The organism is Thiothrix lacustris DSM 21227 (genome assembly GCF_000621325.1).
GTDB classification, from domain to species: Bacteria; Pseudomonadota; Gammaproteobacteria; order Thiotrichales; family Thiotrichaceae; genus Thiothrix; species Thiothrix lacustris.
Genome location: NZ_KK211257.1, coordinates 24793 through 190681, shown reverse-complemented (window position 1 = coordinate 190681; position 165889 = coordinate 24793). Strand labels below are relative to the sequence as shown.

Here is a 165889-nt window from a genome sequence, read left to right as displayed (position 1 = left end):
GATGCTTGATTATCCCACAAAATGGCGGTTCGGAGGGTTTTTCTACAGCCTCAACGGCTGCACGGCGCAAATCCTGCTGGGCATAACCCCACGTCTGCCACGCCCCGCTCAAAGCCAAGGTAGCCATCACCCCCGCCACGATCAAGTCAGGCAAGCCGGAAGCTGTGCCGAATACCCCAACCGCCGCCAATACCACCGCCACATTGCCGATGGCATCATTGCGTGAGCAAATCCACACACTGCGCATATTGCTGTCACCCTCACGGTAAACGTACAGCATGGCAGCAACCACCACATTAGCAGCCAGCGCCAGCAGTGCGACACTGCCCATTGTCATGGCATCCGGTAAGTTTCCCGCCCATAACCCCCAGCCAGTACGCCCCAGCACCCACACCCCAAATACTGCCATCGTTGCGGCTTTCAGCAAGGATGCTTTGGCACGGATAGCCAACCCCATCCCCAGTACCCACAAGCTGACACCGTAGTTGGCAGCATCCCCGAAAAAGTCGAGCGAGTCTGCCAGCAAAGAAGCCGATTGCGCCCATACTCCGAATAGCATTTCCACCCCAAACATGGCGGCATTGATGAGCAACGCCAGCCATAAGATCAGGCGATAACGCCCTTGTGGGGGTTTGGCTTCGGTACTGCAACTGTGGTTACAACCACATTGTGCGCTCATACATTTCTCCAAATCGTTCTATTGGGGGTATGCTAAACCCTGTAGTCGCTACAGGGTCAAGCCATGAACACAACATTGACGATTGGAAAACTGAGTCAAGCATCCGGGGTAAATATTGAAACCATCCGGTACTACGAACGCACTGGCTTGTTGCCTTCGCCTGCCCGCTCCAGTAGCGGTTATCGGCATTACCGTGAAGACGATATAAAACGGCTGCGTTTTATCCGACGCGGGCGTGAGCTGGGTTTTAGTTTGGAAGAAATCCGCTCCCTGCTGCAATTGACCGACCAACCACATCAGCCTTGTGATACCGCCGATCAACTGGTGCAAAAACACATAGCAGAAGTGGATGCCAGAATCCGTGATATGCAAGCTATCCGTACAGCATTGGAACAACTTGCCGGATGCCAAAGCAGGACAGCAGCGCATTGCCGTTTGCTGGAAACGTTGGAGGAAAGAGATTGCTGCAACGCCGTCTCACCAACACACCTATGGCAAACACCCCATATCTGCCCACCTGATCTGGAATCAGGACAAAAATGAGAATTACTTGCATTCTTATTTCAAATATAGATAATGAGAATCTATACTATTAACATTCATCGGCGATAAACTCATGATTAAAAATATTTCACTTGCTCTACTAACGCTGCTACCCCTTAGCCTGCCCTCCCTTGCACTGGCAGATGGCGAAGTGAACGTCTATTCCGCTCGTAAGGAGCAATTGATCAAACCGCTGTTCGACAAATTTACCGCACAGACCGGCATTGCCGTTAACCTCGTCACCGGCAAGGATGATGCCTTGCTGGAACGCCTCCGGCTCGAAGGCGACAATACTCCGGCTGATCTGCTGATGACGGCTGATGCAGGCCGCCTCTACCGCGCGGTGGAAATGGGGCTAACCCAGCCCGTTGAATCCGAGGTACTGACAAAGGCCATTCCCGCTAATCTGCGTGACGCAAATAACCAATGGTTTGGCCTGACTTCCCGCGCCCGCCCGATTTTCTACGTGAAGGGCAAGGTGAAACCGGAAGAACTTTCCACCTACGAAGATTTGACTGACCCAAAATGGAAAAGCCGTATTTGTATCCGCTCTTCCGACAACATTTACAACCAGTCGATGCTGGGGTCGATGATGGCAGTCAATGGCGTGGAAAAAGCACAGGCATGGGCTGATGGCTTGGTGAAAAACTTTGCCCGCCCCCCCGAAGGTGGCGACCGCGATCAGATCAAAGCGGCGGCGGCCGGACAGTGCGACATTGCCATTTCCAACACCTACTACTACGGGCAAATGCTGGCAGGTGAAAATGCGGAAGACAAAGCCGCTGCCGAAAAAGTCGCGATTTTCTGGCCTAATCAAGCAGACCGTGGCACGCATATCAATATCAGCGGCGCGACTGTCACCAAAACCGCCAAAAACAAGGATAACGCCGTCAAACTGATGGAATTTCTGGTGAACGACGAATCGCAGCAATGGTACGCCGAAGCCAACCATGAGTACCCGGTGAAAGCGGGCGTCGCTATTGGCGACATGCTGCAAGGCTGGGGTGAGTTCAAAGCGGATAGCCTGAACTTGTCGGAACTTGGCAAACACAATGCCGAAGCCGTCAAAATCATGGATAAAGCTGGGTGGAAATAAAACCCCTGCTGTGGCGTGCTGTGCTGTTGAGCATGGCACTGCTGACCGCCTTGCCTATCCTTGCGGTGTTCGGCTATGTGTTCGTGCCTGCGCCCGAGGTTTGGCAACATTTGCGTGAAACGGTGCTCAGCGATTACTTGCTGAATACCTTGTGGCTGGTGCTGGGCGTGGGTTTTGGCGTATTGCTGCTGGGGCTTCCGGCGGCATGGCTAAACAGCATGTGCCAGTTTCCGGGGCAACGCTTTTTTGAATGGGCATTGCTGTTGCCGCTGGCTATGCCTGCTTACATTATTGCCTACACCTATACCGGGATGCTGGATTTTTCCGGCCCCGTGCAAAGCCTGCTGCGTGAGCTGACCGGCTGGGGCTATGGCGATTATTACTTCCCGAATGTGCGTTCGCTGGGTGGTGCCATCACCATGCTCTCCTTGGTGTTGTTCCCGTATGTGTATTTGCTGGCAAGGGCAGCCTTTCTGGAACAGTCGATTTGTGTGCTGGAAGTGAGCCGCACACTGGGGTCAAACCAGTGGCAGAGTTTCTTTCGCGTGGCTTTGCCGTTGGCGCGGCCTGCCATTATTACCGGCTTGTCGCTGGCGTTGATGGAAACGTTGGCGGATTTTGGCACGGTGCAATATTTCGGGGTAACGACGTTTACCACGGGTATTTTCCGCACGTGGTTTGGGTTGGGTGATCATGCAGCTGCGTCACAACTCGCGGCCTTGCTGATGGGGTTTGTGTTCGTGCTGATCCTGTTGGAACGCTGGTCACGGCACAAGGCACGTTACCATCATACGTCCAGCAAGTATTCGCGGTTGCCGCGCTATCCCTTGCGGGGAAGTTATGCGGTCGCGGCGGTACTGGTCTGCGCCCTGCCCTTGCTGCTCGGTTTCGTGATTCCCGTCGGGCAATTGCTGTACTGGAGTGTCACCACCGCTACCAACGGCTTGGATGCTGATTTCATCAAGCTGGTGTGGAACAGCATTATGCTGGCAAGTTTGGCGGCACTGTTTGCCTTGCTCTTGGCGCTGATTCTGGGCTACGGCAAGCGCTTGAGCAACGATCCGCTGGTCAACCTGACAGCGCGGATAGCGGCGATGGGTTATGCGATTCCCGGCACGGTAATTGCGATCGGGGTACTGATCCCATTTGCGTGGATGGATACGCAACTCAACACTATCAGCCAGCAATGGCGAGGCAGCACGATCGGGCTGGTGCTGAGTGGCACGCTGTTTACCGTGCTGTTTGCTTACAACGTGCGTTTTCTGGCGGTGTCCTTGCAAACGGTGGAAGCCGGGTTGGGGAAGATTAAACCGACGCTGGATAATGCCGGGCGTTCGCTGGGTTTGAGTGCATTTGGTGTGTTGCACCGCCTGCATTTACCGCTGATGAAAGGCACATTACTCACTGCTATTTTGCTGGTGTTTGTGGATGTGTTGAAGGAGCTGCCTGCTACGCTGATTTTACGCCCCTTCAACTTCAATACCTTGGCAGTGCGGGCGTATGAATTGGCTTCGGATGAACGGCTGGCGGATGCGGGTCTGCCCTCACTGATGATCGTGGTGGCGGGGATTATTCCGGTAATTTTATTGAGTCGCTCGATTGGTAAATCGCGGGCGGGGGAACATTGATGAGTAAACTGACCCTACAAAACATCCACATCCGTTACAGCAACAACGCCGTCGTACACGCGGTGAGCCTGACGGTGGAAGACGGGCAAATCGGCTGCTTGCTAGGGCCGAGTGGTTGCGGCAAAACGACGCTGTTACGGGCGATTGCCGGTTTCGAGTCCGTCACACAAGGCAGTATCACGCTGAATGGACAGCTTATCAGTGACCACAACACGCACTTGCCCCCGGAAAAGCGCACTATCGGCATGGTGTTTCAGGATTACGCACTGTTTCCGCACCTGAATATTGCCGACAACATTACCTTCGGCATTCGCAAACAGTCCAGCCAGGATAAGGCGCGGCGGGTGGCGGAATTGCTGGAACTGGTCAATCTACCGGGCTATGCAAAACGTTACCCGCATGAGCTTTCTGGCGGGCAGCAACAGCGCATTGCACTGGCACGGGCGCTCGCGCCACGCCCACGCTTATTATTGCTGGACGAGCCTTTCGGCAGTCAGGATGTGGAATTGCGCGAAATGTTGGCGCGGGAAGTCCGCGACATTCTCAAGCGCGAAGGCATGACCGCGATTCTGGTCACGCACGACCAGCACGAAGCCTTTGCAATGGCAGACGAAATTGGCGTGTTGCAACAGGGGCGTTTGCAGCAGTGGGATACGGGTTACAACCTGTATCACAAACCCGCAAACGCCTTTGTGGCGGGGTTCATCGGGCAAGGGGTCTTGCTACCCGGTATCGTTTTAAACCACAACACCGTCGCGACAGCACTGGGCAATGTACACGGCGATGTACCTGAAAGTTGCCAGCCAGAATGCCCGGTCAGTGTGTTAATTCGCCCGGATGACTTGCGGTTGGTAGCAGACTCACCGCACCCAGCAACCGTCATATCGCGAGGATTTCGGGGCGCAGAATATTTATATGGGCTGGCACTAAACGATGGTAGTCAGCTATTGGCATTAACACCCAGCCACCAAGCCCATCCGATTGGTGCAAGTGTTTGTATTGAATTAGACTTGCAACATCTGGTTATTTTACCGACGCTTACATCTTACTAAAAGCAGCCGCAATATCATCAACGCTCAACTCACGGGAAACCGGCGCTCGAGCTTGAGCTGGTGGAACATCCTCTTCTGGTAAAACCCAGTATTCTTCGGGAATAGCCAGAGTCAACGTCCAACTATTCGCATTAAACAAGGCTTTTTCTTTGGATAACGCCACGCCTTTAGGAAAACGGTACAGGGGTGAATAAAAACAGACTTTATAAAAGCCGCCTTGAAGTTTGAGTTTTCTGACATTGAACGTGGTTTCAGAAGGTTCTTCAACTTGATGAAAGGCGATCTGCCCGGTTTCACTGGTATCAAAAGCCAACCAACTACCCGAAACCCAACCGAGCTTTCTGAATAGACCTGCGCCAAAAGACATGCACACGTTATCCCTATGACCGACATGTTCCATATCCAGGATAATATCAAAACTTCCTGAAGAAGGTTTTTTGTTCATTCATTTCCTCAACTGATATGTTCAAATAAAACCATTAAAAGATTATTGAACGGCGATAATAGCTGACATCAATCATTTATTATTAGGAAAGGCGTTAATCTGATAATCTGACGGAATAAAATCAAGACTAAATAAAACGGACACAACTGTTTCAGCACGACACACCTTAGAATAACAGGTGCATCATGAAAATAAAAGATCTTCACAATAACAAGATTTGCTGCATTACCTACAAATGCCTATGATGCTCACAATGACCAATCTGAACCATAATAACTATGCTTTACTTGTGTGAAAAACCCAGCCAAGCGCGGGATATTGCCCGTGTACTTGGTGCGAATGGACGAGGTGACGGTTTCTTACAAGGCCAAGGCATCACTGTAACTTGGTGCTTTGGGCATTTGCTGGAACAAGCCGAACCTGAAGCCTATGGCGAGCAATACAAACGCTGGAGTTTTGCTTCCCTGCCTATCCTGCCAGAACAGTGGAAGCTGGAAGTCAAAAAATCCGGCGCCAAACAATTCAAAGTGATCAAGGCACTGTTAGCCAAAGCGCAGCACGTCATCATCGCCACGGATGCTGACCGCGAAGGCGAAATGATTGCCCGCGAAGTCATGGAATGCTGCTGTTACCACGGGCAAATATCGCGCCTGTGGCTATCAGCCCTCGACGACGCCAGCATCCGCAAAGCCCTAGGGCAACTCAAACCGGGTGCAGACACCGAGAAACTCTATCAAGCCGGGCTGGCGCGTAGCCGTGCCGACTGGCTGGTAGGCATGAACCTCAGCCGCGCCTACACACTCGCTGCCCAATACAGTGGGCAACTCGGCGCAAAAAGTGGCGCATTAAGCGTTGGCAGAGTGCAAACCCCTACCCTGCGACTGGTCGCTGACCGCGATGCCCACATCAAACATTTCGAGCCGGTGGATTACTGGGATGTCAGCGCCATTTGCCTGCCCCATGATGCGCCACAAACCTTCAAAGCCAACTGGGTTCCCCCCAAAGGCAAGGAAGGCATTGACGCGGAAGGCCGTTGTATAGACAGGGCACTCGCCCAACAGATAGCAACCTCCTGCAAAGGCGAGCAAGCCAGCGTGCTGCGTTGCGATACCGAACGCAAGCGCCAGAATGCCCCGTTGCCCTACGACCTTTCCGGCTTACAGGTGGAAGCCTCACGGCGCTGGGGCATGAGCGCCAAACAAGTGCTGGATGTGGCACAAGCCTTGTACGAAACCTATAAACTCACCACCTACCCACGTACTGACTGCGGCTACCTGCCGCGCTCCCAACACGCCGATGCGGCGGCCGTGTTTCAGGCATTGGTGCAAACCGACCGCAACTTATCCCCGCTGGTCACGCAAGCCGACCCCAGCCGTAAAAGCAAAGCGTGGGATGACAGCAAAATTACCGCCCACCACGGCATTATTCCCACCGCCGCCAAGGGCAGTATCGAACGCTTGTCGGAAAGCGAGTTTTTCATCTATGATCTGATCCGCAAGCGTTATCTGGCACAGTTTTTCCCTGCTTACGAATACGATCAAACCGTGATTGAACTCGACTGCCAAGGCTACAAATTCCGCGCCTCCGGTCGAGTGGATCGGGTAGCGGGCTGGAAAATTGCCTATCAGGAACCGGGCGATGACACCCTCGTCAAATCTGACAAAGACGCTAAAACCGATGAAACCGCGCAAGCCTTACCCAAACTCACGGTGGGTGACAATGTGCTGGTGCAGGACACCGAAACCCTGCAACGCCAAACCAAACCACCCGCCCCTTACACCGAAGGCACGCTGATTCAGGCCATGAAGGGCATCGCCAAGCAGGTCGAAAATCCCAAGCTCAAAGCCATCCTCAAGGAAAACGCGGGCATTGGCACCGAAGCCACCCGCGCCGCCATCATCGAAACCCTGTTGACCCGCAAACTGCTGGAGCGCGAAGGCAAAAAGAAATGCCTACGCGTCACCGCCAAAGGCAATGCCTTGATCAGCATGTTACCTAACGCCGTCAAAGATCCGGCACTGACGGCTGCATGGGAACAGGCGCTCGAAGCCGTCGCCAATGGCGAAATGCTGTTGGAACAGTTCATGGAAAAGCAGCAAACCTGGCTACTGAAAGTGCTGGAACGCGCCAAAGCCGGGGCAGGTGGCACTACCCCTGAAGCACTGGCAACGGAATTTCGCCCCAAACCAGCGCAGCCTAGCACCGCTCAAAGCACTGACATCCCACCGGAAAGCAAAATCTGCCCACTCTGCGGCAAGGCGATGGTGCAACGCACCAGCAAATACGGCGCATTCTGGGGGTGCAGTGGCTTCCCCCTGTGTAAAATGGCTGTCAACATCCACACCAATACTCGCCGAGGCAATGCAACATGATACCTTTGAAAAACCCCAACCTGCTGCGTTCACAGTGCTACATCAATGGCGCATGGGTAGCCGCTGATGATGGCGATACTTTAAACGTTACCAACCCGGCAACGGCTGAAACCATCACCAGCGTTCCCCGTTGTAGTGCTGCGCAAACCCGTGCCGCGATTGATGGCGCAACCCTCGCCCAACGTGAATGGCGCAAACGCACCGCCGCCGACCGTGCCAACGTCTTGCACACTTGGCATCACCTCATGCTGGAACATCAGGAAGACCTCGCACAGATCATGACCGCCGAACAGGGCAAACCACTGGCAGAATCACGCGGTGAAATTGCCTACGCTGCCGCCTTCATCCAATGGTTTGCCGAAGAGGGCAAACGCACTTACGGCGACGTGATTCCCTCACCCTTCCCCAACAGCCGCATCGTGGTGATCAAGGAACCTGTCGGGGTATGCGCCGCGATTACCCCGTGGAATTTTCCCGCTGCCATGATCACCCGCAAAGCCGCCCCGGCACTGGCCGCTGGCTGTGCAATGGTCGTCAAACCGGCAGAACAAACCCCCTTATCGGCGCTGGCGCTGGCAGTACTGGCTGAACAGGCAGGCGTACCCGCAGGCATTTTCAGCGTGGTAACAGGCGATCCGCACGTCATCGGTGGCGAATTAACCAGCAATGATAAGGTGCGCAAACTCAGCTTCACCGGCTCGACGGCGGTAGGCCGTTTATTGATGCAACAATGCGCCCCGACCCTGAAAAAGCTTTCGCTGGAACTCGGTGGCAACGCACCCTTCATCGTGTTTGATGATGCCGATCTGGATGCAGCGGTTGCCGGTGCAGTGGCCTCGAAATACCGCAATGCCGGGCAAACCTGCGTCTGCACCAACCGCTTTCTGGTGCAAACCAAGGTGTATGACGCCTTTGCCGAAAAGCTTGCGCAAGCCGTCGCCAAGCTGAAAGTGGGGCATGGCACGGAAAGCGATGTTAACCAAGGGCCATTGATTGATGAAGCCGCACTCTGCAAGGTCGAAGCTTTGGTCGCTGATGCCGTACAAGGTGGTGCGAAAATCGTCGGGGGTGGTGGACGCCATGCGCTGGGTGGCACGTTTTACACACCAACAGTATTGACGGGTGTCTTGCCCAACATGCGTGTGGCAAAAGAAGAAATCTTTGGCCCAGTTGCGCCCTTATTCCGCTTTGACACCGAAGAAGAAGCTATCCAGATGGCAAACGACACCGAATACGGCTTGGCTGCTTATTTGTATGCGCGGGATATTGGACGGGTATGGCGCGTATCGGAAGCGCTGGAATACGGCATGGTCGGCATCAACAGCGGCATTATTTCCACTGAAGTTGCCCCATTTGGCGGTCAGAAAAGTTCAGGATTGGGGCGCGAAGGCTCGAAATACGGGATTGAGGAATACTTGGAAATCAAGTATCTGCACATGGGGTTGTAAGGGATTCATACGCCAGCAAGCGCCGGGGAATGATAACGCCCCGGATGCACTCACCCAGCCCGATGAATTCACCGAATTCACTGTACAAACGCAGCAATTCGGCATCCGTATCATCGGTACGCACTTTTTGGCCTTGGCGCAAACGAGTGATGACAGCATCTTCTACGGTGATAGCGGGCAGGTGTGGTAAGGCAACATCCAATGGCAGCAATACTTTATCCAAAGCATCGAAACCTTGTTCTGCCAATGCCCGCAGCTCTTCCAGCGTGTACATGCGGAATGTGCTGAATGGCTCAACCGACTCGCGCCGTAGCATGGAAACATACGCGCCACAGCCGAGCTTTTCGCCAATGTCTTCCACCAGCGTGCGGATATACGTGCCTTTGCTGCACACCACATCCAGCGTAAGGGTGTCGTCGGTACGAGCCAACACTTGCAGGGAGTGGATGGTAATGTCACGAGCAGGACGTTCCACTTCCAGACCTTGACGTGCCAACTTGTACAGCGGCTGTCCGTCTTTTTTCAGCGCGGAATACATCGGTGGAATCTGGCTAATGTCGCCCCGGAATTGTGCCAATACGGCTTCCAGATCAGCCTCAGAAACATCAGGGATAGGGCGTGGATTGACTCTTTCGCCTTCTGCATCGCCTGTAGTACTCACATACCCCAGTGTCGCCGTGGTGATATAACGCTTATCGGAATCGAGCAAAAAGGCGGAAACCTTGGTGGCTTCGCCAAAACAAACAGGTAACATGCCAGACGCGAGGGGATCAAGACTGCCGGTATGCCCGGCTTTTTCGGCCTGAAACAGGAAGCGTGCATCCTGCAAGACTTTGTTACTGGATGCGCCTAAGCCTTTATCCAGCAGCAAAATACCGTTGAGTTTGCGGAAGCGGCGACGACTCAAGATTCAGCCGCACCTTTGCTGGCATCAGCATCATCTTCTTCATCGGCATGACGGTCAGAGGCGACTGCTTTGGCAATCAGCGCAGACAAGGCATTCCCACGCGACTGGGTTTCATCGTAGAAGAAGTGCAAGGCCGGGGTCATACGCAGTTTCAGCAAATGCCCCAGTTCACGGCGCAAAAAACCAGCAGCGTGGTTTAAGGCTTCCTGCGCTTCCAGACCTTGCTCAGCTTGTAGTGCATCAAACCAAATTTTGGCGTGGGCGAAATCTTTGGAGACTTCCACATCCAGCAACGTGATCATGCCAACCCGTGGGTCTTTCACCCGGTCACGGATCAGAATGGCCAAATCGCGGCGGATTTGTTCGCCCACCCGATCAGCACGGGCGAAGCCTTGAGGACGTGAGTGTTGTGGCATGGTTTAGATCTTCCTGGCCACTTCAACACGTTCATAACATTCGATATTGTCGCCTTTGCGCACGTCGTTGTAGTCCTTGACCGCGATACCGCACTCTGTACCCATGTGGACTTCTTTGACGTCATCACGGTGACGGCGCAGGGATTCCAACTCACCGTTGAAAATCACCACATTGTCACGCAAGACACGGATAGGCAAGCTACGGCGCATGGCACCATCGACCACCAAGCAACCAGCGACCTGACCCAGCTCGGAGGAGCGGAACACTTCGCGGACTTCCGCCAAACCAACAAAGACTTCACGAACTTCAGGTGACAACAGGCCACTCATGACCGACTTGATGTCATCAATGACTTCGTAAATGATGCTGTAATAACGGATATTGACGCCGTTATCAGCCGCCGTCTTACGGGCAGTCGCATCGGTACGCACGTTAAACGCGATAATGGTGGCGCGGGAAGCGGAAGCCAAATCCACATCACTCGCGCTGATTCCGCCGACACCGGCAGTCACCACGCGGACTTCAACCTCATCCGTCGACAAGTTGAGTAATTCAGTACGCAGGGCTTCCACACTGCCTTGTACATCAGCCTTGATCAGGATATTCACCTGGGCACGTTCACTGGCTTTCACTTGCGTGAAGAAGTCTTCCGACTTGCTCACATGCTGTGCAGCAAAGCGGGTATCACGCTGCTTTTCACGGCGCAATTCGGCAATTTCACGGGCTTTACGCTCATCAGTCATCACGATGACTTCATCACCCGCTTCAGGTGCGGCGGACAAACCGAGTACAGCGACCGGGATGGATGGACCTGCTTCCTTGACCGGGCGACCAGCCTCATCAAACATGGCACGTACACGACCGTATTCGGCACCACAGAGCAGTAAATCACCGCGACGCAAAGTACCATTACGCACGAGTACAGTAGCCACTGCACCACGGCCTTTTTCGATACTGGCTTCGATAACGTTACCGGTAGCAGGTGCGTCAACCGGAGCGATCAATTCCTGAACTTCAGCAACCAGCAGCAAGGTTTCCAGCAGGGCATCAATTCCTTGTCCGGTTTTGGCAGAAATCTGTACTACGGGTACATCACCACCCCAAGCTTCGGTATTCACTTCATTCTGGGAAAGTTCGCCCAATACTTTGTCAGGGTCTGCGCCTAGTTTGTCGATCTTGTTGATCGCCACCACCATCGGTACACCAGCCGCTTTCGCGTGCTTGATGGCTTCCTTGGTTTGCGGCATGACGCCATCATCTGCGGCAACGATCAGGATAATAATGTCAGTAACTTGTGCACCACGTGCCCGCATTTTGGTAAACGCTGCGTGTCCTGGTGTATCGAGGAATGTGACCGTACCGTGATCGGTGTCTACATGGTAAGCACCAATATGCTGGGTAATCCCGCCCGCTTCACCAGCGGCAACGCGAGTTTTACGGATGTAGTCCAACAAGGATGTTTTACCGTGGTCAACGTGACCCATGATGGTAACGACTGGTGGACGTGGCTTGGCTTCGTAACCGTTAACATTTTGACCAATCATAGCAGCCAGCAAAGCAGCATCGTCCATTTCTTGCATAGGCGTGGCTTTGTGACCCAGCTCTTCTGTCACCAGAATCGCGGTGTCCTGATCAATGGCTTGGTTGATGGTCATCATCATGCCCATTTTCATCATCGCTTTGATGATGTCAGTGGCACGAATAGCCAGCTTTTGCGCCAGATCAGAAACAACAATCGTCGTGGGAATTTCGATTTCTTTAACAACTGGTGCGGTTGGCTTTTCAAAACCATGCTTGGCATTAGCATTGCTGTTTTGCTGACGCGGATCAGGTCTGAAGGCATCACGACGACCGCCGCCTTTCTTCTTGCCAGAACGGTTGCTATTGCCCGCCGGAACATGCAATTCTTCGCGACCACCACGCCCAGCCACTTTACTTTTAACAGGCTTTTTGTCTGTCTTTTCAGCAGGCGCTGCATCAGTATATTTTTCTACAACGGTGCTAACAACCGCCACTTTTTCAGCTTCTGGCTCACTGCTGTCAGCGACTTCGCGGGGCGCTAAGGATGGCTTAGGCTTTAATTTGGAAGGACGACGCTTTAGGGCTGATGCGGCTTCTTCACGAGCAGCTGCGACAACAACTTCACGCTGTTCTTTTGCACTCAAGTTATCATTAGGTTCTACACCACCAGTTGTAACAGCCGCCGTCAATACATCCGGTGAAGATGGCGTTGTTTTAACAGTAGGAGTAGCCTGTGCGATTGGCGTTACTGGTGTATTAACAACGGCCTTAGCCGCAATAGGCGTCTTGTTAGGGGGGGGGATAACCACTGTTTCTTTTACCACAACTTCATCTACAATCGGAGAAACCACTGGCTCAACAACAACGACCGGAGGAACAACGACCGGTGGCTTCTCAGGTATCTCTATCATTATTTCAGGCGCGACTTCAGGCACAACTTCAACAGATTGAGCTTGACGTTGCTCCATTCGCTTAGCTTCTAACTGGCGGCGATCTTGTTCAGTTTTCAAGATGGCAGATTCACGCGCTTGACGCTCAGCTGATAATTGGCGGGCCAACTCTTCAGTACGGCTCACTCGAGCGCCTGCTGCAACGGGGGGTTGAGAACTATCAACGGACTGGTCGGATAATTTTGATCCCGCAGCAAATGTTTTCTTATGCCTAACTTCCACGCTGACTGTTTTGCCGCGCTGACCACCTGCACCAAGCGTCACTTCACTGGTAGAGCGACGCTTTATGGTAATTTTATTACCGCTATTGCTCACAGGTGCTGCACCTTGGCGAATATGTGCCAATAAAGTCAGTTTCTGTGAATCTGTAATCCATGCATCTGGGCCGTTAACGTGAATACCTGCATCCTGTAACTGCTTGAGCAGAACTTCAACGGGGGCATTGATTATCTCGGCAAGTTTTTTAACTGCTATGTCCGACATGTAGTCCTTCCTCCCGCAGAATTAAGCTTCTGCCTTGTCGTCCGCAAACCAAGGTTCGCGAGCTTTCATGATCAAACTGGCCGCACGGGCCTCGTCAATTTCAGCTGATTCCATGAGTTCGTCCACGGATTGTTCAGCCAAATCTTCCATCGTGCAAATGCCTTGTGTTGCCAATTTGAAGGCTAGGGTATCATCCATGCCTTCCATATGCAGGAGATCGGCCGCTGGCAAGCGGGTATCCTGAGAAATGGCTTGTGACAGTAACGCCGTTTGGGCACGGTCACGCAATTCATTAATAATCGTTTCGTCAAAGCCTTCAATGGCCATGAACTCTTCAATCGGGACGTAAGCAACCTCTTCCAAGGTGGAGAAGCCTTCTTCTACCAAAATAATGGCAACTTCTTCATCAACGTCCAGCTTTTCCATAAACAAGCTAACCAGTGACTGTTGCTCAGCTTGTGTTTTGGCTTCTGCTTCTTCAACGCTCATCACGTTGAGTGTCCAGCCAGTTAATTCACTCGCGAGGCGCACATTCTGACCACCACGCCCGATAGCTTGCGATAGCTTTTCGCCATCAACACCGATATCCATGCTTTTGGTTTCTTCGTCCACCACGATGGAAAGCACTTCTGCGGGCGCCATGGCGTTCATCACATAGGTAGCAATGTCATCATTCCAGAGCACGATATCAACTCGTTCCTTACCACCAAGCTCATTGGTGACTGTCTGAATACGTGAACCACGCATACCGACGCAAGCGCCAATCGGATCAATGTTAGGCAAGTTGGCACGAACGGCGACCTTAGCACGTGAACCAGCATCGCGGGCAGCACCCATTATATCAATCATTTCCTGACTGACTTCAGGAACTTCAAGCTTCATCAGCTCAATGAGGAAATTCACATCGGAACGGCTGACAATGATTTGTGGACCGCGCATATCTTGATGGATTTCTTTGAGGTAACCACGGACACGTGCCCCAACATGCAACATCTCACCGGGAACCATTTCTTCACGTGGAATAAAGGCTTCAGCGTTCTCGCCAAGATCGAGCACAATCCCCTTCCGATCAGCACGTTTTACCACACCCATAATCAAATGACCAACTCGGTCGCGGTAAGCAGACACGACTTTTTCGCGTTCAGCTTCACGTACCTTCGCAACAATCACCTGTTTAGCAGTCTGGGCGGCAATACGACCAAAATCTACTGAAGGAATAGCTTCTTCGACGTACTCACCGATAGGAATATCTAGACCCCGTGCGGTAGCGTAGCTTTGTAAAATTTGACGTTCAGGGCTTTCAAACTCAGGATCTTCATCATCGACAACCTTCCAACGACGGTAGGTTTCGTAATCACCTGTTTGGCGATTAACAGAAACTCGCGCATCCATGCCCATCCCGTAACGCTTACGAGTAGCCATTGCCAACGCTGTCTCAACAGCTTGGAAAATTAATTCCTTGCTAACATTTTTCTCATTGGAAACTGCGTCAACAACGTAGAGAATTTCTTTATTCATGCGTTTTTACCGCCCTTGCGCTGAGGTCGAATATCCAAAACCACTCGCCCACGGTCAATAATCTCGTAGGGAATTTCATATGCAGTGCCTTCCACGTCCATGAAGATATGGGTGTCGTTAGCATCCTGCAACTTACCAACAAAGTTGCGGCGCTTTTCTACCGGGAGGCGAGTGCGCACTTTAATCTGCTTACCCACATAAAGGGCATAGTGCGCTGGAATAAATAATACCCGATCAATACCGGGTGAAGACACTTCAAGAATATAGGCTACCGGAATCAGGTCATCGACATCAAGCGATGCACCTATCTGATGGCTGACACGACCGCAATCTTCGACAGTAATGCCTTGATCTGAATCGATGAAAATACGTAGTAAGGCACTTTCCGTCTGTGGACGGTATTCATAACCCCACAACTCATAACCGAGGCCAGTTACCGTGGTATTGATCAGCGTATCCAGTCTTTCTTGCATTACGTCCCTAGTACCTTCCTGAGTTTCACATAATAAAAAAGGCCCTTACAGGGCCTTCTTGTATTTGGTAGCGGGGGCAGGATTTGAACCTGCGACCTTCGGGTTATGAGCCCGACGAGCTGCCAGACTGCTCCACCCCGCATCAGAGGAGCAGACTATAAAGCAAAGGCTTTGCTCTTGCAAGCATTATTGAAACAAAACCTTAAATTAACGCACATGACGGTAAATGAACCCTGGAAATGCGAAGACCATGAACAATGCGAGGGTAACCGCATAAAATTCCCATGCTTGTGGATAGATTGAACCCATTGTCCGCTGCTCCAGCAACAAGGCCATACCTCCCACCACAAAATACAAAACAAGCCATTCTAGCAACCGTAACCAAACTGATTTGGTGTCACATTGCAAAATCAAAAAACAACGCTGGCTTAACCACGGCAGGTTAGCCAACAACAAAGCGAGGGCCAGAAACCCCCAATGCAAAACAGGTAAACTCATAAATGACTGGCGACCATTGCTGCTGAACAAATACTCATCAATGCGCTGGGAAATATCCCTAACAACACCATGAGCACGCCATTTACACTGATCAGCACCGTAAAATCAAGATCTGCCTTTATCGGCGCGTTTTCTTCTGGCTTGTCGAAGTACATCATCTTGATGGCACGCAAGTAGTAATAAGCACCAATCACCGACATCACCACCATAAAGACCGCTGGCCACAAATAACCAGCTTGCATCACCGCTTGAATAATTGATAGTTTGGCGTAAAACCCGACCGTTGGCGGAATACCTGCCATCGAAAACAGGAACACCATCATCATAAAGGCATACCAAGGGTTACGCTCATTCAAGCCCTTCAGGTCATCCAGCGTTTCAGCCTCAAAGCCTGCCCTGCCTAACAGGATCAGAACAGCAAAACCACCTGCCGCCATCATCGCGTAAGTAATCGTATAAAATAGTGCGGCGCTATACCCTTGAGTCGTACCAGTCAGCGCCCCTAACAAAATAAATCCCATGTGCGCAATCGTCGAATACGCCAGCATCCGCTTAAGATTAAACTGCGCAATGGCACTGAAATTGCCCAAAAGGACTGACAACAACCCAAACACCAATAATAACTGCCCCCAACCTGGCTGAGCCGTACCCATAGATTCCGCCAACACACGCAATAACATCGCCAATGCCGCCAGTTTCGGCACACTACCCAAAAACATCGTCACCGCAGTAGGTGCCCCCTGATAAACATCAGGAACCCACATATGGAACGGTACTGCTCCAAACTTGAAAGCAATCCCCGCCACAATGAACACCAAAGCAAACAACAGCGGAATATTTTCCAGTACATTTTGAGCGCTAACAAATGCCAACACTTCAGGCAGCTCCAGCTTGCCACTCAGACCATACAGAATAGAGATACCATACAACAACAGCCCCGACGCAACCGCACCCAGCACAAAATACTTCATCGCCGCTTCAGAAGAACGCCCGTCATCACGATTGAAGGCCACCAGCGCATACATCGACAATGCCAGCAATTCCAGCCCCAGATAGACCACCAATAAATGGTTAGCCGACACCATGACCAACATCCCCAGCACGGCAAACAAACCCAGCAGAAAAAACTCACTTTGCCAGATATTCTGATCCTTCAAATATTTACGCGCATACACGAATACACCAAAGGTCAGCAACAAAATGCTAATTTTCAATACGCCCGCCAAATCATCGCGCACGTACATCCCATTCAAGCCAGTCGTTTTATCGCCATCCATTGCCCCATAAGCCAACAACGCCGTTGCCAGCAATGCCACTTGGGTCAACAAATAAGAAATCATCCGACAATCTTCACGCAACATCACATCAATCAACAAGATCAGGCAAATCGTGCTGAGCAGAAAAATTTCTGGCATCGCAATTGTAAAATTCATTATGGGCACCCCCCTGCGAGTCCACTACACAGCTTGCTATTCAATGCCTGATCCAACAGGTGTCTGATTGACACATCCATCACATCTGTCAAAGGCTTTGGCCACAAGCCTAGTAGCAATACCGCAACGGCCAATACTGCTAGCATCCAGAATTCACGCCGCCCAATATCCTTCAAAGCAGCCACTTCAGCATTTTTGACATCACCAAACAGAACACGCTTAACCAGCCAAAGTGTATAAGCCGCCCCTACAATTAACGTCGTTGCCGCCGCAAATGCAATCAACGGATTAGCACCGAAACTCGCCAAAATAACCATGAATTCACCGACAAATCCCGATGTCCCCGGTAAACCAGTATTTGCCATAGCAAACAACACATACAGCGCCGCAAACACCGGCATTTGATTAGCAACGCCACCGTAAGCATTAATGTCACGAGTATGCATCCGGTCATACAGCACGCCGATACACAAGAACATCGCGCCAGAAATGAAACCATGCGACACCATCTGCACCATGCCCCCCTGAATTGCCAGTACCGAACTACTCATCGCCAACGGATTTGCGGCTGTCTTCGCAGCAAGCGCGTAAATCACAAAGAAGCCCAGCGTCACAAATCCCATATGCGCAATCGAGGAATACGCCACCAGCTTTTTCATGTCTTGCTGCACCAAGGCCACAAAACCGATATACACCACCGCCGTCAACGACATAAAAATGACCAGCCAATCCAATTGTGCGGCAGCATCCGGCACAATCGGCATGGCAAAGCGCAAAAATGCATAGCCTCCTACTTTCAAGGTAATCGCCGCCAAAATAACAGAACCACCTGTCGGAGCCTCCACATGCGCATCTGGCAACCAAGTATGCACGGGCCACATGGGCACTTTCACACCGAAAGCCAACAGGAAGGACAAGAAAATCAGAATTTGCGGGGTTAACTCAATCGGTAACTTATGCAAGTCAGCGACGGCAAAACTACCACCCAATTGATACAAGTAAATCAGGCTAATCAGCAGGAACACCGAACCAAAAAAGGTATACAAGAAAAACTTGATCGTGGCATATACCCGGTTTGCACCACCCCATATCCCAATGATCAGAAACAACGGAATCAACATTGCCTCGAACAGGATATAAAACAGCATCGCATCCAACGCCGCAAATACCCCATTCACAATACCTGCCATGATGAGAAACGCAGCCATGTACTGCGACACGCGATAAGTAATCACCTCCCAACCGGCAATGACCACAATCACCGTCATGAAGGTATTCAATAGAATTAATGGCATGGAAATACCATCAACCCCCAAGTGGTAATTGATCTTAAAGGCTTCAACCCACGGAATAAATTCCACAAACTGCATATCAGGTGTTGTGAGATCAAACCCCGTATACAACGGCAGACTTAGCAAGAAAGTCAGTAAAGCAATGCCCAGTGCAAATTGTTTAGCGCCCGAACGGTCACCAACAATTAGGACACCCATACCACCGACAATCGGCAACCAGATCAAAAAACTCAGTATTGGCAAATCAAGCATGTGCATTTCCAGGTAAAAATAACGAGCCTAGAAGAATAGGAACCAAGTAAGCATCAATAAAATACCGACCACCATCGAGAAGGCATAGTGATACAAATAGCCAGTCTGAACCTGACGAGCCACTCCAGAGAACCAACCAACCGCCTTAGCTGCACCATTCACGATGAAGCCATCAATCATCAAACGCTCACCAATAGACCACAACACATTACCGAGGGAGACCGAACCATTGGCAAACACTTTTTGATTAAAACTATCCACGTAATACTTTTGATCCAACAAGGTATGCAACCAACGGAACTTGTCATAAGCCCAGCGGGCAAGCGCATCATCTTTCAGGTAAATGAACCAAGCAGCACCCAAACCAGCCATCGCCAACCAGAACGGCGGCGCCATCAAGCCGTGTAGGACAAAACCCAGCACCCCATGATAAGCAGCACTGATTTCTTCAATACCCGGATGCGCTGACAACAAACCTTGCAAAGCAGGATCAAAACCATGCGCCTTATCATTCACAAAAATGGCATCATGGAAGAACTCACCCACCACCATCGGATCCAGCAGATAACCCGCCAATACCGAAGGAATCGCCAACATAATCAACGGAATTGTCACCACCCAAGGTGATTCATGTGGCGTACCGCCATGGCCATGATGCTCATCATCGTGATGCCCGTGATCATCATGACCATGTGCATCAAAGCGCTCCTTGCCGTGGAATACTAGGAAGAACATACGGAAACTGTAGAATGCCGTCACAAACACACCCAGCAACACCAACGTATACGCATAGCCTGCCGCCCACAAATGTGACTCATGCACCGCTTCAATAATGAGGTCTTTGGAGAAGAAACCAGAGAAACCGGGGAAACCAATCAAGGCCAGCGAGCCAATCAGGGAAGTCCAATAGGTAATCGGCATGTACTTTTTCAAGCCACCCATTTTGCGGATGTCCTGCTCATGATGCATCGCTATGATCACCGAGCCTGCCGCCAGAAATAACAGAGCCTTGAAGAACGCATGGGTCATCAAATGGAAGACCCCCGCCGAATAAGCCGAAGCGCCCAACGCCACCGTCATATAACCCAACTGTGACAAGGTGGAATACGCCACCACCTTCTTAATATCATTTTGTACAATGCCGATCAGGCCCATGAAGAACGCCGTGGTTGCCCCAATAATCAGGATCAGGTTCAACGCCGTATCGGACATCTCGAAAATCGGCGACATCCGCGCCACCATGAAAATACCTGCCGTCACCATGGTTGCCGCATGGATCAGCGCTGAAATCGGGGTTGGCCCTTCCATTGAATCCGGCAGCCACACATGCAAAGGCACCTGCGCTGACTTGCCCATCGCCCCGATGAACAACAAAATCGCAATCACCGTCACCGCATCCCACTTCCAACCCGCAAAGACCTCGATATCACCACCAGCAAAGTTTTTCAAACTTGCAAAAGTCTCTACATAATCCAGCGTACCGAAATGCATCAAAATGGCAGCAATCCCCAGCAAGAAACCAAAGTCCCCCACCCGATTGACCAGAAACGCCTTCATGTTCGCGTAAATCGCCGTCTCTTTCTTGAACCAGAAACCGATCAACAAATAAGACACCAGTCCCACCGCTTCCCAGCCAAAGAACAACTGTATGAAGTTGTTACTCATCACCAGCATCAACATCGAGAAGGTAAACAGGGAAATGTAACTGAAAAACCGCTGATAACCGGGGTCTTCAGACATGTAGCCAATCGTGTAAACATGCACCATCAACGATACAAACGTCACCACCAGCATCATCATGGTACTGAGGTTATCCAGCATGAAACCGACTTCAAAACGGATATCTGCAATCACTGCCCACGTATATACCGTGCCGTTGAAAGTATTCCCGTGGAACATCACATCGTTAGCCACCACCAGTGACAACAGGAACGCCACCGCCACACCCAAAATCGTGACCCAATGCGCCCCGGCACGCCCAATCTTTTTGCCAAACAACCCCGCGACAATTGCCCCGAACAAAGGTGCAAGCGGAATAGCCAGATACATCGCTTCCATTGCTTACCCCTTCATCGAATCAAGTTGTTCAACATTGATCGTGCGCCGGTTACGGAACAAGACCACCAGAATCGCCAAGCCAATCGCCGCTTCCGCCGCCGCCACGGTGAGAATGAAGAACACGAATACCTGCCCCGCCATATCCCCCAAATAATGGGAAAATGCCACGAAGTTCAGGTTTACCGACAACAACATCATTTCGATACACATCAGCAGAATCAGCACGTTCTTACGGTTCAGGAACATACCCGCCACGCTGATAGCAAACAGCAGCGCCGCCACGATCAGGAAATGCGACAAAGGGATCATGCTTGCTCCTTGGTTTCAGATTTCATCTTGACCAGACGCACACGGTCTTCACGTTTCACCTGCACCTGCTCGCTAATATCCTGCTTGCGCGAATCTGGGCGACGCCGCAAAGTCAGGACAATCGCCGCAATAATCGCCACCACCAGAATGACCGCAGCAATCTCAAACGGGTACACATAATTGGTATACAAAATTGCACCCAAGGCTTCGGTATTGTTTTCCGGCGCTGGCGCTCTAGGGGTCGCAATCTGAAACGGGGCGCTGCGCAACACCATGATCATTTCCACCGCAATCACGCCTGCCACCAAAAAACCGACCGGCGCGTATTTGGCAAAGCCCTCTTTCAACGGGTCAATATTCAAATCCAGCATCATGATGACAAACAGGAACAACACCATCACCGCGCCGACATACACCAACACCAGCACAATGCCGAGGAATTCCGCCTCCAACAGCAACCACAACGCGGCACTGGTGAAAAAGCTCAAAATAAGGCACAACGCCGCATACACCGGGTTACGTACCGTCACCATACCCACTGCCGCTGTCACCAATACAGCGGAAAACAGGTAAAAGATAATCTGCTCGAATATCATGTTTAATCTGTCTCCTGGGGCTTAACGGTAAGGGGCATCAGCGGCTTTCATCTTGGCGATTTCAGCTTCGTGCTTATCGCCAATCGCCAGTAATTTATCTTTAGTCTGGATGTTTTCACCACGATTCTCGAAGTGGTACTCGAAAATATTGGTTTCCACAATCGCATCCACCGGGCAGGCTTCCTCACAGAAACCGCAATAAATGCACTTGAACATATCAATGTCATAGCGCGTGGTACGGCGCGTCCCATCCGGGCGTTCTTCCAGCTCGATGGTAATCGCCAGCGCCGGGCAAACGGCTTCGCACAGCTTGCAGGCAATACAACGTTCCTCACCATTCGGGTAGCGGCGCAGCGCGTGATGCCCCCGGAAACGGTTGGAAATCGGCGTCTTTTCTTCCGGGTACTGGATCGTGACTTTGCGCTCGAAGAAATACTTCCCCGTCACGCCCAACCCCTTCAACAACTCTTGCAGGCTGAACGTCTTGAAATAATGTTTCAGGTTCAAACTCATGTCAGCCTCCTTACAGCCACGGTTTCCAGCCCAGCGCAATCGCCAGACCTTCCGCAAAAATCCACACCAGCGTTACCGGGATCAGAATCTTCCACCCCAAGCGCATGATCTGGTCATAACGGTAACGCGGGAATGTCGCCCGGAACCAGAAAAACAGCAGCATGAAGAACGACGCCTTCAGCAATAACCAGTGGACACCATCCCCGAAAAACAGCCCCAACACCGGCATATTCGTCAGGAAATCCAGCCCCTGAAACGGCGACAACCAACCACCCAGGAACATCAGCGACGTCAGTGCCGAAATCAGCCACATATTCGCGTATTCAGCGAGGAAGAAAATCGAGAAGGCCATGCCGGAATATTCCACATGGAAACCCGCCACGATTTCAGACTCACCTTCCGCCACGTCGAAGGGCGCACGGTTGGTTTCTGCCACTCCAGCGATGAAATACACCACAAACAAGCCAAACAACGGCCACACAAACCAGCTAAAAATGCTGCCGGATTGCGCCCGCACAATATCGCCCAGATTCAGGCTGCCGGAAGCCATCAGCACGCCGACTAGCGCAAAGCCCATCGCAATTTCATACGACACCATTTGCGCCCCAAGACGCATCGCACTGAGCTGCGCGTATTTGGAATTCGATGCCCAACCCGCAATGATGACCCCGTAAATCCCCAAGGAAGTCAGCGCCAACAAGAACAATAACCCGGCATTTACATCCGCCAACACCAAGCCATCGCTAAACGGAATCACTGCCCAGGCCGCAAACGCAGGCCCCATCGCCAGCAACGGTGCAATCAAAAACAGAAAGCGGTTAGACTTTTCAGGAACAATGATTTCCTTGAAAATCAGCTTGAACATATCCGCAAACGGCTGTAACAAACCTTTGAAACCGACCCGATTCGGCCCCACCCGCACCTGCATGAAACCGATGATTTTGCGTTCCGCATAGGTTGCATACGCCACCAACAGGATCAGTGGTATGACAATCGCCATCACCTTGATCAGGATCAACAGCAGCGTTACCAGCCACTCAGGGAGAAATGCACCGAAGAAATTTGCGAGTATTTCCATCATTCCCCTGCCTTTGTTATTTGGAGCGTACCAAAGGCCGCGCCTAACACACTGGATATTTCAATCCCGGATTGGACACCCGCACACCCGACGGGAATACCCGCATCCAACTGCGCCGGAAGCGTGATCACCACCGCACCTTGCGACACTTTCAGCGCATCACCTGCCGCCACGCCCATATTCGCCGCGTCTTGCGGATTCAAATGGACAGCCGCCGGTGGAATCATCGCCTGCAACGCCTTGGCACGGCGCACCAATGGGTCGACACGGTACATTTCCACATCACCGATACGCTGGAAATGGTTGGAAGAGGGCGTATGCAATACGCCCCTACCTTCTTCCGTAGGGGCGTATTGCATACGCCCATCTGCGTTGTAGGTATTGTTGCAGGATTCTACGCCGTCAAGTTCGAGGTGCAGTTCCGCGACGATTTCTTCGGTAGCCACCCAATCGAACTCAGGTACACCAGCGGTATTACCAAGAACGCGCAGGATTTTCCAAGTAGGACGAGCCTCGTCTGGCAACTTCGCCGCACCCTTGAAGCTTTGCCACTGACCAGCCACATTACAGAAGGTGCCAGAGGTTTCCGCAAATGTAGAGCCAGGCAGCAAGACTGTGGCGTATTTGCGAGTCGTTTCATCCGCAAACGGCGCAATCACAATGACGTTTGCGGCGGCGCTGAGCGCTTGCATCGCCTGCTGTGGGTTGGCGAAATCTGCCAGCTCAGTATTCAGCAATACGAAGGTGCGGGTCTTGTCATTCAGGAACTCACTCACCGGCACGCCCGGCTGCTTGAGTTCGCGCCCTGCCGACAAGCGATGGGGTACGACACCTGTTACCCAAGCACCAACACTGTTGGCGCTTTCCGCCAGATAACCGAAGGTTGCGCCAGTTTGTTGGGCAATCGTGTAAGCCACAGCCCGTAATGCTGCAAAATCTGGGTGCTGAGTCGCGACATTACCCAGTAATACCGTGGCGTGTTCCGCCTGTTGCAGCGCAGCCATTACGCCATTGTCGGGGTCATTGGCAATCGCTTGCAGGGCTTGCAACATCTCAGCCGGGGCAACAGCCTGTTGTGCCACGTCGTAGTTGAAGTCAAACGCACGCGGATTCAGCGCCATCACTTGCGCACCCTTGAGGGCGGCCTTACGAAGGCGATGATTCAGCAAGGGCTGCTCTTGACGTGCATTGGAGCCGACCAGAAAAACAGCGTTCTGCTGTTCCAGTTGCTCGATAGGCATTCCCAGTGACGGGCAAATGGGCGCAGCATCCTGATCGCTGAAATCAGTCTGGCGTAAGCGGTGGTCGATATTGCGGATATTCAAACCGCGCATCAGCCGCTGGAACAAATACAACTCTTCCAGCGTGGACGTAGCATTGGCCAATGCCCCCGTGCGTACCGGATCAGCCGCTCGCAATATTTCCGCCGTAGCATCCAACGCCTGTTGCCAAGTCGCGTCGTACCAATGACCGTCACGCTTGATCTGCGGCTTGGTAATACGGTCAGCGCTGCGGATACCTTGATAACTGAAGCGGTCGCGGTCTGAAATCCAGCACTCATTGATGGCTTCATTGTCGCGGGGCACTGCACGCACCACTTCCTTCTGGAAAGTATGCACATGCAGGTTGGAACCCACGCAATCGTGTGGGGCAATGCTATCGTGTGACTGCATTTCCCACGCCCGCGCCTTGTAACGCGAAGGTTTAGCGGTCAGCGCACCAACCGGACACAGGTCAATCACATTGCCTGACAGTTCGGATTTGAGCGACTTTTCGATATAAGTGCCGATTTCGAGACGGTCGCCGCGCCCTACCCCGCCCATTTCGCGCATCCCGGCAATTTCATCGCCGAAACGCACGCAGCGGGTACACTGGATACAACGGGTCATTTCGGTTTCGATCAGCGGGCCGATGTCTTTGTCCAGCACCACCCGTTTGATTTCAGCGTATTGCGATTTATTGCTACCGTAACCGACCGACACGTCCTGCAATTCGCATTCACCGCCCTGATCACAGATCGGGCAATCCAACGGGTGATTGATCAGCAGGAATTCCATGATCGCTTTTTGGGCGTTGCGGGCTTTTTCTGAGCGCGTCCAGAACTTCATGCCCGCATTCACTGGGGTCGCACAAGCGGGAATAGCCTTCCACGACTTTTCCATTTCCACCAGACACATCCGGCAGTTGGCAGCTACCGACAGTTTTTTGTGGTAGCAGAAACGTGGAATGGTAATGCCATTGTCGTCAGCCACTTCAATCAGCATCGCACCTTTGCGAGCCTGAATCGGCTGGTCATTAATCTCAATTGTGACGAATTCTTCTGCCATGTATTACCCCTTCGCCACCATGCTACGACCGTGTTCGACGTAGTATTCAAATTCTTCGCGGAAGTGCTTAACGAAGCTCCACACCGGCATCGCTGCCGCTTCACCCAAGGCACAAATGGAACGCCCTTCGATATTGTGGGAAATTTCTTCCAGCCGCGTCACGTCTTCCAGCTTGCCCTTGCCTTCCACAATCCGGGTCAACATGCGGTACAACCAGCCCGTGCCTTCACGGCAAGGCGTGCATTGCCCGCAGGATTCGGAGAAGTAAAAGCGTGAAATGCGCTGCAACACCTTGACCATATCGGTGGTGTCGTCCATCACGATTACCGCGCCCGAACCGAGGTAAGAGCCTGCTTTTGAGATGGTGTCGTAATCCATCGTCAGCCCCATCATTACCTCGCCCGGTAATACGGGCACGGAGGAACCACCCGGAATCACTGCTTTCAGCTTACGTCCGTTGCGTACCCCGCCCGCCAGTGCCAGCAATTCAGGGAACGGCATTCCCATCGGAATTTCAAAATTGCCCGGATTATTCAGATGACCAGACATCGAAAACAGCTTTTCGCCACCGGAGTTTTTTACGCCTAGATCAGCAAACCACTTGCCGCCGTTGCGCATAATGACCGGAATGGATGCCAGCGTTTCGGTGTTATTAATGGTGGTTGGGCGGCCGTACAGACCGAAACTCGCAGGGAATGGCGGTTTGAAACGCGGCTGGCCTTTTTTGCCTTCCAGCGATTCCAGCAGCGCAGTTTCTTCACCGCACACATACGCACCCGCACCAAGCGTGCCGTGCAGGTCGAAATCGACACCGGAACCTTGAATGTTTTTGCCCAGCAAACCCATTTCGTAAGCTTCTTTCACCGCCTGCTCGAAATGGATGAAAGGTTCATCCATGAATTCGCCGCGCATGTAGTTGTAACCCACCGTCGCGCCAATGCTATAACCGGCAATCGCCATGCCTTCCACCAACGCGTGTGGGTTAAAACGCAGGATGTCACGGTCTTTGCACGTACCCGGTTCGGATTCATCCGAGTTACACACGATGTATTTTTGCCCCGGCATGTCACGCGGCATAAAGCTCCACTTCATGCCGGTGGGGAACCCTGCCCCGCCACGTCCACGCAAGCCGGAATCCTTGATTTCCTCAATGACTTCTACAGCAGGCGTCTTTTCTGCCAGAATTTTTTTCCACGCCGAATAGCCGCCGACCTTGAGGTAACTTTCCAGCGTGTGGGCTTGGTCGCCGAATTGGGTGGTGATGAAACAGACTTGATTTGCCATGTGCTTACTCCAGTCCGTCCAGAATCTCATCCACTTTTTCAGGGGTGAGATGGGTGTGGTATACGTGGTTGACCTGCATCATCGGCGCACTGCTGCACGCGGCGAGGCATTCTTCTTCCACTTTGAGGAAGAACTTGCCATCCGGGGTCGCTTCGCCCAGCTTAATACCCAGCTTGCCTTCAATGTGTTCCAGAATGCCGTCGGAACCGCACAACATGCAGGAAACGTTGGTACACACCGAAATGCTGTATTTTGCCGCCGCTTTCGCATCCATTTCATACATGGAATAGAAGCTGGCGACTTCGTAGACGGCAATTTCTGGCAGGCCGAGGTAATCGGCAACCGCATCCATTTTCTCGCGGGACAGGTAATGGTCTTCGTGCATCACAGCGCGTAACGCCGCTAGCAACGCCGACTGTTTTTTATCCTCAGGATAGCGCTTTAACCAGCTATCAATGTCCTCACGCTCGTGATGGCTGAGCAAGGCGCTTTTGCGCTTGAGCATCGTGATGGGCTGTTCAGTCATCAACGGTCAACCTCCCCGAATACAATATCTTGTGTGCCGATAATCGCTACCACGTCAGCCAGCATGTGGCCTTTGGTCATTTCATCCAGAGCCGACAGGTGTGCAAATCCCGGTGCGCGAACTTTCAGGCGATAAGGTTTGTTTGCACCGTCAGAGACGATATAGCAACCAAACTCACCTTTGGGATGTTCCACAGCGGCATACGACTCGCCTACTGGCAGGCAGAAACCCTCGGTCATCAGTTTGAAGTGCTGGATCAGCGCTTCCATGTCCTGCTTCATCTCGCCGCGCGTCGGTGGCGCTACCTTGCTGTCGTCCAACATCACCGCGCCGGGATTCACCCGCAACCACTTGATGCACTGCTTGATAATGCTATTGGACTGGCGCATTTCTTCCACCCGCACCAGATAACGGTCATAGCTGTCACCTTGCACCCCGACCGGAATGTCGAAATCCATTTTGTCGTAGGCGGCATACGGCTGCTTCTTGCGCAAATCCCATTCAACCCCAGAGCCGCGCAGCATTGGGCCACTGAAACCCAGTTGCAGGGCACGTTCGGGTGATACCACGCCGATACCGACTAGACGCTGTTTCCAGATACGGTTATCGGTCAACAGGGTTTCGTATTCATCCACATAACCGGGGAAACGGTTGGTGAAGTCTTCCAGAAAATCCAGCAAGGAACCGCCGCGATTAGCATTAAGGCGCTTGGCCTCGGCTTCCGAGCGAAAACGATTCGGCAGGAATTGCGGCATGGAATCCGGCAGATCCCGGTATACCCCGCCCGGACGGTAATAGGTGGCGTGTAAGCGTGCGCCGGATACCGCTTCGTAGGCATCCATCAAATCTTCACGTTCGCGGAAAGCGTACAGGAACATGGTCATTGCACCCACGTCCAGCGCGTGTGCGCCAATCCACAGCAAGTGATTGAGGATACGGGTAATTTCGTCGAACATGGTACGGATATAGAGCGCACGTTCCGGGGCAGTAATCCCCAGCAGCTTTTCAATCGCCAGCACATAGCCGTGTTCGTTACACATCATCGACACGTAGTCGAGGCGATCCATGTAGCCGATGCTTTGATTATACGGTTTGCTCTCGGCCAGCTTTTCAGTACCACGGTGCAGCAAGCCAATATGCGGGTCGGCACGCACGATGGTTTCACCATCCATTTCCAGCACCAGACGCAACACGCCGTGCGCTGCCGGATGGGCTGGACCAAAGTTCAAGGTAAAATTGCGAATTTCAGGCATTAGTCATCACGCTCCGCTGTCGGTGGTGAGAAACGCTGGTCAGCACGGATGGTACGTGGCACCAACACACGCGCCTCGATCGACACAGGTTCATAAATAACGCGCTTCTGTTCGGCGTCGTAACGCATTTCGACCTGTCCAATGAGCGGGAAATCCTTACGGAACGGATGCCCAACAAAGCCATAGTCGGTCAGGATGCGGCGCAAATCAGGGTGTCCGCTGAACATAATGCCGAACAGATCGAATGCTTCACGCTCATACCAGTTGGCGGAGTTCCAGATTTCCACCAGTGAATGCACCACCGGAAAACCGTTATCTTCACAGCGGGTACGCACCCGGATACGCAGATTGCGGCTGACTGACAGCAAGTGGATAACCACCGCGAAACGCTTACCTGTAAAAGCGACATCCCCGTCCGACTCGCCAAAATCGAATGGGTCAGCCTCTTCTGCCTGCACCGCCCGGCTAAAGCCGCTGCGGGAAGCGGTGGTCACATCCCATTCCGCATCGCCGTAAGTGAGGTAATCGACACCACACAGGTCGGTCAACTGGGCAAAATCAAGCATGGGGTCGTGACGCAAGAAACGGGCAACTTCCAGCCAGTGTTCAGCCGCCACTTCCAGCGTCAGCTCATCCAGCGCCAAAGTGCTGGTTGATACTTTACTACCCAGCCCTTCCTGAAGGTAATCCTTGATGAACTCGAGTGATACAGTCATGAATTACCGCGCTATCGTATTGGTTCGACGGATTTTGTTCTGCAACTGGATAATGCCATACAGCAGAGCTTCGGCGGTTGGCGGACAACCGGGAACGTAAATATCAACAGGCACGATACGGTCACAACCACGCACCACCGCATAGGAGTAATGGTAGTAACCACCACCATTGGCGCAAGACCCCATCGAAATAACCCAGCGCGGTTCAGCCATTTGATCATAGACCTTGCGCAGTGCCGGAGCCATTTTATTGGTCAGCGTGCCCGCCACGATCATCACATCCGACTGGCGCGGACTGGGGCGGAACACAATGCCAAAACGGTCGAGATCGTAACGTGAAGCCCCTGCGTGCATCATTTCCACTGCACAGCAAGCCAAGCCAAAGGTCATTGGCCACAGCGAGCCAGTACGCGCCCAGTTGATCAGAGCATCGGCTGTCGTGGTGACAAAGCCTTTTTCCAGAACTCCTTCTACTCCCATTCCAGCGCCCCTTTCTTCCATTCGTAGATAAAACCAACAATCAGGATAGTCAGGAAAATACCCATCGCGACAATGCCGAACACGCCTATGGTGTCGAGTACCACAGCCCATGGAAACAGGAAGGCAATTTCAAGGTCGAAGATAATGAAGAGGATGGCTACAAGGTAGTAGCGTATATCAAAATTGATACGGGAATCTTCAAACGCGGGGAAACCGCACTCGAATGGTGAATCTTTTTCTGCGTCGGGTCGGCGCGGGCCTGCAAGCAACCCAAGGCCAAGCAATATAACTGCCAAGCCAAAACCAACTGCCAGAAAAATGAGAATGGGAAGGTATTCTCCTAGCATACTAACTCCTGGTGCGAACCGTGGTGCTCTCTCTCCAAACCACCCGGTTATCTATGATGCATGATTCCAAACACACACTGTTTGTATCATTATTTCGTTATGCAGTCGAATATAACGGTACATGAACTACAGATTAATTCCCCAAAGTGGGTATTATGGAAGTTTTAGTGAAAATTAGGCGGAAATGCAAAAAGCCCATCATCTTACGATGATAGGCTTTTTTATGTATGGTACCGACGACCGGACTCGAACCGGTACAGCTTGCGCCACTACCCCCTCAAGATAGCGTGTCTACCAATTCCACCACGTCGGCAAAGCAGGCGATTATTATACTCAACTATTTCTGTTCTTGCACAGGTTTTTCAGCGTCAGCAGGAGTTTTTTCCATTGGTGCAGCGGGAACCTCACTGGAAGAAGCTTTTTCAACCGCTGGTGCAGGTGGAACATCGCTAACAGGAACAGCTGGTGCTGTTTCCACAGCGGCGGCGGGCGCTGACGTTGCGGCTCCACCCATGATACTACCAGATTCGATAGTGCGACCTGATGCAAGGAATGCCAATGCCAATGCCACCAAAAAGAAAACTGTCGCCAGAATCCCCGTGGTACGGCTCAGGAAGTTGGCTGAACCTTGTGAACCAAATACAGTACCTGATGCGCCGCTACCGAAAGCAGCACCTGCATCTGCACCCTTGCCCTGCTGCATCAAAATCAACACAATCATAGCAACAGAAACAACGATCAAAATGATCAACAACACATTGTATAGCATAACGTTTTTTATTAACCTTAGTTCCCGGCCTTACAGATGGCCAGAAATTCCTGTGCATCCAACGATGCACCACCGATCAGGCCGCCGTCAATATCCGGCATTGCAAACAATTCAGCAGCATTAGCGCCTTTGACGCTGCCACCGTACAAAATTTGTACCTTTGCTGCGACTGATTCATTCAGTGCAGCAAGTTTACCACGAATAAATGCATGAACATCCTGAGCTTGCTGTGGGCTGGCTGTTTTGCCAGTACCAATCGCCCAAACTGGCTCATAAGCAATCACGCCATCAGTCAGTGCTTCCACACCCTCCAATGCGATAACCGCATCCAGTTGACGTGCCACCACCGCTTCCGTAATGCCAGATTCACGCTCCTCCAACGTTTCACCAACACACAGGATAGGCTTGAGGCCATGCTTGCGGGCAGCAGCAAATTTGCGAGCGGTGTCACCATCCTGCTCACCGTAAATAGCACGGCGCTCAGAGTGCCCTACAATCGCGTAGCTACAGCCGAATTCCTTCAGCATCGCTCCAGAAACTTCGCCGGTGAAAGCACCCGTCTCCTGATCAGCAATGTCCTGAGAACCCAAACCAATGCGGCCTCCGCTCAATAAACCTTGAGTCATGGGAATATAGACGTAAGGTGGGCAGACTGCCACCGCTACATTATCCAGACCTTTCAGCCCTGTCAGAATACCGCTAACCAAGGGCTCGATAGTTGCCTTTGATCCGTTTAGTTTCCAGTTACCTGCAACCAATTTTTGACGCATGATTTCACCTCTCCTTCAAGCAAGGGCGAAAGATTACCTGCATAAGCCTTGGAAATCAATCTTCATTCCGGGCAGGTTACTGAAAAGTCAAGCCGCAGCACGTACTGCACTCGCAATTTGTTCTGCCAACGCCGCCGTTTCGTGTGCATCTTCACCTTCGACCATCACCCGAATTAATGGCTCTGTGCCGGAAGCACGTAGCAACACCCGGCCACGATTACCAAGTTGCTCTTCAACTTGACGCACCGCATCCTGAATCGCCACCGATTCATCCAGATTGATTTTTTCCCTGATTCGCACATTGATCAAGGTTTGCGGGTATTTGGTCATCACCTTTTTCAATTCATGTAAGGGCTTGTTAGTTAAGCGCATTGCACGCAATACTTGCAGAGCGGCCACAATACCATCACCTGTCGTAATGAAATTACTCACAATGATATGCCCGGAAGATTCCCCTCCCAGATTACAATCATGTTGATTCATCTGCTCAATCACATAGCGGTCACCAACATTCGCACGGTAAAAAGGCACTCCCAACCGTTGAATGGATTTTTCTAGACCAAGGTTGCTCATGAGTGTACCTACTACACCGCCCTGCAACTTCCCTTCCCCATGACTATGGTGGGCAATGATTGCCAGTATTTCATCACCATCAACAGTTTGCCCGTGCTCATCCACCATAATCAGGCGGTCACCATCACCGTCCAGAGCAATGCCCACATCTGCACGATAACGCAACACTGCTTCACATAAACCGTCGACATGTGTTGCACCACATGCCTCATTGATATTGATACCATCAGGATGATTACCAATCGCAATGACTTCCGCACCCAGCTCACTGAATACCTCAGGTGCAACATGGTAGGTCGCACCATTAGCACAATCCACCACAATACGAACACCTTTCAGAGAAACCCTATTCGGCAAGGCACGCTTACAGAACTCGATATAGCGGCCAGCGGCATCTTTGGCCCGCACAACTTTTCCAAGTTCATCGGAAGAGACCGTTTTAAACTCCATATCCAACCAACGCTCAATTTCCTCCTCCACGGTATCAGGCAGCTTTGTACCATCACCAGAGAAAAACTTTAAGCCATTGTCATCGTAAGGATTGTGAGAAGCACTGATTACAATCCCAGCTGATGCACGAAAAGCACGTGTCAAATACGCCACTGCTGGCGTAGGCATCGGCCCTAACAAGCGAATATCAACCCCCGCCGCCACCAATCCAGCCTGCAACGCAGATTCCAACATATAACCAGAAATACGGGTATCCTTACCAATCAGCACGAGCGAATTACCACTACTGGCCAATACCTTCCCTGCTGCCCATCCCAACTTCAACACAAAGTCAGGCGTCATCGGATATTGCCCAATCTTGCCGCGAATACCATCTGTACCAAAATATTTTCTTGCCATCAGCCCTTACACCTCAATTTTTATTAACCCACAACAGCATTGACCAATCTCATCGCATCCACTGTTGCACCAACATCATGCACGCGCACAATACTCGCGCCTTTCATGGCAGCCACCACCGCAGCGGCCACACTACCGTGCAAACGTCCTTCAACCGGACGATTATCCAATAAGCCGCCAATAACAGACTTACGTGATAGTCCTACCAGTATAGGTAAATTTAACGCAGAAAATTCCCCTAATCTACGTAATAAATCGACATTATGCTGAAAAGTTTTACCGAAACCGAAACCCGGGTCAAGAATTAAACGCTCTCGAGCAATACCTGCTTGCTCACAAACCATCATACGTTCTTCAAAAAACTGAGAAATATCGCCTATCACATCTTGATAAAGCGGAGTCTGCTGCATAGTGCGTGGCTGCCCTTGCATATGCATTAGGCAAATAGGCACTGCTAACTGTGCACAGACCTCTAACGCCCCTGGCTCTTGTAAAGCACGCACGTCATTAACCAAATCTGCACCCGCTGCAACGGCTGCCCGCATCACCGATGGCTTGCTGGTATCAACCGATAATGGCACGGCAAAACGTGCCCGAATAGCCTCAATGATCGGTACAACACGATCTAACTCGACCTGCTCCGACACAGCGTCCGCCCCAGGCCGTGTCGACTCCCCCCCCACATCAATAATGTCGACACCTTCTGCCAACATATGTTCAACGTGACGTAATGCAGCATCCTGAACATGGAACAAACCACCATCAGAAAATGAATCCGGGGTGACATTCAGAATACCCATCACTTGTACCGAAGACTTATTAACTTGCCATACCATTGCACAATACCAAAAGAAAAGGCGCGAAAGTAAACTCCGCGCCTTATTGCTTTACTACAGATTCGTATGCTTAGTGAGAGCTAGCTGCCCCACCAATCACACCATCATCCGAACCAGAACTTTTATCACTACTGGGTGGTGTTTTCGGCGAAGCACCACGGCCACCTGAAGAAGAATCATCATCATTCCAATCAGCTGGTGGTGGTGGCACTTCACCACGCATCAATGCATCGACTTGCCCACGATCAATCGTTTCATACTTCATCAGAGCCTGAGCCATAGCATGTAAGATGCTCATTTTATCAGTCAGAATCTGCTTAGAACGATTGTAGTTACGGTCAATCACCTCACGTATTTCACCGTCAATCGCATGAGCCGTCTCATCAGAAACATGCTTATGCTGTGTGACCGAGCGCCCCAGAAATACTTCGCCTTCATCTTCCGAGTATGCCAAAGGCCCCATACGACTGGACAAGCCCCATTTTGTAACCATGTTACGAGCAATACTGGTAGCGCGTTCAATATCGTTGGAAGCACCTGTCGTCACACCTTCAACGCCATAAATCAGCTCTTCTGCAATACGGCCACCGTACAAACTGGAAATCTGACTTTCCAAGCGCTGCTTACTAGCACTGTAACGGTCTTCTTCTGGCAGATACATGGTCACACCTAAAGCACGACCACGCGGGATGATACTGACTTTGTAAACAGGGTCATGCTCAGGCACGCTCAAGCCAACAATCGCATGGCCTGCTTCGTGATAAGCCGTCGCCAGCTTCTCTTCTTCTTTCATGACCATTGACTTACGTTCAGCGCCCATCATGATCTTATCTTTGGCCTTTTCAAACTCAGCCATATCAACCGTGCGCTTATTTGAACGTGCCGCAAACAGAGCCGCTTCATTCACCAGATTAGCAAGATCAGCACCCGAGAATCCGGGTGTACCCCGTGCAATCAACATTGCTCTGACATCATCACCCAATGGTACTTTACGCATGTGTACTTTCAGGATTTGCTCGCGACCGCGCACATCCGGCAATGGCACAACGACTTGGCGGTCGAAACGACCAGGACGCAATAAAGCCGCATCGAGTACATCTGGACGGTTAGTCGCCGCAATGACAATAATGCCTTCACTGCCTTCAAAACCATCCATCTCGACCAGCAATTGGTTGAGGGTTTGCTCACGTTCATCATGACCACCACCCACACCAGCACCGCGTTGACGACCAACCGCATCAATTTCATCGATGAAAATAATACAAGGTGCATGTTTCTTCGCTTGCTCAAACATATCGCGTACACGGGATGCACCCACGCCCACGAACATTTCCACAAAATCAGAACCGGAGATGCTGAAGAAAGGCACTTTCGCCTCACCAGCAATCGCCTTGGCCAACAACGTTTTACCTGTACCCGGCGAACCAACCATCAACACACCACGTGGAATTTTGCCACCCAGCTTTTGAAACTTACCCGGGTCACGCAAAAACTCAACCAACTCAGCTACTTCATCTTTGGCTTCATCACAGCCCGCAACATCATTGAAGTTAACCTTGACTTGATCTTCGGTCATCATACGGGCACGGCTCTTGCCGAATGACATAGCACCTCGACCGCCACCGCCACCTTGCATCTGGCGCATGATGTAAATCCACAAACCAATGATTAGCAGGAAAGGAACCCAGCTAATGATAATATCCCAAATAATGCCGCGCTCTTCAGGCGGAGATGCCCGAAATTTCACTTTATTGGCAAACAGGTCGTCAACCAACTGAGCATCATTAGGTGGACTAAAGGTTACAAATGGGCTGTCATTATTATCACGCCCAATAATCTTTTGTCCTTTAATATCAACCTCTTTAACACCACCATTACGGACGCTGGTCAAGAAATCCGAATACGGCAGTGTCGCCGTAGGTTGGGCAGGCACACTAAACTTACTGAACACTGCAATCAAAACGAATGCAATAACAGCCCAGATCAGCAAATTTTTGGTCAAATCGTTCAAGTGACTTCTCCACTATCAACTGGCGTTATCCGTTTGTAACACCTATTAAGAAGATATTACAACACAAAACCTTGCGCTAATACATAAACCTCCCGACTGCGTGGTCTTGATGCAGCCGGTTTACGTATTTTCACAGTCTTAAAACTACTGCGAACATCACGGATGAACGCTTCGGAACCCTCACCCTGAAAGAGCTTAACCAAAAAAGCCCCGCCTGGTTTTAATACCTGACGAACCATATCCAGTGCTAACTCACACAGATGCACGGCACGTGGCTGATCGACAGCATCAACCCCACTCATATTGGGAGCCATATCAGAAATAACAAGGTCTGCACGCTCACCACCCAGTAAATTCAGAATTTCTGTCAATACGGCCTCATCGCGAAAATCACCCAACACAAATTCGACAAAAGGTAATGGATCAAGCGGCAAAATATCACTTGCTACAATCCGGCCTTTTGAGCCAATGAGCTTAGTCGCATATTGACTCCAACCGCCGGGGGCAGCACCCAAATCAACCACCTTCATACCAGGGTACAGAATACGATCACGCTCCTGAATTTCCTGTAATTTATAAACCGCACGGGAACGGTAACCTTCCTGCTGCGATTTTTTTACATATTCGTCACTAAAATGCTCGCCCAGCCACCTTTGGCTGCTTTTGCTTCTTGCCATGCTGCGTTATCACTCATTACACTTCATCAATTTACGGAAGCGTATCATGGAATTGCTCGAAACACAGAAAAAGCGGCTGCGTAGCCGCGCCCACACCCTGAATCCGGTCGTACTGATTGGCCAACATGGACTAAAACCAACCGTTCTGGAAGAAATCACTTCAGCGCTGGACTACCATCAACTGATAAAAATCAAACTCAGCGTAGGTGATCGTGAGTTACGCGATGAAATGATTGAACAGATCATCCAGTACAGCCAATCGCAACTGATTCAACGCGTTGGCAATGTTGCTGTGTTATATCGCCCTAACCCCGACCGCCCTGACATTTTCAAAGAACCTATTTAAGCGGCCAGGTGTCAAGACGAGCTATCAATGTGCTTCTGGCACTCCTTGCCAGAGCATTTCATAGCCGACTTCATACGTGTTATCACAATACTCCGCTAGCTTGGCAAACTTTTCCTTGAAAAGTTTATCGGCATGCGATTTCTCATGCTGCTCGAATGACTGCCAATACGTAACAATCACAATATCGCCCATATTTTGCTGTACACGCTTATTGGGATGGCTATCGCCACCATCAACCGAACCCTCATCCGACACAAAACCTGCATTACGATAAACCTGACCACCAATGAAACCGCCATTATCATCGCCATAAGTATTTTTGACGACGTTGCACATTTCACCGAGTACCAATTCAACATCTTCAACGCTGACGCCATCTTTCAGATCCACAACATTGAACAACATGGTACAGCCAAAGGGAATTTGGATAGGGTTAAACATAATCTCTCCTGTTTTTCATTTATTCATTGAGCACATGGCATAATAGCCATGTCAGCTTCATCCATTATAATCTACTAATAACATCAGTGCTTACAACCGGATAAAACATGTACTTAAATGACAACAATCAATCGACGTCCAGACCGACCACAAGACAAGGGCAGATCGAGCACATTCTTCAACAACTATCACATGAACGGCTGCAAACCTTTGTACTGGAAAAAGCACTACAAGACAGCGATTTTCGTGACACCTTACTGATTTGTTTTGCAGACCTGCTAAGCAGTGACGAGCCAGCAGAACCCAAATATCGGCAAATGCTGGCAAACATGACGCTGCGCCACGCGAATGCAGAAGGTTACATCCACAGCGCCAGTGCACAGCACCTGACGGATGCCATCAACAAAATGCTAGACGTTGCCCGCAAAGCCACCACCCCCACCCGTGAAACCACCGACCTATGCCTTGCTGTGATCAGTGATTTGCCAGCACTAGCAGATCGCATGGAAGACCCTGAGGACTATGTATACGCATTAATGCGCACCTCATGCATCACACTATGGGAGTGTTACAGCATCCTGCCTGCTGAACGTCAACAGGCATTATTCGAACGCATCCTGCAAGAATACGCCAAACCCGTTTATCTCGACCTTGACCTGGACAGCGCCTTACTTTCACTGCTGAAAGACTGGGCGCAACATGACAAGCAACGTCAGCGAGCCTGCCTGCACCAACTGGAACAATTGCTCAAAACCGTTGGACAAGATCACTGGCGAAAAAATTACCTGCTGGAACAAACCAACAGCTTACTGGGCTTCTGGAAGCCTTAACGCTGCCAACGATCTCACCGGAACCTGCACCAACAGCGGATTGGACACAGGTTTTAGCCAAGCCAATACCTTCAACAAATCAGTTTCCGCCATTGCCGTACAACCGGAAGTTGGCGTATCCGAGTTCAGCCAAACATGCATAAAGATGGCACTACCACGCCCAGCAACCGTGGGAAACACATTGTGTCCAACGATCATCCCATACTCGTATTGCTGGTCGTCACGCCGCATACGCTCAAATGAACGCCAATGTTGCTTAGGCTCATTGGCCTGTGTCGGGGCAAGGCTGCGCCAGTGGTTGTAATCCGGCGACTCGATGGCATCAACGAAATAATCGCGCTCACTCGCCATCCGGTAAGGCATTTGCACCCCAATCGGCGGCTGACTGGCGTAACCGAACACGGTACCTAGCGGAAAAATACCCGCTGGTGCTTTGCCATCACCTTCCATTTTTTGCACGCCACCCGCTCCATCAAGGTGCAAACCCATACCCCAACCAAGACCATTACGCCCTACTCTAACCGGAATGGCATCACCCACACGCTGCCAACCAATCGTATTTTTCTCCAGCCGTTGCAACATCCCGCTGGAAGCCTTCCAATCCGCACTCGTTACCAACAGCACCTGAGTGGTCGCCATTGGCAAATGCAATTGGGCAACTTGCTGTTCCAACCCGGGCGAACAGGCACTCAAGCAAAACAACAAGCACAAAAAGACCGGCACAAGGCCGGTCTTTTCAATCATCAAACGTGACAACATTACTTGCTATGCGGATCAGCCACCGCATCTGACAAAGAATCTGGCAGGAAACGTAATACTTTCACACCAATTGTCACCATGACCAACGTCAGGGCTACCCCCCCCATACCCAGCATTAATTCCCAAATGCTTGGCACATAAGTATTGAGTACACCATCAAAGTAGTCACTAGAAACATCCGCATCGGGGAACAAGGTAAGTGGATAAGCCTGCCCACCAATCAAGATCACATACAGCTGCGCGAAACCACCCAAAATAGTAAACAAAGCAGCCAACAGTAAAGCAATACGATTATTCGTCAATTTACGGCAGAAGATCAATGATAACGGTAGCAAGCTACCCAGCATGATTTGACCTACCCAAAACAACTGCGTGTAAAGACCACCCTCAAACAGAATAAAGTGCTCAACACCCGCTTTCTGAGCAATATATAGCCCAGTAAAATGACGCGCACCTTCCAGCAGCAACACACCACCGATGAACACTGCCAACAGGTAACGCAAGCGATTCATCACCACATCACCCAATTGGCGACCAGTCCACGCATACGCAAAATGTAACACCAGAATGAAAACGGACAAACCCAGCGCGAAAGACATCACAATAAATAAAGGAGCCATGACTGCCGAATTATAAAAGTCACGTGCGACCAGAAAGCCAAAAATTGAGCCAGTACCGGCAGTAAGGATCAAACGCCATGTAAACGCTGCCACACCAGCCAACTTATAGAATTTCTTGACCTTACGATCCATCATTGTCCAGATATAAACCGCAGACAAAGCTAGAAAACCGTTATACAGAATGATGTTCCAAGCAAAGATAGACTTAAAATTGTAAGTCGTCATCGCCACAATCAAACGATCAGGATGCCCCAAGTCCAATACCAGCACGATCAAACCACCAACCAGCAACGAAATCGCCAGTAAGGCCGACAACCGCCCCATCGGCTGATAGAGCTTCTTGCCAAAGACTGTACCAATCGAACCAACGTTCAAAGCACCCGAAGCGGCAACGATGAGGAAAATGGCGAACACATGCGGCAAACCCCACACAACCTGATTATTCATACCAGTAATGTGATGCCCATGATGCTCAGCGGTGAAAAATGCCAGTGCACCCAAGGCAAGGAGTGCACCCAAAAGCGCCAACAGGATGTAAAATCCTTTGCTATCGTTGGTTTCGCGGAAAATGATTGCTTGACTAGCCATCGCTATTTACGTCCTTTCCGTTAGATGCCGTGGTAACGCACGCCAGTATTCAACTCAAGATCGGCACGGATTTGCTTGCCACCGATAGTTTTCATCGCTTGGCTTACCGCACTATTCGGATCATTCAAATCACCAAAGACCACTGCATCCGGTGCTGCTTCCACACACGCTGGCAACTGACCGTTGTCAATGCGGTGAACACACATATTGCAGGACTCCACCGTACCCATACCACGGGGGGAATGGGGCTTCTGATCTTGCAAGGCTTCATGTACAAAACTACGTGCTTTGTATGGGCAAGCCATCATGCAGTAACGGCAGCCGATGCAAGTGTGCTTATTGACTTGCACGATACCGTCAGCACGCTTCATGGATGCACCTGTTGGGCAAACATCGACGCACGGCGGGTTTTCGCAATGCTGGCACATGACTGGCAAGCTGAAACTGTTATGGGTGAGCTTATCCGTGACCTTCACAACCCGCGCCCAATGCGCTTGCTGCTCTGGGCTTGAATGCGCTTCATCACCCCAACCATGCTCTTTTTTACACGCTGCCACCATACCTGCACCACCATCGGTGAGTTTGGTGACATCAATCAACATGCCCCAACGCTTAGCATTGGTGACAGCTTGATCTGCTGGCTTGGCCGCGACTTCACCGGCAGCATGTGCTTCACGCAGCAACAACGTGGGGGCAACAGCAACGACCGCCGCCGCGCCACCTAATGCCGTGATAAAATTACGGCGGTATTCATCAACACGGTTCTGGCTCATTTTGCAGCTCCTTGTTGTGGTTGTGCCACCATCTGGACTTCAGCCGCCGTGGGGGCAGCCGCAGCCGTCACCCCTTGGGTAAAGTGATGACCTTCCACACTACCAACGGTGTGTTGGTAGTTCGGATCTTGACCCACTTCAGGGCGGTCAGCATGGCATTGGAAGCAATCAATTTTCTGACCAACTGCCGCATGACAAGTCGTACAGAAGTGCTCTTTATCACCGTAGTGCAAGGGCGTACCATCTTCTTTAGTCGCTGAAACGTGGCAATTGATGCACTCTTTCAGGCTATGCTGCTTGGTACGGATACCTTCGATCACGGTTGCATCACGCTGGTGCATGAGCATATCCATGTGCTTGGTACGGATAACGTTTTCCGGTTCCACACATTGTTCAGCTTTTTGCTTCGCTGTGGCAAGGTTGAGATCAGCTTCCGAGGGAGCTTTGCTGCAACCTGCCAACAGCGCAGCTAAAGCCAACACTGATGCCAGAAATACGGTTGAAAACTTACTAGTCATGCTGATTCCTGTCGAGCCTGCATTCAAGGATGGTGTGAGATTACTCACCCAACCCCATTTCGATGTAACCAGTTGGGCAAACGTCTGCACAGATGTGGCAGCCGATACACTTGGAGTAGTCGGTTGCAACATAACGACCGAGTGTCGCCTGTTTCTTTGGCACACGGTAAACAGCCGTTTGCGGGCAGTAGATAACGCAGTTATCACACTCGAAGCACATACCGCAGCTCATGCAGCGCTTGGCTTCTTTGATTGCATCAGCTTCTGCCAACGGATTCATACGCTCAGCGAAGTGACCCAACACTTCTTCAGCCGTTGGTACATCTTCAGTACGCAAATTGCGCTCAACAACCGGGAAGTGTCCCAAGAACAAGGCTTTAGACGACACGATGACGTTTTTAGAACGGTCATCGTAGTTGTGAACAGCATAGCCTGAGCCATCCGTACCACGCATGTCTTCAGCGCGAGCATCTTCGTAAGCGGCTGGGTTCAAACCTGCTTCTTGCAGTTTTTCCATCAGATCGAAGTGATGCTTGTCTACTTTCGGACGCTTTTTCAGCTCTTCCGCACGCAAGTACTGGTTGATGGTTTCGGAAGCGATAGACGCCTGACCGATAGCCGTTGTCAGCAAATGCGGACGAACCACGTCACCTGCCGCAAAGTGGCCAGGCTTGCCTGGTACTTGATACAGGCCATCAGCATTGATCTGGTTACGACCATTGTTCAAAGAGTCAATGCCATCCAGCTTACCGAACTGACCAATAGCTGAAACAATGATGTCGGCTTCGATGATGGTTTCTTTACCGCCTTCTTTCGCGACAGGCATATTGCCTTTCATCACGCATTCGACGACTTTCAGGCCAATGGCACGACCATCAGCGCCAAACACAATTTCAGTCGGCATGACTTCAGTCAGGATAGTAACGCCTTCTTTCAGCGCATCTTGAACTTCGTGTTCTGCTGCTGTCATTTGATCCAGCGGGAACAGGGTGGTCAAGGTAACGGCTGGTGCTGCTTTTTCACCAACATCACCGTGAACCAGTTTGCCTGTTGCGGAATCTTCAGCATTTTCAGCGTAATTAGCCAGTGTACCAATACGGCGTGACACGGATACTACGTCGATGGAGGTATCACCACCACCGACACACACCACGCGAGGAGCAGTGTATTTCATCGTGCCCTTGTTATAGGCCTCGAGGAAATCAACCGCTGATACGCAGTTGGGTGTTTCAGCAAACTTGTCAACGAACAGGCCACGACCGTTCCAGCAACCAACTGTCCACAGCACTGCATCGAAATCACTTTCCAGTGTTTCAATTGTCACGTCTTTGCCGACAGTGGTGTTGCACTTGATAGTGATGTCACCCATGTTGATAATACGTTGCATTTCAGCACCCAACTTGTCGCGTGGTACGCGGTAGCCGGGGATGCCGTAACGCATCATGCCGCCCAGTTCTGGGTGCTGCTCAAACACAGTGGAAGCATGACCCATGCGACGCAATTGATAAGCCGCCGTCATACCTGCTGGACCACCACCGATGATGGCAACTTTCTTGCCGCTCAATTCAGCACCTGCTTCAAACGTGAAGCCTGCCTCAATCGCGCTATCGCCGATGTACTGTTCAACCGAGTTGATGCCAACGAAATCGTCAACGTCGTTACGGTTACAACCTGTTTGGCAAGGAGCCGGGCAAACACGACCCATCATGGACGGGAACGGGTTAGCATTGGTGGAACGGCGGAAAGCGTATTCCTGCATGGTCATGCCAGCGGGTGGCTTCTCGATGCCGCGCACAATTTGCAACCAGCCACGAATATCTTCACCCGATGGGCAGCTACCTTGGCAAGGTGGTGTTTTGTGGATATAGGTTGGGCATTTATACGTAGTATCTTCGACAAAAATTTTGTCGTGCATACTGCCCCATTCATGATCACCGTCTTTGTAACGGCGGAATGTTTGACTTTTAAGCTTGCTGTCGTGCGCTGCGGTTGCCATGCCTATCTCCTGTTGGAAAACCCGAACATACCGGATTAATCAATATCTAAAATCGTTTTGAACCAGAGGACTGCGCCTTATGCGTCGTCGTCCTCATCCTCTTCTTCGTCAGGACGTGCCTGAACGGACACTTGCCGTTGCAGGATGATTGCGTTACTCACCAATTGGTGAACACTGACAATCTGATCCATCGTGAAACCGTAATACGGCAACACTTTCGTAAATTGTGATTTGCAAATCGCGCAAATCGCCGCCATGTGGGTCACGCCATTATGGGTAGTCACATGCTTGAGGGCTTCAGCACGCGGCTGAGCACCTTTGACACGGATTTCCATCAAGTCGTCTGTCAACAAACCACCACCACCACCACAACAGAAGGTTGCGTCATGAATGGTGTCTGCTGGCATATCCACAAAATTGTTACATACTGCGCGAATGACATGGCGTGGAATCTCAAACTGACCACCGGGGGCATCACCCATACGGCTACCACGTGCCACGTTGCACGAGTCGTGGAAGGTCAGAACCTTGTCATCATTCTCGGTCTTGTCAATTTTCAGCGTCCCAGCCTGCAAATGTCCCCAAGTAAACTCCAGAATGTGTTGGGGTATTGGGTAACGCTGGTCAAGAAAATCAAACGGCCCAGCCAGTGTATTCAGGAAACTGTATGCCACACGCCATGCATGACCACATTCGCCGAACACAATACGTTTAACTTTGTGCTTGATCGCTGCTTCACGAACCCGCAGGGAAACCCGGCGCATGGTCTCGTAAGAGCCGATGAACATGCCGAAGTTACCGGCCTCCGAGGCAACAGTACTTAATGTCCAAGTTACACCTGTTTCATGGAATACTTTGGCATAACCAATCAAACCATCAATGTGCGGCTCAGCAAAGAAGTCCGCTGAAGGTGTTACCAACAGCACTTCTGCGCCATCTTCATCCAATGGGAAACGGACTTTGATACCAGTATCGTCTTCCACATCCTCTTCCAGCCCCTCAACCGTATCGAACAGCGCAGGACCAGGCAAACCAAGGTTATTACCAATCTTGTAAACCTTGCCGAGGATTTCATTACAATACTTCTGACCATAACCGACGTGATCCAAAATCTCGCGGGCAGCCATGGAAATTTCAGCCGTGTCGATCCCGTAAGGGCAGAACACGGAACAGCGGCGGCACTGTGAGCACTGGTGATAATAGTTATACCAGTCCTTCAACACATCTTCGGTCAGATCCGTTGCACCCACCAGCTTGGGGAAATACTTGCCCGCAAACGTGAAGTAACGGCGATAAACCTTACGCAGCAAATCCTGACGTGCCACCGGCATATTTTTCGCATCAGATGTGCCAATAAAGTAATGACACTTATCGGTACATGCGCCGCATTTAACGCAAATATCCAAGAACACTTGCAGGGAACGATAACGGCCTTTCAAATCAGCCATTTTATCCAGTGCACGCTCTTTCCAATTAGGTACCAATTCACCAATTTCTGCGAAATCGGAAGGGAAGTGCATTGCCTCCTGAAAGGCGGGTTTGGCGATGAACGGGCCTTTGCCCTTCATCACATCTTCACGCACTGCTGGAACTTCGCAGTAGCCTTCACCCGTTAATGTTGGAACTTCGTAATCAGCCATGATGCTCTTACCTCTTATTTCTTCAGTTCGTCGAGGTACAACTTACCTTGACGTTCCAGTTCCAATGCCCAGCCAGATATATGGCGTTTTTCACGCGGGTTATCCACCTGATTACGGGTCGGGCTAAAAAATATGCCCGGTGCGTGCATCAACTTACTGATCGGGAAAATAATCATCAGCAATGCCACCAACAGCAAATGAATCAATACAATCGGATCAGCGGGCAAGCCTTCGTCACCGAAGAAACCAAACGTCAACAAACCACCAAAGAATGCTTTTACCTGGGTGACATCCGTATGGGTAACGAAGCTCATCATCAGGCCACTTACACCAATCGCAATCAGCAGTGCCAGCATCAAATGATCAGATGGCGCAGAAATATAACGCACTCGATCCACTAAGAAGCGACGCGCCCACAAACCGGCCAAACCCAATACCATTGTAAAACCAGCATAGCGACCGAAAGGCTGCATGAAGACCAAAAAGTCATTCATATCGACGAAATAACGGCTATGACGTATCAATACCAACCACAACGATAGGTGAAACAGTATTGCGAATAACCACAGCGTTTTATTTGAGCGGAATAAGCTCTGAAAAAACACCACCTCACGGAACATGCGCCATACCACACCGCGCTGCGTTACAGGCGCAGGCGTAGTGGGAATCTTCAACGGGGCTGGGGTATTCCAGTATTGACGGACTTTTACGACCACACCGCCAACTAAAATTAACGTTGCCGCCCAAAACAACAGTCCGTAAAGGATACTTACGAATGTCACTATGTACTCCTGATGCCATTGTCTCTCTTCTGAAAACCTGTCAACAACAGGGCTTAAGAAGAGGCTCCGGCGAACCGGAGCAACTCTATAAAATTATACGCAACCCGTTGGTTTAGGCAGACCGCCGTATTTACAAGCTTGCTTGCCAGGGCCGTATGGGAACAGGCTGTACAGGTACTTAGAGTTACCTTTATCAGCACCCAAACGCTTGCCAACGGCTTTAGTCAGAACGCGTACCGCTGGAGCAATTTGATACTCCTCATAGTATTCACGCAGGAAATTCAGGATTTCCCAGTGTTCGCTAGTCAGGGTAACGTCTTCTGCTGTTGCCAGCGCTTCTGCAACTTCTGGAGTCCAGTCGTTCAGATTCTCCAGATAGCCTTCTTCGTCCAGCGCGATGTCTTTGCCGCCGATGTTAAGTGATGCCATGAGATGGCCTCCTATCAAAAAATGTTAAAACTTATAGCCAGCTTTGGGTCGTATCGTTGTTTGCTGTCAGGTCTACAAAACCTGCATAATCAACGCTGACTATCCCGTCCATTGCTTTGCCATCCAAACCGCGTGCTGCTAGGTCTGCACCCAACACATACACGGTCTTGTCTGCCATCGCAGCCTTTACTTTACCAGAAAAGCTTGACCCATCGACTGCTCCAACCACAGCATCTTCAATCATAATGATCGAATCGCCAGCGTTAGCGTGCGTCAAGCAACTATCAAAAGCCACACGTTCAAACGGGGACTTATTGACAATATGTAACATAGCCATGATCAAATCCTCCGTTAGAAGCTCAAAATTACTTCTTGCTCAGCCATCATTGCTGCCATGCCTTTGGCATCAACCAGAATAATGGAAGGCTTTTCAGCGTAATCATCATCGGCATCTTCGTAAGTCAGCTCCATCAGGTCATCAACCGTCAGGCCACGCTCTGCCAAAGACTCACTGGAAACGTACAGTTTGGTAATGTCATAGTCACCCAGTGCACGGAAGGTCGGCGAGAAGTTCTTCATGCCGATGCCTTTGCTGTTTTGGCCTTTCGTAATTTGGTAAACACCATCGTCGATGAATGCCAAACTAACGTTTTGCTCAAAAGCAGCAGAAATCAAGACGACTTCCAGTGACTCCAGCGCGTAGACCGTGCCGTAAGGAGCTTTACGATTTACAAACAGAAAATTCTTTGTAGTCATTTTTACAGCTCCTTAATCGCCAAACACGACTAAACGGTCAGACTGAATACCACCTTCAACCAACTGACCCAAGCCCGAAATACGGAAACCGGGGGCAATGTTGTTGGCGTCCATACCCTGACGCTTCGCCTCATCTGCATCCATAATGCCGCGACGCTGTGCCGCTGCGATACAGATAACCAAGTCCAGACCATGCTTTTCAGCCAGCTCTGACCAGGCTTTCTGGATCAGGCGATCGTCAGCCGGTGGAACAGTCAAGCGTGTGCCGTTGTTTACGCCGTCATGGTAGAAGAACACACGAAAAATTTCGTGGCCCTTCTCCAATGCAGCACGGATGAACTGAATGGCAGAATCAGACGCTTGGTGCTGATAAGGCCCTTCGTTGACCAGAATTGTGTATTTCATTCCGTTCTATTCCTCGTGCCGCTTCGATCAGAAACGGATATGCGTTGAAGAGTTCAGGTTTGCACGCGCACCACGCCAGTTGTCGATGTGGTACTTGGTGAATGGCAGACCAGTCACTTCAAAGAAACGCGGCCAGCCGATGCGCTCAACCCACTCGTTGATACGTTCCCAATCTTTCGCGCCCGCTTTGTAGCACTCCAGAATTTTCTTAACAATCGCCGTGGCTTCAGGCCAACGCGGTGGATTGTTCGGGATACCAGCAGCAACCAAACGTTGGAAGGTTGGTTTGCCACGCGCATTGGAGTGGTTACCACCGATCCAGACAGCCAATTGGGTGTACTGGTGATCGTTGATCTGCATAGGAGGGCATGGTGGGTAGCAAGCACCGCAGCAAATGCACTTCTTCTCATCAACTTCCAGGGAAGGCTTGCCGTCAACCATAGCAGGACGAATCGCCGCCACTGGGCAACGTGCAACAACCGTTGGACGTTCGCACACATTACCAACCAGTGCATGGTTGATTTTTGGTGGCTTAACGTGCTGTACGTTAATCGCGATATCGCCTTGACCGCCACAGTTAATCTGGCAGCAAGAAGTAGTGATATGGACGCGGTTCGGCATGTTCCATGCTTTGAACTCAGGCAGCAACTCATCCATCATGGCCTTAACCACGCCGGAAGCGTCCGTACCAGGGATGTCGCAATGCAACCAGCCTTGTGTGTGGGACAGTGAAGTCACTGAGTTACGCGTACCACCAACAGGGAAACCCGCATCTTCCAGCGCCTTAACCAGCGGCTCTACTTTGTCGCCGTCAGCCACTTGGAATTCGATATTGGAGCGAATGGTGAAGTGAACATAACCTTCGCCATACGTGTCACCGATGTCCATCAGCTTGCGCAGGGTGAACACGTCGAGGATACGTTGTGTACCCGCGCGGACTGTCCAGATTTTTTCGCCAGTTTTGGAAACGTGAACCAACACACCTGGGCGTGGGTCTTCATGATATGCCCACAAACCGTAGTTGCGGCGCATAACAGGGTGCATGTACTGGAAACCATCTGGGCATCCAGACTCAATAGGATCGCGCATTTCTGGTGCGGCCATGTGAAGCCTCCGTCAGAGTAAACTCAAATTTATCAATAATCTGGGCAAACAAGGCGGCACACTTGGCCGCCCTGTTGCAAAGAGCCGTATAGTATTAAGCAGCCGCAGCCATTTTTTCTTCGCGCTTGCGGTTGAACCAAGCTTCAGCAGCTTCGTCCCAACCATCAGTACGCACGTAAGAAACGTTACGCGGTTGCTTGATCATGTTTGGATCTGGGTCAATACCGATGCCTTCGAGAAAGTTCACCAGACCGATACGCTCAATCATCTCACCGCAACGCTCATGTTCCAGACCGTTTTCAGCCCAGAAGTCGATGATGGAAGCAGCCAGCTCAACGATACGCTCATAATCTTCTTCGGTATCCAGCTTCATGAATGGAATAACAACAGTACCCATCAAGTCGCCGATTTTCAGAGTACGCTTACCACCGATCAGGATAGTTACGCCCTTGTCATCGCCTACTTGCAGTGCTTTTGGCATAACGTTCAGGCAGTGCATACAACGTACACAGTTGCTGTTATCAACAGTGATGGTGTCATCGTCGTTCAGCTTGATCGCTTGAGTAGGGCAACGGCTAATAACGTTGTCGAACATGTACTGACGGCCTGCAGAACGATCACCTTCTTTGCCAATTTCCTTGGCTTTCTTCATGATCATGTTGGCGACTTCAGCTTGATTGATTTTCATCTCATCACGCCAAGTACCAATAACCGCGAAGTCAGAACGTTCAATCGCGTTCTGGCAATCGTTAGGGCAGCCGGAAACCTTGAACTTGAACTTGTAAGGCAGCGCCGGACGATGCACGTCATCCGTAAAGTTGTTCATCAAGCGACGATGCGTGGCGTGCTCGTTACAGTTGGACATTTCACAACGGGCAGCACCCACGCAAGACATACCAGTACGCACGCAAGGGCCTGCACCACCCAAGTCCCAACCGTATTCATTGATTTCATCAAAGAAGTGTTGGAAGTTAACGCTGTTTGCACCGATGAACATGATGTTGCCGGTTTGGCCGTGGAAAGTTTGCAGGCCAGAGCCCCATTTTTCCCAGCTATCAGCCAGTTGGCGCAACATGTCAGTGGTGTAGTAGTTGCCAGCAGGTGGCTGTACACGTAGGGTATGGAATTCTTTGGATTCCGGGAACATGTGGCCGACTTCAGAGAAGCGCGGGATAATGCCGCCACCGTAACCGAAGACAGAAATGGTACCACCTTTCCAGTAGCCCATTTTGGTTTCATAAGAGTGCTCCAACTGCCCCATCAAACCATTGATGGTGTTGCGGATGCGTTCATCTGGATGCTCGTCACGCAGCTTTTTAAAGCCGCTGATGAAGCTAGGCCATGGGCCTTCTTCCAGCACATCTAGCATTGGTGTTGGATAATTTTTAATTGCCATACCTGCCTCCTCAGTAAACGATTACGATGGCGTTTCCTCCTGACCGGCTCTACACTCAAAATCAGGCTGAAATTTCAATTCAAAAACGGGTCGCGGAACTTTCGTTCCCTCAATATGCGAGTCTGCTAAGTGTATGCGTGATACCTACAACAAAGAATCTCACCCATGGGGTGTTGCCTGAATCCAAGCCCTATCCCTTAGGGGATATACCTTCAACATAATCAAAAATAGTTCAGCAACAACAGTACAATAGCATATTCGGATTTTTTAATATTGCAAATAGCTGGATTTGGCAACGGTCTTTCCTGAGGTCTGTAAAATGCACAACTTACCCTTTTATTTCAATAACCTGATGACTTACCAAACATGGCGGACAAAAAAATTGGACGCCTACCCACTGTCATCCGAACAGTTGTTCACACCCATTCAGGACCCGGAAAATCCCAGCGCAGCAGAACTGGCTCAACTTCAAAGTATTTGCCGTCAACACAACCTTGCCCTGTACCGTTTCATGCAAGGCGATGTGCGCAACAAACGCCATGTGCACCGTTTAGGGCAAAAAGTAGGGCTATTCCGGCTGGATAACAATTTGTGTGCCGATGAAGACAGCCTGACATCCTTACACGTCACGTCCCATGTCGGGCAGCATGATTACATTCCCTATACTAATAAACAGTTAAGCTGGCATACCGATGGGTATTACAATCTACCGGAAGCACAAATCAATGGCATGGTATTGCATTGCGCCCAACACGCACTGGAAGGCGGAATGAGCTGGCTAATGGATCACGAGATTGCCTACATCCTGCTACGCGATGCCAACCCGGATTACATCCACGCTCTGATGCACCCGAATGCGTTTACCATCCCCGCCAATATCCTCAACGGGGAAATCATCCGCCCGGCACAATCCGGGCCAGTGTTCAGCATTACGCCAAGCGGCCACTTGCACATGCGCTATTCCGCCCGCCAACGTAACGTACAATGGCGTGATGATCCGCTAACACTGGAAGCTGCCGATTTCCTATTGAATTTATGGCAACAGGACTCACCTTACAAAATAGGGTACACATTACAAGCAGGCGAAGGCTTGTTGTGCAACAACGTGCTGCATTGCCGCACCGCTTTCAAAGACAGTGACGACCCGGCACAACAACGCTTACTGTACCGAGGGCGTTATTTTGATCGGGTGCTTTAAACCCCACCACAAGGAGACAATATGCTCAGCTTAAGCCAAATCCTGATGGCAGAAGGTGAAAACATCAGCAATTTCGACGAGTTAAAACAAATCGTACAAAAACGTGCCCTAGAAACAGGCTCCATTTTCTTCCAGATTGATATTGAACCACCCGGCTACAAAGACCGCCCGGAAGACTGGTACGATCAACTGGAAATTGCATTTTCATCGGCGAGGTAACAGGATGTTTTGGCAGGAAGACGAAGATAAAACCCTCCCCTACATCGCACCCGATGATGTGTTGGACGTGAGTTTCGCCATCGACTGCAAGCGGTTGCCACTCGATCATGCTTGGGATTTGGCACAAGCTATCCAGCAAGCCTTACCTTGGTTTGCCGAGGAAAGTGTGGCAGGCGTACACCCGGTTCACGTCGCTGAAAGCGGCAATGGCTGGGAACGCCCGGATGACCCGACCAACCAATTCCTATTGCCTTCGCGTCGCACCCGCCTATTTTTACGCATCCCCAAACAGCGAATTGCTGCCACACAAGCTCTCAGCGGCAAGACGCTGGATGTTGGCGACTACCCGATTGGCCTGCGTGACATGAAAGAAAAGCCGTTTATCCACACCTCAGTAGTCTTCGCTCGCTATGTCCTATCGAACGAGGGTGAAGATGAAAACAGCTTTTTGCAGCGTATGGCAGCAGAAGTAAAAAGGGTGGCGGATTTCAAAGTAAAAAAACTGCTGTGCGGCAAAAGCCACACACTCCGCACGCCCGACAACGTTTTACACACACGTCATCTGATGATTGCCGATCTGGACAGTGACCCATCCATCAAGCTGCAACAATACGGTTTAGGCGATGGGCGCAAGTTGGGTTGCGGGTTATTCATGCCACATAAGGGCATTAAAACCCTGAAACCTACAGAATGATCCTCTACGCCCATCGGCATACACCTCACAGCCGGGTGTATCCCTTTTGAGGAATGGGAGGAACGGTACTTTTTCGTATAATTTTGCGATCAAGAATTTCATCGAATGGCAACATTCACTTTTGCATGAGGAATAAAACATGGCTTACGAAGTAAATGGCACAACCATCGAAACCACTGAAGCGGGTTTTCTGGTAAACCTGAACGATTGGAACGAAGAAGTTGCTAAAGTTATTGCCACTGAAGAAGGCATTGGCGAGTTGACCGAGCGGCATTGGGATGTCCTCCACTACTTGCGCGACCAATACATTAACAACAACGGCACACAGCCAATGGAACGCATTATCCAGAAAGCCATGGCCGACAAGTGGAGCGACAAGAAGTTGTCCAGTAAAGACATGTACACCTTGTTCCCACGCGCACCGAGCAAGCAAGGCTTGAAAGTTGCGGGTCTGCCAGCGACTAACCGCAAAGGCGGCTATTGATTTCTACCCGAAAGGGGGTATCCCCCTTTTAACGGAATCCGTTTATCCTGCTACCAAGAATTTGGTTATTTTGAAAGAGGCACCGGACATGAGCACTAAGCAAGAGCTGATCAACGAAATGATTGAAATGCAGCGCAAATTCACTGCATACGAGCAATCAGGCAAATTCAGCGCAGAAGAATATTACGTTGGTGAGTGGAAAACTTACCGCGAACGTTATCAAGAGCTGACGAATGAAGTCCGCGAAATGGCATCCAAAGAAGCTAACTTCTGGAAATAAGCTGTACGCTTCAGATACCTGAAAAGCCGCTAACCAGCGGCTTTTTTAGTTTTTACCAGACAACAAACCGACTCAATGACCCACGGCGCGAATCTTGCGCACCTTTGCCCAAACTCCGTGGTTGGACTCATGCTGAACATCCAGAATACTCACCACATCCCCTTGCTGGAAGCCGCCCATCGTGCGATTGCCATGCGGCTGGTCGTAAATGCCGTGAATTTTTTGCGTGCGGTATTCCCCACCGACTTCTGGTAAACCACTATCCGGGGAAATATGCAAACGCTGCCCGTACCAGCCGTAATCACGTAACTCCCCCAAATAAACCCACGCCACAATTCCCACCGGCAAAGGTTTGCCACGTGTGATTTCTGCCGGTATTGCCACGGGTAACGGCTCAGCGTTGACCACTTCCGGCACGTAAACAGGTTCAGACTCAGGAACAGCAGGTGCAAGCTGCTGCTGGGCGATTTTCTTCAGCTTAACGGGGGAGGCGGAACGGTTGGCCTGTGCCACGCGCTTAATATCAGCCCTATCAGCATCATGCAAAACCGCTGACCTTACTGCAACCGCTTTCGGCTTTGGCTTTATTGGCGCCACATGGGAAAAGTCCTGCCCTACGCGCATAAAACCCAGTGCCACCGGGCTATCCATTGCGACCTGCCAAGATGCGGGTGCTGGTGCAGGCGGCAGTGGTGGAGGAACACGGTTTAGCCGCGTAGTAGGGGCTTTCACATCTTGCAAGGCATTCGCCAAGACTGGCTGACGCACAGGCTGCGCCTCCAACACGTTGAGGCGGTGGTAAAAATACCCCAACCCTGCCAACGTACTGGCTTGTACCGCAGCGACAGGAAACCATATTAGTGCCTGCTTGGTGTTAAATTCCCACCAAGATGACTTCTTGACCAACAGTTGCGCCATGCAAAACTCCTTGTAGCTGCATTTAACACACGCCCTGTTTTGCACTTAAACCAAACGATTGCCAACCGTATCCCTGACAAAGAAAGGGGATTTTCGGCTTAGTGGCGCTAATCTACACCTCGCTCCACATCCGCAACAAGTTGATGTGGACGGTACTGATGCTGGCAGCCTCTGTGGATTTTGGTAGTTTATCCATCACCCCCTCGCGTGCCTGAGCCAACTGGTACAACAATTCGCGTTGTTGCGGGTCTTTCACCAAACTTTGCGCCCAGGTCACTGCTACCAGCCGTACACCTTTGGTCACTTCCGCGACTTTGTGCAAGCTACCCGAATCATACACAACCGCATCACCCGCTTCCCCACGTATTCTTTCTTCCCCATACGCAGTGCGGATAACGATTTCACCGCCCTCGTAGTCATCGTTGAGGAAGACTGTGCTGGAAACATCCGTGCGGTAACGCCCCGACATCGGCCCCATCACCGGGTCATCAACGTGGAAACCGTAGGTCATACCCGGCAGATAACGCGCATAAAACGCTGTGGCTACCCGCAGTGGCATAACGGCGGCTTGATATTCAGGGTTTTGTACCAGCGGCGACATCACCATCGCATTCAGGCGGCGGTGCAAAGGGCTGTTAGGAGAAAGCTCCTGATTGTACTTAACCTTGGCAGCCTCCGCTCCGGCAGAAAATCGCCCATCCACGAATTCGCCGGTGGCCAACAATTCCTGCACTTCCTTGATACGCTGGGGGTCGAGTACTTTTTTGATCAGCAATAGCATGGCAATTTCCTTTAAGCGATGGAATCGGGTAATCTGCCCACGAGACAGATAAAAGGTTAAAGAATGATGCAATTACGGATACAAATCAACGACACCACACGCGATATTGACGTGCCAGATTTCATACTGGCAGAAGGCGAAGACTTTTTTGCACAACTCGATCAGGACATGGATAAAGGCTATCAAATGAGCCGAACATGGGTAGACAACCCCGATCAGGAACAGCGTTGCCAAATCGTGGCAGATAAGCTTCTCACCGCGCTATCCAACGGCAACCAGCAAAGCGGCACACTCATGGCGGCTTACATACTCAAACGGATGCCACGCGTGAGCGAAATCCACATGAATATCGAAGGCGATATGACCGGACACGATTTCCTGTAAAGGGATCAATACCGCACAGCAGGCGTTTCGATTTTCAGGCCATTGGAACGCGACATAATATAAGCGCCCAGCAATTTGCTTTCTTCTGCATCGGGCGCGAACGGTTCGGCACGCATCAAGGTCAGGCATTGTTTAATGCGTAAATCGAGGTTTGCCATTTCACCCGTATCCAGCCGGTAAGCTGGGAAACCATTACCCTGCCCTTGGCTGATCTTCTGCCCACGAATCATCTGACCGGGGTACATGTCATGGCAATGGGCGCAAGACATATCAATCAAGCCGAAGCGGGTTCTGTACAGTTCCTCACCTTTTTTCAGTAGCGGTGCCATATCGCCGTCGGTTTGCACATTGACGTGTTCACCAGCGGCCAAATGGCGCACAAAGGTTTCCAGTGCCAGCAAATCATGATCGTATGCGGGCAAGGGAGCTTCACCTGACTGCTGTTCACGGCAACTCATGATTTTATCTTGCAAGCGCACAATGCCGCCCTGCGCCTTATCGTAGATCGGGTAACGCGCCAGATTGTTCACATCCAGCTTTTCACCCGCCTCGCCGTGGCAACTCGCGCAAGATTTGCCGGACGCAGGCTTGGCATTAAACAATACCCGCCCTGCCTCCACAGCAATGAAACCGGGATTCTGGAATTCATCATCCTGCATCTCACGGGTTTCGTCTTTGACGAATTCATGACCAGACTTGGAAGGTGTCGGCGCATCAGCAGATACATAACAAGACATTGCCAGCAGCAAACTGCCCATCCACAAACGTGAGGAAGTAAGTGTAATCATTTGAGCGTTACCAGATAAGCGATGACATCCTCGACCTCTTGCGCGGACAGGAATGTCTTGCCCTCGTAGGATTTCGCAGGGCGATTGATCAGGCTGGGGTCACGGTAAAAGCCGGGCATGATCGAATTCGGGTTCAGATGACGCGAATCCACCACCCGCAAGCGTAATTGCGCCTCCGTAAGGCGGGCGGCAATACCAGCCAGCGGCGGCGCAATCGTCCCATAGGCTTCGATGCCTTCAATTGGCAACTGGTGGCAAGCGAGGCAATTGCCTTTTGCTCCATCCGACACCACTTTAATGCCATTCGCGACATCACCTTTCAAACCGCATAACGGTGCAGGAATGGCATAATTAACCATTTCCCACTGGCAATAGGTTTCTGGCGCGGGTGGAACACCTTCGACTTCAGCCATCGCAGGCATACCAACAAACAAGAGAACAATCAGGGTGTTTACAGTTTTCATTCCTTCATTCTAGGCCACTGTAGCCACCCTGTCTTGATTTAAATCAAATCGTTAGCGAGAACTAAGCCTTTTGTTCTGCCCTTTCAACATAGGTATAACCGCTCTCTCGATAGCACTAACATTGTTTGCAGCTTGGCAACTCAACAATTGAGCTTCCAGTTTTTTGATCTTGTCTTCCAGTTGCGTGGTCAAAGAAACATCCACAGCAGGAGGCAGCGCTGCCTGACCCGGGCATTGAACTGCATTACCATAATTCCCGGTATACCCCTGCAACCAACCAACATTCATAAAATCATTACCAGGGTTAGTATTCACTGAATTAGGCAATTGATTAAACGGATCAGCATTCTCCAGCAATGCAACCTTACTGGAACAGCCAGTCGGGCTAGCAAATGAGAAAATACGCATTTCCTCCCCAGCCTGCCAACCAAAGTTGGGTGCTCTACCCTTCGTATATTGAAGACCAAACGACAAATAATCAGCATCAGGGTTTTCTACGGGCGCATCGACCCGTGAATGATTAATCCATGCCAAACCATCAACGACACTATGGATACTTAGGGCATCAAAACGACCACTATCAACACCATGAGGAACACTTAACGTCACTTGGGCGGACAATGCCATATCAGGGGATGGCACCATATCAGGCTTCATATAGATCACGTATTCACTGCTATCAGCCTCATACGCTATACGAAACTGAACATCAGCCATAACATTGGATGCGCTTAACAAAGCTAACAGCGCGACACTGCTTTTGAGGGAAGCGGCAAAACCATACATTGCGGTTTTCATCATGTCACCTTATTTTTATATAAGTAAATCGACACTCTAAGCTTTATTAAAATATCCTTATTAACTAATACCGCTTCCGTTAAGCTCAAGTTAACCATACATAAAAATGATGGCATAAACAAGCCACATTTATCATAAAATCCAATGATTCTGCGTATTCAGGCAAAAATCACCCAAGTGGTCGCAATGTATTTCACCCCGGACTTGATCAACCCTGCCCTGTGCTCATGTGTCCAAAAAGGCGGAAACAACACCAGCTTGCCCTTTTCTGGCTGCACACTCAGGTTCTGGAGCAAAAAGTCGGTGGAACCACCTGCCTCAACCGGCACATCATTCAAATACCACAACGCCACCAGTTGCCGCATTGCAAATTGATGGCTACCGCCGTCGATATGCCAGTGGTAATACTCACCCGGTTGGTAACGTTGCAGGTTATAGCCCATATCCTTGAACGGGCCTTTGAAATACGGGAAGGTTTCGCGGAACTCACGTAAAGCCAACGCCAGTGAACGGTGCAGATTGTTATCCACGTCCTTCCAGTGCGGCTTGTCATCGCCACTGACAAAAATGTCGGTGGTTTTTTTCACACTCTGATTGCTACCCATATCTTGCCCGATACGCCCGGCGTATTGGTCAGCCAGATTTTGCTCGAAACGCTCCACCATGTTGTCGCACAGAAAACCCGGCAACGCATCACGCTTTTCAAAGATGAAAGAATTGGGGGAAATTTCACGCAGAGATTGCAGTGGCGGACGAGTATCAATCATGATGGTTACCTGTAGGGGTGAATATAGGCAACAGTATAAGCAACTTACAGCACCGAATGCAGCATCTTCAGGCTCAACAACACCAGCAACAGCGCAAAGCCTTTCTTCAGAATCGGTATCGGCAAGGAATGTACCAAATTCGCCCCAAACGGCGTAGTAAAATAACTGACCAGTGAAATCACCATAACCGCAGGCCAGTAAATGAAACCCAAGGTGTAGGTTGGTAAGCCCGCCTGCCCCCAACCATTGAACAAATACCCCAGCGTCCCCGCCAATGCAATCGGCAAACCAATGGCAGCGGAAGTCGCAATTGCATTACGGATATTGACGTTACACCACGTCAGATAAGGCACGGAAAGCGAACCACCACCAATCGCCACCAGCGCCGACACTGCCCCGATACCCGCTCCAACCGACGCCAACCCCATTGCACCCGGCAATTCACGATGCGGCTTAGGCTTGGCATTCAACATCATTTGCAAAGCAACATAGCCCATAAAACAGGCAAAGAAAATCGCCAAATGCTGTGAAGAAAGATAGGTTGCCAAAAAAGTCGCTGTAAACGTTCCCAGCAAAATACCCGGCGTCACGTGACGCACTACCGGCCACAACACCGCGCCTTTGGCATGATGCGCCCGCAGACTCGAAAAAGAAGTCATGACAATCGCCGCCATGGAAGTTCCCAGCGCTAAATGCACCACCTGATCCGGCGGAAAACCTTTACTCACAAACAACGTGGTCAAGGCTGGAACCATGATACCGCCGCCCCCAACACCAAATAACCCAGCAAAGAACCCGACGACAGCGCCCAACGCTAGTAATATCAACAACAAACTCATATCCATGTTGCGCCTCCTGCAAATGTAAAAGTAAATAAAACCTGTCTATTTTTAACCTGTTACTGACAACCATCCAAATCCCACACCTCATCAAAAAAGCTGGCAAACTGACTGCACTTTTGTCGTTCAGGCGCGGCTCCTTTGTCCCCACATCACCAGCATCCCGGCGGCAATAATCACACTCATGCCCAGCAACGCCAACCCGCTCAGCGACTCATTCCACCACCACCACCCCAGCAGCGCAGCGAACACCACCGACGCATAGGTAAACGCCCCCAACTGCCCCGCAGGCGCGTACCCGTAAGCCGCCGTCAGCAACAATTGCGCCAACGTAGCGAACGCCCCCAACAGCATCAACCAACCATACGCCACCGCATCCAACGGCTGCCAGTAAAGCACCGCCGGAATCACCGACAACACACTGGCAAACAGCGCGAAATAAAACACCACCCGCAGCGCCGGTTCTTCGCTCGAACGCATCCGCCGGATACTGACCTTGGTTCCCCCACCCAGCACCGCACCCGCCAACCCTACAAGCACCGCAAGGTTAAACACGCTTGCCTCCTGCATCGGATTCAGCACCAACATCACACCGACGAAACCGAGCGCGATAGCCGCAACGGTATGCCACGACAGGCGTTCCTTCATCCAAAAAAATGCCACGATGGGCACGAAAAACGGCATGGTCTGTTTCAACAGCGCCGCCTCCGCCAATGGCAAACGCGCCCAAGCGTAATAGAGGCACGACATGGCGATCACCCCGGTCAGCGCCCGCATAAAATGCAAATGCAAGCAGGTGGTTTTCAGCACCTGTACCCCACCGCGATGCCACAACCACGGTAACAACAACACCAACCCAAACAGATTGCGGAAAAACACCGTCTGTTCAGTAGAAGCCACCCCGTGCAAATGCTTGATCACCATCCCCGAACACACCAGAAAAAATTCCGACGCGAGGATAAGCACAGCACCTCTAGCAAGGCCATTGGCGGGTATCCCGGCGCGAGCGACGATACTCACATTCATCCATTACTACCTTTTCAACAAAACTCGGCTTCCAAATGTTTGTAAAAATGCCGTCAACGTGTAGATTGTCAGCCAAGAAACTTAACAAAAGACCAAACTACCATGAACTGCACCTCTCTCGACAAACTGGATCACTATTACCAGCAAGTAACCCGTATCATCCTGTCGCGCCAGCATCCGATCACCGGCTTGTTACCGGCCAGCACGGCTATCACCGCGCACGGCGATTACACCGACGCTTGGGTACGCGACAATGTGTACAGCATTCTGGCCGCCTGGGGGCTAGGTCTGGCCTATCGCCGTCTTGATGAAAGCGATGGCCGCACCGTGCTGCTGGAACAGAGCGTGGTCAAGCTCATGCGCGGCCTGTTAATCGCCATGATGCGTCAGTCTTCCAAAGTGGAATGCTTCAAACAGACGCAAGACCCACTCGATGCCCTGCACGCCAAATATGACACCGGCAGCGGTGATCCCGTCGTGGGTGATGATGAATGGGGGCATCTGCAACTCGACGCGACATCCCTCTTCCTGCTAATGCTGGCGCAGATGACCGCCTCCGGTTTACGCATTATCTTTACCCTTGATGAAGTCAGTTTCGTGCAGAATCTGGTGCATTACATCGGTCGCGCCTACCGCACGCCGGACTATGGCATCTGGGAACGCGGCAACAAGATCAATCATGGCATTGCCGAAATCAACAGCAGTTCAGTCGGCATGGCGAAAGCCGCGCTGGAAGCACTGAATGGCTTCAACCTGTTCGGCGCTGGCGGCGGGCAAGCATCGGTCATACACGTCGTGCCTGACGAAGTAGCCCGCGCCCGCATCACGCTTGAATCCAGCCTGCCGAGCGAATCCCTCTCAAAAGAGGTTGATGCCGCCACCCTCAGCATCGTCGGCTACCCAGCCTTCGCCGTCGAAGACGCAAGCCTCGTCGAAGCAACCGTCGCGGAAGTCGTCAACAAGCTGGAAGGCCGTTACGGGTGCAAGCGTTTCCTGCGCGACGGCCACCAAACCGTGATCGAGGATCACCAGCGCCTGCATTACGAACCCGAGGAGATGTTGCAGTTCGAGCATATCGAATGCGAATGGCCGTTATTCTTTACCTACCTGCTGCTGCATCACCTGTTTCGTGGGGATGAAAAGCAGGCGAAAATCTACCGCGACAAACTGGAAAACCTGCTGGTCGAGCGTGACGGCGACTTGCTATTGCCAGAGCTGTACCGGGTTCCAGCGGAGCGTATCGCAGCGGAACGCAGCAATCCCCACAGTCAGGATCGCGAACCCAACGAAAATGTGCCGCTGGTATGGGCGCAAAGCCTGTATATCCTCGGCGCATTGATTCAGGATGGTCTGCTGGACGTGACCGACATCGACCCACTGGGTCGCCGTCTGCGAATTGGGCAACGGCGCGGACGCCGGGTGCAGTTTGCGCTGCTAGCCGATTCGCCCAGCATCAAACTGCGCTTGGAGGCACAAGGCATCAAGACAGAGACACGCAACGAAGTGTTGCCTGTCATCATCCATGAAGCCACCGCCTTGGCGGATGCTTACTGCCAGCTTGGTCGTAACGAACGTCTCGGCCTGAGCGGACGCCCCTTGCGTCACCTGCGCGGGCTGGCGACCAGTTTCCTTTATACCTTCGACGGTCAGCGCATCTTGTTCCAGCCGCATTTCATCAACCGGCATGATTTCTATCTGGCGCTCGACAATGCCATGCTGGTCGAACGCTTGAAGATGCTGCTCACCTACGTCAGCAAGCAGTGGGACGCCCCCGGTCGGCCATTGGTGGTATTGGTCGTCACTGAACGCATGTTAACGGCAGAAGGCAGCGCGGCGTTGCTCGATTTCATGAGTGAATGCCGCGAGGGGCAAGTCGGTGATACCCCTGTTCAGCTTGGGCGTGTTGCCAACTTTCTGCCGACCGCCGGACGTGAACGCATTGATAGCCTGCACGGCTACCAGTTTCCAGATGACAGCGGCGCACAGACCGACCGCCCCTGTTTCATACTATTGCCAATCACCGACGACGAAGAGCACCTCAGCGATCAGGTTGAGCCTTTGCTGCTGGGCGACACTCACCTGATCCGCCTGATGACGACACGGGCAGACTTGCAGGTTCAGTTCGATGCCTTGTATCAACTGGAAGCACGCCACGGCCTCGATTTCGATACCGGCCTGCTTGACATGGATGACCAACCTGCGCGAGTTCGCGACCTGCTGGAAGAAGTTTATGTCCGCGCTTGCGAGGAACGCCACTGGCAACTGATCCGGCTCAGCGCAGCGGTGTTGGGCAAGCATGACATTAACCTTGAAGGTGCTGCCACCGAGATCGTGGTACACCAGAAGGCGCTAAGTGTGTCGCGCTCTTACAGCCGCGACTCGACATTCCGTCGCCCAATGGGGGCAGACGAATTGTTGCAAGCCATTCGCCAGTTCAACCCTGACGACCTACGCGCCCAGATTCTGACTCAGGAACTGATCCTCAATCTGGGTTTGTTGCTGCGGGCGCACCCGGAGTTGTTCGACAACATGACCCTGATCCGCACCGGGCAATTGCTGCAATTGATTGCGGTACGCTTGCGCCGCGAAAAGCGTTTGTCGATCAGCGATGCGATGGATGTCTTAATGGTCATGGCTCCGCATGAAGTCTCCAGAGCCGTGCGCGACGTGCTGGAGCATTTTCAGGACGCTCGGGATACCCTGCTGCAACGGGAACAGATGCAGGTGTCGTCGGATTCAAGCGGAATGCTTACCGTCAAGTTCGACGCCAGCATGGATCCCGAGCTTGCAAATGTCGCTAACTGGCATGAATGGCGCTCCATTCAGGGCAGCATCGGGCGTTATCGCGAAGGTTTCTTCGAGGGCGTCTGGGATATTGTCAATCAAAGCACGGGTCTGGTCATCGGTGATCAGTGGAATCCGAAACTACGCCTCGACCACAAGCTATGCGCCAACATGACGCGCGGCGAAAAACTTTTCAAGGATCGGGTCGAGCACATCCTGCATAAAACACCCGCACCGGACAGCCGCCAGTTGTATACCGAAGCCTTGCAGGTACTGATGGTGGTGATGTGGAAGAATCCGGCATTGCGCATTGATGATACCTTGTTCATCGACGTCATTATCGGCCACGCCGTGCGGCTGGCTTGGCAGCAGAACCACCCGCAACAGACGGCTGATTATGATCAATACCGGGGCATTGCCTGGAGCGAATTTTACCAGTGCCCGCCGTCAGAAGTCGCCAATCACATCGTGGCGGCACTGGCACATTTGCTCAACAATAATACAGGGGAAGCACCATGACACACGTACTCGCAGGGGATGTGGGCGGCACCAAGACGGTTTTATGCCTGTACCGGGTGAACGCTGCCAAACCCGATGGCACATCACTGGAAGAGGTTCACAAGGCTGTCTATCCAAGTTCAGGTTATGAACGTTTTGGCGATTTGGTCACGTCTTTTCTAACCGACGTGGCTCCGCTGCGGCCTGAATGCGCCTGTTTCGGTATCGCTGGCCCCATCCAGCAGCAGCGTTGCAATGCGACCAACCTGCCGTGGGTGATTGATGCAGGCATACTGGCCGAAGACTTTGGGTTTGAAGATGTGTACCTCATTAATGACCTTGAGGCGGCCGCTTACGGAATGCTGCATTTAGCCGCTGACGAATTCGTGGAACTGAATCCACACGCCGCCCCCCAAACCGGACATGCCGCCGTGATTGCAGCGGGAACGGGGCTGGGACAAGCGATCATGGCGTGGGACGGGCAGCGTCACATCGTCATGCCGACAGAGGGCGGGCATTGCGATTTCGGTGCCAATTCTTCTCAAGAGGACGCCTTGCTGGTCTTTTTACGTGAACGCTTTGGCGGTCACGTCAGCGGCGAACGCATTCTCGCAGGTGACGGTTTCGGCAATCTTTATGATTTTCTGCGGGCATCCAACCATGCCGCACCAAATGCCGCCATCGAAGCTGAAATGTTGCACGAAGACCGCAATGCCGTGATCAGCCGTCATGGCTTGCAAGGCGATGATCCACTCTGCACTGAAGTCATGCGTTTGTTCGTGCGTATTTACGGGAGCGAGGCGGGCAATCTCGCGCTGAAATGCCTGCCACGCGGCGGTATTTACATCGGCGGCGGTATCGCACCAAAAATCCGGGCAGCCTTGGAAACCGGCTTGTTCATGCAAGGCTTCCTCGACAAGGGGCGCATGGCGCGGGCGATTGAGCACATTCCGGTGCGCTTGTCGCTGAATCCTGAAGCGCCGTTACTGGGCGCAGCGCACATGGCCTTGTCCCGTTCCTGCTGCTAATGCCTCAGTGGGACTCCAGCACCACCACACAGCGTCCCTCCACTGTGAGCTGGTTCGCACTGATGATGGGTTGTCCAGCGGGTTCATAAACCCCCGGTGCGGTGGTGGTATCGACAGCGAGTCGCCACTGCCGACCAGGGAACGGTGGCAACGCGAACGTCTGCGCTTCCACCGCCATATTCAGCACGATATGCAGCGCTGGCTCATCGGGTTTGCTACCAGCAAGGGTGAACGCAATGTGCCGGGCATCCGGGTCGTTCCACGGTGCTGCATTGAGTGCCGTTCCATGCCAAGTAATGTCGGGCAAGTCATGGCCGTTTCTGGGCTGGCCGGTAACAAAACGCGAGCGGCTTAAGGTCGGGTGGCGACGCCGTAGCCGGATCATGCCCTGCACGAAAGCCAGCATGTCGGCGTTGCGTTCCACCAGATTCCAGTCTTGCCAAGACAAGGCATTATCTTGGCAATAGGTGTTGTTATTGCCCTGTTTGGTAGCCAGTATCTCGTCGCTACCATGCAGCATCGGCACGCCCTGACTAAGCAGCAAAATGGCGACAAGGTTTTTCGCCTGACGACGGCGCAGCCGGTCGATACGCGGGTCATCGCTAGCCCCTTCCACCCCGTAGTTGGCGCTCAAGTTGTGATTATGACCGTCGCGGTTGTCTTCGCCATTGGCGGCGTTGTGCTTGCCTTCAAAACTGACCAGATCCCACAGGGTGTAACCGTCGTGGCAGGTGACAAAGTTGATCGAGTTCCACGGCAAGCGTCCACGGGAAGCATACAAATCGCTGGAGCCACACATACGGGTAGCGACTTCGGGAACCAGTCCGGTGTCACCACGCACAAAAGCGCGGATCACATCCCGGTACAGGCCATTCCATTCCGCCCAGCGGAAACCGGGGAAATCCCCCAACTGGTAAAGCCCGGCAGCATCCCATGCTTCGGCGATGATATGGGTTTGGCTCAAAAACTGGGATAGCTCAATATGCCAGAGCATCGGCGCATGGTACTGGGGGTTGCCATCCTCACCCCGCGCCATCGCACTCGCCAGATCGAAGCGGAAGCCATCCACATGCATCTCTTCCACCCAATAGCGCAGGGCATCCACCAGAAAGCGGCTCACCATCGGGTGATTGCAGTTCACGGTATTGCCGCAGCCGCTGTAATCCCGATAGCGGCTGCGGTCGATGAAGTCCAAGTGGTAAAACATCTCGTTGCCGAGTCCCTTGAAATTGATGGTAGGGCCAAACGGGCTACCCTCGGCGGTGTGATTGAAGACCACATCGAGAATCACGCCCATGCCTGCGCGGTGCAATGCCTTGACCATATCGCGGAACTCATCGCGGGCACGCGCCGCTTCCACCGCAAAATGCGGATGCGGTGCATAGAAGCTGTGCGTGCTGTAACCCCAGTAATTGCTTAACCCCATCAACGCCGTTTTGGGCGGTAAATCCTGCCGGTCGAACGCCATCACTGGCAGCAGCTCCACGTGGGTAACACCCAGTGCCTGTAAGTAGGGAATCTTCTCGATAACACCAGCATAACTACCGGGATGCTCGACCCCGGAGGAAGGATGCCGGGTAAAGCCGCCCACGTGCATCTCATAGATAACCGACTCGCTCAACGGAATGTGTAACGGGGTATCACCTTCCCAATCGTAAGCATCACTCTGCACCATCGCCCGCATCGCTTGGGCGACATTATCGCCGGGAAGAGAAGCGGCCTCGCGATTCCACAGCCGGTCACTGATCGTGGTCGCCCACGGGTCTAGCAAGGCTTTTTCACTATCAAAGCGGCGACCGGTGGTGCGGGTTTCGCCCTGCCCGTGGGCACGCCAGTTGTACCAAGTTCCCATCGGCAAGCCCAGTACCAATACGTGCCAAAAGAAAAAGGTGCGGTGCGTATCTGGATCCAGTTCGATAATCTGGAAAGGTTCTGTGCTGTCATCGCGCTCGAACAACAGCAATTCCAGACGCTCCGCGTGCCGGGAGAAAACGCAGAAATTCACGCCGTCTTCAGTGATGGTAGTGCCGCCTTGGCTCCGATTTCCAGGTTCGACAGGGTAACTCGAATGCGTCATGTTATGCTCCGGCTGACAGGCATGGGGGTGTGGATATGGCGTAAAGAATACCAGAGGCGAGGCGGCTTGTGAGGAAAGATCACTACTACTTATTTAGCATCCCACACATACCCCCCATTCTTCCACCCTACAAAATGGCGGTTGCCTTGATCTGGGCGAACACCTGCATCCCCTTATGCAAACCCAACACGCTGGCAGATTTGTGGGTAATACTCGCCAGCAAGGCCGTATCTCCGACGTTCAGCCGCAACATGGTTCTCCCCTGCTGGTCATTGGCCAGCCCGGTAATCGTGGCGGGTAACACATTGAGAATGCTGGAATCCTGCACCGGATGCAGTGCAATCGCCACATCGCTGGCATAAACCCGCAACCGCAAGCGTTCCCCAACAGCAAACGCCTGCGCGGTCGGCAAGCTGATCTCACCACCGGAAAAGGCCATACGGGTGAGGTGAAATGCTGCCTCATACGCACTCACGGTTCCCGTCAAAATCGTGGATGCCTGCTGGCCTTGCGCCAAGGGTGAATCCAACGCCGTCATGGTTTCTTCCAGCGTGCCGGAACGCAGCACCTTGCCTTTTTCCAGCACCACCAGATAATCCGCCAGCCGGGTCACTTCCTGCGGGGAATGGGTGACGTAGAGGATGGGAATGTCGAGTTCGCTATTGAGACGGCTCAGGAACGGCAGGATTTCCTGTTTACGCTGCAAATCGAGCGCCGCTAGCGGTTCATCCATCAGCAGCACTTGTGGGCAAACCGCTAAAGCGCGGGCAATGGCAACCCGCTGGCGTTCGCCGCCGGAAAGCTTGTCCGGCATCCGTTCCAGCAAATGGCTGATACCCAGCAACTCCACTGCCTGTTCCAGCCCACGGGGGTTGCGCACGAATCCCGTCCGCTTACGCCCGAATTCCAGATTCTTGCGCACGTTCAGGTGCGGAAACAGGCTGGCTTCCTGAAACACATAGCCCAACGGGCGCTGGTGGGTAGGCAGGAAAATACCTTGCTTGCTGTCCTGCCAGCGCTTGCCGCGTACTTGCAGGAAACCTTCGCGAGGCCGTTCCAAGCCAGCAATGCAACGCAACAACGTGGTCTTGCCGGAACCGGAATGCCCGAACAGCGCTGTTACGCCCCGTTCTGGCAGGTTCAAGTCGGTTTCCAGCGTGAAATCGGGGAATGGCAGGTGAAACCGCGCATGGATTCCTTCCATATCAACGTTGCCTCCAAGGGTTCGGGGTCAGTGTGTACAGCACCAACAGCACCACGAACGAAAACACCAGCATCCCCGCCGATAGCCAGTGCGCTTGTGCGTATTCGCCAGTTTCGACATGGTTAAAAATCTGCATGGAAATCACCCGCGTCTTGTCAGGAATATTACCGCCCACCATCAATACCACACCGAATTCGCCAATGGTGTGCGCAAATCCCAGAATGGACGCGGTAAGAAATCCGGGGCGAGCCAGCGGAACCACCACGCTGAAAAACGTATCCAGCGGGCTGGCGCGTAGGGTCGCCGCGACTTCCAGCGGGCGCGTGCCAATTGCCTCAAAAGCATTCTGCAAAGGTTGTACCACGAATGGCAACGAGTAAATCACCGAAGCAATCACCAACCCACCGAAAGTAAACGGCAGCGTTCCCAGCCCAATGGCTTTGGTAAATTGCCCGACCGCACCCTGCGGCCCCATCAACACCAGTAGGTAAAAACCCAGCACTGCTGGTGGTAATACCAGCGGCAAGGCCACCAATGCGCCGATAATCCCTTTCCAGCGCGAAACCGTGTGCGCCAACCACCACGCAATGGGTGTGCCGACCAGCAGTAGGATAACGGTCACTAGACTTGCCAGTTTCAGGGTCAGCAGGATTGCGCCAAAGTCTTCGTCATTTAGCATCGCTTGTTGCCCATGTTGGCAAATCGTAGCCGTAGTCCTTGATCACGGCTTGGGCTGGTGCGGTTTTGAGGTAATCCAGCAGGGCTTTCGCCGCCGCATTGTTTTCCCCGGTTTTGAGCAGGATGACATCCTGAGACAGCGGCTCATACCAGTCTTGGGGAACCATCCAGCTAGAGCCGGTTGTATCCTTGATGACTTGTGAGAGCGCGACGAAACCCAGTTCAGCATTGCCGCTGCCGACAAATGCCTGCGTCTGGGCAATGCTATCACCCTGCACGATTTTGGGTTTCAGGGTGTCCAGCAACGCCATTTTTTCCATGACGCTCAGAGCAGCCTTGCCATACGGCGCGGTTTTGGGGTCAGCGATGGCGATGTGCTGGAAATCACCTGTTTTTAGCACCTCACCCTTGTCATCCACGTAATCCGGCTGGGCAGACCACAAGACCAGTTTCCCAATAGCGTAGGTATAACGGCTACCCGGCACATCCAGCTTTTCAGTTTCCAGTTTCATGGGGTTTTTCTGGTCGGCTGACAGAAACACCTCAAAGGGCGCACCGTGTTTCATTTGTTCCACCAGCTTGCCACTAGCACCGGCGGCGGTCAGCACCTTGTTGCCTGTCGCTTTCTCAAAATCAGCGGCAATTTTTTCCATTGGCTTGATGAAATTGGCGGCGACGGCGACATGCACCTCTTCTGCCCATGCGGTGACGGTGCTGAAGGCGATCACAGCAGTTAAACCAATGCGAATAAACAGTTTCATGGTGCGTTCCTTATATTACTGGTGAATAGACAGTACAATGGCGCAGCATTATACCCATCATCGCCAAGGCGGACGTATCCATGAGCATCGTCGACGAAAAATCCATTTTTATCGCCATGAAACAGGATGGGCCATTCGCCGTCCGTGACCAGATTTCTTTTGAGCACCCATTTTCTCGGCAAAACCGGCTATGGGCGAGAACTTTCCATCACAACAGGCAAATGGCTTCCAAGTACCGGGCAGTGCGTGACCAGTTATTCGACTTGTTACAGATTGAATCTTTCGATGAAATTCCCGACTTGATCCAGAACCCGCTGCTGCGGGCGCAACGCAGCGAACGCGCTTACCGGCTGCTGGGGAATTTGTTCGGGATTAGCGGTGAACTGTCCGAAATACGCGGCAAAATCCACGAATACATGAATACCGCCGATGCGGTGATCGGGCAAATTCGCAACAAGGTACTGGCAGCTTACAGCTCCAACATCGAGATCAGCAACGAGATTGAAACCTCGAAAAACCCGGTAGACCTGCTGCTGATGATTTTCGACGACCGCTACCACAAAAAAATCCGCTTCGAGGCCAAACGCAAACTGGTGCTGATGGGGTTGGCCGGTTCCATTGACCAACGCGAGCGCGAAACCGATATTGAAAACAAGTTTTCTGCCTTTCTGAGCTTCCTTAATCAATTTGTCTGGAGCCCGCAGCTCAAGATCGGCGAGCTGGAAATTGCTTACCTTGCCAGCCGCCACGACAGCACCGATTTCAGTTGCACCGAGGTCGACGTCATTGATGCGGAGACTGCCCGCCATCTGCATGAATTTGCTGAAAACGAAAAACTCACCTTGGTCAAACGCCGCCTGTTCCACAGCAATGGTCAGGAAATCCCGGTATACGTCACGGTGCGCAAAAAGGATTCTGCCGCCAAGGTGCTGAAACTGTTACGTAAGAATGAGAAAAATCCGGCCGCTGCTGTTGATGACGAACTGGGGTTAATGGCGGTACTGGATAACGTCAACCATATAAAACGGCTGGTACGGCATCTGACCCGTGCCGCTGTTAAAGCTGGTTCCATGATGATTCTGGAAGACATTTCGGACACGCTGGCGGGCAACAACTACGATGCGACTTCAGTCGGCAGCAGTAACAAAACCCAGATGCTGAAGTTTTTTGCACGTATGGGCGGAATGCGAGTGGAATTCATCATCCACACCAACCAGAGTTACCTCAACTACCGTTACCAGCGCGGCACTTCGCACGATGAATACGAAGTACGGCGGCTGTTCGATTCTGGTGTGACTGAGTTTCTGTTTCCTTACGAGATTTACCGACTGGATATGACGCAAGTGCGCGAAAAGCAGTTGCAGCGTTTCAGGAAGATCATTGAGCAACAAGGGTGATGTGACATTCACGCCCCCAAACGCAGGCAAAAAAAAAGGACTGCATTAATGCAATCCTTTTTAATTTGGTGCCGGCACCACGAATCGAACGCGGGACCTACTGATTACAAGTCAGTTGCTCTACCAACTGAGCTACGCCGGCTTTGAAGTTGCGCATTCTATAAAACCTTATGAGGGTGTGCAACTATTTTTTCAACTTTTTGTCTATTTTCACAACAAGCGGTTTATTATGGTCGATGAGCGGTATTATAACGCTCCACTTTTTCAGCACAAAAAACACCACCGTCGCCACCACGCACGCAAACACATACTCCAACCCACTCCCAATCAACCAAAAATGCTCGGTATTCGGCTCAGACAAAAAATGGTGCGGAAACCCATCCTGATGCGCCGCCACAACGTCACTCGCGACCAGCAAACCACCGGCAACCAACCGTTTCACTTTACTCATTATTGAATCTCCACTTTAATCAGCTCTTCCCCATCCGGGTCGGTCACATGCACGGCGCAAGCAATGCACGGGTCGAAACTGTGGATGGTGCGCAAAATCTCCACCGGCTGTTTCGGGTCATGCAGCTCGTGGCCTTTGAGCGAAGCTTCATACGCCCCCGCCTGATTTTGCACGTCACGCGGCCCGGCATTCCAAGTACTCGGCACGACAGCCTGATAGTTGGCGATCTTTTCATCCTTGATCACGATCCAATGCGCCAGTGCACCACGCGGGGCTTCCATATAACCGACGCCTTGCGCTTTGGATGGCCAGCTTGACGGCTCCCACAAGGTTTCGTTGAAGGTCTTGGTATCGCCCGCCTTGATATTGGCGATGAGATTGTCGAACCAGGTTTGCATCTTGTCGGCAACAATCTTGGTTTCCAGCGTGCGGGCAGCGGTGCGCCCCATCGTGGAATACAGCGCCTCAATCGGCAGATCCAGATATTTCAGCGCGTAATCGACCAGCGCCTTGGTGTGTTCGTGCCCGGTGGCGTACAGCATCAGCACACGGGCAAGTGGCCCAACCTCAACCGCCTGACCTTTCCAGCGCGGCGATTTCATCCACGAATACGACTGATCAACTTCGAGTTGGGTGTAAGGCGGTTTGGGGCCCGTGTAATTCAGCTCAGTTTCGCCCGCGTAAGGGTGCAAGCCCTTATCCTTGCCCTCGCTGTAGTCGTACCATGAGTGGGCAACAAATTCCTGAATCTGGTCTTCGGCATTCAAATCAACCGGGTGGATTTTCGACAAGTCGCGATTGAGGATTACACCGGAGGGAATCAGGAACGAGGCCGGATCATCCATGCCCTTTTCCGGGAAATCACCGTAAGTCATGAAATTGCCCAAGCCTTCACCCTGCTTGAACCAGTCCTTGTAGAAACTGGCGATGGCGAGCGTATCCGGCACGTAGACCTGATCGACGAACACCTGCATTTTCTTGATGATGTCCTGCACCTTCGACAGCTTTTCCATGTTGAGGGCGGAATCAGAATTCAGGTCAATCGGGCACGGCACGCCACCGACGAGGAAGTTGGGGTGCGGGTTTTTCCCGCCGAAAATGGTGTGTAATTTCGCCACATCGCGTTGCCACGCCAGCGCTTCAAGGTAGTGTGAAACTGCCATCAAATTGGCTTCCGGCGGCAGCTTGTAGGCGGGATGCCCCCAATACGCCTTAGCGAAAATGCCCAATTGCCCGGCTTCAACAAATTTCTTCAGCTTGGCCTGCTGATCGGCGAAATAACCGGCGGAGGAATTCGGCCAGCTTGGTGAAACCTTTTGCGCAAGGTCGGAAGTCGCCTTAGGGTCGGCCTTGAGCGCAGACACCACATCCACCCAGTCGAGCGCGTGCAAGTGATAAAAGTGCATCACATGATCATGCACGTATTGCGCCGCGATCATCAGGTTGCGGATCAGTTGCGCATTGGGCGGAATGCTGTAATTCAGCGCATTTTCCACCGAGCGCACCGAGGCGATGCCGTGCACCAGCGTACACACACCGCAGATGCGTTGCGCATACGCCCAAGCGTCACGCGGGTCGCGCCCACGCAGGATGATTTCAATACCGCGCACCATCGTTCCGGCGGAATACGCCTGTTCGATAGTATTACCGTTCATTTGCGCTTCGATACGCAAGTGGCCTTCGATGCGGGTGATGGGGTCGACAACGACACGTTCAGTCATGTGGGTATCCTCAAATGTCGTTCAAGAATTGATCAAGGAGGCGGTATTGGGCTTCGCTTTCCTCGTGCATGGATTCGTCGGCGGATTCAATCATGCCGCAGGTACGCGCCAGCCGCGCATTGGCGGCAGCTTCCCACGCGGGCGATTTGGCCTGTTTCGCCGAAGCGACCAAAGCAGAAGCGGCACGGGCGACGAAATAGCCAGCCTGCGCCTGCCAGTCGCTGTCAGCACCGCAACGGGTGTGGCTTTCCAGCGCGGCGGCCTTGGCATTTTTGAAGGCCAGCGCCAGTTCGTCGTCAGCCACGGTTTCAGCGTTAGAAGCCGTATCCAGCACTTTCGCCACCACCGGGTCAGCGCTCAGTGCCAGCACATTGCGCACAAAGGCAGAACCTACCCGGCGTTGCTGTGCCAGCGGCAATTGTTCCAGCGCCTGTTTGAAATCAGCGTCATTCATGATCATGCTGCACCTCCCTTGTCTTTGCGCTCCACCAGATGTTCGGCGATCATTTCGGTTAAACCGACCACCGGCATATCCATCTGGTTTACTTCCAGCCCTTCTTCCAACTGGATACGGCAGTTGGCGCAAGCCGTTACCAGCGTGTCGACCTTGAGTTCATCGAGCTGCTTTTTCTTGCGCTGGAAGGCTTTCATCTTCACTTCTTCCGCATCTTCATTGGCGCTGACACCACCGCCTGCGCCGCAGCACCAGTTCATGGTGCCGTGGTCGGCCATTTCCACGAAGTTTTTCGCCACCATGTTCATCAGGTTGCGCGGTTGTTGCACCACGCCACCGCGCCGTACCAACTGGCAAGGGTCGTGGAAGGTCATTTTGGCGTCCTCGAAACCTTCGGTTTCCAGCAAGCCTGCTACCCGTAATTCATCCAGCACTTCGACAATGTGCTTGGCGGCGAAGGTGTACGGGCGACCAATCAGGTTGGGCCCTTCCCAACGCAAGGCGGTGTAAGCGTGCCCACATTCGGGGCTGATCACGGTTTTGACTTTGAGCTTTTCGGCGGCAGCCACCACCCGACTGACCAACTCCCGCGCAATGTCGGACGAGCCAATCTGGATGCCGGAATTGGTGGCCTCGAAACACTCTGAACTCAACGTCCAAGTCTTGCCTGCGTTGGTAAGAATTTTGGCAACCGCTTCCAAGTACTCGGGGTAATTCATGATTTCCATCGAGGACAGCATCAGCAGGTATTCCGCGCCCTCCTTGTCGAAGGGGACCTCCATGCCAGTGTGTTTTTCGACGTGTTTGACCTGTGCTTGCAGGGCAGGCAGTTTCACCCCCATCGGGCTGCCGATCTGTACGGCACGGGTGGATGCGCCGATCAAGCCTTCCGGCGCGTGACCGGAGGCAACCATGCCTTCACGCATCTTGCGGATCATGTAGGTAATGTCGTTACCGACTGGGCAAACTGCCGAACAACGTCCGCACAGTGAGCAGTTGTTGTAGACCAGTTCCTGCCATTCGGCGAGTTCTGCGTCGGTCACGGGTTTGCTCAAGCCCAGCTTGGCTTTGAGTTTGCCGATCAGGGTGTATTCCTGTTCCCACACGCGGCGCATTGGCTCCAGCTTGTAGATGGGCGTGAACTTGGGGTCAGGGTTTTCGGTGTAGAACAAACAGGCTTCCGCACACATCCCGCAGGAAACGCAGGAAGAAAAGAAGCTCGCCATTGGCGCGTCGATTTGCGCCTTGAAGGCGTTGATACCGCGTTCGAGTGTCAGTGCGCTCATGATTTAACCCCCCGCATTCCCATTGTCGCGCCGTTATACCAGCGGGACAGAAACAGTGTGAAAGCGTGCATCAGCTTGGTAAACGGGAACAGCACCAGCAGCAATTCCACGCTGAGAATATGCAAGCCCAGCATCATCTGCGGCGACAGCAACAAGTGGTGGTAAGCCATGTAGCCCGTCAGCAGCGGCAAAAACGTCACTGCCCACACCACGTAATCACCCGGCTTTGACAGGAAGCGTTTCACCGGATGGCGCAGGCGATGCACCAGCACCGCAATCAGCGCAATCATGGTCACGACCGCAAACGCATCCACCACCGGGGTAGGCAAATTCGGCCAACCAAACCCAATCACGCTTTTGATCAGCGCAATATGTGCCGCCAACAGGAAGATCACCACAAACAGGCCAATGTGGAACACATACCCCGCCACGATAGTGAACAGAGAACGCTCAAACGTGGCCTTATCCGCCGGGATGGAACGTCGCCACATTTCACGCAGGCCGCCCTGCATCGGGTCGCCTTTACTCACGGCGAAATTGTGTTTGCGCCCCAGCGAGAGGATTTCAAACAGACGTAAGACCAAACCCGCGACAAAGATCACCACGGCAACGGTAAACGCTGGCCCTTTTACCCATAACAGGAAATCGACTTCATTCATGACGGTGACTCCTGATTCAATTCATCGACGGTGACGGTTTTGTGCAAACTATCAGCATCCATCTTGGCTTTCTTGTTCATCGCACCAGCGGCGACCCCGACGGCAATCCCGGCGGCAGCGGCATAAACAGCCGTTTGCCCCGTCATACCGGTGGGAATGGATAGCGCCTTATAGAAGCCGCCGAAATCCCAAAAGTTGGGTTCGGAACAGCCAATGCAACCATGCCCGGCTTCAATCGGGAAGCTGGTGCCTTCGTTCCATTTGAGGGTGGCGCAAGCGTTGTACGTGACGGGCCCTTTGCAGCCGAGCTTGTACAAACACCAGCCTGCTTTTGCGCCTTCGTCATCGAAAGTTTCCGCAAACAGACCGCGTTCGTAAAACGGACGGCGGTAGCAACGGTCGTGGATATTTTGCCCGTAAAACGCTTTCGGACGCCCCAGACTGTCCAGCTCAGGTATACCAAACGTCAGAATGTGGGCAATCGTGCCGGTAATCACCACCGGAATCGGCGGGCAACCGGACACGTTAATGATCGGCTTGTCCTTGATGATGTCGGCAACAGAAACCGCGCCCGTCGGGTTCGGATCAGCTTTCGGCAAACCACCGAAGGCAGCGCACGTCCCCACCGCGATAATGGCTGCGGCGCCTGCGGCAGCTTCTTTCAACATATCCAGATTGCTGATACCGGCGATAGTGGAAAAGCCGGGGTTGCCGATTGGAATAGAACCATCCACGACCAGCACGTACTTGCCGTAGTGTTCTTTCATCGCCTCGGCACGGGCTTCTTCCGCACCATAACCAGAGGCGGCTTGCAGGGTATGGTGGTAATCCAGCGAGATGGCATCGAAGATCAAGCCTTCGATACTAGGGCTGTGGGAACGGGTCAGAGATTCGGTACAGCCAGTGCATTCCTGAAAGGAAAGCCAGATCACCGAAGGGCGTTTGGCCTGTTCCAGCGCTGCCGCGATTTTCGGCACCATCGCCGGGGCAAGCGCCATGCTGGAAGCCAGCAGGCCGCAGAATTTCAGGAAACCACGTCGCGAAATACCTTGCGAGCGTAGGCGTTCGCCTAAGGTTTCCTCGTGGGGTTCATGTTGCGTCGTCCTCATTATCATTTTCCTCCATCGCGAGAATCGTGGTCATGGTCGCCAAGCCTTCCTTAATGTCGTCGCATTGGGAACGCAGGATTTCCGGCACATGACCAATTTCGATGAAATAACCGATACGTTTGTCGTTGTCGTCAAAGTGTTCAACACGCCAGATGCCAGCATAGCTGCTTTCACGCAGGCGGGTTTTGCCCAGCACATTGAGGGTCAGGTCGATTTCGCCTTCACCCAGAAAATCATCCAGTGCCGCATATTCCTGTGGTGAAAACGGCAAGCTGTGCAAGTCGATCATGCCGTGCGTGCCATGCGCAATCAGCTCACTCAGTGCTTGACGGATTTCGTGCTGCACGGGGCGCAGGTTGCCCGTGACGGCGGCTTCGGCGTGAACAGGAATAGCATGTAGACTCATAGCGCGATCTCCAACTTGGGTGCTTGACGGAGAGGTCGGCACGGCGGATGCGCCTCGAACTCCCACTTTTGTAAGACATTGGCAGCCAGACGGCCTGCCAGCGGAATATTGTGCTTTACCCGCTGTGTTGGCTGCTCGCCCCACCCAAAGGTCTGGTACTGGATACCGATCAAGGCGCGGTGTTTGGGTAAGTGATCGGTCAGGCGGGCAATATCCATCAAATCCAGCAAACCCACTTCATGGGCGCTGCGCTTGGCTGTACCGAGAAAATGATCCATCGCCTCATTTTCGTAACAGCACAAGGTACCGGGGGCTGCATTCAATTCCACCGCATCCAGCACCAGCAAGTGATCGTGTTCTTCGATATCGCTGGCGAGGGTAAAGCTCAGTGTCCCGCCATCCAGATAGGTCACATCCGGGAACGTAGGAAAACACCTTTCCATGAAGTTGAGAAGATGGATGCCGATCCCTTCATCCTGTAACAGGATATTGCCAATACCTAACACCAACATAATGATTCACTTATTAAGTTTAATTGCCATGACAGACATTGTGGCGTGTTTCGGCAATAAGTGCTTGATATTGGTCAATACAAATGAAAATCACATCTTACGGTAACGAATCGCATGACCAAACAGGTAAATGCACACCGGCAACCCCAAGATCAAGCCCCAGATATGGAACAACTTACCACCAACCGTGAGGATAATCAGCACGATCACCGGGTTAACCCGCAGACGTGCGCCATAAATCAGCGGGTTCAAGAGGTAGCCTTCCACTAAATGAATAACGATGATCATGCCAATGCTCAACAGCATCAGATTCGCGCCGCCGGTATTCAGCGCGATCAGGCAAATCGGCACTGAACTGATGAAGACGCCCGCCACCGGCACAAAACTAAACAAGAAGACCAGCACGGCAAGGAAGGCCATGTGCTCGCCCATCCCTAAAAATGACACCCCAATCGCGGTCAACACCGTATTCACACACGCAATGTAAAACTGCGCCTGCATGGCATGACCCAATACTTTACCGAACTGGTAGATATTATCCGCCACTTCCACGTAGATAAAGCGTAAACGGGTATTTTCCAAATCGCGCACACTTGCGGTCAAATGCGGCAAGTCCAGCACAATCAGGAAAGCAAACAACAGCGCCAGCAAGAAAGTAGTCAAAATCCCCAAGGCTTGGCTGCTGAAATGGGTCAGCTTATCCAGCCCCACTTTCACCGCTTCCCGCCCATCCACTGGCTTATTTTCGCCTGTCACAAAGCCCAGTAATAAACTGGTGGGAGAATCCCGGAAAGCGCGAGGTGCAGCCTCAACAACGCCTGTGGCTGGATTGGCCACCACGGCACCATTCGGCACCGGCAGCGTGGCAGGTGCTGCCCATGCAGGAATAGCCGGAGCCGGTGTTGCTGCGACAGGCGGGCGCCGTAATTCAGGAATAGCCTCTTGCAACACGGGGTAACGTTCCGCTAGTGCCAGCACTTCCGTATCAATACGCTCCATATAGACAAAGAAGCCCTTCGCAAACCCTGTCGCCTGTTGGTACACCTGAGGTGCAAGGAACAAACTGACCGTAATGATTGCCCCCAAAAACAAGGTTCCAACCAACATCACCACCGGTACGCGCAGCCAACGCATCCGCCGAGTTAGCATATCCACAATGCCCGATTGCAGGTAGGCAAACACAAATGTCAAAAAAATCAGGGTAAAAAATGAGCTAAGCAAGGTTAGCAGACCAAAAATGAGACCCCACACCAGCAAACGACTCAATAAGGGCAGCACATGCTCCCAGCGAATTTTAGGTTGTCTGATTGGCGAAGGAAGAAATAAGCCTGAGTTAGTATTTTCATTATTAGGCAGCATTAAACGACTCTCAACAAAGGTGGATGTCATCAGTATAACATCATCCCACTAAAGTATAATGACATTCAGAAACTGTTCAACTATTAGTCATATCGAGTAAGTAATCATGCCCGAACCCAACATCCTACGCATCGCTCAGCAAGGCGAACCCATCCTAGCGCAACGGGCGGCGAACGTAACCAATCTACACGATGCCACCATTCAAAACCTGATCGATGACATGCAAGCCACTCTGCTGGCGGCCAATGGGGTTGGCATTGCTGCACCCCAAGTATTCATCTCACTACGCATCATTATTATTGCCTCACGCCCTAATCCACGCTACCCGGATGCACCGCTGATGGAGCCACTAGCCATGATCAACCCTGAAATTTGCTGGCAATCGCCAGACACCTGTACGGGCTGGGAAGGCTGCTTAAGTGTGCCGGACGCACGCGCTCCAGTCAGCCGCTCCAACCATTTGCGAGTGCGTTATCTAACACGCAAAGGTGAAATCATCGAAACCGAATATGTCGGATTTGTGGCGCGTATTATCCAACACGAATGTGACCAGTTGGATGGTGTGCTCTTTCCTGAGCGGGTCACAGACGCGACCGAAATACTCAGTGAAGCCATGTTTCAAAAAATTATGATAAAATAATTTAACATTTGATTATCAATCTTCTACTGTGTTTTCCAAGTGACTTTCCTATAATCGCGCCCGATTATTGAATCGCGCAAAGTTTTATCTAAAAAGAGGAGAGACCACATGAAACCATGGTTAGCCACGGGCATATTATTACTATCCGCAGGGTTCGCTCACGCCGAGGAAGCCCATACTACCCATTGGACGTATGACGGCGCTGAAGGCCCCGAATACTGGGGTGAACTGGCTGATACCTACAAAACCTGCTCCACAGGCAAAAACCAATCCCCTATCAATCTCGACAGCAAAGTTGAAATCGAAGCCGAACTGTCGCCGTTGACCCTGGCTTACCAAGCGGGTGGCAACGAAGTGCTCAACAACGGTCACACCATTCAGGTCAAATATGAGCTAGGCAGTACCCTGACGCTGGATGGGTACGCTTTCGAGCTAAAGCAATTCCACTTCCACGCCCCCAGCGAAAACCAGATTGACGGCCAGTCTTACCCAATGGAAGCACATCTAGTACATGCTGACAAAGACGGCAATCTCGCCGTGGTCGCCCTCATGTTTGCAGAAGGCGCAAAGAACAATGCCGGTCTAGAACAGTTCTGGCCACAAATGCCAGCCAAAGCGGAAGAAACCGCTGCCCTGACAGCCAAGACTGACGTTTCCAAACTGTTGCCAGCCAATCATGATTACTACCGTTTCAACGGCTCGTTGACCACACCACCGTGTACCGAAGGGGTTGTCTGGTTGGTCATGAAACAGCCCGTCATTGCCTCCAAAGCACAGATCGAGAAGTTCACCCAGATCATGGGGCATCCGAACAACCGTCCGGTGCAGGCGGTAAATGCACGCCCTGTGTTGAAGTAACGCCTCCGGTGCGGGCAGGCTATCCTTTGGGTAGCCTGTCTAACCAAACTCAAGCAGATTCTGCCGGAAACACCACCTCAATCAACAACCCACCCAAGGGCGAATGCGCTGCTTGGATCGTGCCGCCATGTGCTTCCACACCATTCTTGCAGATCGATAAACCCAAGCCGGAACCACCCAAGGCACGGCTACGCGACTTATCCACCCGAAACAGGCGCTCAAACAAGCGTGGTAGCGCCGCATCTGGCACACCCGGCGCACTATCCTGAATACTGACCATCACCTTGTTGCCTTGCTGCTGTGCCAGTATTTCCACCTGTCCGCCTTCATCGGTGTAGCGGTAACTATTGCCCAACAGATTGCTGAACAATTGGCGAAGTCGCTCGGCATCACCACGTATCCATAACGGTTGTTGCGGGTCGAAGCGTGTTGTCAGGCTGATATGCTTTTCCTGCAATCGCGCCTGTGCACTCAAGGCTGTATCCGTCAGTACTGCGGTCAAATCCACAGGTTCAGCCACGAGGCTCAGTTCAGCGCTATCCGACAACGCCAGTTGGTACAAATCCTCCACCAATTTACCCATCCCCAGCACATCCATGTGTAGGGACTGGATACGCTCCAGTGTCGGTTGACGAATGCCATCCAGCAACGCCTCGATTTCACTGCGCAAAACGGCAATCGGGGTACGTAATTCGTGCGAAATATCCGCGATCCATTGCTGGCGCATGATTTCATTGTGCTGCAAGGCTTCAGCCAAGGTATTGAAGGCCTGTGCCAAACGCCCTAATTCATCTTGCGTCGTCACCTCAATACGCGTCTCGAATTTTCCAGCCGTCAAGGTTTGTGCCCCCTGTGTCAAAGAATGTACTGGACGCAACAAATGCCTGACCAAGAGAATAGCCAACAGGAAAGAAAGCCCCGTCGCAAACAGCGCAATCAGATACAAGTTACGCACTTGCTGATCCAGAAAAGATCGCGCCAAACCGTTCGTTACCACACCGCCCTGCCAGACCATTAACCAACCAACCAGCTTGCCAGATGTACGAATTTCCACCTTCGTCACGTCACGCCGACCACTGCGATCACCGGGGCTAACTCCCACATGACGAAAATCACCCACCACCTGTTGCTGATCAATATCACGCAAGCTTAGACGCACCGCCAGCGGCGGTGGCTTATCCTGATCTGGCGGTGGTAACTTTGCTCGATCTGGCGGTGGCAGATGTGCTCGATCTGGAGGCAAAGCACCCGGTGGCGGAAAAGGTGGTGGCTGCCCTGTTAATCCGGCCGGATGTTGTGGTGGTAGCGGCGCGGACTCCCCCAAATCTCCCAGCAATTTTTCCCATTGTTGCGGATCATCACGCAGGAAATCCCAACTGTTATGGTTCGCAAATTCAGTCCCTAGCACTTCGGCGAGTTCTTGTACTTTGTCCAATTCCTCTGCATGGTGGTAAGCTGTGAAGCCTGTGCGAAAGCTCCAATTCATGAACACCACCATGACCAGCACCACCATAATGGTCGCAAGCAACATCGCCAGAAACAGTCTAGGAAAAATATTCAATCGCATGGAATTAATACCTCTGCGGGCAGGATACACATAAAATGGGTAGAAAATATGGATGAGCGCATTCTAATCGTAGAAGACGAGCCAAAATTGGCGCAGGTTGTGGGCGAATACCTGAATCAACTAGGGCTACAAACACACTGGCTGGATAACGGCACACAAGTCATCCCGTGGGTACGTGAACACCAACCGAATTTGATGATACTTGACCTAATGCTACCGGGGCGCGACGGCCTCGACATTTTCCGCGAGTTACGTACCTTTTCCAACATACCGGTTATCATGGCGACCGCCAGAATCGACGAAATCGACCGCCTGATCGGGCTGGAACTGGGGGCAGACGATTACGTTTGCAAACCCTACAGCCCACGGGAATTGACGGTGCGGGTAAAAAACCTTCTGCGGCGCATGACCCGTCCCTTGCACGAACAGGCTAGCGACAGCGGTATTCAGATCAATGCCGAATGCATGGAAGCCAGCTTCAATGGACAAAAACTGGATTTGACGCCGGTAGAATTTCGCCTGCTGGAATATTTATTTAATCACCCTGCCCGCGTGTATTCACGGGCGCAATTGATGGATCGTTTATACGACGACCACCGCATCGTGACCGACCGAGCTATCGACAGCCACGTCAAAAACCTGCGGCGCAAGCTGCAAAGCATCGAGCCGGAATGCGATGTGATTAAATCCATCTACGGGGTAGGTTACAAGTTAGAGTTTTAGAGAACACCTTAAGGGACTACCTCACCCGTTCCTTACGCAAAGCCTGCAATGCCGACTGCGATAAGGAACGGAAACCTTCCGCTTCACGCTCCAAGAGCTTTTCACCTACAACTACTGGCATATGACTGACCGCTAAGGCGCGTTGCAAACCAGTGTCCCGCGTACTCTCAGTAACGGAAAGCGTAGTCATCGTGCTGGTGGAGGTTTTCTTACCGCCACCACCACCTGACTTTCCGCCTTTGGTGTTAGTGGTCGTGGTTGAATCCGTCGGCGTAGCCGGAGCGGGCGCGGCAGTGATCAGCGGCGTAAACACAGGGCTGTAATAGCCATTTGCAGCCACCACGTTATACGCAACAAGCCCGGTATTGCCTGCCCCGTTCAATGCCCAACTCAGTTCCTTGTTGGTGTTGAACCATGAAACCGCCCGAATCGCCGGGTATTCAGCCATGATGCGCGTGTACATGTCCTGTACCCAAGCTTCTTTACTTTGCCCCACATCACTATCGTTACCATTCTGTCCGTAGAGTGGGTTCGGCACATCCGCAGGTTCTGCCGAAGCAACTTCCGCCAGCAGGATTGGCTTAGTCGGGTAGTTTGTTACCAGTTTGGCATACGGAGCGCTGAAAGTTTCTGCAAACCCCTTCCATTGGGTAAAGCTATAATTACTGCCCCAGTTATAGCCATCCAGTGATGTCCAGTCGACCACATCATCCCCCGGATAGTAGCGGGAAATGTCATTGTAGCTGTCAACATTCACATTGTTCGCACACCATACCCATTCCACTCCGGTAACACCGGCCTGAGCAAAACGGGTATACAAGTAACGCCATGCCGTTTTCAGGCCATCCGGGTCATTCCCCCACGCATACCAGTTACCATTGAACTCATGTGCAAACCGTAATAGCACCGTAGGGCGCTTGTCCGCTGGGTAAGTCGCCTGCCAGTTTTTTAGCCCGGCAATCCAGTTATCAATATAGGCATTCCATTGCCCGCTGTTGATTTCACCCAACAGGTTGGAATCCGGGCGGGCAGACTGACTGGGCATCCAGGTAATCATCGGAGCGGCATGACGTGACACAATATTGGTAGCCTGAACACTAAGACTCGTCCAGTCCTGATCAAAACCAGAAAATAGATTGACGACTGACAAAGGTTTTGTGGTCACAGCGTTGAGCTGATCAATGGTAGTGGTATTCCACCCATCATAATCAACATACGCACCCAACATGGCACTCGCGTGTGCTCCACCTGCATACAAACAGCAGGCAACCGTCAGAGCGTGCAGCGTAAAAATAGGATGTTTACACATATCCATTATCTCCTTTATAGATTGATCATACTGGATGCTTTCAAAGTGGTTTCATCACCTTTGACCGTGGTTTTCTTGTCAGTAAATACTGCCAGTGGATAACCCAACGCAGCATCGTAATTCACATTGATCACTGCGTATCTGGCTGCAATGGCGCTATCAATACTTGTGAACAACTGCTCAATGGTTTTACCTTTCGCCTTCAAATCTCTGGAAGACACAGTTTTATTATTCGCAAGATTCACCCCAGCAACCACAACACCGGCTTTTACGGTCAGTTTCCAACGCAAGGCTGTAGAAGTGCCGGTTTGCTGTTCCAAAACGTAACTGTAATTGAGGATATTTTGTTCTCGCCACAGGTTGAGGTTTGTTGTCAAATCCGTTTTCAACACAACATACGGATCAACCGGTAACGACGGGGTGGCCGGGATATTTAATGCCGCTTGCACGGCTGCATTCGCATCCACAATACCTGCGCCACAACCGGAACAGGGTTGCGGGAAAGCACGAGCGGTAGACTTTAGTAGACTTTCCACCTGATCCGGCGTCAGCGCTGGGTTGATGGACAACATCAGAGCAGCAACACCTGCGATATGCGGGGTCGCCATGCTGGTTCCTTGGTAATAAGCATAAGTATCCGCTTGTGCTTGTTGTGTACCTATATTCAGGGTGGACAAAATGCCATTGGCAGAGCCAGTATTCATGGAGCCACCCGGCGCTGCTAAGTCAACCGTATTGCCGTAGTTGGAGTAATACGCCTTACCACCATCACGTCCGATGGCTGCTACACTAATGACACCGCCACAGTTGGCAGGGGAAAATTGACTAGCATCAGTATTGCTGTTGCCCGCTGCCACCACGACCACCGCATTTTTACCACGGGCGGTATTAATGGCATTCTGCATAGTGGTGCCACAACTGGATGCGCCACCCAAACTCATATTGATGACACGTGCCGGAGTCGGATTTGCAGGAATGCCAGACACTGTGCCACCCGCAGCCCAAGTAATCGCGTCAGCAATATCAGAAGTATAACCACCGCACTTGCCCAATGCCCTTACCGGCATGACTTTGGCGTCGAAGGCTACCCCAGCAATACCTTCTGCATTATGACCAACGGCAGCAATCGTGCCTGCCACATGCGTACCGTGCCAACTGCTGTTCAGGTTACTGGTACTACCGCATTCACCGGCCAACACATAATCACCAGTATCAGTAGCATCTGCATCCCGCCCGTCGCCGTCATTGGCAGTTGTACTATTGCTTATCATGTCATAACCGGGCAGCAAGTTCGGCCACAGATCTGCATGGGGCAGTATGCCCGTATCGACGACAGCTACAATGCTTCCGGTGCCAGTTGTATAGCCCCATGCCTGATCAGCACGAATGCCGCTGATGGCATCAAACAAAGGCCATTGGTAACTGAAGTAAGCATCATTCGGGGTTACGGGTACAGGCACATCCATTTTGGTCAAGATGTAGTCAGGTTCAACATACTCAACTTCCGGCTGGCTCTTCAACCATGCTGACAAGGTATCCCATTCAGCTTTGCCTTTGCGTTTGCCGAAGCGAAATACGTCGGAATGTTGCTGGGTAGTTTTGGCATATTTAAAGGTTTCATGCTTTTCGGAACGCATCCGCCCCAACATATTATCAACGGCGGTGGTACTAGCCGTGTCACGGAAGCGGATAATGAGCTGATCGGTATCAGGTAGGGCATTCAAGGCAGTGGATTTGGCATTGCTATTTGCCTTGACGGGTATATCTGCCACAGCCGACTGACAACCCAAAGCAGCACCAACTGCTAAGGCCAATGTACAAACGCGCACGGATAGGGGGTAAAACATAGAAATATCCTTGTTATTAATTTTGCCCTACAACACTCATTTGATTTTTTTATTTGAATGGCATTCTTGCACAAACCCGACCAAAAGCAATGATCGACCGACGGATGGTTCAGTTAAGGTATAGTTTCACCACGGCCAGAGAGTTTGATGTCATCACCGGGTTTGTTAATTAATCCAGCGTGCGCTTATAAAACTTCGCCCCCAGCGCCACGATCTTGTACGGTTTGGCCGGTTTGCAGGCTGCCGAGTTGTGGCTCAGGGATGAAAAAGCGTACTTTGCGGTTTTCGGGTGGCAGAATGCTGAGCACCGGGCTGCCAGCAGGAACCCATTCGCCCTGCTGGTAATAGGTGTCGTTGACCAAACCATTGCGGGTAGCGGTGACGGTTTTCTGTGCAAGTTGCCAGTCGGCTTGTTGCAGGGTAGCGCGGGCGGCAGCGATATTGGCTTCGGCGACTTTCAACGCATCCGGGCGGGCTGCGAGTTCGGCGACACTCAATTGTGCCTGTAATTCGGTGATTTTGGCCTGATTAAGCTTGTTGTTGGTGCGGGCGGTGTCGAGCTGGTCACTGGAAATGAAGCGGCCTTTGACCAGACGTTCGACGCGCTGTAATTCGGTCGCGGAAAGCTGTGCGGCGGCTTGTGCCTGTGTGAGTTGGGCGCGAATCACTTGCAGTTCCTGCGGACGTTTGCCGGATTGCAGGTCGGCAAGTTGTGCTTCGGCAGCGTGTAAACGGTCGGTGGCACCTTGGCGGGCGGCGGTTTCGTTCTGCTGTTCGAGGGTGAAAGCGGGGTCGCCCTGTTTGACTTGCGCCCCGCGTTGTACGGCGAGGGTTTGCAGCGTTCCAGCAAATGGAGCGGCGAGGTGTACATATTCACCTTCGACGTAGCCTTGCAGGGTATTGGTGGCGCTTTCCTGACAAGCTGGCAACAGCGGCAGGCAGGCGAGCAGCAAGAGGATGGGGACTTTCATGAGGAACTCCGTAAACATACTTAGCATTGTAGCCCTTGCGTGCAATTGCGCTATGATCCCCGTCATAAATCAGCATCCATAGGAAATTACATGGAAACTTTCGGTAAGCGTTACCACCCACCGGGTACACCACCGGGCACGCTGTCCCGTCACGGCACTGAAACCGCTAGTGCCACCCGCATTTCCCTACTGGAATACAGTGATAGTCAGTTCAGCGAAACCCTGTCGCCTACCCCGGAACAATGCCGCATCGCGCAACAAAACGCATACGTTGACTGGCTGGATGTCACGGGCGTGAATGATCCGGCAGCCATCCGCGAGCTGGGCGAAACTTTCGGCCTGCATCCACTCGCGCTGGAAGATGTGCTCAACAGCGGGCAACGCCCCAAAATCGACTTTACCGAGCACCATGCTTTCTTGGTTCTCAATCTGCCACATCTGGTCGGTGATGAAATCCTGCTGGAACAAGTCAGCCTGTTCGTCGGCAAAGGGCACTTGCTGAGCTTTTGTAGCGGTGATGGCAAGGCGTTTGAGCCAGTGCGGGAACGCTTGAGGCAAGGTTTCGGGCGCATCCGTAGCCGTGGAGTGGAATATTTGCTGTATGCGTTGGTGGATGTGGTGATCGACTCCGGTTTCCCCCTGTTGGAAGACCTTGGCGAGCAAATCGAAGATCTGGAAGAACGAGTGCTGGAAAATCCTCACAAACGCATCCTCAACACCTTGCACCAGCTCAAGCGTGATTTGTTACTGTTGCGCCGCGCACTGTGGCCGCAGCGTGAAGTCATCAGCCGCCTGATCCAGCACGACGGGGAACTGGTCGATGAAACCATGCGCCCGTATTTCAGTGACTGTTACGACCATGCCGTGCAAATCATTGACCTGATCGAAACTTACCGCGAAATGCTTAGCGGGATGTTGGACATTTACCTTTCTAGCCTCAGCAACCGAATGAATGACATCATGCGCGTTTTAACGGTGATTGCGACGATTTTCATCCCGTTAACCTTTATCGTCGGGGTATACGGGATGAATTTCACCCATATGCCAGAGTTGCACTGGCAATACGGCTATTTCGGCGTATGGGGCATCATGATCGCGCTGGCTATCGGCATGTTGATTGCGTTCAAACGGCACAAGTGGCTGTAAGCCAATGCCTTAGCGCCCGCCCTCTACCATCAGGTCAATATAGGCTTGCAAGGCTTCCGCCCGTGCTTTAACAACATCGTTGCGTTTACTGGCCATCACCGCGATCCACATCGTCCCATCCATTTGCCCGTGGATGGCATTGATCAGCTCGAATTCCTTGTCACGTTGCGCTATCCATGCCCGTTGCGCCTGTTTCAGCGCATCCTGCCCTGCCGGTTTGAGTTTGCTTTGCAACTCCTTGTAAACACGGTTGAGTTCGGTATCCCAATCCTGTTCTGCACGGGTGAAACATTCCAGCATCCCAGCGGTGGAATCGTGAGTATTGAGGCAATGCTCAGTACTCAGCTCAATGGTACTGGTCGTATCATCGGCTTGCACGGGCAGTACCAGTGCTAACGCCAAAGCAAACAGTATGGACTGGCGCATGATAAATCCTCCCGGAAAAGCACATTATGGATACAGGTTAAGTTTTGCATAAGCATAGACACAACCCAGCAATGCAGCTAATGGAATACCCGCTGCACCCAATACCAACCACGCCACCAAACGCCTAAATGAAGACGCCTGAAACCAATAGCGTGTCAGGGTATAAATCCCGATCAACAAGAGTTCAAGCAGTGCCGTACCCATGATCAACACCAGCACCAGATCCACCGTGTCGTGGTAACCGCTTAATACCAGCGACCCCACTAAGGAAAACCCGTAACTAATGAAATAACCCGGTATCAGCAATGACAACCAGCCCATCCAAAACAACACTTGTTGCCATGATTTATAGCTTGATACTTCGACTTTGAGCATACAACACCCCGCCTCGCATAAGGAAAACACTACTCAGGGTATATAGGTGACAAGTAAGCTTATTGCTGAGGATAACCACATCCGGTCAAATTTTTCTGACGAAGCGGGGTTTAACGGCAGGAACGGGGAATACGTTGTACTTCAGAGGTGGCATCAACCGCAGCACTCCATGCTTGAACCGGCGTATTACTGCCAAAAGGCTCATCATAGTCGACCCAAAAAACTTCACGCGCGGCTTGTTGTTCGGTGTAATGGGCATCATACCCAAGGTAGCGGATGTATTCGGCGTGGCGCTTCGCCTTGTTCAGATTATTGAAAAAACCCAGTGCAATCGCGTTTTGATAAGGGCCATCAGGGATAATTTTCACATCCTGCACATCGTTTTTAGTAATATCCTGCACCATTTTTTCTGCTTTTTCGCTATCACTGGCAGGTGGAATATAAACAAAAAAGTTCAGCGTCTCCATGCTTTGCCGGTGACGTATCGTAACAGCCAAACCAAAACCACGTACCTTACTCGCTACCAGTTCCGCCGCTTTCTCACTGTTATACGGGCCAATCGTATAGCAACTGCTTTGCGTTCCCGCCGATGCACTGCGGTAAACCACCTCGTCCACATCCTTACGCAACTCTAGTGCTGGGATGGATGGATCAATCAGGACAGGGCTAAACGTTTTCGTATCCGGGGCTAACACCACATTCCATGTCAGCACCGACACATTTAAAAACAACAAGACCATTAACAACTGGTGCATGTTGCTTGCTCCGTAATGTAGCTTAGCCCGTACATTAACAAATCAGGTTGTACAAGATAATTACCCTGTAACCATGGGCGCAAATATTCTGCATCTCCCCCAATCAGCACCTGCAATAAAGGCGAAGACATGCTTTGCTGCATACGCGCACAAACGCCCTCAATCGCCCCCACTATTCCAAACAAACACCCACTACCAATCGCCCTACCCGTACTATCTGCAAAAATACTAGGCTGCTCTCTGGATACACTGAGTCTACCTTGTGCGCGTGCAATCAAAGCATCTGCTGATAGCTGCAAACCGGGTAAAATTAATCCCCCTAAATGCCGACCATCGCTCTCCACGGCATCAACCGTAATCGCCGTGCCGCAATCAATCACAATACTGGCCTGTCCGCCTGCCTGACGATGCACCGCGACCAAACCAACAAAACGATCTGCGCCCAAGGCGGCCGGATTCTGATAACCATTGGTAATGCCATAAGCCTGTTCAACCGAGCGCACACTGTGTAGATGAATGCCACGTTGATCACAAACTTCCTGCACACTATCAGCAAAAAGCTGAGTCAATACATGCACTAGCGTGATACGCCCAACAGCGGGGTAAGCATCCAGTAAGTCGATAAAGCTAGCCAACGCAGGGCGATTTCCATAGGCGAGCGCCTGCTGGGCAGAAAAACTACCCGCAGCATCAAGCTCCGACCATTTCAGGCGTGAGTTGCCTGCATCTACCAGCAAAACCATTATATTCGTACCGATACATCCGCTGATGACAGATTTCTTATTGATCCATCACTAAAATTGATTATCAATTGTCCCTGATTGTTGATGCCTGACGCAAGCCCTTGCAGGGTTTCTGTGCCACTAAAGGCTTGCACCTGACGCCCCAGCAATACATCACGCTGCCGCCAATCCTGCTGGAATTGTGCCATATCCAGCCGGGAAAAACCCCTCAAGCGTTTGAGTAAGCGTTGCAATACAGCAGACACCAATACATTACGCTCCACAGGTTTACCGGCAATCTGTTGCAGGCTCGTCCACGGCTGGTCAATCTCCGCCCCGGCTTCCGACAACATATTGACGTTCAGGCCAATACCAATCACCACCTGCTCCAGTGAACCGACGGCTTCCAGCAAGATACCACCGAGCTTCTTTCCATCATAGTACACATCGTTCGGCCATTTCAGGCCATGGCCGTGAATCGCACAATCTTCGAGTGCTTCCGCCACGGCCAAGCCTGTTACCAAACTCAACAGCGGTAAATGTTCCGGCACAGGCGTGAAACACCAACGCACGGACAGGTACACATTCACACCGGACGGTGATTGCCATTGCCGCCCACGTCTGCCCCGCCCGGCGCTTTGCTGTTCCGCTAGACACACATCACCGCATACGCATTGCTGCAAAGCCCAACGGTTGGTGGAATCCAATTCCGGGAATACGTGGATATCGTTCAAGGCCAGCAGCGTCGCGCTATCCAATTGACGGCGAATTTCGCTAGCCTGCAACGGCTCAGTGATGGGTAACATGGGTATCCTCCCGCACGTAAATCAAAGCCAGTATCCAGCCCACACCCACAATCAGGGTTGCTATATAAAACGTATCCGCCGCCCCCCAGTATTCCCAAGCATAACCACTCAGCAAGCTACCAACTGCGCCGCCTGCCCCGTAACTCAGGCCGGAATACAAGGCTTGTCCCCTGCCCTGCAATTTTCCCGGAAACTGGTGGTGGATCAAGTGAATCGCCGAAGCATGAAACAGCCCGTAAGTCGCCGCATGAAACAACTGTGACAGCATCAGGATGGGCATATTATCCACCCACGTCCCCAGCACCAGCCAGCGCACCCCGGTCAAAAACATCGCCAGCACAAACAACCGCGCCGCGCCGAAACGCTCAATCAAACCGTGCATCATCCAGAACAAGGCCACTTCAGCCATCACGCCCAGCGCCCACATCCAGCCGGTGAAGTTACGCGAATAACCGTGATCTTCCAGATAAATGCTGAAAAAGGTGTAATACGCCCCGTGGCTGGCCTGTTGCAAGGCACACGCCAGCAGCAATACCCACACCGTCGGTTGGCGCAATACCTCACGCAAACGGCTGGATTGTACCGTGTGTGTCGCGTGGGGTTTGTCCTGCACCAACCATGTCGTCAGCCAAATCCCCATGAACAGCAGCAAAATCGCATCCACTGCCAGCGCAATACCGTAACGTTCCAGCACGTTGGGCAAGCTTGCCACCATCACGATGAAACCGACCGAACCCCACAGCCGAATCCGGCTATAACGCCCAATATCGCGCCCCAAATGGTTCAAGGTCAGCGCTTCAAATTGCGGCAATGACGCATTCCAGAAAAACCCAAAACCCGCCATCACCAAAGCCATCCAGCCAAAACTTTGCTGCCAATAGACCCCGGCGAAACACACCACCGCCAGCAGGCTTGCCACCCGGATAATGCGTAAACGTTCCCCGGTATGATCCGCCAACCACCCCCAAATGAACGGTGCAACGATTTTGGTTGCCATGAACACCGCCATCAACTCACCGATCTGGGCAGGCGAAAACCCGGCAACCTTTTTCAGGTATACCGTCCAATACGGCACGAACACGCCCAAGGCGGCAAAATAGACGAAGTAGAAAACCGAAAGCCGCCCATAAGGCGGCTTCGTGGCAACAGTATCAGCAGACGTTAGTTTCAAGGCGATGCAGGAATATCCGGTAAATCGGTCGTGACATCCGCATTTTGCGCCCGATGCCGCAACGCATGATCCATCAGCGTAATCGCCAGCATGGCTTCGCAAATCGGTGTCGCCCGAATGCCAACGCAGGGGTCATGGCGGCCTTTGGTAATCACTTCCACCGCTTCGCCGTCCAGATTCACCGTGCGCCCCGGCAGACGCATACTCGAAGTGGGTTTGAAGGCGGTATGTACAATGACTTCCTGCCCCGAAGAAATCCCACCCAGAATCCCGCCCGCATGATTGCTCAAGAAACCTTGCATGGTGATTTCATCACGGTGCTCCGTGCCTTTTTGTGCCACGCAGTCAAAACCGGCACCGATTTCCACACCTTTGGCGGCATTGATCGACATCATCGCATGGGCAATGTCCGCATCCAGTCGGTCGAAAATTGGCTCGCCCCAACCCGGCGGCACATGGGACGCTACCGTGGTGATTTTCGCACCGACGGAATTGCCTTCCTTACGCAAGGCATCCATGTAATCTTCCATCGGCTGTACTTTGCTGGCATCCGGGCAGAAGAATGGGTTATTGGCGATTTCATCCCAATCCAGCGTTTCCGCGACGATGGGGCCAAGTTGCGAGAGGTAGCCGCGAATCACGACGCCGTAACGCTCAAATAACCACTTCTTGGCAATCGACCCGGCCGCGACTCGCATTGCGGTTTCCCGCGCCGAGGAACGCCCGCCACCACGGTAATCGCGGAAGCCGTATTTTTTGTAATACGTGTAATCGGCGTGACCGGGGCGGAAGCGATCCATGATGTCGCCGTAATCCTTGGAGCGCTGATCCGTGTTATGGATGATCAGCGCAATGGTCGTGCCCGTGGTTTTACCCTCGAACACGCCAGAAAGGATTTGCACCTCATCGGCTTCGCGCCGTTGAGTGGTGTGGCGACTCTGCCCCGGCTTGCGCCGATCCAGGTCAATTTGAATATCGGCTTCCGTGAGGGCGAGTCCGGGCGGGCAGCCATCTACGATGCAACCGATTGCGGGTCCATGACTCTCACCGAAGGAGGTCACGGTAAACAGTTTTCCAAAGCTATTTCCTGACATGGGTGTGATTGTAGCGCTATTCAAAAACCCTTGCAGCCCTTTTCATGTTGATCATTTATCTCCCATTCAGCTTGGTTGTTATAAGATTGATCAAACACATCATAAAAATTATAGCGTCAAACTGACGCAAAAGCCCGAATGGGGGAGTTTTACTCCCCCTCTTTTTTAGTGGCTCCCGCTCATTATGCTCAAGAATCAATCGCTAGGAGAAACAAGTGCCTCTGCTCCCCGCAGACAGCACATTAAATAAATAAAGGGGATAAAGATGGCCGGAACTTATCCGGCCTCATCTTTCTAAGTAATAGATGACTTCATAACTGTGGGGACAAGTGTGAAGCATTGAGCAAATCAAAAAATACGATTAATAAGGGCAAATATCATGGCAGAGTGCAGTACGTACCATCTGGCAGCAGTGGCAACCGGCGTTGGTGCAGCCGCTATCTCATCTATCATCGCACCAGATTTGGGCTTGGACGTGATCGGTGTGACCGCATTAAGCGGTTATGTCGGCGGTTTATTGCCCGATATTGACAACACCCGTTCTAGCAGTTTTCGTATGGTACAGCGCCTTAGCCGCCTTGCTGCCGTGCTCGTTCCTGTGATCCAGTTTATTTACCGTCCAACCGATTTGTTACTGGCTATCCCAGTCGCCTTGTTCATGGTGACGCGCTTTTGGGAAGTATTGGGCCAAATAACGAAACGGGGTGGGCATACGCATTCTGTGATTGCGGCAGTCTGCTTATCATTAGGCGTGGCGTGGGTTGCTTATTTGACCGTAGGCTCGGCAGCAGCATTACCCGCCTTTTTGGCATCCAGCGCCAGTTACTTGCTGCATTTATTGCTGGACGATCTGGATAATATTCGCTTTGTAGAAACGAAAACCGGGGCACGTTCTGCCTTATTGCCTGTGGGTAGAGGACGGGCAATTGAGCTTTACAGCATTCTGGCTATCGGGTTGGTAAGCTTTGTTGCATTGTGGAGCATTTGATCTTTTAAACAACCATATTGCTAAACACAAAAAAAGGGGCGGAATATTCCGCCCCTTTTTATTTTCAGCCAATCATCACTAACTTAACGATACCCGCCCCCCTTGCGCCGGTAGCCAAAGGCTACCAACACCATCAGGAAGCTCAGTAACCACAGTGCCCATTCACCCAAGGTAGGGATTTGTGAGGGTGAGCCTAGTGAGATACTAGTACTGTCACCTGATGCATCAGTCTTACCATTATCCGTCAGAATATCCGCGTACTCTGGCTTACCGTCTCCATTCAAATCCCAGCTTGAATGTGCCTGATTGGTAATCGTCTGCTGCTCACCCACCTTGTCGAGAGCACTATAGAAGCGAATCACCACCTCATTAACCGCACTCTGCTCTGTGCTATTGCCGATATCAGCGCCAATCGTACCTGACCAGAATACTCGACCGCGAGGGAAGTCCTGACTCGGTGCTTCGTAGCGGCAAACGGCCGTGGTTGACGCACCCCGTGCTTCACAGTAAACCCCATCAGGGCTGACATTCGCACCTGCTTGCATCGCTGCATAGTGCGTACCCTCTGGCACACCATCATAGATTTCCACCCCGGCGACGTTGTCGCTACTACTGTTGATCCAGACCATTTGCCACAACATCACCTCATCACCAGAAGAGGTCACCGTTTTGATGGCTGTTGGCGGGTCAAACACGAAGCGTACATTCACCGAACTGTTGCTGGTAGCATCAAGGACGCCATCCAACAGCGTGCCATCTTCCAATACCGGCCGGGCAGTAACGCTGGCCTTATTGACGATACCGGCAGTGATTTCATCCTCGTAGTAGTAACGGATACGAGCATTGGCATCCTTACTTTGCGGGGCAAGGATAGCAGGCACTGTACCCACCGGCGTCAGCTTGTCAGCCGTCAGGCTAAGGGTTTCATCGACTACAGCCACTTGTGTCAGCCAGTTGTCGCCCGTGTTCGTCACCTCGAAACAGTACGTCACGTTTTCACGCTTGTTCTTATCGAGATCAACCAAGGTTAGCTCTGGCTTAGCAACATCCGTCCCGCACTTCGCACCACCGTCATGGCCTTGATAAGCGGTTTTCAATAACTGCACACGGCTATCAAGCTGAGCATCCAAGAAGTTGAGACCCGTACAGCTTGCCGTAGCATCCGGTAAACGGCACTGCGTCGCACCATTCACGGCTGCTACAACCACCGGAATGCGATTATCGTTATCCGACACCACATCAGCGGTGGAAACATAACCCGGCTTATCAACGGCCACGACGACCCAGTTACCCGTCACAACATTGACGAACACGTAATGCCCGGTTGCATCGGTCAAGACAGCATCCATGCGCTCACCATCATCTGGATTACCATCGCCATTCGGATCCGTGAACAACATGACATTAACGCCTTCCAGACCATTATCTGCATCCTGAAGACTGCCATTTTTATCACTATCCAGCAGCACATAGCCACTGATACTGCCTTGCGGCTCAGCATCAAGGAACAAAGGTTTGGTAGCCACTTGACCAGAAACCAAGGTGACAGGCACACGGTTATCATTTTCCCCGCCATTATCAGCCATTGACTCGTAGTTAGGCGGATCTTTTTCTACGACCACGTATTGTCCTGCTGGCACACCATCGAAGGTGAAATGACCGCTGCTATCCGTCAATACAGTTTGCACCGCCGCACCATCAGCCGGGTCGCCATCGCCATTCGGATCCGTGAACAAGATCACGCTGACTCCTGGAAGACCCGCTTCAGCCGCATCTGCCTGAGCGTTGTGGTTATGGTCATCCAGCACCGTACCACTCAGCACCACGTAAGACGCCGGATCATAGTCGAGGAAGTTAACACCTTCGACCTGATCATGACTGACCAACACAACACTCACTTCATCATGACTGATGACTGTACCTGCGTTGGAATCTGCCATGCTGCCCGTGGAGACATACCCCTCTGGCTGCCCTTCTGTCACAGTATAAGTTCCCGGTGGCAGAATGAACTGGTAACGGCCATTCGCCTCTGTGGTTGTTACCATAGTCAATGGATTGCCGAAGCTATCCGTACCACTAATGGTCACTGTTACGTTGGCAATACCGCCATCCGTTGTTTCCAGTGTCCCGTTAGCCCACGCATCGTTGACCACTTTACCGCTCAGTGATGCAGGAAAAATCCCCACATCCAGCCCAGTCGCCACACTGCCTGAAGCAAGCGTCATCAAGGGTGACGACCCCGTCACATCCACATCTGAATCCAACGCGGCATCTTTGCCTTGGTTCGCGGCAGTAAAGCTGCTATCTAACGACACCACCTGCACACTGTACTGACCCGCTGGCACGGTAAACAGGTACTTACCGTCCTTATCGGTCTGCGTCGTGGCGACGTGTTCGCCTTGCGCATCCAGCAACAACACAATCACCTTTTCCAGTGGCTTTTCATCAGCATCCTGCACACCGTTACGGTTAGCATCCAGCCAAACATAATCACCCAGTTTCGCAGGCAAGATCCCCGCATCCACCGTCTGATTACCCAGTTCACCCGAACCTACCAGTACCGTCGCCTTGCCTGTTACCGGGTCAGCATCCGAATCTGTAGCATCATCGTCGCCTTGATTCTGCACGGTCAGCTTGAGGGTATCTGCCAACATGAACTGCACCGTATAAGTACCCGGCACAACATCCCGGAAAACGTAGAAACCGGTAGCATCCGTCATCGTCGTGGCAACATCCTTGCCATTACTGCCAATCAGCTTGACGGCAACGCCTGTCACACCCGGCTCGCCTGCATCCTGCAAACCATTTTCGTTCAGATCAACCCACACATGGTCGCCGAGTACACCAGCTAGAATGCCCGCATCAATGTCCTTCACCGTCATGCTGGAAGTCATGGTAAACAGTTCTGTGCGCCCCGTTGCCGGATCAGCATCTGAATCCAGCGTATCATCGTCGCCGACATTAGCAGCAGTCAGGGTCATGTTATCCGGCGTGATAATCTCAACCTGATACTGTCCCGGCAAAACACCACTGAAGCTGTAAAGGCCATCCGTTCCGGTCGTCGTCGTCGCCACCCGTTTGCCATCCTTATCCAGCAGATTGACCACAATCCCGACAGCACCCGGTTCGGCATACATACCGTCATCCAGTGAATTACTGCTGTTATGATCAATCCACACCCGTCCCATCAGGCTAGCAGGTAAAACACCTGCATCCACATCTGGGTTATGCGCACCGGAAAGGACGGTCGCAGCCATGCGTCCGTTAGCATTGCTATCGCTGTCAAGCGCATCATCCGTGCCCGCATCCGTCTGAGTCAGAACGAAACCGTCTAGCCCTTCCAGTTGTACCTGATATTGCCCCGGCAACAAGTTGGAGAAGCGGTATTCACCGTTCACATCCGATACCAAGCGGTAAGGTTGTGACGGATTCAACAGATTCATAACAGGCTTGCCTGCGGCATCCAGCAACACCAGCGTGACATCACGGACACCTGGCTCATTCGCATCCTGCTGACCATTACCGTTCAGATCCAGCCAGATACGGTCGCCGAAGCTACCCAACTGGTAGAAACCACCATCCATGTAGAAGGTATCACCCGACTCCAGATTGACTGGCAAACCTAGGTTCGGCTGAATATCGCTATCAGTCGTATCATCACCGCCCTGATTCGCAGGCACTGGCAAGTAATCAGCAGGTGGCGTCACCACGATGACATAATGATCTGGCATCATCCCCGCAAAATTGTAAGCACCCTCAGGATTCGTGACCGTTGTACCGACCGGCACACCATCTGACGAATCACCATCGCCATTCGGGTCACTCAACAGGGTAACCGTCACACCCGGCAGCGCTGGCTCACCATTGTTATGCTTCCCATCACCATTGGTATCTTGCCACAACGAACCATTGACCGATGCTGGGCGTACCCCCGCATCCACATCCAGATTGTGTTCCCCAGCAGTCAGCGTCACCGTCACCGTGCGCTCCACTATGTCAGGGTCAGAATCCAGCCCCTCATTGCCCCCCTGATTTGGCAGGGTCAAACGCATCCCAAGCGGCAACTGGTACTCAAGCGTATAAACGCCCGGCATCAGCTTGTCGAACAGGTATTTACCCGCAGCATCCGTCATCGTCGTCAGGCTAACAGGCTTACCTTCACTATCCGTACCAGACAACACCACGGGTACACCCACCACAGGTGGCTCCGTACCGTCTTGCAGAGAATCGTTATTCTGATCCAGCCATACCACATCCCCCAAAGAACCCAAAGCGCTCGCATCAAGGAAATCACTCCCTGTGTTAGGTATCGCCGAGAAGACGGTGAGCGTAATCTGGTTGTCATTCAAGCTATCCACATCTGCCATCGACTGGTAGCTGGATGGGTCCGTTTCCACGATCACATACTGACCTGGCAGCACGTCTACGAAGGTATAGTTGCCCTGCGCATCCGTTTGCACGATTTGCACTGGCTTACCATCGGCTGGATTACCGTCACCGTTCGGATCGGTAAACAAGGTTAGCGTCACACCCGGCAGACCCGTTTCATCTTCCGCCAAGTCACCATTACGATTCTCATCCAGTCGAACTTGACCCGACACGGTTACTGGCTTGGCATCAAAGAAGTTCAGCGCGGTTTTATCATCGCCAGATTGCAAGGTCACCGCAATTTGGTTGTTGTTAGCGCCCTCCACATCTGCCGTCGACACCCACGTTTCAAGGTCAGCTTCTTTCACACGGTAAGTACCCGGTTTCAGGTTTTCGAACACGTAATAGCCGTTTGCATCCGTAGTAGTGGTGGCGACTTGCACGTCATCCAGCCACAGGCTCACGGTTACACCCGGAATACCGTCCTCTGCATCCAGCAGATCACCATTACCATTCAGATCGTTACGCACCTGACCATTCAGACGTGCTGGCAAGTAATCGAGGAAATCGTTCTGAGCAGATACCTGACCACTGGTCATAACTACACTGATCTCATCCGCATCGACAACCGTACTGCCTTGCGTACCTGCTTCGCTACCGGTGGACACCCTATCAGCCGGATTGGTTTCCTTGATGCTGTAAGTGCCCGGCGGTACAGCAAAGCTATACTGACCTTGCGTATCCGTCGTGGTTGCCAGTGTGACAGGATTACCAAATAAGTCCGTACCGGTCAGTGTCACCACCACACCCGCTACCGGCTTGTCAGCATCGTTTTGCGCACCGTTGGCATTGTCATCATTCAGCACCGTACCGCTGATCAGTGCAGGCTGGATACCCGCATCGACTGTCTGATTACCGACATTGGAAACGACGGTGACCGCGACTTTGCCCACAGCATCCACATCTGAATCCAGCTCATCATCCGCGCCTTGGTTGGTGCTGGTGAATTGTGCCTTTTCTGGCAACACAAACTGCACTGTGTAATTACCCGGCAATACCCCCGTGAAGTTATAGAAACCAGTCGCATCGGTCAGCTGGGTAGTCACTGTCTTACCACTGCTATCCAGCAGATTGACAGTAAGACCACCGACACCCGCTTCACCGGCGTCTTGCAGACCATTGTTGTTTTGATCCAGCCAAACGTGGTCACCCAGTTCACCCGGTTGGATACCCGCATCCACATGCGCCACGCTATCGGCAGAGTGCAGTACAAACACCGCACTACGCCCATCCGCCACCTGCACATCAGAATCCAGCGTGTCGTCGTCCCCCTGATTCGGTGTAACAAACGCCATATTGGCAGGCTGCACCGTTTCAATCAGGTATTCACCCGGCAGGATACCTGTGAAGTTGTACTGACCCTCGGCACTCGTGGTGGTAGTAGCCACCACTTCGCCGGTTTTCGCATCCAGCAAGTTGACGCGCACACCCGGCACACCCGGTTCCAAGGTAGTAGCGGAATCATCCAGACCATTGCCATTACGATCGACCCAGATACGCCCACTGATCGCCGCAGGCAAAATCCCCGCATCCACACTGGTAATCACCTGACCAGAAGCCAGCATCACTGCCACCAGCCCCGTACTGTCGGCATCGGAATCCAAGGAATCATCCGTTATGTGATCAGCTTGGGTAAACACAATACCTTCCGGTGCAATGAACTTGATGCTGTAATCCGCTGGCACAAGCCCCTTAAACTGATACATACCTGCTGCATCTGTCGTAGCAGTCGCCACCAACAGACCCGCCTTATCCAACAACTGGACAGTCATATCCGTGATCGCAGGCTCATTCGCGTCTTGCATACCATTGGTATTCGCATCCAACCAGACATAATCACCGATGCTACCCAGTTTGTAGAAACCAGCATCCACCGTGTTCAAGTTGCTGTTCAGGCGCACCGCTACCAGACCATTGCCATCCGCATCCGAATCCAGCGCGGCATCGCTGCCTTGCTTCGCTGGGCTGCGTTGATAACCATCCGGCTGGCTGAAGGTTACGAGGTAATCCACTGGCAACAGATTGCTGAACAGGTAAGCACCCTTGCTGTCAGTCAGCATGGCTTTCACTTGCTCATCCGCATCAGGAAGACCATTACCGTTCGTATCACGGTACAAGGCAACCATCACCCCGGCCAGACCCGGCTCATCCGCATCCTGCAAACCATTGGCGTTCAGGTCATGCCATGCCTTGTCACCCAGCGAAACCAAGGTCACGTAACCAAAGTCCACGTCATTGGTTTCCTTCGCAGGCAACACGGTGGCACTGCTTTGGTGATCTTTCACACCATCAGGGTCGCCGGTTTGTTGTGATCCAGCAGGCAAGCTCGCAGCGTCAACTTTGAGGGTATACGTACCCGGTTTCAAGCCTGTCGCTAAGTATGTACCTTGCGCATCTGTCGTCAGGGTAGCCACCACATTACCGCTGTTATCCAGCACGGTTACGTTGATGCCTGCTAACACAGGTTCACCCGCATCGTGTACCCCGTCGCTATTGGTATCTGTCCACACCACACCACTGAGGCTACCTTGCTGCTTGGTATCAAGGAAATCATTACCCGTGCTGTGTTGCGCTGAAGCCAAAACCACTGGTACGCGGTTATCATTGTCAGCTTGTGTATCGGCGGTCGAATCCCACAGCGACAGATCGGTTTCCACCACCACGTAATTACCCGGTTTCAGATTACTGAATAGGTACTTACCCTCGCTGTCTGTCGCGGTTTTTGCCACCTCAACATCATCCAGCAACAAGGTAACAGTAACGCCCGGAATACCCGCTTCCTCATCCGTTAAGGTGGCATTATCGTTTGCGTCATCACGCACTTGCCCAGCAATACTGCCTAAACGGTAATCGAGGAAGTCATGGTGTTCAGTCGTTGTGCCGCTTACCGCCGGAGTGGTTAATTCATCTGCATTTACCCCTGCCGCACCGGCTGCTGTACCGGGCTGGCTGCCACTGGAGAAGTAATCCGACGGATTGGTTTCCTTCAGGGTGTAAGTGCCCGCCGGAACCGTAAAGCTGTACAAGCCATCCTTATCCGTCGTCGTCGTCGCCGTTACCGGCGCACCGAAGCTATCCGTACCACTGAGAGTAATGATTACGCCCGCAAGACTACTTTCACCCACATCCAGCTTGCCATCGGCATTCAGGTCTTCAATCACGTAACCTGTCAGCTTGGCAGGTGCAAGACCCAGATCGAGGGTGATGTCTTCCGCCCCCAATGCCAGTGTGACCACTGATGTCATCAAGGTTGCAGGGTCAGCATCCGAATCCGCCGCATCATCAGCGCCTTGATCAACTGTGGTCGCTTTCACACCCTCCGGCAACTCAAAACCTACTCGGTATTCACCCGGTAATACGATGAACTGGTACTTGCCATCCTTGTCGGTCGTCGTGGTCATGGCATTACCACCCAAATCTGCGATGGGCTTGCCATCCTTATCCAACAGCTTGACGGTAACACCTGCAACCGCGAGTTCAGTCGCATCCTGTTTGCCATCGCCATTCAAGTCTTGCCAAACGTAATTACCCAGTTTGGCTGGCACAATGCCCGCGTCCACCGTCTGATTACCGACACCAGACACCACGGTGACCGCAACGTTGCCATCCGCAGCCGGATCAGAGTCGATCGTGTCATCACTGCCTTGATTGGCGGTGACCAAAGTCATCCCTGCTGGTGCAACAAACTGGACAGTGTAATTACCCGGTAATACTGCCGCGAAGTTATAGAAACCGCTCGCATCCGTCGTTTGGGTGGCAATTACTGCACCACTGCCATCCAACAAATTAACCGTGACATTTGCCACACCCGGCTCACCGCTGTCTTGCAACTTATTGCCATTACTATCCAGCCAGACACGATCACCCAATGCACCCGGTTCGATCCCCGCATCCACATGCTTTACGGCATCCCCGGAGGCAAGCACAAACGTGTGACTTTTGCCATCCGTGACGTTTACATCGCTATCCTTGGTGTCATCGCCGCCCTGATCTTGCTTAACAAAACCCATATTGGCAGGCTCTAACACTTGTACTTGATAGCTACCCGGCAATACACCGGTGAAGCCATACAAACCATCCGCTCCCGTCGTGGTTGTAGCCACCACATTGCCGGTTTTCGTATCGACCAGATTAATTGTCACGCCGACTACCCCGCCTTCCACACCATCATCCAATGCATTCGGGGTGTTGTTATCGATCCAGATACGCCCTGAGACAGAAGCAGGTTGAACCCCCGCATCCACAGTGTGCATATCCGCCCCTGACGTCAGGGTAATCACGGCCAAACCATTGCTATCAGCATCAGAGTCAAGCGCATCATCACCTTGATCAGCTGAGGTAAACGCCATGCCTGTCGGCGCAACAAACTTGACGGTATAGGTCGCCGGTGGCAAATCCTTAAACACGTAATGACCGTTAGCATCTGTTAGGGTCGTTGTCAGCAACGCCCCCGCGCTATCCAGCAACTGCACATCCACCCCGGCCAGCAGGAGTTCACTGCCGTCTTGTATCCCGTTGCTATTGGCATCCAACCAAACATAATCACCCAAACTTCCCAGATGATAGAATCCCGCATCCACGGTCAGGTTAGATCCAGTTTTCAGGCTTACTGCCACTAATCCATTAGCATCCGCATCGGAATCCAAAGAATCATCGCCCCCTTGATTATCCAGACTACGTAGATAACCAGCAGGCTGACTAAACGTCACCAAATAATCCAGTGGCAATAGTTCACTGAATTGATAAGCACCATTATCGCCAGTCACCACTGTCTTCAATTGCTCATCAGCAGTTGGAATACCATCACCATTCTTATCACGGAACAGCGTGACCAACACCCCTGCAACACCCGGTTCAGCAGCATCTTGTACACCGTTCGCATTCAGATCATGCCAAACACGATCACCCAGAATCACACTGCCAACATAACCGAAATCCAACCCGGTGGTACTAACACCCGGCATGATGGTTACTGTCGTTTGGTGATCGTTAACGGCATCAGGATCAGCCGTTTGCTGCATACCAACTGGCAAACTTGCCGGATCAACCTTCACCGTATACGTACCCGGCGGCAGGCTGTTAGCCTCATAAGCGCCATCTGTATCCGTCGTCAAGGTTGCGACGACGCTGCCACTCGCATCCAGCACAATAACCGTTGCACCCGGAATAGGGTTTTCGCCTGTATCATGCACACCATCGGTATTACTGTCTGTCCAGACAATTCCGCTGAGGCCACCTTTTTGTTTAGCATCCAAGAAATCATTGCCCGTACTATTTTGCGCTGAAGCCAATACCACCGGCACACGGCCATCGTTTGCACCCTGACTATCCGCAGTCGATTGCCATTCAGCGAAATCGGTTTCCACCACCACATAGTTGGCTGGTTTCAGGTCGCTGAACAGATAATTGCCTAGGCTATTGGTCGTTACGGTTGCCACGCTGACACCATCGGCTGGATCACCATCCCCATTCGGATCAGTGAACAACGTGATGGTAATTCCAGCAATGCCTTTTTCTGTATCGACCAGCACGCCGTTATAGTTCACATCATCACGCACTTGCCCAGCAATACTGCCCAAACGGTAATCGAGGAAATCATTATGCTTGGAGACTACGCCACTGGGTGCGGGCGTCGTAACCGCATCGACATCCACTACCACAGCACCCGAGACAGAACCCGCCCTACTAGCACTAGAGGTATAATCCGCCGGATTGGTTTCGCTCAACGTGTAAGTACCGGGTGGCACACTAAAATTGTAAAAACCATCCACATTGGTAGTGGTCGTTGCCGTCACTGGATTACCGAATACATCCGCACCACTCAACATAATGCTCACGCCAGCAATACCCGGCTCACCTAAATCCTGTGCACCATTGGCATTACTATCCTCTAGTACATAACCGGAAACCGTCGATACTGCCAGCCCTGCATCCTGCGTCATTTTCACATCGCCAGACACCAAGGTCAGCGCCGAGGTCAGACCTGTTGTAAGATCTGCATCCGAATCTGCCGCATCATTACCCCCTTGATCCAACTTCGTGAACGCCGCCCCCGTTGGCAGCACAAAGCCCACCCGGTATTCACCCGGTAGCACGGTAAATTCATACTTACCTGTCGTATCGGTCACGGCGGTGACTGCATTGCCACCCGCATCTAATACCGGCTTACCATCCTTATCCAACAAGTTGATGGTCACACCCATCACCGCAGGTTCAGACGCGCCTTGTGTGCCATCACCGTCCTGATCAAGCCACACGAAATCACCCAGCTTGGCAGGCACAATTCCCGCATCCACGGTTTGATTACCCACGCCAGACACCACGGTCAGTGCAATCTTGCCATCCACACCCGGATCGGAATCAATCGTATCATCCGTTCCCTGATTCGCCGTGACTAGCGTCATGCCTGCGGGCGGTACAAACTGTACCGTATAATTTCCGGGCAATACCGCCGCAAAATTATAGAAACCGGTCGCATCGGTGGTTTGAGTGGCAACAATCGCACCACTACCATCCAACACATTAACCACCACGTTCGCGACACCCGGCTCACCACTGTCTTGCAGCTTATTACCATTGCTATCCAACCAAACGTGGTCACCCAATGCACCCGGTTCTATCCCAGCATCAACGTCTTTGACTGCATCTCCAGAAGCAACCGTGAACGCATGACTTTTGCCATCGGCGACGTTTACATCACTGTCTTTAGTATCATCACTGCCTTGATTTTGCTTGACGAAGCCCATATTCGCAGGCTCCAGCACTTGTACTTGATAGCTACCCGGCAATACGCCTACGAAGTTGTACAAACCATCTGCGCCTGTAGTAGTCGTTGCCACCACATCACCGGTTTTGGTATCGATCAGGTTAATGGTCACCCCAACGACACCATCTTCCACGCCATCATCCGTCGCATTCGGGGTATTGTTGTCGATCCAAATACGGCCTGTCACGGAAGCGGGCAGAACGCCTGCATCCAGCGTCAGGTTGCTGTCACCGGACTTCAGCGTAGCCGTGGTAATGCCGTCACTGGCAACATCGCTGTCTTTAGCATCATCCGCACCTTGGTTTTGGCTGGTAAAGCTCATGCCTGCTGGCAAGCTAAAGGTCACGGTGTAGTTGCCCGGATACAAGTTATCGAAACGGTAGTTTCCAGCGATATCGGTCACTTGATTACCAGCAGCAATCGCAACACCATCACCACGAGTACCAGTCAAAGTTACGCTAGCACCGGCAACCCCAGTTTCAGACGCATCCTGTGTCCCATTGCCATTGGCATCGAACCACAGCAAATCACCCAGACTCGCCGCTTTATACAGACCCGCATCCTGATCCCGCAGATTCGTACCGCCAGCCAAGGTAAACACAGCCGTGCGCCCAGTCGTCACATTGGCATCGGAATCTTTGGCAGTATCCGTACCTTTGGAGGCACTGACAAAACCTGCGTAGGCTTCGGGTTTAGCGAATTCCAGCACATACTGGCCAGGTGTCAGGTTGGAGAACAGGTATTTCCCATTAGCATCCGTACTGGTCGTCCCCATCACAGTTGCACCCGTTTTATCGAGCAAACGCACGGTCACACCAGCAATGCCTAATTCATCGCCATCCTGAATCCCATTGCCATTCAAGTCATCCCAAACGAAGTCCCCGACACTGGCAAAATTAACAAAACCGAAGTCTGCATCCGCATACGCCTGCCCTTCTGCCAGAGTTACGCTGTGCGGGTCATTATTAGTGGTTAAGGTATACCCCACCAAATCAGTATCTGCCGTATCAATATCAACCTTATACACACCCGGCATCAAGCCGCTGAATAGATACGCACCATTCGCATCTGTTTGAGTGGTTTTCAGGGTATTCCCTGCGCTGTCTTTCAACAGTATGGTTACGTTGGCAAGATTGCTCGTTTCAGTCACATCTTGCTTGCCGTCACCATTGGCATCAAGCCATACACGGTCACCAATGCTAGCAGCGCGGAATAAACCAGCATCTACATCTTGGTTATTCACACCGACACCCAAGACACTCAAAGCGGTGCGCCCTGTGATCACATCCACATCACTATCACTGGTATCATCGGCACCTTGATCTTGCGCGGAACTGCTATAACCAGCAGGCTTCACCACTTCCACGTAGTAACTGCCACCTGCTAGCCCAGTGAACTGGTACTTGCCAGCCGCATCAGTACGCGTAGTTTTCAGTTCTACGCCATCCTTATTCAGCAGTTTAACCAGCACATTAGAAAGCCCTTGCTCACCGACATCCTGTACACCGTTCTGGTTCACATCGTTCCACACGGTATCACCAAGGCTTGAAGGGGGCGGGATCAAACCAATATCCAACGTCAGGTTGGAAAAGTCATCGCCTGTCGGATCTGTAATACCACCCGCATTATCACCGGTCGGCTCATTACCTGTCGGCACTCCCCCCGGCAGCGGAGGATTAGCTGTCAACTCGATCAAACCAGTACGTACACCATTTGCGGTCAACGTCCCGGTCACATAGCCGTGTTGGTCAACCGTTTCATTTTTATCATTGGCTTCAGTTGCTCCATCTGGAATGACGGATGCCTGCCAACCGTACAACTTGCCCCCGCTTTGGAACTGGCTAGCCGGAATTTTCACATAATAGCTGCCACCTGCCAGCGGCTCGAACAGGAAGCGCCCGGCCCCGACTGTCCCGGTCGTTGTCGTCGCCACTTTCTTGTCGGCGCTGTCATACAAATCAATGGTCACACCATCCGGCGCAGGCGCATCAATGCCAGCGTCATACACGCCATTCTGGTTATTGTCGGCAAACACGAAGTCACCGATGGAGTAAGCCGCCACTTGCACGGAAACGTTGTTGGAGCGCAGAAATTGGTCACCCGGCAGTGAGGTAGAATCCATCGTAAAGCGATTGGTATACAAATCACCCGGCTTGTTGGCAAGCACCGAATTCGGATCAACCGTATCACCTGCCTGCAAGGTAAAGGTCGATTTCATGCCCTGACGCGGATTACCGTCACGTTCCAACGCATAATTCGACACGAACTTTAACGCAGTGGTTTTGGACAGATCAGCCGGGCAACCCGCTGAGCCAAATTGCGCATCGGTACACCATGTAGAGGTATTGTTATCTGGATCATAATTCACCGTTTCAGGTGCATCGGCGGTGTAATACCACATACCCAGTTCGGGGTTAGGATCACTCCCCCCAGGCATTGTGCCATCCAACCATGCAATCGTCGGTTTGCTGGTCAACACCAGTTTCCCGTGAAAATCGGATGCCGGAGTACGTGGTGATTTGGAGGCTGAACCATCCCCACCACCAGAGGTAAAAGGCAGTACATCAATCACAGTGGGTGAATTAATGGTGAACGAAGCAGCAAAGTTCGCCCAGGAAATGGTATACACCTGATCATCGTTCAAATCATCCAGCGGCATATCCACTTGCTTCGACAACTGGATCGAGCCGGACTGTTCTAGCGTAATAGTGTGCTCATCCTGCTGGCGCGAAGCAGAGAACGCCACATTATCAGCCCGAATTGTTGCCCAGTTCACCACATTGCTGTTATTTGGTGCGAGGGGATCTGTATCCGTACAGAAAATACGTGGCGCAATCTCGGTGTTCGCGGTCACACTACCCAGACTCCACGTCAAACGGGTGTAACCAGCGGCGGCGTTTCCATCCTTATCAGTGTTGTATTCAATCAAACCAGGTGGCGTATTGCCTGCTTGCTCCAAAGTACAACTGGCGCTGTAACTAGCTGTCGGTGGTATAACATCGACAATTTTCACATTGTCCGCCACTGCCGTACTTTGAAGGGATTGTGCAGAGGTATTCAGCTTCCAGACAATGGAGTTCCCCGCCAAGGTTGAGGCGGTTTTGCCGGAAGCTGCAACAGGTGTCAGGGATTCGGAGTCAATCCGCAGGGAAACACGATTCAGGGTTACACGGTCGCCGTCACAACTGCCTGTTTCTGGCATCGGCTTGTAATCACGGGGGTTAGCTGGCGTCCAGGTCTGCGCCCATTGGTCCGATTTCACCGAACCAAAGCTGGCCAATACTGTACCAATAGGCACTTGCTGACCATTTTGTGGCCCACCATTAAAGGTATTACGCGCCTCTAAGGGCACAGTGAAACGAATATATTGCCCCGGTTCAAGCGCATCTACCACGGGATCTTTAAGACGGGTACGCACCATATTGACCGCATCAACACCACCCGGCACAGCATTAATATCTGTAAACCAACCATCGGGAGGCACTGCATCATCACAACGCAATGCGGCTGATTTTGTCCAATCCCCGATATAACGCCCACTAGCAAGATCGTAATCTTTCGTGCCGTTATGATCACCATCCAACATATCATCGCCCGTCACATCAGTATGACCGTATTCGACAATATACTTACTGGCATCAAAACCTTCACCGGCATACGTTCCTACATAGGCATAGACACCATCCGTTGGCGCACCAATCTTGTCACGAGTAATAGGTTTCTGCGTGGAATTATCAAACGCTGTACAAGCAACCGGGTTGGTCAAGTTCACTGAACCGCTATTACCGTAATGAAGCATATTATGGAAAGTTTGCCCCGGCTCTACTGCACCATCACCGGAATGCCAACCACTCTGAGTAGGCAGGTACGTATACGCGGCTCCACTGCCATTTTCGCGATCAAAAATATAATCGCAGAAACTGCCTGCCGGGAAAATCGGGTAATCAGTTGGCCCCAAACGGTTATTACTGCGCGTATTGTCATCCATCAACGCACCGTCAAATCCCGGTTCGGTCAATGCACCAAAGTTAGATGTACCCGATACGCCATTAGGGTCAAAGCCGCTAAACAAGCTGGACACTTTTACCTGCCCGTTGTTGTTACCCATGACACCATCTTCTGCGTCAATGGTACGGAACGGAATCCAGACCTGTACACGATGATTAATCACATAATATGGGCCAGCACTCAGGTCAGATCCGCTATAAACGGTTTTGGTTGGGTAACGATTACCCGATAGATCCGCATTTTTAATGCTAAAACTGTAATTCGATGTCGGGTCAGCCGGATTGCTGCGCGTGTATTCGCAGAGACCAGAATCAATAACTGCCGTATTCTGTGGTTGGTCAGCGTATATAGTTTCATTACCCCAAACCTCACCACCCCAACCAGAAGGCTGTGGAATACACTGAGTAATGTAGTATTCAAATTCCGGGTACGGCGTCACCCCATCGGTATGAGTCGCCGTAATCACGTCACTAAACGAAAACGGCTGGGTAATGGCTTCCACCCCGGTTTTACGGGTTGCGGCCACCCGGATCATCATGTACGTGTAATAACCCATTTCCAAGCCATTCCCTACATCGCGCTTGCCAGGGTCACGGTTATACAAGCCTTGCACGGAGGAAAGGGAGTGGATCAAATCGTAAGCTGGCGCTGCCGAAATCATAATCGGCCCTACTTTAGGACTATCATCCGGCGTGGCGTTTTCTACACCTGCCGCATCCAGTGAGTACAAACGCTGCTCAGAGGTATAGCTCGAACCATTCGGGGACTCACCCGAAATTTTCACATAAACCGAAAACGATTTTTGCTGGCCTTCAGTGAACTCGCCAAGGTTGCAAATCAGTTTGCTGGAACCATCCGGGTTGCTCACGATAGTAGATACAGGGGAATCACCACCACCGCCAATGACGGTACACACCACGGGAATACGCTCAAATGCAATCACCGCACTATCAGCGGGCGTAATAATCTGCTCTAAGATGACGTTTTTGAGGTTTTCCGCACCGGGTGCATAATTATTCGCAGTCACTGACCATGAATGTGCTACCACATCCTGATTTCGCACTTGCAAGTTAGCTTCACCACAGTCATCCCCCGGATCACCTTGCGCAGTAGCATCGGCACAAGTATTCAAGGTATTAAAAGGTGAAGTACCATCAACAGTACCGTTATTCGGCCCGAATGGCCCAAGATTGAGCTGTGCTTCTGCCATCGCCAGCGGCGAAAGCAACATAAAGACGCACAGCCATAGGACACGCAGCCCAAGCGCAATGGAAGGATGAGACATGAAAACCCCTGTTCTTATCATTTTATCAGCAGACAACATGATCAATTTTTATTAATAGGGATCGATTGTCACATAAAACAGACCGTTCAGACACAAAAAAGCCGGGCTGAACCCGGCTTTCTGATAAGCGGTACTAATGAATAGTGCTTATGCTTGCTGTTCCTGCGCTGCAATATCAGCACGCACTTTATCCATATCCAGCTCACGCACCTTCGCAATCACTTGCTCCAGTTGTGGCTCACTCAACATGCCCGCTTCGGCAAACAGGATGACCTGCTCACGGAAAATCATCAGCGTCGGGATGGAACGGATCTGGAAATGGCCAGCCAACTCCTGCTCTTCTTCGGTGTTCACTTTGGCAAACACGATGTCAGTGTGATTGTCTGACACTTTATCAAAGATTGGTGCAAATGAGCGGCAAGGGCCGCACCAAGGTGCCCAAAAGTCGATGATAACGATACCGTTTTCCGTGATCGTTTCTTCAAAACTCTGCGCGGTCATTTCTTCGACTGCCATGGCATACTCCTAATAATATCAAATCAAAAATGCGGTCACTCCGCCTGCGGTTCCCCCCAACGGGGAAGCAGTGCGTGTGGAATGTCCAAATGGTCCAGTACCCGCGCCACCATAAAGTCGACCAGTTCCTGCACGGATGCCGGGCGTTGATAAAAGCCCGGATTGGCGGGCATGATAATAACCCCCATCCGCGCCAGTTTCAGCATGTTTTCCAGATGAATCTCGGAAAACGGGGTTTCACGCACCACTAAAATCAGCTTTTTACGCTCTTTCAGGCACACATCGGCGGCACGTTCGATCAGGTTGCGGCTGCTACCACAGGCAATCGCCGACAGCGTTCCGGTGGTGCAAGGGCATACCACGGTAGCATCCGCCACCCCGCTACCGCTAGCGATGGGAGCAGCCCATTGTTCGCGCTCGAATACCTGTAACTGCCCCGGTTGCGCACCGTACAACTCACTGAAATACTGCTGTATTTCACTGGCACGCCCCGGCAAACGGTGCTCGGTTTCCATATTCACCACCACTTGCGCCGGGCGCGATAGCAGCAAATACACGTGATAACCGTGTTGCAACAGGAATTCCAGCAAGCGCAGCCCGTATTGCGCACCGGATGCGCCCGTCATGATCAATGTAATGGTTTTCAAGCGTCCAGTATCTCAGTCAGCCAATGTCAGCAGTAGCTTGTCATGAATGCCACCGAAACCGCCATTACTCATAACCAAAATATGGTCTCCCGCTTGCGCGAGTTGCGCCACAGTTGCCACTAAAGCATCAATATCATCCCATTCCGGCAACTGATAAATGAAGGCATGATCCGCCACTTGCAAAGCTGCTGCGACTGCCTCCCCATGCGTGCCCATGCGCATGGTGTTGGAACGCGGTTCCAGCAAGGCAATGATCCGCGCCTTGCCAACTTTTGCCCGCAAACCGGCTAATGTTGTGGTAATCGCCGTTGGGTGATGCGCAAAATCGTCATAAACCGTCACACCACGCACGGTGCCACGCACCTGCATCCGCCGCTTCACGCCTTGGAATTCAGCCAAGGCTGCCACGGCATGTTCAGTGGGAACCCCGGCATGGCGTGCCGCTGCTATTGCGGCCAGCCCATTGTTGACGTTGTGTTCGCCCAGTAAATCCCAGCGTACCACGCCCTGTTCCAGACCCTTGCAGAAGACTCGGAATTCACTGCCATCGGCTTGCAGGTATTCCGCTCGCCAATCGCCATCGGCAAAGGTTTCCACCGGCGTCCAGCAGCCCATTGCCAGCGTATCCTTGAGGTTGGCATCCTGCGCATTCACCACCGCCAGACCACTGCCCGGCACAGTACGCATCAGATGGTGGAATTGGGTTTTGATGGCTTGAACATCGGGGAAAATATCGGCATGGTCGTATTCCAGATTATTCAGGATAACGGTGCGCGGGTGGTAATGCACAAACTTGGAACGCTTGTCGAAAAACGCGGTATCGTATTCATCCGCTTCCACCACAAAAAACGGCGAGTCACCCAGACGGGCGGATACCCCAAAATTTTCCGGCACGCCACCGATCAAGAAGCCCGGCTTCAACCCAGCGTATTCCAGAATCCAAGCCAGCATACTCGCGGTGGTGGTTTTGCCGTGCGTCCCCGCCACTGCCAATACCCAGCGATCCTTCAGAATGTGTTCGCCCAACCATTGCGGGCCGGAGGTATAGGGCAGGTTGTGGTCAAGCATATGCTCCACAATCTCCAAACCACGGCGCATCACATTGCCCACCACAATCGTCTCGCTATCAGCGGGTAAATCGTGAGGTTGGAAGCCCTGAATAATAGCCACGCCCTGCTCTGCCAGCATAGTGCTCATGGGTGGATAAACGTTGGTGTCAGAACCTGTGACTTGATGCCCTTTCTCGCGTGCCAATAGGGCAATACCGCCCATAAAGGTTCCGCAGATACCCAGAATATGAATATTCATCCGTGTTGTTGTTACCTTAACTGACGTGATTACGCACGGCTTCTTCGATCGGAATCGGTCTGGAGATGCCGTAACCCTGCCCGTAGTCTACACCAATTTCGCGTAAAATTTGTATGACCCGATCATTTTCGACATATTCGGCAATCACTTTCAAGCCCATCAAGTGCCCGACCTGATTGACTGAATTCACCATCGCCAGTGCCACGTCATCATTGGCAATGTCTTTGATAAAACTGCCGTCAATTTTCAGGTAATCCACCGAAAGGGATTTTAAATACCCAAAGGAGCTGACCCCCGTACCGAAGTCATCCATCGAAAAGCTGCACCCCAGATTTTTCAGGGTTGCAATAAAATGCTGCGCCAATTCAAGGTTGTGGATAGCCACCCGTTCGGTAATCTCGAAACACAACATACCCGGACTAATTCCCGCCTCCTGAATTTCATCCAGCACGAATTTCAGGAAGGTTGGCTCATCCAGACTCTGACCGGACAAATTAATCGCGAAAATCGGGCGGGGTACTTTCTGGGTAATTTCTTGCAGCGTCTGGAGCAGTTTGCGGATCACCCAGCGATCCAGACGCGGCATCATCGAATAATATTCTGCCGCTGGAATGAATTCGTCCGGCGGAACGGGCTGGTTATTTTCATCGTACAAGCGGATCAGTACTTCGTAATGACTGAACGGCTTTTTGAATTCTGCTGGGCGCAAATCATGGATAGGCTGCGCCACCAAACGGAAATTACCGGCTTCAAAAGCTTTTTTCAGGCGATCCAGCCATACCATATTGCCACGCTGCTTGAGGATCTCCTGATCATCCGGCTTGTAAATGTGGATACGGTTGCCACCTTTGGCCTTGGCGACCCGGCACGCCGCATCAGCTTCCGAGAGTATCCGGTTAGGCGTTTTCAATAGCTTGTACAAGGGTACGAAGGCAATACTGGCCGTTACTCGCTGGCGCATTTTATTCCAGTCAAACGCGTATTGTTCTAGTTTGATACGAATTTGTTCCGCTGCTCGAATCGCTACTGCTGGTTCAATTTCCTGAAACAGGATGCCAAACTCATCACCGCCCAGCCGCGCCAAAATATCACGGCGCACATCAATTTCGTCCTTGAGCATTCGTGCAATACGCTCAATCAGCATATCCCCACCACCATGACCCATCGTGTCATTCACCAGCTTGAACTGATCCATTGAGATCAAACAAAATGAGTGCTTCACCCCGTGTTGCCGCACTTGATCAATCGCCACTTTCAAGCGTAACTCAAAGCTCTTGCGGTTCAACAACATAGTTTGTGGGTCATGCATTTGAACGTGATCCAGCCGCAACTGCATCGCATGAAGCTCGGTCTGGTCGCGCACCATCACCATGTAGCAAGGCTGTTCAGCATCTTCATACAGAATGGGTTGTACGGTGTAAGTCACCTGTAAATCATTCAAGCCCGTAGCATTTAACAGGGCATTACGTAATAACGGACGATCATTGCGCTTCGCAGTGTCTAACCAAGGCAAGGGATTGTGGGTTAGGGTATCAATCAGGGTAAATAATTCGCCATAGTGTTTACCACGTGCACTACGAATTTTGTATTTCAGAATTTTTTCAGCGGCTGGATTGATGAAATCAACTATACCGTTGAGATCCACCAAAATAGCGGCCTCTTGAGCATCAGCCAACGATGAAACAAGCATATTTTGCTGAGCCAAACGTAACCGGCTTTTGAATTGGCGACGCATCAAGAATGCTCCCCAAATTAAAGCAGCTACCGTAACTAGCCCTAAACCTATACTGATCAGAACAGCAGAAGATGAAAAATCGATGAAATTGGCCACAAAAGCGCCCACCTACTCTAACGCATTATTTTATAAATTATTCTTCAGCTTCCATAGTAGGTGCAGAAAGCCGCCTTGTACAGTTTTCAGCGATGAAATGATATAGGTATTTTAGTCATTACTATGAATAGTAGACACAAAAAAACCGACAATCTGTAAACAGTATCGTCGGCTTTAATACACCAAACAAAGAAGCTTAGAGCTTTTCTTTGATACGTGCAGATTTACCAGTACGGCCACGCAGGTAGTACAGCTTGGCGCGACGTACATCACCGCTACGCTTAACTGTAATGCTAGCAATGCTGTTGCTGAAGGTTTGGAAAACACGCTCAACACCTTCACCGTAAGACATCTTACGCACGGTGAAAGCAGAGTTCAGACCACGATTTTTCTTCGCAATCACCACACCTTCATAAGCCTGTTGGCGCTCTTTATCGCCTTCTTTCACGCGTACTTGAACGATAATGGTGTCGCCGGGGTTAAAATCCGGGATTACCTTCGTCATTTGCTCTTGTTCAAGTTGTTGAATAATCGTGTTCATGATAATCCTCTAAGGCAGCTTTTCACTGCTTTCAAACTCGTTTATATACTCGTTCAGCAACACACGCTCACTGTCGGTCAACTGTCGTGCCTGTAACAATTCCGGCCTGCGTCGCCATGTTTTTCCCAGCGCCTGTTTCTTGCGCCATTTGGCAATATCTGCATGATTGCCGCTTTTTAGTACCGCTGGTATCGCTAATCCTTCCAGTTCTTCCGGGCGGGTATAATGCGAGCAGTCCAGTAATCCATCAAAAAATGAATCCTGTGCCGCCGATTCATGATGCCCTAATGCTCCAGGTAACAAGCGGGTTACCGCATCTATCAGCACCATCGCTCCCAACTCACCACCGCTGAGAACGTAGTCGCCAATCGAACATTCCAGATCCACTTCCAAGGCGATGACACGTTCATCAATGCCTTCATAGCGGCCACACAGCAAAATCACATTTTCTGCTGCGGCTAGCTCAGTCACCAAAGCCTGATTCAGAGGAATCCCCTGAGGGCTAAGATAAACCACTTTCCCCGGATTTTCCCGACGGGCATCACGGATGGCTTGCAACAAACAGTCGCCTTTCATCACCATACCAGGGCCACCACCATAAGGTCGGTCATCCACTGTACGATGAACATCAAGGGCGTAATCACGTGGATTCCACTGCTTTAAGGAAATGATACCGCGCTCTGCTGCTCTGCCGGTTACACCACTGCTAACAACAGCTTTAACCAGCTCAGGAAACAGGGTGATCACATCAAACCGCATGGGCATCAGAAATCAGGATCCCAGTCCACCGTAATACGTTTTTCAGCCAGCGAAACAGATTTGATGAAAGTATCCAGAACCCACGGCAACAAACGTTCCCGCTCACCCTGCACCACCAACACATCATTAGCACCGGTTTCAAATAAATGGTCAACTGTACCCAGCACTACGCCGTTTACTGTCACCACTTCCATACCGATCAAATCAGCCCAGTAGTATTCATCATCATCTAGCTTATGCAGACGATCACGAGGAATGCCAATCTCGCAGCCTATCAATTTTTCAGCTTGGGTACGATCTGTTACACCATCCAGTTGGGCAACAATACCTTTACCTTGTACTTGTCCATTGAGTAACTTACACGGCTTCCATTCCCCACCAACCTTTAAGGACCATGGAGCATAATCCAAAATCCCAGACAATTGATGAGTGTGCGAAAACACTTTAACCCAACCTTTTATGCCAAATACTGCGGAAATTTTTCCGAGCGTTACCATATCCAGTTGGGACATAATGTGTTACGCCGCCACAGTTTCAGCAGATTCTTTCAACAGCTTAGCAACACGTTCAGTGGGCTGAGCACCGCAAGCAACCCAATGGGCTACGCGATCTTGTTCAATGTGCAAACGAACTTCTTGACCACGAGCAACGGGGTTGAAGTAACCAATGCGCTCAATGTAACCACTGTCACGCGGCTTGCGCTTGTCGCTAACGACAATGTGGTAAAATGGGTGCTTTTTCGCACCACCTCTAGCCAGACGAATATTGACCATTTGAAGACCTTACAAAATGCGGTTAATACGAAGCAGCAGGCGCTGCCCGAAGTAAACGCGCAATTCTACGTTAATTTCAGAAAAAGTGAAGCCTTGATTAGCACCTTACCCATAAAAAAGCCCTCGACAAGCGAGGGCTTCATGATAAAGCAGCTTTTAACGCTCAATTATCGTGAACAATACTACCGCGATTAAAGCCACTTCATGGGAAGTAACGATAATGTCCGGTAATCGGCATCTGAAAGAGTACATCCTCAATCTTCTCACCTTCACCAATATTATGCACAATGAGTGGACGCCTAGGATCAGCTGATGACTTACGGTTCACCACAATACCAATATGCTCTTGATCACCACCAAGACTCCATGTCACCAAATCACCGGCTTGATAATCCTGAGGATTACCCGTAACAGGGACACGACCACCATGACGTGCAAAAAACGCTTTCAAATTCGGTACACGCCGATGATCAATATTTGGATCAGGCTTATTTAAACCCCATTTGGCAAGATTAGGATACGCCTGAAAATTACGTGACATATCCTCATACACCAGCCGCTGAAGATCAACCCCAAGTTTCCGGTACGAACGGACAACTGTATCGGTGCACACCCCCATATTAGCTGGTACATCACCATTAGGGTAAGCAATGGGAATATAACGTCCATCATACGTCACTTGATGCCGCAATCGCTCCAATGCCGCATACGACAAACGTTCTGGTGTCGCCACGCTACTTCGAGCACTTTGGGAGCGCTTCACCTCAGCAGGTTTCTCTGCAACCTGTTGATTTGAACACCCCGCCAGACTAGATACCACCAGTGCGCCAATCATAACGATCGACGCCCCCCACCTTGGTAAACCTACCTTTTCAAACACACCACTCATTTGTCCCACTCCTAAATCCTGAGATCCCCAATAATTGGACTCATCGCAACAATCAGTAATTATAATGATCTTTATAGTATTCCAAGACAAAATGCCCGCTTAACCCCAATACAAGCTACCTACCGTTAGTAAGTTGGGCATTCAGCACGGTATGGTTCTTTCACAACACCCCAGCGGAATGGCAGTGGTGCATGTGGATCAGAGACCAATGAATGAGCCTCGACATTCTGACGCAGTTCACGCAATGTCATGTAATACTCCTCACCCAATGTCATCTGCACCATGCAAAAATCATTCAAGCTTTTCATTTCTTGTGGCGGTGGCTGATCATTAGAAAACACTGCTTTTGCCCAACGTGCAGGCTGTGAACGTGGATCAAAACGCCCAACATGATCCAAATGACGGCGAATGGAGTCAAAAAATAGAGTCAGACGCTTGTCACGACCCGGTGTTGAATGATCATCGTACTCCTTAGCACTCATGCAACGACGCCCTTCACCCCGAATTTTTTGCAAATACCACAACGCGTCATACACATAGACGGAGCGGTCATTGGCATACATACACAATGCTAACAGTAGGCGTTGGGTTTTCTCATCAGCCGTTTCAGGACGTTTTGCCAACCTACTGGAAATAACATCGGTAAATTTCACATAATCGTATTGGAGCTCTGCTGCCAACTGGAACTGCTCTTCACTGTAACCAGGCTGTTCACGCGCCGCACGCATAATGTTCTGTGGCTGCTTGAATCGACGGTAGCCATCACCCAAGCGCTTGTCTTCAGGTACATAGAAAGGGAAAGAAGGCGTACGCAGCAAATAACGTGCTTGTTTTGGCGTAGTAGAAGCCATGACTTCCGCGATACCTGCATCAGTTACATCGGCAATCTGGTAGGAATGCACACCCGGTGCAACATAAATATCACCGGGCTTGATATCTGCCAACGCAATAGGGTAGGTATCATTTCTCAATGCCTCGGTGCTAGTCATGTCAGCGACATAATCCATGAAACGTCTAACCCGTTGGTCAGGTGGCAAATTATCCCACGTAGACGCCCCATTACTAATGACTCGGCCTGCCTTATCCCGATTCCCTACCACGAAAGGCAAGCGATTCTCAAACGAAAAAATGAGGCGCATCGCGTATACCGCATCCGCACAGTCATTCTCAAATTTATAATAAATCGGTTTCGCAGGATTCATGAAAATGTCATCTTTCCACTCAGTACGCACCCACTGGCGGTAACGGTCTTCCCACGAGTTATCCCACTCGTTTTCGTTTGACCACACAGCAGCAGACGCCATCGAAGACATCAGCGAAATGATGGCAAACAACAAGGTTAAAACAAACGTTTTTTTCATGAAATTTACAACTTGATATGGTTCATTGACAGAACACTAAATAAACAAAAGCCCAACAGGTTTTCCCATGCATAATCATGACAAGCGAAAACACCCATAAGTTCCTAGAGGTTGCTAGCGTAGATTGACTTATCAAGAATTTCAATAAAAAACTGCCCAGTCACAGAAGTAACCGGGCAGTTTCGCACAATACTAACGACTGATGCTCATATAACAGCCGCTGATAGCACTAACCAAACATTACTTCTGGTATTGTTGCATAACAGACGTGGAAGATTGATCCATGGAAACTGCGCCTTTGTAGTTACCCTTAGCTTTAACTTTAGGAACCATTGGGCGTTGACCTTGGCCAGCAACACAACCATAAACATGCTTATGACCAGGAACAGCGCCAGCATGGCTGTGACATTTGTTAGCACAAGAAGGGGCTTCATCATGGCAATGCTGACCAGCAGCAGGAGCAGTGACCGGAGCTTGAGCTGGTTCTTGAACAGCTGGAGCAGCTTGTTGAGCGGTTTGTTGGCTCATACCACCCATTTGCTGACAGCCAGTAGCAAACATAGCAGCAACAATCAGAGTTGCCAGTGTCAATTGAGATTTAATTTTCATCATCTTAGTCTCTTTTATCGTTTAAGGAAAACACACAAAGTGTAGCAAAGAATCAAGGTGTTTTTGGCTACACATACGAGCAAATTTAGCATGAATCAACACAAAAAACCTGAGGAAAACACAAACTAACTATAGGTACAGACGACATGACGCTAGGATCAATCCCCTAGGAACAAATAGCATAAAATATAAAAATACTTAAAATAATCAAAACTGATTCAAAAAAAAGCCTCTTGCTTTTGGCAAGAGGCTTCCTCAAACCCACCATCAAAAGGAAGATAGTGTGTTTATATCTTCAACAAATTACTGCTGATAGTTCTGCATAGCACCGGCAGAAGCAGGATCCATTGTGACTGGACCTTTGTAGTTACCCTTGGCTTTAACCTTAGGAACCATTGGCACTGGTGCTTGACGGACTGGAGCAGCAACAGGTGCTGGAGCAGCAGGCACTGGAGCAACAGCTGGTGCTTCAGTTACTTGTTGACCAGTAGACTGTTGTGCACCCATTTGTTGGCAACCAGTTGTTAACAGGCCAGCAAACAGCAGACCAGCGATAGCCACTTGAGATTTGATTTTCATAATAGTAAAACTCTCTAAACAATTGATATGGAAAGGTAAACCCTGCCGCGCAAGAATTGACGCAGACATTGGTCAATATCCAGACCATGAATTTTCTGGATGACGCGCATCATACAACCAGACAATCCATGAGGCAAACGCATCTTATCGCAAAATACCTGAATGGAAACCATAAATATAAAAAAAGTCTAATATACCAACCCAAAAAGCCTAATATACTAACCAGAAAACCCGCCCATCGGTGGAAATCCACCACCTGTTGGTAATTTCCCCTTCATACCGCCCATCAGTTTGCGCAATCCACCCTTGGAAAATTGCTTCATCATTTTACTCATCTGCAAATGCTGCTTCATCAGGCGATTCACATCCTGTACTTGTAGGCCACACCCGGCAGCAATCCTACGTTTTCGGGAAGACTTGATCAAATCGGGATTGCGACGCTCATCCAGCGTCATGGAATTAATAATGGCAATCATCCGACGAACTTCCTTATCATTCGCCTGATCTTTAACATTAGCTGGCAAGTTACCCATACCCGGCAACTTATCCATTAAACCCGCCATACCACCCATTTTTAACATTTGCTGCATCTGCTCACGCAAATCTTCAAAATCGAAAGATTTACCCTTATTGAGCTTTTTCGCTAATTGCGCCGCTTTTTTATGGTCAACCTGACGCTGGGCATCCTCGATTAGGCTGAGTACATCGCCCATACCTAAGATACGCGATGCCATCCGATCAGGGTAAAAAGGCTCCAAAGCATCCAGCTTTTCACCCATACCGATGAACTTGATCGGTTTGCCCGTGATGTAACGTACCGATAGTGCTGCCCCACCTCGGGCATCCCCATCCGCCTTGGTCAACACCACACCCGTCAAAGGCAACGCATCGCCGAAGGCTTTAGCAGTATTCGCCGCATCCTGCCCGGTCATCCCATCCACCACAAACAGGGTTTCTACGGGAGTAACTGCCGAGTGTATAGCCTGAATTTCAGCCATCATCTCAGCATCAACATGCAAACGTCCTGCCGTATCGATGATCAGCACATCCATGTACTTGAGCTTGGCTTGTGCCAACGCAGCTTTCGCAATATCTACTGGCTTTTGCCCAATGTCACTGGAAAAGAAAATACCACCGGTTTGTCCTGCAATCGTCTCAAGCTGCTTAATCGCTGCCGGACGATACACGTCACAACTGGTCACCATGACGGATTTATTCTGACGTTCCTTCAGAAAACGGGTCAACTTACCAACTGTCGTGGTTTTACCAGCACCCTGTAAACCTGCCATCAAAATGACCGCTGGAGGCTGGGCATTCAATGAAAGCGTTTCATTAGCCTTCCCCATCAGCTCAACCAGCTCATCATTGACCACTTTGATCAGTGCCTGACCAGGACTAAGGCTTTCCAATACCTCTTGACCAACTGCTCGCTCACGCACCCTATTGGTGAATTCGCGAATGACAGGCAAGGCGACATCGGCCTCTAACAGTGCCATACGCACATCACGCAAAGCATCTTTAATGTTATCGTCGGTCAGACGTGCCTGACCGCGCAGTTTTTTTACCGTCTGCGAAAGACGTTCACTTAAATTCTCGAACATGATATTGACTTCTTGCTAGTCCCATTCAGGCACAAGTTGCTATCATAGCACTAAAGCAAAACTGAATGCGTTCCCTCACAAGGGTCGTTTTACTGGAATTTTATCGCTAACCCACGAAATCCGTTTGACTAATGACAATAACACTCAACCTGTTCGCCACACTCGTCTGGCTGGCAACATGGCTACTCATTGGCACGCGCCTGCGAGACCGCTTGCAAACACGCTCACCTCAATACCGAAAGGTGCTAGTTGTGCTATGGGTAATGGCGTTAGTACTACATGGCTGGACTATCTTGCACCATGTCCAGCAAACAGCAGGAATCGCCATCAGTTTTGCAGCGGCTAGTTCCATTGTGATGTGGCTGTGCAACCTACTCCTATTCATTACTATGTTGCGCCGACCGTTGGAAACGCTGGGTATTTTTGTCGTGCCCTTTACCTTGAGCGCCATGCTATTACCCCTAATCAGCCCGGAACAAACGACAACCATTAACCTGAACAGCGGGCTAGGTGTGCATATCTTTACCTCACTGCTGGCCTACAGCATGTTGACGCTAGCAGCTTTACAAGCGTCGTTACTGGCCTTGCAAAACCGGCACTTACACAATCACCATCCAGGCGGCTTAATCCGCACCCTGCCCCCACTGCTGGATATGGAAGCCCTGCTATTCAAACTGATTTTACTGGGCGTTATTCTGTTATCCTTTGGATTACTCAGCGGGGCGCTGTATGTTGACAACCTGTTCGCCCAACATTTGGTGCATAAGACCATCCTGTCGATTGTGGCATGGGTAGTATTCAGCATTCTGCTGATTGGTCACTGGCAATACGGCTGGCGCGGGCGCATCGCCATCCGCTGGACATTAAGCGGATTTTTCATCCTGATGCTAGCCTTCTTCGGCAGCAAATTTGTGCTGGAGTTTTTGGTAAAATAATCGTGAATATTAATGAAGCCCCACTAGGCATACTATTTTTTGTCTTGTTTATCCTATTCTTGCTCTCCGCTTTTTTCTCTGGCTCAGAAACAGCGTTGATGTCACTCAACCGCTACAAGCTGAAGCATCAGGCAGAAAAAGGCCATGCCGGTGCGATTCTGGCACAAAAGCTACTGAGCAAGCCTGACCGTCTGATCAGCCTGATTCTGTTAGGCAATAACTTCATCAATATCCTGATCACCCAACTTGCCACTTTACTGGGCTTACGCCTGTTTGGAGATGCAGGTTTAGCGATTGCTACCGGCGTCCTGACTTTCCTGCTGCTGATTTTCGGGGAAATCACACCTAAAACGCTGGCAGCCATGCACCCGGAACGCATCGCTTTCATCGCATCACGCTTTTACGTCGTCATGATGAAAGTCATGTGGCCGTTCGTATGGCTGCTCAACCTGATAACCAATAATCTATTGCGCTTATTTGGTGCACACAGTGATGAAACCAGCCGCGTCGCCCTCAGCCATGAAGAATTACGCACCGTGGTCAGTTCCGCCGGAACGCATATCCCACAAACTCACCTCGACATGCTGCTACGGGTTATGGATCTGGAAAGCACCACGGTAGAAGACATCATGATCCCACGCAGCCAACTGATGGGGCTGGATCTGGACGATGACTGGAATGAGCTGGAAGAACAAATCATCCACAGCAATTTCACACGCCTGCTGGTCTATCGGGAAAACCTCGATAATGTCCTCGGCTTCGTACACTTACGCAAATTACTGCCCATGTTCCGTGACGGTCATCTGGAACGCGAACGTTTTGAAGCCAGCATTCGCCCTGCTTACTTCATCCCCGACAGCACCCCACTCACCCAGCAGCTAATCAACTTTAAAACCGAAAACCGCCGTATAGCGCTGGTAGTGGATGAATACGGCGAACTCCTCGGTCTAGTAGCACTGGAAGATATTCTGGAAGAAATCGTCGGTGAATTCTCCACCACACCCAGCAGCCAATCGCGTGAAATCCGCCAGATGGAAGACGGCAGCTACTGGGTAGACGGCGCTATGCCCATCCGCGACATTAACCGCGAACTCGGCAGCCGTTTCGCCTCGGAAGAAGCCAACACCCTCAATGGGTTGATTCTGGAATACCTCGAATCCATCCCTGTCCCCGGCATGACCGTGCTCATTGACGATTATCCGCTGGAAATTCGCAAGACCCGTAACAATGCAGTCAAAACGCTGATCATCCACCCCAAAATCCAACGCATACGCGCAGAAGACGATGAGTAAAGCCAAACACCAATACTACTGCTCCGCCTGCGGCAGCGTGCATACCAAATGGGGCGGGCAATGCGGCGACTGTGGCGCATGGAATACACTGGAAGAAACCCTCAGCCTTCCCGCCAGCAAAAACCCGCAAAACGCCCGCGCAGGTGGTTACGCCGGTGAGCAAGCCGTCATCCGTTCCCTGCACGAAGTCAGCTTGAGCGAAGCACCGCGCATCCTTACCCACCAACCCGAACTCGACCGGGTACTGGGTGGCGGGCTGGTGGCCGGTTCCGTGGTATTGATTGGTGGTGACCCCGGCATCGGCAAATCCACCATCCTGTTGCAAACCCTTGCCACCCTGACCGAATTGAAAAGTTTGTATGTCACAGGTGAAGAATCCCTGCAACAAGTTGGCCTACGCGCCCGTCGCTTGGGGCTACCCACCGACAACTTGCGCCTGCTGACCGAAACTTGTGTGGAAAACATCCTGAGCCTGGTGTCGCAAGAAAAACCGCACCTGATGGTGATCGACTCCATCCAGACCGTTTTCACAGACAGCCTGCAAGCAGCCCCCGGCTCGGTTAGCCAAATCCGCGAATCGGCAGCCAAGCTGGTGCGTTTCGCCAAGCAAACCAATACTGCCATGTTCCTCGTCGGCCACGTCACCAAAGAAGGCACACTCGCAGGCCCACGCGTACTCGAACACATGGTCGACACCGTGCTGTATTTTGAAGGCGACCCCGGCGGACGTTACCGCATTATCCGCGCCGTCAAAAACCGTTTCGGCGCTGTCAATGAACTGGGGGTTTTCGCCATGACCGAACAAGGTTTAAAAGGTGTCAGCAACCCTTCCGCCATTTTCCTCTCGCGCCACGAAGAGCCGGTTTCCGGCAGTGTCATCATGGTAACGCGGGAAGGCACGCGCCCCTTAATGGTCGAAGTACAAGCCTTGGTCGACCAAAGTCACGGGGCAGTACCCCGTCGTGTTACCCTTGGATTGGAACAAAATCGCCTTTCCATGCTCTTAGCTGTACTGCATCGCCACGCCGGAATTTCAATGTTTGACCAAGATGTATTCATAAATGTTGTCGGTGGTGTTAAGATTTCAGAAACCGCTGCTGATTTATCCTTGTTGCTGGCGGCGCTCTCAAGTTTTCGCAACCGTCCTCTGCCTGCTGATCTGGTGGTTTTCGGAGAAGTTGGGCTAGCAGGCGAAATTCGCCCGGTTCCAAACGGTGAGGAGCGTTTGCGTGAGGCTGCCAAACACGGTTTTAAACAGGCTATCGTCGCGAAAGGCAACAAACCACGTCACCCCATTGAGGGCATGAAAGTGGTCGCCATCGCCAGATTGGAGAAAGCAATCGAAATTGTGATGTAATTTCACAACAATAACGTGCATAATTGTTGACTCACAACAACAGATATAATAATTTTATTATTCGGTTCGGGCCTCACAAACGTTTCAAATACGGGTTACGGGCAGTCGTTGAGGGCATCTTTGTTGCTAACTTTCTCTCTCCAGTTTGATAGTATTTATTAATTACTCTCACCCACATTTCACAGACGGGGAGTATCCATCTTGTCTTTTTCAGAATTAGGCTTAAATCCAGAGTTTGCGGCCAAAATCGAGTCCGCTGGTTACGAGAACCCGACTGATCTACAGAAACAGTTGATTCCTCTCGTGGCACAAAACAAGAGCGTCATCATCTGGACACAATCAGCTTCCGGCAAAACCGGGGCTTTCTTGATACCTGCCATTAACCATGTGCTGGCGAATCCCATTGAGGATCAACGACATACCCGCATTCTGATATTGACATCACGCCGTGACCGGGTGAATCAGATCAACTACACCATCAAACGCTTGATGGGGGATGAGCAGCAAATCCGTTCTGGCTTCATTGTCAGCGGACGCCCTTACCAGCCGCAAATGCGTTTATTACGTCGCCCACTCGACTTGATGATTGCCACCCCCGGTCGCCTGAATGACCTAGTAGATAACAATAAAGCTGACTTTTCCAAGCTGGAAATGCTGGTTATTGATGACTTAAGTGCTATTTACCACAAAGGCCTACACGGCCTGATTAATAAGATTCTTGCTGAACGCACGACCGTCTGCCCTGTTATTGCCTTTGTGCATCCTGAAGCGGATATTGCGGGTTATGCTCGGGCGGTTCTTGCTGGCGCCGAAGAACTGGAAGTGGACGATGACCGCAACCCACTGCGACTGATTCCTCAGGTGGTGCATCTTGCTGATGACTATACCCACAAAATTGCCCTGATGGATCACTTGCTGGATGAATTTTCCGGTGAACCAACCGTTATCTTCACCATCACCAGCAAAGTTGCCAAAGCCTTAGCTGAAAGCCTTGCCAATCACGGCCATACTGCTGAAGTAGCCGCTGATTTACCAACATCCGAACGCAACGGCAATGCTAGCCCGATATTGATCTACGCAGACCAAGACAATCTACCGGCCAATCTGCACGGTGATGAACACATCATCAACTTTGAATTACCGCAAAAAGTCGAAGATTATGAAAAACGCCTACATGGCATCAATCCCGATTCCCGTGAAGAAGCTGTCATCGCAGTCGTACTCCCCCGTGAACGTGAGAACCTAAAACTCATCGAAACGTTTCTGGGTGATTCCATCGAACAATGCAATCTGCCAGGTCTTGCGCCACTAGAACACACCTCCGGCTTTACGCCAGCGGTACGCTCCCCGCGAACCAATCGTAGCCATGGTGGTGGCGGCGGTGGGCAACGCCAATATAATGGCCACGGTGGCAATGGCGGACAGGATGATCGTGGACGTTCACAACAAGGCCGTGGTGGCTCCCATCAGCAACGCCCAACACACCAAGGCCAAGGTGGTGGCGGACGCAATCCCAATCAACACCAAGGTCAAGGTCAAGGTCAAGGTCAAGGTCAAGGTCAAGGCGGCCAACATCAAGGTGCACCGCGTCGCGATAATCGCCCAGCACAAGGCCAGGAACAGCAACCAGCCAACAACACTGGGGATCGCCAACAGCGTAAAGGCCCTTACGGCCGCCTCAACGGTGGTGCACAGCGTAAACGCGAAGGCGGGCCTTACACCGGTGGTAATCCAGCACCACGCCGTGACCAGGGTGGCTCTTACGAGATCGGCAGTTGGGAAAAACCTGACTACGCCCAACAAAGCGAAAAACCTAGTGCGGACAAAAAAGTCGTTATCCGTTACAAGGAAAAACGCCGTATTGTAACCAAGTAGAGCCATTATGCTGCAAGACAAGGAAGAACTGCATCGAAAACTGGCAGAACTAACCCAGGAACACCGGGAGTTGGATGAGGCACTTGCACAAGTGGCGCAAGAGCCCCATTACGACCAGATCAAGGCATCGCGCCTGAAAAAACGCAAGCTATTGCTGAAAGACATGATTTCGCGCATCAATAGCCAGTTAATTCCCGACCTGAATGCTTGAGTTATAGGCTAGACGCCATCCCACAAACTGCGGATGGCAGCAATTCCCTGCCCACCACCCAGCCGCGCCGTTGCAACGTGGCTGCTATCCATGCCACCGAGGGCATACACCGGGAAATTCACTCGCTCAACAGCGGCAGAGAAAACATCCCACCCCAGATGCACCACGCCCGGATGTGACAACGTAGGCAAAACCGGCGACAGAAAGGCAAAATCCACCCCAATATCTGCTGCACGCTGCAATTCCCGCTCATCATGACAGGAGGCTGATAACCACTGCCCATCCCGTAACGGCGACTGATATACACGCTCTTCCTCCCACAACTGACGGCTGGTCAGATGCAGCCCATCGGCCTCTTCCAACATCACTGGCGGCGAATTCAGCACAACCTTCGCACCGAAGGAATGCGCCAAACGGATTGCCTCCTGCGCCAACGCCACATAATCGTCTGCTGACAATGACTTAGCACGAAATACCACCAACCGAATACCCGCACGCAACCGAGCTTCCAACCGTTGTAAAAAATCAGCAGGATTTTGCGGTTCAGGGGTAATCAGGCAATGAGCAGGCAGGCGAGCAGCAGTAATAATGGGGTAATTAGCGGGAGGAAATTCAAGCGTCGGCAACTGCTCAGCCTCAAACCAAGCGACTGGCTGGCCTTCGCGACCGTGTGCTTCACCACTAAAGGCAGTGACTTCCCACACATCCAGCAAGACTGCACGTTCGGGGTAAACATGCCTGACTTTGATCAGGGGGTTAGTTTGCAGTACATGAATCCCAAGTTCTTCATGCAATTCACGACTCAAACCCTGCAAGGGTGTTTCACCCAACTCGACTTTGCCGCCAGGGAATTCCCATTTGCCACCTTGATGTTTATTCGCGGGGCGTTGCGCCAGCAAGATTCTGCCGTCGCCGCCACGGATAACCGCTGCGACGACATGCAAATAATCAACTACGGTATTCGGCATTGATCTTGACGTAATCGTAAGAGAAATCACACGTCCACGTTGTGGCACTGGCCTCACCGCGCCCTAAATGGATGCGGATATTGATTTCGTCGCGCTTGGTTTCTGCTGCGCCCAATTCTTCGTAGTAAGTGAGAGCAGGTTCACCGTTTTCGATCAGCAGCGTTTCACCCAACCAGATGCTGATGCGGCTGACATCCAGTGCATCAATCTGACTGCGCCCAACGGCGGCAAGGATACGCCCCCAGTTCGGGTCACTGGCGAACAATGCCGTTTTGACCAGCGGAGAAAGTGCCACGGTATTGCCGACAATTCGCGCTTCTGCACGAGTGGCTGCACCCTGCACATCAATGCTGATAAATTTGGTCGCGCCTTCACCATCACGCACAATCGCTTGCGCCAGATACAGGCAAATCTCTAACAGAGCTTGACGGAAAATGGGCAAACCATCACCACCGACATAAATGCCGGAGCTACCCGTTGCCATCACAATCAACGAGTCATTGGTCGAAGTATCGCCATCTACCGTAATGCAGTTGAAGGTTTCTTCCACCACATCATTCAGCAGGCTTTGCAGCACTTCTTTTTCGATCAGTGCATCGGTAGCGACATACGACAACATGGTTGCCATATTGGGGTGGATCATGCCCGCGCCTTTGGCAATTCCGGTAATTGTTACCGTTTCGCCAAAGATTTCCACCTGACGGCTCATCGCTTTAGCTACCGTGTCGGTGGTCATGATAGTACGCGAAGCTTCCAGCCAGCCATCGGCTTCCAGCTTGGAAAAAGCCTCTGGCAACGCTGCGGTGATCTTGTCGACGGGCAGTTGCTGCCCGATCACACCAGTCGAAAAGGGCAACACTTGTTCAGCCCAGCACGCGCCCTGTTCCGCCACCCGCTCACAGCTTTCGCGAGCAGCAACCATTCCCTGCTCCCCCGTTCCAGCATTAGCGTTACCCGCGTTGATCAGCAGGTAACGCGTATTGGAGTGCAGCAAGTTGGCGCGGCACACGTGCACCGGTGCGGCACAAAACGCATTGCGTGTGAACACCGCAGCCGTATGACTGCCCGGTTCCAGCTCAATCAACAGCAGGTCGTTACGGTTCTTGTAACGGATTCCCGCGTTAACCGATGCCAAGCGCACGCCAGCAATCGGCAATAAAGTATCAGGTGCGTGTAAGTTGACTGCCATGTTACCTACTTCCCAAAAAACCAAACCAAATCATATCAGGCCAATTGACCGTGGCAATTTTTGTATTTCTTGCCAGAACCGCATGGGCATGGGTCATTACGCCCGACTTTTGCACCGTCGCGTTCGTAAGGGTTATTCTCACCCACGACTGCATCCACCACCTCCTCATCCTCGAAGGCATTGCCCGCATCAGGGTGAGAAAAAGCCATCGGCTGCGGCTCATGCGTTTCCAGTTCTGCTATCGCCTGTTGCGGCTCTTGCAACTGGATGCGCATCAGGAAAGCAACCACATCATGCTTGACACGTTCCAGCAATTGCTCAAACATCTCGAAGGCTTCGCGCTTGTATTCCTGCTTAGGATTTTTCTGGGCATAACCACGCAAGCCAACGCTTTGACGCAGGTAATCCATCGCCGCCAGATGCTCTTTCCACTCACCATCCAGCACGTGCAACATCACATCGCGCTCCAAACGGCGCATATTCGGCTCACCAATCATCGCTTCTTTTTGCTGAATGAAAGCAGTCACTTGCTCTTGAATGCGGGTATGCAAACTTTCTTCATGCAAGTTTTTCTCAGTCGTCAGCCATTGCTGGATCGGCAGATCCAACCCAAAGTCGGTGTAAAGTTGCTTATGCAGGCCAGCGACATCCCATTGCTCGTCAATGCTGCCCGGCGGAATATGTGCGGAGAACATCGCATCCACCACGTCTTCACGGATAGCGTCAATGGTTTCCTTAATGTCATCCACTTCCAGCAAATCATTACGTTGGGAATAGATGACTTTACGCTGGTCATTGGCAACGTCGTCGTATTCCAGCAAATGTTTGCGGATGTCGTAGTTGTGAGCCTCCACCTTACGCTGGGCATTTTCGATGGATTTGGAGACTAGTCCGGCTTCAATCGCCTGACCTTTTTCCATCCCCAAACGCTGCATCATGCTTTTCACCCGATCAGAGGCGAAAATACGCATCAGGTTATCTTCCAGCGACAGGAAGAAGCGAGAAGAACCTGGGTCACCTTGACGCCCAGAACGCCCGCGTAACTGGTTGTCGATACGGCGTGATTCGTGGCGCTCAGTACCCAAGATATGCAAACCGCCAGAGGCCACTACTGCATCATGACGTTTTTTCCACATGGCTTTGATTTGGGAAAGTGCTTCAGGATCTGGCGTTTCACCCAGTTGTTTCACTTCCTCTTCCATGCTGCCACCCAGCACAATGTCAGTACCACGACCAGCCATATTGGTAGCGATGGTAACAGCACCCGGGCGACCTGCATTCGCAACGATGTGTGCTTCACGTTCATGCTGCTTAGCATTCAGCACTTCGTGCGGAATCCGCAACTCCTTGAGTTTATTGGAAACCAATTCAGAGGTATCAATGGATGCAGTACCCACTAACACCGGCCGCCCCTTGGCCACTTCAATCTCGATTTCCTTGATGATAGCGGCATACTTTTCTTCTGCCGTCAGGTAAATCAGGTCATTGGAGTCAATCCGCACCATTGGGCGGTGTGTCGGGATAACGACAACTTCTAGCCCGTAAATTTGCTGTAATTCAAAGGCTTCAGTATCGGCTGTACCCGTCATACCAGAAAGCTTTGTATAGAGGCGGAAGTAGTTCTGGAAGGTAATGGATGCTAGCGTCTGATTTTCCGCTTCGATATTCACCCGTTCTTTAGCTTCAATCGCCTGATGCAAGCCTTCAGACCAGCGACGCCCCGGCATGGCACGACCCGTATGCTCGTCAACGATGACAATTTTGCCATCCTTTACCATGTAATCAACATTACGCTGGAACAGCGCATGAGCACGCAAAGCCGCACCCAGATGATGTAACACACTGATACTGACAGTATCGTACAAGCCTTGGCCTTCAGGCAAAACACCCGCTGCCCACAATAATTGCTCAGCACGCTCCTGTCCTGCTTCGCTCAAGTACACCTGACGTGCTTTCTCATCGACGGCATAATCGCCAGAGCCATCTTCTTCCTTCTGTTTAACCAAGGTCGGGATAAGCTGGTCGATTGCCATATACAGCTGAGAAGCATCATGGCTAGGCCCGGAAATGATCAGCGGTGTACGCGCTTCGTCAATCAGGATAGAGTCAACCTCATCCACGATCGCGTAGTGCAAATCACGCTGCACCCGATCTTCCTTGCGGAAAGCCATATTATCGCGCAAATAATCAAAACCAAATTCGTTATTTGTGCCGTAAGTAATGTCAGCAGCGTAGGCTTCGCGACGTTGCTCAGAACTCAATCCATTGACGATAACGCCCGTGGTTAAGCCCAGAAAACCGTACAACTGCGCCATCTGTGCGGCGTCACGTTGCGCCAGATAGTCATTGACGGTGATAACGTGCATCCCGTTACCCGGCAAAGCATTCAGGTAAGCAGCCAGTGTTGCCACCAACGTTTTACCTTCCCCGGTCTTCATTTCAGAAATTTTGCCGTCATGCAACACCATCCCACCGATCATCTGTACGTCGTAATGACGCATTCCCAGTACCCGCTGGCCTGCTTCACGCACCACGGCGAAAGCCTCAGGCAACAGACTCGCCAAGGCTTCATCCTTTTCCAGACGATTGCGGAACTCAGTGGTTTTGGCGGCCAGTTGTTCGTCAGACAGGGATTTGTACTGCTCTTCCAACGCATTGATTTTCTTGATAGCTTTGGAATAAGACTTGACCAGACGGTCATTACGGCTACCAAAAATCTTTTTGGCTACGGAACCCAGCATACGTTTACTCTCTTGTATCCTTTCCAAACAGAAAGTCCAGTGTAACGTTGTGCGGGCACATCACTACACTGGACGGTTTGTATCGCATTATATACGGTTTAACTGGCTGTCAGGTGAATTATTCTTCGTGCCCTAGGTATTCGCGTGGGTTGATCTGCTCACCGTTCCTCAAGACTTCCAGATGCAAATGCGGGCCAGTAGAACGCCCGGTACTGCCCATCCAAGCCACGTTTTCACCTTTTTTAACCACTTTACCTTCTACCACGTTGGTTGTATTCAGGTGGGCATAACGGCTGGTCAAACCATCACCGTGATCGATTTCAACCACATTACCATAACCATCGTTACGGTTGCCTGCGAAGGATACGACCCCACCACCAACAGCGTAAATATCCGTACCCTGCGGGCCTGCGTAGTCAACACCCTTGTGCATTTTCTTACGGCCATTGAAAGGATCACGGCGGAAACCAAACTCAGACGAGATATAACCGCTGTGTACCGGCCTACCGGATGGCAAGATCTCTGCCTGAACGTTAATCCCTTCAAGAATCTGGTCTAACGTTGATAATATGCCCTTCTGGCGATCGACATTATTCTCAGCTTGTTGGAACGCTGCTAACAATTCATTAGATGAACTTTTACGCTGACCAGAAAAGACATCCTGATCAACACCCCCACGGGCAGGCTTGTTATCCAGTGAAAACTCCAATGGATCCAGCTTTGCCTTATCTGCCACCCGTTTACCTAAAGCATTAAGACGTGCTATTTCCGCTTCTAAACTGCCAAGACGAACCGACAAGGTATCCACATCGACGGTGTAATTCGCATAGGTTTTTTTTATTTGATCAACAACAGCAATTTGTTGTTCCAACGCTGATAGCAGTTTACTGGCATCATTACCTGAGAGCTCAGCATTTTGGGGCGTAGCATCCAGCCGATAAAGACCGAACATTTGATTAACAGAAAGCCCCACCAACAGCAACGCAACAATACCGGCTGGGATAATTAGGTGCTTCCAGGGTTGCAGAATGAACGATGAACGGCGCGAACCATCATCACTAAGACAAATTACCTGCATGATAGTAAATCTCTTGGATTCCTCACAAACTCAAAAAGTGCGACCATAGCAGTTATCACAGAAGATCACAGATTTAGGGAAAGCTGAAGACGATGAAAAAAATCAATCAACTGATTAGTAGGGGTTTTGATGAAAAACTGCATCAAATTGACAGACTCACAGCAGTCATTTCTCATTTCTTTGCTATCCCTGTCGACAACCGTTTTTGGCCTTTACTGAAAAACCAACGTATAACACTCCTGACCGATGATCCTCATTTTGCTACACAAGCCCGCTTCCAGCAGCACTCATTGTGCAAATATTTAAGCAAACACTTAAACACTAACATTCGCGGCATTGATATTAAGGTGATAGGGCTACACCTTGCAAGCGTTGAGCAAAAAACGGGCATGTACAAGCTATCTAACAATGCTGCAAATATCATGCAAAGCATAGCACAAGGCATTGATGATAAAGAACTTAGGGATGCTATTATTCACCTAGCCAAGACAGCCAGCCACTCTCAGACTTAAATACCCGCAAAAGCATAACTATCAGCAAAAATAACCTGTTCTTTTTGTTTTTCAGGCAATGTCACCATCTCCCATGCATCTTGTTGCTGGAGTAACTCACGAGCCAATAAGTTATTAATTGCGTGGCCAGACTTATGACCTTGATAAGCACCAATAATACCATGACCTAAGGTATACAAATCACCAATGGCATCCAGAATTTTATGCCGAATGAATTCATCGCTATAACGCAAGCCATCCTGATTTAATACCCGAAACTCATCCAACACAATGGCATTTTCAAGACTGCCACCCAAGCCTAAATTACGGGAACGTAACATCTCCACATCACGCATAAAACCAAACGTCCGAGCGCGAGCAATTTCACTGGCATAAGCCTGATGTGAAAAGTCAATCTCCAATGATTGAGCAGTGGCACTCACCGCTGGATGATCAAATTCAATTTCAAAACTGGCCTTAAAACCTGCATAGGGCAACAACTTTGCCCAACCATTACCGCGACTAGCCTCAAGAGGCTTCTTGATACGGATAAACCGCTTAGGTGCTTTAAGTTCTTCGATACCGGTAGATAACAATAGATACAAAAAGGGGGCTGCACTACCATCCATAATAGGAATTTCGGCGGCATCTAAATCAACATAGAGATTATCAATGCCCAAACCAGCTAAGGCCGATAACAAATGCTCAATGGTTGACACTTTGGCATCTTTATCAATCAAAGCGGTGCATAACATCGTTTCCCCCACGCGCTCAGGGTGAAGCTCTATCAAGACAGGAGGAGTTATGTCCACCCGACGAAACACAATGCCGGTATTGGATGGGGCGGGTCGTAAAGTCATTGAGACTTTTTTACCTGAGTGCAAGCCGATACCAATAGTTGATACCGTTGCTTTCAATGTCCTTTGCCTTAACAAGTTAGACTCCCGTTCGTTGTTGGCGCGTTATTTTTTAGAATAGATGAATTCTAGTCGATTTGACTTGTTAGAGTCTGAACAAGTTTCAACAAACACCTAAAACTACTTCAAAATCCACCTACGCAGGTAGCATTTCTTAAAATATTGCGCACTCAACAACCCTATCGGCACTGAGGAAAATGCCTCAGTGCCGCGACGGGCATGTCGATTTGTCAATAATAACCACTAAAAAGCTTAGTCAGCCTGCTTCCGCAGGAAGGCTGGGATATCCAAACTGCTTTCACTGCCACGGGAAGTGTAACTGGTAGAGTCCCGACCAGAACTGTAGGGCTTCACACCCGGAATATCCCGTGCTAGCTCAACAGGAGGTAAATCCCGAACACGATTGCGCTGCTCATTCATCACCGCTTGTTGCTGGGCATGACGATCCATCCCCCGATGAACAGGCTGTTGCTGGCTCACGACGGAGAGTGATGGACGTGCCGCCGTCGTAAGACCTGCTTCTTCCAATCCAGTAGCCACAATAGTGACACGGATTTTATCGCCCAAATCCTGATTCAAGGTCGTACCGATAATCACATTTGCATCATCAGCGGCAAACTGCCCCACCACAGAACCTACTTCTTCAAACTCATGCATGGTCATATCCATGCCACCACTGATACTGACCAGAATGCCATGAGAACCATCTAAACGAATATCTTCCAACAACGGGCTAGAGATAGCCATCTGGGCAGCTTTAGAAGCACGGTCTTCACCTTGTGCTTCACCAGAACCCATCATGGTCACACCACCATTACACATGACTGCTCGCACGTCAGCAAAGTCCACGTTGATCAGACCGGGATTGGTAATCAACTCTGCAATACCTTGTACCGCTTTCAGCAGAACATCATTCGCCGCTTCAAACGCTGACATCAAGGAAACATTTTTACCTAAAGAAGTCAGCAATTTTTGGTTCGGAATGGTGATCAATGAATCCACATGCTTGTGTAACTCCGCGATACCCGCATCGGCGGATTTCTTGCGACGTGCACCCTCCATCAGGAAAGGCCGCGTCACAACCGCAACCGTCAGGATACCCATGTCACGCGCAATTTCAGCGATAACCGGCGCCGCACCCGTGCCTGTGCCACCACCCATACCAGCGGTGATAAATAACATATCGGTACCACTCACCAGTTCCTTAATACGCTCACGGTCTTCAATCGCAGCTTCACGCCCGATTTCAGGGTTTGCGCCCGCCCCCAGACCTTTGGTCAGGGAAGTACCCAGTTGCAGGATGCTTTTCACGCCAATCCCAGTGAGTGCTTGGGAATCGGTATTGGCACAAATGTATTCGACACCTTCGATACCAGATGCCAACATGTGCTTGACAGCATTGCCGCCGCCGCCACCAACACCGATAACTTTGATTGCAGCACCTTTCGCTGCACTATCCATTAATTCAAACATGCCCGTACTCTCCGACTGTTAAAAATTACCGTTAAACCAATTTTTCAAACGATCCCACCAGCTATCTTCTGTCGATGACATAACACTCACTGTGTTAGAGCCGTTTCGCTTGGTTCCATATACCTGCTGTGCCATTCCGTACAACAGTAGTCCTACCCCAGTGGAATGGATAGGGTTTTCGACTTCACCACGTAAACCACCAATATTCCGGGGCATACCGATCCGTACTGGCATGTGAAAAACCTCCTCAGCCAACTCACGCACACCTCGCATTTTCGAGGATCCGCCTGTCAGCACAATGCCTGCACCAATTCGTTCTTCATAACCGCTGCGACGCAGCTCCTGAAGCACGAGTGAAAACAATTCTTCGTAGCGGGGTTCGATCACCGAGGCCAAAGTCTGCATCGACAGACTACGCGGTTCACGTTCACCCACTCCTGGCACTTCAATCAGCTCATCTTCCTCCACTAACTGACGCAATGCCCGCCCGTATTTAATTTTAATTTCTTCCGCGTGCTGGGTCGGCGTTCTGACGGCCACCGCGATATCATTCGTCACCTGATCACCCGCAATCGGAATGACAGCGGTATGGTGAATCGAACCATTCATGAACACCGCAATGTCACTGGTACCACCACCAATATCGACCAGACACACGCCCAATTCTTTTTCATCTTCCTCCAGCACCGCGTAGCTAGACGCAACCTGCTCAAGAATAATGTCTTCAACATGCAAGCCACAACGCTCGACACACTTGACCAGATTCTGAGCAGCACTGTGAGCAGCGGTCACTAAATGCACGCGTGCCTCTAACCTCACGCCTGACATACCAACTGGCTCGCGGATACCTTCTTGCTGGTCGATCACGTACTCTTGGGGCAGTACATGCAAAATACGTTGATCCGCTGGAACAGCCACAGCACGAGCAGCATCCATGACACGCTCTACATCATTGAGCGTCACTTCCTTGTCTTTGATCGCAACAATGCCATGTGAGTTGAGGCTACGAACATGACTACCAGCGATACCCACGTACACGGTACGGATCTGAATACCAGCCATCAATTCGGCTTCTTCGACTGCCCGTTGAATCGACTGGATGGTGGATTCAATATTAACCACCACCCCTTTTTTCATCCCTCGTGAAGGGTATGAACCGATTCCGATAATTTCCAAACGACCCACATCATTGATTTCACCGACCAGAGCCACCACTTTCGAGGTTCCCAGATCCAGCGCTACAATCACATTATGCTCTTTCTTTGACATCACTCACTCCTGTGACTCCGTCCATTGAATCCCGCGAGCCGACTGGGGATTTTTTCCATTCTACGGCAAAACCGTTGGTGTAACGTAGATCAACCCGACGTACATTACTTAGCTTTTTAGCCAATTCCTGTTGAAATCCAACCCTAAATCGTTGCATTCGCCGTGCCTGATCCTCACTACCGATCATGACTTCTGGCCCATCTTTAATCTTGATTCGCCACGAACCACTTTCATCCTCGGTCAATTCAGACAGCTCCAACGGCAAGCCTTTCAGCCACTCTTTGACCTCAAGATAACGCTCAGCCATCTCTCGACCATTGTCTTGCGGACTGTAGAGCGTTGGAAACACCCCTCGCATGGAGGGTAATTCTGCAACAAATAACTCACCGTATTGGTTCATTAAGCGCTCACGCCCCCAAAAAGCCACCGGGCGCTGCTCCTCAATACCAATAATCAAGTGATCAGGCCATGCTTTGCGTAAGGTAACTGAACGTATCCACGGTAACGTTTCGATATCAGCCCTTAAGGTGTCCGTATCCAACAAATACAGATTAGTTTGCTTGTATTTATCAATAACTGCCTGTAAATCTACATCTTTGATAAATTTACGGTCGCCTTGAAGATCAATCCGACTAATGGACAGATTTTCCGGGTTATTCAACATTGCACGCCCACCCAACACGCCAGCCAACAACATTAAGGCCACAATAAACGCCGCTATTAGCTTCAGCAAACCCGGTGGAATATCCGCCAGATGGAAGCCAGGTTGGGAACGCTTATGTGCTGTTTGGCGACGCGGTGATGCCATTACAACGTGGTCTCCAAGATGCGCACAACCAGCGCGTTAAAATCCATACCAAGAGCACGAGCACCCATTGGAACCAAACTATGATCGGTCATACCGGGGTTCGTATTGACCTCAATCAACCATGCATGACCTTGGGCATCACGCATCATATCCACACGTCCCCAGCCACGCCCACCGACAGCGGCAAACGCCTGCTGTGCCAGCAATTGCATAGCCTGCTCTTCTGACGCATCCAAGCCGCATGGGCAGAAATAACGCGTATCATTGGAAATATACTTAGCCTGATAGTCATAAAACTCACCCGGCACTTCCAAACGAATCAGCGGGAATGACTCACCTGCAACGATACCAGCGGTATATTCAGCACCAGTCACCCATTGCTCAGCAATCACCACCGCACTGCACTCAGCCGCTTTGCGGTAAGCATCAGCCAAATCATCAGCCAGTTTCACTTTGCTCATGCCAATGCTAGAACCTTCCGTGGCTGGCTTCACCATCAATGGCAAACCCAATTCAGCGACCACTGCGGTAAAATCAGTATCCGCCGTCAACACGCGATAAGCAGGCGTTGGTAGACCTGCACCTGCCCACACCCGCTTGGTCATGAGCTTATCCATACTGATAGCAGAAGCCATCACGCCACAACCGGTATAAGGTATACCAAGCACCTCTAAAGCACCTTGCAACACCCCATCTTCACCACCAGCACCGTGCAATATATTAAATACACGATCGAAGCCACCTTCTTGAAGTATCTTAATAATGTTACGGTCAACGTCAATACCGTGGGCATCCACACCACTTGCCTGCAAAGCAGCCAATACCGCCGCGCCACTTTTCAAGGAAATCGGGCGTTCTGCTGCCCAGCCACCGTAAAGTACGGCTACTTTCCCGAATTTATTATGTAACGTTACACTCATTCAGTATCACTCTTCATGGCAAGTTTTTCTGGTAAACCCGCAGCCAACGCACCAACGCTGCCCGCCCCCTGAGTCAGGATCACATCACCATCCTGCAACACATGCTTGAGGACACCCGGCACGTCTTCCACATCCGTCACGAAAATCGGATCAACTTTTCCCCGAATACGGATGGCACGCGCCAACGCCCGCCCATCAGCGCCGGGAATCGGCTGCTCACTGGCTGGGTAAACATCCATCAACACCAGCACATCGGTTTCCGACAACACTTGCGCGAAATCTTCAAACAAATCACGGGTACGGGTGTAACGGTGTGGCTGGAATACCTGCACCACACGGCGCGTCGGCCAAGCATTACGTACCGCATCCATCGTCGCCTTCATTTCACGCGGGTGATGACCATAATCATCCACCAATGTTGCGTTCTTGCCGGGGGCAAAGGTAATGTCGCCGTATTGCTGGAAGCGGCGGCCTACCCCATCAAACTTGCGTAAACCATCCACGATGGCTTGGTCAGACACATCCAATTCCGCCGCAATCGCAATCGCCGCCAAGGCATTCAGCACGTTATGCCGCCCCGGTAAATTCAGCACGATGTCTAGGTTGCGGTCGCCTTTCACGCAATGCACGTTGAAATGGCTTTCCGTGCCCACAAAGCGCACATTGGTTGCCTGCACATCCGCTTCCTGATCAATCCCGTAAGTGACGATCGGACGACCGACTTCCGGCAGAATTTCGCGCACATACTCATCATCCACACACAACACCGCCAAGCCATAAAAAGGCAGGTGATGCAGGAATTCGATAAAAGTTTGCTTCAGCTTGTTGAAGTCACCGCCGTAAGTCGACATGTGGTCTTCATCAATATTCGTCACCACCGCAATCATCGGTTGCAGGAACAGGAATGACGCATCGCTTTCATCCGCCTCGGCCACCAGATACTCGCCCGTACCCAGCTTGGAATTGCTCGCAGAACTGTTAAGTTTGCCACCAATCACGTAGGTCGGATCCATGCCGCCCTCAACCAACAGGCTGGTGGTCAGACTGGTCGTCGTAGTCTTGCCGTGAGTACCTGCAACTGCAATCCCTTGGCGGAAACGCATCAGCTCCGCCAACATTTCTGCACGGCGTACAATCGGCAAGCGCTTTTCACGCGCCGCGATAATCTCCGGGTTGTTATTGTCAATCGCGGTAGACACCACGATAACATCCGCACCTTCAACGTTTTCCGCCGCGTGACCTTTGTAAACAGTGATACCCAGCGATTGCAGACGGCGTGTCATCGCCCCTTCTGCCACGTCAGAACCGGATACTTTGTAGCCCAAATTCGCGACCACCTCGGCAATACCGCCCATCCCCGCACCACCGATACCGATGAAATGTAGCCGGTTAATGCGTTTGCGAGCGAGATCGTCCTTGCCTATCTTCATTGTTGTTTTCCTGCTTGGTTGTCGAAGTCATAACCGGCATAGGCCGCGCAAATGGCGGCGACTTGTGCCGTCGCATGGGGCTTTGCCAATGCACGGGAAGCCTCGCTCATCTGCCGCAAGCTAACGCGGTCAGTACATAAATCTTTCAATACACCTGCCAGCTTTTCCGCCGTCAGATCCTGCTGCTGAATCAGCAAGGCCGCGCCATGATCCGCCAGAAACTTACCGTTAGCGGTTTGATGATCATCCACCGCATAAGGGTAAGGCACCAGCACCGCCGCGACACCTGCCGCCGCCAATTCCGCAATGGTCAACGCACCGGCACGGCAAATCACCAAATCCGCCCAGCCATAGGCTTCAGCCATGTCCTCAATGAAAGGCATCACCTCCGCATCCACGCCCGCTGCGGCGTATTGGCTACGCGCTTCGTCGATATTTTTCACACCAGCCTGATGACGCACTACCGGACGAAGCGTGCTATCCAGTTGTGCCAAGGCTTGCGGAACCCTTTGGTTCAACGCCTGCGCCCCCAGACTGCCACCGACCACCAGTACATGCACTGGCTCGTCATCACGGTCAGCTAAACGCTCCCGTGGTGCAGGCAGGCTGGCAATATCCAGCCGTACCGGGTTGCCGGTCGCCATCACGTTCTGGCTGCTGGCAAACGTACCCGGAAAACCTTCCAGCACTCGGCGGCTAACTCGCGATAGCAACTTATTGGTCAAACCTGCCACCGCATTCTGCTCATGGATCACCACAGGCGTACCCAGCAAGGCTGCCACCAAACCACCGGGGCCTGCGACGAAACCGCCCATGCCCAATATCGCTGCGGGCTTGTGCTTGCGCATGATTTGCAGCGACTGCCACAAAGCGCGAATCAAATTGACTGGCGCCATCAACAGCGTTTGCCAGCCTTTGCCGCGCAACGCATTCACCTCCAGCCACGCCATCTCGATACCGGCCTCAGGAATCACCCGCGCCTCTAAACCCTTACGGGTTCCCATCCACACAACGGGAATCCCTTGAGCTATCAACGCTCGTGCTACGGCCAGACCGGGGTATACATGGCCGCCGGTACCACCAGCAGTAATCATAATGGGGCGTTGGGTTCTGGTATTATTCACCACGAGCTGTCCTCTTGATCGCACGCACTTTTTTAGGTTTCGGTGTACGCTGCTCCGGTACACCAAACTGGCTAAGCTGAGTCTCACGATGCACCCGCATCAATAAAGCCATTGCCGCCAACGTAATCATCAAGCTACTGCCACCGTAACTCATCAGTGGCAACGTCAATCCTTTGGGTGGCAACACAGCCAGATTCACCCCAATATGCAAGATGACCTGAAACCCTATCCAGAAACCGATACCATAAGCCACGTAAGCCCCAAAGTGCTTACCCACCTTATCCGCTTGAAAACCAATGACAAATGCCCGCATAACCAACCAGCCATACAGGCTCAAGACAATCAACATCCCGATAAAACCAAACTCTTCCGCTAATATCGAGAAAATAAAGTCATTGTGAGCTTCTGGCAGGTAAAACAACTTCTGGATACCACCTCCCAGCCCATTCCCAAACCAGCCACCATCACCAATCGCCATCAAGGCATGGACAGTTTGATACCCTTTATCCGCCTCATGCGCCCACGGGTTGATCAAAGCATCCCAACGGGCACTGCGATAACCCATCATCGACACCGGAATCATTACCAGTATTGCCCCACCCAGCAGGATTCCCAGACGTTTCAAAGGCACGCCACCCAGGAACAATAACGACAAGCCAGTGACAAAAATAACAATCGTTGAACCAAAGTCAGGCTCTAACAATAATAAACCACCTGTTATGCCGAGCACTAACAGAGGAATCAACAGCGGTCGATGCGATTTGGATAAGGACAAATCTTTCCCATGTCGGATCAGATAACCAGACAAATACAACAACATGATCAGCTTAGCCATCTCTGACACTTGCACCGCCATAAAACCAAAGTTTAACCAGCGGCGACTACCATTCACTTCTTTGCCAATCCCCGGTATCAACACCAATACCAACAATGCAAGCACAATCGGCAACAAACGCACGCCGAGTTGCTGCCAAAAATCGACTCTGATTTGATACATGACGATTGCAAGGATCACCCCCATCGCCAAGTAAAACGTCTGACGTTGTAGATAAAAATACGGGTCGTCATATTGTTTTTGCGCCACCCACATCGATGCAGATGCCAAGATAACAACACCAATACCGATAATGGCTAATAACGCTAGAAGCAAATCACGATCGATATAACGCGCCCACGGATTATCATGATCCAAAGCATCCATCGGCATAGGCGGCTGCAAGCTCATGGCAAGCTCCTCACCGCATCACTGAACACCTCACCACGGTGAACATAGCTTTTAAACATATCAAAACTGGCACACGCAGGGGAAAGCAACACATTATCACCGGCTTGAGCCAGTTCTGCGGCATTCAACACTGCCTCCGCCATATCATGAGCGAACACGTAAGGTGCATAACCTTCCACCACTGCTGCCAGCTTGTCACGGTCTTCACCGATCAACACCAGCGCCCGTGCCTTGTCAGCCGCCACCCAACGCAACGGTGCAAAATCAGCACCCTTACCTTGACCGCCTGCAATCAACACCGTTTTGCCGGGTAGCCCCGCCAAAGCAGCCAACGTTGCCCCTACATTTGTCCCTTTGGAATCGTTATACCAATTCACCCCATGGCGTTCACGCACCCACTGGGTACGGTGCGACAGCCCCGTGAACTCACGTAACGCCGCCAACATCCCCTCAAGAGGAATACCAGCAGCCTCGCCCAATGCCAGCGCTGCCAGTGCATTCGCATAGTTATGATCGCCTGGCAATTTCATCTCATCAACAGCCAGCAGCAAGGTTTCACCCTTTGCCAACCAACGTTTACCCGCATGGTTACGGATGCCGTACTGACCAGCAGCAGGCTCATCAAGACCAAAACTGATTCTACTGCCATAAACAGCATTATCCGCTAAATTAATAACCACCGTATCGTCACGATTTACCACCGCACATCCACAATGCTGGTACACCACTTGCTTTGCTGCGGCATAATCGACGAAGCTGGGGTATCGATCCATGTGGTCTTCGCTGACGTTTAAAACGACCGAAGCAACTGCCTTCAAAGACTGAGTTGTTTCTAACTGAAAGCTAGAAAGCTCCATCACATATAAATCTGGGGTGGGTTTCTCCAGCAAATCCAACGCTGAATACCCAAGATTTCCGCCAGCATACGAAACCATACCGGCTTTTTTCGCCATCAGATCCACCAACGTCGTCACGCTACTTTTGCCGTTGGAACCACTAATCGCAATCACAGGCGCTTTGGCTTCACGCACAAATAACTCGATATCGCCAATGAGTGACGCACCGCGCTCACCCGCCGCGCGAATCTCAGGGGTAGCAATCGCAATACCGGGGCTAACCACCAAAGTAGCCGCCGCCGTAAACCACTGCGAGACTTCTGCAAATGCACCAAAGAAGTAAGGTATATCAGGGAATTGAACGAATAACTCATCCTTACCGGGTGGATTTGCACGACTATCCACCACAGCAAAAGCCACGCCCTGTGCGTGCAAATGACGTGCAACCGACAAGCCGGTCTGACCAAGGCCAACCACCAACGTTTCCCAATTGTGTATTTGCGTTGTCATACTTGCCTACCCGTTCACCTTAGCGAATCTTCAAGGTTGCCAAACCAATCATCACCAAAATAACCGTGATGATCCAGAAACGAACAATAACCCGTGGCTCAGGCCAGCCCTTTTTCTCGTAGTGATGATGCAAGGGAGCCATACGAAAGATCCGCTTCCCTCCCGTTGCCTTAAAGTAACCGACTTGCAAAATGACCGAGAGTGTTTCCAATACGAAAACACCGCCCATGATTGCCAATACGATTTCCTGACGCACCACTACCGCGACAATACCAAGCGCCGCACCCAGTGCCAGTGCGCCGACATCGCCCATGAATACTTGCGCGGGATACGTGTTAAACCACAAGAACCCCAATCCAGCACCAAAAATAGCCGCACAAAATACGACTAACTCACCCACACCTGCTATGCGCGGCACACCCAAATATTGGGAAATGGTCGCATGACCACTGACATAGGCAAAAATAGCCAAACCACCTGCCACCATAATAGTCGGCATAATCGCCAAACCATCCAACCCATCGGTTAGATTCACTGCATTACTAGAACCAACCACGACCAAATAGACCCACGGGATAAACAACCAGCCCATCTGCCAATGAGCTTCCTTGAATACAGGCAGGAAAAAAGTCGTTTCAGCGGGCGTATTCGCAGCAAAAAACAAATAGAAAGCCACGGCGAACCCGATCACACTCAAGCCCACGTATTTCTGTTTGGCTGTCAGCCCCAGATTACGGCGATGCTTAAGTTTAATGTAATCATCTAAACCACCCACCAAGCCAAAACCCAGCGTGACAAATAGCACCACCCACACGTAATGATTATCCAAATCAGCCCACAGCAAGGTAGCGACTGCAATGGCCAAAATAATCATGACACCACCCATGGTGGGTGTTCCCGCTTTCATTTGATGTTGAGGACCATCCTCACGGATATACTGACCAATTTTCAAGCGAGTCAGGGCACGAATCATTCCAGGCCCTGTCCACAAAGCAATAAATAAAGCCGTCAACAACCCCATAATCGCCCGCAGCGTCAAATACTGAAAGACACTGAAGCCACGGTAGTATTCACTCAGAAATTCAAATAGCCAAACCAACATTACGCGGCCTCCTTCACAATCACGGTGGTCAAGGCATCGACTACCCGCTCCATCCGTGCAGAACGTGAACCTTTTACCAACACCGTATCACCGGGCTGTAAGTCCTCATCCAATGATGCCAGTAACGCCTCTAAATCATTAAAAGCCCGTTGTGGCTGACCAAATGCTACACTAGCATTGGCACTCAATTTACCCAAGGTGTACAGCGCATCAATGCCAGCCGCTGCCGCCTGATGGCCAATCGCGGTGTGGAGTTGCTCACCTGTATTACCTAATTCGCCCATATCACCCAATACCAAAATCTTTCTACCCTGTAAGCCCGCTAAAACACCCACCGCAGCCGCTGTCGAACTAGGGTTAGCATTGTAAGTATCATCAATGACTCTACCACTATGCTTACCTGCTTTAGGATTTAAACGCCCTTTAACAGGTTGTAGCGATTCCAGCCCTTGACGAACTGTATCGAGCTCTACCCCTAATGCCAGTGCTGCTGCCGTTGCCGCTAAAGCATTTAGCATATTATGACGCCCCAGCAACTTTAGATTAACTGGAAGGATTTGCTCATTGACCTGTAAATAGAAGGGTGTATTAATATCACTCCCACCACGGACATCCGCCGCATTATCCAAACCAAAGCTAATCACCTGACGACCTTGATTCAACCCACGCCAATAATCAGCATACGTATCGTCTGCATTAATGATAGCTACACCTGACTGAACAAGTCCGTTGAAAATTTCACCTTTAGCGCGAGACACCCCAGCAATATCACCAAAACCCTCTAAATGTGATGCACCCGCATTATTAATAATCGCGACATCCGGGCAAGCGATTTGTGTAAGGTAATCAATCTCTCCAAAGTGATTTGCTCCCATTTCGATCACAGCGAACCTATCGGTATCGCGCAAACGCAGCAAGGTTAAGGGCATTCCAATGTCATTATTCAGATTACCGGCAGTAGCAAGGGTATTCCCTTGCAACGCCAAAATCGCAGCTAGCATTTCCTTCAACGTGGTCTTGCCATTACTCCCGGTCAAGCCAACCAGCGGAGACTGGAAGCGCTGACGCCAAGCTGCCGCTAGCCTACCTAAGGCCAAACGCACATCGTCCACCACTACTTGTGGGATATCAGCATCCACAGCATGTGACACCAAAGCCGCACTGGCCTTACCAGCCACTTGCGGCACAAAATCATGGGCATCGAAACGTTCCCCCTGCAAAGCAAGGAACAAATCACCGGCTTGCACTGCGCGGGAATCACGCTCGACCCGCTCAAGCAGCACATTCTGAGCAAGCTCAAAGGGAACATTCAGCGTCCCCCCCGTCATGCTAGCGATATCTGCCAACGTTAACCATGTCATACACCACACTCCTGCAAGGCTTGCGCTGCCTGAATGCGATCATCAAACGGCACAGTACCGTGTGCTAAAATTTGTACGGTTTCGTGTCCCTTACCGGCAATTAATACCGTATCACCGGGTTGTGCCTGCCGAATAGCTAAGCGAATCGCTTGTGCACGGTCATGCTCTACTGTCACGCCCACTTTATTATTGATGCCTTGCATAATGTCCTCAAATATCTGCTGCGGATTTTCCGAGCGCGGATTATCGTCGGTTATGATCACTACGTCAGCATCAGATTCTGCTATTTTTGCCATGAGGGGACGTTTCCCCCTATCGCGGTCACCACCGCAACCGAAAACACACAGTAATCGCCCCCGTGTATGCACCCGCACCGCTTTCAACACTTGCTGCAACGCACCGGGTGTATGCGCATAATCCACCACCACTAACGGCTGTTCGCCGCGCACAGTCGATGCAACCCGCTCCATACGCCCCGGCACAACCCAAACGTGTTGCAAACGCTGCAAAGCATCCGACCATTGCAAGCCTTTCGCCAATAACACGCCTAAGGCAGCCAGTAGATTATGCAAATTAAACTGCCCTAACACCGGCGCTTGCAGAGTACCCTCACCCTGAGCACCACTCACAGTGGCACGAATACCCACATGATCAAAAACTGGAGCTGTGGCCACCAACGTACCCGCAGGGTAATCCTCAACCTTACCAACACCGTAACCGATGACATGAATAGACTGAGCGGATAATTCACCTGCTAAACGCAGCCCGAACGCATCATCCAAGTTTAGCACCACGGTTTTCAGGTCAGGCCAATGAAACAGCTTACGTTTGGCTTCTGCATAGGCTTCGACAGTGCCGTGATAATCCAGATGATCACGGGTCAAATTGGTCAAGACTGCCACATCAAAACGGATACCGTTAACCCTACCCTGATCCAACGCATGGGAGGATACTTCCATCGCTACCGCATCAAAGCCTGTGTCCCGTAAGTCACGCAATAAGGCATGAACAGTCAGCGCATCCGGCGTGGTATGGGTGGCAGGCCGCAAAGCACCTGGCATACCAATACCCAATGTACCGATGACAGCCGTTGCGTGAGTACCCATGACGGTTTCTGCATTCAACGCTTCTGCAACAAAATGGCTGACAGAGGTTTTACCATCCGTGCCCGTTACCCCTATCATGAACAATTCGGCACTAGGGGCAGCATTAAAACGGTCAGCGAGCATACCTAAATGCTCTTGCAAGGAAGGTATGGCCACCAAATCAACCGACAAGGCTGGCTGTTGTAAACCTTCTTCTGGCTCAAACAGCACGACGACCGCCCCTGCCTGTACAGCGGATTCTGCATAACTCAAGCCATGTTGACGTGTGCCACGCAAAGCAACAAAAGCCATGCCTGGCTGAACATGACGATTATCCAGCGTCAGGCCATTCACCTGAATATCAGGCACAGACTCGACAATACCCTGTAACAGGGTACGCAGGGAAAGCGATCGATTCATGTTGCGCCTCCAGTCTTGACTGCTGCTTGTTTTTCATTAGGCAAATTATCAGGTGGCACATCCAGCAACCGCAGCGCTTCTGCCATCACTTTGGAAAAGACGGGGGCAGCAGCACGTCCACCACTGTCATCAACTTTTGGTTCATCAATCTGTACCGCGACGACTAAACGCGGATTGCTGGCCGGTGCAACCCCAATAAAGCTGGTCAGGTAACGGTCATCACGGTACTTACCATCAATATATTTATAAGCAGTGCCCGTTTTACCCGCGATACGGTAACCCTCTACCATAGCCTTTTCACCCGTTCCGCCTTTCTGCACCACCGCTTCCATCATACGTAACACAGAACGTGCTGTGTCTGGGCTCATTACCTGTTGCCCCATATTAGGCTGATCCAACTTATAGATAGAGACCGGCATCAGCACACCATTGGCAGCGAACGGCGTGTAAGCATGGGTAATTTGCAATAAACTGGATGACAAACCATAGCCATAACCATGAGAAGCACGATCAACCTTTCCCCATTGTGTATAGCTACCAAGTTGGCCTGCCGTTTCCCCTGAAAAGCCTGCATTGGGTACACGCCCAAAGCCCACACGACTGAGGAACATCCACTGATCACGTGCATTCATCAGTAGTGCCACCCTGCTAGCACCAACGTTGCTGGATTTTGCCAATAATGTCGGCAAACTAATCGAACCGTAATCTTTAGGATCTTTGACGCGATATTTACCAAAATTGATTACACCCGGTGAAGTATTAATCTCCACATCAGGCCCGATAACACGCGCCTCCAATGCAGCAGCAATCGTCAAAGGCTTAATGGTAGAACCCGGTTCCGACTTATCCGTTACAGCACGATTACGGTAGAGAGAAGGTTTCAGCTCTTTACGGTTATTAGGGTTGAATGATGGCACATTCGCCATTGCCAGTATTTCACCGGTATGTGCATCCAGCACAACCACAGAACCCGCCTTGGCATTTAATAGTGATACTTGGGTTTTTAACTCTTTGTACGCCAGATATTGAATGCGACGGTCAATACTCAGCTGTACATCCTGCCCAGGCTGCACCTCTTCCATACTGATAACACTTTCAACCAGCTTACCTTTAGCGTCGCGCACGACGCGCGTCTTGCCATTTTTTCCTGCCAGTTGCTCATTGCGAGCTTTTTCAATGCCCTCAATACCACCGCCATCAATATTGGTCATACCCACTACATGACCCGCTGTTTCAGCCAATGGGTAATAACGGCGATATTCACGCGTTACCGCAACGCCGGGCAAATCCAAATCGAGAATAGCCTGAGCGGATTCCAAAGAAAGTTGCCGTCCTAGATAGAAAAATTGCTTGTCACTAGCCTCAGTCAATTTTTGTTCTAGTTCACCGGGCTGCATTTCCAATTCTTGCTCAATATGGCGTAAACCCTCATCCAACTTAGCCAACTTTTCAGCAGCGACTTCTCGCTCGCCTCGGGCAATCGCGTAAGCTTCTTGCTCGGAAGCCTTCGCTTGTGTAGAGGGTGCATCACCCAGTATTTGAGCCGCTTGATGGCGTAAATCTTCTTGAGCCTTCAACAGGTCTTGTGGATTACACCACAATGATGAAACAGGCGAGCTAATCGCCATCGGCTCGCCATTACGGTCTGTGATCATGCCACGGTAAGCGGGCACAGTAACGACACGCATTTGGCGTTTATCTGCTTGCTGTTGCAGCCATTCCTGCTGAAAAACCTCCAGCCATGCAGCACGCAACATCAAAATACCAATCACCACCAACAATGCCAGCATCAGGAATAAACGCCTACCCTGAAAAATAGGTGACTTCAATTGTCTGCGCTTCACTCGCGTATTACCTTAATATTATCGGCGGAGGGTTTTTGCATATTCAGCACCTCTTTAGAACGGTTTTCTACATGCACCTGATTCAATAGCGTGCTTTGCTCCAACTTCAATCGACTCCAATCAGCGCTTAACTCATCCCGCTCTTTTTCTAGATGCTGTAACTCTGCAAATAACTCACGCGAATGATGTCGATTGGTAACAACCAGCAATGACATTCCAATAACCAATAAATACAACAGTAACAAGCCTAGTAAACGGCCACGACTCATGCAGTACGCTCCCCTACTCGCATGATAGCACTACGAGAACGGACATTACCGGATACCTCTGCATCAGAAGCACGTTGTGCCTTACCGACTAATTGCATAGGGGGCTGAAAAAAGGTGGGCATCACCGGCAAGCCTTTAGGCAAGCGCGGCGGTGAAGACACATCGCGAAAAAAGTGCTTCACAATGCGATCTTCCAATGAGTGGAAGCTAATAACAACCAAGCGTCCTTCAGGAGCAAGGTATTCAAGGGTTTGCTGTAAGCACGCCTCAACATCATCAAGTTCTTGGTTTACTTTGATACGAATAGCCTGAAAACTACGCGTAGCGGGGTTTTTGCCAGGTTCACGTTTACGTATAACACTCGCAATCAAGTCTGCTAGCTGTGTGGTGGTTTGTAATGGATTTTGTGTACGCACCCGCACAATTTCCTTCGCTATTTGGCGAGAGAAACGCTCTTCACCATAACGCCACAGCACATCGACGATAGCGGCCTCATCTGCCTGATTTAACCACTGCGCCGCGCTTTCACCCCGAGAAGTATCCATTCTCATATCCAGCAGCCCTTCACGCATAAAGCTAAAGCCACGTTCAGCATCATCTAATTGCGGGGAAGAAACACCAAGATCCAGCAAGATGCCTTGAATTTTCTCATTAATACCGGCATCAATGAGTGCTTCTGGAAAATCTCTAAACGAACCATGCCACACATGAACGCGCGGATCATCTGCATAACGTTGACGAGCATGTTCGATCGCGACCGGGTCTTTATCGATCACGATCAAACGGCCATTCACACCGAGATACTCCAAAATCAGAGCAGAATGCCCTCCTCGGCCGTAAGTACCATCGACGTAAACGCCCGCACTTTGAATATTTAAAGCTGACACTGCCTCTGGCAATAATACCGTGTCATGTTTCCACAGCGGATCAATCACTATATATAGTCCTTATAGGGACACCTGATTTAAAAAGTCATGGGCTTCATCATCATCCTGAGCTTCCAGCAACCAAGATGCACGTGCAGCCGCCCAAATCTCGGCATCCCACAATTCCAATTTGTTTGCCTGTCCTACCAACACGGCTCTCTTATCAAGACCGGCATACTCACGTAATAAGACTGGAAGTAAAATTCGTCCTTGTGCATCAAGCTCCAGTTCTGCCGCATGACCTAGGATAAGGCGCTGCATATTGCGCACCTTGCGATTTATATTAGGAAGCACCATGAGATTTTTTTCTACTGTCAGCCACTGACCCATGGGATAAATGAGCAAGCATTTGTCCGTGTGATCGACAGTGATAACAATCTGACCGCCAGAATTTTCCAAAAGATCCTCACGGTATTTAGCTGGCATGGCAAATCTGCCTTTAGCGTCGATTGATACACTCGAAATACCACGAAACATATTGCCCTATTCCACTTAAAATGGGAAAACTCTCTACTTTTCTCCATTTTTCTCCACTTACGAAGAAATATAGGCAGACATCCCCACTCTGTCAATAAAATCAGGGGAGAAATGACTTTAAATAAAATAAGCGATAGTGAAAACAAGATGAATAGACTAATTAAAATTCAGCATTTTTATGATAAACAATGAGTTAATATGCTAGAGCTAGAACGTGGATTAATACCTAAATTGCCATTTTTTTAATAAATTATAGTAATGGCAAATAAAAAGTAGAGCTGATCTGTAAGCCGGGTTCTGTCGTGGACAATCATTCATCTGGGATATACGTCACCGTATACCTCTAGCAACCTACCCGGATGCAGTGCGGGTCACACCAATGCATCCCTATTTGGTCTTGCTCCGAACGGGGTTTGCCGTGCCATCGACTGTTACCAGCGACGCGGTGCGCTCTTACCGCACCCTTTCACCCTTACCGATGAGCAAGCTCAAAGGCGGTTTACTTTCTGTTGCACTTTCCGTCAGCTCACGCTGCCCAGGCGTTACCTGGCGTTCTACCCTATGGAGCCCGGACTTTCCTCCACCGCCTACTTGCGTAGGAAACAGCGATTGCCCGATCAGCTCTGGAGCGCAACATAACAGATAAAGGTTAGCGTTGCACCTGTGCAGCTGCAGAAATCTGCTGGGAAGGTGGTTCTGCTACAGAATGAGGGCTAGTCAACGTCCAATACTGGAAAAAACGCTGCGGAAACATCTCGGGATGACTCATCGCACCATACAGCAACAACAACGTCGCCAACGTAAACGCAATCAGAATATCGGTAACACTACTAACAAACCACTTAAACACAGACACTCCTTCGACACAGCAATCAGGGTAATTACAGATATAGCTCAAACTTCCCACTTCTGCTATCAGCTAGACTAAAATAATACTGATATCAGGCAAAAATCTGTAAAGGAGAATATAGCCATGTTCAATTATCAACACATACTTGCACCCATTGATTTGTCCGATAGTAGCAACCCTGTGATCCAGCGTGCGCGCGAATTGGCAGAACACTACGGTGCCCGCCTCACACTGTTACATGTAGTCGAAAATATACCGCTAGGAGCAGAGCCTTTTGGTGAACCCTCCAGCCTAATCATGAACGAAGAACTACATCAACAGCAGCTCCGTAATGCCCGCAAGAAAATGCAGACACTGACAACACCCTTTTCGCTGCCACTCAACGTTGAACAAACGATAAAAGAAGGTTTTACCACCAGTACCATCCTAGAGTTTGCCAACCACAAGCAAATTGACCTCATCGTGATTGCCCACAGCGGTAAAAAAGGCTTTCTCGGATTTCTGGGTTCGACAGCGGACGCGATTGTCAAATCAGCAGACTGTGATGTACTGGTAGTCAAACACCAACTTTCTTGAAGGCGTGCGAGGTACTCTTTGGCTTAAATAATACGGAGAATAGCATCCTGCAAGTGCACCGTTACCATAATGGAGATAACACCACCCAACAAAACAAGCCCCGGTTTGCGCAAAATGGACAAACGGTGAGACGCTAACATAGCCCCAGCCAAGAAAAATCCAATCAGGCCGATCATCACAGCGGAGGGTATATTCATACCCGCTAGTCGAGCGATGCTGAGAAAAATACCGCCACCAATGCCTGCAAACAATAATGCCTTCAGCACTTCCGAGGGCACAACACAATAAGTACGTGCTACCAAATCGTTCATGCAAAGCTCCTGTTAAACAACATGAAAGTCGCAGCATAGTATAAGACTTTGCTAAAGTACAAATGCAGAAATCGCAAAGCGCCGACCAATTGCGCTATTCCGCCGACAGTTTGCCGGGTTATACCTGATTCGTGTTGAATCTGTTACAGTGCAATTTGATGAGCCGGGGGTGCCTTCGCGGGCTGAGATCATACCCTTGGAACCTGATACGGACTATACCGGTGTAGGGAGGCTCCAGCGCTTGCCGTGGAGTTTTTACTACACTTCATGGAGAAATAAATTACATGAGCGCAATACCAGCAGCCTTCCTAAAAAAAACCGCTGAACTATCCAGTGAAGTGACCCAACCTTTCCCCAATTCCCGCAAGGTTTATGTGCAAGGTTCACGCCCTGACATCCGTGTCGGTATGCGTGAAATTGACCAAGACCCCACCGCAGCGAGTTTTGGCGTGGAAGAAAACCCCCCCATTCCCGTCTATGACACCTCTGGCCCTTTCACCGACCCTACAGTTGCAATCAACCTGCTGGAAGGCATTCCCGATGTGCGCCTGAACTGGATTATAGAGCGCAACGATACCGAACAGCTCGATGCACCCACCTCAGATTTTGGGCTGGCACGCCAGAATGACCCGGCGCTGGCGCACTTGCGCTTTGCCCACTTGCGTGCCCCACGCCGTGCCAAAGCAGGCAAAAACGTCTCGCAAATGCATTACGCCCGCCAAGGCATCATTACGCCGGAAATGGAATACGTTGCCATCCGCGAAAACCTGAAGTTGCAAGAACTGCGTAAAGACCCACGTTACGCCAAACTGTTGCGCCAACATGCGGGCCAAGCTTGGGGCGCAAACCTTCCCGCTGAAGTCACCCCTGAATTCGTGCGCAAAGAAGTCGCGGAAGGCCGCGCCATCATTCCCGCCAATATCAACCACCCGGAACTGGAACCGATGATTATCGGTCGCAATTTCCGCGTCAAAATCAACACCAATATTGGTAACTCAGCGGTTTCCTCCTCGATTGAAGAAGAAGTCGAAAAAATGGCATGGTCAGCCCGTTGGGGCGGCGATACCTTGATGGACTTGTCCACCGGCAAAAACATCCACGAAACTCGCGAATGGATTCTGCGCAACGCCCCCATGCCCATCGGTACAGTCCCCATCTATCAAGCACTCGAAAAGGTCAATGGCAAAGCCGAAAATCTGACATGGGAAATCTTCCGCGACACCCTGATCGAACAAGCTGAACAAGGCGTTGACTACTTCACCATCCACGCAGGCGTGCGCTTGGCTTACGTGCCAATGACCGCCGACCGCGTAACCGGCATCGTTTCCCGTGGCGGCTCGATCATGGCGAAATGGTGTCTGGCGCATCATCAAGAAAGCTTCCTTTACACCCACTTTGAGGACATCTGTGAAATCATGAAAGCTTACGACGTAAGCTTCTCACTAGGTGATGGCTTGCGCCCCGGTTCTGCCGCTGATGCCAATGACCCTGCACAGTTCGCCGAACTCGAAACATTGGGTGAATTGACCAAAATCGCGTGGAAGCACGATGTGCAAGTGATGATCGAAGGCCCCGGACACGTTCCCCTGCACATGGTCAAAGAGAACATGGACAAGGAATTACAGGACTGTTTTGAAGCACCGTTCTACACCTTGGGGCCGTTGGTAACGGACATTGCCCCCGGTTACGACCACATCACCTCCGGCATTGGGGCTGCGAATATCGGCTGGTACGGTTGCGCCATGCTGTGCTACGTCACCCCCAAGGAACATCTAGGCTTGCCCAACAAGGAAGACGTGCGTGTCGGCATTATCACCTACAAAATTGCCGCCCATGCTGCTGACCTTGCCAAAGGCTGGCCAGGTGCACAGGTACGCGATAATGCCATGTCGAAAGCCCGTTTCGAGTTCCGTTGGGAAGACCAGTTCAATCTGGGGCTAGACCCTGACCGGGCGCGTGAATACCACGACGAAACTTTGCCGAAAGATTCCGCGAAAGTAGCGCATTTCTGCTCCATGTGTGGCCCACACTTCTGCTCGATGAAGATCACGCAGGATGTACGCGATTACGCCGCCAAACAAAAAGGCATGGAAGAAAAAGCCGTGGAATTTGTAAAAATGGGTAGCAAACTCTACCACGAGGCTTAAGCCGACCCTAAAAATGCCCCCGAAATCGACAAGATTAGGGGGCATTGGGCTGCATCACGTCCCCTCATCAAGGGTAAACAACATCAGTTTGGTTGATAAAAACTCCTCATCGCCATCATCACTAACCATCAAATACTGATTGCCCTGAAGATGGGTTAATCCCTCAAAGTTATCCACCAACAAATAATTGGAAAGCACTTTCAGATTCTGTACTTCACAACGATCCTCCTTGGAACAATGCTTAAAATCCAAATAACGCAAACTCACCACAAAGGGATTAAAAATCCCCGACCATGCTCGCTCCAGAATCAGTAAATTGCCGCTGGGTAATGCCTCCAATGCACTAATACCGCTATTTTTCGCCGGATAGGCGGTAAAAGACCAACGCCTCCCTTTAGTAGAATAGAGCGTATGCAGATTAGGCGGTTCTGTTTTAAGAGGCTGCTCAGGAGCTGTAATAAAGCCATAACGGGGATAAAACGCTACCGATTCCAGCGACTCATTTCCATGTTGATAAGCACCCCCATTCTGCAATGCTTTCGGCAATTCAATATTTTTGATCGCCCGTCCTTCTGGAGCAAAACGGATAATGCGTGGCTCACCCTCAAAGGCAATCACCAGTTGCGTATCACCGCGTTTGCCGTTGGCAGCATTAAGCAGAGTCAAGCCCTCGGAATCACGCCGCCCTTTTTTCACTTGCTCCCCAGCTATGTCGGTAAGATTCGCCGCATACAACGGTTCAGCCGCCACAATGCGATTACCCTCCAGTTCCAAACGGAAGTGAAAAATGCGCCCTTTGTCAGAAAGGGCGTAGAGTAATTGCTCATCCTTATCCCACGCCAGCCCCGACAGCTCGGCAATTTTGATGCCATTAACCGCCTGTCGCGGAATCACGAAGCTGCTTTGCACCTCCAAGACCGGCGCAGCCGCCCAGCCAGTCGGTATCACCATTCCCTGTAACGCCAACGACAAGATTAATCCCAAACGCCTCATGCCGACTCCCATCCTTTGCAGGCCAATGAATTGCAGGGCGCATCTTAATTCGCCTAATCCTCCCTGTAAACCTGTCACTCATCGACTGAACACCACCGTTAATAGTCCTAATAAATACAATTAGATAATCAACCCTGAAATTAACACCTATACTGTTTTTGGCAGTTGCCGAATATATAAATTTACCACGGTTAAAAAGGAGTCTATTTATGGGTGCGGAGATTACTCAAATTCTAATCATGTTGGGCATCGGTGCGGTCGCTGGCTGGTTGGCTGGTATTCTCATGAAAGGCGCAGGTTTCGGCCTGATTGGTAACATCATTGTGGGTATCATCGGTTCCGTGATTGGCACATTTGTCGGTGGCATCCTTTCGGTGAACCTGGGTCTTGGCCCATTGCTGGGAACACTGGTCTGGGCAGTCATTGGCGCAGTTATCCTGCTGTTCATCATCGGATTGGTGAAAAAAGCGGTGTAATTACCGAACTCTCCCGACGTACAAACAAAAAGCGCGACACCCGTTGCGCTTTTTTGTTGAGGCATGAAAAACCGGCGGATTCATGGCATGATCATCGCAAGCCCCCTACTGACCAAAGCCCATGCCGATACCTGATTACCAAACCTTGATGCGCCCGCTGTTACAATTGGCAGCCGATGGAAAGGAACACAAATTGCGTGATGCTGTCACGCTGCTGGCTGACCATTATTGCCTGAGCGAAGCCGAGCGCAGTGCCATCCTCCCCAGTGGCACGCAATCGGTTTTTGGCAATCGGGTAGGCTGGGCGCGTTCCTACCTCAAACAAGCGGGGGCATTGCGTTCGCCCCGACGCGGCCATTTCGTGATTACCGAACGCGGGCGGCAATTGCTCCAAACCAACCCGCTCAGCATCCGCGTTGCCACCTTGGCACAATTCCCCGAATTTCAGGCATTCCGCAACCGTCGCCAGACAAATAAAATCGATAACGGCACAATGCTGGACATGGATTCCGAGGTCATTTTCGATGACACCCCCGAAGACATCCTCGCCTCCGCGCACCGCCTTTTATGCCGCAACCTTGAACAGGAAGTGCTGGAAACCGTCAAAGAAGCCTCCCCCACCTTCTTTGAAAAACTGGTAGTCGATTTATTGATCAAGATGGGCTACGGCGGCAACCGTCAGGATGCAGGCCGCGCCATCGGCAAAAGCGGCGACGGTGGCATTGACGGCATCATCAACGAAGATCGGCTGGGCGTGGATGTGCTGTACATGCAAGCTAAACGCTGGGAAGCCACGGTGGGTCGCCCCGAAATCCAGAAATTTGCCGGGGCGCTACAAGGGCAACGGGCGAAGAAAGGGATTTTCATGACCACCTCCACCTTTTCCCGTGAAGCCAAAGAATATGCTGGCTCGATTGAGACACGCATCATCCTGATTGACGGCGAAAAACTCGCGGCGTTGATGGTGGAATACAATGTGGGCGTGTCGGTAGTCGAACACTACGAAGTGAAGAAGGTAGATACGGATTATTTTGAGGGTGGGTAACTCCCCAAAAAACGTAACGACCTAACAAAATTCACAACAACTCTGATCAAACACTATGGAGAGTAGCAACATGGGTAGCGCATTCACCAGCATCAAACAAGGCTTGGAAGAAGCCATCACTTTTGCAAAAGGCAACTGCCCGCAAGCAAAAGTACATCAGTTCTCACCTGTCGATGTGAAAAATGTCCGTACAAAAGTGGGCATGACTCAGATTGAGTTTGCGGCAACATTTGGTATTAGTGTCTCAGTACCTTGCGGCCATTGGGAACGCAGAGATCGTACTCCGCACGGCGCAGCACGGGTCTTGCTGCATGTAGTAGCGAAAGAGCCGCAAGCGGTACTACGCGCATTGGCAAATTAACAAAACAGAGTGCCACACTAATGCAGCACTCTGGCTATCAACTTTCTATTTAGGCTTCAGTAGCCTCAACCAACGCCGTAAACGTCAGCCTACCCTCTTCCACTCCCACCATAATCGTATCTCCCGGCATGAACCTGCTGCTGAGGATTTGCTGTGCCAGCGGGTTTTCGACCTGCTGCTGAATTGCCCGTTTCAACGGACGTGCGCCATAAACAGGGTCAAAACCCGCTTCTGCCAGTAAGTCGAGTGCCGCGTCGCTGATCTGGATGCCCAAATCACGCGCCACCAAGCGCTTGCGCAGGTTGTTGAGCTGAATATCGGCAATCTGGCGAATTTCAGCCTGATCCAGTGGGTGGAATACCACGGTTTCGTCGATACGGTTGATGAATTCGGGGCGGAAATGCGTGCCAACGACTTCCATCACCGCTGCTTTCATCTGGTCGTAGTTGTCCTCGCCCGCCATCTCTTGAATGATGTGCGAACCGAGGTTCGAGGTCATGATGATCACGGTGTTGCGGAAGTCCACCGTGCGGCCTTGCCCGTCGGTCAAACGCCCGTCGTCCAGCACTTGCAGCAGCACATTGAACACATCGCTGTGAGCTTTTTCCACCTCATCCAGCAGGATCACGGAATACGGGCGGCGGCGCACGGCTTCGGTCAAATAGCCGCCTTCCTCATAGCCAACATAGCCGGGAGGCGCACCAATCAGGCGTGCCACGGAATGCTTTTCCATGAATTCGGACATATCAATCCGCACCATCGCCTCGTCAGTATCGAACAGGAAGGTCGCCAACGCCTTGGTCAGTTCGGTTTTGCCCACGCCCGTTGGCCCCAAGAACAGGAACGAACCGCTGGGGCGGTTGGGGTCGGAAAGCCCGGCACGCGCCCGGCGGATGGCGTTGGAAACCGCCACCACCGCTTCGCGCTGCCCGATGACGCGCTTGCTGAGGGCGTCTTCCATGTGCAGCAGCTTGTCCTTTTCACCTTCGAGCATTTTGCTGACGGGAATGCCTGTCCAACGCGACACGATGTCGGCAATTTCCTCTTCGGTCACTTTGTTTTTCAGCAACTTGGTTTCTTGTGAGCCTGAGCCTGCAATGCTGGCATCGGCTTTTTCCAGTTGCTGTTCGAGTTCGGGAATTTTGCCGTATTGCAGTTCGGCCATGCGTTGCAGGTTGCCAGCGCGGCGGGCGGTGTCCATTTCCAGACGCGCTTGGTCGAGCGCCTCCTTGATATGGGTCGTGCCTTGCAGGGCGGCTTTTTCGCCTTTCCAGATTTCTTCGAGGTCGGAAAACTCGCCTTCCAGTCGGTCGATTTCGGCCTGCAAGTCAGCCAAACGCTTTTTGGAGGCGTCATCGCTTTCCTTTTTCAAGGCTTCGCGTTCGATCTTGAGCTGGATCAGGCGGCGTTCGAGCTTGTCCATCACTTCAGGCTTGGAGTCGATTTCGACGCGGATGCGGGAAGCAGCTTCGTCGATCAGGTCGATGGCCTTGTCCGGCAACTGGCGGTCGGTGATGTAACGGTGTGACAGCGTGGCGGCAGCGACCAGCGCGGGGTCGGTGATGTCGACGCCGTGGTGCACTTCGTACTTTTCTTGAAGGCCACGCAAGATGGCGATGGTGTCTTCCACCGTTGGCTCTTGCACCAGTACTTTTTGGAAGCGGCGTTCGAGGGCGGCATCCTTTTCGATGTATTGGCGGTATTCGTCGAGCGTGGTTGCGCCGACGCAGTGCAATTCGCCGCGTGCGAGGGCGGGTTTGAGCATATTGCCAGCGTCCATCGCGCCATCGGCCTTGCCTGCACCCACCATCGTGTGCAGTTCGTCGATGAACAGGATGACATTGCCTTCGGCTTTGGCGATGTCGTTGAGTACGGCTTTGAGGCGTTCTTCAAAGTCGCCACGGTATTTTGTGCCTGCCAGCAATGCGCCGAGGTCGAGGGAGAGCAGGCGCTTGCCTTTCATGCCTTCGGAAACTTCGCCGTTGACGATGCGTTGCGCCAAACCTTCGACCAGCGCGGTTTTGCCCACGCCGGGTTCGCCGATCAGCACCGGGTTGTTTTTGGTACGGCGTTGCAGGATTTGCACCATGCGGCGGATTTCTTCGTCACGCCCAATGATCGGGTCGATCTTGCCCTGTTCGGCGCGTTCGGTGAGGTCAATGGTGTATTTTTCCAGCGCCTGACGTTGCTCTTCTGCGTTGGGGTCGTTGACGGTTTGACCGCCGCGCATTCCTTCGATGGCTTTGTCCACTGCCCCTTTGGTCGCGCCGGTTTCACGCAACAAATTGCCGAGCGTGCCTTTGTCTTCCAGTCCGGCGAGAATGAAGAGTTCTGAAGAAATGTACTGGTCTTTGCGTTGCTGGGCGATTTTGTCGGTGATATTCAGCAATTTGCTGAGATCGTTGGAAACGTGCACGCTGCCTGCATCGCCACCGGAAACGCTAGACATACGGTCAAGCGCTTCGCCGAGTTTGGAGCGGAGCTGGTTGACGTTGACATCGGCTTTGGTGAGCAAGCCACGTGTGGAACCGCCTTCCTGATCCAGCAAGGCAATCATCAAGTGCGCAGGTTCGATAAACTGGTGATCATGCCCCAGCGCAAGCGATTGCGCGTCTTGCAGGGCGAGTTGGAATTTGCTGGTGAGTTTGTCCATTCTCATGTGGGCTACCTATCTATTTAGTTGGACGCGAGTGCGTCAGATGGGACAAATCTGGGGTAGTGAGTGGGGGAATTCAAGGTGGGGATGTGGATAAGTTTGATGTAAGTCAGGGTTTGTTGTTATCTTTAAGTCTGTACTATTTTAAGAGGTGCTCTCATAACAATAGTAACATCCGTCACGCCGAGCAGCGGCTTTGGCTTACCAAAATTCGCGTAATGCCCATGCCTAAAAGCAGGGGCATTACGCGAATTTTGGTAATAGAAGGCTTTACGCCCAATCGCACGGACTTTCACAGCTGAAGAATAAACCTTGCAAAGACTCCCACGCGAAGCGATCCGTAGCGCGGTAGAAATATTCACAGCAATTTCGTTGTGCCGTTTGGTCGTACCTGCCATCGCGTACACCTGCCCATCCACATATTCATGCCGTACCTCGCTATGCTTTTCACCCTCCAGATAATCCCCTTCGGATACGTAATTAAGCTGACATTGCTGGGCAATTGCTGACATTTTTATACCTCCACCTTACCGCCAATCACATCCGAACACAGCGTAAACCAGCTCCCCCTCAAAGGCAAAACGGATCTGACCACACCCATCCAGAACGCGTATACTCACTCCTTTTTAGCCAAAAACCATGAACGCAAAATTCCTCATCGTCCCACAACTACTAGCAACCCTACTGCTAGGCATCCTCTGCGGCGTATTTGCAGCCTTCACGCTGGATGTCACCCCTGCACTCCAGCAAGTGGATGCCACCACGTACACCCACGTGCAGCAACACCTCAACCAAACCCCGCGCAACCTAGGCTTTGCCGTGCTGTTTTTCGGCGCAACCCTATTTCCCTTCGTCTCTGCTGGTATGGCAGCATGGCAAAGCCAACGCCGCGTGGCGCTGTATTGGCTCATCATCGCACTGGTACATTTCATTGGCGTGTATTGGGTCAGCATCGTCATCAACATTCCGCTGCACCAGGAAACCCTGGGCTGGAATCCGGCAGCGCCCCCCACTGACTGGCAAAGCTCGCGGGAAAGCTGGGCAAACGGCAATTTGATCCGCACACTTACCGAAGGCGTGTGCTTTGTAGGTGCATTGACGCTGGTGGTATTACGGGGATGGCTGGCGGCACAACCAGTTTACGTGATGCGTCGCCAGCATTGAGTACAGGCTACCCCACCCAAACCCGCGCATTACGGAACATCCGCAACCACGCGCCATCTTCCCCCATCTCATCCGGTTTCCACGAGTGCTGCACGGCGCGGAACAAGCGTTCTGGGTGCGGCATCATGATGGTGAAGCGCCCATCAGCGGTGGTAACGCCCGTAATCCCCAACGGCGAACCGTTCGGGTTTTCCGGGTAATGCTCGGTGGCATTGCCGCGATTATCCACGTAACGCAAGCCCACCAGCCCTTCCGCCAACATACCTTCAGCCGTCGCAGTATCAAACACTGCCCGGCCTTCGCCATGCGCCACCGTAATCGGCATCTTCGAGCCTGCCATACCTTTCAGGAACAATGACGGCGACTCCAACACCTCGACCGCTGAATAACGCGCCTCGAACTGTTCGGAACGGTTGCGGTAGAAACGTGGCCAATGCGCCGCACCGGGGATCATGTCGCGCAATTGCGAGAACATCTGGCAGCCATTGCACACGCCCAGCCCGAAAGAATCTTGCCGCGCAAAAAAGGCTGCAAATTCATCGCTGGCTTGCGGGTTCATCAGGATGGTTTTCGCCCAACCGCCGCCTGCTCCCAACACGTCGCCGTAAGAGAAGCCGCCACACGCCACCAAGCCTTTGAAATCTTTCAGGCTAACGCGCCCGCTGATAATGTCGGTCATGTGTACGTCAACCGCCTTGAAACCGGCACGGTCGAACGCTGCCGCCATTTCCACCTGACCGTTCACGCCCTGTTCGCGCAGCACTGCCACCGCAGGGCGCACGCCGGTTCGGATATACGGCGCTGCCACATCCTCATCCGGGTCGAAGGTCGGGGTAAACGGCAGACCGGGATCTTGCACATCATCCAAACGCTCAAACTCTTGCGCGGCGCAATCGGCATTGTCACGCAACGCCTGCATCCGGTAGCTGGTTTCTGCCCAAACTTTCTGCAATGTCGCACGCGGGGCGCGGTAGACTTCCTTGTTGGCAAAGGTCAGCACCAGTTCGTCGCTGTCGTTGAGTTCGCCAATCACGTGGGTGCAATGCGCCAAACCGGCTTCGCGGAAGGCTTCCAACACAGAATCCGTATCACAATGACGAATTTGCAGCACCGCACCGAGTTCTTCGTTGAACAGCGCTGGCAATAGCTGCCCACTGATCTGCCCAATGCAAGCCGTCACGCCCACATGCCCGGCGAAACTCATTTCTGCCAACGTTGCCAGCAAACCGCCATCCGCACGGTCGTGATATGCCTGAATCAGGTTTTCAGCACGCAAATCCTGCACGGTGTCGAAGAAGGCTTTGAGCGCATCGGGGTTATCCACATCCGGCGCGTGATGCCCGACTTGCCCGTACACTTGCATGAGCGCAGAAGCTGCCAAGCGGTTGCGGCCTTTACCGAGGTCAACCAGAATCAGGTCAGTGTCACCCACGTCAGTGCGCAACGCTGGGGTCAGGGTCTTGCGGATGTCCTGCACCGGGGAAAATGCGGTCACGATCAGTGACAAAGGGGCAGCCATTTCGCGATCTTCGCCGTCCTGCTGCCAGACCGTTTTCATTGACAAGGAATCTTTGCCGACCGGAATCGCCAAACCTAAACGTGGGCACAGCTCTTCGCCGACCGCTTTCACGGTGTCAAACAGCGCGGCATCTTCGCCGGGGTAGCCCGCCGCCGCCATCCAGTTGGCCGACAGACGAATATTGCGAATGTCAGCAATATCCGCCGCCGCAATATTGGTAAGCGCTTCACCAATCGCCATGCGCCCGGAGGCTGCCGGGTTCACCAGCGCAATCGGGGTGCGTTCACCCATCGCCATGGCTTCGCCGAAATTTGTGCTGTAATCGCTGGACGTTACCGCCACATCCGCCACTGGCACTTGCCATGCACCGACCATCTGGTCGCGTGTGACCATGCCCGTGACCGAGCGGTCGCCAATGGTGATGAGGAAGGCTTTGGAGGCTACCGTCGGCAAGCGCAATACGCGCTCAATCGCCTCAGGAAGTTCAATGCCACTCAGGTCTATTTCCGGTTTGTGGAAGGTCTGGTGATGCACATCGCGCAGCATTTTCGGCGGTTTGCCGAGCAGCACGTTCATCGGCAAATTCACCGGATTGTTGTCAAACAGGGAATCGCCAACCAGCAATTGTTGTTCAATCGTTGCGCTACCGACCACCGCGTACACGGCGCGTTCGCGGTCACACAAGGCGCGGAACGTGTCGAGGCGGTCTTCGGCAATGGCGAGTACGTAGCGTTCTTGCGCTTCGTTGCTCCAGATTTCCATTGGTGCCATGCCAAGTTCAGCGTTGGGAACGGCGCGGAGTTCAAAGCGTCCGCCGCGTCCGGCATCGTTGACGATTTCGGGAATGGCGTTGGAAATACCGCCTGCGCCCACGTCGTGGATCGAGAGGATCGGGTTTTCATTGCCCAGCGCCACGCAGCGGTCGATGACTTCTTGGCAACGGCGTTGCATTTCGGGGTTGCCACGCTGCACGGAAGCGAAGTCGAGGTTTTCCGCACTCGTGCCGCTTGCCATTGAGGAAGCCGCGCCGCCACCCAGACCAATCAGCATCGCGGGGCCACCGAGGACGATGATCGGCGTGCCTTCCGGCAGCGGGTTTTTGTTGATGTTGTTTTCGCGGATATTGCCCATGCCGCCCGCAATCATAATGGGCTTGTGGTAGCCGCGCAGTTCCGTGCCCTTCGCGCCGGGCGCTTGCATTTCAAAGGTGCGGAAGTAGCCGGTGATATTGGGGCGGCCGAATTCGTTATTGAACGCTGCTGCGCCAATGGGCCCTTCGAGCATGATGTCGAGCGCGGAAACGATGCGCCCCGGTTTACCGAAATCGTGTTCCCACGGCTGTTCATAGCCGGGAATGCGCAGGTTGGACACCGAGAAGCCGCTCAAACCTGCTTTGGGCTTGGAGCCGTTGCCGGTGGCGCCTTCGTCGCGGATTTCGCCGCCCGAACCTGTCGCCGCGCCTGCGAACGGGGAAATCGCGGTGGGGTGGTTGTGGGTTTCCACCTTCATCAGGATGTGAACAGGTTCGTTGGTGTAGTGGTATTCGCCGGTTTTTACGTCGGTCAAAAAGCGCGTTGCCAACGGGCCTTCGATGACGGAGGCGTTGTCATGGTAGGCGGAGAGGATGCCTTCGGGCGCGTGCGCGTGGGTGTTGCGGATCATGGCAAACAGCGATTTGGGCTGTTCTTTACCGTCGATAATCCAATCGGCGTTGAAGATTTTATGGCGGCAATGTTCGGAATTGGCTTGCGCGAACATCATCAATTCTACGTCGGTGGGGTTGCGCTGGAGTTCGGCGTAATTTTCCGCGAGGTAGTCGATTTCATCCGGGGAAAGTGCCAGACCCCAGTCAGTGTTGGCTTTGGCGAGTGCCGCCGCTGCGTCGTCCGAAATGTCGACGTAGCGCAATGGCGCAGGCTCGGCTTCGCTGAACAGGACAATCGCATCTTGCGTGTCTGCCAGCACCATTTCGG

General features: G+C 51.6%; 148 protein-coding genes, 3 tRNA genes, 1 other RNA gene and 1 riboswitch. Of the genes, 34 read left to right on the top strand and 118 right to left on the bottom strand.

All coding sequences use genetic code 11. The features are described from left to right. Positions 1 to 679 (bottom strand): cation efflux transmembrane domain-containing protein (locus tag Q394_RS21050; protein ID WP_245606815.1); only part of this gene is annotated, 679 nt, incomplete at its 3' end. Between the two features lie 63 nt (positions 680 to 742). On the opposite strand from Q394_RS21050, the gene Q394_RS21045 reads away from it, so the two are divergent. The 4 genes from Q394_RS21045 to Q394_RS0117595 all read left to right on the top strand — a co-directional run bounded on the left by Q394_RS21045 (position 743) and on the right by Q394_RS0117595 (position 4998). Continuing rightward, positions 743 to 1222: a MerR family transcriptional regulator gene (locus tag Q394_RS21045; RefSeq protein WP_051543545.1), complete on the top strand. Its 480-nt coding sequence runs from the start codon at positions 743 to 745 to the stop codon at positions 1220 to 1222. 73 nt (positions 1223 to 1295) lie between these two features. Then, entirely contained in the window at positions 1296 to 2318 is a 1023-nt protein-coding gene (locus Q394_RS0117605; protein WP_028490402.1) for a Fe(3+) ABC transporter substrate-binding protein, read from the top strand. A 32-nt stretch (positions 2319 to 2350) separates the two neighbouring features. After that, a complete protein-coding gene (locus tag Q394_RS0117600; protein WP_210224602.1) occupies positions 2351 to 3946 on the top strand; it encodes an ABC transporter permease in 1596 nt (531 codons plus the stop codon). Next, positions 3946 to 4998: an ABC transporter ATP-binding protein gene (locus Q394_RS0117595; RefSeq protein ID WP_028490400.1), complete on the top strand. Its 1053-nt coding sequence runs from the start codon at positions 3946 to 3948 to the stop codon at positions 4996 to 4998. The genes Q394_RS0117600 and Q394_RS0117595 overlap by 1 nt, the downstream gene beginning before the upstream one ends. Here the strand turns inward: Q394_RS0117595 and Q394_RS0117590 are convergent. Next, a complete protein-coding gene (locus Q394_RS0117590; RefSeq protein WP_028490399.1) occupies positions 4985 to 5443 on the bottom strand; it encodes a hypothetical protein in 459 nt (152 codons plus the stop codon). The genes Q394_RS0117595 and Q394_RS0117590 overlap by 14 nt on opposite strands. A 278-nt stretch (positions 5444 to 5721) precedes the next feature. Here Q394_RS0117590 and Q394_RS0117585 point away from each other — a divergent pair, with 278 nt between their 5' ends. Both Q394_RS0117585 and Q394_RS0117580 read left to right on the top strand, forming a co-directional pair. Beyond that, positions 5722 to 7815 carry a DNA topoisomerase III gene (locus tag Q394_RS0117585; RefSeq protein ID WP_038141933.1) on the top strand — a complete coding sequence of 698 codons (2094 nt, stop codon included), beginning with the start codon at positions 5722 to 5724 and terminating at the stop codon, positions 7813 to 7815. After that, entirely contained in the window at positions 7815 to 9263 is a 1449-nt protein-coding gene (locus Q394_RS0117580) for a succinate-semialdehyde dehydrogenase (RefSeq protein ID WP_211248851.1), read from the top strand. The genes Q394_RS0117585 and Q394_RS0117580 overlap by 1 nt, the downstream gene beginning before the upstream one ends. Here the strand turns inward: Q394_RS0117580 and truB are convergent. The 28 genes from truB to rlmE all read right to left on the bottom strand — a co-directional run bounded on the left by truB (position 9238) and on the right by rlmE (position 36979). Beyond that, a complete protein-coding gene (truB, locus tag Q394_RS0117575; protein ID WP_038141931.1) occupies positions 9238 to 10170 on the bottom strand; it encodes a tRNA pseudouridine(55) synthase TruB in 933 nt (310 codons plus the stop codon). The genes Q394_RS0117580 and truB overlap by 26 nt on opposite strands. After that, positions 10167 to 10586, bottom strand: coding sequence for a 30S ribosome-binding factor RbfA (gene rbfA / locus Q394_RS0117570; protein ID WP_028490395.1), 420 nt, complete (start codon positions 10584 to 10586; stop codon positions 10167 to 10169). Before rbfA ends, truB begins: the two co-directional genes overlap by 4 nt. Positions 10587 to 10589: 3 nt before the next feature. After that, positions 10590 to 13541 carry a translation initiation factor IF-2 gene (gene infB / locus Q394_RS0117565; RefSeq protein WP_028490394.1) on the bottom strand — a complete coding sequence of 984 codons (2952 nt, stop codon included), beginning with the start codon at positions 13539 to 13541 and terminating at the stop codon, positions 10590 to 10592. Between the two features lie 21 nt (positions 13542 to 13562). Then, positions 13563 to 15059: a transcription termination factor NusA gene (gene nusA, locus Q394_RS0117560; protein WP_028490393.1), complete on the bottom strand. Its 1497-nt coding sequence runs from the start codon at positions 15057 to 15059 to the stop codon at positions 13563 to 13565. Then, complete coding sequence (locus Q394_RS0117555; RefSeq protein WP_028490392.1) at positions 15056 to 15532, bottom strand: ribosome maturation factor RimP; 477 nt, start codon at positions 15530 to 15532, stop codon at positions 15056 to 15058. Before Q394_RS0117555 ends, nusA begins: the two co-directional genes overlap by 4 nt. 65 nt (positions 15533 to 15597) lie before the next feature. Continuing rightward, positions 15598 to 15674, bottom strand: a tRNA-Met gene (locus tag Q394_RS0117550). 65 nt (positions 15675 to 15739) lie between these two features. Then, positions 15740 to 16030 (bottom strand): DUF2818 family protein, encoded by a 291-nt coding sequence (locus Q394_RS0117545; protein WP_028490391.1) that lies wholly within the window; start codon positions 16028 to 16030, stop codon positions 15740 to 15742. Beyond that, positions 16027 to 17463 (bottom strand): NADH-quinone oxidoreductase subunit NuoN, encoded by a 1437-nt coding sequence (nuoN, locus tag Q394_RS0117540; protein WP_028490390.1) that lies wholly within the window; start codon positions 17461 to 17463, stop codon positions 16027 to 16029. Before nuoN ends, Q394_RS0117545 begins: the two co-directional genes overlap by 4 nt. Continuing rightward, a complete protein-coding gene (locus Q394_RS0117535) occupies positions 17463 to 19007 on the bottom strand; it encodes a complex I subunit 4 family protein (protein ID WP_028490389.1) in 1545 nt (514 codons plus the stop codon). Before Q394_RS0117535 ends, nuoN begins: the two co-directional genes overlap by 1 nt. 27 nt (positions 19008 to 19034) lie before the next feature. Beyond that, a complete protein-coding gene (nuoL, locus tag Q394_RS0117530) occupies positions 19035 to 21065 on the bottom strand; it encodes an NADH-quinone oxidoreductase subunit L (protein WP_028490388.1) in 2031 nt (676 codons plus the stop codon). Between the two features lie 3 nt (positions 21066 to 21068). Further along, positions 21069 to 21374: an NADH-quinone oxidoreductase subunit NuoK gene (gene nuoK / locus Q394_RS0117525; RefSeq protein ID WP_028490387.1), complete on the bottom strand. Its 306-nt coding sequence runs from the start codon at positions 21372 to 21374 to the stop codon at positions 21069 to 21071. Continuing rightward, positions 21371 to 21970, bottom strand: coding sequence for an NADH-quinone oxidoreductase subunit J (locus tag Q394_RS0117520; protein WP_028490386.1), 600 nt, complete (start codon positions 21968 to 21970; stop codon positions 21371 to 21373). Before Q394_RS0117520 ends, nuoK begins: the two co-directional genes overlap by 4 nt. A gap of 21 nt (positions 21971 to 21991) precedes the next feature. Continuing rightward, positions 21992 to 22483: an NADH-quinone oxidoreductase subunit NuoI gene (gene nuoI, locus Q394_RS0117515; RefSeq protein WP_028490385.1), complete on the bottom strand. Its 492-nt coding sequence runs from the start codon at positions 22481 to 22483 to the stop codon at positions 21992 to 21994. 10 nt (positions 22484 to 22493) lie between these two features. Beyond that, entirely contained in the window at positions 22494 to 23564 is a 1071-nt protein-coding gene (nuoH, locus tag Q394_RS0117510) for an NADH-quinone oxidoreductase subunit NuoH (RefSeq protein ID WP_028490384.1), read from the bottom strand. Then, a complete protein-coding gene (gene nuoG / locus Q394_RS0117505; protein WP_028490383.1) occupies positions 23561 to 25888 on the bottom strand; it encodes an NADH-quinone oxidoreductase subunit NuoG in 2328 nt (775 codons plus the stop codon). The genes nuoH and nuoG overlap by 4 nt, the downstream gene beginning before the upstream one ends. A 3-nt stretch (positions 25889 to 25891) precedes the next feature. Then, positions 25892 to 27172 carry an NADH-quinone oxidoreductase subunit NuoF gene (nuoF, locus tag Q394_RS0117500; protein ID WP_028490382.1) on the bottom strand — a complete coding sequence of 427 codons (1281 nt, stop codon included), beginning with the start codon at positions 27170 to 27172 and terminating at the stop codon, positions 25892 to 25894. 4 nt (positions 27173 to 27176) lie between these two features. Continuing rightward, positions 27177 to 27698, bottom strand: a complete 522-nt coding sequence (locus tag Q394_RS0117495; protein WP_051543543.1) for an NADH-quinone oxidoreductase subunit NuoE family protein — start codon at positions 27696 to 27698, stop codon at positions 27177 to 27179. Further along, positions 27698 to 28951 (bottom strand): NADH-quinone oxidoreductase subunit D, encoded by a 1254-nt coding sequence (locus Q394_RS0117490; protein ID WP_028490380.1) that lies wholly within the window; start codon positions 28949 to 28951, stop codon positions 27698 to 27700. The genes Q394_RS0117495 and Q394_RS0117490 overlap by 1 nt, the downstream gene beginning before the upstream one ends. Further along, positions 28951 to 29667: an NADH-quinone oxidoreductase subunit C gene (locus Q394_RS0117485; protein ID WP_028490379.1), complete on the bottom strand. Its 717-nt coding sequence runs from the start codon at positions 29665 to 29667 to the stop codon at positions 28951 to 28953. The genes Q394_RS0117490 and Q394_RS0117485 overlap by 1 nt, the downstream gene beginning before the upstream one ends. A 3-nt stretch (positions 29668 to 29670) precedes the next feature. Next, positions 29671 to 30147: a NuoB/complex I 20 kDa subunit family protein gene (locus Q394_RS0117480; RefSeq protein WP_028490378.1), complete on the bottom strand. Its 477-nt coding sequence runs from the start codon at positions 30145 to 30147 to the stop codon at positions 29671 to 29673. Then, positions 30138 to 30494 (bottom strand): NADH-quinone oxidoreductase subunit A, encoded by a 357-nt coding sequence (ndhC, locus tag Q394_RS0117475; RefSeq protein ID WP_028490377.1) that lies wholly within the window; start codon positions 30492 to 30494, stop codon positions 30138 to 30140. Before ndhC ends, Q394_RS0117480 begins: the two co-directional genes overlap by 10 nt. A gap of 228 nt (positions 30495 to 30722) precedes the next feature. Continuing rightward, positions 30723 to 30807, bottom strand: a tRNA-Leu gene (locus tag Q394_RS0117470). A gap of 24 nt (positions 30808 to 30831) precedes the next feature. Further along, positions 30832 to 31263, bottom strand: coding sequence for a preprotein translocase subunit SecG (gene secG, locus Q394_RS0117465; protein ID WP_028490376.1), 432 nt, complete (start codon positions 31261 to 31263; stop codon positions 30832 to 30834). A 17-nt stretch (positions 31264 to 31280) separates the two neighbouring features. Next, positions 31281 to 32033: a triose-phosphate isomerase gene (tpiA, locus tag Q394_RS0117460; RefSeq protein WP_028490375.1), complete on the bottom strand. Its 753-nt coding sequence runs from the start codon at positions 32031 to 32033 to the stop codon at positions 31281 to 31283. Between the two features lie 87 nt (positions 32034 to 32120). Continuing rightward, positions 32121 to 33455 (bottom strand): phosphoglucosamine mutase, encoded by a 1335-nt coding sequence (gene glmM, locus Q394_RS0117455; protein WP_028490374.1) that lies wholly within the window; start codon positions 33453 to 33455, stop codon positions 32121 to 32123. Between the two features lie 23 nt (positions 33456 to 33478). Then, positions 33479 to 34291, bottom strand: coding sequence for a dihydropteroate synthase (gene folP, locus Q394_RS0117450; protein ID WP_028490373.1), 813 nt, complete (start codon positions 34289 to 34291; stop codon positions 33479 to 33481). 70 nt (positions 34292 to 34361) lie between these two features. After that, positions 34362 to 36302 carry an ATP-dependent zinc metalloprotease FtsH gene (ftsH, locus tag Q394_RS0117445; protein WP_028490372.1) on the bottom strand — a complete coding sequence of 647 codons (1941 nt, stop codon included), beginning with the start codon at positions 36300 to 36302 and terminating at the stop codon, positions 34362 to 34364. A 56-nt stretch (positions 36303 to 36358) separates the two neighbouring features. Beyond that, complete coding sequence (gene rlmE, locus Q394_RS0117440; RefSeq protein WP_028490371.1) at positions 36359 to 36979, bottom strand: 23S rRNA (uridine(2552)-2'-O)-methyltransferase RlmE; 621 nt, start codon at positions 36977 to 36979, stop codon at positions 36359 to 36361. Between the two features lie 46 nt (positions 36980 to 37025). On the opposite strand from rlmE, the gene yhbY reads away from it, so the two are divergent. After that, a complete protein-coding gene (gene yhbY / locus Q394_RS0117435) occupies positions 37026 to 37325 on the top strand; it encodes a ribosome assembly RNA-binding protein YhbY (RefSeq protein ID WP_028490370.1) in 300 nt (99 codons plus the stop codon). Between the two features lie 24 nt (positions 37326 to 37349). Here the strand turns inward: yhbY and Q394_RS21040 are convergent, their stop codons facing one another. Further along, positions 37350 to 37766 (bottom strand): hypothetical protein, encoded by a 417-nt coding sequence (locus Q394_RS21040; protein WP_051543542.1) that lies wholly within the window; start codon positions 37764 to 37766, stop codon positions 37350 to 37352. Between the two features lie 107 nt (positions 37767 to 37873). On the opposite strand from Q394_RS21040, the gene Q394_RS0117425 reads away from it, so the two are divergent. Beyond that, entirely contained in the window at positions 37874 to 38596 is a 723-nt protein-coding gene (locus tag Q394_RS0117425; protein WP_028490369.1) for a hypothetical protein, read from the top strand. Here Q394_RS0117425 and Q394_RS21035 read toward each other — a convergent pair. From Q394_RS21035 to dsrA, 13 genes are all read right to left on the bottom strand, one after another. Continuing rightward, complete coding sequence (locus Q394_RS21035; protein WP_051543541.1) at positions 38573 to 39355, bottom strand: L,D-transpeptidase family protein; 783 nt, start codon at positions 39353 to 39355, stop codon at positions 38573 to 38575. The two genes, Q394_RS0117425 and Q394_RS21035, sit on opposite strands and share 24 nt — an antisense overlap. Beyond that, positions 39355 to 40563, bottom strand: coding sequence for an NrfD/PsrC family molybdoenzyme membrane anchor subunit (gene nrfD, locus Q394_RS0117415; RefSeq protein WP_028490368.1), 1209 nt, complete (start codon positions 40561 to 40563; stop codon positions 39355 to 39357). Before nrfD ends, Q394_RS21035 begins: the two co-directional genes overlap by 1 nt. Before the next feature lie 20 nt (positions 40564 to 40583). After that, positions 40584 to 41336, bottom strand: coding sequence for a sulfate reduction electron transfer complex DsrMKJOP subunit DsrO (dsrO, locus tag Q394_RS0117410; RefSeq protein ID WP_028490367.1), 753 nt, complete (start codon positions 41334 to 41336; stop codon positions 40584 to 40586). Next, positions 41333 to 41854 carry a hypothetical protein gene (locus Q394_RS0117405; protein ID WP_028490366.1) on the bottom strand — a complete coding sequence of 174 codons (522 nt, stop codon included), beginning with the start codon at positions 41852 to 41854 and terminating at the stop codon, positions 41333 to 41335. Before Q394_RS0117405 ends, dsrO begins: the two co-directional genes overlap by 4 nt. Positions 41855 to 41894: 40 nt before the next feature. Then, on the bottom strand, positions 41895 to 43850 hold the full coding sequence (locus Q394_RS0117400; protein ID WP_028490365.1) for an NAD(P)-binding protein: 1956 nt from the start codon (positions 43848 to 43850) through the stop codon (positions 41895 to 41897). Between the two features lie 77 nt (positions 43851 to 43927). Further along, a complete protein-coding gene (gene dsrK / locus Q394_RS0117395) occupies positions 43928 to 45490 on the bottom strand; it encodes a sulfate reduction electron transfer complex DsrMKJOP subunit DsrK (RefSeq protein WP_028490364.1) in 1563 nt (520 codons plus the stop codon). A gap of 14 nt (positions 45491 to 45504) precedes the next feature. Then, on the bottom strand, positions 45505 to 46272 hold the full coding sequence (locus tag Q394_RS0117390; RefSeq protein WP_028490363.1) for a respiratory nitrate reductase subunit gamma: 768 nt from the start codon (positions 46270 to 46272) through the stop codon (positions 45505 to 45507). 93 nt (positions 46273 to 46365) lie between these two features. Beyond that, entirely contained in the window at positions 46366 to 46701 is a 336-nt protein-coding gene (locus Q394_RS0117385) for a TusE/DsrC/DsvC family sulfur relay protein (RefSeq protein WP_038141926.1), read from the bottom strand. A gap of 31 nt (positions 46702 to 46732) precedes the next feature. Then, positions 46733 to 47038 (bottom strand): sulfurtransferase complex subunit TusB, encoded by a 306-nt coding sequence (gene tusB / locus Q394_RS0117380; RefSeq protein ID WP_028490361.1) that lies wholly within the window; start codon positions 47036 to 47038, stop codon positions 46733 to 46735. Between the two features lie 14 nt (positions 47039 to 47052). Continuing rightward, positions 47053 to 47457 (bottom strand): sulfurtransferase complex subunit TusC, encoded by a 405-nt coding sequence (gene tusC, locus Q394_RS0117375; RefSeq protein WP_028490360.1) that lies wholly within the window; start codon positions 47455 to 47457, stop codon positions 47053 to 47055. A gap of 12 nt (positions 47458 to 47469) precedes the next feature. Then, on the bottom strand, positions 47470 to 47862 hold the full coding sequence (gene tusD, locus Q394_RS0117370) for a sulfurtransferase complex subunit TusD (RefSeq protein WP_028490359.1): 393 nt from the start codon (positions 47860 to 47862) through the stop codon (positions 47470 to 47472). Between the two features lie 27 nt (positions 47863 to 47889). Further along, positions 47890 to 48966 carry a dissimilatory-type sulfite reductase subunit beta gene (dsrB, locus tag Q394_RS0117365; RefSeq protein ID WP_028490358.1) on the bottom strand — a complete coding sequence of 359 codons (1077 nt, stop codon included), beginning with the start codon at positions 48964 to 48966 and terminating at the stop codon, positions 47890 to 47892. A 94-nt stretch (positions 48967 to 49060) separates the two neighbouring features. Further along, complete coding sequence (dsrA, locus tag Q394_RS0117360) at positions 49061 to 50362, bottom strand: dissimilatory-type sulfite reductase subunit alpha (RefSeq protein WP_028490357.1); 1302 nt, start codon at positions 50360 to 50362, stop codon at positions 49061 to 49063. Positions 50363 to 50681: 319 nt separating this feature from the next. Between dsrA and Q394_RS0117355 the strand changes: the two genes are divergently transcribed. The 5 genes from Q394_RS0117355 to Q394_RS0117335 all read left to right on the top strand — a co-directional run bounded on the left by Q394_RS0117355 (position 50682) and on the right by Q394_RS0117335 (position 53237). Further along, positions 50682 to 51560, top strand: coding sequence for a TauD/TfdA family dioxygenase (locus tag Q394_RS0117355; RefSeq protein ID WP_028490356.1), 879 nt, complete (start codon positions 50682 to 50684; stop codon positions 51558 to 51560). Between the two features lie 21 nt (positions 51561 to 51581). Then, positions 51582 to 51779, top strand: a complete 198-nt coding sequence (locus Q394_RS0117350) for a hypothetical protein (RefSeq protein WP_028490355.1) — start codon at positions 51582 to 51584, stop codon at positions 51777 to 51779. Positions 51780 to 51783: 4 nt separating this feature from the next. Then, entirely contained in the window at positions 51784 to 52473 is a 690-nt protein-coding gene (gene cas6, locus Q394_RS0117345) for a type I-MYXAN CRISPR-associated protein Cas6/Cmx6 (RefSeq protein WP_028490354.1), read from the top strand. 139 nt (positions 52474 to 52612) lie between these two features. After that, positions 52613 to 52957: a TusE/DsrC/DsvC family sulfur relay protein gene (locus Q394_RS0117340; RefSeq protein WP_028490353.1), complete on the top strand. Its 345-nt coding sequence runs from the start codon at positions 52613 to 52615 to the stop codon at positions 52955 to 52957. A gap of 88 nt (positions 52958 to 53045) precedes the next feature. Then, the gene (locus Q394_RS0117335; RefSeq protein ID WP_028490352.1) at positions 53046 to 53237 is read left to right on the top strand and encodes a hypothetical protein; all 192 of its coding nucleotides are present in this window, start codon (positions 53046 to 53048) and stop codon (positions 53235 to 53237) included. A gap of 72 nt (positions 53238 to 53309) precedes the next feature. On the opposite strand, the gene Q394_RS0117330 is transcribed toward Q394_RS0117335, so the two are convergent. Together Q394_RS0117330 and Q394_RS0117325 are read right to left on the bottom strand one after the other, a co-directional pair. Further along, the gene (locus Q394_RS0117330; protein WP_028490351.1) at positions 53310 to 54155 is read right to left on the bottom strand and encodes a hypothetical protein; all 846 of its coding nucleotides are present in this window, start codon (positions 54153 to 54155) and stop codon (positions 53310 to 53312) included. Between the two features lie 112 nt (positions 54156 to 54267). Then, complete coding sequence (locus Q394_RS0117325; protein WP_028490350.1) at positions 54268 to 54936, bottom strand: Fe2+-dependent dioxygenase; 669 nt, start codon at positions 54934 to 54936, stop codon at positions 54268 to 54270. Positions 54937 to 54999: 63 nt separating this feature from the next. Between Q394_RS0117325 and Q394_RS21030 the strand changes: the two genes are divergently transcribed. Next, positions 55000 to 55320, top strand: coding sequence for a hypothetical protein (locus Q394_RS21030; RefSeq protein ID WP_051543540.1), 321 nt, complete (start codon positions 55000 to 55002; stop codon positions 55318 to 55320). A 5-nt stretch (positions 55321 to 55325) separates the two neighbouring features. Here Q394_RS21030 and soxA read toward each other — a convergent pair whose 3' ends face one another. From soxA to Q394_RS0117290, 6 genes are all read right to left on the bottom strand, one after another. Then, positions 55326 to 56108 carry a sulfur oxidation c-type cytochrome SoxA gene (gene soxA, locus Q394_RS21025; protein ID WP_051543539.1) on the bottom strand — a complete coding sequence of 261 codons (783 nt, stop codon included), beginning with the start codon at positions 56106 to 56108 and terminating at the stop codon, positions 55326 to 55328. Next, complete coding sequence (gene soxX / locus Q394_RS0117310) at positions 56105 to 56572, bottom strand: sulfur oxidation c-type cytochrome SoxX (RefSeq protein ID WP_051543538.1); 468 nt, start codon at positions 56570 to 56572, stop codon at positions 56105 to 56107. The genes soxA and soxX overlap by 4 nt, the downstream gene beginning before the upstream one ends. 51 nt (positions 56573 to 56623) lie before the next feature. Beyond that, positions 56624 to 57373, bottom strand: a complete 750-nt coding sequence (locus Q394_RS21020; RefSeq protein ID WP_156946921.1) for a cadherin — start codon at positions 57371 to 57373, stop codon at positions 56624 to 56626. Between the two features lie 155 nt (positions 57374 to 57528). After that, a complete protein-coding gene (locus tag Q394_RS0117300) occupies positions 57529 to 58137 on the bottom strand; it encodes a 2OG-Fe(II) oxygenase family protein (protein ID WP_028490348.1) in 609 nt (202 codons plus the stop codon). 44 nt (positions 58138 to 58181) lie between these two features. Continuing rightward, positions 58182 to 58982 (bottom strand): sulfite exporter TauE/SafE family protein, encoded by an 801-nt coding sequence (locus Q394_RS0117295; RefSeq protein WP_245606814.1) that lies wholly within the window; start codon positions 58980 to 58982, stop codon positions 58182 to 58184. 120 nt (positions 58983 to 59102) lie between these two features. Then, a complete protein-coding gene (locus Q394_RS0117290; RefSeq protein ID WP_028490346.1) occupies positions 59103 to 60002 on the bottom strand; it encodes a DMT family transporter in 900 nt (299 codons plus the stop codon). Between the two features lie 102 nt (positions 60003 to 60104). Here Q394_RS0117290 and Q394_RS0117285 point away from each other — a divergent pair, with 102 nt between their 5' ends. Next, positions 60105 to 63305, top strand: coding sequence for a phosphorylase b kinase regulatory subunit alpha/beta (locus Q394_RS0117285; RefSeq protein ID WP_028490345.1), 3201 nt, complete (start codon positions 60105 to 60107; stop codon positions 63303 to 63305). After that, a complete protein-coding gene (gene glk, locus Q394_RS0117280) occupies positions 63302 to 64312 on the top strand; it encodes a glucokinase (protein WP_028490344.1) in 1011 nt (336 codons plus the stop codon). The genes Q394_RS0117285 and glk overlap by 4 nt, the downstream gene beginning before the upstream one ends. Before the next feature lie 4 nt (positions 64313 to 64316). Here the strand turns inward: glk and glgX are convergent, their stop codons facing one another. From glgX to modA, 4 genes are all read right to left on the bottom strand, one after another. Beyond that, a complete protein-coding gene (gene glgX / locus Q394_RS0117275) occupies positions 64317 to 66389 on the bottom strand; it encodes a glycogen debranching protein GlgX (protein ID WP_028490343.1) in 2073 nt (690 codons plus the stop codon). 127 nt (positions 66390 to 66516) lie between these two features. Then, a complete protein-coding gene (gene modC, locus Q394_RS0117270) occupies positions 66517 to 67593 on the bottom strand; it encodes a molybdenum ABC transporter ATP-binding protein (protein WP_028490342.1) in 1077 nt (358 codons plus the stop codon). 1 nt (position 67594) lies between these two features. Beyond that, on the bottom strand, positions 67595 to 68272 hold the full coding sequence (gene modB, locus Q394_RS0117265) for a molybdate ABC transporter permease subunit (protein ID WP_028490341.1): 678 nt from the start codon (positions 68270 to 68272) through the stop codon (positions 67595 to 67597). Beyond that, positions 68262 to 69032, bottom strand: a complete 771-nt coding sequence (gene modA, locus Q394_RS0117260; RefSeq protein ID WP_028490340.1) for a molybdate ABC transporter substrate-binding protein — start codon at positions 69030 to 69032, stop codon at positions 68262 to 68264. The genes modB and modA overlap by 11 nt, the downstream gene beginning before the upstream one ends. An 80-nt stretch (positions 69033 to 69112) precedes the next feature. Here modA and Q394_RS0117255 point away from each other — a divergent pair, with 80 nt between their 5' ends. Beyond that, positions 69113 to 70429 carry a hypothetical protein gene (locus tag Q394_RS0117255; RefSeq protein ID WP_028490339.1) on the top strand — a complete coding sequence of 439 codons (1317 nt, stop codon included), beginning with the start codon at positions 69113 to 69115 and terminating at the stop codon, positions 70427 to 70429. Positions 70430 to 70495: 66 nt separating this feature from the next. On the opposite strand, the gene Q394_RS0117250 is transcribed toward Q394_RS0117255, so the two are convergent. From Q394_RS0117250 to Q394_RS21750, 10 genes are all read right to left on the bottom strand, one after another. Then, positions 70496 to 70571: transfer RNA gene (locus Q394_RS0117250), tRNA-Thr, on the bottom strand. Between the two features lie 42 nt (positions 70572 to 70613). Beyond that, positions 70614 to 70880, bottom strand: coding sequence for a hypothetical protein (locus Q394_RS0117245; protein ID WP_028490338.1), 267 nt, complete (start codon positions 70878 to 70880; stop codon positions 70614 to 70616). Beyond that, complete coding sequence (locus Q394_RS0117240) at positions 70880 to 72601, bottom strand: nickel-dependent hydrogenase large subunit (protein WP_028490337.1); 1722 nt, start codon at positions 72599 to 72601, stop codon at positions 70880 to 70882. Before Q394_RS0117240 ends, Q394_RS0117245 begins: the two co-directional genes overlap by 1 nt. A 10-nt stretch (positions 72602 to 72611) precedes the next feature. Next, positions 72612 to 73061 carry a hypothetical protein gene (locus Q394_RS0117235; RefSeq protein WP_028490336.1) on the bottom strand — a complete coding sequence of 150 codons (450 nt, stop codon included), beginning with the start codon at positions 73059 to 73061 and terminating at the stop codon, positions 72612 to 72614. Beyond that, on the bottom strand, positions 73058 to 74341 hold the full coding sequence (locus tag Q394_RS0117230; protein ID WP_028490335.1) for a (Fe-S)-binding protein: 1284 nt from the start codon (positions 74339 to 74341) through the stop codon (positions 73058 to 73060). Before Q394_RS0117230 ends, Q394_RS0117235 begins: the two co-directional genes overlap by 4 nt. Beyond that, entirely contained in the window at positions 74338 to 75000 is a 663-nt protein-coding gene (locus Q394_RS0117225) for a hypothetical protein (RefSeq protein WP_028490334.1), read from the bottom strand. Before Q394_RS0117225 ends, Q394_RS0117230 begins: the two co-directional genes overlap by 4 nt. Then, positions 74997 to 76109 (bottom strand): hydrogenase small subunit, encoded by a 1113-nt coding sequence (locus Q394_RS0117220; RefSeq protein ID WP_038141922.1) that lies wholly within the window; start codon positions 76107 to 76109, stop codon positions 74997 to 74999. Before Q394_RS0117220 ends, Q394_RS0117225 begins: the two co-directional genes overlap by 4 nt. Further along, positions 76090 to 76515 (bottom strand): hydrogenase expression/formation C-terminal domain-containing protein, encoded by a 426-nt coding sequence (locus tag Q394_RS21015; protein ID WP_051543536.1) that lies wholly within the window; start codon positions 76513 to 76515, stop codon positions 76090 to 76092. The genes Q394_RS0117220 and Q394_RS21015 overlap by 20 nt, the downstream gene beginning before the upstream one ends. Then, entirely contained in the window at positions 76512 to 77027 is a 516-nt protein-coding gene (locus Q394_RS21010) for a HyaD/HybD family hydrogenase maturation endopeptidase (protein WP_084260522.1), read from the bottom strand. Before Q394_RS21010 ends, Q394_RS21015 begins: the two co-directional genes overlap by 4 nt. A gap of 90 nt (positions 77028 to 77117) precedes the next feature. Further along, the gene (locus Q394_RS21750; RefSeq protein WP_084260521.1) at positions 77118 to 78416 is read right to left on the bottom strand and encodes an AI-2E family transporter; all 1299 of its coding nucleotides are present in this window, start codon (positions 78414 to 78416) and stop codon (positions 77118 to 77120) included. Between the two features lie 76 nt (positions 78417 to 78492). Here Q394_RS21750 and def point away from each other — a divergent pair, with 76 nt between their 5' ends. Together def and Q394_RS0117195 are read left to right on the top strand one after the other, a co-directional pair. Next, positions 78493 to 79026 carry a peptide deformylase gene (def, locus tag Q394_RS0117200; protein WP_038141920.1) on the top strand — a complete coding sequence of 178 codons (534 nt, stop codon included), beginning with the start codon at positions 78493 to 78495 and terminating at the stop codon, positions 79024 to 79026. Between the two features lie 108 nt (positions 79027 to 79134). Next, a complete protein-coding gene (locus tag Q394_RS0117195) occupies positions 79135 to 79884 on the top strand; it encodes a carbonic anhydrase (protein ID WP_028490331.1) in 750 nt (249 codons plus the stop codon). A 49-nt stretch (positions 79885 to 79933) separates the two neighbouring features. On the opposite strand, the gene Q394_RS0117190 is transcribed toward Q394_RS0117195, so the two are convergent. Next, positions 79934 to 81451: an ATP-binding protein gene (locus Q394_RS0117190; RefSeq protein WP_028490330.1), complete on the bottom strand. Its 1518-nt coding sequence runs from the start codon at positions 81449 to 81451 to the stop codon at positions 79934 to 79936. Between the two features lie 48 nt (positions 81452 to 81499). Between Q394_RS0117190 and Q394_RS0117185 the strand changes: the two genes are divergently transcribed. Then, entirely contained in the window at positions 81500 to 82174 is a 675-nt protein-coding gene (locus Q394_RS0117185; protein ID WP_028490329.1) for a response regulator, read from the top strand. A 16-nt stretch (positions 82175 to 82190) separates the two neighbouring features. Here the strand turns inward: Q394_RS0117185 and Q394_RS0117180 are convergent, their stop codons facing one another. The 3 genes from Q394_RS0117180 to Q394_RS20995 all read right to left on the bottom strand — a co-directional run bounded on the left by Q394_RS0117180 (position 82191) and on the right by Q394_RS20995 (position 86301). Beyond that, on the bottom strand, positions 82191 to 83483 hold the full coding sequence (locus tag Q394_RS0117180; RefSeq protein WP_028490328.1) for a glycoside hydrolase family 26 protein: 1293 nt from the start codon (positions 83481 to 83483) through the stop codon (positions 82191 to 82193). Between the two features lie 14 nt (positions 83484 to 83497). Next, a complete protein-coding gene (locus Q394_RS21000) occupies positions 83498 to 85330 on the bottom strand; it encodes a S8 family serine peptidase (RefSeq protein WP_051543534.1) in 1833 nt (610 codons plus the stop codon). Positions 85331 to 85515: 185 nt separating this feature from the next. After that, complete coding sequence (locus Q394_RS20995; protein WP_084260519.1) at positions 85516 to 86301, bottom strand: HlyD family secretion protein; 786 nt, start codon at positions 86299 to 86301, stop codon at positions 85516 to 85518. Positions 86302 to 86391: 90 nt separating this feature from the next. Between Q394_RS20995 and corA the strand changes: the two genes are divergently transcribed. Then, positions 86392 to 87447: a magnesium/cobalt transporter CorA gene (corA, locus tag Q394_RS0117165; protein ID WP_028490327.1), complete on the top strand. Its 1056-nt coding sequence runs from the start codon at positions 86392 to 86394 to the stop codon at positions 87445 to 87447. A gap of 9 nt (positions 87448 to 87456) precedes the next feature. On the opposite strand, the gene Q394_RS21745 is transcribed toward corA, so the two are convergent. The 7 genes from Q394_RS21745 to aroC all read right to left on the bottom strand — a co-directional run bounded on the left by Q394_RS21745 (position 87457) and on the right by aroC (position 92796). After that, positions 87457 to 87873: a lysozyme inhibitor LprI family protein gene (locus Q394_RS21745; protein ID WP_051543533.1), complete on the bottom strand. Its 417-nt coding sequence runs from the start codon at positions 87871 to 87873 to the stop codon at positions 87457 to 87459. Between the two features lie 24 nt (positions 87874 to 87897). Further along, on the bottom strand, positions 87898 to 88248 hold the full coding sequence (locus tag Q394_RS0117155; protein ID WP_028490326.1) for a hypothetical protein: 351 nt from the start codon (positions 88246 to 88248) through the stop codon (positions 87898 to 87900). Positions 88249 to 88358: 110 nt separating this feature from the next. Then, positions 88359 to 89003, bottom strand: coding sequence for a hypothetical protein (locus tag Q394_RS0117150; RefSeq protein ID WP_028490325.1), 645 nt, complete (start codon positions 89001 to 89003; stop codon positions 88359 to 88361). Next, a complete protein-coding gene (locus Q394_RS0117145; RefSeq protein WP_028490324.1) occupies positions 88988 to 89746 on the bottom strand; it encodes a type III pantothenate kinase in 759 nt (252 codons plus the stop codon). The genes Q394_RS0117150 and Q394_RS0117145 overlap by 16 nt, the downstream gene beginning before the upstream one ends. Next, positions 89746 to 90531: a biotin--[acetyl-CoA-carboxylase] ligase gene (locus Q394_RS0117140; protein ID WP_028490323.1), complete on the bottom strand. Its 786-nt coding sequence runs from the start codon at positions 90529 to 90531 to the stop codon at positions 89746 to 89748. Before Q394_RS0117140 ends, Q394_RS0117145 begins: the two co-directional genes overlap by 1 nt. Next, positions 90515 to 91702 carry an MFS transporter gene (locus Q394_RS0117135; protein ID WP_245606813.1) on the bottom strand — a complete coding sequence of 396 codons (1188 nt, stop codon included), beginning with the start codon at positions 91700 to 91702 and terminating at the stop codon, positions 90515 to 90517. Before Q394_RS0117135 ends, Q394_RS0117140 begins: the two co-directional genes overlap by 17 nt. Continuing rightward, complete coding sequence (aroC, locus tag Q394_RS0117130; RefSeq protein WP_028490321.1) at positions 91699 to 92796, bottom strand: chorismate synthase; 1098 nt, start codon at positions 92794 to 92796, stop codon at positions 91699 to 91701. Before aroC ends, Q394_RS0117135 begins: the two co-directional genes overlap by 4 nt. 379 nt (positions 92797 to 93175) lie before the next feature. On the opposite strand from aroC, the gene Q394_RS0117125 reads away from it, so the two are divergent. Then, the gene (locus Q394_RS0117125) at positions 93176 to 93784 is read left to right on the top strand and encodes a metal-dependent hydrolase (RefSeq protein WP_028490320.1); all 609 of its coding nucleotides are present in this window, start codon (positions 93176 to 93178) and stop codon (positions 93782 to 93784) included. A gap of 83 nt (positions 93785 to 93867) precedes the next feature. On the opposite strand, the gene Q394_RS22540 is transcribed toward Q394_RS0117125, so the two are convergent. From Q394_RS22540 to ffh, 14 genes are all read right to left on the bottom strand, one after another. Beyond that, the gene (locus Q394_RS22540; RefSeq protein ID WP_038141918.1) at positions 93868 to 110271 is read right to left on the bottom strand and encodes an IPTL-CTERM sorting domain-containing protein; all 16404 of its coding nucleotides are present in this window, start codon (positions 110269 to 110271) and stop codon (positions 93868 to 93870) included. A 147-nt stretch (positions 110272 to 110418) separates the two neighbouring features. Continuing rightward, positions 110419 to 110787, bottom strand: coding sequence for a thioredoxin (gene trxA / locus Q394_RS0117115; protein ID WP_028490319.1), 369 nt, complete (start codon positions 110785 to 110787; stop codon positions 110419 to 110421). A gap of 35 nt (positions 110788 to 110822) precedes the next feature. Continuing rightward, the gene (locus tag Q394_RS0117110; protein ID WP_028490318.1) at positions 110823 to 111434 is read right to left on the bottom strand and encodes a flavin prenyltransferase UbiX; all 612 of its coding nucleotides are present in this window, start codon (positions 111432 to 111434) and stop codon (positions 110823 to 110825) included. 12 nt (positions 111435 to 111446) lie between these two features. After that, positions 111447 to 112742: a UDP-N-acetylmuramate:L-alanyl-gamma-D-glutamyl-meso-diaminopimelate ligase gene (gene mpl / locus Q394_RS0117105; protein WP_028490317.1), complete on the bottom strand. Its 1296-nt coding sequence runs from the start codon at positions 112740 to 112742 to the stop codon at positions 111447 to 111449. Positions 112743 to 112758: 16 nt separating this feature from the next. Beyond that, positions 112759 to 114477, bottom strand: a complete 1719-nt coding sequence (locus Q394_RS0117100; protein ID WP_245606812.1) for a putative bifunctional diguanylate cyclase/phosphodiesterase — start codon at positions 114475 to 114477, stop codon at positions 112759 to 112761. Between the two features lie 292 nt (positions 114478 to 114769). Next, positions 114770 to 115114, bottom strand: a complete 345-nt coding sequence (gene rplS / locus Q394_RS0117095; protein ID WP_028490315.1) for a 50S ribosomal protein L19 — start codon at positions 115112 to 115114, stop codon at positions 114770 to 114772. A 9-nt stretch (positions 115115 to 115123) separates the two neighbouring features. Further along, a complete protein-coding gene (gene trmD, locus Q394_RS0117090) occupies positions 115124 to 115873 on the bottom strand; it encodes a tRNA (guanosine(37)-N1)-methyltransferase TrmD (RefSeq protein ID WP_028490314.1) in 750 nt (249 codons plus the stop codon). 5 nt (positions 115874 to 115878) lie between these two features. After that, positions 115879 to 116385 (bottom strand): ribosome maturation factor RimM, encoded by a 507-nt coding sequence (gene rimM / locus Q394_RS0117085; protein WP_028490313.1) that lies wholly within the window; start codon positions 116383 to 116385, stop codon positions 115879 to 115881. 6 nt (positions 116386 to 116391) lie between these two features. After that, the gene (gene rpsP, locus Q394_RS0117080) at positions 116392 to 116646 is read right to left on the bottom strand and encodes a 30S ribosomal protein S16 (protein WP_028490312.1); all 255 of its coding nucleotides are present in this window, start codon (positions 116644 to 116646) and stop codon (positions 116392 to 116394) included. 202 nt (positions 116647 to 116848) lie between these two features. Then, positions 116849 to 117535, bottom strand: a complete 687-nt coding sequence (locus tag Q394_RS0117075; RefSeq protein WP_211248843.1) for a DUF1287 domain-containing protein — start codon at positions 117533 to 117535, stop codon at positions 116849 to 116851. A gap of 125 nt (positions 117536 to 117660) precedes the next feature. Then, entirely contained in the window at positions 117661 to 118896 is a 1236-nt protein-coding gene (locus Q394_RS0117070) for a hypothetical protein (protein WP_028490310.1), read from the bottom strand. A 240-nt stretch (positions 118897 to 119136) separates the two neighbouring features. Continuing rightward, positions 119137 to 119508: a hypothetical protein gene (locus Q394_RS0117065; RefSeq protein ID WP_028490309.1), complete on the bottom strand. Its 372-nt coding sequence runs from the start codon at positions 119506 to 119508 to the stop codon at positions 119137 to 119139. 300 nt (positions 119509 to 119808) lie between these two features. Beyond that, complete coding sequence (locus Q394_RS22800; RefSeq protein WP_211248842.1) at positions 119809 to 120084, bottom strand: hypothetical protein; 276 nt, start codon at positions 120082 to 120084, stop codon at positions 119809 to 119811. Positions 120085 to 120302: 218 nt separating this feature from the next. Next, positions 120303 to 121685, bottom strand: a complete 1383-nt coding sequence (gene ffh, locus Q394_RS0117055) for a signal recognition particle protein (protein ID WP_028490307.1) — start codon at positions 121683 to 121685, stop codon at positions 120303 to 120305. 131 nt (positions 121686 to 121816) lie between these two features. Between ffh and Q394_RS0117050 the strand changes: the two genes are divergently transcribed. The 5 genes from Q394_RS0117050 (at position 121817) to Q394_RS0117030 (ending at position 127355) form a co-directional block, all read left to right on the top strand. Beyond that, the gene (locus Q394_RS0117050; RefSeq protein WP_028490306.1) at positions 121817 to 122620 is read left to right on the top strand and encodes a cytochrome C assembly family protein; all 804 of its coding nucleotides are present in this window, start codon (positions 121817 to 121819) and stop codon (positions 122618 to 122620) included. 2 nt (positions 122621 to 122622) lie between these two features. After that, positions 122623 to 123912, top strand: coding sequence for an HlyC/CorC family transporter (locus Q394_RS0117045; protein ID WP_211248841.1), 1290 nt, complete (start codon positions 122623 to 122625; stop codon positions 123910 to 123912). Further along, entirely contained in the window at positions 123905 to 125269 is a 1365-nt protein-coding gene (radA, locus tag Q394_RS0117040; RefSeq protein WP_028490304.1) for a DNA repair protein RadA, read from the top strand. Before Q394_RS0117045 ends, radA begins: the two co-directional genes overlap by 8 nt. A 201-nt stretch (positions 125270 to 125470) precedes the next feature. Then, positions 125471 to 127144 carry a DEAD/DEAH box helicase gene (locus tag Q394_RS0117035; RefSeq protein WP_028490303.1) on the top strand — a complete coding sequence of 558 codons (1674 nt, stop codon included), beginning with the start codon at positions 125471 to 125473 and terminating at the stop codon, positions 127142 to 127144. Positions 127145 to 127151: 7 nt separating this feature from the next. Then, positions 127152 to 127355 (top strand): YdcH family protein, encoded by a 204-nt coding sequence (locus Q394_RS0117030; protein ID WP_028490302.1) that lies wholly within the window; start codon positions 127152 to 127154, stop codon positions 127353 to 127355. A gap of 8 nt (positions 127356 to 127363) precedes the next feature. Here the strand turns inward: Q394_RS0117030 and Q394_RS0117025 are convergent, their stop codons facing one another. The 4 genes from Q394_RS0117025 to Q394_RS0117010 all read right to left on the bottom strand — a co-directional run bounded on the left by Q394_RS0117025 (position 127364) and on the right by Q394_RS0117010 (position 133331). Continuing rightward, positions 127364 to 128323, bottom strand: coding sequence for a Nudix family hydrolase (locus Q394_RS0117025; protein ID WP_028490301.1), 960 nt, complete (start codon positions 128321 to 128323; stop codon positions 127364 to 127366). Next, the gene (gene argJ, locus Q394_RS0117020; protein ID WP_028490300.1) at positions 128304 to 129512 is read right to left on the bottom strand and encodes a bifunctional glutamate N-acetyltransferase/amino-acid acetyltransferase ArgJ; all 1209 of its coding nucleotides are present in this window, start codon (positions 129510 to 129512) and stop codon (positions 128304 to 128306) included. The genes Q394_RS0117025 and argJ overlap by 20 nt, the downstream gene beginning before the upstream one ends. A gap of 35 nt (positions 129513 to 129547) precedes the next feature. Next, positions 129548 to 132253, bottom strand: a complete 2706-nt coding sequence (gene secA / locus Q394_RS0117015) for a preprotein translocase subunit SecA (protein ID WP_028490299.1) — start codon at positions 132251 to 132253, stop codon at positions 129548 to 129550. A gap of 118 nt (positions 132254 to 132371) precedes the next feature. Then, positions 132372 to 133331: a M23 family metallopeptidase gene (locus Q394_RS0117010; RefSeq protein WP_028490298.1), complete on the bottom strand. Its 960-nt coding sequence runs from the start codon at positions 133329 to 133331 to the stop codon at positions 132372 to 132374. A 92-nt stretch (positions 133332 to 133423) separates the two neighbouring features. Between Q394_RS0117010 and Q394_RS0117005 the strand changes: the two genes are divergently transcribed. After that, positions 133424 to 133843 (top strand): hypothetical protein, encoded by a 420-nt coding sequence (locus tag Q394_RS0117005; protein WP_028490297.1) that lies wholly within the window; start codon positions 133424 to 133426, stop codon positions 133841 to 133843. On the opposite strand, the gene lpxC is transcribed toward Q394_RS0117005, so the two are convergent. The 18 genes from lpxC to Q394_RS0116920 form a co-directional block, all read right to left on the bottom strand. Further along, complete coding sequence (gene lpxC / locus Q394_RS0117000; RefSeq protein ID WP_028490296.1) at positions 133840 to 134757, bottom strand: UDP-3-O-acyl-N-acetylglucosamine deacetylase; 918 nt, start codon at positions 134755 to 134757, stop codon at positions 133840 to 133842. The genes Q394_RS0117005 and lpxC overlap by 4 nt on opposite strands. Positions 134758 to 134991: 234 nt before the next feature. Then, a complete protein-coding gene (gene ftsZ / locus Q394_RS0116995; RefSeq protein ID WP_028490295.1) occupies positions 134992 to 136212 on the bottom strand; it encodes a cell division protein FtsZ in 1221 nt (406 codons plus the stop codon). A gap of 18 nt (positions 136213 to 136230) precedes the next feature. After that, positions 136231 to 137481, bottom strand: coding sequence for a cell division protein FtsA (ftsA, locus tag Q394_RS0116990; protein ID WP_028490294.1), 1251 nt, complete (start codon positions 137479 to 137481; stop codon positions 136231 to 136233). Beyond that, on the bottom strand, positions 137462 to 138289 hold the full coding sequence (locus Q394_RS0116985; RefSeq protein ID WP_028490293.1) for a cell division protein FtsQ/DivIB: 828 nt from the start codon (positions 138287 to 138289) through the stop codon (positions 137462 to 137464). The genes ftsA and Q394_RS0116985 overlap by 20 nt, the downstream gene beginning before the upstream one ends. Next, a complete protein-coding gene (locus Q394_RS0116980) occupies positions 138289 to 139209 on the bottom strand; it encodes a D-alanine--D-alanine ligase (protein ID WP_028490292.1) in 921 nt (306 codons plus the stop codon). The genes Q394_RS0116985 and Q394_RS0116980 overlap by 1 nt, the downstream gene beginning before the upstream one ends. Continuing rightward, positions 139206 to 140639, bottom strand: a complete 1434-nt coding sequence (gene murC / locus Q394_RS0116975; protein ID WP_028490291.1) for a UDP-N-acetylmuramate--L-alanine ligase — start codon at positions 140637 to 140639, stop codon at positions 139206 to 139208. Before murC ends, Q394_RS0116980 begins: the two co-directional genes overlap by 4 nt. Next, positions 140636 to 141763 carry an undecaprenyldiphospho-muramoylpentapeptide beta-N-acetylglucosaminyltransferase gene (gene murG / locus Q394_RS0116970; protein ID WP_281169659.1) on the bottom strand — a complete coding sequence of 376 codons (1128 nt, stop codon included), beginning with the start codon at positions 141761 to 141763 and terminating at the stop codon, positions 140636 to 140638. The genes murC and murG overlap by 4 nt, the downstream gene beginning before the upstream one ends. Then, entirely contained in the window at positions 141756 to 142988 is a 1233-nt protein-coding gene (gene ftsW / locus Q394_RS0116965) for a putative lipid II flippase FtsW (RefSeq protein WP_028490289.1), read from the bottom strand. The genes murG and ftsW overlap by 8 nt, the downstream gene beginning before the upstream one ends. Continuing rightward, complete coding sequence (gene murD, locus Q394_RS0116960) at positions 142985 to 144334, bottom strand: UDP-N-acetylmuramoyl-L-alanine--D-glutamate ligase (protein WP_028490288.1); 1350 nt, start codon at positions 144332 to 144334, stop codon at positions 142985 to 142987. Before murD ends, ftsW begins: the two co-directional genes overlap by 4 nt. Before the next feature lie 19 nt (positions 144335 to 144353). Further along, complete coding sequence (gene mraY / locus Q394_RS0116955) at positions 144354 to 145436, bottom strand: phospho-N-acetylmuramoyl-pentapeptide-transferase (protein WP_028490287.1); 1083 nt, start codon at positions 145434 to 145436, stop codon at positions 144354 to 144356. Next, positions 145436 to 146797, bottom strand: coding sequence for a UDP-N-acetylmuramoyl-tripeptide--D-alanyl-D-alanine ligase (locus Q394_RS0116950; protein WP_028490286.1), 1362 nt, complete (start codon positions 146795 to 146797; stop codon positions 145436 to 145438). The genes mraY and Q394_RS0116950 overlap by 1 nt, the downstream gene beginning before the upstream one ends. Further along, positions 146794 to 148302, bottom strand: coding sequence for a UDP-N-acetylmuramoyl-L-alanyl-D-glutamate--2,6-diaminopimelate ligase (locus Q394_RS0116945; RefSeq protein ID WP_028490285.1), 1509 nt, complete (start codon positions 148300 to 148302; stop codon positions 146794 to 146796). Before Q394_RS0116945 ends, Q394_RS0116950 begins: the two co-directional genes overlap by 4 nt. Next, a complete protein-coding gene (locus Q394_RS0116940; RefSeq protein ID WP_028490284.1) occupies positions 148299 to 150146 on the bottom strand; it encodes a peptidoglycan D,D-transpeptidase FtsI family protein in 1848 nt (615 codons plus the stop codon). Before Q394_RS0116940 ends, Q394_RS0116945 begins: the two co-directional genes overlap by 4 nt. Beyond that, on the bottom strand, positions 150143 to 150415 hold the full coding sequence (gene ftsL / locus Q394_RS0116935; RefSeq protein WP_028490283.1) for a cell division protein FtsL: 273 nt from the start codon (positions 150413 to 150415) through the stop codon (positions 150143 to 150145). Before ftsL ends, Q394_RS0116940 begins: the two co-directional genes overlap by 4 nt. Then, on the bottom strand, positions 150412 to 151350 hold the full coding sequence (gene rsmH, locus Q394_RS0116930) for a 16S rRNA (cytosine(1402)-N(4))-methyltransferase RsmH (protein WP_028490282.1): 939 nt from the start codon (positions 151348 to 151350) through the stop codon (positions 150412 to 150414). The genes ftsL and rsmH overlap by 4 nt, the downstream gene beginning before the upstream one ends. 12 nt (positions 151351 to 151362) lie before the next feature. Next, positions 151363 to 151818: a division/cell wall cluster transcriptional repressor MraZ gene (gene mraZ / locus Q394_RS0116925; RefSeq protein ID WP_028490281.1), complete on the bottom strand. Its 456-nt coding sequence runs from the start codon at positions 151816 to 151818 to the stop codon at positions 151363 to 151365. Positions 151819 to 152088: 270 nt separating this feature from the next. Beyond that, positions 152089 to 152443, bottom strand: an RNA gene (rnpB, locus tag Q394_RS21755) — RNase P RNA component class A. A 24-nt stretch (positions 152444 to 152467) separates the two neighbouring features. Then, positions 152468 to 152668, bottom strand: a complete 201-nt coding sequence (locus tag Q394_RS0116920; RefSeq protein WP_028490280.1) for a hypothetical protein — start codon at positions 152666 to 152668, stop codon at positions 152468 to 152470. A 123-nt stretch (positions 152669 to 152791) separates the two neighbouring features. On the opposite strand from Q394_RS0116920, the gene Q394_RS0116915 reads away from it, so the two are divergent. Continuing rightward, on the top strand, positions 152792 to 153244 hold the full coding sequence (locus tag Q394_RS0116915) for a universal stress protein (protein WP_028490279.1): 453 nt from the start codon (positions 152792 to 152794) through the stop codon (positions 153242 to 153244). Between the two features lie 23 nt (positions 153245 to 153267). Here Q394_RS0116915 and Q394_RS0116910 read toward each other — a convergent pair whose 3' ends face one another. After that, positions 153268 to 153555 (bottom strand): hypothetical protein, encoded by a 288-nt coding sequence (locus Q394_RS0116910; protein ID WP_028490278.1) that lies wholly within the window; start codon positions 153553 to 153555, stop codon positions 153268 to 153270. Positions 153556 to 153710: 155 nt separating this feature from the next. Further along, positions 153711 to 153802: riboswitch (TPP riboswitch) on the top strand. Between the two features lie 37 nt (positions 153803 to 153839). Here Q394_RS0116910 and thiC point away from each other — a divergent pair. Then, a complete protein-coding gene (gene thiC, locus Q394_RS0116905) occupies positions 153840 to 155702 on the top strand; it encodes a phosphomethylpyrimidine synthase ThiC (protein ID WP_028490277.1) in 1863 nt (620 codons plus the stop codon). A gap of 54 nt (positions 155703 to 155756) precedes the next feature. On the opposite strand, the gene Q394_RS0116900 is transcribed toward thiC, so the two are convergent. Further along, a complete protein-coding gene (locus Q394_RS0116900) occupies positions 155757 to 156695 on the bottom strand; it encodes an esterase-like activity of phytase family protein (protein WP_051543531.1) in 939 nt (312 codons plus the stop codon). Positions 156696 to 156904: 209 nt separating this feature from the next. Here Q394_RS0116900 and Q394_RS0116895 point away from each other — a divergent pair, with 209 nt between their 5' ends. From Q394_RS0116895 to Q394_RS0116885, 3 genes are all read left to right on the top strand, one after another. Continuing rightward, positions 156905 to 157171, top strand: coding sequence for a GlsB/YeaQ/YmgE family stress response membrane protein (locus tag Q394_RS0116895; protein ID WP_028490275.1), 267 nt, complete (start codon positions 156905 to 156907; stop codon positions 157169 to 157171). 121 nt (positions 157172 to 157292) lie between these two features. Beyond that, entirely contained in the window at positions 157293 to 158216 is a 924-nt protein-coding gene (locus tag Q394_RS0116890; protein ID WP_028490274.1) for a restriction endonuclease, read from the top strand. 70 nt (positions 158217 to 158286) lie between these two features. Beyond that, entirely contained in the window at positions 158287 to 158577 is a 291-nt protein-coding gene (locus Q394_RS0116885; RefSeq protein WP_028490273.1) for a helix-turn-helix domain-containing protein, read from the top strand. Positions 158578 to 158626: 49 nt separating this feature from the next. On the opposite strand, the gene clpB is transcribed toward Q394_RS0116885, so the two are convergent. Then, entirely contained in the window at positions 158627 to 161236 is a 2610-nt protein-coding gene (clpB, locus tag Q394_RS0116880) for an ATP-dependent chaperone ClpB (RefSeq protein WP_028490272.1), read from the bottom strand. 125 nt (positions 161237 to 161361) lie between these two features. Then, the gene (locus Q394_RS20975; protein ID WP_051543530.1) at positions 161362 to 161745 is read right to left on the bottom strand and encodes a Uma2 family endonuclease; all 384 of its coding nucleotides are present in this window, start codon (positions 161743 to 161745) and stop codon (positions 161362 to 161364) included. Between the two features lie 127 nt (positions 161746 to 161872). On the opposite strand from Q394_RS20975, the gene Q394_RS0116870 reads away from it, so the two are divergent. After that, positions 161873 to 162397: an anthrone oxygenase family protein gene (locus Q394_RS0116870; RefSeq protein ID WP_028490271.1), complete on the top strand. Its 525-nt coding sequence runs from the start codon at positions 161873 to 161875 to the stop codon at positions 162395 to 162397. A 7-nt stretch (positions 162398 to 162404) separates the two neighbouring features. On the opposite strand, the gene purL is transcribed toward Q394_RS0116870, so the two are convergent. Beyond that, on the bottom strand, positions 162405 to 165889 hold a 3485-nt coding region (purL, locus tag Q394_RS20970; RefSeq protein WP_051543529.1), incomplete at its 5' end, for a phosphoribosylformylglycinamidine synthase.

Coding starts and splice junctions, on each gene's coding strand:
- Q394_RS21045 (WP_051543545.1), top strand. CDS start 743: ATGAACACAACATTGACGATTGGAAAACTGAGTCAAGCATCCGGGGTA.
- Q394_RS0117605 (WP_028490402.1), top strand. CDS start 1,296: ATGATTAAAAATATTTCACTTGCTCTACTAACGCTGCTACCCCTTAGC.
- Q394_RS0117600 (WP_210224602.1), top strand. CDS start 2,351: ATGGCACTGCTGACCGCCTTGCCTATCCTTGCGGTGTTCGGCTATGTG.
- Q394_RS0117595 (WP_028490400.1), top strand. CDS start 3,946: ATGAGTAAACTGACCCTACAAAACATCCACATCCGTTACAGCAACAAC.
- Q394_RS0117590 (WP_028490399.1), bottom strand. CDS start 5,443: ATGAACAAAAAACCTTCTTCAGGAAGTTTTGATATTATCCTGGATATG.
- Q394_RS0117585 (WP_038141933.1), top strand. CDS start 5,722: ATGCTTTACTTGTGTGAAAAACCCAGCCAAGCGCGGGATATTGCCCGT.
- rbfA (WP_028490395.1), bottom strand. CDS start 10,586: ATGCCACAACACTCACGTCCTCAAGGCTTCGCCCGTGCTGATCGGGTG.
- infB (WP_028490394.1), bottom strand. CDS start 13,541: ATGTCGGACATAGCAGTTAAAAAACTTGCCGAGATAATCAATGCCCCC.
- nusA (WP_028490393.1), bottom strand. CDS start 15,059: ATGAATAAAGAAATTCTCTACGTTGTTGACGCAGTTTCCAATGAGAAA.
- Q394_RS0117555 (WP_028490392.1), bottom strand. CDS start 15,532: ATGCAAGAAAGACTGGATACGCTGATCAATACCACGGTAACTGGCCTC.
- Q394_RS0117545 (WP_028490391.1), bottom strand. CDS start 16,030: ATGAGTTTACCTGTTTTGCATTGGGGGTTTCTGGCCCTCGCTTTGTTG.
- nuoN (WP_028490390.1), bottom strand. CDS start 17,463: ATGAATTTTACAATTGCGATGCCAGAAATTTTTCTGCTCAGCACGATT.
- Q394_RS0117535 (WP_028490389.1), bottom strand. CDS start 19,007: ATGCTTGATTTGCCAATACTGAGTTTTTTGATCTGGTTGCCGATTGTC.
- nuoL (WP_028490388.1), bottom strand. CDS start 21,065: ATGGAAGCGATGTATCTGGCTATTCCGCTTGCACCTTTGTTCGGGGCA.
- nuoK (WP_028490387.1), bottom strand. CDS start 21,374: ATGATCCCTTTGTCGCATTTCCTGATCGTGGCGGCGCTGCTGTTTGCT.
- Q394_RS0117520 (WP_028490386.1), bottom strand. CDS start 21,970: ATGATATTCGAGCAGATTATCTTTTACCTGTTTTCCGCTGTATTGGTG.
- nuoI (WP_028490385.1), bottom strand. CDS start 22,483: ATGAGTTTGAACCTGAAACATTATTTCAAGACGTTCAGCCTGCAAGAG.
- nuoH (WP_028490384.1), bottom strand. CDS start 23,564: ATGATGGAAATACTCGCAAATTTCTTCGGTGCATTTCTCCCTGAGTGG.
- nuoG (WP_028490383.1), bottom strand. CDS start 25,888: ATGGCAGAAGAATTCGTCACAATTGAGATTAATGACCAGCCGATTCAG.
- nuoF (WP_028490382.1), bottom strand. CDS start 27,172: ATGGCAAATCAAGTCTGTTTCATCACCACCCAATTCGGCGACCAAGCC.
- Q394_RS0117495 (WP_051543543.1), bottom strand. CDS start 27,698: ATGACTGAACAGCCCATCACGATGCTCAAGCGCAAAAGCGCCTTGCTC.
- Q394_RS0117490 (WP_028490380.1), bottom strand. CDS start 28,951: ATGCCTGAAATTCGCAATTTTACCTTGAACTTTGGTCCAGCCCATCCG.
- Q394_RS0117485 (WP_028490379.1), bottom strand. CDS start 29,667: ATGACTGTATCACTCGAGTTCATCAAGGATTACCTTCAGGAAGGGCTG.
- Q394_RS0117480 (WP_028490378.1), bottom strand. CDS start 30,147: ATGGGAGTAGAAGGAGTTCTGGAAAAAGGCTTTGTCACCACGACAGCC.
- ndhC (WP_028490377.1), bottom strand. CDS start 30,494: ATGCTAGGAGAATACCTTCCCATTCTCATTTTTCTGGCAGTTGGTTTT.
- secG (WP_028490376.1), bottom strand. CDS start 31,263: ATGCTATACAATGTGTTGTTGATCATTTTGATCGTTGTTTCTGTTGCT.
- tpiA (WP_028490375.1), bottom strand. CDS start 32,033: ATGCGTCAAAAATTGGTTGCAGGTAACTGGAAACTAAACGGATCAAAG.
- glmM (WP_028490374.1), bottom strand. CDS start 33,455: ATGGCAAGAAAATATTTTGGTACAGATGGTATTCGCGGCAAGATTGGG.
- folP (WP_028490373.1), bottom strand. CDS start 34,291: ATGGTATGGCAAGTTAATAAGTCTTCGGTACAAGTGATGGGTATTCTG.
- rlmE (WP_028490371.1), bottom strand. CDS start 36,979: ATGGCAAGAAGCAAAAGCAGCCAAAGGTGGCTGGGCGAGCATTTTAGT.
- yhbY (WP_028490370.1), top strand. CDS start 37,026: ATGGAATTGCTCGAAACACAGAAAAAGCGGCTGCGTAGCCGCGCCCAC.
- Q394_RS21040 (WP_051543542.1), bottom strand. CDS start 37,766: ATGTTTAACCCTATCCAAATTCCCTTTGGCTGTACCATGTTGTTCAAT.
- Q394_RS0117425 (WP_028490369.1), top strand. CDS start 37,874: ATGTACTTAAATGACAACAATCAATCGACGTCCAGACCGACCACAAGA.
- Q394_RS21035 (WP_051543541.1), bottom strand. CDS start 39,355: ATGTTGTCACGTTTGATGATTGAAAAGACCGGCCTTGTGCCGGTCTTT.
- nrfD (WP_028490368.1), bottom strand. CDS start 40,563: ATGGCTAGTCAAGCAATCATTTTCCGCGAAACCAACGATAGCAAAGGA.
- dsrO (WP_028490367.1), bottom strand. CDS start 41,336: ATGAGCCAGAACCGTGTTGATGAATACCGCCGTAATTTTATCACGGCA.
- Q394_RS0117405 (WP_028490366.1), bottom strand. CDS start 41,854: ATGACTAGTAAGTTTTCAACCGTATTTCTGGCATCAGTGTTGGCTTTA.
- Q394_RS0117400 (WP_028490365.1), bottom strand. CDS start 43,850: ATGGCAACCGCAGCGCACGACAGCAAGCTTAAAAGTCAAACATTCCGC.
- dsrK (WP_028490364.1), bottom strand. CDS start 45,490: ATGGCTGATTACGAAGTTCCAACATTAACGGGTGAAGGCTACTGCGAA.
- Q394_RS0117385 (WP_038141926.1), bottom strand. CDS start 46,701: ATGGCATCACTTAACATCGGCGGCAAAGACATCGCGCTGGACGAAGAA.
- tusB (WP_028490361.1), bottom strand. CDS start 47,038: ATGGCTATGTTACATATTGTCAATAAGTCCCCGTTTGAACGTGTGGCT.
- tusC (WP_028490360.1), bottom strand. CDS start 47,457: ATGACTACAAAGAATTTTCTGTTTGTAAATCGTAAAGCTCCTTACGGC.
- tusD (WP_028490359.1), bottom strand. CDS start 47,862: ATGAAATACACAATTCTGGTCAACGAAGGGCCTTATCAGCACCAAGCG.
- dsrB (WP_028490358.1), bottom strand. CDS start 48,966: ATGGCCGCACCAGAAATGCGCGATCCTATTGAGTCTGGATGCCCAGAT.
- dsrA (WP_028490357.1), bottom strand. CDS start 50,362: ATGGCAATTAAAAATTATCCAACACCAATGCTAGATGTGCTGGAAGAA.
- Q394_RS0117355 (WP_028490356.1), top strand. CDS start 50,682: ATGCACAACTTACCCTTTTATTTCAATAACCTGATGACTTACCAAACA.
- Q394_RS0117350 (WP_028490355.1), top strand. CDS start 51,582: ATGCTCAGCTTAAGCCAAATCCTGATGGCAGAAGGTGAAAACATCAGC.
- cas6 (WP_028490354.1), top strand. CDS start 51,784: ATGTTTTGGCAGGAAGACGAAGATAAAACCCTCCCCTACATCGCACCC.
- Q394_RS0117340 (WP_028490353.1), top strand. CDS start 52,613: ATGGCTTACGAAGTAAATGGCACAACCATCGAAACCACTGAAGCGGGT.
- Q394_RS0117335 (WP_028490352.1), top strand. CDS start 53,046: ATGAGCACTAAGCAAGAGCTGATCAACGAAATGATTGAAATGCAGCGC.
- Q394_RS0117330 (WP_028490351.1), bottom strand. CDS start 54,155: ATGGCGCAACTGTTGGTCAAGAAGTCATCTTGGTGGGAATTTAACACC.
- Q394_RS0117325 (WP_028490350.1), bottom strand. CDS start 54,936: ATGCTATTGCTGATCAAAAAAGTACTCGACCCCCAGCGTATCAAGGAA.
- Q394_RS21030 (WP_051543540.1), top strand. CDS start 55,000: ATGATGCAATTACGGATACAAATCAACGACACCACACGCGATATTGAC.
- soxA (WP_051543539.1), bottom strand. CDS start 56,108: ATGATTACACTTACTTCCTCACGTTTGTGGATGGGCAGTTTGCTGCTG.
- soxX (WP_051543538.1), bottom strand. CDS start 56,572: ATGAAAACTGTAAACACCCTGATTGTTCTCTTGTTTGTTGGTATGCCT.
- Q394_RS21020 (WP_156946921.1), bottom strand. CDS start 57,373: ATGATGAAAACCGCAATGTATGGTTTTGCCGCTTCCCTCAAAAGCAGT.
- Q394_RS0117300 (WP_028490348.1), bottom strand. CDS start 58,137: ATGATTGATACTCGTCCGCCACTGCAATCTCTGCGTGAAATTTCCCCC.
- Q394_RS0117295 (WP_245606814.1), bottom strand. CDS start 58,982: ATGGATATGAGTTTGTTGTTGATATTACTAGCGTTGGGCGCTGTCGTC.
- Q394_RS0117290 (WP_028490346.1), bottom strand. CDS start 60,002: ATGAATGTGAGTATCGTCGCTCGCGCCGGGATACCCGCCAATGGCCTT.
- Q394_RS0117285 (WP_028490345.1), top strand. CDS start 60,105: ATGAACTGCACCTCTCTCGACAAACTGGATCACTATTACCAGCAAGTA.
- glk (WP_028490344.1), top strand. CDS start 63,302: ATGACACACGTACTCGCAGGGGATGTGGGCGGCACCAAGACGGTTTTA.
- glgX (WP_028490343.1), bottom strand. CDS start 66,389: ATGACGCATTCGAGTTACCCTGTCGAACCTGGAAATCGGAGCCAAGGC.
- modC (WP_028490342.1), bottom strand. CDS start 67,593: ATGGAAGGAATCCATGCGCGGTTTCACCTGCCATTCCCCGATTTCACG.
- modB (WP_028490341.1), bottom strand. CDS start 68,272: ATGCTAAATGACGAAGACTTTGGCGCAATCCTGCTGACCCTGAAACTG.
- modA (WP_028490340.1), bottom strand. CDS start 69,032: ATGAAACTGTTTATTCGCATTGGTTTAACTGCTGTGATCGCCTTCAGC.
- Q394_RS0117255 (WP_028490339.1), top strand. CDS start 69,113: ATGAGCATCGTCGACGAAAAATCCATTTTTATCGCCATGAAACAGGAT.
- Q394_RS0117245 (WP_028490338.1), bottom strand. CDS start 70,880: ATGAGTAAAGTGAAACGGTTGGTTGCCGGTGGTTTGCTGGTCGCGAGT.
- Q394_RS0117240 (WP_028490337.1), bottom strand. CDS start 72,601: ATGACTGAACGTGTCGTTGTCGACCCCATCACCCGCATCGAAGGCCAC.
- Q394_RS0117235 (WP_028490336.1), bottom strand. CDS start 73,061: ATGATCATGAATGACGCTGATTTCAAACAGGCGCTGGAACAATTGCCG.
- Q394_RS0117230 (WP_028490335.1), bottom strand. CDS start 74,341: ATGAGCGCACTGACACTCGAACGCGGTATCAACGCCTTCAAGGCGCAA.
- Q394_RS0117225 (WP_028490334.1), bottom strand. CDS start 75,000: ATGAATGAAGTCGATTTCCTGTTATGGGTAAAAGGGCCAGCGTTTACC.
- Q394_RS0117220 (WP_038141922.1), bottom strand. CDS start 76,109: ATGAGGACGACGCAACATGAACCCCACGAGGAAACCTTAGGCGAACGC.
- Q394_RS21015 (WP_051543536.1), bottom strand. CDS start 76,515: ATGAGTCTACATGCTATTCCTGTTCACGCCGAAGCCGCCGTCACGGGC.
- Q394_RS21010 (WP_084260522.1), bottom strand. CDS start 77,027: ATGTTGGTGTTAGGTATTGGCAATATCCTGTTACAGGATGAAGGGATC.
- Q394_RS21750 (WP_084260521.1), bottom strand. CDS start 78,416: ATGACATCCACCTTTGTTGAGAGTCGTTTAATGCTGCCTAATAATGAA.
- def (WP_038141920.1), top strand. CDS start 78,493: ATGCCCGAACCCAACATCCTACGCATCGCTCAGCAAGGCGAACCCATC.
- Q394_RS0117195 (WP_028490331.1), top strand. CDS start 79,135: ATGAAACCATGGTTAGCCACGGGCATATTATTACTATCCGCAGGGTTC.
- Q394_RS0117190 (WP_028490330.1), bottom strand. CDS start 81,451: ATGCGATTGAATATTTTTCCTAGACTGTTTCTGGCGATGTTGCTTGCG.
- Q394_RS0117185 (WP_028490329.1), top strand. CDS start 81,500: ATGGATGAGCGCATTCTAATCGTAGAAGACGAGCCAAAATTGGCGCAG.
- Q394_RS0117180 (WP_028490328.1), bottom strand. CDS start 83,483: ATGTGTAAACATCCTATTTTTACGCTGCACGCTCTGACGGTTGCCTGC.
- Q394_RS21000 (WP_051543534.1), bottom strand. CDS start 85,330: ATGTTTTACCCCCTATCCGTGCGCGTTTGTACATTGGCCTTAGCAGTT.
- Q394_RS20995 (WP_084260519.1), bottom strand. CDS start 86,301: ATGAAAGTCCCCATCCTCTTGCTGCTCGCCTGCCTGCCGCTGTTGCCA.
- corA (WP_028490327.1), top strand. CDS start 86,392: ATGGAAACTTTCGGTAAGCGTTACCACCCACCGGGTACACCACCGGGC.
- Q394_RS21745 (WP_051543533.1), bottom strand. CDS start 87,873: ATGCGCCAGTCCATACTGTTTGCTTTGGCGTTAGCACTGGTACTGCCC.
- Q394_RS0117155 (WP_028490326.1), bottom strand. CDS start 88,248: ATGCTCAAAGTCGAAGTATCAAGCTATAAATCATGGCAACAAGTGTTG.
- Q394_RS0117150 (WP_028490325.1), bottom strand. CDS start 89,003: ATGCACCAGTTGTTAATGGTCTTGTTGTTTTTAAATGTGTCGGTGCTG.
- Q394_RS0117145 (WP_028490324.1), bottom strand. CDS start 89,746: ATGGTTTTGCTGGTAGATGCAGGCAACTCACGCCTGAAATGGTCGGAG.
- Q394_RS0117140 (WP_028490323.1), bottom strand. CDS start 90,531: ATGTTACCCATCACTGAGCCGTTGCAGGCTAGCGAAATTCGCCGTCAA.
- aroC (WP_028490321.1), bottom strand. CDS start 92,796: ATGTCAGGAAATAGCTTTGGAAAACTGTTTACCGTGACCTCCTTCGGT.
- Q394_RS0117125 (WP_028490320.1), top strand. CDS start 93,176: ATGGCAGAGTGCAGTACGTACCATCTGGCAGCAGTGGCAACCGGCGTT.
- Q394_RS22540 (WP_038141918.1), bottom strand. CDS start 110,271: ATGTCTCATCCTTCCATTGCGCTTGGGCTGCGTGTCCTATGGCTGTGC.
- trxA (WP_028490319.1), bottom strand. CDS start 110,787: ATGGCAGTCGAAGAAATGACCGCGCAGAGTTTTGAAGAAACGATCACG.
- mpl (WP_028490317.1), bottom strand. CDS start 112,742: ATGAATATTCATATTCTGGGTATCTGCGGAACCTTTATGGGCGGTATT.
- Q394_RS0117100 (WP_245606812.1), bottom strand. CDS start 114,477: ATGCGTCGCCAATTCAAAAGCCGGTTACGTTTGGCTCAGCAAAATATG.
- rplS (WP_028490315.1), bottom strand. CDS start 115,114: ATGAACACGATTATTCAACAACTTGAACAAGAGCAAATGACGAAGGTA.
- trmD (WP_028490314.1), bottom strand. CDS start 115,873: ATGCGGTTTGATGTGATCACCCTGTTTCCTGAGCTGGTTAAAGCTGTT.
- rimM (WP_028490313.1), bottom strand. CDS start 116,385: ATGTCCCAACTGGATATGGTAACGCTCGGAAAAATTTCCGCAGTATTT.
- rpsP (WP_028490312.1), bottom strand. CDS start 116,646: ATGGTCAATATTCGTCTGGCTAGAGGTGGTGCGAAAAAGCACCCATTT.
- Q394_RS0117075 (WP_211248843.1), bottom strand. CDS start 117,535: ATGAGTGGTGTGTTTGAAAAGGTAGGTTTACCAAGGTGGGGGGCGTCG.
- Q394_RS0117070 (WP_028490310.1), bottom strand. CDS start 118,896: ATGAAAAAAACGTTTGTTTTAACCTTGTTGTTTGCCATCATTTCGCTG.
- Q394_RS0117065 (WP_028490309.1), bottom strand. CDS start 119,508: ATGATGAAAATTAAATCTCAATTGACACTGGCAACTCTGATTGTTGCT.
- Q394_RS22800 (WP_211248842.1), bottom strand. CDS start 120,084: ATGAAAATCAAATCTCAAGTGGCTATCGCTGGTCTGCTGTTTGCTGGC.
- ffh (WP_028490307.1), bottom strand. CDS start 121,685: ATGTTCGAGAATTTAAGTGAACGTCTTTCGCAGACGGTAAAAAAACTG.
- Q394_RS0117050 (WP_028490306.1), top strand. CDS start 121,817: ATGACAATAACACTCAACCTGTTCGCCACACTCGTCTGGCTGGCAACA.
- radA (WP_028490304.1), top strand. CDS start 123,905: ATGAGTAAAGCCAAACACCAATACTACTGCTCCGCCTGCGGCAGCGTG.
- Q394_RS0117030 (WP_028490302.1), top strand. CDS start 127,152: ATGCTGCAAGACAAGGAAGAACTGCATCGAAAACTGGCAGAACTAACC.
- Q394_RS0117025 (WP_028490301.1), bottom strand. CDS start 128,323: ATGCCGAATACCGTAGTTGATTATTTGCATGTCGTCGCAGCGGTTATC.
- argJ (WP_028490300.1), bottom strand. CDS start 129,512: ATGGCAGTCAACTTACACGCACCTGATACTTTATTGCCGATTGCTGGC.
- secA (WP_028490299.1), bottom strand. CDS start 132,253: ATGCTGGGTTCCGTAGCCAAAAAGATTTTTGGTAGCCGTAATGACCGT.
- Q394_RS0117010 (WP_028490298.1), bottom strand. CDS start 133,331: ATGCAGGTAATTTGTCTTAGTGATGATGGTTCGCGCCGTTCATCGTTC.
- Q394_RS0117005 (WP_028490297.1), top strand. CDS start 133,424: ATGAAAAAAATCAATCAACTGATTAGTAGGGGTTTTGATGAAAAACTG.
- ftsZ (WP_028490295.1), bottom strand. CDS start 136,212: ATGTTTGAATTAATGGATAGTGCAGCGAAAGGTGCTGCAATCAAAGTT.
- ftsA (WP_028490294.1), bottom strand. CDS start 137,481: ATGTCAAAGAAAGAGCATAATGTGATTGTAGCGCTGGATCTGGGAACC.
- Q394_RS0116985 (WP_028490293.1), bottom strand. CDS start 138,289: ATGGCATCACCGCGTCGCCAAACAGCACATAAGCGTTCCCAACCTGGC.
- Q394_RS0116980 (WP_028490292.1), bottom strand. CDS start 139,209: ATGAGTGTAACGTTACATAATAAATTCGGGAAAGTAGCCGTACTTTAC.
- murC (WP_028490291.1), bottom strand. CDS start 140,639: ATGAAGATAGGCAAGGACGATCTCGCTCGCAAACGCATTAACCGGCTA.
- ftsW (WP_028490289.1), bottom strand. CDS start 142,988: ATGAGCTTGCAGCCGCCTATGCCGATGGATGCTTTGGATCATGATAAT.
- murD (WP_028490288.1), bottom strand. CDS start 144,334: ATGACAACGCAAATACACAATTGGGAAACGTTGGTGGTTGGCCTTGGT.
- mraY (WP_028490287.1), bottom strand. CDS start 145,436: ATGTTGGTTTGGCTATTTGAATTTCTGAGTGAATACTACCGTGGCTTC.
- Q394_RS0116950 (WP_028490286.1), bottom strand. CDS start 146,797: ATGACATGGTTAACGTTGGCAGATATCGCTAGCATGACGGGGGGGACG.
- Q394_RS0116945 (WP_028490285.1), bottom strand. CDS start 148,302: ATGAATCGATCGCTTTCCCTGCGTACCCTGTTACAGGGTATTGTCGAG.
- ftsL (WP_028490283.1), bottom strand. CDS start 150,415: ATGAGTCGTGGCCGTTTACTAGGCTTGTTACTGTTGTATTTATTGGTT.
- mraZ (WP_028490281.1), bottom strand. CDS start 151,818: ATGTTTCGTGGTATTTCGAGTGTATCAATCGACGCTAAAGGCAGATTT.
- Q394_RS0116915 (WP_028490279.1), top strand. CDS start 152,792: ATGTTCAATTATCAACACATACTTGCACCCATTGATTTGTCCGATAGT.
- Q394_RS0116910 (WP_028490278.1), bottom strand. CDS start 153,555: ATGAACGATTTGGTAGCACGTACTTATTGTGTTGTGCCCTCGGAAGTG.
- thiC (WP_028490277.1), top strand. CDS start 153,840: ATGAGCGCAATACCAGCAGCCTTCCTAAAAAAAACCGCTGAACTATCC.
- Q394_RS0116900 (WP_051543531.1), bottom strand. CDS start 156,695: ATGAGGCGTTTGGGATTAATCTTGTCGTTGGCGTTACAGGGAATGGTG.
- Q394_RS0116895 (WP_028490275.1), top strand. CDS start 156,905: ATGGGTGCGGAGATTACTCAAATTCTAATCATGTTGGGCATCGGTGCG.
- Q394_RS0116890 (WP_028490274.1), top strand. CDS start 157,293: ATGCCGATACCTGATTACCAAACCTTGATGCGCCCGCTGTTACAATTG.
- Q394_RS0116885 (WP_028490273.1), top strand. CDS start 158,287: ATGGGTAGCGCATTCACCAGCATCAAACAAGGCTTGGAAGAAGCCATC.
- clpB (WP_028490272.1), bottom strand. CDS start 161,236: ATGAGAATGGACAAACTCACCAGCAAATTCCAACTCGCCCTGCAAGAC.
- Q394_RS20975 (WP_051543530.1), bottom strand. CDS start 161,745: ATGTCAGCAATTGCCCAGCAATGTCAGCTTAATTACGTATCCGAAGGG.
- Q394_RS0116870 (WP_028490271.1), top strand. CDS start 161,873: ATGAACGCAAAATTCCTCATCGTCCCACAACTACTAGCAACCCTACTG.